This window comes from Paraburkholderia jirisanensis (assembly GCF_054782355.1).
Genome location: NZ_BAAGSQ010000026.1, coordinates 279,602 through 506,549, shown reverse-complemented (window position 1 = coordinate 506,549; position 226,948 = coordinate 279,602). Strand labels below are relative to the sequence as shown.

Sequence of the window (226,948 nt, the reverse complement as noted above, 5' to 3'; positions counted from 1 at the left end):
AAACTGATCCACATGCACGTGCAGATGGCACAGATCTTCTGGGCACCGGCCATCATGTCGGTCGTCGGTTGTATGGCCACGATCTGGCTGTCACGCGCCGCCCGGGAGCGCTTCCCAACGCGATAGCGCATAGTCGCCTTTCGCATCATCGACACCGGCCGCAACGCGCAAAGCATGTCGATCGCCACGCCGCCCCGGTTCCACTTTTCAGGTTTGTCGACTACAAGGTCCGGCGCAGCACAACCGGCATTCCACCCATCGTCTGTTTCGTCATCCACGCGGCCAATGCGGAATCCAGGTAGTCCGCATGGCCGGGAAACCAGCCAAACAGATGCATACCAAAATCACGCACCATGCTTGCGCCGGCTCGCCCCGCTTCCAGTTCCGCCTTGACTTCGCCTACCGACCTTAAAACCGCCGCATGCTCTTCGATGTGACAGTCGCGCGGCGGGAATTTCGTCGCACGCATCCATTCGTCTTCCTGCTCAAAATGGCTGATCGCGTGTCGCTCGAATTCATGGATTGCAGCAAGCGCGCTAGTCTCGGAACAGCTCACGAGGCGTAGCGCGACCTCGTAGAATTCCTCGTGCACGTTATCCATTGGCGTGAACCCGAGCAGCCGCGCATCCGACCAGGCCACGCTCGCATCGCTTTGCCGCACCGGCGCTTCGAGGTCAGCCGCTGCGGAAACGTACTCAAAATCTTTTGCGTTCATTCTTTTCTCTCAAAGAATCGCCTTTGTAACGGTTCCCGTCTATATCAAACGGGTCAGACTGACACACGCGGCAATGGCGGCGAAACCCGCACCGGTGACCAATGCAACCACGCCGGCATGATGAGGTTCAATCAGCAGAATGAACGCCGTCAGCACAGCACCGCACGTCTGTCCAAGCACGCGCGCTACGCTAATCATGCCGCTTGCATTGCCGGTTCGGCCGGTCGGTGCGAGGGCGAGAAGCGAACGATTGTTAGGCGTCTGGAACAGACCGAAGCCTATCCCGCAGACCGCCATGCGCCAGCCGATATCGAACGAAGAGGGATGTGACGGCAGTAGCGCTAGCAACGACAGGCCCGTTGCCAGGACAGCCAGCCCCACGCCACCGAGCGCCCCCGCCTTAAAGCGGCTCGACAACGAACCCGCTAGCGGTGCGATGCATAAGACGGCGATCGGCCAGGGCGTAATGAGCACGCCAGTTTCCATCGTGCTGCGCCCGAGCGCATCCTGGAGCATGAACGGCAGCGAAACGAACGCGAGCATCTGCGCCGTAAACGAACAGATCGAGGTCAGGACGGCCAGCAGAAATGCCGGTTTAAGCAACAGGTCTACCGGCAATAGCGGCCTGGTTCGGTTTCGTTCGCGACGCACCAGCAGCCACGCACAGATCGCTGCCGCCGATAGCTGAATGACCACGCTTGCGCGGATGCCGCCAGCGTGACCCATCTGATCGACGCCTAGCACGAGCAAGCCGAACATCGCTGCATTCAGCAGTGCACTGAAGTAGTCATACTCTGCTTTTGATACAGGCGGCCGGGGCAGCGCCTTGAATCCAACGAAGAACGTGATAATGCCAAGCGGCACGTTGATCGCAAATAGCCACGGCCATGTTGCAACCGACAGGATAGCCGCGGCCACCGTCGGCCCGGCCGCGGTCGAAATGGAAACGACCGACGCATGAATACTGACACCGCGCCCGAGCAGCCGCGATGGATAAATCATCTTGACGATCGCGGTGTTGACGCTACCGATACCCGCCGCGCCCAGGCCCTGCAGCACACGCGAAATGACCAGCGCGTCCAGCGATTTCGACATTGCACACATCAGCGATGCGAACGTGAAGAGCGCCAGCCCCACCATGTAGATGCGCGCATAGCCGACACGGTCCCCCAATGACGACAGCGGCAACAGCGCCATGATTATCGAAAGCTGATAAGCGTTGACGATCCACACCGACTCCGAAGGGCTGATGTGCAATATCGTCGTGATGCTGGGCAACGCAATATTGGCAATCACGCTATCGAGGCTACTGAGCGCGGTAGCAAGGGATACCGCCACCACGCCAAATATCAGCTTGCTGCCGGTCAGGCTTTCCTCCTTTGCAACGATACCCGTCTGCCCGATTGCGATTTGTCGCATGATGATGCTCTTCCGCGATCAAGGTTAAAGACGTAGAGGATTTTCCAGGGATTTGCCAAGTGTTTCCCCGGCGTCTCTCGACGACAGGTCAAACGCTGAAGCTTTCGAGGCTTGCCGGATGGAAGAGATCCTTCGCGATCAGCAGGCGGCTCGAAAGTCCCTCTGCGTAATGCTGTGCCAGGAACCGGTTGAGCACGTGCTCGCTCGCGGCGAAGCCGTACGACCAAAAGTCGTCACCCATCAATTCACGCGCAGCGCGCAGTTGAGTCTCGATAAACGGCAATGTCACCTTCGTCGCCGATGTATCGGCCAGACGGTGCAGTGCGATCGCCTTCGATTTCTCGAAAGCCTTCATCACCGACATCGGCAGCCATGGATGCTGTTCAACCAGTGTGCGCCGGATGCCTAACGTGTGCATGATCGGAAACAGCTTTGTTTTGCGATACCAGGCCTCAGCTTCGGCTTGCGGATCGTCGAACAGATACTTCACGTTCGGGGAGCCTCGATCGAAACACGACGGTGCCCGCGGGCCGATCAGCGCATCGATTTCACCGGTGTCGAGCATTCCGGAAATCGTCTTTCCTTCAGGTGCATTCACCAGTTCCACATCTTTGGGCAGGTTCAGGCTGATCTTTTCGACGCGGGTTGGGTCTTCGTACCCCCCACGCACCCAGGTCACATCCGCTGGCCTGACACCGTATTCTTCCTCGAGAAACAGGCGCACCCACACGTTGGCGGTCAACTGGTATTCGGGCACACCGATGCGCTTGCCTTTCAGATCTTCCGGTTTGTCGATACCTGCGTTCGCGTTCACATACACCGATGTGTGACGGAACGCACGCGACGGGAATACCGGAATAGCCACGTACAGAGACGTACCTGCTGCCGTCTTCACAGAATAGCTGCTCAACGACAGTTCACAGATGTCGTAGTCCGCATGACGCAATGCGCGAAAAAAAATCTCTTCCGGCTCCTGCAACAGGAACGTCGGATCCACGCCCTCAATCTGCACTTCACCATCCACCAGGGGGCGCATACGGTCATAGGGGCCGACCGCAACGGAAAGCTGCAGCTTGCTCACATTGTCTCCTTTAGAGAGCAAAGAAAAATCAATAGAACTGGTCGAAGTGCACCTGCCCGAACGGCACGCTGCGCGCCAATAACATCTTCTGGATCGCCTGCCCCATCGCTGGCGGGCCAGCGAAATAGATTTCCAGGTCGCGTAGAGCATCACCAAACATCGACTCGGCCAGCTCATGCACAAAGCCGGTGTGACCGTCCCACTGCTCGCCGCCCGCGTCCGAGACGGCCGCGTTGAAATGAAGATGCTTGCCGAAACTCTCGAGTGCCTCGAGCATGTCGCGTCCGCAGACATCGCGTGGTGTACGGCCGCCATACAGGAAATTCAGTTTGACACCGCTCATTCCCGGGTCTGCCGCCACACCGCGCGCAATCGAAATCATCGGCGCGAGGCCTGAACCGCCAGCGAGACACAGAATGTCGCGCTTCACGTCGCGACGCAGATAGGCCATGCCGTAGGGGCCATCGATTTCGATCTGCTGGCCCGTTTCCAGTGTGTCGAACAGCGCTTGGCTACCGTGCCCATTCGGTACGCGACGCACCTGGAAATCAAGCACTCGTGCGCGCGGGCCTTGCACAATGTTGCTCATTGAATAGGCCCGCTGACCGTTCACACCAGGCAGCCTCAGCAACGCGTACTGTCCCGGCTCAAATCGCATGTCATCCGAAAGCTCGAAACAGAATTCCCGGATATCGTGCGTGACCGGACGACGCAATGTGAGCGTACCGGTCACACGTTTTGGTTGATGGACGGGCGCGTAATGCCGACTCGGACGTACCTTGATCGTGCAATCGGTTCGCGGCGCGCACTGACAGCCGAGATACCGGCGGCGCTCGCGATCTTTCGCAGTCCAGCCAGGTGCCTCTTGCCATCTCGCGTCAACCTCGCCTTCTATCAATTCGAATTTGCAGTTACCGCACGCGCCGACATTGCACTCGTACGGAAACGCGATGTTATTGCGCAAAGCCGATCGCAACAGCACGTCGTCGTTACCGCATTCGAAAAACTGATCGGCACCAGCCAGCGTGATGCGATGTTTCTGCTTGCTCACAAGGGTCTCATCCATGTCGACGGGGGTTCAGATCGACTGATGCTGCTTGCCCGCTTCCGCGATCATTGCATCGCGTGCGCCTTCGCTAAACGGCATTTCACGCTTCAGCAGAATGGCAACCGAACGAACCTTCTGCGACTCCGGATCGCGGCCTGGCGGCAGCGTGCCGTTCTCGGCGAGCGCGCGCGCCGACTTCATGATCCGGCTGCGCATCATGATGATGCCGTTGTCGGTGCCAACCAGGTTCTCTCTCGTACGATCCTGGATCGGCCCCATGCTCTCCTGAAGCGACGCATCCTGCATGGCGATGCCGTCCACTCCGCTGTACGTGGTGCCCGCTCTCTGCGCTGCGCGGTCCATCAGATAGTTGTTGGTCTTGTTCTGCTCGGGAACATAGTTGCTGCCCGGCACGTAGCGCACGTGGATACCCTTGCCGTCCCGCATCGCCTGCAGTTCGTCTTCCGTCAAATCGCGCGTCGGATGGTAGTCGAAGCTCCATGCCCAGCAATTATGATCGTCGATCGGCACCCAGAAGTGCCCATGTACCGGGTGATCGCCGCGCGGCGGAACCATCGTGAAACACGGCATCACCCACGGCGTAATACGCCAGTAATACTGATCGTCCTCCGCATTGCGCCGCACGCCGATTACCAGTCCGCCTGACGCTTCGACAACCTCGAAGACGGGAGCCAGGTCGTTCATGTTGTACTGGTTGCCCTTCGCGCCCTTGAACAGAGGATCGGCGTTGAGGCTGCCGCTGTGCAGGAACGAAACATGGCTCGAGTCGATACCGCCTTCGAGTGCCTGCAGCCAGTTGCATTCCTGAATTCGCTTGGTCATGAACGACTGGCGTGCTGGCACCGTCGAGAATTCCCACGCAGGCAGCGGCGGCTGCTGGTCGGCCGGCCCCATGTACACCCAGATGACGCCGCCCTGTTCAACGAGCGGATACGACTTCAGCTTTATCTTTTCCGCGTAGCCGCTTTCCTTCGCTTCGGATGGGACCTCGGTGCACTGACCGGCCACGTTGTATTTCCAGCCGTGGTACGGGCAGCGAATACCACCCTCTTCATTGCGACCGAACCACAGCGACACGCCACGGTGTGCGCAGAACTCATCGATCAGACCGAGCTTGCCCTCTGAATCCCGGAACGCAAGCATGCGTTCCGACAGCAGCTGCAGACGAACTGGTTCACCACCCGGCTCCGCAAGTTCTTCCGACAGCAACGCCGGCAGCCAGTAACGACGGAACAGTTCGCCCATCGGCGTACCGGGTCCGGTTTGTGTGACGAGATCGTTCTGCTCTTTTCTCAACATGGTATGTGCCTCAGGGTTACTGTTGCTGCGCGACGCAGTTGTGACGCGGTTGTAATCTGCCTTTCTTTTCGTTCTTTTATACGGAACGCTGTTCACAGAGCAAGAACAAAGTTATCATCGGACCCACAACATGTCAACGATGGAGATTCCCTATGAGTCACGCTTGCGCATTCGCTCACCTCTGCCACGCGGGAGACGTAGCCGAAGGCAAGGCAATCAAGGTCGAAAAGAATGGCCTGACACTCGCCGTATTCAATATCCAGGGCGAGTATTTCGTAACGGATGACACCTGCACGCATGGTCCGGGATCGTTGTCGGAGGGCTATATCGATGGCCACACCGTGGAATGCGATTTTCACAACGGCTCGTTCAACATCAAGACCGGCGAGGTTGTCGCGCCGCCATGCATGATTCCGCTGAAGACGTACAGGACGCACGTCGAAGATGGCGTGGTCGTGATCGAAACTGATGGGGAGTGAAACTGATGCACAGGGCGTTTCGGCTAACGCTTGGCGCGTGCGCTCTTGAAGGGAGGAAACCAGCCTGGGTGCCTCCCACAGCAGGATGATTGTCGTTAGCCAGTCACGAACGGAGTTTTCCCGCGTGATAGTCCCACACCTTTTTCAGCAGATTCGGCTTCCACAGATTGCGGCCGATCGTGTCGATCTGTTCGGGCGATAGAACCATCGGTTCACCGAGCTGTTGCGCGAGATACAGCCGATGCGCGTTCTCTTCGAGATAAAACGCGAGCACGAACGCTTCAAGAATGCCTTCCGCCGCAATCACGGCGCCATGCGACTTGAGCATGACGACGCGGTGCGCGCCCAGGCATTCCGCCAGTTCCTGACCCATCCGCTTCTCGTTGATTGAAACCGTCCTCGGGAACGACTGAATCTCGCCGAGCACCGCAGCCTGCATGATTACCGGCTTCACAACGTTACCGGTCATGCTGAACAGCGTGGACCAGGTAGGATGCGTATGCACAACCGAGCTAACGTCCGGGCGCCTGCGATAGACTTCCGAGTGAATGTGAAACTCCATCGGCGGCGCTGCATCGCCTTCAATCAGGTTGCCGTCGAAATCGATCGTCACAATATCGTTCGCGTCGAGCGCACTACGCGTCGACGCGCCCGAATTGATCAACATGCGATCCTGACCTGTTACACGCCAGCTAAAGTGGCCGTTGAAGTCGATAACGCCGGCGCGTTCGAGCATCCGAATGGCGTCTACCAGCATCTGCTTCTGTTCAATGTATGCACTCATTGCCTTTGCTTCCCAATCATCACGATGCCTGTCACAGCCTGCCCTCCTTGATTCGATATCCGTGCGGGGTCGCGCTCACTGTTTCAAGCCCTGGGCGGACCATGCCAACCTGTTCTCATATGCGGAACACACGTATGTTATTATGGAACAACTTTAAGTTTCCCTGCGGGTCGGTACAAAAGTCAAGACAAACGGGATAGAAACTGGGGTTAGTACGCATGCGTCAAGAGGGGGAAATCCATCGGCAAACGCTGGGGCGCCCTATAGACTGCGTTTCGTGACGATCGCCTTTCGCGACGATGCGCGCTAAATTTGATGAGGATGTTTAAACTGGACGCAAAAGACATGCGGAACAACGAAGCAGACAAAGAACTGGAAGCGGAACAGGATGGGCCGCGCAGGCTGTCATCGGTAACGGCGGCATTGCGACTGCTCAAGATGTTTTCGCAAGAAGAGCCCGAGCTGGGCATCAGCGTATTGTCAAAACGCATGAGTCTCGCCAAGAGCACAGTGCATCGCCTATGCGCTGCACTGCTGGCGGAAGGCTTGCTGGAACAGAACCCAGACAACGGCCGATACCGGCTCGGCCTCCTCTTGTTCACACTCGGCGGCCTCGTGCGCCGGCGTTTCGACGTAACAAAGCAGGCGCTGCCGTTCTTGCACGTGTTGCGCAAACAGACAGATGAAACCGTGCACCTTGCAATTCTGGACGATACAAGCGTCGTCTACATGTTCAACCTTGAGAGCGAACAGACGATCCGTATGCGCTCGTATATCGGCGTGCGTAAATCTGCCTGCTATACAGCAGAAGGGCATGTACTGCTCGCGTTCAGCACGCCGGATGTCGTTTCGCGCGCAATCAGGCAAGGCCTCGTCGCGCAAACACCCAAAACGAACACAGATACGCAGGCGTTTCTGAAATCGCTCGAGGAGGTTCGTCGCGACGGCTATGCGATCGACGATGAGGAGTCTGAAATCGGCATGCGTGGCATTGCCGCGCCCGTGCGTGACACGACGGGCAATGTCGTCGCGGCGATCGGCTTCGGCGGGCCCGCGCAACGCCTGACGAAGAAAGCGCTGCGTGCCGCGGTGCCGCATCTGATCGCCGCGACGGACGGCATTTCTGCAACGCTTGGCTATCACCCCTGAGATCGTCAATCAGGATAGAGCGTATCCACTCGAGCGGCGCAAAGCCTTGCCGCCTTCGCGTGACGAGCCGCCTTTAGCAAGGGTTCTGCACGAACAATCTTCAAAGCGCTGTGCCCGACAGGCACGGCGCTTTTTATTTTGCGTAACACAAAGGCATCGACATCGAGCAAAACCTGATTGCCCGACGTACGGTCAGCGTGCTAAAAGTATAGCTTATTGATACTGGAATGCGGTTCCTTTATATGGAACATGCATTTTAACCCCTGCCGAGTTCATGCCATGTCTACCGTCGAAGAACCCGCTGCCGCTTCTGCAGCTCCAAACGTCGCCTTATGGGACATATTTACGACATTCGTGCGCATCAGCGTGATGTCGTTCGGCGGCAGCACTGCCGCATGGTCCTATCGCGCAGTTGTGGAGGAACGCAAATGGCTGGATAACGACGCGTTCGTCGCCGGCATGACCCTATCGCAAGTCATGCCCGGTGCAAACCCGGTCAATGTTTCGCTTTATGTCGGTCAACGCCTGCGCGGGTCGCTCGGCGCGCTTGTCGGTGCGCTCGGCATGATTTTGCCCGCTCTTCTCGTTGTACTCGTGCTCGCGGTGCTATACGCGCGTTTCTCAGGCTATCCGCTCACACACTTTCTGCTGCTCGGCATTGCCGCTGCCGGTGTCGGTGCGACGTTTTCGATGGGCGGCAAGGTTGCGATGCGCATCGAGCGCAAGCTACTGCGCTACGTGTTTGCCATTGTCTCTTTCGTCGCGGTCGGTATGTTGCACTGGCCTACCGTGCCTGTCGTGCTCGTGCTCGTGCCTATTAGCGTCCTCTGCGCTGCCATGGAAAATTAAATGGATAACGTCCTGTTAAGAATGGTCCTTCTGTTCGCGCCGCTTTCCGCGCTTTCGTTTGGCGGTGGCCAGACCATCATTGCCGATATCCAGCTTCAAAGTGTGTCGGTCTACCATTGGCTCTCTGGCCAGGAATTCGCGGATCTCTTCGCGATCTCGCGCGTATCTCCTGGACCGACCACCTTGATTTCCGCGCTGATCGGCTGGCATATGGCGGGCTTTATCGGCGCGATCGTGGCGACGCTCGCGATGTATATCCCGTCGTCAACGGTATTCGTCACCGTGACGCTGTTCTGGCATAAGAGCGAAGGCACGCGTTGGCGTCACGCGATCGAGCGCGGGCTGGCGCCAGTTGCGGTTGGCTTGATCTTCGCTGGGGCCGTTGCGGTGATGCAATCCATGCACGCAACGACGTTTACCTGGGCAACCACGGCTATTGCAGGTTGCGTCGTCCACTTCACCCGGCTCAATCCGTATATTCTGATGTCAGCCGTCGCACTTGCTTACGTGGCCATGTTTTACCTGCCACTCTGAGAGTAAAGCGCGGTCCCGCTACTGCGTTGAGATATCAGAAGTGGTGGCGAATGCCCGTTGCGAATAATAACTGGTTGTTTCTGCTGGAAGGCACCATCGAATTGATGACGACCGGCGCTCCAGCCGAAGCGCACTGATAGATCGCTTCGATGTAGGTATCAGTGCGCTTTGTCAGCAGGTAATCCGCTTGCAGCGCGCCCTGATTCCAATGCGTGTCCGTACCCTGCGTGTACGTATACATAGCGCTAAGCGACAGCGTAATGCTCGTCTGCCACGTGCCGTAGACCTCGTAATTATCGAAGGCTACCGCTCGAGCGGGCAGATCCGTTCGCGTGTCGACCACGCCGCTATAGATAGATCGCGTCCATGACGCTGCCAGCGTAAATGCGCCCAACGCCTGGCTTGCGCCGACACCAAAAGTGTTTTGCGTCTGCACTGAAGCATCGAACGTAGTATGGTTTGTGCCCGGCAATGTGACTGCATCGTAAGCGCCACGTTCTGAATTGCCCCGGCCGTCCACATGCAGCCAACTCGCCCCTGCGTTGAAGCCGCCGCGAGCATAATTCGTACCGATGCTGTACGCACGATTGTCCGCAAACCGCCCTGCTGTGTTTGAAAAAGCATACATCCCACCCAAACTCAGCCCGCCAAACGACGAACTGCTGTACTTCAGCGAATTGCGTGCGAGCCACGAATTATTCGTGTTGTCGTTGTCGAAGGGATGCGCGAACGCAGTGCCGCCGCTGCCGCCCGTCAGCGTGAACGGAGCGAGGTAATCGTGGATAGAATCGTATTGGTGCCCGAGCGTCAGCGTGCCATATTGGTCATTCCCGATTCCTAAATAATAAGGATGGTCGTTCTGATCAACGCCTGTGGTGACGCTGAAGCCACGCTCAAGACGAAAGACTGCCTTGCTACCGCCGCCAAGGTCTTCCGAACCTTGCACGCCCAGAAAGCTGCCATCGATCAGACCCGATGCAAGCTGATATTGGCGCCCACCGCGGACATTGTTCAACCAGACGGCGCTCGCATCGATTTCGCCATACAAGGACACACTGCTTTGAGCCAGTGCGTTCGAACCGAACGCACCCAGTGCTGCAATCAGACCAATACTACCGACGCCTCGCCTGACGCGTTTATCGTGCTGCCTCGCCATCGCGATCACACTTCTATTTCATCGATACGCTGCCATTTATAGACGATGGTAGAAGCCAGCCAGATGAACAGGCACAGGCCGATAATCGCATAGCCAACCATGCCGAAATTATCCCCGATCGTACCGACGCCATCCCAGAACGCGCCGTTCAGATGCAACTTGTCTGCGATCAGCCCGAGTGCTTCTATTCCGCCCACGCCGATTGCGACAACCGCCGACACCAAGGTAATCGTCATGTTGTAGTAAAGCTTGCGGATCGGCTTCATGAACGCCCAGCCGTACGCGCCCAACATCAGGATGCTGTCGGTCGAATCGACGAGAGACATTCCGGCTGTGAACAGTGCCGGAAACACCATGATCGACCAGATAGGCACACCGTGCGACACCTGTGTAGCCGAAACGCTGAGCAAGCCGATTTCGGAAGCCGTATCAAAGCCGAGTCCGAACAGCACTCCAAGCGGATACATATGCCAGCCGCGCGAAATCAGGCGAAACATCGGCTTGAAAATGCGCGCCAGCAAGCCGCGATTGGCGAGTAGAAGATTGAGGTCCTCTTCGTCGTACCGCTCGCCACGGCGGACGCGCATAAATGTAGCAACCACGGATTTCAGCACGATCAGATTGATCGTGGCAATGATGAACAGAAAACCCGCCGATACCAGCGTGCCGATTACACCTCCGATCGCCTGCAAGGTCTCAAAGCGATGTTGCAGAGCGATCGCTGTCGCCGCGATCGCTGCGGTGGCGGCAATAACAATGGTCGAATGACCCAACGAGAACATCAACCCCACCGTCACCGGGCGCTGCCCCTCCTGCATCAGCTTACGTGTGGCATTGTCGATTGCAGCGATATGGTCTGCGTCGACCGCGTGACGCAGACCAAAGCTGTAGGCAAGCAGGGCCGTACCAAGCAGCACCGGCTGTCCGTGGAACGCGATGAATGCCCACGCCCACGCGCCGAGATTGAACACGCCCAGCAGCGCATACATAGCAGCGATACGACCTCGAACATTCAGGTCAGCATCGTTAAAGAGGAATTTGAGGAATTGAATCATTCACGTCTCCACCGAAAGATCTCGTCATGCGCACGGCCGCGCATCGCTCATACGTTTTTCGAAACTCCTCATACTCCGAGGCAGTATTTTCTGTTCCACATAAAGGAACCTAGAGCCTTTATTTGGAACATCCGGAAAGAATGATGATGTGTATGCTATGGTGGTGTCAAGACGCAATCTGCGTGGCAATGGATAGCAACATGCAACGCATCACGATTACGATTGACGATTTTCTGCTCGCAACGCTCGATCAAACGACGAAACAACACGGCTACAGCAGCCGCTCGGAGGCGTTACGCGACATCCTGCGTGCCCATCGTTCGGAGGAGTTGCTGAATGACGTGCACGCGCAATGCGTAGGAACGTTGACAATCGTGTTTGAGCACGGCGTGCGCGAGCTCGCGCAGCGCCTATCGGATGCGTATCACGCGCAACACGCGCTGATCGTTAGCAGCAGTCGCATCTATCTCGATCACGACAATTGCCTCGAAACAATCGTGCTGCGCGGCGCAGTGGGGACGATTCAGCAGTTTGCGTGGTCACTTGCGTCACAACGTGGTGTGCGCAACAGCAACCTGCATCTGATGCCGTTGATGGAAGAGCGTGTTCCGCCACACGAGCATTTGCACGTGTGACAGCGTTCGTTTCTTTAGGCGCTAGTTGTGGCTACCCGAGTGGTCATGTGCGTGATCCACATGGTGGTGGTGCCCATGGTCGGCGCCGTGACCATGGCCATGATCGTGATGTTGATCCTTGCCCGCGGTAACGTGATGATGGTGACGATGGACGGTGCCATCCTCGTGTGCATGCCATTCGGATGTATCGGATTTGCCGTGCAGGCTGGGGTCTTCGCTGAACACCAGCGATTTGACGGTGACGGGCACGGTGCGTGACGGCATACGGATGCGGCCCAGATCGACGTAATCGAGCCCCCGAAGCGAAACGCCATCAATCACGAACAAATCATTTCCGTTCAGTGTTTCGCGTAACAGGTTGCCAAGCGAATAGGCGATGTCGCCATCGGCAATGACGTACAGCGGTTTGCCGGCAGCGACAGTCGATTGATTGCCGTCGATCAATCCGCGCGCGAGCGCAGCAAGGCGAGAGTATTCCGGCGGTCCCGCCCAACGCACGACGATCGCCACATCCTGATCCCCCTCCTTCAGATCGTAGCGCTGGAAGCTCTTGCGCAGCGATTCAGCTACGGCTGCAGGATCGATTAACCCGGTCATGCGCTCTTCGATCGGCACGACCTGCATATTTTTTCGCGGCAACAAGTTGCGCGGATTCGAAATGAACGTCGTGTTTCCGCTCAACTGAATGCTGTATTCCGACGCGCCGAGAACGGTCGCGCGAATGCATTCGATGGCGGGTAACAGCGGCCACGGCACTTGCGTTGCGAGCACGCGCCGCCGCACCGCCGCGCCGAAAAGCTTCCCGAGGTCGAGGAAATCGCGCGTCTCCCGCTCGTACACATATTCGCCGACACCACCGGAGAAGATCAAACCATCCAGTTCTCCCAGATCGCCAATCGGATCGGTCAGAAAAAGCGAATTCAGGTCATCAGCGGTGAAGCGCTCGGTCAGTACCCGCACAAGCGCCTGCGCCATCCAGTCGGCAACCTGCGCAAGCTGCTCGCGCGTCGTCTGGCTGCCGATTTCCCACGCGAATCCCGCTGCTCGTGCGTGGTCTTTGCCCGCCGGGTCGAGCCGCGTAATTCTGCCTTGCTGGTCCGTCACGATCAGACGACCGCCCAGGTGAACCGCAGCCGTGCCGATCACGTTGCCGGAATCGACCAGACCCAGTTTGGTCGTGCCGCCACCGATATCGACATTCAGCACACGATGTTTGTGTTCGTGCGAGTATTTCGCTGCTCCAGAACCGTAAACGGCCAGCATCGCTTCCATGTGATGCCCGGCAGTCGCGCAGACAAACTCGCCGCCCTGTTCGGCCAGCATATCCGCAATGCCCTCGCTGTTCTCGCGCCGGAGCGCTTCGCCAGTAAGGATCACCGCGCCGGTATCGATGTCGCCTGGACTGAGATTGGCCTCCTTGTAGGCCGAAGCAACGATACGTTCAAGGCCCCGCGTGTCCATCTGCGTCTCGCTCAGATACGGTGTGAGCGAAATTGGGCTCTGGTAGATCGGCTCACGCCCAACGATGATGTAACGGCTCGACAGTTCTTCTGCGATGCGCCGCATATGAATACGCGAGAACACGAGCTGCGTACCCGACGAACCGATGTCGATACCTACGCTGTTGAGAACGACGTTATCGAGCAGCCACACAGCCTCCTGATTTGTTTCGGATTCCGCAAAATCGTGATCGTGATCATGATCCGCATCGTCGCCATGCTCGTGATCAGGGTCGTAACCGTACAGATGATCATCAAGCGAATGAACGTTTGTATCGTTCGGCATAGGGTGTCTCCGGTTTGTATGACCTATGTGCCGGGATCATACCGCAGCTTGCGCGATTGCATCACCTCTAAAATGGAACGACTCTCCGCATACGAGAATAGTTCAGATTGCAGTAGTGAGCACCCAAGTCACTGGCATAGAGCAAATAAGGCCGTGTAGCAGCCAATAAAGGCGTCCAACCTAGGGCTAACCCACCCCTCCCAATCCTTGACAAAAATCAACCACGCGCGCTCAATGTCGGCACCGGACCCACAAATGGAAACGGCGTTCCATATAAAGGAACTGTAAAATGGAATGAGGTCACGCAAGGAGACAGTTGGTGGAGCTTCAACTTGATGTCACCAATACGCCGCCCCGATTCTGGAAGCGGCTCGATTCAAAATGGCTGGTGGTAAGCAGTACGATTCTCATCGTCGCAGTACTGGCATTGATTCCACTGTGTTTCCTGCTGTGGCAGAGCTTCATGACGCCGCAGGGTGCAGATGCGCCACCGCAATTCACGCTCGCCAATTACCGTATTGCGTTCGGTAGCGCGGACTCCTGGTCTGCTTTCGCGAATTCGGTGGAGTTTGCCATTGGCGCTGCGCTCGTTTCGTTTGTTGTCGGCTCAGCGCTTGCCTGGATCAACGAGCGCACCAATACGCCCTTGCGTCGCCTCTTCGCGGTGGTGACGGTGGTGCCGCTGATCAATCCGGCGATCCTCTTCACCATTGCCTGGATTCTGCTTGCCAGCCCGAAGATCGGGGTTTTGAACGTTGCGCTGATGCATTGTTTCAACCTGTCGCATCCGCCATTCAACATCTACAGCATGGGCGGGATGATCTGGATCGACGGATTGCAATATTCACCCATGGCGTTCCTGCTGATGTCGGCAGCGTTTCGTGGCATGGACCCGTCGCTGGAAGAGTCCGCCATCATGAGCGGTGCCGGTCTCTTCAGGACGACATGCAGCGTCACACTTCGCCTTGCCGTACCAGCAATCGTTTCGACGGTTCTGATCCTGTTCGTGCGAGCCGTCGAATCATTCGAAGTGCCTGCGCTCATTGGCCTACCGGTAAAAATCCAGGTTCTGACTTCGTCGATTTATGAAGCGTTGCAGCAGTATCCAACGCCGACCGGTCTGGCCTCTTCCTATTCAACGATCCTGCTGCTCATCACTTCGGTCGGGATCTTCATCCAGAGCCGCTTGCTTGCAAAGGGCGGCAAATTTGCAACGGTCAGCGGCAAAGCGTTCCGTGCACGCGCAATTGACCTCGGTCCCTGGCGCTACTTCACGGCGGCAATCTTTGTGCTGTATGCGCTTGTGATCGTGGTTCTGCCGCTACTCGTGCTGCTATGGTCGTCATTCCAGAAGTTTTATGTGCCACCGTCGATGGAGGCGTTGCACCATCTGACGCTCGATTCGTATCGCTACATCTTTAGTTATCCGGAACTCAAGGAGGCCGTGGGCAACAGCTTGCTTCTCGGTTTCTCCTGTGCGACGTGCGTGATGCTGCTTTCCGCCATCGTGTGCTGGATAGTGATCAAGACAAAGATCCGCGGGCGTTGGCTGCTTGACAACCTTGCTTCGCTTCCAATGGTGTTTCCAGGCCTGGTGTTAGGTCTGGCATTCATGGTCTTTTTCCTCAACGTCAACATCGGCATCTACGGGACGCTGTGGATTCTCCTCATTGCTTACATCACGCGATTCATGCCCTATGGGATGCGTTATACGCAAACCTCGATGATTCAACTGTCGAAAGAGCTCGAAGAATCAGCTGAAATGTGTGGTTCTGGCTGGGGCACGACGTTCCTTCGTATCGTTTTGCCACTACTTAAGCCGGGTTTGATGGGCGGTTGGATTTACGTGTTCATCGTATCGATCCGCGAACTGTCTGCTTCGATCCTGCTGTACAGCCCGGGTAGTGAAACGATATCCGTCGTCGTCTGGGAACTGTGGCAAAACGGGCAATACGTAGAACTGTCGGCGTTGAGCGTGATGTTCGTGATCGGACTGTTCGCGCTTGTATCGCTTGCGCAGTGGGTTGGCGGCAAATTCGGCGTGAAATCGATCTGAACCGGCCGCAACAGAATTATTGAGGCGACAATGCTGAATATACAGAATCTGAACACGGTGTATCTCGACAGTCACGGCGCGAAAGTCGCAGGCATTGAGAACGTGAGCTTCGAAGTCCCCGAAGGCAAGCTTTTCACGCTGCTTGGCCCCAGCGGCTGCGGCAAATCCACGACTCTGCGCTCGATCGCAGGCCTTGAAAAGCCCGATGCCGGCAAAATCACAGCAAACGGTGTGACCGTTCTTGACGCAGATCGCAAGATCTTCGTTCCACCAAACAAACGTCAGTTTGGCATGGTGTTTCAATCTTACGCCATCTGGCCGCACATGACGGTATTCAGGAATTGCAGCTTTCCCCTTGACGTTGGCAAGAGGAAATTTACGAAACAGCAGATTGCCGACAAGGTCATGCGCGCGCTTACCGCGGTCGGTCTCGATCATGCGGCGGATCGCGATGCAACGAAGATGTCTGGCGGCCAGCAGCAGCGCCTCGCTCTCGCTCGCGCGATTGTGATGGAGCCGAAACTCCTGCTGCTCGACGAGCCGCTGTCGAATCTCGACGCAAAGCTGCGCGACAAGATGCGCTTTGAACTGAAGCGCCTGCAGCGCGAGTTGAACGTCACGACTATTTACGTCACGCACGATCAAGAAGAAGCGCTGGCAATGTCGCATGAAATTGCCATCATGAAGGACGGCCACATCGTTCAGAAAGCACGTCCTCGCAGCATCTACGAGCAACCTGCCAATCGGTTCGTCGCAGATTTCATTGGTAGCACGAGCTTCGTAGATGGAACCGTCCGAGACACACAGGGTGACGAGCTAACGATTAGCTCCACCATCGGCACGATCAGAGTGGCCAACGGTGTCGGCATGAACGTCGGCACGAAAGCCGTCGTGTCGCTGCGGCCCGAGAACCTGGAGATCTTTGCCAGCAAGCCAATAGTCGAACATGGAAATGTGTTTGAAGGCACGGTGTATTCCAAGGTATTTCTTGGAGAAACGCTTGACCTTCAGATCAAGATCGGTGAACAGATTCTGCTTGCGCGTGCGCATCCGTCGCACCGCGAGCCGGTTGGCACCAAGATTTGGGTCGCAGTAGATCCATCCCGTTGTGTCGCATTGAACCCTCAATAGATTCGCTGTACCAACAAGGAGTCGTTATGTCTGAATCAAGCATCGACGCGAACTTGACGCATGAAGAGGCTCAGCCCGCGGAAGAATCGCATCACAGCACCGCTGGCAATGTGAAGAATCGCGTATTCGTGCGTGGCATCGAGGGCGCATACAACCTGAACGTGGAACTCGAGCGCCTGCGTTCCGTTCCGCGCGTGCGCAAAGGCAAAGAAATCAAGTTTAGCAAGGGGCCGCAGACGTTCAGCCGTCACTACGTGCAGCCGAAAAACGGAATCACGCAGACGTTCCACATCCATCTTGAAGAATACTCGCCCGGCGGTCACTCGCAGAAACACGGCCATGTGAACGAGGCAGCGTTCTACATCCTCGACGGCATCGGTTACGAGGTGCACGACGGCATCCGCTATGACTGGGAAGCCGGCGACATCGCGATCGTCCACAACAACTGCGTGCACCAGCACTTCAATCGCAGCCTCGACAAGCCTGCACGTGCGCTTGTGATCAAGACAAAGCCGATGTTCATGTTCATGAACATGCTGTTCCAGAAGACGGTCGAACCGCGCCCTGATGAGCCGTCGCCAACCGGTGCGGGTTTCGTCGCACGCATGGAAGAGACTGATTTCAATCATCCGGAAGGAGGCTACTGATCATGGCATGGACCGAATCGGGAAACTGGCTGGCAGGCAAGGAAAACCGCGCGCTTTACAAGGACCTGCTGGAGCACGCCGAACAGGCCCCTGAGCGTAACGCCAAGCGTGCAAAGATTGTACGGCCCGAGAATATGCCGTGGGAAATGTCGCAGCAAGGCCTGCTCAAGCACCTGCTGAACGAAAGCATGAACACACGCATGGAGACGGTCGACGCATACATGCAGATCATTCCGCCGGGCAGCAAGTCGGGCAAGCACCGTCACCTCGCTGAAGAATGTCTGTATGTGCTTGAAGGTCGCGGCTATGACCTGCATCAGGATTACGACGTCGAAATCGTCGATCAATACACGTGGAAGCCAGTCGGTGACGTCGAGCGCTTCGAATGGGAAGCCGGCGATGTGATCTATATACCGCCTGGCACCGCCCATCAGCATTTCAACGCCGACCCAGATCGCCCCGTGCGCCTGATCTCGGCAATCAATCGCATTTTCTGGAAGAGCGGCCTCAACGATCTGCAGCAACTCGAAGACGCGCCGGAATACGATCCGGCGGTGACGCTCACCGCCGAAAAGATTCGCGAGTACCTGAAGAGCACCGCCACCGTCTAGGTACCACCTGAACAAGATGGCTTGCGGCTCCGCGAGCCATCTTGTTGTGTACGCAACCCGCATCGAATGGAGAATTCAATGAGCAAGAACGCAGTGGTTTCCGAGGACATGGCGAAGAAATTCGCTACCGAAAAGGAAACAGCGTATACGCGCTGGATTGCCCAGCAGGGCCTGGACATCATCGATGGCCATTATGTCCAGGACTTGCGTACGGTTGATCTCAAGGATTGGGCGCGTCGTGGAGGCAGGGGCGTCTACATCAACCACGAAGCGTCGCGTACGTCGAACGACTGCTACGTCTGCGAAATTCCGCCGGGCAAATCGCTCGCACCTCAGCGCCAGTTGTTCGAAGAAATGATCTATGTGCTGAGCGGCCGCGGATCGACTACCGTTCGCAACGAGGCAGGTGCGGAAGTCACGTTCGAATGGCAAGCCGGTGCCCTCTTCGCCATCCCGCTGAATTGCTGGCACACGCACTACAACACGTCTGGCAAGGACGCTGCACGCTTTGTTGCGGTCACGAACGGGCCGCCTACCATCAACGCGCTCGAAGACATCGATTTCATCTTCGGCACAGCGTATGACTTCAAGAACCGCTTCAACGGCGAGCCCGACTATTTCGCGAATGGCGGCGAGCAAAAGGGTCTGCTGATGGAGACCAATTTCGTCGCCGACGCGGTGAACCTGCCGCTGATCAGCGCTGCCGAGCGTGGCGCCGGCGGTGGTCATATCCGTTTCAACATGGCGCGCGGCTCGCAGAACAGCCACATTTCGCAATTCCCGACCTCGACGTACAAGAAAGCGCACTCACACGGCCCCGGCGCGCACGTCATCATCATGAGTGGATCGGGCTACTCGATGATGTGGCGCGAAGGCGAAGAGCCGAAGCGTTACGACTGGCAAGCCGGTTCGCTGATCACGCCGGCCAACGGCGAATTCCACCAACACTTCAATACGAATCCGAATCCGTCGCGCTACCTCGCGCTCAAGCACGAAGTCGTCTCCCAGCGCAATTCTCAGGGTGTGCCAAAAGCGTGGATCTCGCGGCGCATCGGCGGCTGCCAGATCGACTACGCGGACGAAAATCCGGTCATCCGTTCGACGTTCACGTCGGAACTGGAAAGGATTGGCCTGAAGATGCAGATGGATGCCGCGTACAAAAAGGAACTGGAGACGCTTCCGCAGGTAGCCGCCTGAATCCCGGTCGCTGACTCCGCTGCCGCGCTACCCCGCTAACCCGGTGCAGCTGAAGGAACGGGGGACATCAGATCGATGTGCCCCGCCAAAGTAAACATATCGGAGACTCTTGATGAAGAAGAATTTCCGCCTCGCAGTCATTGCTGGGCTCGCCGGTGCCGCGCTGACGTTTATGAGCGCCAGTCCCGCTTTCTCGGCCGGCTATGTGTCGAGTGAATCGGTTGCGAAATACAACGGCGCAGATCGCACGCAAAAGCTGATTGCCGGGGCGAAACAGGAAGGTAGGCTGACGGTGTACTCGTCCCTGCCCCCCCCTGATTTCGACCCGATAATCAAGGCGTTTGAGCAGAAATACGGCGTGCAAGTAACGGTTTGGCGCTCGAGCGCTTCCGGCATTCTGCAAAGGGCCATTTCTGAGGGCCGTGCCGGTCGCTACGAGGCCGACGTGTTTGAAACCAATGGCCCGCAGCTTGAGGCGATGTATCGGGAAAAACTGTTGCAGCCGATCAATTCGCCGGTTCTGAAAGAGCTGATTCCGGCAGCGGTGCAGGACAGCAACGCATGGACGGCTACCCGCCTGAACGTGTTCACCGTCGCATACAACACCAATCTGATCAAGAAAGCGGATCTTCCGAAGTCGTACAAGGATCTGCTCGATCCGCAGTGGAAGGGCAAGCTCGGCGTGGAAGGCCAGGATTCGTTGCCGTGGTTTGCGCAAACCGTGCAAAACCTTGGCGGACAACCAGGGGTCGATCTTTTCAAGCAGATTGTTGCAAAGAACCATGTGTCCGTGCGTCGCGGCCATACGCTCGTGGCAAATCTGGTGGCCTCGGGAGACGTGCCGATGGCGTTAGGCATCTATAACTACAAGGTTCAGTCCATGAAGGAGGCCGGTGCACCTATCGACTGGTTTTCGATCGGGCCAGCTGTCACCCAGCCGAACGGGGTCGGTGTCGCACACATGCTCAGACATCCGAATGCAGCTGTCTTGTTTTATGACTTTCTGCTCACCGACGGTCAGGCCGTGTATGCAGCACACGATATGGCTGTGACGAATACGACGGTAAAACGCAAGCTTCCGGACGTGACGATGCAGATCATTTCGAATAAGGACATCATCGACAACCAGGCAAAAAACCAGGCATTGTTCGATAGCGTGTTCAGCGGCACGTAGTCAATGCCGGGGCGGGAAAGTCTCCCGCCCATTTAAACTTGCCCCTGAAAATTCAGTAGCTTCCCGAGCCGACCGGTTGCCGCGCGAAAACCCAGATCGGCGTCCAGTCAGCGCCGCCTCACATGTCAAATTCAGTGTCGCAACCATTATCGGTTGGTGTGCATCGGGCCGCTTAATTAGGTATGCGATGCGTAGTGGATAACCAAACCCTTCCTGCGTGAACGGAACAACCGGATATAGACCGGTTGTCATTTAAAGTCATGATTGGAGACATATGAAAACAAAATTACTTCCGCTGATCGCTTTCCCTGCCCTGGCCAGCATTGCGCACGCTCAAAGCTCGGTGACGCTGTACGGCATCATCAACGAGGGCATTAACTACGTGAACAATCAGGGTGGCGGGTCGGTCGTCGGGCTGATCAAAGGTCAAACCAACGGCAGTCGCTGGGGTCTGCGCGGCGCTGAAGACCTTGGCGGCGGCATGAAGGCGATCTTCGATCTGGAGAATGGTTTCGACGGTTCTGCTGGCACGCTCTCGCAAGGCGGTCGCCTGTTCGGTCGTTCGGCGTGGATGGGTCTGCAAACGCCCTATGGCCGACTCACGATGGGTCGACAATACGACGCCATGCATGATGATGTGGGCGAGCGCCTGGCGGCAACGGGCATTTGGGCGTGGGTCGGGAGTCATCAGGGCGATTTCGATAACCTGAACGCCAATTTCCGGTTCGACAATTCGATTCGCTATATCTCGCCCATCTTTAAAGGTTTCAGGTTCGATGGGGAATTTGCGCTAGGCGGAACGCCGGGCAACTTTGGCACGAATCGCCGGTATCAACTGGCGATGACCTATGATTCAGGTCCCATTCTCGGTGCGATCGCATACGAGAATATCAACAACCCGGCTGTGTCCGTCTACGATAGCGAGGTCGCGCCGACTGACCCGACTTTCAAGTCGCCGGGTAGATCTCCGTCGTTCAGCGGCTTTCAGTCGGCCAATACGCAGGCGATCTTCGCCGCAGGTATTGGCTATCGATTCGGCACGGGAGGGCAAGTCAGTTTTGTCTACACGCGCACGATCTTCAGCGATATGCTGCGGACCTCTACAACGCCGAACACCGGCTCGGCCACGTTCAGCAGCTATGAGGGCAACGTCCGTTATCGCTTCATGCCAACGTTGATGTTCGCTGCTGCCTACGACTATACGATGGTGCGCGCACCCGGCAGGTCGGCGCACTATGGTCAGGTTAATTTCGGTCCGGATTACTTCCTGTCCAAAGCCACCGACATCCAGCTTAGCGGGATCTGGCAGCACGCTAGCGGCGTTGATTCAACCGGCAAGGCCGCGGTCGCAACGATCGGATCGCTGGGTGCCTCCACCACGCCAACCCAGATCGCAGTGAAGTTCGTGCTGCGACATCGCTTCTAGGCTACGCGGAGCACACAGAGCCCTGTGTGCGTCCTTCTGAACGAAATTTGATGGCCATGACGTTCGAACCGTGGAAGTAAAGCTATGCCTGACTACCAGACTCCATCTGAAGTGCGTTACCGGATTCAGACGCCGAATTCTTTCCCGCGTCGCATTCGCGTGATCGCACTGACGGACAACGATCCCGAAGTCTCGAACTGTCGCACCTATGCCGACGTGGAATTTTCGAAGGCTAGCGATTTCGCCGCACTTTTGCAATGTCCTGATGCCGGGCCAACCTCGAACGCCAACGCATTAAACGACTGGCTCGGCATGCCTGATACCGTCGTTATTTCGGGCCGTGAAGGTGACGACGCTCAAGCGGTTGCCATCGCGGCGAAAGCCTATCGCATGAATGGCGTCACGGTGTCCGTTGTGATCAGCCCATCCGCGGAGAAATCGAACCGCACGGCCGATACGCTGCGCCCCTGCAGCACGATGATGGTTCTTCCCGCGAAGTCGGGTCATCTGGACGATCTGCTTTCCGCGCTCGGCGCACAGCAAGGAGATTAATTTGAAACGCGACATCAATCGCTGGTGGACGGTGTTCGGCGGCGCGGTCTGCGTCTCCGTCGGTGCAGGCGTGTTGTCTGCATTCATGTTCGGCATGTTTATCAAAGCAATCGCCGCTGAGAATCATTGGAGCCGTGCACAGGTTTCACTTGGCTTGACCGTCTTCGAATTTTCAATGGGGCCGGGAACCATCCTTCTCGGCTCGCTGATCGACAAAATGGGGGTGCGTCGCCCTACGCTTATATTTCTGATCCTGTTTGCAGTGTCCACAGCTCTCGTGGGTGTGTTACCGGCGTCTCCATGGATATTTGCACTGGCATTCGTTGCGGTCGGTCTGTTCGCACCCAGCACGAACGCGTTGCCATATGCGAAAGTAATCTGTGCCCGCTTCGACCGCCAGCGCGGGCTGGCACTCGGTTTGATGGTCGGCGGCACGGCAATCGGTGCCATCTTCATGCCGCACTACGCGGGTTACCTGCTCAAGCACTTCGGCTGGCGTGCCGGCTATTTCGGTGTCGCTGCATTAATGGCCGTGTTTTCTGTCCCTGCGCTCTTCTTCCTCGTCAAGATGCCGCCAGGCGTAGACGAGGAGCTTGTGCGCAAAGCGCATGACGCCAGGCGCGAACTTCCATCGCTGTGGGCACTATTGCGCAACGACCGCGTATTCCGTCTGCTGGGCATCTCGATCTTCTGCGTTTCCGGTGTGCTGCTCGCGTTACTTTCGCAGCTGGTACCGATGATGACCGATCGCGGCGAAACGGTCACGGCCGCAGCAACGATGCTGTCGATCGCCGGTTTGACGTCGGCGCTCGGTCGTCTGTTCGCGGGCTGGTTGATGGACCGGGTTCATGCACCTTACTGTGCCGCGCTTTCGTTCGCGCTGACCCTGATCGGCGTGGTCATTCTCGCCATGGGCGCGACCGGTTCCGCAGCCATGATCGCTGCTGCATTCATCGGCGTGTCGATGGGCGCGGAAGCGGACATCATTACGTTCATCGTAAGTCGCTACTTCGATCTGCGCCTGTTTGGCCGGGTAAGTGGCGCGATGTGGATGGCGTGGGGATGGGGTGCCGGCATAATGATCTTTGCGTCCGGGCTATCGTTCGACCTGACACATTCCTACAAGACCGCCCTCTGGACATTCTCAGGCTTCATAGCGGTCGCCGTCGCGTCGATCATGCGCCTCGGGCCCTATGTGTACCCGGAACAACGGGATCCTAAACGTGCCGCACTCGATGCACGTGCTCCCGCCTGATTACCGTCGGCTCTGTTTTATGGGCGCTTTTCCGCGCCTTCTGTTCTCTTATTTTTGGAGAAATTGCTCTCACGCAACATACCAAAAGTCTATTCACATCACATTGCGCCAGTATTTGACCTGGCTGTTCAAGATGCTCTCCCAACGGGGTTAACCCGCAAAACGTTCAATCTTGATTGACACCGCTAATGGCCGCACGTAGAGTTAATCACACGCAAAAACTGGTCCGTCGGTCCGCATAAAGGAACGAGAATTCGACCAGTAGATGGACGGCACGTGCCGACCGAAAGCAAAGGCGCGGCGCTACTGAGGCTTGAAAGAGCCTCGCTTTCGCGCGATGTCTTAGCGCCCTGATTGCGTTGTACCTTGCATATCCGGCCCATATGACGCTGCCGCGGCTCTCCGCTGGTTGAGAACTGCCTGGGCCTGCTCCAGGTTTCCCGGATAGCTGTCGTCGGCAATGCCGGGGTTGTAGCCTACCGCTTCCAGCTGCTCAAGTTCCTTGACCACCTGGGCATGCGTGATGGGCCCGGCCGCATACGACGACAGTGGGATGAGGATGGCAGCCGCACTGACAACATTGGTCACGAGTTTCATGGTCTCCCCCCTTTGGGGATGTGTAGATCTATATGAGTGCCGAGTATACACCTATCAACGCGCACCATAGGGAAACCACTGATTTACACACATAGTGGGACTCGAAATGAATCAGATTGGCGCGGACGCCTGTAACTTATCCTTGCAAATTAAAGCGCTCTTTTGATTTACAGGGCGCGAGCTGTGAGCTCCTCTAACCGCATCAGACCGTTCAAATCTTGGTTTATTTCTGATCGGCTTATGGTTAATTGGTCAGCAACTGACCTGCCAGATCACAAGAGGGTGCTCTTCAACGAACGCCCTCTTTCCACTGATACTGATGCGCTCCGTCAGGCCACGACGATACGGCAGGGATCCGCGCTCGCCAGTACCTCTGCGCGGTCCGCGACCGGTGGGTAGATCCATTCGGTATTGATCTGCCGCTTGAGCGCTTTGGCTTGCGCGCCCGACAGCTTGACCTCGCGATCCCAACCCTCGGTGTACACCGCGCCCCACGAGCCCAAATCCAGACAGGTCACGTATTTCGGCTGACTGTACGGAATCGGTTCCACGCCCAGCAAATCAGCCGCGACATTGTTCCCTGCCGAACGCCCCAGATTCATCGCGTGCTGGCAGGACATCTTCGCGTAGTTGCCTTCGTCATCGGTTGCCGCATACGCGCAGTCGCCGGTTGCAAACACCGCGTCGACACCTTTCACCTTCAGGTTCCGATCGACATGCAGGCGGCCAAAGCTGTCGCGTTCCCCGGGAATCTGCGCAGTCAGGGTGCTGGAGCGTGCGCCCGCGGTCCAGATGACGGTATCCGCATCTATGCGCTCCCCGTTTGCGAGCGTCACCCCTTTCGCATCGACCACCGAAACACCCGAGCCGAGCTTCCATGTCACACCCAACTCGCTCAGCGCTTGTGTGATGACCGGCCGTGGACCCGGACCCAGATCGCGACCCAGCTCGGTATTGCGATCGACAAGCACCACATTCACTGCGGCATCGCTGCCGAGAACCTCACGCAGGCGAGCCGGCATTTCAGCCGCTGTTTCGATTCCGGTGAAGCCCGCGCCTGCGACCACCACGGTGTTGCGCGCGGCACTCTGCGGCCGCCTGGCCAATGCATGAATATGTGCTTCGAGTTGCGCCGCGGCGGCCACCTGGTCGACGTTGAACGCGTGCTGTTCGAGCCCCGGCACGTCCGGCATGAACAGGCGGCTGCCCGCGGCAAGCACCAGACGGTCGTAGCCAAGCTTCGTGCGTGATGGGTTCGCGCCGACTCCGGCCACGCTGACTTGCCGGTTCACCACATCGATTTCCTCGACCTTCCCCTGAATGAACCTGACGCCGACGGCCGCAAAGATGTCTTGCAACGGCGCCCTCATACCGTTGGGATTCTGCTCGTACAGGCGCGGCCGCACGTGCAGTTCGGGCTCCGGTGCAACCAGCGCAATTTCCACGTCGGTGCGCCCGAACTGGTCGAGCAGCCGAGCGGAGGCGAGCGCGCTCCACATGCCGGCAAAGCCGGCGCCAATGACAAGAATGCGTTTTGACATGCTTCACTCTCCTAAAACAAACCGGTTTCATATGTCGAAAGCAGAGTACGGCACGCATGACGAGCTTCGCGTAACGATCACTCACCTCGGTAACTCGGATTGTATTAATCCTAGTTACGAAGAGCAAGAAATTTTGTTGAAAATTGATGAGCAACGCGTTTACCTTGCCGTCTGGCGATCTGTCAGTTATCGTTACTACGACATTGCAAGTCGTAGTTATGAGAAACAGGATGCCATCATGAATGCGGTCCGAGTGGTCGGCGCACTTTGCGCAGTTGCAGTTCTGGTTACCGGCGTTGCCGCGTGGGCGTCGGCAACGGAGTCAGCCTGGATGACAGGCCGTTTGATCGACGAAACGCAGAGCGGCCATCAACTATCGATGACCGACGCTCGTCGTGATGTGAAGACCTGCTACTGCGCATCGGGCGCGTACCCAGCAGACGACGCGCTACAGCTGCGCTAGATTCTCAGCCCGCGGCTCTTGAGCCGATAAACCAGCTGTGGCCGCGTGATGCCGAGCGTACGAGCCGCCGCGGACAGATTCCCGTTGGCACATCGCACCGCGCTTTTCAACAACGCGGTTTCGATATCGTCGAGCGAGGTCCGCTCCACATCGCCGCCCAGCCCCAGCAGCAGGCTATTCACCTTGCGCGTCACGCGCTCCACTTCGTCATCGCAGCCTGGGTCTGGTTGAGTCAGCAACGAGCTCGAGGCCATCAGCGAGCCGTCTTCTCCGACGCCGAACGTCGCCGTATCGATCGACTCGCCGCTGGTGAAAAGATGGCCGATGTCGATTGCGCCGCCATCGTTTGCGAGGATCACGCCGCGCTCGACGATGTTTTCCATTTCGCGGATATTTCCGGGCCAGCTGTAATTCAACATTGCATTCAGCGCGCGCGGTGTAAACCCGGTGACGTCACGTTCGTGGCGCTCGCGATACTTGCGCAGCAAGTGGTTGAGCAGCACCGGCAAGTCTTCGCGCCGCTCGCGCAGCGGCGGCACACGAATCGGGAATACGTTCAGGCGAAAGTACAGATCCTCGCGAAAGCGGCCAGCGACAATCTCTTCACGCAAATCGAGATTCGTCGCAGCCACCACGCGCACATCGATGCGGCGTGTCTCCGTGCCACCTACCCGTTCGATTTCGCCTTCCTGCAACGCACGCAACAGCTTGCCTTGCGCCGTCATGCTGAGAATGCCGATCTCGTCGAGAAACAGCGTGCCGCCGTGCGCGCGCTCGAAGCGCCCCGGGCGGCTTTGTGTCGCATCGGTGAAGCCGCCCTTCTCGACACCGAATAGCTCCGATTCAACCAGCGCGTCGGGAATCGCCGCGCAATTCACCGCGATGAACGGACCGGCGGCGCGCGCGCTGATGCGATGCAGCGTGCGTGCGCAGACCTCCTTGCCCACTCCGCTCTCGCCCAGAAACAGCACGGTCGCACGCGTGTTCGCGACGCGCTTGATCATGTGACACACCGCATTGAAGCCCGGCGATGCGCCAACCATGTTCTCGTCGCCAAATGCACCACCCGCTGTCGATGCTGACGCGCGCAGCGAATTCGCCGCCGATAACCCCTTTGTGAAGGTCTGCGCCTGCATGAAGCGCAGATCCTCGGCGGCCTCCTCGCCCCATGCCTCGACCGGCTTGCCGATGATCCGGCAATGCGCGTGGCCGAGCGCACGGCATTCGACCTCGCGATACAGGATCGGCCGCCCCATGAACACACTCGAATAACCCGCCGCATAACCGAGCTGTGTCCAGCAAACCGGCTCCGCTCCGATGCCATAGATACGGATGTGCTCTTCGTCTTCCGCGCAGTTTTTCCAGATGAATTCGCCGTAATACTCACCACGCTCGACGTCGATCTCGAGCCGCACCGGCTCCACCGCCGTGATGCCTTCGAGCATATGCAGCTGAGGGCCAACAGCAAACATCTCCGTGATGCTGTTTTCAGGGCGCACGCGCCGCGCGAGTTCCGCATCGCGTGCGCCGGAGTTGTAGCCCATCCGCGTGAGCAGGCCGCGCGCCGCGTCGAGCCCGAGGCTCTCGATCAGTTCGCGGCGCAACGTGCCGATCGCGCCGGTATGCACGAGCAGCATGCGCTGCTCATCGAGCCAGATGCGCCCGTCGCCGGGCGAGAAGTGCAGGCGTGACATCAAGTCGGCGATATCAGGATACCGAAGGCTGTCTACCGGCGCGCCTTTAGGCACCACCATCGACATACGATCTTTCGCTTTTGCAGCGTCTCTGTCGCGGTGTGGCATCAGTCGTTCCTCCAGCAGCCTCGATATTTTCGATGCGCCACGATATTCGATGTTCTGTTGCCGCGCAATACACAGCAACCACGCGTGGCTATCGATGAAACGGCGCTATCCGTATGCGCCCTGATACGCATTTGGTCAATCCGAAACGCGGCGTGCGACGCGCTTTTCGAGCATTTGATCAAGCGGTTGCGCAGCGGCAAATCACGCGTTCGCAGGCCGCCTTCGAAGACGCCGCCGCGGTTGCCAGCACGCACAAGGCTTCGCCGCCGCAAGACCACCATAAAAGCATCGCGCGACCGGCGCGCAGACGTTGCGCGCGCATCGATTGGCATACGTCTTGCCCTATAGGGTCCACACGCCGATTCTCGCTCAAATCATCCAGTACCAGAAGCGGCGGCAAACCCCAACCCGAGACACCACGAACATGGATACAGCGACCTCACTGCATATGCAGAAGCCTTCTCCACCCGGCTTCGACATCAACCGGCGCTTCGTCCGTTTCAGAGCGTTAAGCAAAGACGGCTTCGTCGAGTTTGACTTCTCGATTGGCGACCCGGGCCTGAGCGTCGAACTCGTGATGCCGTTTCGCGACTACCAGTCGTTCTGCGTCGCGCATCGTGTGACCTGGCTCACCCGCACCGAGGGCGAAGCGCTCGACGCCGACCAGTCGAAGTGGCGCTATGGGCAGCCTGGGCTGTCCGAATGATTTCCGAACGATCCCCACACGACACAGGAGAGACGAATGCAGATCGACATCAAGACAACCGCCGTGGCACAGGTGCGACAAACCTTCTCGCACGTGGCGCGACGCATCGGCGCAGACAAGCCTGCGTCGCGTTATCAGGAAGCGACGCTGGAACTGCAGCCAGAAGTCAATTTTCACTACCGGCCGCTATGGGAGCCTGAGTTCGAGCTGTACGACAAGGGCCGCACCGCGATCGTGATGAGCGACTGGTATGCGTTCAAGGATCCACGCCAGTACTACTACGGCGCGTATACGACCACCCGCGCCAGACAGCAGGATACGATGGAAAAGAACATCGAGTTCGTCACCAAACGCGGCCTGCTCGCGAATCTGCCCGATGAAGCCAGGGCCCAGATCGCCGCCATCATGGTGCCGCTGCGTCACGTCGAATGGGCGGCCAATACCAACAACTGTTTCGTAACCGGCTACGGCTGGGGCACCGCGATCACGCAGGCGACGATGTTCCACTGCATGGACCGGCTCGGCATTGCGCAGTACCTGTCGCGCATCGGCCTCGTGCTCGACGGCAATCAAGGCACGTCGCTGCTCGACGGCAAGCAACAGTGGCTGAACGATCCGCTGTGGCAAGGCCTGCGGCGTCTGGTCGAGCACATGATGGTCGTCGACGACTGGTTCGAGACCTTCGTTGCGCAGAACCTCGTGCTGGACGGACTGCTTTATCCGCTCGTCTATCGCCATATCGACGCACGCATCTCAGCGCAGCATGGTCCAGGCCTCGGCATGCTCAACGAGTTCGCCATTACATGGTTCGATGAAACCAGCCGCTGGGTCGACGCGACCATCAAGACGGCGGCCGCGGAATCGCCTGCCAATGCAGCATTGCTCGCCCAATGGATTGCGAAATGGCGCAGTGCGACGATCGAAGCTTTGCAGCCGCTTGCAGAAAAAGGGCTCAGCGACGACGCACGGCACGTGATCGAGGAAGTTGCGCAGGCGTTCGATGCACGCGTCGCAAAACAAGGCCTACCGACGGGAGCAAACCATGGCTGATTCCGTGTTTATCGCGTTTCAGGCCAACGAAGACTCGCGTCCGATCATCGAGGCAATCCAGACCGACAACCCGCATGCAGTCGTCAGCCCGTTCCCGGCGATGGTCAAGATCGACGCGATCGGGCGTCTGGTCGTCAGGCGCGAATCGGTTGAAGCGCTGATCGGCCGCAGCTTCGACCTGCGCGAACTGCAACTCAACCTGATCTCGCTCGGCGGCAACATCGTCGAAACCGATGACGAGTTCATCCTCGAATGGAAGGCCTGAACGGCCAGGAGACACATCAAATGAGCACACCACACACACCCAGGAAACTGAGCATCAAGGAAAACTACGCAATGCTCACGCGCGGGCTTGGCTGGGACACCACCTATCAACCGATGGACAAGGTTTTCCCTTACGACCGCTTCGAGGGCATCAAGGTACACGACTGGGACAAATGGGAAGACCCGTTCCGCCTGACGATGGACGCGTACTGGAAGTACCAGGGTGAAAAGGAGCGCAAGCTGTACGCAATCATCGACGCGTTCCAGCAGAACAACGGCCAGTTCAACGTCACCGATCCACGCTATATCAACGCATTGAAGCTGTTCCTGACGGGTGTGAGTCCGCTCGAATACGCGGCGCATCGCGGCTTCGCACTGGCGGGACGCAACTTTCGCGGCGCGAGTGCGCGCATCGCGTGCCAGATGCAGGCGATCGACGAGTTGCGTCATGCACAAACGCAAGTGCACACGATCAGCCACTACAACAAATACTTCAATGGCTTTCACGACTTCAGGCACATGCACGATCGCGTCTGGTATCTGTCGGTGCCGAAGTCGTACTTCGAGGATGCGATGAGCGCGGGGCCGTTCGAATTCGTGACGGCCATCTCGTTCTCGTTCGAGTACGTGCTAACCAATCTGCTGTTCATGCCGTTTATGTCCGGCGCGGCGTTCAACGGCGACATGGCGACCGTCACCTTCGGCTTCTCCGCGCAGTCCGATGAATCGCGGCATATGACGCTCGGCCTCGAAGTGGTCAAGTTTCTGCTGGAGCAAGACCCCGGCAACGTGCCGATCATCCAGAGATGGGTCGACAAGTGGTTCTGGCGCGGCTACCGGCTGCTAACGCTGGTCGCGATGATGATGGACTACATGTTGCCCAAGCGCATCATGTCCTGGCAGGAAGCGTGGGAGACCTACTTCGAAAAGAACGGCGGCGCGCTGTTTCACGACCTCGAACGCTACGGCATCCGGATGCCGAAGTATCACGAGGTAGCGATGAAGGAGAAGGGTCGCCTGTCACACGAGGCATGGGGCATCTTCTACAACTACACGCACGCCGCCGCACTGCATACGTGGATTCCAGAAGAGCACGAGATGCAGTGGCTGAGCGCCAAATATCCGCACACGTTCGACCAGCTGTATCGGCCGCGCCTCGAATATTGGCGTGAACAGCAGCAGGCCGGCAAGCGCTTCTACAACAACACGTTGCCGATGCTGTGCCAGGTGTGCCAGATCCCGATGGCGTTTACCGAGCCAGACGATCCAACAAAGATCTGCTATCGCGAAAGCGACTACCTCGGCAACAAGTTCCATTTCTGCTCGGACGGCTGCAAGGACATCTTCAACCATGAGCCAGAAAAGTACGTACAGGCCTGGATGCCAGTTCAGCAGATCTATCAGGGCAACTGCTTTCCGGACGACGCCGATCCAGCCGCGCCGGACTTCGATCCGATGCGCGAGGTGCTGCGCTACTACCACATTCATGCGGGCGAAGACGGACACGAGTTCCAGGATTCGCCCGATCGCAAGAACTGGCAGCAATGGACCGGCAAGACGGAACGCAGCGCCGCGCCCGCACCCGACGGTCAACCGCAGCCCGTTTGAGAAACCGAGCAAAGGAGACTCGTGATGCCAGTCATCGCACTGAATGAAGGCTACACCGGCGAGATCAGGGACCGGGTAGAAAACTTCCACGGCAAGCAGCTGCTGTTTGTCGGCTGGGAAGACCACCTGATGTTTTGCGCGCCGCATTGCATTGCGGTCGTGCCCACGCTGCCGTTCAAGACGCTCGTCGATGAATTGCTTCCCGCGATGTATGCCTCGCACCCGGACTGGCAGCGCGTCGATCTGCGTCAGGCGCAGTGGTACCGGTCAGGTGAACCTTTCATGCCGGACCCCGAGCAGACCTTGCAACAGAACGGCCTCGGCCACAAGGCGGTCATCCGCTTTCGTACGCCGGGCCTGACCGGCATCGCCGGGTCATGCAGCTGACGGAGATGATGCAATGAGTTATCAACTGACCATCGAGCCGATCGGCCAGACGATCGACATCGAGGACGAGCAGACCATCCTCGACGCGTGCATGCGAGCCGGTGTGTGGTTGCCGCATGCCTGCTGTCACGGCCTGTGCGCAACCTGCAAGGTGCAGGTACTGGACGGCGAGATCGAACACGGCCCCGCATCGCCGTTCGCGCTGATGGATTTCGAGCGCGATGAGCGCAAATGTCTGGCGTGCTGTGCGACCGCGCAATCGGACCTGACGATCGAAGCCGACATCGACGACGACGAAGATGCGCTGCATTTCCCGGTACAAGACTTCACCGGGCGCATCAAGGAAATGGTCGATCTGACGCCGACCATCAAAGGCATCTTTGTCGAACTGGCAGGCAACGGCATCGACTTTCAGGCGGGGCAATATGTGAATGTGCATATCCCCGGCGAAAGCGTGCCGCGCGCCTTTTCGCTCGCCGACAAACCCGCTTCGCGCACACTGATCGAATTAAACGTGCGACGCGTGCCAGGCGGCAAAGGCACGGGTTATCTGCACGAACAACTGGGCGCCGGCGACGAACTCCGTTTTAGCGGACCGTATGGGCGCTTTTTCGTGCGCAAGTCCGACCCGAAGCCGGTGATGCTGCTGGCGGGCGGCTCGGGGCTGTCGAGCCCGAAATCGATGTTGATCGACTTGCTGCACGAGAACGACCGGCGACCCATCACGCTGGTATACGGCGCACGCAATCGCGCGGAGCTGTACTACCACGAGCTGTTCCTGCAACTCCAGCACGAGCATCAGAACTTTACCTACGTACCCGCGCTTTCCAACGAAGCCGAGCAATCGCCGTGGTGCGGCTTTCGCGGTTTCGTGCACGACGCAGCCAAAGCGCATTTCGATGGCGATTTTCGCGGCCACAAGGCGTACCTGTGTGGCCCGCCGGTGATGATCGAAGCGGCGATCCGCACGCTGATGCAAGGTCAGCTGTTCGAACGCGATATCTACACGGAGAAGTTTCTCACCAGTGCGGACGGCGCCGATGCGCTTGCGAAAAGTCCGCTGTTCAAGTCGATCTGACGGCACATCAATTCAGAACCCCAGACTCACCTCACCTGGAATCAACGGAGTTGCAATATGAAACGTCATGCCATCGATGCCCTTTTGCAAAAGATCAACGACAGCGCAATCAGCGAAGGGAATCCACGCACGAAATCTATCGTCAACCGGATCGTGCGCGACCTGCTGTGCACGATCGAGGATTTCGACATCACGCCCAGCGAATTCTGGACCGCACTCAATTTTCTCAGCGAGGCGGGACAGCGCCTTGAATTCGGTCTGATCGCGGCAGGGCTTGGCCTCGAGCATTTTCTCGACCTGCGGCTCGATGAAACGGAACAGCAAGCCGGACTCGAAGGCGGGACGCCCCGCACGATCGAAGGGCCGCTCTATGTGGCCGGCGCACCCGAATTCGTTGCTCACGCCCGCATCGACGACGGCGCCGAACCAGGCGAACCGCTGGTGATGCGCGGGCGTGTGCTCGGCGCAAACGGCATGCCGCTGGCAAACGCGCTGGTCGAAGTGTGGCACGCGAATCATCTGGGTAACTACTCGTACTTCGACAGATCGCAGCGCGAGTTCAATCTGCGCGGCGCGATCCACACTGATGCAAACGGCCGCTACAGCTTTCGCAGTGTCGTGCCGGTCGGCTATAGCGTGCCACCGGACAGCAAGACCCAGCAACTGCTCGATCAGCTTGGCAGGCATGGCCATCGTCCCGCGCATATTCACTTTTTCGTCACCGCGCCCGGTCATCGCAAGCTCACCACGCAGATCAACATTGCAGGCGATCCGCACCTGTGGGACGACTTCGCGTTTGCGACACGCGACGGCCTGATCCCGGAACTGCTGGCCGCCGAAGGTGACGAAGGCAAACCGTACGGGCTCGACGGCAAGTTCACGTTAATCGAATTCGATTTTGCTCTGACGCGCGATCGTGCAGACTTGCCACGCGCTGAAGTGGAGCGCGCGCGCGCCAACGCCTGAACCAGCCAAACATGGATGCGCCCCACCGCAGTTACGCGGGGCGCAGGCCATGGGCGTTACGGGTCGTTATCGCGCGGCCGACCTTCAGGCGTAGCGCAACATGCGCAAGCCGTGCACCGTCCACTGAAACATCCAGCACGCTGGCCGATTCCTCATAAGTCAGACCTTCGACCTCTACAAGCAGCAACAACGCGCGCTCGTGCGAAGCAAGCGAGCGGAATTCGAACAGAATGCGCGCATGCATCCGCCTTGTGCGGCTGCGCCAGTTACGACCTGCCGCCGCCGGGTGCCGCGGCTTCGTCTCGCAATGCGAGCGGCTGTCGGGCGCCGCCATGTTGCCATTGCGGCTGAATGCGGCATGCGCGGCTGCCAGCATGCGCACGAAGGTGTCGCGTTCAGAGCGTCCGTTGCTGGCCTTGAGCTCTGTGTCGCACGCATGGGCCACCATCGACTCGGCAAGCGGTTCATCTTCAGTCAGTCGATATGCAAAGCACCAGACCCGTTTAACCAGCGTACGCAGCACAGCCGCGTCGAAAACTGCATTCATACCTCATACCCCTGATGAACACCTTCCGCATAACTACGATTTGCCTAATCGCAGTAATATGCCTGTAAAGATTAGCGCACACCTTTTCCATGCGCAAGGTGTCGATCGATAAGCACTGGCCAGGGCCGAGACAGGACAACGCTGACGCAATCTTGGTCCACTCCGAATGACGATTCACGGGCCTGAACCCGCGTCCACCCCGGCAGTAAACTGGTACACGCCCGATATGCAAATCAGCAAGGAAACCACCATGCCAAGCTCGCACAGCGCACCGCAATCCACATCCGAGACCGTCGTCCTGCGGCATGCAGCCAGTCGCGAAGAGTTGATTGCCTGCTTTCCAGTGATCGCCCAATTGCGCCCTTATCTGAAAGACGCAGCGCAATGGGTGGACCGCGCATTAAAAATGACACCTGCGGGCTATCGTGTGCTTGCAGCGTGGAATGGCGAGAACGTCGTTGCCATCGCCGGCTATCGCGTGATGGAAAACCTGATCCACGGACGCTTTCTGTATGTCGACGATCTGGTAACCGCCGAGCGCCACCGTGGTAGCGGCCTGGGCTCCGCATTGCTAACCGAATTGTCTTCGCTCGGAGCCAATGAACACTGCAGCCGGCTGGTTCTCGATACCGCGGCAGCAAATGCCGGTGCGCGCCGCTTCTACAGGCGCGAGGGCTTGTTCGATCTGGCCATCGGTTTCATCAAGCCATTGGACGCGGGGGTCCTGTGAACATCCTCCATATCGATTGCAGCCCCAGAACGCAGTCGCATAGCCGCCAGCTTTCGGCGGCGATCGTCGACCGGCTGCTTGGCGCGGACCCGCATGCGAACATCACGCGCCGCGATCTCGGCCGCCAACCGATACCGCACGCCAACGAAGACTACGCCATCACCTTGTCTTCCCCGGCGGCATGGGCTGCCGGTTTGCAAGGCCATGCGATGCAGTTGTCCGAGCAACTGATTCAGGAGCTCGAAGCGGCCGACGTTATCGTGATCGGCACGCCGATGAACAATTTCACGATTCCATCGGTGTTCAAGGCGTGGATCGACCAGATCTTGCGGATCGGCAGAACCATGGCTGCGACGCCAGGCGGCAAGGTAGGGCTGTTGCGTGATCGTCCGGTGTTCGTCGGTATTGCTTCCGGCGGCATCTTTTCGGGCGACAAGGCTAACCAGCCGGACTTTCTCACGCCCTACCTGTCGGCCGCATTGGGCTGCGTGGGATTGAAAACGCTCCATTTTCTGCCGCTCCAGGGCACGGCATCGCGCAACCCGCAATCGGTTGCGGCTGCGCGGAGTGCGCTGCTTGCCAGCATCGACACGGCTGCGCTCGTTTAATGTCGCCTGGACGGCATGCCGAGTTCCGCCGCGAACCCTACGGATAAACCGATGAAACAGGTGACACCGCTGCAAATGGACGGGCTGACGCTGGATCGCGTCGGCCCGACGTCGCTTGCCGAACAGATTTCGCGTCACGTCGAAGTAGCGATCGCCGAAGGTTCCCTGCCGCCCGGCGCACGCCTGCCGTCGTGGCGCGACCTCGCCGCACAACTTGGCGTGGCGCGCGGTACCGTGAAAGCGGCCTACGAGAAACTGATCGACAAACAGTTGATCATCACCGCAGGTTCCGCGGGCACACGCGTTGTCAGCCGCTTGCCGGCAACGCTCTCCCATACGCCCGTCACCGCAGACGCCGACACCCTGATTCCGCGTGAGTTCCGCTATCGGTCCGACCAGACGCTTGTCTTCCAGATGGGCGTGCCGGCTCACGACGCATTCCCCGCAACACTATGGTCGCGCCTGCATCGGCAAGCCGTGCAATTTACGTCGTGGCGCACCGGTTATTCCGACCCGCGCGGTCTCGCCGAACTCCGCCTGGCACTCGCGTCGCACGTCGCGATTGCGCGCGGCATCGAATGCTCACCGGAACAGATCATCGTGACGTTCGGGTACCGCGGCGCGCTGGCGCTCGCGCTGCGTGCAATCGACGCAGCCGGCAAGCAGGCCTGGGTCGAAGATCCGGGCTACCCTGTCACGCGTTTTGCGCTCGAGCTCTCCGGTGTGCATCCAGTCGCGGTGCAAGTTGACGATGCGGGCTTCAACGTCAAGCGGGCGCGCGAACTGGCGCCACGCGCGGCACTCGCGATCGTCACACCGGGGCAACAGGCGCCAAGCGGCGTCACGCTCGCCGCGCATCGCCGCGCCGAACTGCTGCAATGGGCCATGGAAGCAGGCGCATGGATCGTCGAAGACGACTATCTCGCCGAACTGCATCTATCGGGGCGGCCTGCTAACGCGCTGGCCTCGCGCGGCGGCGCCGATCGGGTGATCCATATCGGCTCGTTCAGCAAGACCATCAGCCCGGCATTGGGCATTGGCTTTCTCGTCACGCCCTTGCCGCTTGCGCGCCGCCTGATCGAGGTGGCCACGTGGCTCGGCGCACCGCCGAACGCCGCCATTCAACTGGCGCTTGCCCGATTCTTGCGCGAAGGGCACTACCTGCGCCATTTGCGACGCATGCGCAGCCTTTACGCGCAGCGCAGGCAGTGTCTGGTGCACACGCTAAGACGATTCGGCGTCGAAAGCGCGTCGCCTGCCGGCTTGTCCGTCATGCTGCCGCTGCCTAATGGTTTCGACGATGTGGGCCTGACGGGACCGGCCCACGCCGCCGGTCTCGGTGCCGCGCCACTTTCGCCATGGTTTGCCGACGCGTCGCGCTCCCGCGCCGGCCTGTTGCTCGGCATCACCAATGTGCTGGAACAGACCATCGAACAGGACTGCCGCCGCTTGCTGGCGTTGATCGGCGATCCACCGCATGGAGCAGGGAGCGCGGCGCCGCCCTGATCGCCAGCGCCGGCGTGTGACGTTCAGGCAATGCACCCGCCCGGCATGCTGGCCTTCAAACTTATCCTGCAGCATTTTGAGTCAGCGTTTGCGGCATCTGCTTTTGCGACCATCCGCCCGCAAGCGCCCGATACAGCGACACGGCAGCGCTCGCGCTGCGCGTGCGGCCGTCGGCAAACGCGTCTTGCGCCAGCAGCAGTTGCCGTTCGGCATCGAGCACTTCGAACAGATCGATCAGTCCCGCCTGGTAGCGAACGCGTGCCAGTTGCGCCGCCTGCGCGCTGTCTTTTGCCGCACGCTGCAGATGTTCGTCTTCAGCTTGCGTATGCGAGTAGAGCACCAGTGAATTCTCGGTATCTTCCAGCGCGAGCAGCACGGTCTGCTGATACTGCGACAACAATCCCGCCGTATCCGCGCGCGCGGCGACAAGACGCGCACGCACGCGCCCCACATCGAGAAACGACCAGTCGACACCGAGTGCAGCGAAACTCGTCTGGCTATCCGCGGTAAATAGCGAACTGGCCGCAAAGGCCTGGCTGCCGATCAGCCCGATGAAACTTACTCGCGGGAACAGATCTGCAGTGGCGACACCGACGCGAGCCGTGGCTGCGTGCAACCGCTGTTCAGCCGCCGCTACGTCCGGCCGTCTGCGCAACAGGCTGGCCGGCGTGCCGGGATCGATCGCTGCCGGCAGCTGCGGCAGCGGTTTGGCCTGGTCGAGGCCCGCCAGCGTACCAGGCTGCTTTCCGGTCAGTACCGCGAGCCGGTTTTCATCGACCGCGATGCGCGCCTCCAGCGCGGGAATGCGTGCCAGCGTCGATTCGTATTGCTCACGCGCTCGTGCGATGTCGAAATCCGAACCGCGTCCCGAGTTGACGCGGGCTTGGACGATCTGCAGCGTTTCCAGCTGGTTCTGCGCGTTCTCGCGGGCAATCCGCAAACGCTCCTGCGAACCTCGCAGGTCCACATAAGTGCTGGCGACCTGCCCCGCAATCGCCACCTGCAACGCGCTGAAATCCGCCGCGCTGGCCGCGGTTTCCGCGCGTGCGGCTTCGACACTTCGCCTCACCCGGCCGAACAGGTCCAGTTCCCAGCTAGCGTTCGCCGCAAGGCTGAACGTATTGGTATTACGTTCGTCGAGCGAAGCACCAAACGCCTGATCCTTGCTCAGGCGCTGATGTCCCGCCTGGCCACTGGCCGTGACAGTCGGATATCGATCGAATCTGGCCTGACGTAGCAGCGCGTTGGCCCGGTCATAGTTGGCTAGCGCCGAGCGCAAATCGTGGTTCGCAGCCAACGCCTGCTCAACCAGCCCGGTTAGCTGAGGATCGTTGAAGCCGTTCCAGAACGCTTCGTCCGCTCGCGATGGATCGCTCGCCGCCTGGTCGGCATCGTTGTGTGATACATCGCGCGTGAAATGCGCAGGAGTCTGTGTGACCGGGGTTTGAAAATCCGGCCCGACCGCGCAGCCGCCCAGCGTTCCCGCCACCGCCAGCGCAGCGATCAGCTTATTCATGATGAGTCTCCACAACCGCGCCCATGCGCCGCGTCGCCAGACGATGTCCAAGCTTGCGGATCACGACATAGAACACCGGTGTCAAAAATAGACCGAACAGCGTCACGCCCAGCATTCCCGAAAACACCGTGATGCCCGTCGCCTTACGCACTTCGCTGCCTGCGCCATGCCCCAGCAGCAAGGGCACCGATCCGGCGATAAACGCTACCGACGTCATCACGATCGGACGCAAGCGAAGGCGGCACGCTTCGAGTGCTGCAGCAACGGTGCTCTTCCCCTGCAATTCAAGTTCACGCGCAAACTCGACGATCAGAATCGCGTTCTTGCACGCCAGTCCCATCAGCACGACCAGCCCCACCTGTACGAATACGTTGTTGTCTCCGTCGGTCAGCCAGACGCCCAGCAGCGCCGCACACATGCACACCGGCACGATCAGAATGACCGCTAGCGGCAGTGTCCAGCTTTCATACAGCGCTGCGAGCACCAGAAACACCAGCATGACCGCGAGCGGAAATACGATGACAGCCGCGTTGCTCTGCGTGACCTGCTGATAGCTGAGGTCGGTCCATTCGAGCTTGATGCCAGTCGGCAGCACTTTTTGGGCAATCTCGTCCAGCTTCGCAAGCGTTTCCGCGGAAGACAATACGCGTGGGTCCGCATCGCCGATCAGATCCGCCGCCGGATAGCCGTTGTAACGAATCACCGGGTCTGGCCCGTAGGTGGGAGCGATCGTTACCATCGAACCGATCGGCACCATTTCTCCGCGTGAATTGCGGGTGCGCAGGTTTGCGATATCGGCCGCATGCTGCCGGTATTGCGTATCGGCCTGAGCCATCACCCGATAGACACGCCCGAACTGATTGAAGTCGTTCACGTACACCGAGCCCAGATACGTCTGCAAGGTTTCGAACAGGTCGGACAGCGCGACGCCCTGCGCCTTGGCCTTGACCCGATCGATCTTGACCTCGAGCTGCGGGATGTTGGCCTGGTACGAACTGACCGGATACGTCATGCCCGGCGTTTGGGCAACCGCGGCGCGAAACGCATCCAGTGCGTTTTGCAACGCGCCATAGCCGAGGCCGCCGCGATCCTCCAGAAACAGCGAGTAGCCGGAACCATTACCCAGCCCTTGAATCGGCGGCGGCATCAACGCGTAAGCGAAGCCGTCCTGGATCTGCGCGAACTTCTGGGCCAGTTCCGCGTTGATCTCCACCGCACTGCGCTTGCGCTGGTCGAACGGCTTGAGCACCACATAGCTGGCCGTCAGATTCGGCGTATTGACGGTCTGCAGCGCGTTAAAACCCGCGTAAGAAGTCACCAGATCGACGCCGTCGACCGTATGCGCGACTTCATTGATCCGACGCGCCACCTTCACGGTCCGCTCGAGCGACGCCCCCTCCGGTAACTTCGCACCGGCGAACAGATACAGCTTGTCCTGCGTCGGGATAAAGCCACCCGGTACGCTGTGAAACAGCAATGCCGTCACCGCCAGCAAGCCGAAATACACCGCAAATACCGCACCGCGCAGCCCGAAAGTTTTCTTGACCGCATGCTCGTATTGCTGCGACGTGCGGTGAAAGAAACGGTTGAATGGGCGGAACAGCCAGCCCAGTACGCGATCGATCGCGCGCGTCAGCAGGTCCTCGCGGCCGCCGTGACGTCTGAGCAGTTTCGCCGCCAGAGCCGGCGATAACGTCAGCGAGTTGATCGCCGAGATCACGGTCGAGATCGCGATCGTCACCGCAAACTGTTTGTAGAACTGCCCCGTCACGCCGGTCAGGAACGTCATCGGCACGAAGACCGAGCACAGCACCAGCGCAATCGCGATGATCGGGCCGGAGACTTCGCGCATCGCCTTGTGCGCGGCTTCGCGTGGCTCAAAGCCTGCATCGATATAGCGCTCGACGTTTTCGACCACGACGATCGCATCGTCGACCACGATGCCGATGGCCAGTACCAGACCGAACAACGTCAGCGTATTGATCGAAAAGCCGAGTATGTACAGAAACGCGAAGGTCCCGACAATCGACACGGGTACGGCCACCAGCGGAATGATCGACGCGCGCCACGTTTGCAGAAACAGGATCACCACCAGCACGACCAGCACCACGGCTTCCAGCAGCGTGTGCTGCACCGCGCGGATCGAATCCCGCACGAAGATCGTCGGGTCCCATACGGCCTTGTACGCGACACCGGCCGGGAAATTCACCGAAAGCTCTTTTAGCTTCGCATAGACCGCATCGGCAACCGCGAGCGAGTTCGCGCCCGGCGACAGGTAAATACCGATCGTCGACGAGTTCTGGTCGTCCTTGAAGGTGCGCATCGTGTAGTCGCCGGCCGCGAGTTCGACACGCGCAACATCCGACAGGCGCACGACCTGACCCTGCTCGCCGTTCTTGATCACGATATTGCCGAATTCCTGCTCGGTGCGCAGGCGCCCCTGCACATTGATCGACATCAGAAAATCGGTTGCAGCGGGCGTCGGCTCCGCGCCAAGTTGCCCGGCCGACACCTGCACGTTCTGCTCACGGATCGCGCTAACCACGTCGCCTGCAGTCAGGCCACGCGAATTGAGCCGGTTCGGGTCGAGCCACACGCGCATTGCGTAGTCGCCGGAACCATAGAGACCGACGTCGCCGATGCCAGGCAGGCGCGATAATTCGTCCTTGATACGCAAGGTCAGATAGTTGCGCAGATACAGCGAGTCATAACGGTTGTCCGGCGAGTACAGGCTCACGTACATCAACGGCGTGGGCGACTGCTTCTGTGTGGTCACACCGTACTGACGCACCTGTTCAGGCAAACGGCTGAGGGCCTGGCTGACGCGGTTCTGCACGCGCACCGCGGCCGTATCCGGATCGACCCCGGGAAGAAAGGTCACCACCACCTGCAAGCTACCGTCGGAACCCGATACGGACTTCATGTACATGATGCCCTCGACGCCGTTGATGGCCTCCTCAAGTGGCGTTGCAACGGATTCGGCGGTCTCTTTCGGGTTCGCGCCGGGGTAGGTTGCATGCACCACCACCGTGGGCGGAACGACCTCCGGATACTCGCCGGCCGGCAGCAGCGGAATTGCAATCAGGCCCACTGCAAAAATGATGATCGACAGCACAATGGCGAAGATCGGCCGGTCGATGAAAAATTTGGAGAAATCCATCGCTAGCCTCTCAATCAACCGTCGCGTTGTTGCCGGCAAGGCCTGCTCGCGCATCGGTCTTACCCATCGAAGCGGGCGTCGGCTTCACGGCTGCACCGGAGAAATAGACCCGCTGCAGCCCACTGACGATCACCCTGTCTGTCGCGGCAAGCCCGGACTCGACCACGCGCAGGCCGTCAATCGTCCGGCCCAGCGTGACGTCCTTGCGCAGTGCCTTGTCGCCGGGCCCAACGACATAGACGTACTTGCGATCCTGATCGGTGAGAACCGCTTTGTCGTCGATCAGCAGTGCGGCGAACCGGTCGCTGCCGGGGAACTGAACGTGTGCATACAAGCCCGGCGTAAGCAGATGATTTGGATTCGGCACCACGGCGCGCGCCCGGATCGTGCCGGTGGCCGGATCCAGCTGATTGTCGAGGAAGTTGACGGTGCCTGAGCGCGGAAAACCGGTATCGTTGGCGAGGCCGATTTGCACCCGTTGCGCCGGAGCGCTGCCGACCGCTTTGCTGGCGCGTTCGAGATAGCGCAGATAGCTGTGCTCGTCCGCATCGAAATACACATACACCGGGTCTTGCGACACGACCGTAGTCAGCAGTGTCTGATCCGCCTGGGCCAGGTTGCCTACCGTGAGCATCGCACGGCCAGCTCGCCCGTTGATCGGCGAACGTACTTCGGTAAAGTCCAGATTCAGGCGGGCTGTCGCGAGCGCTGCCTCTGCAGCGCGAACCTCAGCGTTCGACTGCTGATACGTGGAATGGCGTGTTTCCAGTTCCTCCATGGAGATCGCCTTGCTGTCGATCAGCGCCTGGGCGCGCCGGTCCTGCGCCAGTGCGAGCGTCGCCGTCGCCCGCGCACGTTCGAGTTGCGCCTGCGCACTTGCCAGCGCATCGCGATAGGGCCGCTGGTCGATCACGAACAGCACGTCTCCTTTCCTGACGTCCTGCCCTTCGGTGTACAGCAGGCGTTCGACATAGCCGCTGACTCGCGCCCGCAATTCGACGGTATCGATCGCACTGATCCTGCCGTTGAATTGATCCCATTCCTGTACCGTCTTCGATACGACAGGCGCGACGCCTACCGTTGGAGGCGGCGGCGCGGCAGCGGCACCTTCCGAATTTCTACATGCAGCGCAGGCAACGCCCAATACACCCATAGCGACGGCTCGAAGCAGCATCGCAAAGGCTCGACTCGGTATGACCGCTCGCGCACGAGTTCTGGTCTGCATCTTCATAGCTGATATCTCCACAACGTACCGCACGACGAGCGCTCTTGAACCGATTCGTCATGCCATCCCACACGGATCGTTAAAAGGTCCTGGGGGAACCATGATGCAACCTTGGGCGAAAGGCAGAAAGAGCCAACTTTGTGCTGCCCGTATGGACCAAAGTACGATTCGACAGGGCGTGCGTATCCCGCCCTGAATCACCCGGGAATCTCAACATGCTTCGCAAAGCACCATCGCCCGATGCGACGATGCTCGACGGGCGAAGCGAGTATATACGAATACTACGATTCACTGTGTCGTAGTATCAACACCAACCCGATACAGCAGGGCACCGATTGCTTCGACGAATCGCACTTGCATGGAGCGACCGTTGAGGGGTTTCACCCGGTACGCAGACGCACCGTTGATGCGGCGTGGTAAGTTCCATCATTCACTCCGTCAGCCGGGCCGACAGGTCAGCACGCGTCCTTCGTCAGCTGCCCCGACGAAGCCCCTCGCAGGCGCGCCGTCACGCGTCCGGACTGAACCGATCCGGACACCATGACAGCGCTTTCGAACCTCCTGCCCAGGCTTGCGCAGATGCACAGGCTGCGGGCTTTCGCCGCCGTGGCGTGCTACGGCAACGTGCATCGCGCGAGCGAAGCACTGCATCTGTCGCAACCCGCCGTTACCCGCGCCGTACGGCAGCTCGAGGCATCGATCGGCACCGCGCTGTTCGAACGCACCACCAAAGGCATGCGGCTTACCACGCCTGGCGACTGCGCCTACCGGCGCGTCAGCCGCGCACTCGAAGAGCTACGCGCGGCCGGCGGCGAGATTCTGCCCCGCACCGCACAACGCCGCCATCACGCGCAAGCAGCCGAACGCCTGTCGCAGACGATCACCGAAGCGATGCTCGCGGCGCTGGTCGCCGTCGCGCGTTGCGGCAGCGAAAAGGCGGCGGCCACGATGGTCGGCATCACGCAGCCGGCACTCAACCGGAACCTGCATCTGCTCGAACATCTCGCCGGCGTACCGCTGTTTACCCGCTCCGTGCGCGGCACGCAGCTGACCGAGCCCGGCGACCTGCTGCTGATGCGCGTCAAACTTGCACTGGGCGAAATCCGCATCGCGGACGAAGAGCTCGAATCGCTGCAAGGCGAACTGGGCGGCCTGGTGGTGGTCGGCGCGGCCACTTCAAGCGGGCTGATCGTGCCGCTCGCCGCGGATCGGACCTTGCGCAAGCATCCGGGGCTGCGCATCCGGATCGTCGACGGCACCTACGAAACCTTGAGCCTCGGCCTGCGTTGCGCCGACATCAACATGATCATCGGCGCGCTGCGCCCGGAAGAACGCGAACCGTACTCGACCCACGAGCCGCTATTCGACGATGTACCGAGCGTGGTAGTACGTGCGCAGCATCCGTTGCTGCGGCAGCAAACGATTGGCAGCCTCGCCAGCCTGCGCCACCACGAATGGGTGGTGCCGCTCGGCGGCACGCCGTTGCGCGAAACCTTCGAGCGGGCCTTTCGCGCGGAATCCAGCGAACCGCCGATCATGCAGCTCGAAGCGAACAGCCCTTCGGTGGTGCGTACGCTGCTGCTGTCGAGCGATCGCCTCGCACTGGTGTCGCATCGGCAGATCCAGCACGAACTGCGACAAGGGCTGCTGGCGATCCTGCCGGTCGACGTGAAGCTGATGCGGCGCGAGATCGGTATCTCGCGGCTACGCAACAGCGAACCGTCGCCGGGCATGCTCGCGCTGGTCGACGCATTGCGGGCGATCGCGTCGGATTAAGCGGGCTCGCCTGATCGGCTCGATCCCTATACCGCGGCGCCATCGCGACGCCCCACCGGCCACGCGCTCCGCCAAGCTCGACCCGCAACGCGATTGAATCCGCGACGCCTGCCAGGGCCGGGCGCACAACGCTCAAGCCGCCTCCCGCCCTCTCTTCTATCAGCAAAACGTATCGCCTTACCGCCATCGGTATTGGTCACGGCTATCAATTTCGGCGAACCTTCGTGCCGTTGCCTCGCATTCCGAACGAAGCGCGGCAACGCAGCAGAGAACGCTAGAGAAAACGGCGCGACAGCCCGCAGCGAGCCATTTGCCGGATACCCGGCGAAGCTCGCCCAAGTACAAAAACCAGCTGGAGACACCCTTGAAGAAGCTGATTCTGACCGCCGTTGCATTGGCACCTTTATCGGGCGCCGGCTACGCCCAAAGCATCGTCACGCTGTACGGCTCGATCGATTCGGGCATTCGCGATGTCGGCAACACGACACCCGGGGGTGGACAAAAGATTTCGCTCGGCTCCGGCACATACCAGTCGAATCGCTTCGGCTTCAAGGGCGTCGAAGATCTGGGCGGCGGCTACAACGCGCACTTCAACCTCGAAGGCGGCTTCAACGTAGGCACGGGCGCGCTCGACAACACCGTCAGCAAGATTTTCAATCGCACCGACAAGGTCGGCATCGGCGGCCCGTTCGGTTCGATCGATTTCGGGCACATGTACACGGTGGCGCACGACACGCTCGCCGGCTATGAACCGTTTCGCCTGCAATACCTGAGTCTGACGCTCGCGGCAGCAGCGGCCGCGGGTGTGGCCGGCAACGGCCGCGACGACAGCGTGATCCGCTACAACGGCACCTTCAGCAAGCTGAAGCTGCGCGCCGCATACGGCGTGGGCGGCGTGGCCGGCAGCGTCGCGGATGGCGCGATCCACGCGGTGGGTTTCAGCTATGCGATCGGCGGTCTGAGCTTCGGCAGCGCGTATACGCACAAATCGGTGTCCACGGTGGCGGGCACGCCGCCGTACTTCAACGAAAACCACTATACGTTCGGCGCTTCGTACAAGCTCGGCCCGCTTACCGCGATGGCCGGCTATGCGCGCGACTCCACCGGCACCGCATCCGTGCGCGGCAACACGGTAGACCGCTATACATGGGGCGGCCTGCGCTACCAGATCAATCCGTTCGTCGAAGTAATCGCGGCCTATTACGACCTGCGCGACACGACCGCGGGTGTCGACGGCAAGAAGGACGTGGCGATCGCCGGCATCACGTACCTGGTATCGAAATCGACCTTCTTCTACGCGGACCTCGACAACACGCATTTCAGCGGCGGCTATGTGACCAACGCGAAGCTGAACCCTTCGCTGCACTCAAACCAGTTCGGCATGTCGGTAGGGATAAACCACAATTTCTAGTTTGCCGGAAGTTTGCAGGGGTATCAGCAGAAAGCATCGGCAGACCACCAAAGCGTATTGGTCGCGCGCGCAGGCTCGGGGCGATACTCGCGAGCCAGACATCCCGATCGGCAAACACATTCGAAACTGACAGGCTGCCCCAGCACATCGCGCAGCGCGCGCGTGCAACAGGTTCGCCACATAGGAGGCTTGCATGAGAAGCACACGTCCCTGGCCGCAACGCGTGGCCAGCATGCTGGGAGGCATAGCGCTCGGCGCAGCGCTTTATTCGGGCGCGAACGCAGAGGCCGCGGAAAAGCTCACGATTCTGGTCGGCGGTGTCGAGAAAATCCTGTATTTGCCCGCCGCGCTCACCCAGCAACTCGGCTACTTCAAGGACGAAGGCATCGACGTCGATCTGGTCTCGGTCGCATCGGGCTCGGTCACCGATACCGGCTTGCTGTCCAACTCCGCACAGGCCGCGGTCGGCGCCTACGAGCAATCGATCCACATGCAGGCGCAGGGCAGGTACGTCACGTCGATCGTCCAGCTCTCCGCCAGCCCGCAGGAAGTGCTGCTGGTGTCCACTGCGCAGGCGGCCAACATCAAGACCGTCGCCAGTTTGAAAGACAAGCTGATCGGCGTCACCGGCTTCGGCACGCTCACTCATTTTCTGAGTCAGGACCTGGTTGCGCACGCGGGGCTCAAGCCGAGCGACGTGCACTACCTGGCAGTCGGCGCCGGCAACACCTTTATCGATTCGATGCGGCACGGCCGGATCGACGCCGGCATGACCCAGGAACCGACCGTATCGATCCTGCTCGATCACAAGGATGCCCAGGTGCTGGTCGATCTGCGCACGCCCCAGGCGGCGCGCGCGGCGCTCGGAGGCGACTATCCGGGCTCGTGCATCTACGTTCGTTCCGACTGGCTGCAACAGCACAAGGACGCCGCGCAGAAACTGGCCAACGCGTTCACGCGCACGCTGCACTTCATTGCCACGCACACTGCGCAGCAGATCGCCGACAAGATGCCGCCGAGCTACTACAACGGCGACAAGGCGCTGTATGTCGAAGCGCTTGCGCGCAGCAAGGACTCGTTCACCGCCGATGGAAAGATGCCCGCAGACGGCCCGAAAACGGTGCTCGACGTACTCAGCCGCTTCGGCGCCGGCGTCACGGCCAGCAAGATCGATTTGAGCAAGACCTATAGCAACGACCTGGTGGTCGCCGCTGCACCCAAAGTCGCCAGTACCGCCCAGGCCACCAAATGAGGAACGTCGCCATGTCGCTTCAGCTAGATTACGGTGCGTCGCGGGCCGCCCAGCAACCGGCCGCGATCGAAATGCGCGGCGTAGATCGCTCGTTCCAGACGCCGGACGGCACGCTGGTTCAGACGCTCAGCAACTTCAATCTCGACGTCGCGCCCGGTGAATTCGTCGCGGTCGTCGGACCGACCGGCTGCGGCAAGTCCACCACGCTGAACCTGATCACTGGGCTCGCACGTCCGGACGCGGGCGATGTGAAGATCTTCGGACGGCCGGTCGACGGCATCGATCCGCAAGTCGGCTTCGTGTTCCAGGTCGACGCGCTATTCCCGTGGCGCAGTGTGCTCGGCAACGTCAGCGCCGGGCTGCGTTATCGCGGCGTGAACAAAAGGGAGGCGAACGAAGCCGCGCTCGAGTGGATCGCGAAAGTCGGCCTCAGACGCTTCGCGAATCACTATCCGCACCAACTGTCTGGCGGCATGCGCAAGCGCGTCGCGCTCGCGCAGACCTTCATCTCGAATCCGAAGATCCTGCTGATGGACGAGCCGTTCAGTTCGCTCGACGTGCAGACCCGCACCTTCATGCAGGACGAACTGCTGAACCTGTGGTCGAGCCTTGGCGCATCGGTGTTGTTCGTCACGCACGACCTCGAAGAAGCGGTGGCGCTGGCCGATCGCGTGATCGTACTGACCGCGCGCCCGGCTACCGTGAAATCGTCGTATCGCATCGATCTGCCGCGACCGCGCGTGATGGGTGAGATTCGCTACGACGCGCATTTCATGGAACTGTGCCGCACGATCTGGGCCGACCTGAAAGACGAAGCGCGCGCCGGCATGGACGGCTCGACAGTCAGCGAAGTTCTGCAAACCGAACTCGCAGCCAACCCGTAATGGAGATTCAATCGATGGCTACCGGCAATTCCGCGACACATTCCGTCGCCCCTCCCGCCTCCGCTACGCCCGCAGCCGGGCGTGCCGACGACGCGCGCCGGCGCGCAGCCCGCAAGCGCCGTCAGCGCAGCAACCGGATCCTGTTCGCACGCCTCGCGATTCTGGTGATATGCGTCGGCGGCTGGGAAGCCGCTGCACGCGCCGGCCTGATCGATCCGTTCTTCTTTTCGATGCCGTCGGCGATCGTCGCCAAGCTGTTCGACTGGTGCACCAACGGCACCTCGCAAGGCACTTTGCTGCTGCAGGTGTGGGTAACGCTGCGCGAAACCGTGTTCGGCTTTCTGATCGGCTCGGTACTCGGCGTCGTGTGCGGCATCGTGCTCGGACGCAACCGTTTTCTGGCCGACGTGTTCAGCATCTATATCAAGGTTGCGAACTCGATACCGCGCATCGTGCTGGGCAGCATCTTCGTGATCGCGTTCGGCATCGGCATGGGTTCGAAAGTCGCGCTCGCGGTGGTGATGGTGTTCTTCGTGGTGTTCGCCAATGCGTTCCAGGGCACCCGCGAAGCCGACAAGGCCTTGATCGAAAAGACCCAGATTCTCGGCGCCAGCAACTGGCAGGTCACCACCTCGGTGATCGTGCCGTCCGCGATGAGCTGGATTCTCGCCAGCCTGCACGTGAGCTTCGGCTTCGCGCTGGTCGGCGCGGTAGTTGGCGAATTTCTCGGCGCACGCGAAGGACTCGGTTTGCTGGTGGTCACCGAGCAAGGGCTGTTTCATGCGGACGGCGTGTTCGCCGCGATGATCGTGCTCGCCGCGATCGCACTGGTCGCCGATGCAGTGTTGACCGGCGTCGAAAAGCGCCTGCTGAAGTGGCGCCCGCCAGTCTCGCACGACGTCGGCGCATGAATGCGTGAATGCCGCCGCTACTGCCGCCGCGTGCAAGCCCTGTTTCGAACCTTGAGGAGATTCAATTGACGCAAATCTGGTGCCGTTTTTCCGACGGAGAAAAAGACAGTTTCGGCCTGCGCGAAGGCGATTTCATCGTCGAAGTGGAAGGCTCGCCATTCGCCGACTATCGGCTCGGCTCGCGCAAGCTACCGTTGCAGGACGTACAGATTCTGGTGCCGGTCGTGCCCGGCAATTTCTATGCGATCGGTTCGAACTACCGCAACCACGTGCTCGCACGGGCGCAGTTCAAAAGCGGCACGCCGAAGTTCTACGACGAACCGCGCGTCGGCTATCGCGCCAACAGTGCACTGGTGGCGAACGGCTGCGACATCGTCAAGCCGCGCGATGCGGGGCTCGATTTCCAGTACGAAGGCGAACTGGTTGCCGTGATCGGCAAGCGGGCGAAACGCGTGACGCCGGCGGAGGCCGAGCAGTGCATCTTCGGCTGGACGATCGGCAACGACGTGACCGAGCGCACGTGGCAGAAGCACGACCCGACCAATCTGCGCGGTAAGAACGCGGACACCTTCAAGCCGATGGGCCCGTGGATCACCACCGGTGTCAGTCTCGCCGACATGACGACAACGGTGCACCTGAACGGCGCGAAGATTCACGAATTCCCGACCGGCAACATGCTGTTCAGCCCAGCGGAAGTGATCAGCGCGATCTCGCGCTACAACACGCTGCATCCGGGCGACGTGGTCTGGCTGGGCACCGATGAGCTGCCGCGAAACCTTAGCGAAGGCGACGAGATCGAGGTCGCCATTTCGGGGCTTGGCGCGCTGCGCAACAAAGTGATCATGGAATAAAACAAGGAGAACCCGGCTATGCGCATTATCGATTCACAGGTACACATTTGGGACGCGGTGCCCGCGGCCTTCGCTGCAGCCAACCCGGAAGAACCGGCGAGTTTCACGTATCAGAACCTGCTCGCCGCGATGGATGAAGCAGGCGTCGACAAGGCAATTCTGGTGCCGCGCTCGTTCAACGGCGCACGCAACGACTACGTGCTGGAAGCGCTGCGCGCGCATCCCGATCGCTTTGCAGTGATGGGACGCGTACCGCTCAACGAGCACGAAGGCAAACCGCTGCTCGCGAACTGGAAAGCCGAGCCCGGCGTGCTCGGCGTGCGGCTGACGTTTCATCGCGACGGCAATCGCCCGCACCTGACCGACGGCTCGATGGACTGGTTCTGGCCCGAGGCCGAGCGTCACCAGATTCCCGCGATGGTCCATGCACCCGAGCGCTTGCCGGAGATCGGCCAGATCGCGGCGCGCTATCCGGGCCTGACCTTGATCATCGACCATCTGGGCTTCGCGCGCGCCACGATCGATGCGGCGACCGGTCCCGCAGTCGAGCGGCTGGTTCAACTCGCGCGTCATCCGAACGTGCATGTGAAGGTCTCGACGATGCCCGCGTATTCGACTGCGCCCTATCCTTATGAAAATCTGCGCGAGCCGATTCGCCGGGTGATCGATGCGTTTGGCGTCGAGCGCTGCTTCTGGGGATCGGATATGACGCGCTTGCCCGAGGGCTCGTCATATCGCAAGAGCGTGACGATGTTCACCGAGCAAAGCAGCTTTGTGACGAAGGACGAACTGACCGAGTTGATGGGCGCCGGATTGGCGCGCGTGCTGGGTTGGCCTAAAAGCCTGTGATGGCCTCAGCAGATCGCTGAATCGTCCCGTAATCGACGCCTGATTCGCAGGCGTCACGTGACGCCTGGCGGCGCACCTGCGCCGCCCAGTCGCACATGTCGATGTGCGCTGCGCGCGCTGTGCCCGTCACCGCGAGAGCCACGTCGCGTCCTGCAAGCGGGTTTCGACGAAGTCCCTGAAAAGCCGCACGCGCTCAGGCAAATGTGGACGATAAGGCGCGATCCATTGCACGTCCGAATCTACTTTGGCGTAATCGGGCAGCACGTGCACCAGGGACCCGGCGAGGATCTGAGCGTGGACGTCCCAGTACGGCCGCAGTGCAATGCCCGCGCCACCCAGCGCCCAGTCGCGCAACACCTCGCCGTTGTTGCTCGATAGCACACCGGACACGCGCAGTTCGGTAGCCGGTTCGTCGTAAGGCTGCGCGGATACGCGGCTCAACCGCCAGACATTGGCCGGCATATCCCGCTCCAGCATCAGCAGGCACGCGTGATGACGCAACGCATCGAGGCTGTCAGGCACACCGTGTTCGCGCAGATACGCCGGCGAAGCCACCATCACCCGATTGTTTCTGGCAAGCGTATGGATGATCCACTGCGTGGTGGCTGGTTGCCATAACCAGACCGCGGCATCGAATCCTTCCGTTTGCAGATCGGGCAACCGGTTCTTCAGATGCAACTCGATGCGCACTTCCGGATAGCGCCGCGAGAATTCGTCGATGGCAGGCGCCATCCATTGACGGCCGAAGCCCATATTGCAGGCCAGCTTCACGAGGCCGACCGGCGTCGTGCTGAAATCGCCCACGCGCGATTCGAGATCGGCGAAGCCCGACAGGACCTTCGCGGCGAGATCGCAATACAGGTCGCCTTCCGGTGTCGGCACGACGCTGCGCGTGGTCCTGCGAAACAGCCGCACCGTCAGGCGCGTTTCGATCTGCGCGAGCCGCTTGGTGACCGCCGCACCGCTCACGCCCACGCGTGCTCCGGCGCCCGTCAGGCTGCCGCATTCTCGTATTGCCAGCACCAGCGCGAGGTCCGCTCGCTCGAGCATTGCTAACTCCGGGTAAAGAAAGAACTGAATCATTATCGTCTTGTTGGATTGCAATAAGCCCACAACAATGCGGGGCTAATACGGCTTTCGCATCCGGGGTTCTTCGGCAGCGCGGCACAACATCGGGGCGAACACAAAACAGCCTTAAGAACGCGGCATAGCCGCGTCATATAACGATGGAGACAATATGGAACCCAGCTTGCCGTCCGCCCTCCGCAACAACTACGCGATCATGGCCCGGATCGATCGCCTGCCGAGCTCCCGCCACCTGCTTAAGGTCGTTGCACGTATTGCAGCAGGCGGCTGGTTCGAGTTTTTCGAACTGTTCATGCCCGGCTTTATTTCGCTCGGTCTGGTGCGCTCCGGCATCTATACGATCGAAAACAAAGGCCTGCTCGACACGCATAGTTTTGCCAGCTTCCTTGCAGCGTTTTTTGTGGGCATGTTTCTTAGCACCGCAGTATTCGGCTTTGTTTCAGACCGCTTCGGCAGGCGCTCGGTCTTTATCTATTCGATGCTGATCTATTCGGCCGCCCAGTTGCTTGTCGCGATTCTCAGCGACCCGCTATTGATCGACATCGCGCGCTTTGTCGCCGGCTTTGCGGTGGGCATGCAACTGATCAACAACGACTGCTACGTGACCGAACTGACACCGCGCGACCGCCGTGGCCACTACATGACCACTTCGTACATCTTCGTGCTGTCTGCGATTCCGGTGTCCGCCTTCCTCGCCGCACTGCTGGTGCCGCTCGATCCATTCGGGATAGCCGGCTGGCGCTTCGTCGTCGCGCTGGGTTCGGCTAGCGGCCTGATCGTGTTTTTGCTGCAACGCGGCTTGCCGGAATCGCCGCGCTGGCTGGAAGTTCATGGCCGCGTAGCCGAAGCCGACCGGGTGGTGAAGGACATCGAGACCGCGATCGAGGCCGAAAAGGGTATCGCGCTGCCGCCACCCGATCTCACCGTGCCGGACCCGGTGATTGAAACAGGACGCTGGCACGAGATGTTCAGCCGCTTCTATCTGCCGCGCACGCTGCTTATTTCGCTGTTCCAGTTTTCGCAGACCATCGCCGTATTCGGCTTCACTGCGTTCGTGCCGGTGCTGCTGATGCATCACGGCTTTTCTATCGTGCATTCATTGAACTACTCGCTCGCCATCGTGTTGATGGCGCCAGTCGGCGCCGCGATCGGTGCGTGGCTATCAGAACGCATCGAGCGCAAATGGCAACTGGTGCTGTGCGCGTGCCTGATCGGCCTGGCGGGTACCGCCTTCGCAACCGGACGAAACGTGCCGTTGATCGTCTGCACCGGTGGCTTGATCGCACTCGGCAACAACTGGATGATCGCGATTTTCCATCCGTACGCCGCCGAACTATTTCCTACCCGCATTCGCGCCCGCGCGATCGGCTTTACTTTTTGCTGGAGCCGCGTGAGTTCGGTGTTCGTCGGTTATTGGGTCGGCGATCTGATGGCCCGTTATGGCCAGACAGGCGTGTTCGCGATGATCGGCGTGGCGATGCTCACGATCATCGTCGGCATCGGCGCGTTCGGTCCGCGGACCAACGGACGCAGCCTCGAAACGCTATCGCCGTGACAACCATTTGCTTTTCTTAGGAGAAAGACGCATGAAAATAGGCATTCTTGAAGGCGATGACATTGGCCACGAAGTCGTTCCCGAAGCAGTCAAGGTGATGCGCGCCGCCGCTGGCCGCGCCGGACTGGAGATCGACTGGCGGCCGGTGCCGATCGGCCGCAAGGCCTTCGACACATTGGGCCATACGCTGCCGCCCGACACGCTCGACACGCTTAGCGCACTCGACGGCTGGATTCTCGGACCGATCGGCCACATGGCCTATCCGAAAGTGCCTGAGGCGATCAATCCGCACCCGATCCTGCGCAAGCACTTCGACCTGTTCGCCAATATCCGGCCCGCGCTGTCGTACCCGAGCGTGCCGTCGTTGCATCAGAACGTCGACCTCGTCATCGTGCGGGAGAACAATGAAGGCTTCCAGCCGGACCGCAACGTGGTGGCCGGCAGCGGCGAATTCCGGCCGACCCAGGACGTGACGATCTCCGTGCGTGTCATCACGCGTGCGGGTTCGTCGAAAGTGCTGCACGAAGCGTTCAGGCTGGCGCGCTCACGTCGCAAGCAACTCACGGTCGTGCATAAGGACACCGTGTTCAAACTGGGATGCGGCATGTTCGTCGAGGAAGCGAAGCGGATTGCCGCCGAGTACCCGGACGTGACGATGAACGAAGCGATCGTCGACACCTTCGCGATGCGCCTCGTGATGACGCCGCAGAAGTACGATGTGGTGGTCACCACCAATATGTTCGGCGATATTCTGACCGACGAAGCTGCTGGCCTGGTCGGCGGCCTGGGCCTCGCGCCCGGCTTGTCAGCTGGTCCGCGCCATGCAATGGCCCAGGCCACGCACGGCTCGGCGCCCGACATTGCCGGGCGCGCGATCGCCAATCCGTACGCGATGATCATGTCCGGCCAGATGCTGCTCGACTGGCTGGGCCGCAAACATGAGGTCCGTGCGGCCTGCGATGCCGCCACTCGCATCGAGAAAGCGGTGAGCAACGTGATGCGCGAGCGCATCGCGCTGACCGCCGATCTGGGCGGAACGGGCAAGACTCACGAAATGGGCGACGCGATCGTCAACGCGATCCTGGCTGCGTAATCGCGCGCCGGGTGCGAAGGCAGGCTCGCTTCGCGGTGAGCCTGTCGTTTAGCAGTCAATTCTGCGAGTGCGGCAAGTGGACGCACGACAATGCCGCGGCGCATCAATACGGTATTGTGGCGCTAACCGGCATCCCTCTTCGCCAATCTTGACCATCACGAAGTTGACGCACGAAGACCACGTCTGCCCAACACAGCGCATCAGGCCGCCGGCACCCACGATTTCAACGGCACCGTCACGTCGCAGAGGTCTTCCGGCCGCAGCGCGAGGCCACGATTCACCAGTTGCCGCGCAGCCAGATGATCGACCGGCATATTGACGGTTTCCACCGCGATCAATGCATCGCCCACGTAGTGCAGCAGCGAAAATTTCCCGTCTTCCTGCTTGCCGCGGAAAAAGCGTTTGCTGTCCGGATGAATCAGCCCGGCGATCTGAATTCGGAACGCGCCCTGTTCGGACCAAAACCATGGTGTAGCCGAATACGGCTCCAGCTTGCCGATCAGCGTTGCTGCCGCGCAGCGCGCCTGGTCGACGGCGTTCTGCACGGCTTCGAGGCGAATGCGCCGGTCGCTGCCGAATAGCGGAAACGACGTGCAATCGCCGATTGCAAGAATGTGCGGATCGCTGGTACGCATGTAGGTATCGACAACGATGCCGTTGTCGCACACGAGCCCGGCCTGCTCGGCCAACGTGGTTTCCGGCTCGCCGCCGATGCCGATCAGCACGGCGTCGGCCTCGTGCACGACCCCATTCGATTCCCGCACGCCGGTCACCGCGCCGTCACTGCCAACCTCGATGCCTTCGATACGCGCATCGAGCCGGATATCGATGCCGCTCGCACGATGTTGCTGCAGCAGATAGCCGGACATCTCGGGCGACAGCGCACGCATCAGCAGAGCCGGCGCATATTCGAGCACGACGACCTGTTTGCCGAGCGCGTTGGCGGTGGCCGCGGCTTCAAGACCGATAAAGCCGCCGCCGATAACGACCAGCCGCTTTGCGCGAGCAAGATGCTCACGCAACTGTTCGGCGCTGCCCGCGCTGCGCAGATAGTGAACGCCCTTCACGTCTTCTGCGATACCCGGCAAGCGTCGCGGACGCGAGCCGGTTGCGAGCACCAGCGCGTCGTAAGCGAGCGTGCGGCCCGATGCGAACGTCACGCTCTTCGCGTCCCGGTCCAGCGCAACAGCGGCGTCGCCAAGCTGCATCGCGATACCGTGCTGCTCGTAATATTCGGCCGCACGGATCGGCGCAATCTGCGCATCGCCGGTCTTCAGAAAAGCCTTCGACAGCGGCGGACGATGATACGGCACGTGGGCTTCGGCACTCGTCACCGTGATGTCGAGCTCATGGCCGGCCTGCCTCGCCTCGACCAGACTGCCGCACAGTTGCGCAGCGGCATGACCGGCGCCGATCACGAGAATACGTTTTGTCATGACACATGTTCCTTGAAGAAATTGCTCACTGGTGTGCACGTCCGCTCGCCTCATCGACAACGGCCGCGCCCTCCTCGACCCGAATCTCGGCAGGTCTGAGCCCGCGCCCGTCAACGGTGGTCAGTCGCAGGCGTTGCAAACGCTGCTTCTTCTTCGCGTCGAGCGCAACCATCATCGGCTCGCCGTGCTCAAAAAGGTTCTGCTCACCCCATTGTCGCAACGCGACGAGCACCACCTGCAATTGCTCACCGCTCCCGGTGAGATGGTATTCGCTATGCGCACCACCATCGGACGCGTCTCGCACCTCGAGAATGCCGGCCTCGACCATTCCGCGCAGCCGCGTGCTCAGAATGTTCTTCGCACACCCAAGACTCTTTTGAAACTCATTGAATCGTCTCGCACCCTTCAGCGCGTCGCGGACGATCAACAGCGTCCACCAGTCGCCAACCACATCGAGGGAACGGGCAACCGGACATTTCTCGTTCTTTAAGGAGGTGCGTCTCATGGTGTGGGAGCGGTGAAGGCGTTTGCCTTACTGCGCTCTTTCATCGGATATCGAACAGGGCAACAGTATAACTTTCCCGGTTGCATATCTAAACCGCACCGTGCTACCGTTGCGGCGTTCGGTGGCATGATTAAACCCATCGTGATGCATATGCACATATTCGGTAACCGTTATGAAAAGTAAACATGCACCGCTAACACGGTGTGGCATTGCGATGCTTGTAGTTTTAACTTTGACTACTGCGAAACCCGCACCCTCCTTCGCAGCCTGCAAGAGCGCGAGTGGCACACCCTTGACGCGCGCGCAGGTCAAGCAGGAGCTCATAGACCTGGAGGCAGCAGGCTACGACCTGGGGCGCACCAGCGATGACAGCTATCCAGACGATATCCTTCAGGCGGAGAGGAAGATCGCGAAAAAGCGGCAACACGCGTCGGCGCGCACAGCCTGCTACCTTGGCACGTCTACATGCACCGATAGCACGAAAAGTATCGTGCAATGAGCCGGCTCTTCATCAACGGCGAACGCTGCGCGGAAGCTATCAAATCGAATCGGCAAATTCTAGCCAGCCCCGCCAGGCCGCGTGCCGTGACGCGCGAGGAATCGATCGAGCTGGCTCGCGAAAGCCTTGCTGTCGCGCGCGCTAAAGGGCGCAGGCCCGCCTGTATCGATGCCGGCACTGCGCAGTTGATCCATCACGTCGCGCATCGTCATGCGTTCCTGGATGTTTTCGCGGGTCAGCCAGTTTCCGCGTGGATCGAGCACATGCCCGCCCTTGTCGATTACCGCAGAGGAAAGCGGTATGTCCGCGGTAATCACCAGGTCGCCGGACGCGACCAGTTCGACGATACGGGCATCGGCCACGTCGAAACCGGCCGGCACCTGAATCGATTTGATAAAGGGAGACGGCGGCGTGCGCAGATATTGGTTTGCCACCAGTGTCACCGTCACTTCGGCACGTCGCGCAGCGCGAAACAACATGTCTTTGATTACGGCGGGACAGGCGTCGGCATCGACGAACACTTGCATGAAGGTCATTCCGGCACGTTAAAAGACGATCTTATATCAAGGCCGGACGCGGTCTTCGTGTAGCTCGGGTCGCCGCGCTCCCAAGGCAGTCAGAAAGTAAGATTTAATTCATCAAATGCGCGTGCAAAAGTGAATACCATCGGTGGTCGACATGAGGACCGTATGCCGAACCGAAGCACGCACATCAAACCTGGCAACACACCACACCCAAACATCGAAGAAGCGTTGAGCCTCGCATTACGCGCACTGTCCCAGCGCGCCTGGCCCGATGCGATCAGCCACGCCGAACGCGCGATTGCCGTAGCCAGCAACCATGGCTTCGCACATATGCTGCGCGGTGTTGCATTGACGGGGGCCGGACGTCTGGATATCGCGTTGCCCGCGCTCGAACACGCGACGCGGCTATCGCCCGCAGATCCGCGCACGCATTACAACTTCGCCGTCAGCCTGCAACAGGCGGGGCATATGTTGCGCGCGATGGCGGCGTATCGCGCCTGTCTCGCGGTCGAACCGAACTTCGCCGATGCGCTGTGGAACTACAGCGAATGCCTGAGGCTGCGCGAACACTTCGAACTCGCACTCGAACTGTTGGACCGCCTGGCCGTGATCGAAGGCCGCAAGCGTCGACATGCGGCACACCGGATGGCGGTGTGCTGTTCATACCTGGGCCTCGCCGAGCGGGCCGATATTCTGTTCCGCGAGCAGCTTGCCGAAAACGACGACCCGGCGACTCACTGGGAGTACGCGCTGTTCCTGCTGCAACAGCAGCGTTTTGATCAGGCATGGCTGCATTACGCGCGCCGCTTCGATGCCGGCGAGAGCATCATGCTGCGCGGCATCGAGCGGCCTTACCCGACATGGAATGGGCAATTCGAAAGAGACGGATTGCTACTCATCACTGGCGAACAGGGCGCCGGCGATGAAATCCTGTTCGCCGCATTCATACCTGGGCTGCTCAAGCGCGCGAACGCCGCCGGCATGCGTGTCGTGGTGATGTGCCGGCAGGAACTGGTCCGCCTGTTTCGCGCGAGTTTCCCGGACCTTCAAGTGGAATCCGCCGCGCTGCTCGAAGAAGATCGCACAGACCGCGCATCGTTCGCCAGTGTCATCGGGCATCACACGTCGAGTGCCTGGCATGCCTACCTCGGGGATCTTCCCCGCTGGATCGACAAGCCGACGCCTGCCCGTTATCTGCAGCCTGACACCGGCGATCTCGCCGACGCGCGCGCACTGATCGGCGAACGCGCTACATCTGCCGATCACGGCAGCGCGTCGCGCCCGCTGCGCGTCGGACTCGTCTGGTCGTCCAATCCCGCTGCCGTGCGTGACAACCGCACCGCACGCAATGTCCCTTCTGCACTCGTCAACGGCTGGCTGAGCGGCATCCACAACGTGCAGTTCTATGCGTTGATGCCGCTACCCCACCTCGAGCGGATCGCCGAAGTCCCCGACCTGCCGCTCACCGACCTGTCGGAATTCGTCACGGATTTCAGCCGCACTGCTGCGGCAATCCAGTGCCTCGACCGGGTGGTATCGGTATGCACGTCGAGCGCCAATCTGGCTGGCGCGCTCGGCGCCGATCTGCATGTGCTGCTGCAGCGGCACGCCGACTGGCGCTGGGCGGACAATGGACGCGCGTGGTATCCGAACGTCACACGTCATCGACAGGCACTGCGCGGCGACTGGAGTGCGAGCCTCGCTGAACTGGCCAGCCATCTCGCACACACGACCGGAACGTAACGACCGCGCAGCAGCGCAGTCGCGCCTTACTGCACCCGGCTGCGCAGATACGCGGAGCCACGCTCGGCCGCGATCACCAGTACAAACGTCACGATCAGCAGAAACGAAACGGTCCGATACTGAAACAGGTTCATCGCGGTCAGCAGCTCGAAGCCGATCCCGCCCGCGCCGACAAATCCAAGCACCAGCGACGAACGCAGGTTCTCGTCGAAGCGAAACAGGCTGATACCAAGCAGCGTCGGCAACACCCCGGGCACCACCGCATGCGTGAACACCTGCATGCGGCTCGCGCCGGTCAACGTCAACGCTTCGACGGGGCCCATTTCCATGTCCTCGATCACCTCGGCGAACAAACGGCCAAGCATGCCGACCGAATGCACACCCAGCGCCAGCGCGCCCGGAAACGGCCCTAGCCCGACCGCGGTCACGAACAGCAATGCCCACACCAGATCCGGCACCGCCCGCGTGATGCCGATAATCGCGCGCGCGATGTAATACAGCGGCCGCGCGGGACTCACATTGGCCGCGGCCAGCAGCGCAAGCGGAAACGCGAGCAGCACCGCAAACACGGTACCGAACACCGCGAGATCAATCGTCTCCAGGATCGGCGCCAGGCTCGGCCCGAACTGGCTGAAGTCGGGCGGCATCGCGCGCGCGAGGATGTCGGCCATACCGTGCGCGCCGGTGAGCAGATCCTGCGGACGCGCATGCACGCCCACACACGCCTGCACGAACAGCGCGACAAACGCGGCCAGCGCAGCGATCCGCGAAAGCGGACTGCCGCGCGAGGTCTGCGGGGACGCTGCCCGCAGCGAAGAAACGCGATTCATGAGGTCTCGCTCACATACAGGTTGGAGATCTGTTGCATGCTGACGGACGACGCGCGTTCGTCGAATTCGATCCGGCCGCCGCGCATGCCGATCAGGCGATCGGCATAGCGCGTCGCGAGTTCGGGCTGGTGCAATACGCACACCACCGCGAGTTGGTCGTCGGCTGCGAGGCGACGCAGCAGACGCATCACTTCGTCAGCGGCTTCAGGGTCGAGACTCGCGACCGGCTCGTCGGCAAGCACCACTGCGGGCCGCTGTGCCAGCGCGCGCGCCACCGCGACGCGCTGCGCCTGGCCACCCGACAGCGTGCCCGCGCGTTGCCCGGCGAGTGGCAGCAGGCCGACTTCGTCGAGATAGCCGCGGGCGGGCTCGATCTCGCTCTTCGGCACGCGGCCGAGCATCGTCGACAACGTGCGATGACGGCCTAACGAGCCGGTACACACGTTCGCCAGTACGCTGCGCCGCTTCACGAGATTCGCGTGCTGCGAGATCAACGCGACCGACATCCGCGCCACGCGCAACGGCTGCCCGGCGAGCGCGGCGAGATCGCGGCCACCGGCTTCGACGGAACCGCCGGTCGGCCGGTTGAGCCCGACCACGCATTTCATCAGCGTGGACTTGCCGCAGCCGTTGCTGCCGAGAATCACGACCATCTCGCCCGCGTGCACCGTCAGGTTCACGTCGTGCAGCGCGGTGTGCCCGTTCGGATAACGCATCGTCAGGCCGCGCACGGCCAGCCGCACGTCGGCCTGCACGCCGCGCAGCATCGCCGGATCCGCCCCGGCGAGCACCGCGCCCCTTTCACTGCCAGGCGCGGGCCCCATCGTCGCAACCGTATGCAACGTACTCACAGCTTGTTCAGATCGATGTTGAGCGTCGAGACCAGATCGCGAATCTGATCGTATGCGCTGTCGGTCTGCGGCACCGTCTTCAGCGCCTTGCCTTCGTTAGCCGCGAGGAACTTCTGGTCGGCGTCCGGCAGTTCGCGGAAGTCGAGCGTCTGCAGTACGGCGGCGAGGCGCGCCTTGAAATCAGCCGGCAGATCGCCGCGAATCGCAAACGGATCCTGCGGAATCGGGCCGGACTTCCACAGCGTTACGTACGCTGCCGCATCGTATTCGTTGTGCAACAGCGCGCTGGCGATTTCCTCGCTGTTCAGCTCGCCCGCTTCGACCTTGTGATTGCGCAGCGCCTCAAACGACGCCGTGTGGCTGCCCGCATAAACAGCCTTGACGTCGTGGTCCGGATCGATGGAGCTCTTGCGCAGACCGAATGCCGGGAACAGGTGGCCCGACGTCGACGCGGGATCGGAGTATGCAAACGAGTGCCCCTTCACATCGGCGAGCGTCTTGATGCCGCTGCCCGGCCACGTGACGATCGACGCAAAGTAATTGGCCGGCTTGCCGTCTTCACCGGAGAACCCGGCGACTGCCTGCGCATGCGCAACCTGATGCGCGAGCACATAGCCGAGCGGGCCGAACTGGCCGAACTCGAGCTTGCCGTTACGCATCGCTTCGATTTCGGCGTTGTAGCTGGTCGCCACATACAGCTCGACCTTGCAGCCGATCTTCTTGCCGATCAGGTTGGCGAGATCCGTATAGACCGGCAGCAGCCGCGCGGTCGATTCATACGGCTCCACGCCGAAGCGCACGGTGCCGTCGTTCGGGCACGCATTCGACGCGGCGGCCGCATCGGCTGCATAAGCCCCGTGTGCCGCAACCGCGCAGCAGGCCGAAACGAGCAACGATGCGACAAAGCGGAAAGATTCGATTTTCATGCCGGAGTGCTCCAGATAATTGAAGTGCCAGGGGGCTACCACTGATAGGACATGCCGGCGCCATAAGCAGCGCCATCCGACCCGACGCTGATGCCGAGCTTCATCTTGATGTTGTTGCTAAAGCGCGCACTCGCGCCGAGCGCGGTGGCGCCATAGCCCTGATAGGTGGCGGTGCCGATGCCGATCGCGAAGTTCTTGCCGGCGTCGACTTCCGGGATCATCGTCAGCGCGGTGGCCGCGGCCACGCCGCTATATGCCTTGCGGGCCACGCTGTTGATGCCGGACTGAACCGACGACAACTGGTTCACGTTGACGGCATCCGTGCCGTTCACACCGGGCGCCACGTTGGTGATGCGTCGCTCGCTGCCGGGCGCGCCGACCGACACCGTGTTCGGATCTTCGGCGACCGAGCCCGAACCCAGTGCAACCGAGTTGGCCGCCGCGGCGTTCGCATTCGCACCGAGCGCGGTGGCATTGCTGCCGCCGGCGCTCGCATTGCTGCCCTGCGCAGTCGAGTTGATACCGGAAGCCGCGGCGTTGGTGCCGATCGCCACGCTGTTTTGTGCCGACGCAACCGCGCCTGCCCCGTTCGCCGTGCTGTTGTCCGACGCGGCCAGCGCATTCGCGCCGATCGCGGTGCTGTTCTCGCCGGCCGCATTCGCCGCATATCCCATCGCGGTCGCCGCTGCACCCGACGCGACTGCTGCCGCCGGCGAGGTGCCACTGCCGCCCGGCGTCGCGCTCTTGTCGGTTGCCGTTTGCGACGCGTTCGTGCTGCCCTGCGACAGGGCCGGCGGCGTGGTCGCCGACTGCTGGCCGATCGAAGCCATCTGATCCGACAACTGGTTCGCTACCGCTTCGAGCTGCTGCAGGTTGACCGCGTCGTTGGCCTGGCTGCCGGCCGCTACGCCGGTGATCTGCCGGTTGCCGACGTTGACTTCGCCGGCCGACGACTGCGGGCTGCCCAGACCAAATGCCTGATACGCAGCCAGCGCACCGCGCACCGCCTCCGAGTTGCCACCGAGCGCCACGCTGTCGGAAACCGCGAGGCTATGCGAACCGATCGCGACCGAATCGTTGGCGCTGATCGAGTTGCCGGCCAGCGAACCGATCGCGACGTTGTCGCTGCCCGTCACGAAGAAGCCTGCGCCATAGCCCTGCGCGACGTTGTTGCTGCCCATCACGTCGTGCCCGGCGCCGTAGCCCATCGCAAGATTGGTCTGGCCGGTGACGTTGCTGCCGGCATACGGGCCAAACGCCGCATTGTTATCGCCGTGCACCGCGATGCCCGCATTCGCGCCTTCGACGACGTTGTCGTTGCCGACCACACTCGAGCCCGCACTCACGCCGCTCGCCGAGTTGAAGCTGCCGGTCACGCTCGATCCGGCGTTCTGGCCATTTGCGAGGTTGTTGCTACCGGTGACGTACTCGCCGGCATTCGAGCCGAATGCGGTGTTCTGGTCGCCGGTCACGAAGCTGCCTGCCCAGAAGCCGTACGCGTTGTTATAGCTGCCCGTCACGTTCGTCTCGGCGCTGCGGCCGAACGCCTGGTCCCAGCCGCCGGCCACGTTGATACCCGCGAAATAGCCGATCGCCTGGTTCGCGTTATGACCCGACACATTGGTGCCTGCGCCGTTGCCGATCGCCAGATTCCAGTTCGTGCTGACGGTGTTGCCCGCGCCCTGGCCGAGCGCGATGTTGTTGTTGGCTGTGACGTGCTGGCCGGCGTTATCCCCGAACGCCTGGTTATAGCTGCCGGTCACGTACTCGCCGGCGCTGGTGCCGAACGAGTCGTTATAGCTGCCGGTGGTGTAGCTGCCCGCCCAGAAGCCATACGCGTTGTTGTAGTTACCCGTCACGTTGGTCTGCGCGCTGCGGCCGAACGACTGGTTCCAGCCGCCCACCACGTTGATGCCCGCGAAGAAGCCGATCGCCTGGTTGGCATTGCCGCCCGACACGTTGGTCCCCGCGCCGTCGCCGAGCGCGAGGTTGTAGCTGGTGCTGACGGTGCTGCCCGCGCCCTGGCCGATGGCGGTGTTGTCGTTACCGGTTACCGACACACCGGCCGTTTCGCCGATTGCCGTGTTGTTGCTGCCTTTGACCGTGTTGCCGGCCTGCTCGCCGAAGGCCTGGTTGTAGTTGCCGCTCACGCTGGTGGTGCCCGCGCCGGTGCCCACGCCTTCGTTGTGCGTCGTGCTGTCGTAGGTGGTCGACACCTGCGCGTCGGCCTGCACGCCGTAGGCGGCGAGCAGCACGCCCATCAGCACGCTGAGGTGCGCGACCTGCTGTCTGTTCGTCATGTTGGGGGTTCCTAGTCGTTTTGCGCGGGGCGATCAGTTCGCGATCCCGCTGGCCATCGCCGGATCGCTGATGCTGGGCGCACCCGTTTCGACCCGGCCCGCAAAGCGGCGCACGAGATTCGGTGCCGTCAGCGTGAAGTCGTACCAGTTGCCGGTGCCCGACAGCGGCCAGTTCTGCTCGGCCGATTTGCCGGCCGGCACGCTCAGCGACCAGGGGCCGCCGGTGAACACGCTTGCGTACGCACTGGCGCTCAGCGAGACCTGCACGTCCGCGGTGCCGCGGTTGTTGACGGTCGCGTACACCGCGCCGTTTGCAACGTCGTAGCAGACCTGCAGTTCCACCAGCGCGCCGCTGCCGGTGTTGCCGCTGAACTGGCGCACGAAACCGTTCGGGCCGTACACCCACAGGTTGTAGTTCCCGTTGACGTCGCTGGTCCACGCAGTGTCGTTCAACTGCTTGCCCGCTTCGACGGTGTAGCGGCGCGGAATTCTGGCGAGATTGTTCTGGTCGTACACATGGAACACCGTGCCTTGCGTGCCGGTGTTGCTGAACATCAGCTCGATCGAGCCGCTGGTGGAGACCCGCGCGCTGGTATGCAACTCATACGGCAACGCACGCGACGGACGGTAGCCGGCTTCCTGGAAAAGCGGCTCCGGTGCACCCGGCGCGCTCACGCCCGGCAAGGCGCGCTGTGCGGCGTCGAAAGCTGCTGTGTTCGCGGTGCTCGGCAACCCCGCATACGTGCTGTTGGTCGCGTTCGGGCTGGTGAAGTCGAAGCAGCTGGTCAGATCGCCGGCCACCGCCCGATGCCACGGGCTCACGCTCGACGCAGTGATACCAAAGCGCTTCTCGAGGAACAGCGCCATCGACGTATGCGTGAACACCTCGGAGTTGACCCAGCCGCCCGCGGTCCAGGGCGAGATCACGAACATCGGCACGCGGCCGCCGAGGCCCCACGGGCGCACCGTGCCGCTGACCGTATCGGCTGCTTCCAGATACGTGCGCGCAGGGTCGGAGAAATACTCGCCGGCGAGCGACATCGTGGAGCCGCCCATCACATTGCCGCTCGCGTCGTACGACGGCACCGCCGGACGCAGGCCGTGATCGAAGATGCCGTCTTCTTCGTCATAGGTGATAAAGAAGGCGGTCTGGCTCCACACGGTCGGATTGGCCGTCAGCGCATCGAGCACCTGCGAGATAAAATTCGCGCCGTCGCTCGGGAAATAGCTGGGGTGTTCGGAGACATTCGGCGTCGGCAGGATCCACGACACTTGCGGCAGCGTGCCGTTCTGCACGTCGGTCGCAAACGACGTCAGGAAGTCCGGGCCGCCGGTCATGCCGTTGTTGTAGATCGCCGAGCCCGGCGCCGAGGTACGGAAGCTCTGGAATGCCAGGCAGCCGTGCAGCAGGCCGCTCCAGTTGTTGTTCGGATCCTGGTAGATCTTCCAGCTGACGTTCGCGCCCTGCAGCAGGTCGGGCAGCGTCGGCCATGCGAACGACGACCCGCCGTAGGTGTACTGGTTCGGCGCTGCGGTTGCCGAAATCGTGCCCGACACCGAGCAGCGCAGGTTGGTCACCTCGGCATCTGCATCGGTCGGGTTGATGCCTACCGCAGCAAGCGCCGGATTGTAGTTGGAGCCCGAGAAGAACACCACGCGGTTCGGATCGGTCGGACCGGTCAGCGCGCAATGGTAGGCATCGCACAACGTGAAGGCTTCGGCGAGCGCGAAATGGAACGGAATATCGGCGCGCTCGTAATAGCCCATCGAATACTGGGTCTTCCAGTACGGCCAGTGGCCGAACAGCCCCTGGTTCCACGCCGCCTGACCGCTACCGTAATCGTGCGGGCAGTCGGCCACGCCCATCGCGTTCATCGTTGCCGTATCGAGGTGGAAAGGCGGAATCGTGACCGTGGTGGTCGCGGTTGGCGCGCTCGACACCTGCTGCCACACCGGTTGGCCGCTCGCCAGCGTGATCGGGAAGCGGTCGCCGAAACCGCGCACGCCCTTGAGCGTGCCGAAGTAATGGTCGAACGAGCGGTTTTCCTGCATCAGGATCACCACGTGTTTGATGTCCTGGATCGTGCCGGTCTGGCCGCTCGGCGGAATCGCGAGTGCGCGCCGGATCGAAGACGGCAGCATGCTGGCGCCGGCGAGCACGCCGGTGGCGCCCGCTGCGCGCAGGAAGTCGCGCCGCGCAAGGCTCTTCGGCTTGGCCGGGACGTTGACGTCGTGTGCTTTGGTATTCATGGGGGGTTTCTCTACAAGGCTGGAAGGGGGAGTGCCGTGCAAGCCGCGCGGTCGCCGTTACGCGCGCTCAGGGCGCGCAGTGCAGGACCGGCGCCGAATTGTTCGAAGTCCCGGACGCCGGGGATGCCCCGGATGCCGGCGTCGAGCCGCCCGCGCCCGAGCCCGGAGCACCGCCCGCCCCCGAGCCTGGGGCGTTCGACGCGCTGGACTGCCCATTCGGGCTGCTGCCACCGCCGCCACCGCAGGCGGCCAGCAAAACTGCCGCGACGACGAGCGCGGCACCGAGCAGCGCGCGCCCCCCTATCCCGTGCGCAATCTCTCGATCACGCACCACAGTGCATTCGAAGTTCATATCAGTAGACCGTATTAAATGCCGCCGGAGGAGATCGACACCCCAGCGAACCCCTGCGTAGTTTTGGCCGGTCCCGAAGCTGCGTTGCTTCACCCCGGAGCAAGTGCGCTGCGCTGAACAGCGAAGCGAACGATCCGCATGCTAGGCACCGTCTGTGACAGCGAAATGAAGATAGCTCAGTTTAAAAAGATGGTTGATATGAGCTAAGTTCAGCATTAAGCTTGCGGCTGTTTTTTATCAGCCCGACAGGTCAGGAACGTTCTCGATGCGCCATTTCCCCAGCTCTCTTTACGATCCCGCGTACGACCCCGCGCGGAGAAGCGAAGACGCACCGCCCTCGCAGCCACCATCAGGAACACCTGCAGCACCCTCGGCGCCCGCCGTGCCGGCGCAGGAATCCACCGCCTTGCAAGTGCTGGCGGCGCGCCGTCTGCTCGCCGACGCAAACGGTTTCGTGATCGATCTCGATGGCACGCTGGTGTCCGGCAACCAGGTGATGGCCGGCGCGAAAGACCTGCTCGACTACGCGGCGGATCGCTATGCGATCGTCTCGAACAACTCGCGCGATACTGCGTCGACGCTGGCGCGCAAGCTGGTAAGGCTGGGTCTGCGGGTCAAGCCTGAGCGGATCGTGCTGGCGGGGGAGCAGGCGGCGCTACTGGTGGCGCAGCGATATCCGCAGGCGCGCGTGCGGATCGTCGCGAGCCCGGCGCTGGCGCGGTTCGCGGCTTCGCTCGGCTGTAACGTGGTCGAACACGAGCCGGACGTGATTCTGCTGGGACGAGATGTGAACTTCAGCTATATGCGGCTGACGTCAGTGGCGAACCAGTTGCGACGTGGCGCGAAGCTGATGGTGGCCAATCCGGATCTGAACCACCCGGCAGCCGATGGCGGCGTGACGCCTGAAACCGGCAGCCTGATGCACGCGGTGGTTGCCTGCGCCGGCGTCGAACCGACCTGCGTGGTCGGCAAGCCGGAGCCGTTGCTGTTTAGACAGGCGTTGCAGCGGTTGGGCACCGATGCGGCAGACACGCTGGTGATCGGCGACAACCCGCTGACGGACGGCGCCGGGGCGCGGCAGCTAGCCATGCAATGCCTGCTGGTCGGGCACCATGCGGATGCTCATGTCGTGTCTCTCGCACAGTTGTTCGGCACGAGCGACGCGAACCGGCGCCTCGGTTGAGGGGTCAGCGCTTCACGTCGCCAGCCCCGCCAGCCGATACCCCACCTGCAACTCGGTAATCAGATGGCGCGGCTGGGTCGGATCGTCTTCGAGCTTCTGGCGCAGCGTCACCATATACACGCGCAGATACTGTGGCCGGTCCGCGTACCCCGGTCCCCACACGTCGAGCAGCAGCTGCCGGTACGTAATGACCTTGCCATAGCCGCGAATCAATGCGGCCAGCAGCCGGAATTCAGTCGGCGTCAGATGCACCGCCGCGCCGTTACGCGTCACCTCGTAAGTCGCCAGATCGACACCTACGTCGCCAAAGCGCACCGTCGAAGCGGCCGGCCCATCGCTTGCCACCAGATTCGCACGACGCAACTGCGCGCGCACCCGCGCGATCAGCTCGGGCACGCCGAACGGCTTGGTCAGATAGTCGTCCGCGCCGGTGTTCAGCGCATCGACCTTCTCGGTTTCGCGATCGCGCGCCGACAACACCAGCACCGGCGCGCGCGACCAGCTGCGCAACTCGCGGATCAGCACCTTGCCGTCCTCGTCCGGCAAGCCCAGATCGACGATCAGCAGCTCCGGCTGCCGGCTCGCGCTTTCGACCCGCGCGGCCGCCGCCGTGCCCGCCTCGAACACGGTCATCCCTTCGCGTTCCAGCGACATGCGGATAAAGCGCCGGATATCCGCTTCGTCTTCGACAATCAGAATGCGCGGTTTTTTCATGCAAGTACCTCCTGTTCGATCTCGGGTGGCGCACCGAGCGGCAGCCTGATTTCAAAGCGCGTGCCCTGCGGCGAACGCCGCTCTGCCTGAATCGAGCCTTCGTGCGCATCGACGATCGTGCGGCATAGCGCGAGCCCGAGCCCCACGCCGGAGATAGTCGATTCGCGCACGCCGCGCGTGAATGCCGTGAAAAACTGTTCGGGGTCGAGGTTCGGCAAGCCCGGACCATCGTCTTCGACGAACAGATGCATCGTGTCGCCCACTGCACGCGCGCGAAACTGGATCGTCGAGCCAGCGGGTGTGTACTTCACTGCGTTGTCGATCAGGTTGACCAGCACCCGCTCGAACGCAATCGCATCGATTTCGATCAACGGCAGATCGGCCGGCAGTTCGGTGCGCACGCGGTGCGCAGCCAACGTGGTGCCGAGCCGGGCCAGCGCACTGCCGGCGATCTCGCCAAGCGCGTGCCATTCCTTGTTGAGGCGCACGCCTTCGCTTTGCATGCGCGCGAGATCGAGCAGGTTCGTGACGAGCCGGTAAAGTTCTTCTGTCTGCAGGCGGATTGCGCGCGATGCAGTGGTGCGCTCGATATCGGGCAGATCGTTGACCCGCTCGAGCGTTTCGGCCAGACCCCGTATGGCTGTGAGCGGCGTCTTCAGATCGTGCGATACCGCGGCCAGCAGCGCGTTGCGCAGTTGCTCGCCTTCCATGCGCACCTGCGTGTCCTGCGCGATCTCGATGAAGTGCGTGCGCTCGAGCGCCAGCGCGATCAACGAACAGCACGCTTCAAGCAGACGCCGGTCGTCGGCATCGCTCGACAGCTCGCCGCCGTGCTCGGCACAGATCGCCAGCACGCCGCGCACGCACATCGGCCCCTTCAGCGGCAGATATAGCGCGCTGGAGCCGCTCAAGGTCTGCGTGCCGGCGCCCGCGGCTTCCGCATGCTCGTAGGTCCATTGCGCGACGGAGGTATCGACGAACGGATCGGTGGGTGCTCGCGTCAGTTGCTCGGTTGCGTCAGGCAACACGAGTGCAACTTGCGCGTCGAACAGCGGCGCGATCGTTTGCCGGCACACCGCCGCGATCTGCGCAGTCTGGATCGCGCTGGACAGGTCGCGCGCTACCCGTGCCACCGCGGTCGCGCGCCGTTCGCCGGCAGTCGCCACCTTGGCCTTGTAGCGCAGCCGCGCCGACAGCTGGCTGGTGACCAGCGCAACCGTCAGCATCAACACGAAGGTGAACAGGTATTGCGTATCCGATACCGCGAACGAAAAGCGCGGCTCGACAAAAAAGAAATCGAAGCTTGCCACGCTAAGCAGCGCAGCCCAGGCCCCCGCAACACGGCCCAGCCGCAACGACAGCAGCACCACGTTCAGCATGAATAGCATCACCACATTCGGCGTGGCAAAAAAATGCAGCAGCACACTTGCGATGAAGGTGGTCAGCGCGCAGGCGAGAAATGCAAGGATCAGCCCGTTCAGCCGCGTTTCGGCAGTGCTCTGCGCTGGCGGCCGCGCGTGCCGCGCATCCACATCGCCGGTGCCGACCAGCAGCAAACCGAGTTGCGGATCCGCGCGAGCAATGCGTTGCGTCAAACGCGTTTGCCACGGCATGCGCCAGCGCCCTCTGCGGCCATCGTGACCAAGCACGAGCTTGGTCGCGCCGCGCTCGTGCGTATAGGCCAGCAACGTAGCGGCGACGTCTTCGCCAGGCAGATTCGCGAACTCGGCGCCAAGGCCATCGGCGAGATTGGCGAGCGCCAGCAAGGTCTGCCGCGTCTGCGGATTGCGCCCGCTATCCGGCTGGTCGACGTGCACCACCAGCCATTCGGCGCGTAACTGCTGCGCGAGACGCGCGCCCTCGTGAATCAGCTTTTCGTGCGCGGTATCGGCGCGAATGCAAACCATGATCCGCTCGCGGTCGGCAAGCGTCGCGCGCAGCCTGCCCTTCAGGCGTTGGCCGTGCACGTCCGCATTGACGCGATCCGCGACGCAGCGCAAGGCCAGCTCGCGCAGTGCAAGCAGGTTGGTTCTGCGCAGATAGTTCGCGCGGGCGACTTCCGCTGCCGGCGGCAACGACACGATGCCGGACAACAGGCGTGCGAGCAGATCGTCGGGCGGCAAATCGATCAGCATTACGTCGACTGCATCGGCGAACAGGCGATCGGGCACCGTCTCGCCCGCGCGCACGCCGACGATATTGCTAGCGGCATCGCTCAAGCTCTCGAGGTTCTGCACATCGAGCGTGGCATAGACGTCGATGCCCGCTGCCAGCAGCACATCGACGTCCTGCCAGCGTTTTGCATGCCGGCTGCCGGGCAGGTTTGCGCGCGCGAGTTCGTCGATCACGATCAACTGTGGATGCGCGGCGAGCGCGCCGTCCACATCGAACTCGCGTACCAGCCGCCCATGGTGTTGTACATATTTCGGCGGCAGCACCGGCATACCGTCGAGCAGCCGCCTGAGCGGTTCGCGGCCGCGCGTGTCGATCTCGCCGAGTGCGATGTCGACGCCTTCGTCACGTCGCCGCCGCGCGGCCTGCAACATTGCCCATGTCTTGCCCACACCAGGGCATGCGCCAAAAAACAACTTCAGCTTGCCCCGTTCGGTGCTGCCTGCTTCAGTTCCGGACGCTTCGGCTTCGCGTGCGGAAGCGGTGCGCATCTGCTTCACATCGCCCCATTAAAATGGTGTAAAAACCTCCGCACTTACCGTAAAAAAAGTGTATCGGAAGCCTTACGAAAGCAGTGTGATCACCACATCGATCAGCTTGATACCGATGAATGGAGCGATCACACCTCCCACTCCGTAGATTAACAAGTTACGCGACAACAGTCGCTGTGCAGGTTCGGCCCGATAGCGCACACCCTTCAGTGCAAGCGGTATCAACGCGATGATGATCAGCGCATTGAAGATCACCGCCGACAGGATCGCGCTTTGCGGGCTGTGCAGATGCATCACGTTCAACGCCGACAAGGCCGGGTATGTGGTAACGAAGGCCGCGGGAATGATCGCGAAGTATTTGGCCAGGTCATTCGCCACGCTGAAGGTGGTCAGCGCGCCGCGCGTCATGATCATCTGCTTGCCGACTTCGACGACACGCAACAGCTTGGTCGGATTGCTGTCGAGGTCGACCATGTTGCCGGCTTCCTTCGCTGCCTGCGTGCCGCTGTTCATCGCCACCGCGACGTCTGCCTGGGCGAGCGCGGGCGCATCGTTGGTGCCGTCGCCGGTCATCGCGACGAGGCGGCCTTCGGCCTGGAAGCGGCGGATCAGTGTCAGCTTGTCCTCTGGGGTCGCTTCCGCGAGGTAGTCGTCGACACCCGCTTCCGCTGCGATGGCCGCCGCGGTCAGCCGGTTGTCGCCGGTTACCATCACGGTCTTGATGCCCATCCGGCGCAAATCCGCGAAACGCTCCTTGATACCGCCCTTCACGATGTCCTTCAGTTCGACCACGCCAAGCACCGCTTCGCCATCGGACACCACCAGCGGCGTGCCGCCGCGGCGCGCGATTTCGTCGACCACGCGCTCGGTATCGGCCGGGAACACGCCGCCGAGCGCGCGCACGTGTTCGCGGATCGCTTGCGCGGAGCCCTTGCGGATCTGCCGCGCGCCGACATCGACGCCGCTCATCCGCGTGTGTGCGCTGAACGGCACCGGCTTGCTGTCCTGCAACTCGCGGCCGCGCAGATTGAAACGCTGCTTGGCCAGCACGACGATCGAGCGCCCTTCGGGCGTCTCGTCGGCAAGCGAAGCGAACTGCGCGATGTCTGCCAGCTGACGCTCTTCCACGCCATGGGCCGGCACGAAGGCCGTCGCCTGCCGGTTGCCAAGCGTGATGGTGCCGGTCTTGTCGAGCAGCAGCACGTCGACGTCGCCGGCCGCTTCGATTGCGCGCCCCGACATCGCGATGACGTTCGCGCGCAACATGCGGCTCATGCCGGCCACGCCGATCGCCGATAGCAGCGCGCCGATGGTGGTCGGAATCAGGCAGACGAGCAACGCGATCAGCACCGTCAGGCCGACTTCATGACCGCCTTTAACCAGCGCCGACACGCTAAAGCCCGAGAACGGCAGCAGCGTCACGCAAACCAGCAGAAACACGATGGTCAACGCGACCAGCAGAATCGTCAGTGCGATTTCGTTGGGGGTCTTGCCGCGCTTCGCGCCTTCGATCATTGCGATCATGCGGTCGAGAAACGCTTCGCCCGGGTTGGCTGTTACGCGTACCACCAGCCAGTCGGACAGCACGCGCGTACCGCCCGTCACCGATGAAAAATCGCCGCCCGATTCGCGGATCACCGGTGCGGATTCGCCGGTGATCGACGACTCGTCGACCGATGCGACACCCTCGACCACTTCACCGTCGGCCGGAATCATGTCGCCGGCTTCGACCAGCACGAACTTGCCGGCGATCAGCTCGTCGCTAGGCAGCGGATACACCGGGCTGCCATAGCGCGGCTGCTGGAGCACCTTCGCGAACACGCGTTTGCGCGCGCTGCGCAGTGCCGCGGCCTGCGCCTTGCCGCGCCCTTCGGCAAGCGCTTCGGCGCCGTTCGCGAACAGCACGGTAAACCACAGCCACAGCGCAATCGCGAAGATGAAACCAGCCGGCGCCTCGCCCTGCGCGAAGATCGCCTGCAGCCATAGCAGCGTCGTGACGATGCTGCCGAGGTAAACCACGAACATGACCGGGTTCTGCCATTGCGTGCGCGGCGACAGCTTGCGAAATGCATCGGCGATCACGGTCTGCCACAGCACCTGCGGTATAGGCGCATGCGGCGTTGCGGGCAGCGCGACGGAATCGGCCTGCGTGATGGATTCGTTGGGCACATTCATACAAGACTCTTGACTATCGGGTCGCGTTGACAGCATCCAGCGCGAGGTTGAGTTTCAATACGTTTACGCGCGGGTCGCCTAAGACGCCAAGCTGACGCGGCGTGACGTTCTGTTCGATCAGCGCGTTCACCTGTTGCGGTGTGAGGCCTCGGGCATGTGCAACGTGCGCGCCCTGCAAGACTGCGTTCGCGACCGAAATGTCGGGGTCGAGGCCGGAGGCGGACGCGGTCACCGCATCGACCGGCACCGGCGCATCGGCCGCGAGACCGTTTTCGCTGCGATACGCCACCGCGCGCGCCTGCACCTGATCGACCAGCGATTTGCTGGTCGTCCCCAGATTGCTCGCACCGCTTGCCGCAGCGTTGTACGGCTGCGCCACCGATTGATCCGGATGCGCCGGGTCCGGGCCCAGCGTCGCGCTCGGCCGCGGGTGGAAATACTGCGGCCTGGTGAAGTTCTGGCCGATCAGCAGCGAACCGGCCGGTGCGCCGCCGCGCTCGACGAGGCTGCCGCGCGAGGCAGCGGGCCACACGAGTTGCGCGACGCCGGTGGTCGCGAGCGGGTACGCCAGGCCCGTGACCACCATGAAGAACACCGCGGAGACCAGCGCCGGACGCGCCATGCCGCGAAACAGCGGCACGCCGGGCTGGTTCGCCTGAGACGGCGTTGGAGTTTGAGTCACTGTGCTCATCGATTTCGATCCTTAGAACAGTTGTCCGCTTGCCAGCATCAGATGCTCGACGATGGGACCCAGCGCGAGCGCCGGGAAGAAGGTCAGTCCGCCGACCAGCAGCACCACGAACACCAGCAGGCCGGTGAACAGCGGCGTAGCGGTAGGCAAGGTGCCCGCGCCTTCAGGAACGCTCTTTTTGGCAGCGAGCGACCCGGCCACAGCCAGCATCGGCAGCAGCGTGAAGTAGCGGCCGAGCAGCATCGCGAAACCGATCGTCGTATTGAAGAACGGCGTGTTCGTGTTCAGGCCGGCAAACGCGGAACCGTTGTTCGCCGTACCGGACGTGTACGCGTACAGCACCTCGCTAAAACCGTGCGGGCCAAGATTGTTGAGACTCGCCGGCGTGGACGGCCACAACACCGCTAACGCGGTCAAACCGAGAATCGTCAGCGGATGCGCGAGCACCGCGAGCATCACGAACTTCATCTCGCGTGCCTCGATCTTCTTGCCGAGAAATTCCGGCGTGCGGCCGATCATCATGCCGACGATGAACACCGTCAGGATCGCGAACGTGATCAGGTTGATAAAGCCGACACCGTCGCCGCCGAATACGTTGTTCAGCATCATCTCGGCGATCGGTATGAGACCGCCGATCGGCGTCAGCGAATCGTGCATCGCATCGACCGAGCCGGTGGTAGCCGCGGTGGTCACCGCGACGAACAGGCTGGTCTGGCCGATCCCGAAGCGCAATTCCTTGCCTTCCATATTGCCGCCGGCCTGCAGCGCCGACGTGTGCTGATCGACGTTGAGCCGCGTGAGATTCAGGTTGCCGTGCTGCTCCGCCGCATAGACGATCGCCAGCGCGCCAACCAGCATGACCAGGAATGCAGTGAAAAATGCCCAGCCTTGGCGGCGGCGCATCAGCATGCTGCCCGCCGTATACGTGAGCGCAGCCGGAATCAGCAGCATGCACAGGATGTGCAGCGTATTGGTGAGCGGCGTCGGGTTCTCGTACGGATGCGCGGCGTTCATGCCGAAGAAGCCGCCGCCGTTGGTACCCAGGTGCTTGATCGACTCGAGGCTCGCCACCGGGCCCATCAGCAGGTGCTGTTGCGCGCCTTCCAGCGTGGTCACGACGGCTTCGCTGCTGAGCGTCTGCGGCATGCCTTGCCATACGTAGACCAGCGCCATCACGAACGACAGCGGCAGCAGGACGCGGTACAGCACGCGCGTGAAGTCGACCCAGTAGTTGCCGATATCCTGCGCGCTCTTGCGGCACAACCCGCGGATAAAGCCACCGCACGCAGCAACGCCGGTCGCGGCGCTGACCATCATCAGGAATGTGATGACGGCCATTTGCGAGAAGTTGGAAAGACTCGATTCACCCGAATACGATTGCCAGTTCGTATTGGTGACAAACGACGCAGCTGTATTGAACGCGAGGTCCGGCGTTTGCGCCGCACGCTGCAACGAATCGAACGGCAGCAGGCCTTGCACGCGCAGCAGCAGGTAGCCGAGCAGCATCATCGCGGCGTTGCTGAGCAGCAGCACCACCGCATAGCGTTGCCACGGCATCGGCTCGGCAGGGTCGGTGCCGAGCACTGCATAAGTCCAGCGCTCGATGCGCCAGTGCCGCTCATGCGTAAAGACGCGCGCGAGCCACTTGCCCATCGCGACCGTCAGGCCGGTCATGACGGCAAGCACCAGCACAAATTGAACAAGATCGTCGAACATGGCAGTTTCCTTTAGATCCTGTTCAGCGCAACGATAAAGCCCGCGGAAATCGCGAAAAAGGCTATCGACACGACGGTAAAAATCAGGTCGTTCATGATTGTTATTGAGCGGAAAAAATAAGTAGCAGCGCTGACGTGCGGATCAAAAGCGTTCGGGCTTGATCAGCGCGTACAGCAGATAGACGAACAGGGCTGCGGCAAGCAGGCCGGCAAAGGCGATCATGATCGCGCCTCGTGCACAGGCAGGCGCTGGCGCACTGCGGCGCGGCCTCTGATTTTCGAATGAAGGAGCGGCGGCATATCGATCAACTCGGGTTGTGGAAATACGCCGCTACTGTAGGGAAGGCAATGTCAAAAGCGTGCTGAGTTTTATAAGGCGATGTAAAGGCGAAGTTAAGGCACGACGCTTATCGCAAACGCATGAGTTTCCGGCGAGCGAACCGGGTTCCGTCATCCTGCTGTCGCACGCGGCGCATTCAATGGTGCTGCGTGCGTCGACACACTTTCCGCGCACGCGCCGCTCGCACCCGGTCGATTCGTCGCTGAGCATGTCTCAGAGCAATCATATAAATATTCTGAAATATTTTCACCCCGCTGACATATCGGCCCATTAGTCTTTCACGCGCCCCCCAACCCGTTGAGAGACACATGAGCAAAATCGATCGACGTACTTTTCTATCCGGCGCTGTCAAAACCGCCGGCGCCGCAGCCGCACTTAACGCATTGCCGGCCAGCATCGCCAAGGCTCTCGCGATTCCCGCCAACGTGCATACCGGCACGATCCGCGACATCAAGCACATCGTTGTGCTGATGCAGGAGAACCGTTCCTTCGACCACTACTTCGGCGCGATGCGCGGCGTGCGCGGTTTCGGCGACCGCCTGCCGGTACCGGTGCCGGGCGGCGAGCCCGTATGGAACGAATCGGACGGCACGCGCGTGATCAAGCCGTTCCACCTCGACAGCGCGACCGTCAACGCGTTGCGCGTGGCCGGCAATCCGCACACCTACATGGATGCGCAGGACGCGTGGAGCCAGGGCCGCTTCGGCCTGTGGCCGAAGTACAAGAGCGAGCGCTCGATGGGCTACTACCGCCGCGAAGACGTGCCGTTCCAGTACGCGCTGGCCGAATCGTTCACGCTGTGCGACGCATATCACTGCGCGATCACCGGCGGCACGGACCCGAACCGCATCGTGTTCTTCTCCGGCTCGAACTACGATCCGGCGACGCGCAAGGCCGGCATGAACTCGGTGGCCGCCAATGCCGAAATCAACAACTTGCGCTGCAGCGTCGGCGGTCATCTGCCGACGCCGGGCTACTCGTACAGCGGTTCGGCCTTTACGTGGAAGACGCTGCCCGAGTTGCTGCAGGACAAGGGCGTGTCGTGGCGCATCTATCAGGACCCCAACAATAACTGGAACGGCCTGCTGCACGGCGGCCTCGCGTTCGAGAGCTTCCGCCAGTCGCAACCGGGCAACCCGCTATACGACAACGGCATGACCGCATGGTCCATCGAGCAGCTCGCACAGCACGTGGCGGCCGAGACGCTGCCGGAAGTCAGCTGGATCCTGCCAACGCCCGCGCAATCCGAACACCCGGGCGCACCGTCGAGCGCAGTGGAAGGCGCAGCGTTCATCGATACGGTGCTGTCCGCCCTCACCTCGAACCCGAAGGTGTGGAGCCAGACCGCCTTGTTCATCACGTTCGACGAAAACGATGGCTTCTTCGATCACCTCCCCCCTCCGGCTGTGCCGTCGCTTGATGCGGCCACCGGCGATCTGATCGGTAAGTCGAGCGTCGATGTAACGGGCGAATATCTCGACACGCAGGGCAACCCTGCGCTGAATGGCCAGAACAGCAGCGGCGACGTGATGAACGTGCGGCCGTGGGGCTGTGGCCCGCGCGTGCCGATGTACGTGGTGTCGCCGTGGACCAAGGGCGGCTGGATCAACTCGGAAACGTTCACGCACACGTCCCTCGGCCGCTTCCTCGAGAAGCGCTTCGATATCCACGTGCCGGCGATCAGCCCGTGGCATCGTGCAGTGGCAGGCGATCTGACCTCGATCTTCGACTTCGAATCGCCGAACAGCCCGAAATTCCCGACGCTGCCGGACACCAGCAACTACCAGGCAGTGGTGGCCGACCAGCTGAAGAAGCCGGCCGCGCACGCCCCGGCGACGCCGGCCGTGCTGTTCCAGGAAACCGGCATGGTGTTCTCGCGCGCGCTGCCGTACGAGCTGCATGTAACGGCGGATGTCGATGTGTCGAACGGCCACGTGCAGCTGAAGTTCAACAACACCGGCAACGCGGGCGCGGTGTTCCACGTGTACGACCGTCTGCACCTCGACCGCATTCCGCGCCGCTACACGGTGGAAGCGGACAAGTCGCTGAACGACCGCTGGGATACGCGTACGTGGGATGCCGGCAAGTACGACCTCGAAGTGCACGGGCCGAACGGTTTCCTGCGCACCTTCAAGGGCACGACGATGGCATCGGCACAAGCAGCCCAACCGGAAGCCAAGCTCGCTTACGACGTGCGTGCGCGCGAAGTGGTGATCAAGGCGCACAACGACGGCCGGCATAATGTGAAGCTCACGCTGGTGGCCAATGCGTATCGCACGGGTGGCGCGGTGACGCTGAACCTGCAGCATGGCGACGACGTCGAGCATCATGTGTCGGTCGATCACAGCGGCTGCTGGTACGACCTGACGGTCAGCGACGCATCCAGCGGTTTCGAGCGGCGCTTTGCCGGCCGCATGGAAACCGGCCGCCCGAGCGTGACCGATCCGGCGATGGCGACTGAGCTCAGCTAAGCGGCGAGTTGTCGATGTAACGCGCGGCCGCTCGTTGCGGCCGCGCGGCGCAGGCGGATTCCGGCGGCCCCGGGTTGATTTTCAACAGGCTTTGGCATAAAGCGCCGGCCGCCGCGCATTCCGCTTCGCGCAGGACCCGCCTCTTCGTTTGGCGTAACGGTCCACCCCTGTTGCATACTTTGCGATTGGCTCATCTGGATTAAAGTGAATCCAGCCGCTGCCGGACAGCGGGCCGTTTGCTGGACATCCAATCGGAAAGGTTCTATGAAAGCGAAACAACCGGGCGCTGCCCGTTTGCGCGCCCCCGCCGGTGCGCGCCGTACCGCCGCCGCAGCGGCCAGCGCCGTCGTCGCGCCCGAGGCGCAGTCGGGCATCCTGACGCGGGTGATGGGCATGCGTCCGTCGTTCGGACCGGCCAGCCAGAGAATTGCCGACTTCGTCGTCGAGCATGCGAGCGACGTGATCCACATGTCGGTCAGCGACGTCGCCGAACAGACTTCTTCCAGCGAAGGCAGCGTGGTCGCGTTCTGCAAGAGCGTTGGCGCAACCGGTTTCCAGCAGCTGAAAATCCTGCTCGCGCAGGAGCTCGTGCAGCCGGTGCAGATCATTCACGAAGATCTCGAACCGGAGGACGACGTCACCACGGTCGTGCGCAAGCTGTTTCACAGCAACGTGCAGACGCTGCGCGACACCGAGGCAACGCTCGACGTCAAGGCGGTCGAACAGGCGGTGAAGCTGCTCAAGGCGGCAAAGCGCATCGAAATCTACGGTATCGGCAGCGCCGCGCCGATTGCGGAAGACGCCGAATACCGGATGCTGCGGATCGGCCTGAACGCGAAGGCGGTGGTCGATTCACATATTCAGGCGATCAGCGCGTCGCTGGCGGGTCCCGAGGTCGCGACGCTGACCATTTCGCATTCGGGCAGCACGCATGAAACGCTCGATGCGACGCGGCTCGCCAGAAAGTCCGGTGCGCGCACGATCTGCATTACCAATGTCGGTAAATCGCCGCTGCGTGCGCATGCGGAAGTGGTGCTGTGCACGATGGCGCGCGAAACGCGGTTTCGCACTGAAGCGATGACGAGCCGTCTCGCGCAGTTGGCGATCATCGACGTGCTGATTGCCAGCCTTGCGCTGACCGAGTATGAGAAATCGGTCGACCTGCTGCGGCATACGTTCGACGTGTTGTCGATCAAACGGTACTGAGCGTACTGCGGCGATTGCGGCTAAGACTAAGACTAAGGCCAAGGCCAAAGCCAACCGAGGCCACTAAAACCACGAAGCGGCGCACGCCGTGCGCCGCATGCGGCCGCTATTCGTACTGCCGCGCCTCCGTCATCAGCGCAGGTGTACCGATCACATCGTTGATACCGTCGAAATCGAGCATATGGTCGCGCCATGGCGCGGTCGTGCCATGCTCGCGCAGGCTGCGATAGTAGCCGCGCAGCGTATGCGCGACCGCGCGAGCCGTGCCACCCGGGAAGATCACGATGCGAAAGCCGAGCTGCGTCAGCGCCTGCGCGCTTTGCACCGGCGTCTTGCCGCCTTCCACCATATTCGCGAGCAGCGGCACACGTGAAGCGAAGCGTTGGCACGCCGCTTCCATCTGTTCGACCGAACGCAACGCCTCGATAAACAGCGCATCGACACCCGCTTCCAGATAGCGCTCGGCCCGCTCGAACGCCGCGTCGATGCCTTCCACCGCCACCGCATCGGTACGCGCCAGAATCAGCGTGTCGTTGCTGGCGCGCGCATCGACCGCCGCGCGCAGCTTGCCGCACATCTCGCTGACCGAAATCACGCCCTTGCCGTCCAGATGGCCGCAGCGTTTCGGGAAGGTCTGATCTTCGAGCTGGATCATCGCGGCGCCGGCGCGCTCGAAGCCGCGCACCGTGCGCTTCACGTTCAATGCATTGCCGAAACCGGTGTCCGCGTCGACGATCACCGGCAGGTCGACCCGCTCGGCAATCCGCGCGAGTGTGTCCTCGACTTCGGTGAAAGTGGTCAGGCCGACGTCCGAGCGGCCGAGCCGCGTATAGGCAATCGACGCCCCCGACAGGTACACCGCTTCGAAGCCCGCCTGTTCCGCGATCAGCGCGGTCATCGCATCGAACACGCCGGGTGCGAGCACCGCCCCTTGCGCGAGCTGCGCTTTCAATCGTTTGCTGGTTTTTTCCATGATCGATGTAGTGGATTCAGTCTGTGCCGGGCGAAGGTAGGCGACGCGCTTGAGCGGCTTACGCCGCTTGCACGTCGTGCAGCCGCGCCGCGAATGCATCGCAGGTGGTGATCTCGCCGACCGTGCGCAGGTCGGCCAGCGCCGCGTCATGCGCGGCATCGCTGCCGGCTGCGCAGCCGTCGGCCAGCACCAGCACGCGGTAGTCGCGCATGTGCGCATCGCGCGCCGTGCTGGCCACGCCGCCATTGGTCACGATGCCGCACACCGCCAGCGTGTCGATGCCGGCGCGGCGCAGCACCCAGTCGAGCTGCGTGTTGAAGAACGCCGAATAGGCGACCTTCAGCACCGCGACGTCGACCAGATCTTCGAGCTCGGGCACCGTTGCATGGCCGGACGAACCGGACACGAAGTCGCCGCGCCGCAGGAACGGACGCAGTTGCTTCAGGTGTGGCGAGATCATCGGTTCACCATGCGCGTCGGGCCACAGCGTGAACTGGCTCGCCGCGACGTAGCCGCCCAGCCGCTTCAAGATGCGCGCCACCGGCAAGATGCGGCCGGGCAAAGCACGCGCGGCAGCTGGCACCGCGCCGCCGCGGTCGTACGCGCCGCCGGCACTGATGAAGTCGTTTTGCAGATCGACGATCACGAGCGCGGTGCGCGCGGCGTCGAGCAGCGGGGTGTTGTGGGTATCAGTCACATTCAGCTCCTGGCTCAGCCGGCTTGACGCGTAATCAGCAGATTGCCGAGCGCATCGACGCGACCCCTAAAGCCCGGTTCGAGCCAGATCGTCGTGTCCGCCTGTTCGAGAATCGCCGGACCGTCGACGCTCGCGCCGACCGGCAATTCGAGCCGCGCATGACGCGTCGCGTCCCACCACTGGCCATCGTGAAAGACCCGCTGCGTTCCAAGCGGCGCAGGCATCGTGGACGACTTCGGCGCCAGCACCGCCAGATCGAACTTCGGCCGCACGCCGATGCGCGCATAACGCAGGTTCATGATGCGCACCGGGATGCCGGTGAGCGCGCGCCCGAACGCGGCGCGATAGGCCGCTTCGAAGGCCGCTGCAATCGCGTCGCGCGACAACGCGCTGCGTTGCACTTCGACGCGCACCGTATGGCTCTGCCCGACGTACAGCATGTCGAGCTCGACGCTCTCGCGCACCGCATCGAAGGCGACGCCTGCCGAATCGAGACGCTGCTGGCACGCGTCGGCCATCGCCGCGACGCGTTCGCGCAGATCGTTCGCATCGAGATCGGCGAGCGCGCAATTGACGGTTTGCACGGTGTCGTGACGCATATCCGCAATCACGCAGCCGAGCGCCGACGTCACGCCCGGAAAGCGCGGCACGATGCCGGTAGTGGTACCCACTTCGCGCATCATCGCGCACACGTGCAACGCGCCGCCGCCGCCGAACGGCATGTACGCGAATTCGCGCGGATCGTGGCCGCGTTCGATCGACACCAGCCGGATCGCGCCGGCCATCTTCGCGTTGGCCACTGTCAGGATCGCTTCGGCGGCCGCGTACGCATCGAGGCCGAGTGGACCGGCCACATGTACGTCGATCGCTTCGCGCGCCTTGCCGGCATCCATGCGTGCCAGCAGGCCGCCTCCCAGCGGGCGGTCGGCGGCGATGCGGCCGAGCAGCACGTTCGCATCGGTCACCGTCGGGCGCAGATTGCCGCGGCCGTAGCACGCCGGGCCCGGATTGCTGCCGGCGGATTCAGGGCCGACCTGCAGCAGGCCGCCCGCATCCACTGACGCAATCGAGCCGCCGCCCGCGCCGATCGTCTCGATCTGGATCATCGGCGCGCGTACCACCATGCCGAATTCGATCGAGGTCTGGGCAGCCAGCGAGACCTCGCCGCCCGCTACCAGCGATACGTCGTATGACGTGCCGCCCATATCGCCGGTCACCAGATTCGGATAACCCGCCGCGCGGCCGATCGCGGCACACGCGATCACGCCTGCCGCCGGCCCGGATAGCGCGGTGCGCACCGGCATATCGCAGGCTGTGTGGCGCGACATGATGCCGCCGTTGCTCTGCACGACCAGCAGTTCGCCGCTAAAACCATGCGCATTCAGGTCGCCCGCGAGCCGCGTCAGATAACTGCCGACCACCGGCTGCAGCGAAGCATTCAGCGTGGCCGTCGAACAACGCTCGAACTCGCGGATCTCGGGCAGCACTTCGGTCGCGGCGGTGACGTTCGCATTCGGCCACAGCGCGCGCACTGCGGCGACCGCGCTCGCCTCATTGGCCGGATTCGCGTACGCATTGACGAAAAACACGCACACCGCCTCGCAACCGCGCTCCAGCAACTCGCGCGCGGCGGCCTCGACCTGTGCAAGATCCACCGGTGTGTGCAGCGTGCCGTCGGCGAGCACGCGCTCGCTCACTTCGAGCCGCACATCGCGCGGCACGATCGGCGCGAAATTGCCGCGCAGGCCCCATGTCTGCGGGCGGTCGCGGCGGCGCATTTCGAGCACGTCGCGAAAGCCCGCGGTGGTGATGAGCCCGGTGCGCGCCATCTTGCGTTCGAGCAGCGCATTGGTGCCGACGGTCGTGCCGTGCACGATCGTCGCGATCGCAGCCGCATTGGTGGCCAAACCCGCCGCGGCTTCCCCTTCGCGCGGCGCGCCGATGCGCTCGATACCGTTCATGAAACCGCGCGCTTCCTCACCGCGCGTGGACGGCACCTTGACCACTTGTGCAGTGCCAGCCGCCTCGTCGAGCACAAACAGATCGGTAAACGTGCCGCCCACGTCGACGCCAACGACGAGCGAACCTCGTGCAGCAGCCTTCATTACTGTTGCTCCTTCGAATCGGTAGTCACGTAACCCATTGCGCGGTCGTGCGCGCGCGCCGTTGCCGAACGCTTGTCCGGCTCGCCATATCCGCCGCCGCCCGGTGTTTCGAGGCGCACGCGTTCGCCGCGCTTCAGGCGAATGCCGAGCATCTTCGACGCCATCGGCGGCGTATGCCACTCGCCGTCGCGTTGATAGCGGAACACGTTACGCACCGATGCCGAACCGCCGGCGATACCTTGCGGCGCGGAACGACCGCGCTCGCCGAAGATGAATGCCTCGGCCTGCTCTTCGAGCAATTCGATTTCATAGATCGCGCCGAGCCCGCCGCGATGCATACCGTCGCCGCCCGAATCGGGACGCAGCGCCCATTGCGTGAAGCGCACCGGATACGCGGCTTCGAGAATCTCGAGCGGCGGGATCGTCGCGGTCGAGATCGGCGCGTTACCGTGGCTCAGGCCGTCGCCGTGCGCCTGGCCGCCGTGGCCGCCGCCGAAGAAGCTGAACATCACCCAGCGCTGGCCGGTGCGCACGCCGCTGGTGCGATGACCTGCAATCGACAGCGCGTTGATCGTGCCGTACGCCTGGGCCATCGCGAGTTCGGGTGCAGCCTTGGCCATCGCGCAGAAGATCACGTCGATCATGCGCAGGATGGTTTCCGTGTAGCCGCCGACCGGACGCGGACGGTCCGCGGAGATCAGCAGGCCGTCGGGTAGTTCGAAGGTCACGGCGTCGAGCACGCCCGCGTTGGCCGGGACATCGGGAAACAGGTGTTTCAGCGCGACATAGCAGGCTGCAATCGCGGTGGCGCGCGAGATGTTCACCGGGCCCGCGCAGGCCGGCGATGTGCCGTTGAAATCGAGCGTCAGTGTTTCGCCGGCCACCCGCATGCGCAGTGCGATGGTCAGCGGTTCGTCGCGTACGCCGTCGTTGTCGAGCACGTCTTCGAACGTGTATTCGCCATCCGGAAGCGCTGCGACGTGTGCGCGCATCAGCTTCACCGCGCGCTCGCGTAAAAGCGCGAGCGCTTCGAGCACGGTTGCGTCGCCGTAGTTGTCGAGCAGATCGTTCAGACGCCGGCCGCCGAGTTCGAGCGCTGCGAGCTGACCGTTCAGGTCGCCCCACAGGCTGTCCGGCAGCCGCGTGTTCGCCTTCAGGATCGCCAGCACGTCTTCGTCGAGTTCACCGCGGCGCAGGATCCGCACCGGCGGAATCTGCACCGCTTCCTGCCAGCATTCGGTGGCGGCCGGGTTGTAGTTGCCCGGCACCGCGCCGCCCACGTCGTGCCAGTGCGCAGCCGAAGCGAGAAAGCAGAACAGTTCGCCATTGCGGAACACCGGCCGCACCAGCTTGAAATCGTTCGCGTGCGTGCCGCCTTCGTACGGATCGTTGAACAGCCACACGTCGCCGTCGACCATGCCGCCGCGCGAAGCCGCGGCGCGTTGCGCGGCCTGCACCGCGAAGGCCATCGCGCCGACGAACACCGGCAAGCCGGTTTTGCCCTGGATCAGCGTCGCGCCCGACTGCGCATCGTAAATACCGTGGCAGGCGTCGTGCGCCTCCGCGATGATCGGATTGAACGCGCTGCGATACAGCGTCGCGTCCATTTCGTCGGCGATCTGTTCGAGCCGGCCTTTCAGGACCGCCAGCGTGACCGGATCTAGCATGGGTTGACTCCGTTGGATGTGGGGTAGCGCTGCTTCAGCAAATTCAACAGGCCGCCGGCTTCGACCATCTCGAGCAGAAACGATGGCAGCGGCTCGCAGGCCAGCGTGGTGCCGTCGGCGCGCACGATGCGGCCGGCGTGCGGATCGAGTGTGATGAGTGCGCCCTCTTCGATGCGACCGGCTTCGGCGCAGGTCAGCAGCAGCAGGCCGACGTTGAAGGCATTGCGGAAATACAGGCCGCTGAACGCGGGGGCGATCACCGCGCGCACGCCAAGGCGTACCAGTGCGGCCGCGGCCTGCTCGCGCGACGAGCCGATGCCGAAGTTCGGGCCGGCCACCAGCACGTCGCCGGGCTGCACGTTCGGCGCGAAATCGGGGCGCTGATTTTCGAGGCAGTGACGTGCGATTTCGTCGATGCCGAATTTCATGTAGGCGCCGGGCGCGAGGGCGTCGGTGTCGATGTCGGCGCCGACGCGCCACACGCGGTGCTGCGTATCACGCGCGTTTGATGCCGCGGCACTGCTTGCATCTGCAATCTTTGCTTCGTTCATGCCAGCACCTCGCGCGGATCGGTAATGCGGCCACGTAACGCGGATGCCGCTACGGTGTACGGCGAACCGAGATACACCTGCGCGGTTTGTGCGCCCATACGGCCTTTGAAATTGCGCGCGGTGCTGGAAATCACTGTGCTGCCTTCGGGGATCTGGCTGCCATAGCCCGCGCATGCGCCGCATGAGGTGGCAAGGAATTGCGCGCCGGCAGCTTCCAGCACGGCGAGTATGCCTTCGCTTGCTGCCTGGTCGCGATCGCGCACGCTGGCAGGCGCGACCACCAGTTGCACGCCCGCGGCCACGCGCTGGCCGCGCAGCACGCTGGCGGCGGCTCGCAAGTCGGCGAGCTTCGCGCCGGTGCAGGCGCCGATGTAGGCCACCTGGACGGCAACATCGTCGAATGCGCTCACGCCTTGGGTGTTCGCCGGGCTGTGCGGTGCGGCCACCTGCGGCTCGAGCTCTGCCGCGTCGAATTCATGCGTGAGCGCCTCGGCATCGGCGTCGCTCTGCCAGCGCGCGACGTCGATTTCATCCGCCACGCCGACGCTGCGCAAATAGTCGAGCGTCACCGCGTCCGGCGCGACCAGCCCGACTTGCGCACCAAGCTCGGCGCTCATGTTCGACAGCGTCATGCGTTCCTGCATCGGCAACGCAGCGACGGCTTCGCCGCAGAATTCCACCGCCTGATAGCGGCCACCGTTCATGCCGAAGCGGCCGATCATATGCAGCATCATGTCTTTCGCAGTCACGCCGGCGGCAAGACGATTGCGCCATTGCATGCGCAAGGTCTGCGGCACCTTCACCCAGATCTGTCCCGACACGGCCACGCCAAGCATCTCGGTGCTGCCGATGCCGAACATGTACGCGCCGAATGCGCCGCCGGTCGGCGAATGCGAATCGCCGCCCACGCAGAACATGCCCGGCCGCAAGTGGCCGTGCTGCGGCAACACCACATGGCAGATACCCACGCTGTCGTACACGTGCGGCAACTGTTGCGCGCTAGCCCAGTCGCGCGCAATGCGCACGATGCGGCGCGATTCGTCGTCCACTTCCGGCACGTAGTGGTCGATCACCAGCACCACTTTCGACTTGTCCCACAGCGGCGCGCCGAGCTGTTCAAGCATCGGCTGCAAACGGCGCGGGCCGCTCGAATCGTGAAACATCGCGAGGTCGACTGCACAGGTAACGATCTCCCCCACTTCGACATGCGGCTTACCACAAGCCGCTGCAATCAGTTTTTGCGCAAGCGTTTGTGCAACTGCCATCGACTACATCCCTAGATAAGTGCGGCGCAATGCGTCGGTCGCCATCAATTCCGAACAGGTGCCCGAATAGCGGATCGAGCCGTTCTCCAATACGTAACCGCGGTGCCCGGTTTCGAGCGACTGGCCGACGTTCTGCTCGACCAGCAGGATCGCGAGGCCGTCGTTCTGCAAGCGGCGGATCAGCGTGAACATGTCTTCGACCATCAGCGGCGACAGGCCGAGCGATGGCTCGTCGAGAATCAGCAGGCGCGGCTCGGCCATCAGGCCTCGGCCGATCGCGAGCATCTGCTGTTCGCCGCCGGACATCGTGCCGGCTAGCTGGTCGATCCGTTCGTTCAGACGCGGGAACAGTTCGATTATCCGCGCAAGGTTGCGCGTGCGATTGGCCTTGCCACGTGTGAACGAACCAAGCTCGAGGTTCTGCCGCACGCTCAGGTTCGGGAAAATCTTGCGGCCTTCCGGTACCTGGATCAGCCCGGCTTTTACGACGTCGCGATAGTGGCGGCCGGTCAGATCGTGGCCGTCGAAACGCACGCTCCCGTGCCACACCGGATTGATGCCGCATACGGTGTTGTTCAGCGTCGATTTGCCGACACCGTTGCTGCCGAGCAGCACTACGGTCTCGCCGGCGTCGACGCGCATGTCGATGCCGCGCAGCACTTCGGTGCGGCCGTAGCCGGTGCGCAGGCCGGTAACTTCGAGCAGGGCGCTCATCGTTGGCCTCCGTGCTGTTTGAGGCGCTCGGCGGTACCGTGGCCGAGATACGCTTCGATCACGGTCGGGTCCGACGTCACGTCGCGCGGCGTACCGCCTGCGATCAGACGCCCTTGCGCCAGCACCCACACGTGTTCGGCAAGACTCATTACGGCGCGCATCACGTGTTCGATCATCAGCACCGTCACGCCACCGTCGACGATGCCGCGAATCACCGGAATCATTTCGTCGATCTCGCTCGGGTTCAGACCGGCGAGCACTTCGTCGAGCAGCAGCAGACGCGGCTGTGCCGCCAGCGCGCGCGCCAGTTCGAGCCGCTTGCGGCCGCCTACCGTCAGGTCTGCAGCGGGTTTATCGAGGTAGCCGTGCAAATTGACGCGTTGCGCGACGGCCTCTGCCGCCTGCAGCGCGCGGCGCCGGTCCGGCTCATGCAGATGCGCGCCGACGGCGATGTTCTCGCGCACCGTCTGTGCGCCGAACGGCTGCACGATCTGGAAGGTGCGCGTGAGCCCGAGGCGCGCGGACTTCTGCGGCGCCATGCCGGTGATATCGCGGCCGAGATACTGCACGGTGCCGGCGCCCGGCTTCAGGAAACCCGACAACAACGCAAACAGCGTCGTCTTGCCGGCGCCGTTCGGGCCGACCAGCGCGGTCAGCGTGCGCGGCAGCACGTCGAAGCTGACGTCCTGCACCGCCTTCAGGCCGCCGAACGTGATCGACAGGCCACGAGCCTGCAATAGCGCTTCAGACACGGGCTTCCTCCTTGCGCTCGTCCTGCTGCGGCGCAGACTGCGGCGGCTGCGCGCCTTTCAGCATGCGGCGCACCGACAGCCCCGCGCCGCTCAGCCCGCGCGGCAGGAACATCACGATCAGCACCAGCACCGCGCCGTAGATCACCATGCTGATGCCGGGCACTTCGCCGAACAGGTTGCGGGTTGCTTCGCCGAGCGCGTACAGCACCGCGGCGCCGAGCACCGGCCCCCACAGCGTGCCCGCGCCGCCGACGATCACGCCAACCAGCGCCTCGACCGAAATCGTCGAACCGAACGCGATGCCCGAATCGATGTACTGGAACATCTGCACGTAGCACGCACCTGCCGCAGCCATGAACGCCGCGGACCATGCGATCGCGCCGAGCTTGACGCGCACCGGATCGACGCCGATCGCGCGCGCCGCGTTCTCGTTGTCGCGCACCGCCTGCAGATACGCGCCGAAGCGCGAATGGCGCAGCCATGCGGTGCACAACAGCGCGGCGATCACGAAGCCCAGCAGCAGATAGATATAGCCGCGCCGCGAACCGAACTGCAGGTTGGCGATGCTGGCATGCAGCGGCACCATCAGGCCGACGCCGCCGCCCGTGAACGGCACCGATACGGCGACGATGCGGAACACTTCGGCAAAAGCCAGCGTGACGAGCGCGAAGTACGAACCCTTCAAGCCGCTGCGGAAGGTCAGTGCGCCGACGATCAACCCGACTACGACGCCCGCCGCGATCGCGAACGGCAACGCAAGCCACGGGTTCCAGCCCCACGTCAGCTGCGCGATGGCCTGCGCGTACGCGCCGACGCCGAAGAACAACGCATGGCCGAACGACAACTGCCCACCGTATCCGCCGAGGATGTTCCACGATTGCGCGAGCAGCACCGCATACAGCGACATCATGATGAACGTCAGCGCCACGCCGGATTGCAGCAACGCGGCAGCGGCGGCAACGATCACGCCGAACAGCACAATTGAGCGTATATCGCGCATCGCTAGATCCTCGCCCCGAACAACCCTTGCGGGCGCACCAGCAACACGACGATAAAGATCGCGAACACGCCCATCTGGCCCAGCGAATCGCCGAACCACAAACCGCCGAGCGATTCGACCACGCCGATCAGCAAACCGCCGAGCAGTGCGCCGACGAAACTGCCCATGCCGCCCAGCACGACGATCGTGAACGCGATCAGCACAAAGCCGCTGCCAACCTGCGGGTTCACGTAATACGCGGGCAGCAGGAAACAGGCGGCTGCACCGACGCAAGCCATGCCGATTCCAAACGACAACGCATAAACCTTGTCGACATCGATGCCCATCAGCTTTGCCCCATGCTTTTCGCGGGCAACGGCGCGAATCGCGCGGCCGAGATCCGTGAAGCGCATGATCGCGAACAGCAGCGCCGCGATCACCAGCGCGCCGCCGAACGCAATCAGCTTGGGCAACGCGAGCAGCGCCGGTCCGATCGCGACGGTCGCCAGCGCATACGGCGTATCGATGTTGCGCGTATCGGAGTGGAACAGCACCAGCGCCAGGTTTTCCAGCACGATCGAAATGCCGAGCGTGACCAGCAGAATGTTTTCGTCCTTACCGTGCCCCGCGCGATTGATCACGCACCGCTGCAGCAGATAGCCAAACGCGAACATGCCGAGCATCACGAACGGCAAGGCCGCATACGGATCGAGCCCGAGCCGCTCGTGCAGCAAATACACGGCATACAGCGCCACCATCAGCGCCGCGCCGTGCGCGAAGTTGATGATGTGCAGCACGCCGTAGATCAGCGTCAGACCAAGCGCGATCAGCGCGTAGACGGCGCCGGTCGTGAGCCCGTTGAGCAGCGCCGTGAAAAGAATGGCGGGGTCGAACATGCGCGTGCCTCAGCTCTTCACCGGAAATACCGGTGCGGTTTCGCGGTACGGGTCCGGCAGGATCGCCTTGATATCGTGGTTCACCACCTGCGTCAGCAGCGGCTGCGCGCCGGCGTTCTGGCCGTTGACGAAATGCGTCGCACCGTACGGCATGAAATGATCCTTGAAGGTGCTCGACGCGAGCGCCGCAGTGATTGCCGCGCGATCGGCGGAACCGGCACGCTCCAGCGCATCGGCGAGCAGCATCATCGACGTGTAGGTCATGAACACTTCGTACGAGAAGTACGCATCTTTCGCTTCGACACGCTTCTTCAAAGGCGCGACGCGGGCGTCTTTCGGATTGAACCAGTGGTTGCAATCGATCACGCCGTTCGCGATGTCCGGATACTCCTTGAGGAACTTGTAGCTCGAAGCCGCGCCACCCAGCACCGAAAAGATCGCTTTCGGCTGGACTTTCTGCTGCTTCATCGCGAGCAGCAGCAGCGCGTATTCGTTGTAGTAGTTGGCCGGAATCACGATGTCCGGATTCACCGAGCGCATGCGCAGCACGATGTTGCTGAAGTCGCGGGTCGGGTTCGGGTGCTTGACGACTTCCTTGATCTCGAAGCCGTACTTCGGCAGCTCGCTGCTGAGCAGATTCGCGGTGCCGGTGCCGAACAGCGACTCTTCGTGCACGATCATCACGGTCTTCGCGGGCTTGCCCGCGGCTGTGTTCAGCGTGTTCAGGTAGTCCACCGCGCGGGCGCTGCACACCTTGTAGCCAGGGCCGAAGCGAAACGTATTGGTCAGGCCGCGCTCGACGATCTGATCGGCCACACCGACGTCCACCACATGCGGCAGGCCGTATTTCGCAGCGGTTTGCGTGGTCGCGAGGCAAATCGCCGATGCGTACGCGCCGACAATCGCCGCGACGCCCGCTTCGTTCATCTTCTCGACTTCCGCGGATCCCGCTTCCGGACGCGACTGCGCATCGCCCAACACCGCTTCGATCAGCGCGCCGCCTTGCGACTTGATGCCGCCTGCGCGGTTGATGTCTTCGATCGCGAGCAGTGCGCCGAGCCGACACTGCTGCCCGGAATACGCGAGCGCACCCGTCACCGGATGCAATACGCCGATCTTGATGCTCTTGCCGCCGGCGGCGCGCGTAACCCAGGGCGCGCTCAACATGGCGGCCGCAACCGTGGACTGACGCAGAAATGTACGACGCGAACTCATTGGCTCTCCGTGGGCATGCTTGATGGTCGATTCGGATTGACTTCGGATTGACTTCGGCTGACTGCGGCTTTGACAGCAGCGGATCCCGACGCCCCGCTTACAGCTTTTCGTTGACCGACACCTTCGCCTCGATGTCGCCGACGCGCGACAGCTGCAGCTGGTACTGGTAGCGGTCCGGCCGATACAAGCCTTGCAGCAGCTGCACCGGCCGCTCGCTGGTATCGCGTACCAGCCGCGTCACCGCGAGCAACGCCGAGCCCACCTGCACATCGAGGTTGCGCGCGACGACCGCGTCGGCGAGGCACGCGGTGATGGTTTGCGTCGCACCGCCTAGCTGTACACCGGCTTCTTCGAGCAGCATCAGCATCGGCTTGCGCTTCAGGTCCTTGCGGCTCAGCTCCGCCACCGCTTTAGGCACGTGCGTCGTGATGTACGACACCGGTCCGCTTGCGATGCTGCGCACCCGAATGCTTTTGTAGACGGGCTCGCCGACCGCCAGATGCAAGGCCTCGGCAATCGCATCCGATGCGCTTACCACGGTGCTGTCCAGCACTTCGACCGTGGTGCGCAAACCAGCGCTGACGATGTTGCCGAGCAGGCCGGTCAGATGCGCTTTCTGCCGCGATACCGTGCCCGGCTGCGGCCCACCGGGTTGCCTGCTTTGGCGCTTGCTCGCATCGCTGCGCAACGGCCACGTGCCGATGCCCGGCCGCCGCGTGACGAGGCCATCGGCCACCAGCATCTCCATCGCCTTGCGAATCGTGATGCGCGCCACCGTGAATTGGTCCGCCAAAAGATGCTCGCCCGGCACACCTTCTTCGTCGAAACGACCTTCCTGGAGCTGCTCACGCAGCACCCGGTAGATCTGGTGGTACTTCGGTAAAGGTAGTGTCGTCTCCATTTGGGTCACTCTAGAAGTGTCATATTGTCCGGTCAATAGAACAAATACAAACAGCGTTTGTTCTACATGGAAAACACCGATTAAACCCGCAATGTCACGCGTATGACAATGGCGGCCGCCTGAAGGCCTGAACGCGCGCCGCGCTGCAATCGCTCCGATGGGACATTTCAAGCTTCGAATGTTCCATTGACAAGACAAAATAGGCTGCTTAGTTTTCCGCAACCTGCTTCAACCCTGCTCGCTTAGGGTTCCGTACTGTATTGCAGTTCGCCTCGCGGCCGGCGCATCTCGACCGTGACATGCCCCCGTCTCGACAGGGGAATTCGAAATTCGACACTAACAAATCAGGTTCGGGTACAGATGAAAAAGTCACTTTGGGTGGCAGGATTGCTTGGCGCATTCGGCAGTATTTCGGCCGCGCAGGCACAAAGCAGCGTCACGCTATACGGCATCGTCGATGAAGGCTTGACCTTCAACAACAACTCGCATGGTGAGCGTCAGTACAGCATGGTGAGCGGTGAAATCCAGGCAAGCCGCTTCGGTCTGCGCGGCACGGAAGATCTCGGCGGTGGTTTGACCGCGCTGTTCGTGCTCGAGAACGGTATGGATCTGAGCAGCGGCAAGCTCGGGCAAGGCGGCCTGATGTTCGGCCGCCAGATCTACGTCGGGCTCGGCACGCCTTACGGCACCATCACGCTCGGGCGCCAGTACGATTCGGTGGTCGATTACGTCGGCCTGTTCGAAATCGGCGATCAGTGGGGCGGCTTCTATACCGCGCACCCGGGCGACCTCGATAACATCAACAACACGAACCGCGTGAATAACGCGATCAAGTACACCAGCAAGAACTACGGCGGCCTGACGTTCGGTGGCGTATACAGCCCAGGCGGCGTGGCGGGACATACCGGCCAGAACCAGATCTGGTCGCTCGGCGGCGCTTACTACAACGGCCCGCTTGGCCTTGGCGCCGGCTACCTGAATATCCGCAATCCCAACGTATCGTTCTATGGCACCAGCGTGTTGGCCAATACGTCGGGCTCTGCGCCGCTCGCGACGATGAACAACATTACGTCACCGGTGTTCTCCGGTTTTGCGGATGCGCGCACGCAGGAAGTGATCGCAGCGGGCGGCGCTTATACGTGGGGCGCAGCGACTTTCGGCGGCACTTACTCGAATACGCGCTTTAACGATCTGGCCGGTGGGCACTCGGCGCCTAACCCGTTGGGCAGCCAGGGCACCGCGGTCTTCAATAACGTCGAAGGCAATGTCAAATACCAGATCACGGCGGCGTTTCTGGTCGGCGCCGCGTACGACTATACAAAGGGTAGTTCGGTTAATGGCAAGGATGGTGCGACCTATCACCAGGCCGCAATCGGCGCCGATTACTTTCTGTCGAAGCGCACTGACGTGTACTTCGTCGGTATCTATCAGAAGGCGTCAGGTACGGATTCGACCGGCCATGCAGCGGTTGCCGCAATCAACGGTGTGACGCCGTCGAATGACGATCGTCAGCTGGTGCTGCGCGTGGGCATGCGGCACAAATTCTAAGCGTTGTCTGATGCGGCGCGCAGCAGGCAAGCGTTATTGCTTTTGCGCGTCGCCGCGCGGTGCGAGTGCGTGCAGATACTGCACCAGCGCATCGAGGTCCGCATTCGACACCACGGCTTCACTAAAGCTGGGCATTCGTTGATTCGGCCACGTGCGCACCGCTTTCGGATCGCGGATGATCGAACGCAGGCCGTAGTCGGTCAGATATTGCGTTGGGCTCATCGGCCTGCCGAGGTCCGGGCCGACTTCGCCTGCCCCGCCACCGTTGATCCGGTGGCATACCGAACATTGCACGATGAAGACGTCGTGCCCGCGTTTGACGGCCGCATTGTTCGACAGTGCCGCCGGCACGGCCAGTTGCGGCCAGCGGTGATCCGGGCTTTCCACCAGCGACAGGCGCACCAGCTTGTAAGGCCATTGCTCGCTGGTGATGCCCGAGCGTTCCGGATGCTCCCAGATCAGATAGTACGGTCCGGCGGACACTTTCTCGTTCGGCAGCGCGGGCCACGGCTGCGCTGGGTCTTCTACCGCCACCCATGCGACTGCGCCCTGCTGGCCGGCTTTCGTGATCAGCGCGAGCGGTATCTGGCTGACGAAGCCGTCGCTAGCCTGGGCTTCGATGGTATCGAAGCGCTGTTGTTCCGCATGCGTGCCGAGCAACGCGAGCAGCGGTACGGCGCGATACGGCACCTTGTTGCGATAGGCGTCTTGATCGACGTGCACGACTGCGCTGTCGGGTCGCGCAAGCAATTCGGCCGCGCTGTAATGCTGCGCTGCGATGCCATTGTCGACGGTGAGCGCCGGTGTATCGGCATAAGCCGGTGCGCCGGCGATACAGCTGAATGCGAGGCCGAGCCGCACCAGCGCGCGTTGCAGACGATGCGTGCCGCGCGTTGCGAGTAGCGCGCGATGCGAGGTTCGCGGATAAAGCACGTCCGGCGCGTTTCTCATCATGCTCAGAGCCTGATCTGGAAAATGCGCGTACGGCGGTGCGCGCTGGCGACAGTGTACGTCGCTGCTTTCGGCCGCGCACGGCCAATGCGAAGACAACGCATGCCGGCGCGGCTTGCTCGCTCGCTAATCAGCTACGAGCCGGCACTAACCTGCACTAGCCCGCATCGTCGCGCAGCAAGCGCGGCTCAAGCATCGAAATTCACACCGCGCCTGCGCAATTCGCGCATTGCACTATCCAGATGCGCTCGCGCACTTTGGGCATCTCCCGCGCGCATCTGCTCGTACGCGCGTTGCGCGACGTCATGCGGTACGGGTTTCAATGGCCGGTTCGCCATCATCGCCTTCAGTTGCACGTCGGCCGCGCGCTCCAGGTAGTACAGATCGTCCCACGCCTCGGCAATCGTTGCGCCCGCGACCATCACGCCGTGATTCTTCAGAAACAGGATGTCCGCGTCGCCCATCGTCGCGGCAATGCGGTCGCCTTCCGATTCGTCGAGCGCGAGGCCGTTGTAGTTTTCGTCGACTGCCGTGCGTCCGTAGAACTTCAGCGCGGTCTGCCCGAGCCACAACAGCGGCGGCCCTTCGAGCAGACACAGCGCGGTGGCATTCGGCATATGCGTATGAAAAGCAGCCTTCACGCGCGGCATCTGCTTGTGCAAACGCGCATGGATATAGAACGCGGTCGCTTCCGGTTGACCTTCGCCAGCGATCACGCGGCCGTCGAAATCGCACACCAGCAAGCGCGTCGCGGTGATCTCCGAAAACGCATAACCGTACGGATTGACCAGAAACAGATGATCGTAGCCCGGCACCACCGCCGAAAAGTGATTGCAGATGCCTTCCTCAAAGCCATACTGCGCCGCGAGCTGAAAGCAGGCCGCGAGTTCCGCGCGGGCCTGCATGATCGCGTCCGAATCGAGCTGCAACTCGCGCGGCGTGGCGGCCGTGCCGCCCGTGCTAAGCGTGTGTGCCATGAGCCTCGCCTGTCAAAGTGTCCATCCGAGCGCTGCGAATAGTGGGGGTACCTCGTCCAGCTGCGTCAGTGTCGCATCGGGCTGGTAGTCGGGCAACCGGCGGCGGCCGGTGCGCCGGTCGATCCATACGCAGCGAAAGCCGATGTCGCGCGCGGCCGCGTGGTCCAGGTGCGGGCTCGCGCAAATATGCACGACGTCGTCGCGGGTCACGCCGAGTTGCGCATACGCGTAGTCGAATAGCCGCCGGTCCGGCTTGTAGGCACCGGCTTGCTGCGCGGTGATCACGCGGTCGATGTGGCCGCCAAGCTGCGCGACGTTGCCGGCAATTACGTCGTCGTCGGTATTCGACACGATGCACAGCCGGAAGCCGCTTTCCTTCAGGCGCTGCAGCGTCGCGACTACCTCGGGGAACGGCGGCATCGCGGAGATGCGATTGGTCAGTTGCGCGACGTCGTCGGCGTCGCTGGAGAGACCGAACTGTTCGAGCGCGAGACGCAGGCCGTCGCCCGCCACCTCGCGAAACGAACGGTGCGGCGGGGTCTGCTCGAGCGCGTGCTCGTAGTGGTCGTAGACCTCGATGAACTCTTTCGGACCGATGCCGCTGTGGCCCTTGCGCGCGAGGATGTCGCGCACCGCGGCCAGCAAGCCTTCATCCCACTGGATCAAGGTTCCGTAGCAGTCGAAGGTAAGCCACGACGGACGTGGCGTCGATTTGAGGGGCATGGCGAACTCCATGGGTAGGCGGGATATCGATGGCAGCCAGCTTAGGTTCGATTGCCGTTATTTGGAAATTGAATTATCTTTTGAGGATCAGTGATTTTTCGAATAAGCAACGCCGGAGCTCGCCATGCTGGATCTCGATCTGTTGAACACGCTGGTTTGTGTTGTCGATGAAGGCAGCTTCACGCGCGCCGGCGAGCGGGTGCACCGCACGCAATCGACCGTCAGCCAGCAGGTGCGCAAGCTCGAAGAACTGGTGGGGCGTACCTTGCTACTGCGCGATCGCGCCGGCAGCAACGTACGGCCTACCGAGTACGGCGAGTTGCTGGCGCAGTACGCGCGCCGGCTGCTCGCGCTGTCGCAGGAGGCCGAGGATGCGCTGGCCAGCGATCAGACGCTGACCGCCGTGCGCGTCGGGGTGCCGGAAGATTTCGATGCGCGCCGCATGTCCGGCATGCTGTCGGGATTCGCGAGGACGCAGCCGGCGGCGCGGCTCGAAACGGTGTCCGGCATGAGCACCGACTTGCGCCAAAAACTTGCCGCAGGGGACATCGAAATCGCGCTGATCAAGCGCGAGCCAGGCAGCGGCGAGTGCATCGCGAGCTGGCCGGAAGAGCTGGTTTGGGTGCGCGGCGCCGCGTTCGATGCCGACGCGGAGCCGGTTCCACTTGCGTTGTTTCCACAAGGTTGCGTGTACCGGCAACGCGCGATCCGCGGCCTCGACAAGGCGCAGCGTCGTTGGCGCGTCGCGTTCGGCAGCCATAGCCTGACCGGCATTCAGGCGGCCGTTTCGTCGGGCCTCGGGGTGACGGTACTGCCCACGACGGCCGTGCTTGCCGAACACCGCGAATGCAGCGGGATGCCGGCGCTGCCGTCTACCGAGCTTGCGCTCGTCACCTCCGGCGGCGCGCTAAGCGGCATGCAGCGCGCGTTGGTCGACTTTCTGGTGGCGGAGCTGGAGCGCGTTTAATGTGCGGCGATGCAGTGACAGCGGCTCCTGCCGCATGCGCCACTGCTGCTGAAAGATAGAGGGCGCGCGATGATGTATCAATTCCCGCTGGCGCTCGCGCGGGCAAACAATGCGTTTGCCGGCAAACAAGCGGGTAAGCGGCGGCGGGCGCGTCGTTCCGTATCACGCCTTCGACGCATCGCCCAGCATCACGGTCCAGCCGAGACCGCGTACGTTGCGGATCACCGTCAGCCCGAATTTCTTGCGCACCGAATGGATCAGCACGTCCACCGCGTTGCTCTCCACTTCCTTGCCCCAGCCATAGAGCCGGTCTTCCAGTTGCTCGCGTGACAGGATCGTGCCGGGCCGCTCGAGGAAAGCCAGCATCAGCGCAAACTCGCGTGCCGACAGCACGGAATTCACACCGTTGCAGCACAACGTACGCTTGTCGAGATCGAGGTTCAGCGACTCGTCGCCAAGACGCGAGACCGCGTAGCCCGCCTTGCGACGTAGCACCGCACGGATGCGTGCGAGCAGTTCGGGCACCTGGAAAGGCTTCAGCATGTAGTCGTCGGCGCCGAGATCGAGGCCCTGAACCCGCGCATCGAGATCGTCGCGCGCGGTCAGGATCACTACCGGCACCGGGTTGCCTTGCGAGCGGCAGTTCTTGAGCAGCTCGATGCCGCTCATGCCCGGCAGGCCCAGATCCAGCAGCACGACGGTGTATTCGGCCGCCTCGATCGCTGCGCATCCCGCCGTACCGTCGCGCACCCAATCGACGCTGTAATCCGCATCCTGCAGCGCGCGCAGCAGGCTTTGGCCGATCTGCAGATCGTCTTCAATCAGAAGTACTCGCATGATGTCGTGTCACAGCAACGAAAACGTTGTGTTCGATTCGCGGCGCGAGGTCGGCGCAAGCCAGCGGACGCGGCTGCCGGTGCCAGGCCGTAGCCCGCCGGCGCGCTCAGATGGGGGGCTACGCGCCGGGTATGGGAATAATAGCCGACTCGCAGGCACTCAGGACAGCTGCGTGAAGCTTCAGTATTTTTGATTTCGTGCGCGACTGACCGACATGCGGTAGTGCAACCGGATGCGCAGAAAGCAGGCAAAAAAAGGCCGGCTGCATGGGCAGCCGGCTAAAAGATTCTGGCGTACACCGATCGCCGAGCCAGAATCTGAGGGGCCGAAAATCCGGATCAGCACGGGGGTTGCGCATCGGAGGAGGCCTGTCCTCGGGAGACGATTCGATAGTAGGCCGGCAGAATTAGGCTTGAATGAGCGGACGTGGCACGTGCGGCAAACGCAACGTGCGGCGCGCGCGGCGTGCGCGGTGGCAAGCGGTCAGCGGTCAGCGGTCAGCGGTCAGCGGTCAGCGGTCAGCGGTCAGGCAGCTTAGTCGACCCGCGGAAAACCGACCGACGCGACGATGCCGGAGTGCCCGTCGTCGCGATTCCTCAGCGATGCGCTGCCGCCGTATTTGGCGGTAATCGCCTCTACAATCGCCAGGCCCAATCCGCTGCCCTCGATCTGCGTATTAGCGCGGAAGAAGCGGTCGAACACGCGTGGCAGCAAGTCTGGCGCGATGCCCGGGCCGCTGTCGATCACTTCGATCCACACCATGTTGTTGCGCAGCTCAGTACGCAAATCGACCTTGCCGCCATCGGGCGTGTAACGGATCGCATTGCTCACCAGGTTTCGCACCGCGATGCAGATGTCCGCTTCGATCGCTTTCACATAGGCGGTGGCCATTTCTTCGGCACCGATGTCGATATTGCGTTGCATCGCGATCGGCAGCACTTCCGCGACGGCTTCGACCACCACCGTCGATACGTCGACGCGCGTGATCGCTTCACGCTGCAGCGACGCATCCGCTCGCGCCAGACGCAGCAGCTGCGCGATCAGCGAACCGGCGCGTGCAATGCCGCGGCGCAGCTCCTGAAAGCGCTCCTGGTTGCCGGACACGATGTCGCGCTGCAGATTGTCGGCCTGCAACTGCAGCGCGGTCAGCGGCGTACGCAACTCGTGTGCGGCATCGGAGATGAACTTGCGCTCGGCTTCCATCGACTTCGCGAGACGCTCGATCATCCGGTTGATCGAATCGATGAATGGCCGCAGTTCGATCGGCACGCCGGCGCTCGGCAATGCCTGCAGATGCGCCGCATCGATCGAACGCACCTGCGCGCCGAGCTGGTTTAGCCGCCTGAACGCGAAATGCACGACCACCATCACGGCCGCGCATACCAGCGGCACCAGAATCAGAATCGGCCATAACGTGCCTACCGCCGCTTCTTCGATCAGGTCGCGACGCACCGACGAACGCTGCGCCACCTGGATCACCCGCTCGGGATCGCGCAGCGTATAGATACGCCACTGCTCGCCATTCACCGTCTGCGAGCTAAAACCCATTTGCGCGTCGCGCGGCAGCGGCAGCGACGGGTCGGTGGAACGGAACGGTTCGTCGCTTTCGTCGCGCCAGATCGTGATCACGATATCGCGCTCCGGCTGCGAGCCGCGTGCGGCAATCGATGGCAGCGCGTCGCCGAAGCCACCGCGCATGCGGCCCGCGACCTGCTCGAGCCGCAAATCGAGCAGCGCACCCAGGCCCGCTTTGGATAACTGATAAGAGCTGAGCCCTTGCACGACGCCGACAATGCTGACCACCACGCATAGCGCGAGGACGAGTTGGGTTCTGAGCGATTTGATCATTGGCGGCGCAGCGGCAGAGTGACGTTGAGAAAGATGCCCAGGCCCATCGGCAACGCGGGGGCAGCGCCCGGTGCAAAGCGGCGCGAGCAGACGGATTGCGCAAGCTTTTTGCGCAACGATTCTACTCTGGCGATGCGGGGGAATGGCGTGGACGACGGGGCTTGGGAGTGGGCTTTAAAGCGGGTTTTAAAGCGGACTTCGCGGGCGCTTTGGAAAGACTTCAAACGCAAAGGGCGCACAGCCTGCGCTGTGCGCCTTTGTTCAGGAGCGGCGTTGCCGACGCAACGCCGCAAGATGGCCGCCATGCGGCTCAGTTATGCTGATAGATCGAGTTCAAGCCGACGTTGTCGTTAGGGTTGAACGCGGCACCCGACTGCGAGCTCGCGCCAGCCACGCCGCCTACGCCGCTGGTGTCGGCCGGTTTGATCTGATGCGGCTGCGCAGGCATGGCAGGCTGCGTTTGCGCCGCAGCCGGCACATAGTCCACTTCTTCGTATTGCACCACTTGCACGTATTCGTCGGGAGCGGCATTTTGCGCAGCAGCGGCTTGCGGCGCAGTTTGTGCAAAGCAGACGGCCGGCACGACGAGAGCAGCGGCCACAGCAACGGATTTGATAAACGAGTTCATGATGATTCCCTCCAGGGTGGTTTTGGTGGTTCGTGGTTCAGGCGTTGTGTCGTCCCACGGAAACCATCGTAGCTGGGGAGAATTAGCGGAAAATGAGTGGCTGTCATCACCCACCACCACTCACCACCGCTCCTTAACGCGTGCCGGCGAACACGAATACGTCGTCGCGATCGCGCAGCGGCAACGCCACCAGCAATTGCGATTCGTCGAGCACGGCGCTGCCGGATAAGGTTGCGTTCGCATCGATACACGGCGCTGCAGCGAACGTCACCGATACGTCGTAGGCATTGAGGTCGCTGCGCGGCGTCAGCGTGCCGCGAAACTCGCAACCGCCGTCTATCGTGCCGGCCAGCAGGCCGCTGGCGGTTATCGTCATCTGCGCGGGCGCGTTGCTTCGCAGCGAGCGTGCGTTGCCGCTATAGAGGCCGATGGTGGCCGCCCTTGTCGGCGGTTGTCCCAATATTTGCGCAGGACTGGCGGTGAAGGTCGTGCTGTTCGCGTCGCCGCTGGCGGTCACGCTGCCGCTCACTGCCGGCGAGTGCGAAAAATCGATCGCAACCCGAACCGGTGTTGCATTGCCCGACGGCGCGAGGCGATAGCGCGTAGCCTGCGTGCCGTCGAAACTGGCGGCGTCCGTCTGCGTGCCTTTGCGCACCACCACCACGTCGTCGACCGTGCGCGGCGCAGCCGCGGGTTGATAGAACAGGTACGCAGTGCCGTCGTAGAACATCGCCAGCATCAGATTTTGATGCGTAGACAACGAACCTTTATAGATGCCCGGCGATGCGGTCAGCAGCGGCGTGGCTTGCGAAGCCGGCGGAAGATTGCCCGTGCCGCAACCGGCCAGCGCGGTGGACAGGGCAAGACATGCGAGGGCCGTTTTCATCGTCGTGCGTGCCTTTTACGAGTGGGTGAAAGGACAACTGCAAGGCAACAGCGATTGCGCAGCGGCGCATGGACACGCGGCTGCGCACTGCATCGGTCTTCGTCGATCGGATGAGGCTACAACGGATTCGGCAAACGCCGCGGATATGCCGCATGGATTGCGTGTGCGGGGATCAGTCAGCGCTTGCCGGCGCGCACGCGATGCTTTGGGCCGCACCACGCGCAACAGGTGAAGTGTGAAGCGTAACGGCGTCGTTGTCTTCAGGAATCTGATGAGGCGCGCGGGCTGGACGCGCCGGGCGTTTTGCCTCGAGCGCGAGCGGCGGCTCTGCGCCGCCCGTCTCTGCGGGTCAACGCGTCGCGGCCTCGGCGGCTGCCGCCATTTCGTAGCGGGCTTCCTGCATCAGATGAATTGCCCGCGCCGCATGGCCGCCCATGTCGTAGCCATTGGCCCGCTGTGCGGCGCCCATCGAGCTCAGTAGCGATAGCCGTAGCCGTAGTAGCCGCGGTAGTAGCCGTGCGGATGGCCCCAGTAGCCACCGATGACGACCGGCGGCGCCACGTACACCGGAGGTGGCGGCCCGTAATAGACCGGCGGCGGCGGTGCGTAGACAGGTACCGGCACCATCGGCGCCACCGGCATCATCGGCATCATCGGCATGACCGGGCTGATGCCGACGCCCACGAACACATGCGCCTGCGCGCAGCTGATGAGCCCACCCGCGAGGACGGCGCCCACGATGACCTGGCGAATCCCTTTCATGTTGTTCTCCTTGAGGCTGGATGCGTCTGGCTGATCGCATCGTTCAAGGACATTCTGGAGGCCAAGAATGAGAGAAGAATGAGCAGTTGTGCGTGCAACGAAAAGGCAGCGACGCTATTTGATGTGCAGCTGGAGCGACTCGAGCAGCTCGGCCAGACCCAGCCATACGATCTGCACGCCAATGCAGAACAGCACGAAGGCAAGCAGGCGCATCGCGACCTGTGTGCCTACTGCGCCCAGCAGCCTCTCGAGATGGCCGGCGAACCGTACGCAAACATAGATGCTGGCGCACAGGATCAGCAGTGCGATGCCGACGCCGATCAGATGCACCGGCGACAGGCCTTCGCGCGGCGAGCCGGTGCCGAGCGCGATCGCCACCGCGATCGAGCCGGGGCCGACGGTAATCGGCAGCGTCAGCGGGTAAAACGCTCGGGCCCGCAACGACGCCTCGTGCAGCACGCCGGTTTCCTGCTGCGCGTCCGACTCCGTCGCTTCGTCTGCCGGCGCCTGCAGCAGATTCCATCCCGCCACCGCAACCACGAGTCCGCCCGCCACGCGCAGCACCGGCATCGAGATGCCGAAAAACGACAGCACGTACGCGCCGATCGACAGTGACCCGAGCAGGATAAACAGGCTGTTGATCGCAATGCGCAGCGCCAGTTCGCTGCGCTCGGCGGGGCTCGCATGCGGCACCATCGTCAGCGTGATGAAACCCGACGCGGGCGGATTGATGATCGGGAACAGCCCTGTGACGAGCAAAAGAATCGTTTTCGTCAGTTCATTCAACATAAGCTGACATCCTTCGAAGTTTGCGCACAGGTGCGCAAATCGGTAAGCGCTCGGGTGGGCAAGCCATCACAGGGCGCGTGGTATGCAGGCTCTTCATTGGTGACGCTGCACTTTAGCATCGCGAGCCGGCGTGCCGGGCAAAACGCACATCGTGTTGATGTGACGGATGGCGCCCAACTATCCGCATGATCAATCGTCGCGTGCCAGCCGACAGTTCGGGTTGCGCAATCACGCTGCAATCTCCGCCGCTCCTTATGCGACAGGCCATCCACGCGATTGGCATGGACGATGCCTTGTCGAAGACAACGCGCCTGCATGCATGAAGAAGGCGCAGCACAAGGAGACCGGCATGAACGGGTTAAACGGCACGCGGGCGCGCCTCGCGGCATCGCTGACGTCGATCGGCAGCAAGGCACAGTACGGCTTCGAAATGATCGCGGCCATCCTCGTGACTGCGCTCGCCGGCTTTCTGTTTGTGCCGAAGCTGGTCGGCCTGTGCGGCGTGCTGTTCGATCCGGTGACCACCGTGCAGCCGATTCAGGTATCGGAGGAGTTGCGCGAACAGGGCTACACCGAAGCGACGCTGCAGCAGTTGCTGATCGATGCGTTGGGCGACTTACGCGCGGATGCATCGGGTGTGACGCCGAAAGCCGACGCCGAAAAGGTGTTGTCCGAGTTCAAGATCCCCGATGTCGAACTGCCTGGCACCGGCATATCGATCCGCCCGCTGATCGAATTTGCCCGCACGCTGCTCAAACGCGATTCGATGGTGTATGGCAGCGTGGTCGGTTCGCCCTCCGGTTTCGCGGTGATGCTGACGCTGCGCGAGCCGGACGGCCGCACGGTGCCGCTACACGGCGACAGTGAGACCGCCCGGGCAGCGCTCACAAAGATGGACAACCACGCTCAGCCCCATTTGCAGACCGGTATGGAAGCGGCCACGTTGAAGCAAGCGCTGCGCGCAGCCGCCGAGAAGATCCTCGAACATCAAAGTCCGCTGCTCTATGCGTCGTATCTGACCCAGGTCGAACAAAGACGCTGCCTCGAGGGCGAGAGAAAATGCGACTTCGCCGAAGTCCGCAAGCTGTTCGCGCAGATCGCGGCGGGCGCCCATAGCGACAGCTCGCGCGAAAACGCCGCATGGGCCAAGCTCGCTTTATCCAAGCTCGACACCTACGCCGGTAACTATGAAGGCACCATCAGACTTTCCAGCGAGATCGTCGAACTCAGCGATAAATACAGCTCGTGGGAAAAGGTGCGCCCCTGGGCGTACTACAACTGGGGCGTCGCGCTGAACGATCTGGGCTGCTACCAGCAAGCGGCGCAAGTGCTGCGCCGGTCCGTCAATGAACGCACCGATAGCGAGCCGGCTGCGCACAACGCGCTCGCGCGTGCCTTTCTCGCACTGGCGAGCGCCGGTGCCCCCGCACTCTCCAGCGACGTGAGCGACTCGGGCAACGACGGAATGGATCTGGTGATCGTCCCGCCAGGCTTGCCGCCGCGCGATAACCGCGAAGCCGCGATCGCAGAACTCGATGCAGCGCTGAAGGCGAACCCCGGCTACCAGGAAGCCTATGTGAACCTTGGCGATGCGTTGCAGTTGCAGTCGACGTCAGACGGCCTGTCGAAAACAAACGCGCAATCCGCTCTCGTCGGCGATTCGCGTGAGGCGTACTGGCGAGCCGTGGATCTCGATGCCAAACAAGCCGACCGCGCCTATGAGCGGCTGCTTGCAATGAAGGACCCCGACTCCATGAAAGTCGCGCAGCGGCGCGATGCGCCGCAACGTGCGCAATGTCAGCAGCGCATGGCGCGCTCGTTGCTCGAAGCATGGGGCTGCAGCGACCGGCAGATCGAAGCGGTATCGGGCCGTGCGCCCGCTGCCTCTGAGCCTGCCGGGCAAGGCTTGCTGCATACCGCCGCCCCCGCAGCAGAGCCTGCCGTATGCCGCCAGCACGATTTGCGCTCGCAGCGTCCGCAACGCTCGCCCACCCGGCCGGCCGCGGACGTCAGCGTGAAATGGACGGCGCTGCATTCGCCAGCCGTCTCGCCGTCGAAATCGGACAGCGACGCCGAACCCGCCAATCACGGCGCCTGATCTGGCCTCGCCTAGTGCGCGCCTGCCGCCGCGCCTCCTCCTGCGCCACCCTTTACAGGCTTGGTCAACCAGATCAACGGAATGATCGCGATGAAAATCACCGCGGATAACCAGAAGATATCGTTCAAGCCGAGCATGGTTGCTTGCGCGTTCAACGATTGCTCGAAAAACGCGAGCGCCTGATTCGATCCTCCGCCGAGTGTCCCGTGCACGGCATCGAGTGCACCGGTGAAGGTCGGGTTGTCGATGCTGCTCTGTTCGGCGAGCCGCGCGTGGTGCAGGATCGTGCGGTCGTTCCAGCCGGTCGTCGCGAGCGAGGTGCCGACACCGCCCGCGAAGATGCGCGCGAAATTCGACAGGCCCGCGGCAGCCGGAATCCGCTCCGGTGCAAGGCCCGACAGAATGATCGTCGTCAGCGGCACGAAGAACAGCGCAGTCGGAATGCCTTGCAGCAAGGTGGGCAACACGAGTGTCCATGCATCCACGCCGGTCGTGTAGTTCGAGCGCATGAAGAACACCGCCGCATAGCCGACGAAGGCCATCGTGGCGAGCACGCGCGCGTCCGACTTCGGCATGATTTTCGCCATCACCGGCGCCAGCAGCACCGCGAAAATGCCAAGCGGCGCGGTGACGAGGCCCGCATCCACCGAACGGTAGCCCAGATAGCCCTGGATCCATTGCGGCAACAGCACGAGGTTCGAGAAAAACACCCCATACGCCACCGAGATCGCGATCGTGCCGCCACGAAAGTTACGCACCGCAAAGAGCCGCAGATCGACGATCGGGTTCTTTTCGGTCAGCTCCCAGATCAGGAAAAACACGAAGCTGACTGCTGCGACCACCGCCAGCGCACAGATCACCGGCGAGTTGAACCAGTCGAGATCCTTGCCCTTATCCAGCATGATCTGCAGTGTCGCGACCCACGCGATCAGCGATAGCAGGCCCACCTTGTCGATGCGCAGGCGCCGGGTCTGCGTCTCGCGGTCGCGATACAGCGCCCACGTGACGCCCGCCGCGAACAGCCCGACCGGAATGTTGATGTAGAAGATCCACGACCACGAATAGCTGTCGGTAATCCAGCCGCCGAGCGCCGGCCCGGCGATCGGGCCGACGGTTGCCGTCATCGCCCACAGCGCGAGGGCGTGCGAGCTCTTTTCCTTCGGGTATGAACCGAGCAGGATCGCTTGCGAAAGAGGCGTCAGCGGGCCGGCCACGACGCCTTGCAGCACGCGCGCGGCGAGCAGCACGACCAGATTCGGAGCCATCCCGCACAGCCAAGACGACAGTACGAACAGCACGATCGCACCAACGAACAGCCGGATTTGCCCGACCCGTTGCGTGAGCCACCCGGTCAGCGGAATCGACACCGCGTTGGCGGCAGAGAACAGCGTGATCACCCACGTCCCTTCGTCGACCGAGACGCCCAGGTTGCCGGAAATCGTCGGGATCGCCACGTTGGCAATCGATGAATCCAGCACGTTCATGAAGGTTGCAAGCGCAACGGCAAGCGTGGCGAGCACCAGCTTGCCGCCAGTGAGCGGCGGCGGGCTGACGGAGTTCGTCGGCATGTTCATCGTGAATCCTGTTCGTCGTTGTCGGATAAATCTGACGGGTCAGTTATTTGGGTAAAAAAAATGGCGCGACTTGTGCCGATGCATCGTGCGACGTATCGGCAGGCGCATCAGCCGGCGCTGCGTTGCGCTGCATCGCGCTTTGCCAGCGGCCGCGGCTTTGCCGCCTGGCTCGCAGCGGTCGCTGCAGCCCGCGGATCGCCGACAGTGTTCTGCGCGATGATCCGAGCGATTTCCGCATCGGCCTGCGCACCGTATCCGCTGAACACATCCGTGCGATAGCTGGTGTTGACCGCGGCAGCGAGCTGGCGACCGCTTGCGTCGCGGGTCTCGACGTCCACCTGCATCGACAGGCCAATACGCAGCGGATGCGCATCGAGCTCGCGCTGATCGAGCTGGATGCGCACCGGCAGACGCTGCACGATCTTGATCCAGTTGCCGGTCGCGTTCTGCGCGGGCAGCACTGCGAACGCGGCGCCCGTGCCCGCGGAAAATCCCACTACACGTCCGTGATATTCGACAGCGCCGCCATAAACATCGGCGGTGAGCACCACGGGTTGGCCAATGCGCATCTGCCGCAGCTGGCTTTCCTTGTAGTTCGCATCCACCCAGACACCATCGAGCGGCACGATCGCCATCAACGGTGTACCCGGTGCGACGCGCTGCCCAACCTGCACCCCGCGGCGCGCCACGTAACCGGTGACCGGCGCGGGCAGCGTGTTGCGCGCATACGCGAGGTACGCGTCGCGCACTTTCGATGCAGCCGCCTGCACGTTCGGATGCTGCTCGACCGTGGTGCGATCGGTCAGCGCGCGATTCGCCTGAGCCTGCTGGCGGGCGGCATCGAGTGCCGCCTGCGCGGCGGCCTGCGCATCGCGTGCGTGCGCAATGTCTTCGGTCGACACGGCGCCGGTGTCGGCCACCGCCTGGCGGCGCCGCAAGTCGGCGGATGCGCGCGCGAGGTCGGACTCGCGCTGCGCGACCGTCGCGTTGAAGAAGTCGTTGTTCACGTACAGGCTGCTGACCTGCCGCACGGTTTGCGCAAGCGTCGCTTCCGCGTTGCCCAGGGCGATCTTCGCGTCGGCTGCGTCGAGCGTCACGACCGGGTCGCCGGCCTTGACGATCTGCGTGTCGTCGGCGTTGACCGCAACCACGGTGCCGGTTACCTGCGGCGTCAGCTGCACGAGGTTGCCGCTGACGTAGGCGTCGTCGGTGGCCTCGTGGTAGCGCGCGTAAGTCAGGTAGTACGCTGTGTATGCGGCGCTGCCGGCCACCACCACGATGCCCAGCAGGGCAAGAAGCAACTTGCGTTTGCGTGGCTGCGGGTCGGGCGCGGTGTCGGCAGACGCGCGAGCGGGCGCGTCTTTCGGTTTGACGGGTTTGCTGTTGTCCATTTCGCTCATTTCGTTTCTCCGGTGCGATTCAGTGCGATTCGATCAGTTCGGGCCGGCGCCGCGTCAACGCGTGGCAACCGATGCGGCGGGTGCGGCTGCGTTCGATGAAGCGGCCACCGGTGCTGTTGCCGTTGCCGTGTCCGTGTACCCGCCGCCGAGCGCCGCCGCTAGCGCAATCTGCTGGTCGCGCCGGTCCATCTGCAGGTTCGCCACCGCCTGGTCCGCCGATAGCGCGTTCATGTCCGCATTGAGCACGGTCAGCTGATTCGTCAGGCCCGCCTTGTATTGCGTGAGCGCAAGTTCGTCGGCACGGCGCGCGGCGGCTTGCGCGGTCTGCGCATCGACCAGCTGGCCGTCGGTTGCGCGCACGTTGGCGAGCTGCGTGGCAACTTCGGAAAGCGCGGTGACGAGCGTCTGGTTGTACGCGCCCACCGCGTAGTCGAATTCCGCGTAACGGCCCTTCAGCTGGGCGCGCAATGCGCCTGCATCGAAGATCGGCAGATGGATCGCAGGACCGGCCGAAACCGTGCGGCTCGCCGCCGTCAAAAAGCGGCCGAAGCCAAATGCATCGAGCCCGATCGCGGCGCTCAGGTTGATGTCCGGATAGAACTCGGCCTTCGCCTCTTTCACGTCATGCGTCAGCGCATCCACGCGCCAATGCGCCGCTACCAGGTCGGGCCGGCGGCTCACCAGGTCTGCGGGCAAGTTGTCCGGCAGCCGCACCTCGTCACCGACGCCGAGCGCCGGACGCGCAATCGCCAGCCCGCGATCCGGGCCCGCGCCAAGCAGTGCGGCAAGCTGATAGCGGGTGGTGACAATCGAGCCGTCGAGCGCCTTGAGCGCGGCGCGGCTCGTCGCGAGATTGGCCTGCGCGGTCTTGCGTTCGACTTCGGTATCGAGCCCCGTTGCGATGCGGCCCGCCGTGATCCGGTCGATCTGTTCGCGCTGTGCGACCTCCTGCTGCGCGATGTCGCGCAGCGCGTAGAGCCGTGCCAGCTGGTTGTACGAGCGCGCGATCGCAGTAGTCAACGTCAGCTTGACCACCTGGGCATCCGCTTCGCTTGCCTGCAGTTGCGACAGCGCGGCCTTCAGCGTTTCGCGGTTTTTACCCCACAGGTCGAGGTCGTACGATGCACCCAGTACGCCCTTGTTCTCCGACTGCCACGAACCCGCGTACGGCGGCGGCACCACTGCGTTACCGGAAAACTGCTGGCGCGTGTACGAATAGCTGGCGTCCGCGCGCGGCAGCGTGCCGGCTTTCGCGGTTTCGCTATAGGCGGACGCGCTCGCCACGCGCGCACGCGCCTGTTCGAGCGTCGGGCTCGCCTGCAGCGCTTCGGCAAGCAGCGCCTTCAGTTGCGCATCGCCGAACTGGTCCGCCCAATCTTCTGCGGGCCAGCGGCCGCCTTCGGCCGGCATGCTCTGTTGCGTCGCGTATTGCTGCGGCTCGGCGGGCTTCTGGTCGCTGTGGATGCCGGCATAGTTCACACACGCGGACAGCACGGCCGCGAATATCACCGATACGCTCGCCTTCAGCCCGCGAGCCGCGCTACCTGCAATATTTGATTGACCGCTCATTGTTTGACCTGTCAGATAAATAGATAAAAAAAACCGCTCAATCGTTCAGAAACTTCGCCAGCAAGCGGCGCAAATCGTCGAATTCCGCGGCGGAAAACGCGTGCAGGCGCGCATTCAGCACGCCCGGTGCGATTTCGGCAATGCGTGTTGCGGCGGCACAGCCCGCTTCGGTGAGGACCAGGTTCACCACCCGGCGGTCGCCCGTATCGCGCGAACGCCTGAGCAAACCGCGGGTTTCGAGCCGGTCGAGCATGCGTGTCATCAACCCGGTGTCCATGCCGAGGTGGCGCGCCAGACTGGCGGGCGTGGCACACGTGCCGCGTTTGAGTGTCATCAGGATGCCGACGTGGTGGGCCTTCACACCGAGCTCCTTGAGCCCCGCGTCCAGTTCCGTGCTCAGCAGGTTGCGCGCCTTGTTCAGCGCGAAACCGACGCTTTCGACCAACTGATAGTTGTCCGGCGTGTAAAACGGCATCTCTGACTCCTCATTCGTTGCGCGAACAATAGCTGACAGGTCAGATATCGTCAAGAAAAGTTTCCGGACACGCCGAGGGAAACCCGGGTGCACCAGATAGCTGGAGAGTGTTTAGGGTGACGCGGCGGCGCGCCGCTTTATTCGCCGACGAATTTGTGCAGCAGGCGGCGCAACTCGTCGAGTTCGGCCTTGGTGAATTTCTTCAGACGCTCGTTCAGCACCACCGGCGCGATCTCGGGAATCCGCGCGGCCACCGCGCGGCCGCTGCTGGTCAGCGTCAGATTGACGACGCGGCGGTCGGCCGTGTCGCGCGAGCGCTGGATCAGCGCCTTGCTTTCGAGCTTGTCGAGCATACGCGTCATCAGGCCGGTGTCGATGCCGAGCAACGTCGACAATTCGAACGGCGTGCTCGCCAGCTTTTGCTTCAGCGACAGCAGGATGCCCATTTGCTGCGATGAAATGTCGAGATCCTTCAGCGCGGCATCCATTTCCGTGAGGATCAGGTTGCGCGCCTTGTTCAGCACAAAGCCGACGCTCGCTGTCAGATCGTAATTGTCTTTGGTGTAATGCCGCATGCGAAATCTCCTGCACGACCGACCGTGCGCGCTCACTGACGGATCAGATACTACCAAACCCGCTACCGCCAGAAAGCACCGGCCGTGGCTTCAGCTTATTTCAGGCCGAGCCGTTTCGCCAGGCGGTTCAGATTGGCGCGGTCCATACCGAGCGTGCGCGCCACCGCCGCCCAGTTATTGCCGCTGCGCTCCAGCGCATCGGCCACCAGGGTTCGTTCGTATGCGGCGACCGCGCTGCGAAAGTCGGTGCTGGTGGCGTCCATGGCATGAGCGCCGCTGGTTTCGCCGGGGCGTGGCGCGGCTTCGAGACTGCCCGGCGCAAGGCCGAGATCGAGCGCGGTCAGCGTCAGGATGCGCGGCCGTTCGCGGTGCCGCGACAGCGCCTTGAACGCGCTGCGGCCGATCATGTGCTCCAGTTCGCGTACGTTGCCGGGCCACGCGTACGCGAGCAGCGCCGCCTGTGCATCCGTGGCGAGCCGGATGCTCAACAGGCCGAGCCGCGCGCGGTTCTCTTCGAGGAAATAGCCGGCCAGCAGCAGCACGTCGCGGCCGCGCTCGCGCAGCGGCGGCACGCGCAGCGGATAAACGCTCAACCGGTGGTACAGGTCGGCACGAAAGCGCCCGGCGCGCACTTCTTCGGCGAGGTCGCGATTGGTCGCGGCGACCAGCCGCACGTCGACCTTGTGTTCGCGATCCGAGCCGATGCGCTGCAACTGGCCGTTCTGCAAGACCCGCAGCAGCTTGGCCTGCACGCCGAGCGGCAGTTCGCCGACTTCGTCGAGCAGCAGCGTGCCGCCATCGGCCAGCTCGAACTTGCCGCTGCGATCCGACGATGCCCCCGAAAACGCGCCGCGCACGTGGCCGAACAGTTCGCTTTCAACCAGCGTGTCGGGCAGCGCCGCACAGTTCAGGCTGATCAGTGCCTCTTTGGCGCGCAGCGATTGCATATGGATTGCGTTGGCCACCAGTTCCTTGCCGACACCCGTCTCGCCGGTGATCAACACCGTCAGCTCGCTGTGAGCCACCGTGCGGATTTCGTCAAGCAATTGACGGTGCGCCGCGCTGCTACCGATGATTTCGCGGCTGCTCGGCCCGCTTGCACGCCGGTAAGCTTCGGCGCGCTGACGCTCTTCTTCGGAGTGGCGCGCCAGTGTGTCGATACGCTCAGCCACGCTGACAGTGGCTGCAGCCAGGCTACCCAACGCCTGCAGCGTGTCCATGTCAATATTTGCGAAGCGCGCCGGGTCGAGTGCGTCGAGCGTCAACAGCCCCCACGGACGTCCGCCGATGTGAAGCGGACAGCCGAGACAATCGTGCACTTCGAGATTGCCGCTCACGCCTTGTACCAGACCGTCGTAAGGGTCCGGCATACCTGAATCGGCAGGGAAGCGGGTCGGCTCGCGGCGCGCGAGCAGCGCAGCGAAACGGGGGTGGTCGCTCACGCGAAAGCGTCGGCCGAGCGTATCGCTCGACAGGCCGTCGATCGCGAGCGGCACCAGCGTGTCGTCGTCGAGGCGTAGCAGTGCGGCAGCGTCGGCAGGGAACAGCGTACGCAGCGTCGTCAACAGACGCCGGTAGCGTTCGCGTTGCGGCAAGTCGCGCGACAGGTCCTCGACGAGCGGGATCAATGCGTCCAGCACCGTCGATGCAGTCAGTTTGACTCCTGATGCAGTCTGTTCGACTCGGGTCATATTCACATCGGTGTTTTATAAGCCACTGATTCTACGACAAATTAAAACTGGCCCGAGAAGTGCATAGTCAGGTGCAAAACCCGCTTGCGGGCGTTCACCCACTTGTCACCCAACGAGGAAGTCTCATGCTGTCAGCCGAACAACGCGCCATCATCAAAGCCACCGTCCCGCTGCTCGAGAGCGGCGGCGAGGCGCTGATCACTCACTTCTACAACACGCTGCTCGCGGAAAATCCGCAAGTGCGGCCGCTGTTCAACCAGGCACACCAGGCAAGCGGCGACCAGCCACGCGCGCTGGCCAACGGCGTGCTGATGTACGCGCGTCATATCGATCAACTGGAGCAACTGGGCGGGCTCGTCACGCAGATCGTCAACAAGCACGTCGCGCTGAATGTGCTGCCCGAGCATTATCCGATCGTCGGCGGTTGCCTGCTGCGCGCGATCCGCGAAGTGCTCGGACCGGAGATCGCCACCGATGCGGTGATCGAAGCGTGGGGTGCAGCGTATCAGCAGCTCGCCGGCCTGTTGATCGGCATCGAAGAAAACGCGTATGCGGACAAGGAGCATGCGAAAGGCGGCTGGCGCGGCACGCGTGCGTTCAAGGTGGCGCGCAAGGTGAAAGAGAGCGACGAGATCACGTCGTTCTATCTGCAGCCGGCCGATGGCGGCGAACTGTATGAGTTCAAGCCGGGGCAATATCTTGGGTTGCGGCTGGATATCGACGGTGCGGAAGTGCGCCGCAACTATTCGCTGTCGGCGGCTGCGAACGGCAAGGAGTATCGCATCAGCGTGAAGCGCGAACCGAACGGCAAGGTGTCGAACCATCTGCACGATCGCGTCAACGAAGGCGCTACGCTCGACGTGTTCACACCTTCCGGCGACTTCACGCTGGAAGCCAGCGACCGGCCGCTGGTGCTGATCAGCGGTGGCGTAGGGATCACGCCGACGCTCGCGATGCTGCGCGTTGCGCTGCAGACGTCGCGGCCGGTGCATTTCATCCATGCGGCGCGTAACGGCGGCGTGCATGCGTTCCGCAAGTTCATCGACGATCTCGCGGCACAGCATCCGCAATTGAAGCGCTTTTACGTGTACGAGAAGCCGCGCCCCGAAGACACGGCTTACGATGCGACCGGTTATATCGATGAGGCACGGCTGCGGGCGTGGATGCCGCAGACGCGTGACGTCGATGTGTATTTCCTCGGGCCGAAAACGTTCATGAAGGCGATCAAGCAGCACCTCGCTGCGATCGGCGTGCCGGCTGCGCAAAGCCGTTACGAGTTCTTTGGTCCGGCTTCGGCGCTGGATTGAAGTTTTTTTGCGCGGCTGGCTTTAGCTAGCGCCGTGGCTCGATGGGAAGAGGCGTGCGTTGCGCCTCGTCCCGCGTTTTTTTCTGCGCGTTCCTGCTTACCGGTCGTCTTCGAAGATCGAAGACGGATGGCGACACAGCGCGTCCACCTCGATCTCCATGTACGGAAACAGCGGCAGGCGGCTCAGCAGATCGTGCAATTGCGCGGGACCGTCCACGTCGAACACGCTGTAGTTCGCGTAGCGGCCCGCGATACGCCATAGGTGTCGCCACACGCCCTCTTTCTGCAGGCGCTGCGCCAGCGCCTTTTCTTCGGCTTTCAATTGCTCGGCCCGTTCGGCCGGCATGTCGTGCGGAAACTTCACCGCCATCTTCACGTGAAATAGCATCGGGTGTGCTCCAGATCTGTGGGCCTCAGTCGGCCAGCGCGCGCACGCGCTGCACTTCGCTAGTCGGGATGTCGCTGCGCTCGCGCACCAGCACGAAGTCGAAGTCGATCAGCGAGAACTGCCCGGTGATGCCGTAGGGTTTGCCGGCCGCGCCCTCTTCCTGCTTGAGCTGCGGCACGAGACCATCGCGCGTCGCGAACGCGAAGTCGTCCCACAGATACGGATCGCCTTCGATATTGATCTGCGTGGTCAGCTTGCGAAAGCCCGCCGCGGACACGAAGAAGTGAATGTGCGCTGGACGGTGCCCATGCCGTCCCAGCCGATCGAGCAGTTGCTGCGTCTTGCCGCCGGGCGGCACGCTGTAGCCCACCGGCACCACGCTGCGGAAGCTATACGCGCCTTGCGCGTCGGCGCGAATCGCGCCGCGCAGATGAAAGGCCGGCTGCGACTTGTCGAAGTGCGAGTAGTTGCCCAGGTGATTCGCGTGCCAGACCTCGACCAGCGCACCGGGCGCTGGCTGACCGTCTTCGCCTAGTACGCGGCCACGCATCACCAGCGTCGTGCCCGGCTCGCTGCCGTTATCCAGACGCGCATGCTGTTGCGATTCGGGCGCACCTGCTACGTACAGCGGACCTTCGATCGTGCGCGGCGTGCCGCCGTCGGCGCCCGCTTTCGCTTCCGCTTCGTCGAGGCGCACGTCGAGGAAATGTTCGAAGCCGAGGCCCGCTGCCAGCAGACCCAGTTCGCCGCTCTGCCCTGCTTCGCCCAGGTAATTCAGCGCAGACCAGAATTCGTTTGGCGTCACGTCCAGTTCGTCGATCGTGATGAACAGGTCGCGCACGATGCGGTGCACCACCTGCTTCGTGCGAGCGTCGCCGGCACTGATTGCGCTGGCGTCGATTTTTTGCAGTAACGCGTCGATGGCTTGCGGGTTCATGGGGTGTCTCCTTTCATGTATCGATTGCTGTGGGGAAGGTGGCCGCGTTAGTGGTGATAGTGCGCGGCCGCCACGCTCGCGCCGCGCTTTGTATCGCGCCGCAAGCGTTCGATCTTGTCGAGATCGAGTTGCACGCCTAGGCCGGGCCCTTGCGGCAACGTCAGCGTGAAGTTCTCGTAGCGCAGCGGCTGCGTGAGAATTTCTTCAGTTAGCAGCAGCGGACCGAACAGCTCCGTGCCCCATCTGAGCTCGCGAAACGTGCTGAACAATTGCGCCGATGCGATCGTGCCGAGCGCGCTTTCGAGCATCGTGCCGCCGTACAACGCAATGCCTGACGCGAGCGCAATCGCCGCGACGTCGGCCGCACCGCGTAATCCCCCGGATTGCGCGATCTTTACGGCGAATACGTCGGCAGCGCTGTCGCTGGCGAGTACGAATGCGTCTGTCGGGCCATGCAGCGCCTCGTCGGCCATGATCGGAACCTGCGCGAGATGCGTGAGCCGCGCGAGGCCGCGGCGGTCGTCGGCACGCACCGGCTGCTCGACAAGTGCAATGCCCGCGTCGGCAAGCCGGCTGAGTGCCCAGATCGCGTCCGGCACACTCCACGCCTGATTGACATCGACGCGTACTTCGGCGCGGTCACCCAGTTCTTGTTTTATTGCTGCGACGTGCGCAACGTCGTCGGCTACCGCACGGCTGCCGATCTTCAGCTTGAAAATACGGTGCCGCTTCATGTCGAGCATCTGCAACGCTTCGTCGATATCGCGCCGCGTATCGCCGCTTGCCAGCGTCCACGCTACTTCGATCGAATCCGTCACGCGGCCGCCGAACAGTTCGGAAAGCGGCACGCCAAGGCGTTGCGCGTGAGCGTCGAATAGCGCCGTTTCCAGTGCGGATTTGGCGAAGCGATTGCCCTGGTAGAGGTCGCCGAGATGCGCCATCGCCGCGTTGGGACGCGTCGCGTCCATGCTGCGCAGCGCGGGTGCAAAGTAAGTCTCGATGTTGGTCTTGATGCTTTCGGGGCTTTCTTCGCCGTATGCGAGCCCGCCGATCGTCGTGCCTTCGCCCCAGCCGGTGATACCGTCAGAGCATCGAATCCGCACCAGCACCAGCGTCTGGCAGCGCATCGTCGCGACCGACAGACGATGCGGCCGGATCGTCGGCACGTCGACCAGAATTGCCTCTACTTCCTCTATCCGTATGGAACTCGCGCTCATGCAACTCTCCTGCTGTTGCGACCCATACTAGAAGTAGCGCAGCGGTGAGTCCAACACCGTTTGAGTGCGGTTTCCATACCTCATGGGTATGGAGAGAGGATGCTGAACCTGCCTGCCTACCTGCGTGCGGCCCGTGGGCCGAACATGTCGCACAGGAAGCACAGCAGGTATGCGCCGGCGCCGAGCGCGAACAGCATTCGATGGTTGCCGCCGCTCGCATTGAACACCGACGAATACGTGTAACCCGCCATCGCCTGAAAGGCGGCGAACAGGATCGTCGCACGGCTCCATACCAGGTTCTGCCGCGCGTGATTGCCGGGGATGACCTCGTGCACGCGCGCCAGCATCAGCGGCACGATGCCCGGCGGGAAGCTGCCGATCAGCACGGCCAGCGCGCCGATCGCAACGCGACTGTGCGCGCAGGCAAGCAGCGCAGCGAGAATCGCCTGCGCCAGCATGACCACGCGCATGCCAGTCGCCGCGCCGAGCCGGTCGGCTAGCGCGCCATAGACGGGCGGCCCGGCAATCGCGCCGACGCCATACAGGATCCAGCACAGTGCGCCCAGATGCGCACCTGCATTCAGGCCGCGTGCGATGAAGTCGACCAGAAAGACCATGGTCGGCACGATGCCGAACGCCATCACCGCGTATTGCAGATACAGCATGCGCACGGTGGAAGCGGCTGGCTCGTTGGCCGTCGACGTCGGCGCGTGGGCCTGCGCCGCCGCTGCGTGCGCCGCCGACGACGGCCATAGCGGCCACGTCACGACGGTCAGCACCGCCGACAGCACGCCGAGGCCGAGCCATGTCTGGCGCAGGCCGAAGTCGAGCAGCAACGGAATGATCGTGCCCGATGCCGCAATGCCGAGCCCCAGCCCCAGAAATAACGCACCGCTGACCAGCCCTTTGCGCTCGCCGGGCACGTGCGGCATCACGGTCGCCGCAACCAGCACCATGACCGAGCCACCGGCGATGCCCGACAGCAATCGCCAGCCGAAAAACCAGCTGACCGAAACCGGGTACGCGCAGGCAAAAAATGCCAGCGTCACCGCCACCATCATGATGCGCAGCGTATGCGAGTTACCCAAACGACGGGCCAGCGGACGGCCGACGATCGCGCCGATCAGATAGCCCATCAGATTGGCGGCGCCGAGGTACACCGCGTCGGAAGTGGCAAACCAGTGTGCCTGGATCAGCGAAGGCAGCAGCGGTGTGTACGCGAAGCGAGCCAGACCGATGCTCGACAGACTCGCGCATAGGCCTGCAAAGATGTATCTCCACGCGGAGGGACGCCGCGCGCCGATCGGCACGGTGCCGGGGAGTGGGGATGTCATGAAGCCAGATTCCTTGAGGTTCGAAGAATGACGAACGGTCGTGTGGAGACCACAGACGGGGTTCCGTTATTTTTGACTTACGTGTCAATGTTGGCGATTTTAGACACGTCTGTCAAACACTGCAAGTCTGTTGACATGTACGCTGACTTGGCGACGGATGAAAATTCGACCAACCTCGCGGCAGCGATGTGTTTGGTCGCAGTTGAATTTTTTTGGGGAACCGATGGTGACCTGTCGCGCAGAACAGGAAGCGTGTGCCGTGGCCATGTTACGTGCGCACGCAGATTTGACCGGGCTAGCCGAACAGTGGGCAAGCTGGAAGCGCGCTCGTGTGGAGGCCGACGATCTGGAAACGGCGCAAGACAACGCGCTGGAACAAGCGGCAAAAGCAACAAAAGCGGCATGCGCCGCTTTTGCGTGACAACAAGCGAGAATATCGGCTCCGCTCAGGCCGCTTCAGACCGTTCAGGCCGATCCGGCACCGCGCTCGCGCCGCCGGCCCGACGCGCGCGAATCGAGCCATTTCACCACTTGCGGACCGAACGTGCGCGGCGCCTTGGCCACGGTGCGCGTCGCGATGTCCGCCAGCGTTTGCGAAGCAAGGGATTCGCGCATGCGCTTCTCCGCCTGCTGCATCACGCTGTGAATCGAGCACATGCCACTCGTGGCCCATGTCGGCGCTGTATCGCCGAACACGGCACACCGCTCGCGCACTTCGCGGCATTCGAACAGTGGCTTGTCGCCATCGATGGCAATCACTACGTCCAGCACCGAAATCTGCTGCGCGGGCCGAGCCAGCGCGAAGCCGCCCTTCGCGCCTTCGGTGGCGATCACCAGGCCCGCCTTGTGCAGCTTCGTGAATAGCTTTGCGAGGTAATCGGCGGGCACGCCCTGCAGTTCCGCAAGGTCGCGCACGCTGGCTTCCGGTACGCCCGGCGCGGGCTCGATCAGGTACAGCATGCAATGCAACCCGTATTCGACGCCTGTGCTGATATGAGCCACTTTTCTTCACTCCGACTTGATGTATCGGAGTAAGAATACCGGCATTTCGGCGCTGGCGCAATATGACGGTTCGTGTCAAACGCGCCGGGCCGCGCGCATCGCCACCAGATAGATCACCGCCCCCGCGACCGCGCCGATCAGCCAGCCGAAATTGTTTTCCGGCAGCACATGCAGTAACTGCGAGCAAATCTCCCAACCGATCGAGATGATGCCGGAAACCAGCAGCGCCGCGACGCCGACCTTGTTCCAGCCGCCGTCATAGTAAAAGCGCGCCTTCGGCGACATCGTGTAGAGCGCGGCCGTCTGCACCTGCTGCTTCTTGACCAGATAGAAGTCCGCCATCATCACGCCATACAGCGGCGCCAGCACCGCCCCGAACACGCTGACGAAAATCGTGATCGCCTTCGGGCTATCGACGAAAATCCACGGACACACCAGCACCGCAAGAATCGAAGCGATCAGCCCGCCGCGTTTGAAGTCCACGTGCTTTGGAAACAGGTTGGCGATGTCGTAGGCCGGCGAAACGAAATTGGCAACGATGTTGATGCCCATGGTCGCCACGATGAAGGTCAGGCTGCCGATCACGACCGCGACCTTGTTATCGATATGCGCGACGATCTCCACCGGGTCCATGATCATGCGCCCGAACACCGTCGCGCTGCCCGAGGTGACGATCACCGTGATGATCGCGAAGACGATGAAGTTGACCGGCAAGCCGAGGAAGTTGCCGACCTTCATCTGGCGTTCGCTCTTCGCAAAGCGCGAGAAATCGCCGAAATTCAGCAGCAGCGCAGCGAAGTAGCTGACCACCAGCAGGATGGCGCTGCCCATCGCGGCGAACTGCTCGTTGCCGGTCAGATGCTGGCCGCCGAGCGTCAGGCTCAGGCTGCCGAGCCCGGCCTGCGACAGGATCCACGCCATCAGCACGAACATCACCACATAGACGGCCGGGCCGCAGAAGTCGATGAATTTGCGGATCGTCTCCATGCCGCGCTGGAAGATGATCAACTGGAAGATCCACATAAACAGAAAGCTGATCCAGCCGAGGGCGGTGAGTTGCAGAAAGCTCATCTGGGTCAGCGCGACGGCCGGCGGAATGAACAGCAGAATCAGCGTCGCTACCGCTTTCGACGCGAAGTAGGTCTGCACGCCGTACCAGACGATGCCCACCACGCCGCGAATCACCGCTGCGAGATTCGCGCCCATCACGCCCATGCTGACGCGCGCCATCACCGGAAACGGAATGCCGTGAACGTAGCTCGGCTTGCCGACCCAATTCATCAGCACATAGACCACCAGAATGCCGATGGTCATGGCGAGCAGCACTTGCCAGCCTGAGATGCCGAGCAGAAACAGGCTGGCGGCGAACGTATAGCCGCCCACGCTGTGCACATCGGACATCCACATTGCAAAGATGCTGTAGCCGGTCCACGTGCGCCGGTCGTGCGGGACCGGTGCGAGGTCGCGGTTGTGCAGACGCTCGTCGGTGGGCAACGCGGCGTCGCCGGCGAGCGGCTGGGCATCGCCGTCGAAAAGCGGTGAGCTGGACATGGCTTCCCCTTAAGGGTTAACGACCGGTTATCTGCGCGAGAGACACTCGGTATTGCGTATGGCCATGGCGCGGTCCGCAGCGGAGGATGTGCGGCGGTGGGATCGCGTCGGAACAGCGGCTGGTTGTTGTGGCTGCAATATAGATTGTTTTGGCAATGGCCGCGGTTGTCTAGTTGTCAATAACATGCGGTGCGAAGTACGCGGCACTGGTGTTGCACTCAGAATCGCGGCTCATCCGCCGCCTGCTGCGACGGCGCCACTCGCGCATCCGCCGCGCGCATCTTCTCGAGCGTCTTCGGCTCGAGCCTCAGCGCCAGCCCGATCAACAGCGCGTCGACGATGCACAGATGCACGAGCCGCGCGACGCCCGGCGTATGAGGCTCGACCGCATCCGGCGCGCGCAGCAGCAGCGGAATATCCACCAGCCACGCAAGCCGCGAGCCGACGTTGGTCAGCGCAATGGTCGTCGCGCCGCGCTCCTTCGCGATCTGGATGCTTTCGTTCACTTCGATGCTGCGCCCCGAATGCGAGATCGCAAACGCGACATCGCCCGGTTCGAGCAGCCCCGCATACAGACGCTGCAAATGCCCATCGGTGAACGCGCTAGCCGCGACGTCGAGCCGTAACAGCCGCAACGCCGCATCTTGCGCCACCAGCCCCGAGCCCGTGCCGACGCCAAAGCAGAACACGCGTCGCGCGTTCGACAAAGCTGCGAGCGCCGACTCAACCGCCAGCGGGTCGAGCGCGCTGCGCGCATGCGAGATGCCCTCGATCGCCGCTTCGCCGACCTTGTCGAACAAGGTCGGGATATCGTCGCTGCTCGCCACCGCCTGCGACGCATACGGCATGCCGCCGGCCACGCTCTGTGCAAGCCGCATCTTGAAGTCGCGCAGCCCATGCGCGCCGACCGCGCGGCAAAAGCGCGTCACCGAAGGCTCCGAAACATCGGCGCGCTGCGCGATCTCCGTAATGCTCGCGCGCATCGCAAAGTCGACGTCGGCGAGCACCATATCGGCGACCTTGCGTTCGGCGGGCCGCAGCGTCGGCAGCGCGTCGCGGATGTGTGGAATCAGGTTCGCTGCGGACACCCGGATATTCCTCTTGCGTTCAAGGTTCGCTCTGCAAGTCGTTGCGCTTGTGCTGTAGTCAGCCCGAAACTGTGTGCATAAAACGACACAAGGCGCACAGCGTCAGCATTGACATCGGTACTACCCGAGTCGTTTGCCGCTGCCCGTGTCGAACAGATGCACGTGTTCAGCGGGCAAGCGCAACAACACACGCTGCCCCGATGCCAAAGCCGCGCGCTGCCGCGTCGTCACACACCACGGGCTGCCGCCGATCTTGCCGTACAGATGCGTCTCCGCACCGGTCGGCTCGGTCACTTCGATTTCCATCGGGATGCCGCTTCCGCTTGGTGCGCTATCGAGTTCGATGTGCTCGGGGCGCACGCCGAGCGTGAGCTTCGCGCCCGGTTGCGCCGCCCCTTGCGCCAGCGGAATGCGCAGACCATCGGCGAGCAGCAGCGCGAGGCCGCCATCGCCGGCCACCACTTCGCCTTCGGCGAAGTTCATCGACGGCGAACCGAGAAAACTCGCTACAAACAGATTGGCCGGACGATCGTACAGGTCAAGCGGCCGCCCGATCTGCTCGATGCGCCCTGCATTCATCACGACGATGCGATCGGCCATCGTCATCGCTTCGATCTGGTCGTGCGTCACGTAGATCACGGTGTTTTTCAGGCGCTGGTGCAGCGCCTTGATCTCGGTGCGCATCTGCACGCGCAGCTTGGCGTCGAGGTTCGACAGCGGTTCGTCGAACAGGAACAGCGCCGGTTCGCGCACCACCGCGCGCCCCATCGCGACGCGCTGGCGCTGTCCGCCGGACAGCGCGCGCGGCAGGCGGTCCAGGTAACCGCTGAGATTGAGCATCTTCGCCGCGGCTTCGATGCGCGGCTTGAAGTTCGACGCCGTCTCCTTGCGGATGCGCGGGCCGAACGCGATGTTGTCGTACACCGACAGATGCGGGTACAGCGCATAGCTCTGAAACACCATCGATATATTGCGCTGCTGCGGTGCAAGCGCATTCGCGCGCGTGCCGCCGATCAGCAGGTCGCCGCCGCTGATTTCCTCGAGACCGGCCACCATTCGCATCAGCGTGCTTTTGCCGCAGCCCGATGGACCGACCAGCACGACAAACTCGCCATCGTCGATATGCAGGTCGATGCCGTGCACCACCTGGGTGTCGCCGTAGCGCTTGTAGATGCCGCTTAGTTGCACTGCTGCCATGCTGTCCTCATCCCTGATTCGATGCGTGTCGTAGGTCTGGTGCTTCGGTTTCATGCGCCGCGCGGGCTATGTGAGTGCCCGCTTTGCGGCGCGGCTGTGCGACGGCGCCGCTGCGTTTTGCCATCACGCCGCTTCACGTTATAGCGACTCGAGCGTCAGCTCCTCGGCCATCAGCCGGTTGCCCGCCATCAGGCCGCCGTCCACCGGCAGCGCCACGCCGGTAATCACGCGCGCCTGCGGCGACGCGAGGAACTGCACGGCATCGGCGATATCGTCCGGCGTTGCGAAGTCGCGCAGCGGGTACCACTTCTTCAGGTTCTCGAAGACCTGCGGGTTCTTGTCGACGCGCGCCTGCCACGCCTGCGTCTTCACGGTGCCCGGGCACACGATGTTGGCGCGGATGCCGTAGCGGCCCAGTTCGATGGCGAGCGACTTCGTATAGCTGATCAGGCCCGCCTTCGCCGCGCTATACGCCGGGTGACCGAGCGCCGCCATGCCGTTCACCGAACCGATCAGCACCAGCGCACCTTGCTGGCGCGCGATCATCGCTTCGCGCACCGCTTCGACCGTGTGATACGTGCCGTTCAGGTTCAGATGCACGTCGCGCTGCCAGCTGGCCGGATCGGTTTTGGCGAGCGTCAGCCCTTCGGCCGCGCCGGCGTTCGCCACCAGCACATCCACCGGGCCGCGCGCCGCGGCTGCCTGCGCGACCGCTTCACGCACCGCCGCCGCGTCGTTCAGGTCGACGGCAAGCGGCACGACCTGCGCCGCGCCCAGCCGTTCGGCCAGTTGCGCCAGCGCCGCGGCGTCGCGATCGAGCGCAAACACCGTGTCGCCCGCGTCGACGAAACGCCGGCACAGCACGCTGCCGATCCCGCCGCATGCGCCGGTTACCAGCACCACACGATTCATGTCCTGTCCTCATCGTTCGGTAGCCAATGCGCATCGCCCCATGTCTTGTAAATTTCCAACATGTGAGACATCGCCGACTGCCGGAAGCCATTTTTAACGGTTCGTCCGTCAAACCGGTGCAACCGCCTGCGTTGCAACAAAAACCCCATCGTTACAGGATCTTATGCAAAAGCGAAGACAACAAAAAATACTCGGCATCCCTACGTGACAAGCTTTTTTTCATCCTGTAGGATTTTTTCAAACAATTCAACCCAAAGCCGCCGGCGACGGCAGCAGACCACTCCAGGAGAGACGAAATGTCGTTGCATGCACGTGCTTCCCTTACGCTAGGCAAGCTCGCCGTAGCGCTTACGTTCGCCGGTGTCGCCATTGCGGCGCACGCCGACACAGTGCGCGTCACCGTCGCGCACTACAGCGATCAAACGGCACCGTACTTCGAAAAAATGGCTCGCCAGTTCGAAAAGGCCAACCCGGGCACGACCATCAAGATCGAAGACGTGAACTGGGACACGCTGCAACAAAAGCTGCAAACAGACATTTCGGGCAACGCGAACGCGGATCTGGCGATCGTCGGCACGCGCTGGCTGCTCGATTTCGTGAAGGACGGCGTCGCCGAGCCGCTCGACGGCTACATGGACGCGAACTTCAAGAACCGCTTTATCGGCCCGTTCCTGGCTCCTGGCCAGATCGACGGCAAGACCTACGGTCTGCCGATCGCCGCATCGGCGCGCGGGCTGTACTACAACAAGGATCTGCTGGCGAGCGTCGGCTATCCGAACGGTCCCAAAACGTGGAACGACGTGATCGAAGCGTCGAAGAAGCTGAAGGCCAAGGGCGTGGCCGGCTTCGGCCTGCAGGGCAAGGAAATCGAAACCGACGTCTACTATTACTACGCGCTGTGGTCCAACGGCGGCGACGTGCTGAACAAGTCGGGCAAGGCCGGCTTCGATTCGCCGGAAGGCATCAAAGCCGCGACGCTGTACAAGACGCTGATCGATGACGGCCTGACGCAGCCAGGCGTGACCGGCTACAGCCGTGAAGACGTGCAGAACCTGTTCAAGCAGGGCCGCGTGGCGATGGTGATTTCCGCGCCGTTCCTCGCCAAGCAGATCAAGAAGGAAGCACCGAACCTGAAGTACGGCATCGATCCGGTGCCGGTCGGCACGAAGGAAGCGACCTACGCGGTCACCGATTCGATCGTGATGTTCAAGAATTCGAAGGTGAAGAAGGACGCGTGGAAGTTCCTCGATTATCTGTTCACGAAGGAACCGCGCGTCGAGTTCACCAGCACCGAGGGTTTCCTGCCGACCACCAAGGCGGAAGCCAGCGACCCGGCGTTCGCCGATCCGGACACCAAGGCGTTTATCGCGCTGCTGCCGCATGCGCACTTCGCGCCGACCGTGACCGGCTGGGAAGACACCGCGAAGGCGGTGACCAACGCGATGCAATCGGTGTATCTCGGCAAGGCGAAACCGGCTGACGCGTTGAAACAGGCCGCCGGCGAAGCCAACAAGTCGCTCGGCCAGTAACCAGTAACGGACTGTCGACTCCCCATGACGCCGCGCGTGGTCCACTTGCCAGGCGGCGGCGTCGCCCTCGACGGAGCTGTGCCGCCGCCCCCCGGCGGCACGCGCGAGGCCGGCTTCGGCCCGTCGAGCCCTTCCGGTCCGCCCGGCCCTGACCGGCCCGGCGGCCGGCGTCTTTTCTGATCGAGCACGCATGAGCCGTTCCGCATCCGCCACCGTCGCCCGTTCTGCCGCCTCCGGGTCTGCGCTGCCGCGCATGACCACGCCGTGGCTGCTGATCGCGCCGAGTCTGATCCTCGCGCTGTTCATCATCAGCTATCCGATCTTCAATATCGTGTACCAGTCGATGCACGACGTATCGCGCTTCGGTGCGATACGCGGCTTCAACGGGCTCGCGAACTTCTATAGCGTGTTCTCCGACCCAGTGTTTCTCGACGCGACCCGCCGCACGCTGGTGTGGACCGCGTGTGTGGTCGGCGGCACCGTGCTGATCTCGGTACCGGTCGCGCTGGTGCTGAACCAGGACTTCCACGGGCGCGGCATCGCGCGCACGATCGTGATGCTGCCGTGGTCGGTTTCGCTGACGATGACCGCCGTCGTGTGGCGCTGGGCCTTCAACGACGACTACGGTATGGTCAACGTCACGCTGCAGCGGCTCGGACTGATCGGTGGGCCGATTCACTGGCTCGCGACGCCGGAGCTCGCGTTTCCAGTGGAAATCGCGGTCGGCATCCTGGTGTCGATTCCGTTTACCGTGACGATCCTGCTCGGCGGTTTGTCTTCGGTGCCGGGTGATATCTATGAAGCCGCGCGCATCGACGGCGCCAGTGCATGGCAGCAATTCCGCCAGCTGACGCTGCCGCTGTTGCGGCCGTTCATCAACATGGCGATCCTGCTGAACGTGATCTACGTGTTCAACTCGTTCCCGATTATCTGGGTGATGACGCAAGGCGGCCCCGACAACGGCACGCACATTCTCGTCACCTATCTGTACGAACTCGGCTTCCGGCTCGGGCGACCCGGCCAGGCGGCCGCGGTGTCGCTGGTGATGCTGGTGATGCTGTTCGTGTTCTCGATGATTTACCTGCGCATGCAACCGTCGAAAGAAGGAGACGCCGCATGAACGCGAAAATGAAACGCACCGTGTGGTGCTGGATCGCGCTGGCGCCGCTGGTGGTGGTCGTGCTGTTTCCGTTTGCGGTGATGCTGTTCACCGCGTTAAAGCCTGCGCAGGAAGTGTTTATCTATCCGGCGCGCTGGCTGCCGGTGAACTGGCGCTGGCAGAACTTCGTGGATATGTGGACTGCGGCGAACTTCGGCGTGGCGTTGCGCAACAGCTGTGTGATCAGCCTGCTTTCCACGTTGCTCGCGCTGTCCGTCAGCTTGCCTGCGGCGTATGCGCTGGCGCGCTTTCCGTTTCGCGGGCGGGGCGCGTACCGGCAGTTTCTGCTGGTCACGCAGATGCTGTCGCCGATCCTGCTGGTGGTCGGCCTGTTCCGGCTCGCCGCAATGATTCCGTACGGCGACGGCAATCTGGTCGATTCGAAGATCGGCGTGATCGTGTCGTATGCGGCGTTCAATATTGCGTTCGCGGTGTGGATGCTGTCGTCATATTTCCAGACGGTGCCGCGCGATCTCGAAGAATCCGCGTGGCTCGAGGGCTGCAGCCGCACGCGCGCGGTGTTCAAGGTGTTTCTGCCGCTCGCGGTGCCGGCAATCGTCGTGACGGCGATCTTCACATTCATCAATGCGTGGAACGAGTTTGCGGTGGTCTACACGCTGATCCGTTCGCCGGAGAACAAGACGCTCACCGTGCAGGTAACCGATATGGTGGCGGGCAAGTACGTGGTCGAATGGCATCTGGTGATGGCGGCCACCTTGTGCGCGACGCTGCCGGTTTCGATCGTGTTTGCTTGGCTGCAGCGTTATCTGGTGAAGGGGTTGGCGCTTGGTGCGGTGAAATAGCGGCTTTGTATGCTGTTTCGGCTGCGCGGAGGCAGTTGGAATCAGGTCGAAGCTGGTTACCACGAATTAGCAGAAATTGGTCATTTGTTAGAACCAGTTTTGCGCCTAATCTTCATCTGTCGCGCAACTGGATGCGCACTCAAATCAGAGGAAGAATCGCCATGGAACCCCGTCTCGACTTTTACAAGGCTAACCCGCTCGCCATCAAAGCCATGCTCGCCGTTGAAGAGCGCATCAACAAAAGCGGGCTCGAAAAATCGCTGGGCCATCTGGTGCGTCTGCGCGCGTCGCAGATCAACGGCTGCGCGTATTGCGTCGATATGCATACGGCCGAAGCGCGCCGCGATGGCGAAACCGACCGGCGCCTCGCCACGGTCGTCGTGTGGCGCGAAACGCCGTTCTTCACCGATCGCGAGCGGGCCGCATTCGAGTGGACCGAAGCGCTGACGCTGGTGTCGCAAGGACACGTGCCCGACGCGGCATGGGAAGCCGTCAAACCGCATTTCAGCGAGGCGGAACTGGTAGACCTGACGCTGCTGGTATCGGCGATCAACGCGTGGAATCGCTTTGCGATCGGCTTCCGCAAGATGCCGGAATAACGCGCAGCCCGATGGGCATCGCATGAAGCAGGCTACGGCCTGCTTTTTCGTTTCGGGCCGCCAGGTGCGACACTACGCTTCGAATTCACCAGAACGTCATCAAAGGAGAACGGTAGATGGAGGGGTCTTTTATCGAAGTCGCTGCCCACGACGGCGGCCGCTTCAACGCGTATGTCGCGCGCCCCGTGCAGGGTTCGGGGCCAGGCCTCGTGCTGCTGCAGGAAATTTTCGGCATCAACGACTATATGAAGTCGATGGCCGACCGCTTTGCCGAAGAAGGTTATGTGGTGCTGGTGCCCGATCTGTTCTGGCGTATCAAGCCCGGCATCGTGCTCGGCTATGAAGGCGACGACCTGAAGCAGGCTTACGATTGCTTCAGCCGTTTCGACACCGATCGCGCCATCGACGACATCGCCGCCACACTCGCCGCGCTGCGTGCGCTGCCGGAGCACAAAGGCAAGGTCGGCACGGTCGGCTACTGTCTTGGCGGCAAGCTCGCCTACCTCGCCGCGACGCGCACTGATGTCGATTGCGCAGTCAGCTACTACGGCGTGGGCATCGACGCGCATCTGGACGAAGCCGCCAACCTGCGTTGCCCATTGATGCTGCATTACGCGGAAAACGACGCCTACTGCCCCGCCGACGCACGCGAACGGATCGGCGCGGCGCTGGCAAAACGCCCGCATGTCGACGCATACCTGTACGCCGGCTGCGACCACGCGTTTGCGTCGCCCGGTCGCGCGCACTACGACAAGCCCGCGGCAATGATGGCCTACTCGCGCACGCTCGCGCTGCTGCGCCGCGTGCTTGGGCCGGTGTACGACCTCAATGCGTTGTGGGAACAGCACTGCTATTTCGAATTCGCGACGCGCGACGTCGAAGCGGTGATGCCGACGATGGTCGCTGAACCCTACGTGAACCACGTGCCGACGATGACCGGCGGCGTCGGCCATGACAAGCTCAAGCATTTCTACACGAATCATTTCGTGCACTCGAACCCGGCCGATACGAAGCTGATTCCGATCTCGCGCACGATCGGCTCCGACCGCGTCGTCGACGAGTTCATCTTTGCATGCACGCATTCCTGCGAGATCGACTGGCTGCTGCCGGGCGTTGCGCCGACCGGCAAATACTTCGAGGTGCCGATGCTCGCGGTGGTGTGCTTTCGCGGCGACAAGCTGTACAACGAGCATATCTACTGGGACCAGGCGTCGGTGCTCGTGCAAGTCGGGTTGCTCGATCCGGAGAATCTACCCGTGGCCGGCATCGAGAGTGCGCGCAAGCTGCTCGACGAAAAGCTGCCTTCGAACCGCTTGATGGGCGACAAGTGGCAAGGTTGAACACCGGTCGATGCGCATTCGCCGCGACGTTCGCGGGTTGAAATGCCCATGCGGCCGGGACTAGACTGTGAGCTTTCGATCGCCGGACCGAACTCACGGAGAACGCCGCATGACCCATAACATCGAAGGACGCTCACGCTGGCTGGCGCTCATCGTGCTTTGCCTCGGCGTGCTGATGATCGTCCTCGACACGACCATCGTCAACGTCGCACTGCCGTCGATCGCGACGGATCTCGGCTTTTCCGAAACGTCGCTGGTGTGGGTTGTGAACGCCTATATGCTGACGTTCGGCGGCTTTCTGCTGCTCGGCGGCCGGCTCGGCGATCTGTACGGGCACCGCAAGCTGTTTCTCGCGGGCATCACGCTGTTTACGCTCGCTTCGCTTGCATGTGGCCTTGCCAATTCGCAGGTACTGCTGGTGTGCGCACGGGCGATACAAGGGCTCGGCGGCGCGGTCGTGTCGGCTGTTTCGCTGTCGCTGATCATGAATCTGTTCCCCGGCCAGGCAGAACGTGCGAAAGCGATGGGCGTGTACGGCTTCGTATGCGCCGGCGGCGGCAGCATCGGCGTGCTGCTCGGTGGCTTGCTGACCAATCTGCTTAGCTGGCACTGGATCTTTCTCGTCAATCTGCCGATCGGCATCGCGGTCTATGCGCTGTGCGTAGCGTTGCTGCCCGCGGGCCGCGGCAACGCGCACGGCGAGCGGCTCGATGTGGCCGGCGCGATCAGCGTTACTGCTTCGTTGATGCTCGCCGTGTATGCGATCGTCAATGGCAACGAAGCGGGCTGGATGTCGGCGCAAACGCTCGGCCTGCTGCTCGCTGCCATCGTGCTGCTCGCGGTGTTTATCGTCGTCGAAGCACGTGTGCTTCATCCGTTGATGCCGCTCAAGCTGTTCCGGTTGCGCAATCTGACTATCTCTAATGTGATCGCCGTGCTGTGGGCCGCCGCGATGTTCGCGTGGTTCTTCATCTCCGCGCTCTATATGCAGCGCGTGCTCGGCTACGCGCCGTTCCAGGTCGGACTGGCGTTCTTGCCGGCCAATCTGATCATGGCGTTTTTCTCGCTTGGCCTGTCGGCACGCATCGTGATGCGCTTCGGCATTCGCCGGCCGATCGCGGTCGGCTTGCTGCTGGCGGCGATCGGCTTGCTGCTGTTCGCGCGCGCGCCGGTGAATGGGCAGTTGATCGTCGATGTGCTGCCGGGCATGGTACTGCTCGGCATCGGCGCGGGCGTTGCGTTCAACCCGATGTTGCTGGCCGCGATGAACGACGTCGCGCCGAAGGATTCAGGGCTTGCGTCAGGGATCGTCAATACGTCGTTCATGATGGGTGGCGCATTGGGTCTTGCGGTGCTGGCGAGCCTCGCGGCAGCAGCCACCGGCGAAGTCGGCGCTGCGCAAGGCGAGCGGGCTGCGCTGGCCGTCGGCTATCACGTGGCGTTTCTTTGCGGCGCGATTTTCGCGGCGGTCGCGGCACTGCTTGGCGCGTCGCTGTTACGCACCGCGTCGCCGGTTGCCGTGCAGCCGGAACACGGGCCGCACGCGAAGAGCGGCAGCGGTCGCGCGGCGGCCGACCAGATTTGATGGTCACCCCGGGCGGGCAGGAGCTTTTTGGTTTTACCGCCGACGATATACCGGGTGACGACGTACGTTGGCCGGCTCGAACGCCTTATGCGAAATAGATGCTTTCTCAAGGTTTTTCGGCGGGTGCCGTAAAGCTTGATCAGGCTCGAGCGCACCTTTAGGCGCGCGTACTCCCGATCTGCACCCACCCACCACTCAACCAAGATGAAATTAAGCCGAACCCTCATGCTGGGCGCAATGTCGCTCGGCATCGCCGGTTGCGCGACGAGCTATCAGGAACCGTCGCAAGCCGATGCCGCCACCCTTGTTCTTCGCAAGGCAGACGACTTCAGCGCACAAGCTTTCATTTATGGAGGCGCAGCCGGGTGCACCGACCGCCATCGTCTTCCAGTGATGGACCACGAAAAGGAAATCACGCGCAAAGTCGCGCCGAACGCGCCGTTGTCGTTCTCGATGTTCTATATGAAAAATCTCGTGCTGGTCGAGCAATTCTGCGTCGATACGCTGACGTTCACGCCAGAAGCCACGCACCGCTATGTGGCGTTGTTGTCGATGACCAATAATCGCTGCCACATCAATCTGACCGATGTGGGTACCGCCGCCGCGCCACTCGCTGTCCCTGCTCCGGTCTCCAGCACGGAGCACACGTGGAAGCGTGCAATGACAGAACAAGGCCCGTTCTGCGGGTCGTAGGCGGGATGCCGCGCCGCGGCGGCGTGTGCGCGGCGGACGCCTGAAAGCGCCGCCACGCGCCGCTGTGGACCGCTGTGGACATTACCGCGGCGCGTCCTTTTGCAAGTCGCGGAATGCCGCTTCGCCGGCATCCGACACTTCGACCCATTTCCTGTCGGGTGCCGCGCCTTCCACGTAGCTGTCGTGCCAGTTCCACCATTTGTAGGTCGGCGTTTGGGGGTAGCCCTCGGGCGAGTCTTCCCACACCTCTTGCCGGCCAAGCGGTGTGATGTCGAGGTAATTCCACGTCCCGCCCATCTGTTCGTCGCCGCGATTGTTGATGAAGTAGGTGCGATGGACCTGCGCGCCGTTGCGATAAAACACGTTTGTGCCGTGCCATTCGTGCACGCCGAAATCGGTGTCGAAGCTGTCCGTGAGGGTGAACCAGGGCATCTGCCAGCCCATGCGCGCTTTCAGCCGTGCGATGTCCGCCTGCGGCGCACGCGATGCGAACACGAGCGTCGTGTCGCGGGCATTCAGGTGCGCAAGGTGCGCGACCTGATCGGCCACCATCGAGCAGCCTCGGCACGCGTGGTCGGGCCAGCCAAATACGCCTGGTTCAAAGAACGCGCGATAGACGATCAGCTGGTGCCGGCCTTCGAACAGGTCGACAAGGCTGGCCTGGCCCGCCGGGCCCTCGAATACGTAAGCCTTTTCCACCGCCATCCACGGCATCCGGCGGCGTTCGGCGGCAAGCGCGTCGCGGGCGCGACTGTGGGCCTTTTCCTTCACCAGCAGTTGCTCGCGGGCGGCTTCCCATGCCTGCGGCGAGACCACCGGCGGCGTACGCATCTCAGGCTGCTCAGTATTGCCTGGGTTTTGGTCTGAAGTCGTCATGGTTTTGCTTCCTCCTGATCGGGACGAGTTTTTACGCTCCGTCACGCAAGCATCGTTCCCTGCGTGGAGCGGCGGCATCGACTGCTGCTGTCACACAGTCTGGAGCCGCCCGGACGATCGTTGGGAGTAACAAATGTGGCGGCATTCGCCGTGCGCGAGCGGGCGTGCGCGGTTGCCCGCCGTTTCAGGCGTCGCGCCGGCCGTTTTCGAGCGGCTTCGACTTCACTTCGAACGCTTCGCCGGTCGTGAAAAAGGTGCCGCCGGCCACGTAGTGCACCGTGCGTGCGTTCGGGTCGTCGCCGAAATGCCAGCGGTTGTCCGAGTAGACGCTGCTGTCCGCGTAGGCGGCGACCACCTCGGCAAGGAACAGGTCGTAACGCTGGCTATCGTCTGGAATCACCTTGCATTCGAGCCATGCCACGCAGCCTGCGAGCATCGGCACGTCGATCTTCTGGCCCTGGAAAGTCTGCAGATTCAACGCGGCGAACTTGTCGAATTCGACGCCTGCATTCGAGCCGACTTCGAGCGTCTGTTGCGCGAACGCGCGGTCCGGTATCTGCAGCCCGAACACGCCACTCGCGTCGACTAACTGACGCGTGAGCGTGCGGCTGTCGATCACGACCGCCACCTTCGGAGGATCGAAATCGAGCGGCATCGTCCAGGCCGCGGCCATCACGTTGGAACGGCCGCCGTGCGCGCTGGTGACGATCGTAACGGGGCCATGATTGAGGAGCCGCGTGGCGTGCGGCAAGTCGACGGGGGCACGGGTGCCTTTCATAGCGTGGGAGCGAATCTCGACGAGGAACGGGAAGCGTCGAGCATAGATCAACTTGGCTTGTGCGTCTGTGGCGGCTGTTTGGCGGCTGTTTGGCGGCTGTTTGGCGGCCCTTCGACGGCCTGTATGCGGCTGGATCGACGCGTTGCAGCATGACGCATGGCGTTGGCAGACCACTCAGCAGACGGCGCGTTACGCGCCGCTGCTGCACTGCACCGATCAATGCGGCCCGTTGGTCTTTTCGTTCGCTGCGTCGAGGGGCTTGTGCGCCTCGTTGCCCGCGCCCGGGAAAAACGCGTTCCATGCTGCCCGGACGCCTTCCGCAGCGGTCACCTCTGCGCCGATGTCCTCTGTTTCTCCACCCGCTCGCACGGGATCCTGGCTCAAGCCGCGCCAGTGCGTGAACACAAGCGGCGGTTTTTCCGTCCAGTCACCCTCGACGTAACGGGCAAACGCCGTTTCGCCGTTTGCCAGTTGCACTTCGTACCAACCTTCCCGCACCGGCTTGAATTCGTCTAACGGAAACCACTCAGTCGGTTCAATTTCCATTTGCGTCCCTCTCTATCGGTTCGTCGTGACGGGTGCCACAAGCCATTGTACGTGCGGAATGGGTCGGCATAGGCGGCGGCATGGCCGTCTGTTACCAAAAATGCGCATGAGGAATATATCCAATTAAATCGCACGAGTACGCCAACTTATTCGTATATCTTTGAATGTGTTCTCGCCCAGAATTACCTTCATCACGAACCCACTTGAAGGAGAACATCATGAACCGTTTCGAAGGCAAGACCGTACTCGTTACCGGCGGCAACAGCGGCATGGGCTTGGTCACCGCGCAGGCTTATGCGGCAGAAGGCGCACGCGTCATCATCACCGGCCGCGACGAAGCCACGCTGGCTACCGCGAAAGAATCGCTCGGCACGTCCGCGCTCGCCATCCGCAACGACGCCGGCTCGACCGCCGCGGCGCGCGAACTCGCAAAGCAACTCACGGATCAAGGCGTGCGGCTCGATGCGGTGTTTATCAACGCCGGCATCGCGAAGTTCGCGCCGTTCACCGACGTGGCCGAATCGATGTGGGACCAGACTTTTGACATCAATGTCAAAGGTCCGTACTTTCAGCTTCAGGCGCTGGTGCCGTTGTTCAATAAAGGCGCGTCAGTGGTGCTGAATGGCTCGATCAATGCACATATCGGTATGCCGGCGTCGTCGGTGTATGCGGCGAGCAAAGCTGCTTTGATTTCGCTGGCGAAGACGCTGTCGGCCGAGCTACTCCCGCTCGGCGTGCGGGTCAACGTCGTCAGCCCGGGCCCGATCAGCACGCCGCTGTATGGCAAGCTCGGCTTCGACGCGGCGGCACTCGACGGTGCCGTCGAACAGATCAAGGCTCAGGTGCCGCTTGGGCGCTTTGGCGATTCGCGCGAAATCGCTGCGACGGTGCTGCATTTGTCGTCGCAAGAGTCGGGGTTTATCGTGGGCACGGAGATCGTCATCGATGGCGGGATGATGCAGTTGTAAGTGGTTCGGGCGGCGGCGCTGTTGCGGGTTGTTGGGTTGCTGTGCGTGGTTGAGTTGCTGTGCGTGGTTGGGTTGCTGTGCGTGGTTGGGTTGCTGTGCGTGGTTGCCTGCCGTTGCTTGTGCGCCTCAGTGCGCCGCCGTGCGTCTTGTGCGTCTCGCCGCGCGATGCGCGGCGCGCGGATGCGCATCGCCGTAGAGATCTTTCGCGGCGGCGGTATTTGCCGTATCGTGCCCGCTTGGCATGCAGTACGCACAACCCATGCGCCGGCCGGGCTTCGCAGCGGTCGGTGCGGCGAGGAGAGGTAGCAACGTGGAACAGCGACTCAACGAATTCGGCCAACCCATCGGCGCACCCGTGCCGCACTGGCACGGCGCCCAACAGCCTGACGGCACACCGCTCACGGGCCGCTATTGCAGACTCGAGCGAGTCAGCGTCGCGCAGCACGCGCGCGATCTGCACGACGCGTACCGCGAAGCAACCGATGCGCGCGACTGGACGTATCTGAGAGCAGGACCGTTCGCTACACTCGATGCCCTCAGCGAACATCTGGCGACCTGCGCCGCGTCTACCGATCCGCTGCACTACAGCGTGATCGACCTCGCAACCGGAAAGGCGCTCGGCACACTCGCGCTGATGCGCATCGACGCACCGAACGGCGTGATAGAAGTCGGCTTCGTGACGTTTTCGCCGCGTTTGCAGCGCACCCGCATCGCGACCGAAGCGGTGTATCTGTTGATGCAGTACTGCTTCGAGCGGCTCGGCTATCGTCGCTTCGAATGGAAATGCGATGCGCTGAATCTGCCGTCGCGCGCTGCCGCGCTGCGCTTTGGCTTCACGTTCGAAGGCATATTCCGGCAGGCAATGGTCTACAGCGGGCGCAATCGCGACACTGCCTGGTATTCGATCATCGACGGCGAATGGGCCAACGTTCGCGCGGGCTTTGAAGCATGGCTCGCGCCAGATAATTTCGATGCGCAGCACGCACAGCGACACAGGCTTGCAGAATTGATCGAGGCACAACGCGCACGCGGCGTTACGGGGTAGGCTTGGCGCGTTGGGCGCGTCCGGCGCGTTTAGCGCGCGGCGCGCTCAGTTCGGCGTGCGAGGCGTTTAACGTGCAGGCTTGGATCGCAGCGCGTGTAACGCAGGCGCGGCGGGCGCAGCGCATCGGGCAAACATCTGCCCGTCTGGCCACTGCGCCACCGCGCCACCTGATCAGCTGTTGATAAACGCCAGCAAATCGGCATTCACCTTGTCCGCATGCGTCACGCACATGCCGTGCGGTGCGCCTTCATAGACCTTCAGCGTCGCGTTCTTCACGATCTTCGCCGACATGCGGCCCGCTGCGTCGATCGGCACGATCTGGTCGTCGTCGCCGTGCAGGATCAGCGTGGGTACATCGAACTTCTGTAGGTCGGGCGTGTAGTCGACCTCGGAGAACTGCTTGATGCACTCATACTGGCCCTTGATGCCGCCGCGCAGGCCTTGCAGCCAGAATTGATCGATCGTGCCCTGCGACACCTTCGCGCCCGCCCGGTTGAAGCCGAAGAACGGTAGCGCCAGGTCCTTGTAGAACTGCGAGCGGTTATCGGTTACGCCCTTGCGGATGCCGTCGAACACGTCCATCGGCAAGCCGCCGGGATTCGCCGCAGTCTTCAGCATCAGCGGCGGCACCGCACCGATCAGCACCGCTTTCGCAACGCGCTTCGTGCCATGCCGGCCGATGTAATGCGCCACTTCGCCGCCGCCCGTCGAGTGGCCGACCAGCACTGCGTCCTTCAGATCGAGCTTGTCGATCACGGCCGCGAGGTCGTCGGCATAGGTGTCCATGTCATTGCCCTGCGAGGTTTGCGAAGAGCGCCCATGGCCGCGCCGGTCATGTGCGATCACGCGAAAGCCTTGCTGCGCGAGAAACAGCATCTGCGCATCCCACGCGTCGGCATCGAGCGGCCATCCATGCGAGAAAACGATCGGGCGTCCGCTGCCCCAATCCTTGAAGAAGATTTGCGCGCCGTCTTTGGTAGTTACCGTATTCATCGTCAACGCTCCAATGTGGTGAGTTAAAGCTGCGGACAAGTCATCGCGAGGTGGCAGGCGCGAGCCCTTGCCGCCTCGCCGACGCGAACGCTTACCTGTAGTGCAACTTGCTGATGTATTGCGGAGTTTATATTCGACGGACGGGTTAATCAGGCCGCCGTCGACGCAATAGGATCGAGATTCGCGATCCAGCCTCAGGCGAACCCACAAGCAATCGCTTGCATGCCGCGCACCGATTGGCACTTTGGCAAGAGACGGCGAAGATTATGCGGTGAATTTTTTTGCGGCGCATCGATGCCCCGAACACCGCGCCACACCGTGCTCGAGCGTGTAGAGGCGGACGCGGCGACACGCACTTGTGTGCAGCCGCCACGGTTCCTGTTCGTGCGCCGACGTCATGTCGCGGCGCGCCGCGCACCGGCAGTACGACTTACTGGCGCGACTTCATCATTTCCTGCATTGCCGACTGCATTTCTTCAAGACTGACTTCGCGCTTGTGCGTGGCGACCGACCAGCGGTGCCCGAACGGATCTTCCAATTGACCGTAGCGATCACCCCAGAACATATCGGCAACCGGCATTGTCACCTTCGCCCCTGCGGCAGTTGCTTGCGCGACCGTCGCATCGACGTCGTCGACGTACAGGTGAATCGTGACCGGCGAACCGTTCAGCTTCTTCGGCCCGAGCGCGCCGGCGCACTCGGGCATTTCGTCGACCAGCATCAGTATCGAATCACCGATTTTCACTGCAGCATGCATCAGCTTGCCGCCCGGACCGGGCAGACGCGCCTGTTCGACGGCGTTGAATGCCTTCTTGTAGAAATCGATGGCAGCGGCCGCGCCGTCGCACACGAGATGCGGAGTCAGCGAATGCATGCCTTCGGGAATGGTCTTCACAGCTGGCTTGGACATAGTGGTCGCTCCTGTATTCAGTGAGTTCAACGATGATCGAAGCTACGCCGGACATCGCGGCTTCATCACAACGACGAGTAAGCCACTGCGCGATCGACATGTGAAGCGGTTATTTTTGTTTCGCACTGCGCGATCGCGCGCGGTTGTGCGCGGTTGTGCGCGGTTGTGTTGCGGAGCGTCCGGATTGCTCCGACGGGTGCTGGCGGCGCTGGAGTTACGGGGCCGGAGCCGGTATCGTCCGAACGTATGCCACGAACAGGGAGATCCGCTGTGACCAGGAACTGGTTTTCACACTTCTCGAATGGACTTTCGTCGATGGCCGGCAGGCCCGTGACGTTCGTCATCGCGGTCGTGCTGGTGGTCGTGTGGGCGATCAGTGGGCCGCTGTTTCACTTCAGCGACACATGGCAGCTCGTCATCAACACATCGACGACGATCGTCACGTTTCTGATGGTTTTCTTGATCCAGAACACGCAGAACCGCGATACCGCGGCCATGCAGATCAAGCTCGACGAACTGATCCGCGCGCTGGAAGGCGCGCATAACGCGCTGCTCGATCTGGAAGAGCTCGATGAGAAAGATCTGACGCGCTTTCGTAAGCGTTACGAGCAACTGGCCGAAAGCGCACGTGACGCGTTACGCGACGGCGGCACCGATACCGATTCGCCGTTCATCGATGATCGGCATGACGGTGCCGACGATGAACGGCCTGCCGCGCCGCGTGAGAAGCGCGAACGCAAGTAGAAATGGCGACGGCGCCCTAGGGGCGCCGTGCCGTTGTGATCTCTCTGCGATCGCCGTTTACGTTTGCGCCTGCGCTTGCCTTCACGCAGCGCCCACATACACGGCGCTGCCGCGCGCGCCAGGCGCGAGCACGTACTTACTTCGCGGCTATCGGGCGCAGCAGCGTGTCGATCGCGATCGCGATTTCGTCGACATGCGTTTCCAGCGCAAAGTGACCGGTGTCCAGCATTTCAACCGTCACATTCGGATTATCGCGGCGATAAGCTTCGGCGCCCGGCGGAATGAAGAACGGGTCGTGCTTGCCCCAGATCGCCAGCGTCGGCGGCTTGAATTCGCGGAAAAACGTCTGGAAAGTCGGGTACAGCTTCACGTTCGACGCGTAGTCGAGGAACAGGTCGAGCTGCACTTCCTTGTTGTCGCCGCGTTCGAACAGCAGCGTGTCCAGTGTGTAGGTTTCCGGCGCGATCGAATCGGCGTCCTGCACACCATGCGTATATTGCCAGCGCGTGCCTTCCAGGTTCAGCACCGCATCGCGCACCACCGCACGGTTTTCCGCGCTCGGCTCAGCCCAGTACTTGCGAATCGGACCCCACGCGTCGCCGAGCCCTTCTTCGTACGCATTGCCGTTCTGCGAGATCAGCGCAGTCACCCGCTCCGGATGCGCGACCGCGAGACGCAGGCCTACCGGCGCGCCGTAGTCGAACACGTACAGCGCGTACCGGTTGAGCTTCAGCGTGTCGACAAATGCTCCGATCGTCTTCGCGAGCGCGTCGAACGAATAGGTGTAGCGGCGCTCGGCCGGCACCGTCGTGAAACCGAAACCGGGCAAGTCGGGAGCGATCACACGATAGCGGCCGGCGAGACGCGGCATCAGTTCGCGAAACATCAGCGACGAAGTCGGGAAGCCATGTAGCAACAACACCACAGGCGCGTCCGCCGGACCGGCTTCGCGATAGAACACGTTGACCCCGTCGGCCTCGACGCGCTTTAGCGCAAGGCGGGAAATGGCTGGCAAACCGGCTTGTTGCAGTGCAGATGTCGACATGATGAGCTCCGAAGGTGGCGGTCAGTAGTAAGGTGATGTCGCCGTTTTGAAACCGTTAAACGAATCGTTTAGCGGTTACGTGTGCACATGATAGTCGAGTTTTGTAACTTGTCAACGGCATCCTGAGAGGTTACATTGGTAAGGTAGATATAACGTTGCATTGGGTCTGCCGCGGTGTGCGGCGACCCGACGCGACTGAGGAAGCCTGACCATGAAGTACTCCACCTCTTCGCATTCGCCCGAGCCGCCGTTGCTCGCGGATCATCCGGCGCTCGATTTGCTGAACACGGTTGTGCAAATCGGTGGCGTGCCCACCGACTTTCTTCAATCGGACACGGACGTGCTGCACTGGCTGCGACGCATGGGTTTCGCTGTAGGAAACGAAGTGCTCGCATTCAGATCGGATTCACTTCGCGACGCGGCGCGGGGATTGCGCGAGATGGTTCGCGCGCTAGTCGAGCAACGGCGCGCCGGTAAACGGATGGACATAGCGGCGCTGAACGCGTTTCTCGCGTGCGGGAGCCATGCATTGGTCTTGATTGAAGACAGCAATGCGCTGCGCGTGGCGCGCAAGTTCGAGACACACACAGCAGAGCAATGCTTGTTGCCGCTCGCCGAAGCCGCTGCGCAGTTGATCGTTGACGAGGATTTTAAACGCGTGCGCCGCTGCGAACATCCAGAATGCACGCTGTATTTCTACGATCGCACGAAGTCACACAGGCGCCGCTGGTGCAGCATGACCGCGTGCGGGAACCGGTATAAGGTTGCGCGCTTTCGTGAAAAGCAGAAGAAGTAGCGAAGGGGTTCGCTTGTTTTCGCTTTGCTTGACTGGCGACGCTAGCGAGGTCGGTGACACGTGCGGCGCGAGCCTTCAGTGGACGCCGCGGCGTGTTTGTTTGCGCGTTTTTTGCTGTGTTTTTTGCTGTGTCTTTTCTTGCACCGGCGCCGGAGCCTGTTCGCGCGCTTCACCGCGCGTGTAGATGTTCATCTCGCCGGCACGCGCCAGCAACATGTCCCGTTCGCGCGCATTGCGCGTCATCGCAGCCGCGCGCTCGAACTCAACCCGCGCTTCGTCTCGGCGGCCCAGTTTTGCGAGCAGGTCGCCGCGCACGCTCGGCAGCCAGTGATAGTTTTCGAGCGTGCGGTCAGCGGCGAGCGCATCGACAATTTCCAGACCGGCCGACGGTCCGAACGCCATACCGACCGCCACTGCACGATTCAACTCGACCACCGGCGACGGCGCAACCTGCGCGAGTGCGTCGTATAACGCGACGATCTGCGGCCAGTCGGTTTCAGCGGCAGTTCGCGCCCGCGCGTGGCATGCCGCAAGCGCCCCCTGCAGTGCATAAGGGCCACTCGCGCCGCCAAGTGCCTCTGCCCGCTCCAGCGCCGCAAGGCCGCGGCGAATCAACAGCGGGTCCCAGCGGCTGCGATCCTGATCGAGCAACAACACCGGGCGGCCGTCTTGCCCGACGCGTGCATGCAGGCGCGACGCCTGGATCTCCATCAGCGCGACCAGGCCGTGCACCTCGCTGTCTCCCGGCGTGAGGCCCGCCAGTACGCGGCCGAGCCGCAGCGCTTCTTCGCACAGCGCGGGTCGCATCCAGTCGTCGCCGGCAGTGGCCGAGTAGCCCTCGTTAAAGATCAGATAGATCACCTCGAGCACCGATGCGAGCCGCACCGCCCGTGCATCGGCTTGCGGTACCTCGAACGGCACCCTGGCCGCCGACAACGTACGCTTGGCGCGCACGATCCGCTGAGCGATGGTCGGTTCAGGCACGAGGAACGCGCGCGCGATCTCGTCGGTTGTCAGCCCACCGAGCAGCCGCAGCGTCAGCGCGACGCGCGCATCGGTGGATAGCACCGGATGGCACGCGGTGAACACCAGCCGTAGCAAGTCGTCGCCAATGTCGTCGGCACGCGCGGCGTCGAGCGCATCGACAAAATCGGGCACGACGTGTGCCTCGAGTGCATCGAGATCATGACCGAGCTCCTCGCGCTTTTTCGCATGCAGCGCTTCCTGACGCCAGCGGTCGAGCGCGCGGTTCTTCGCGGTAGCCATCAGCCAGGCTCCCGGATTATCGGGAACGCCGGCCTCGGGCCAGTGCTCGAGCGCAGCCACCAGCGCGTCCTGCGCCAGTTCTTCAGCCACGCCCACGTCGCGCACGATACGGGCGACGTGCGCAATGACTTTCGCGGACTCGATCCGCCACACCGCCTCGATCGCACGATGGGTCGCAGCCGTCGTCACGGCCGGCCTCAATTTGCCTGCGATAAGTGATCGACCGGCACGTCCGGGTTCATGTACGCCAGTTCCCAGATATGCCCGTCCGGATCTTCAAAGCCGTGGCTGTACATAAAGCCGTAGTCTTGCGGCTCGCGCGGCGCTTTACCGCCCGCCGCAAGGGCTTTTGCGACCAGATCGTCGACTTCCGCGCGGCTATCGCACGAAAGGCAGATCAGTGCCTCCGTGCTCTTTGCCGGATCGCTTAACGGCTTATGCGTGAAGGTCTGAAAAAACGGCTTGACCAGCAACATCGTGAAGATGTTCTCGCCGACGATCATGCATGCCGCATTTTGATCGGTGAATTTCGGTTCGAACGTGAACCCGAGCGCCGTGAAGAACGCCTTCGAGCGTTCGAGGTCTTCCACTGCGATATTGATGAAAATCTGCTTGTGCATGATTGCCTCGTTTAGTGGTTCGTACCTTCAAGATTGCGAAACCGGCTCGTCGCCGCACCCGGTTTGAAGTCGTCGAGCCCGTACAGTTGCCGGACTTCGATCTCGCTGTCTACATGGTCGCCAAACGGCGCTGGAAAACGACGCGCCCATTCCCTCGCCTCTTCGCGCGAGCGCACCTGGATAAGCGTATAGCCGGCAAGCAACTCCCTGGTCTCGGCAAATGGCCCGTCGCTCACCGTGCGCCGGCCTCCCGAATAGCGGATGCGCCAGCCTTTGGAACTCGGTTGAAGACCGCTTGCGTCAAGTAGTACACCCGCCTTCGACAGCTCTTCGTGATAGGCGGCCATTGCAGCGATCAGTGCTTCTTCCGGCATCGCGCCGGCTTCGCTGTCCGCGTTCGCTTTCACCATGATCATGAATCGCATCGCCCGTTCTCCTCGCCCGATGGGTCGGCAGCGGAACCATTTCTGCGGCTCCTTGCCAGCACGACGAACGAAGTTGCGGCGGATCGACACATTGGCGCGGCAATACACCCAGGAGAAACCCGCATTAGCGCTGCACGCTCGAGGCTGCCCGTTGCCTGAGGCTTCCGGGCGCGGCTTCTGCACGCGGCTACGGACGCCGTCTCAGCCCCTTACCTTGCCGCCTGCTCGTGGCTGCTACTCGTAGCAAGGCCCGAGCTTGCGAATCTCGATCGTGCACCACTGCGCTGCGGGACATTCGGCAGCGAGCGCAAGCGCCTCTTGCTGCGTGTCGCAATCCAGCAAAAAGAAACCGCCGATCATTTCCTTCGCCTCAGCAAATGGGCCGTCGATCAGGCGGGTTTTGCCGTCGCGCACCTGCAGCCGTTTGCTGTTGTTGACCGTTGTGAGCGACTCTGCCGCAATCAGCACGCCCTGCTCCTGCAGGTTGTCGCGATAGCGCAGCATCTGGCCGAACACTTCGCGCCCGGCAGCCTCGCCGCGCTCCTCGCGCTGGTCCACCGGTTCGACGATAAGCAGCATATAAGCCATGGAACCTCCCCAATGAAGAATTCGCTGAAACGCTTGCCGCAGCAACACGGCCGCCTCCACACCTGCGCAGGCAGTCTAGCAAGCGCGCGCCGCACGCGGCAAACAGACAAGGAAGCAACGTACGACAAATTTTCGGACTGCGGTAATCACAGTGACACCGAAATTTGCACAAGCCCGAGCACGAGAATTTCCCTTTCGCCGAAACCTTAAATTCCTTAAAAAGGCAAACCAGAATTTAATACTTTAACAATTCATTATTTTACGAATCATAATTTAACTTTCAACTAGTCCGAAAGTATTAGGAAAATTCTTATACTAATTAACACCGCCATTCATATCCCATCGCATAAAAAAACATCCCCTCAAGCACATATCAAATTCCACTGTTGCAGCCTGACAACGCCACCCTTCTCTCAAAAACATAAATTCAATTTTATTTAGATAAACAACCTCAATAAAAACATAAATCTACTCCATCTCATTTTATTTATTTCCAATTTAGCAATACGTAATTTACAACTATCAAACACACGACACTTAGGGTGCCTACCTATACTGCGCCCATTCCCGCAAAGGGGAATTCGAACGGCCTCACTTCGATTCGGACCGCCCGCATGCGGTGCGTGCCCGGCGTCAAGGCGAGCCGATGCGTGACCAACAGAACACAGAAGGAAGTTCACATGAAAAAGACCTTGATCGTTGCGGCAGCTGCCGCGTCGTTTGTTCCGCTCGCTCACGCGCAAAGCAGCGTCACGCTATACGGCGTAATCGACGCAGGCATTACCTACACCAGCAATGTCAACGATAGCGCGCGCTGGGCGCTCGGCAGCGGCGGCATCGAGCAGAGCCGCTGGGGGCTGCGCGGCACCGAAGATCTGGGCGGCGGCCTGAAGGCGATCTTCAACCTCGAGAGCGGCTTCGACATCAACAACGGCAGGTTCGCCAACAATGGCAGCCTGTTCAACCGCCAGGCCTATGTCGGTCTGTCGAGCGACTACGGCACCGTCACGCTCGGCCGCCAGTACGATGCCGCGCAAGACTATCTCGCTCCGCTCAGCGCCACGGGCAGCTGGGGCGGCACGTATTTCGCGCATCCGGGCAATAACGATAACCTGAGCACCAACGGCGGCTTCCCGGTCAACAACTCCATCAAGTTCGCGAGCGCGAACTATGCGGGCTTCACGTTCGGCGGCACGTACGGTTTCTCGAACTCGAGCGACTTCGGCAACAACCGCGAATACAGCTTCGGCGCCGCGTACCAGTACCAGGGGCTGCGCATCGGCGCCGCTTACGCGCAGCAGAACAATCCGGGCAGCACCGCAAGCGGTGCGACGGACGGCGTGGCGTTGTCTGCGCTGAACAGCGCCGTGGGCAACTTCCGGATGCGTGAGTACGGCGTCGGCGCAAGCTACGCGTTCGGACCAGCACAGATCGGGGTGGTATGGACCCAATCGCGTCAGGACAACTTCGCGGCCGGCGCAGCCTATTCGCTGCACGCCAACAACTATGAGGTCAATGCGAAGTACAACCTGACGCCCGCACTGCGCGTCGGCCTTGCCTACACGTACACGGACGGTGCGTTCAACGGCGGCGACGACACACCGAATGTCGGTCACGTCCATCAGGTTGGTCTGCAGACCGACTACGCGCTGTCCAGGCGCACCGATGTATACGCGCAAGCCGTGTATCAGCACGTAACCGGCGACGACAGGCTCACGGCGTCGATCTACGGGGGTGGCAACACCGGCGTCTCGTCGTCGCACAATCAGGCGACGGCTTCGGTCGGTCTGCGTCACCGCTTCTGATCGACGATTAAACGCGCGCACGATCAGCCCGCTCGCGCGCGTTGCAGGCAGCACCGGCGTGCCACGGCACGCGGGGCTGTTCTGCCGGGCCGAAACCAGCCCGCAGAACAGCCCCGCAGCGTCACCGGACGCTTGTCACGCTTGTGCCATCCGTTTCAGTTCTGCCGCCAGCCGGTCGAAGTTCTCTTCATTCGACTTCAGCGCAAACGTCTTCAGCTGCGCGCAGACGGCAGGTGTATCGAACACCATCCGGTAGGTCAGCCGGGTCTTGTTGCCGGCTTCATCAAACGAAGCGGTGACCTGAAAATGCGGACCGGAGACATGATCGAACACGATCCGCTCCGGCTCAGCAATTTCGATGAATACGCTGTGATTGCGATAGTCGACGCCATCCGGGCCATGCATCACAAAGCGCCAGTTGCCGCCCGGTTTGAGTTCGAATTTGTGGAATGTATTGCGAAAGCCCTTCGGTCCCCACCAGCGGGCAAGGCGTGCAGGCTCGGTCCACGCACGGAAGACGCGCTCGCGCGGTGCATCGAACGTACGCTGCGAGATGAGCTCCCGGTCGGGGCCCATCGGATGTTCTGCGTTCGTCTGTGGCATGGCGCGCCTCCTCGATCGGCAGCGCGCATCCGCACAACCCTGCGGACGCGCTCAATCGAGCATAACGCATTGCAAGCGCGCCAACCGGACATTGCGCCACGCCGCAGCCGGCGGTGCAGGCCGTCATTTACCGCCAGCGCCGGCGCGACCACACAACAGCCCACAGCCACAGCCCACAGCCACAAAACCCAGCCAAAGCCGCAGCCATAGAGCAAAAACTTAGGCCGCAACCGTTTCCATCAACCCGCGCAAGTCTGCGGCGAGGCCTCCGGCTCGATCGGCACCACGCGTCGTGCCGGCGGCGCGCCGCATTGCCGCAGCAGATCGCGCAGCTCGTTGATCACCGGGAACACCTCATGATTCCAGTCGGCGCCCTGCGCGTCGTGCGCTTCCTGCTCGCGTTCGACGATCCAGCGGTCTTCCGCGAAGATCCGCTCCGTGAACCAGACCAGCAGCGGCCACGCCGCGTCGAGCAACACGCCGACACGCGGCCGTTTGATCGACAGCAAACCAAACGTGCGGTTGGTGCGCTGTTCGCGATCGAGCGGCACGTAGCAAATCCACAGGTCCATCACCAGGCTGCCTTCCGACGTGCGAATCCGCAACGTCTGGTACGGGTAGCCGGTGCGGATCGTCATCACATCCTTGTGATTTTCCCCACCTTGCCGGCTCTGCCCGAACACCAGCGCTTCGCCGATCGGCTGTTGGCCGGCTTCGCGCGAAAACGTGTAGTCGACCTCGACCCAGTCGTCGCCGCGGCGACGCCCCAGCGAACGCGCGCGCATCTTGCCCATCTGGCGGCGGTGCAGGAACTGATGGTTCATGTCCATCAGGTTCTCGTGCATGAACGAGTAGTGGCATGCCACTTCCCGGCCGAAACGGCGCGTCTTGTAGGCCTTGTCGGCCACCGAGCCGAGCGGCGGCAGCGGCGTGGCTTCAGCCAGCGCAGCATTGCCGGGGAACACGAAAATCAACCCTTCCACTTCGCGGCAAGGGTACGCGCGCACGCCGTTGGGCAGGCGCTCGCGGCCGAGATATGGAACATCGATGCAGCGGCCGGTGCAGTCGTAGGTCCAACCGTGATAACAGCAGCGGATCGCCTCGCCGTCCACCACGCCGCCGTGCAGCGGCACCTGGCGGTGTGCGCAACGGTCTTCCAGCGCAAACACTGCATCCGATTCGGTGCGCACCAGCACGATCGGGTCGCCGCCGAAGCGCACGCCGTGTGCCTTGCCGCGTTTCACTTCACGCGACCACGCTAGCGGATACCAGTGATCAGGATGGATGTTGACGCGGCGCAGATCGCGCACTGGCGCCTCGGCGGCAGGAAGCTCGACTTTGCTGTTGTTCTCCACAGAACTGACTGCGTGCATGTATGACGCCCTCCTGGCGCAGCTTCGTCCGAAATCGGCAGGGCCGAAGTTCGAAAGCTTTCTAGTGAGTTACTGAATTCGTTGCTCAGTCTACTAGAATTGGGGCGGAATTTTGAGCTTCGCAAAATATCGCCGGTTGGGCACCATGGCGAGGCAGGGTATATGCGTATTCCGGCGTGGCGTCGCCGTGAGCGGCCGGCAACGGCCGTTTTCGATCAAAAACGGTGCCGCGCAAGGCCGAACGCAGGCCGAATACAAGGCCGAACACCCACAAATGAAACGCGCCGCCCCGCCATGCTGGCGGAATGCGGCGCGCGCGCTTCAGAAAAGGATGTGGCCGATAGACGCAGTGCTAGTTGCCGTTGCCCGAGCCCGGCACGACCAGCCCCGAGCGATGCTGCTTGCCCCACGACTTGCCGCCGCGCAGGAAGTGCAGCCAGCCGAGCGCAGCACCGGCGTGCCGCAGCAACTGGAACGTGAACGGTTCAGCCACAGCGGCGGCGATCGCCATCAACAGACTCGTGCCTTCGTGCAGGCCGGTCCAGCGCCGGTACAGATAAATGCTCCACACGTAGAAGGCCAGGTCGAGCGCCGTCTTCAGGAAAATCACGCTGAAGATCGAGAACACGATCACACCGTGGCCGCCGAACAGAAACGCGAGCAGCAAACCGAACGCGGTCAAACCGTAGATCGGCTGCATCGTGTCGAATGCCTTGACCGGAAGCATCCACATGCCGAGCGCGCCGAAGCGGCGGTTGCCGGTCATGTCGCGATTCCAGTATTGCGTCTCGAGGAAGCCTGCGAACCAGCGGCGCCGCTGGCGCAGGAAGCTGCCCAAGGTATCGGGGGCATCGGTCTTCGCATGGGCGTCGCCGACCACGCGCACATCCCAGCCGAGATCGTGATCGACCGAATAACGCCGCAGCCGGTGAATCAGTTCGTAATCTTCGACGAGACACTGGCCGTCGAAACCGCCCACTGCCACCAACGCTTCGCGCCGGAACGACGCGAACGCGCCCGACACCAGCAGCAGACTGTCCGCACGCATCCACGCAAAGCGCGAGATGAAATTGCGCATGTACTCGTATGTCTGGAACCACTGGAACATCCGGCCGCCCACCGACTTGCTGCACACCGGCACCAGAATGCCGGTGGCCGCGACCAGCGTCGGGCTCTGCGCAAACGCGACGCGCATCGCCCGGGTTGCGTCAGTGGCGAGCAGTGTGTCGCCATCGACGGTCATCACGGTTTCGGTCGTGATCAGATCGATCGCGACATTCAGCGCGCGTGCCTTGCCACCGTGCGGCAGACGCAGCCAGAACAGATTCGGGTAGCGCGAGCTGGCCGCGCTCAGTTCGCCGAGCGCCGGCGCAGTCAGACCGAAGCGGGTGGTCAACAGGGCTTCGGTGCCGTCGGTCGAGCCGTCGTCGGCAATCACGATCTGTTTGGGGCCGTCGATCTGCTCGAGCAGCGCGGCAAGCGTCACCGGCAGCACCGCAGCTTCGTTGTGTGCAGCGACGATCACGCCCATCTCCGGCATACGCCGGCCCGTGGCCACGACCTGCTTAGGCATCAGGCGCCCCGCCAGCGGCCAGGATTTGATCGTGACGAATACGAGCAGCACCGTGTCGTACAGCACGTAGGCGAGCCCCGTCGCCCACGCGACCAGGCCATGCAGGAAGAACGCTCGCGCAAACAGCAGGATCCACAACGCGGTGACGCTGCCGTGTATCAGCCGGCCGGCCCACGTCGCCCCACGCGGCACGATCCGCGGCGACACGGCGGCGAGCGCCTCTTCGAGCGAACGTTTCGGCGCGCAGTACGCACGGTCTGCGGGAACGCCGGCAACAACCTTGGCTTCTTCAGCCACGATATCTGCACACATTACGGCACCATCCGTTTGATGACCGAATGACGGTCGATCCATTGATGCTTCAGCGCGCCGCCGACGTGCATCGCGAGCAGTGCGTAGAGCCCGTAGCCCAGCCACGCATGCAGCGTGCCGAGACGATCATGCAGTTGAAGATGTTCTTTGACGGCCGGGTCCAGATTTAGGATGAAACCGATACGCGGCCAGTCAAACAGATGGAAGTACTGCATCGGATGCGTTGCTGCGTCCTTCCATGCGGAATCGTGCGCCCAGCCGGACAGCGGCAGGCCGATCATCAGCACGTACAGCAGAAAATGCGCGACGTGCGCGGCGACCTTCTCCCACGTCGGAAATTCGCGCGGCAGCGGCGGCGCCCGATGCGAAACGCGCCACAGGATGCGCAGCAACGCGAGACCGAGCACGGTAATCCCGATCGATTTGTGGGTGTCGACGATCGGACGAATCCAGCCATCGGGAAAAGATTCCGCAGTGAGCCCCAGCACTGCGTTGCAAATGATTAGCACCGCAATCACCCAGTGCAGCACCATGGCCGTGCGGGTGTACTGCGTCGGTTCAGCGTGCGGCTGGCTGAGGACCGTATGTCGGGACTCGATTGGCGTGGTCATGAAGCTATTTGTCGGAAATGGGTGGGCGGCGAAAGCCGTTCGAAATAGATGCACGAACTGCCGTTGAATGTGCGGTCAGTCCGCTTGACTGTTTAACGGTCGGGCAGGCTTTTTTATTCCGGTCTTTGTTTGGCTTTGGCGAGTACGCGGGGTTTCGTGCGCATTGCATCAAAGCCTGCGGATGCCATTACACGGCATTACATGTGACGCGGCGAAGACACGCCGAGGTCTGCCGGCGTTCGCACGCGGCGGCCGCGCCGGCGGACATTTCCATTGCCTTACGCAAACGCATCGACGCCCTGCACGAGGCGCCTGGCCAGCCGCGGCTGGCGCAGCTGGTCGATCCACCATTGCAGCGCGCGACCCTCGTGATCGCCACGCCATGCGACGTATAGCACATTCGGCTCGCGCGGGTCGGAGGTCTCTTTTTCAACCAGTTCGCCGCGCTTGAGCAGCGCGGCAACCCGCTGACGCGGCAGCCAGCCGATACCGAGGCCGTCGCGCTGCGCAAGAATCTTGGCGCGCATGGTCGGCACGGCAAGCGATGCCTGGCCGCCCACCGTGCCATACGCGCGGCCGCTCGCGCGCGACGAGTCGGCCACCACCACCGCACGCTGCTTCGACAGCTGTTCACGCTTGAGCGGCCCTTTGACTGAAGCAAGCGGATGGCGCGGCGCAACCGCAAATACCCATTCGACCACGCCGAGCTCGAACCAGCGCAAGCCGGGTATCGCCGGCGGTTCATTGGTAGCGCCGACGATCAGGTCGGCGCGGCCGTCGCGTAAGGCCTCCCAGGTGCCGCCCAGCACCTCGTTGGTCAAGCGCAGCTTGACGCCGGATTGCAGCGCATCGAATGCGCGAATCACGGGCATCATCGTTTCGAACTCCATCAGGTCGTCGGCGACGATCCACAAGCGATCTTCCCAGCCGCTCGCCACCTGGCGCACCCTCTGCGTCATGCGCGCCACGTCCTGCATCAGCCGCGCGGCTTCTTCGGCGAGCAGCAGGCCGGCCGGCGTCAGTTGCAGCCGGTAGCGGCGGCGGTCGAACAGCAGTGCGTCAAAGCGCGTCTCGAGCTGGCGCGCCGCGTGCGAAACAGTCGACGGCGCTTTGCCCAGCCGCGCCGCCGCGCGCGACAGGCTGCCGCTTTCGCGGATCGCTTCGAGCAACTCGAGTTCTTCGTCGGACAACATGTGCAACTCCATCGAACGGGTTATCCGAAAAGCGTACGGCAAATCCGCGCTGACCGTCCATGCAAACCCAAACGCAGGCGCGGCCATCGCGGCGCATTGCGCTAGACTTTGCGAGAACCGCAAGAAGGAGACTCGCATGATCCGCAAGACCCGCACGGCCTCGCAGTTGCAGGACGAAGTAAGCCGGCGCCTGCAGCGCCTGCCTGAGATCGTCGAGGAAGGAATGAGGATTCAGGTGCCGCGTGCGCAGCTGCAGGAGCCCGATGCCAGCGGCTGCAACTGGACCATGAAGCACTTCGGCAATACCGCCGGCCACGACCGCGCCGTCGCCGACGTGCTTGCAGCAGTGCGCAAGGAATTCAATCTGTCAACGGAAACGAAGAGCCTCGACAGCCTGTTCGGCGACGCACCCGCCGAATAGCGATCATGTGGCGTTGCGCGGCGCCGGGGCGAATGCCGTTGTCAGTGCCGCGCGCCGGTCGGCGAGTCGTTGCACGAGCTTCCACGCATCGTCGCCGATCCGGTAGTTCGACGACAGGTCCGCGGCGCTGTCGAAACTGCCGAAGCGGTCCTCGCTCGTGACCGACGCGCGCCAGTGCGTCGCGCCATCGAGCGTACGCGCCTCGATCTTGCCGGGTGCCGGCGACACGAGATAGTAGCCGTCCCTGAACAGCCAGGCGGCATTGTTCGCGCCCAGCCAATCCGACGCTTGTTGCACCTCCTCAGGGCCCATCCAGCTCGCGTAGTGCACAAAGTTGCCGTCGTACGCGATGCCCGGCACCCGATAGACGAACTGCTGTGCGCCCGGCGGCAACGCCGAGTCCGGATCGTTCTCGAAGCGGTATAACGCGAGGCGGCCGCCGGTCTTGCCGGTCAGCGAATATTCGTGGACCGGCGGCAGCACGGCCCGCTTGCCATCGGGCTTCGTCAGTTGCCACGCCGAACGCTCGCCGGCATCGTAAGACGTGACGAATGGCGTGTAGACGGACTTGCCGGCTGTCAGAAACTTGCGATCTTCGACGTGAACCAGATGCAGGCCGTCGTATTCGAATACGCCGTTGGTGCTCGGCCCGGATGGCACCGAGCCGACATACGCGTATCCGTCGCCGCCGATGCGCAGCACCTTGCGATGGTCATTCGCCAGATGCAGCCGGCCATCGTCACCCATCGTGAATTCATGCCTGCTCGCAGGATCGGTCGCGTAGCGCGAATATTTGGCCGCGACGGCAGGCCACTCGCCTGCGGCGACCAGCAGACGCGTGACTGAAATGTCGCCGCCGCCGTAGGCATCGACTTTCAGCGGACCTCGATAGTCGAGCCCGGCGCGTTGCCGATCCTGCAGGTTGCGGATGTTTTCCCATGCCTGGTCGAAAAAGGCTGCGTGAACGAGGTTGGGGTTCTGCCTGAATACGGTCGTGTCGCCGCTGCCTGCGTCATGCATCACAACCCATGCGTTATAGCCTTCCTCGCGCCATGCCGGGCTCGCGACCGGCAGCCGGGCAAGCTGCAATTGCGCGCCCGCGGTTCGCGTCTGGTTGTAGACGTCCCATCGATAATCGGGGTTGTACACGAACTCGCCCGCTACGCCATCCTTTATCTGTCGCCAGCCGCGAATCTGCGTGTAATCGATGTGGCCCATCGCAGCGACCTCGCCCAGCCCGGCTTCACGGGTTCGCTCGCCGAGCGTCGCGGTCACGTCGATCATGTTCGGCGTCGGCGCCACCGCATAGAGATAACCGTCGGCAACGCCGGCTGGCAGTCGCTCTGCTGCCTTGTGCTCGCTGCGAAACGTGCCGAGATACCCGGCGCTGTCGACCAGGCCCGGCCGCGACGCGACATCGAAGTTATGCAGATCGAGATTGATGTTGCGTAACGCGGTGCGCGCACAGTCGAAGCCGCCATGCAGGAAGACCTGCAAAGGGCCGAGCGTCGACGGACGGTAAAGGGCGTAGGGTTTCGGATCGTGTGGCGCATCGGTGGAGCGCTTCAGATCCTGACGTCCCGCCGCAGACAACGGTGTCAGCGAAAACGGTTCGCCCAGCTGGGTGGGCAGATCGGGCTGACGGGGCACGCTCCCCAACGGCAGCGTAACGAGCGGACCCGCACCGGGCTGGGACAGCGGTTCGATTTCGCTTAGCAGCAGCGACGCGCCGGGCAATTCGTGCTGCGTCGACGCGCTGGTTCTCTGTTGGGACGGCAATGGCTCATGGTGTCCGAAGTACAGCGTATCTGCGCTGCGCACGCCACCCCAATCCTGATAGCCGCGAGAAAACAGGCCGTGCACGGCAAGCGACAGTTCGCCGAAGTTCGCGTACCTGAACACGCCCATATCGGGATCGTAGAGTTCATACCCGTCTGTCGCATAGTTATCCGAGCGTCCCAGCCGCTGCACGAGGATAGAATGCCCGGCTCGTGACGTGTGGTCCGACCTGCCCGCTTCGCCACGGGCTCCGGGCCGGCCGGCAAAGCGGAGGCGGATCTCCGCAAAATCGTTGCGGTAAGTCATGCGGGCGTCTTCGCCGTCAAGCGACGTACTGAAATGGCGCCGCAAGTCCTCCTGAAGCTGCACAGCACGGCCGATACCGTAAGCACCCGGCCGGCGCGTCCAATCCGGCAAATCAACCACGAGGCCATGCAGATTCTGTTGCTGCAAGTCGCGCAGCTCGTCAATCGATGCGGCCCGGCGAACCCGATCCGACAGCGCCGACCTGACGTTCTCGGTCGCCCCGAGCAAATCCGCAGCACCGTGTCTCGCGATGTCCCGAAGCGCGTAAAACGCGAGACCCTGGGTTGCGTCGGGCAGCGACTGCGTGGCGCCGGCTGCAGCGGCAAGCGTGCCGCGGGACAGGTCGTTCGACTCCTCGGCGCCGAGCCGATAGAAGTCATCGAGCGCCGGTGCGCTGCGCGGCAGCGCTGTAACAGACGGTCCGGGCAACGCGGGTTCGGCCGGCACCGCAAGACCAATGGATGGCACGCCCGACATCGCGTAGTACTGGACGCTATCGGGTATCACCGCGAGTAACGGCTCCGGCTCGTTGAATGCTTCCTCGACATAACGTCGCAGTGCAGCTTCGGTGTTTTGCCAGCCCACGTAGCGGAATGCGCCATTGTTCGGATCGAAAATCTCATACTCGTCCGGTGCTGCGCGTCGCACCGCCAACGCATGGCCGTGTGGCCCTTCGTGCGTTTCCGCCGCCACCACGCTCAGGCGCACGAACGCGAGATCGCTGTGGCGCAATCTGTCGCGCAGGCCGGTCACCATCGCGTCGAGCTTGTGATCGGCCGTCTCCAGCGCGCCGAACCGGTCTACCGCCTGCAACCGGTAGCGTTGCAAGCCCAACGCTCGTGGGTTCTGCTGAAACGTGCTGACCCGACCAAACACGTGGCCCGCCACGCCGCTGCGCCGCTGCGTTGCATCGGTACGCAGCGCGCGCACCGCTGCCGACAGGCTCAAAGGCGATTCCTCACGGTGGCGGTCGATGCGCTGCATCGCTTCGCGAATCCATCCCTCACACGCTCCGTTGCGGTCAATGCTGCGTTCGCCCGCATAGCTGTACTGGTCGAATGGGTCGAACGACCATGACGTCGCTTGCAGTGCCTCGCCGCCGCGGCACTCGCGGAAGGGCGAGTGTTCTGCGCACTTGCCTAGCGAACCGCCGCGCCTGACGCGCACCGATGCGTGCGAGACGCCCGCTGCTGCCTGCGCTGCGCCCGCACGTGCAAACGTATCGACGAGTCCAACGGGCGAACGACGACGAGTACGGCTGGAATCCACGGCTGCCGCCGGCCGTTCGTCGTCGGAATCCGAAGCAATGCGAGCTGCGGCCGCGCTAACCGGAGGAACGTTCATGTGTCGGACTCCTGGAGCGAAATATCACTTCAGTGGAGTCGTCATTGCAACATGCCCTGAACGCGTTTACGTAGTAACCACGCAGCACGCCACTGCATGCCGCAGCAGGCGGGAAGGCGGAAGACAGCGTTGTGTCACGTACTCGCGGTCGTGGTGCGATTCAGTTCCATCAGCGCTTCGTCGTACCGCGATTCGCGCCCCTGGACACGCTCCCACGTTTCGCCCGGCATGTTGTAGCTCGACGACAGCGCGCCCACTGTGCGGAAGTTGGACTCGCCCCCACCCGACGTCAGTCCCTCTGCCCGCCACACGGGCGTGCCGTCGAGCTTGCGGACCTCTAGCACGCCGGGTTCATCAGCCGTGGCATAGAACCCGTCGTGAAACAGCCAGGCGGCGTTGTGCGAACGCAGCCACGCTTCAGCACCCCGCGCCTGTGCAGGCGTGACCTTGTCGACATAGTGGAGAAAATTGCCGCTGTATTCATTGTCCGGCACTTTGGTTACGAAGCGCGTTGCGTTGCGCGGCAGCGCGCTGTCGGGATCGTTGTAGAACGCATAAAGCTGCTGTGCGTCGCCGGCCGACGATCCGCGAAAAGAATGGGCGTTGATTCGCGGCAACAAGACTTCCTTGCCATCGGCAGTATGCAAATGCCAATCGCTGCGTCCGCCGTGATTCACTGCATCGACGAACGGCGTGTATGACGACTTGCCTGTCGTCAGGAATTTCATGTCTTCCTGATGGATCAGATTATGGCCATTGTGATTGAATACGCCGTTCAACGAATTTGCATCAGATGGCGTATCGCCGAGGAAGACGTAACCGTCGTGATCGACGCGCAATACCTTGTCGTAGTTTCCGATCAGATGGAAGCGACCGTCATTGCCCATGGCGAAATCGTGTTTCGCTCCCGGCTTATGCGTATAGGGTGCCCTCTGCGTGTCGATCTGTACCGCGTTGTTCTGATCGATGAAAATCTGCGTATTGGTTGCATCTCCTGCTTCATATGCCTGAATCCGCAGAGGACCGCGATAGTCCAGCCCCGCCGACTGCAAGCCGTTTAGCGCGCGCACCTTACTCCAGGCGGTGTCGTAGAACAATGCATGGGTCAGATTGGGATCCTCATTAAAGCGCACGGCACCGCCCACTTCATTTTTCGTCGAGACGAATGGCCTGAACGGTGTGTCGCGCCATGCGCTGCTGTCGACCGGAAAGCGCGCCAGCTGCGGCTGGGCACCCGAGGTTCGGGTCTGGTCGTAGATGTCCCATCGGTACTCCGGGTTGCGTACGTATTTGCCGGGCACGCCATGATCGATCACACGCCATCCGCGGATTTGCGGATAGTCGATCCAGCCCATCGCCGCCACCTCCCCTTCCGACCCTGACCGCGTATTCGTGCCAAGGCTGGCCGGCACGTCGACCATGTTCGGGGTCGGCGCAACGTAATAGATGAAGCCGTTGCCGGATTCGCCGGGCATGCGCTCGAGGGCGGTGCGCTCATTGCGGAATGTGCCCAGATAGCCTGAGCTGTCGATCACGCGAGGGTTGGCTGCCACGTCGTGGTCATGCAGTGCCAGATTGATATCGGCCACCCGGGTACTTTCGCAGTCGAAGCCGCCATGCGCCCTGAGCTCTTGCGGCGACACCGTCGCGGGACGAAACAGGCCGTTCGGTTTCGGATTGGCCAGCAGCGCGGTGTCGCGCTTCAGGTCCGAACGCAGCACGAAGGCGGGCGGCTCGATGGTCAACGGCGGCGGCCGCAAATCCGGGCGCGCAGTGGCACGCGATGGCGAGCCGATCACCCCTAGCCGGCGTTCGATATCGCTCATGCTCAGGTTCGCGGCGAGCGCAACCGGCGGAGCGTCGCCGACACCTGCGTCGGCGACCGGGGCCGCCATGTTCGCGTAGTAAGTCGTATCGATATGGTCGACGCCGCCCCGTTCGCGGTAACCCGAAGCAAACATCTCGCGCATTGCCTGTGCCATCGCGTCGAAGTTAGCGTAGTGGAATACGCCTGCTTGCGGATCGTAGACTTCGTACGGATCGGTGCGGAAGTCCGGCGAGGCACGCAGTCGTTGCACCACGACCGGCTGTGCCTCGGGTGGCCGCGCCGCGCTGGCATCCGCCGCCGGTTGCGGTCGAAATCCGACGCTGATGTTCGCGACGTCGATCGGGTAGCCGAAGCGCGAATCGCTATCCCTGTGCATGCTGCCGAAATGCTGCTGCAGGTCGGCCACGAGACCTTCGCCCGAACGCACATCGAAGGCGCCGCGGCAGCGTACATAGCCAGGCATTGGTTCGACGAGACCGTATGGGTTCTGCTGCTGCAGTTCGCGAATCGCGTTGAGCGACGGCAGCCGTTGGGCCCGGTCGCCGAGGCGTTCCCGCATGCCCTCTGTAACATCGGTCAGATTCGTTGCGCGGCCCTGCGTGATGCCCCGCAGCGCGTACGTCGCGAGCCCGTTAGCTTCGCCGGACAGTGCGTCGCGCTGCCCCGCCGCGGCCGCGAGCGTACGCATCGACAGACTGTTGGAAACGTCCGCACTGCGCTGGTACGCGTCGACCGTCTCCCGCCCGGCGGGCGCGCCGGCAACAGGCGGTTCCGGCAACGGCAGCGACGCTGCTGCTTCGCTCTGCGGCCGGGTGATCTGCATGCCGACCGAAGGGCCTGGCCTGCCGTAGAACTGCAAGCTATCGGGCCTCAACTGCAGGCCTGTCTCGCTGAATGCATCGTCCATGTAGCTGCGCAACGCGGTTTCCATGTCGCGCCGGCTTGAATAGAGAAACGCCCCATTGTTTGGATCGAACAGCGCGAACTGGCTGTTGGGCAAGCGCTGCAGCAGTAATGCATGGCCATATCGACCATCGCTCGTGCCGGGCCTCACCGCGCCGACACGAATGTGCACGAGATCGCCGACGCCCAGATGGTCGCGCATATGCTGAAACATGTCGCGCATCGCTGCGCCGCGCGAATCCCCGCTGTTCAGTTGTATGCGTGCGCCGCCCACATAATCGCGCAACGCCAACGATTCCGCATTGTTCTGGTATCGATCAACGCGTGCAAACTGGTCGTCCGCAATGCCCTCGCGTCGTGTATTCGCATCGGTGCGCATATTTCGGACGGCGCTCTGCAGATTCCCCCGAGAACCTCGATCGATGCGCCTCAGCGCCTCCCGTACCCAGCCTTCGCACGCACCTCGCCCCTCGCTGCCGTCACGCTTCGTGTGGTCAGCCTGATCGAAAGGATCGTACGACCACGAAGTCGATGCGAGCGCGTCGCCGCCGCGGCATTCGCGAAACGGCGAACCTTGCCCACAGGTGCCGAGCACCGGGCCGCGCTTCACTCGAGAGATCGGCTCGCTGGTCGAACCGGTTGTATTCGCAACGGAGTCGCTGGTGCGTTGCGCGGCATGTTGCAGGCTGGAGCGAGCCGGGACACGCGGTGCAACGGCTGGGCTTTTGGCCGGCAAGCCCGCGCTGCGATGCGCTGTGTCGGATGGAACGCGTTGCAGCGTTTCGTTATCTTCGCTTATGAATGCAAGCGCACTTGCACCTGTACTGCTGGTAGACGGTATCGACATATTTTCAGACTCGCGAAAGCGTGAAAGCCTATGTTTCGTATGAGTCTGAATTCAATCATGGTGCATATATGCCGGTGTGGTGACGGCTGACGACGCACGTCATTCGCAGCTGGGTGCGACTGCCCGTCGTTGCCTTGCGTGCCGCTACGTGCGCAACGCGCCGAATGCTTCTTCGAGCGGCGCTGCGGCAGTGGGCCGCACCACGCGTGCCACTTCGATGCCGTCTTTCATGAAGATCAGCGTGGGCCACAGCTTGACCTTGAATGAGCGGCCAAGCGGGCGGCCTGGTCCGTCTTCGATTTTCAGGTGGCGTGTACCCGGATGCGCAGCAAACGCTTCGCCGATCAGAGGCTGCGCGCCCTGGCAGTATCCGCACCAGTCGGTCCCGAATTCGACCACGGTCGCGCCGGCCAGCGCATCGACGTCCGCGCGCGACGGCGCGGTCTTTGCATATTCGGTAACGCTGCTCATGTTCCCTCGTGCAACGGTATGGCGATACGCGGGCACCTTGCCCGCGTCGCATTATGCGGTGCGCAAGGCGATCCGGATTACCGCCTCGCCCGCGCTATCCACGCCGACTGCCTAGCCGTGCTGGCGCCGTGCGCGGACCGCCTGTGCCAGACCGTCGAGCACCGGCTCGGTCTGCGCCCAGCTGATGCACGCATCGGTAATCGATACGCCGCGCTTTAACGGCACGCCCGGCTTCAGATCCTGGCGGCCCGCTTCCAGATGGCTTTCGATCATCACGCCGACAATGCGCTGCTGGCCGGCCGACAACTGCGCGCCGATCTCCTGCGCAACGTCCACCTGCCGATCGTGCGACTTGCCCGAATTCGCGTGCGAGCAATCGATCATCACCTGCTCGCGCAAGCCGATCTTGCGCAACGCCGCGCAGGCTTCCTCGACGCCCGCAGCATCGTAGTTCGGGCCCTTCTTGCCGCCGCGCAGAATGACGTGCGCGTCGTCATTGCCGCGCGTTTCGAAGATTGCGGCGAGGCCCATCTTCGTCATGCCCATGAACGCGTGGCTCGCGCGCGCGGCGACGATCGCGTCGGCCGCGATCTGCACGCCGCCGTCGGTGCCGTTCTTGAAACCGATCGGGCAGCTCATGCCCGACGCGAGCTGCCGGTGCGTCTGGCTTTCGGTCGTGCGCGCGCCGATCGCGCCCCACGCGATCAGGTCGGCAATGTATTGCGGGCTCAGCAGGTCGAGAAACTCGGTGCCGGTCGGCAGGCCGAGGCTGCTGATTTCGAGCAGCAGTTCACGCGCGCGGCGCAGCCCTTCGTTGATGCGGAAGCTGCCGTCCAGCCGCGGATCGTTGATATAGCCCTTCCAGCCCACCGTGGTGCGCGGCTTTTCGAAATACACGCGCATGACGATCAGCAGGTCGTCGCGCAGCGTATCAGCCTTTGCTTTCAGAAGATGCGCGTAAGCGATGGCCTGATCGTGGTCGTGAATCGAACACGGGCCGACGACGATCACGAGCCGGTCGTCGCGACCGTGCAGCACGTTCGCCACTTCGGTGCGGCTTTGCTCGACCAGCGCCTGCACGCCCGGCGTGATCGGCAGTTCGTCAAGCAGCAGTGCTGGGGAAATCAGCGGGCGAACCGCGCCGATGCGGGTGTCGTCGACGCGGGTGATGTCTTGTGTGGAATCGGCTGAGCCGGCTTCCAGGTCTCGTGTGGGGTTGTCGATGCGGCTCAAGGTCGTTTCTCCGGGCAGGGGCCGTGCGGCTTGCGAAACGCCGATTATCGCATTTCGGGCTGACGCCCGCGCCGGCGGTCGGGCCGCGCCGATGAGGATGGCGCGGCCATGGCCGGGTCGGCCGCTTGAGGTCGGATTCGAGGCCGCAGCTGAAGCCGCCTGACGCCCTCAGGAACCGTTCATCAGCTGCACCAGATACGGCTTCCACACTTCCGGATGCGCAAGCGTCTGGTGCCCATACGATTGCGCCGTCTCCGGCATCTCGACAAAGCGTCCCTGCGGAACCTGGCCGATGAGGCGCTGCATCACGCCGAGGTCGGCTGCATTGATCAGGTCGTCGCTGAAATTGACGGCGAACAGCTTGTCGCGGATCTTCGACAGCTGCGGCTCCGGGTTGTAGTCCCACGACGATTCGAACCAGTACAGCACATCGTTCGCGTCGGTCTTGCCCGCGTCTGCTACCAGCGAGTCGTACATCCGCGTGGCCGCCTCGCGATCCGGCGCCTGGCCCTGGATCCGCGCCGGATTGTTGGTCATCAGCGTGAAGATCGGCATTACGCGAGTCCATTGCGTTGGCTGGGCCGCGTACGCGCCGTCCTGCCAACCCGGATCGTTGCGGATCGCGCTGACGATCATCTGTCGCCACAGCCAGTTGCGGCCGGCCATCGCGATAGGCTGGCTCGCAATCGGCATCAGCGCGTCGGCCGTGCCCGGATAGCGTTCGCCCCACATCCACGTCTGCATGCCGCCCATCGATGTGCCGAGCACCAGTTTCAGATGCTTGATGTGCAGTCCGTCAACCACCAGACGATGGTTCGCCTCAACCACGTCGCCATAGCCGTAATGCGGGAAACGGGTGCGCATGCCGTCGCTCGGCTTGCTCGAACCGCCGCGGCCCAAACCATCCGGAATCACGATGAAATAGCGGCTCGCATCGAGCGGCTCGCCGGCCGCGAACAGCTCCTTGCGCATCAGCGGCGTCAGGTACGCCTTGCTGGTGCCAGTGGTGCCGTGCATCAGCAGCACGGCATTGATTACGTTGCCGTGCGCGTCGTGCTGCGGCGTGCCGAGCGTCACGTAGTGAATGCGAATTTCGGGGAGCACCGTACCGTTGGAAAACTGAAAGTCTTTTGCAACGAAATCGGCAGATCGTTCGGCATTGGTTTGATTTTGATCGGCCGGCGTTGCAGCGAATGCATGGCAGGACAGCAAGAAAGCAGCGAGCGTTGCGGCCCCGGCCGCGATAGATCGAAACACGTGGAACTCCGTGATTGGTACGATATTTTTGAGTGCTCGATCCTACACGAAGCGAAGCGTTGACCAAATAACAGAAGCCTGTCGTTCGTCTTTCATTGCGCCGCATGCAAACCGTCACTACACGCAATGCGGCGGTGCACGCTGCCGCTTTCAGGTGCGCTTTCGCAGGTCGCGCAGCACGATAGGCGGATTCAATTGGCGTCGCGCGGCGCGACGTCCTGTAATGGGAAGCTCGCGTTTCCGGTTTCCGCTTGTTCCCCTCGTGACGCCAACCCTCGGAGAGACCCATGGCTCAACCGTTGCCCGACACCGATGAAATCGTGAAGGCCATTGCAGCTGAAACCAACACCCCACCGGAAACCGTCTCCCGGCTCTACTCCGATACGCTCGCCGACTACAAGGCCAACGGCCGGATTTTCGACTACGCGCCGATTCTCGCGGCCAAAAAAGTACGCGAGGCCTTGCGCCACCCTGCCCGTTGATCGCACCCGGCCGCGCGTCGCCCGCTCACTTCAGATCGTCGAGCAGCGACGCACGCACGTTCGCGTCGATCGTCTGCGCCGAAACCGGGTAATGCGGGTGATCGCACCCGACCAGCAGCGCCGCGCCGTCGCGCAGGCGTATTTTCATTGCAGGCGTCAGCTCGAAGCGCACGAAATGCACGGCTGAAGTCTTTTCGTTGTTTTCGCGTTCCATGTCTTCGTCCGCGATTGCATAAGCGGGCGCTTCGCCTTCGACCTGCACGAACACGCGATCTTCGATGCCGATCAGCCGCGCCAGCGCTGCGCGGCGTTCGACGTCGTCTTCGTACTCGATCTGCAAGGTCGCCTTCAGGTTGCTGCCGTCCGGAACGAGCGGCAGATAGGCGTCCAGTTCGCCCTGAATACCGTCTTCATCGAAGATCTTCTCGATGTGCAGCATCTCCTGGATCTGGTAGCGGATCGTCAATTCGTCTTCGAACAGGAACGTTACGTGATTGCCCAGCTTCACGGTGCGCTGCTTCTTGTGCTCGATCACACGCTGGCGCATCGCCTTGCGTGTCTTCGAATAGCTCTCGAGCGACAACAGGGAATTCCTTGCGATGCTCATCGGACCTCCTTGCGATGTGAAGCGGGCGAAGCGGACTGTCGATGTCAAAGGCCATAGGCCTTGCGCAATAGCGTCAACGGATGCGCGAGCTGTGTGTGCGGCAAATGGTTGCGCTCGATGCCCTGTTCGATGTGATGGCCGGCCAGCTGGCAATCGGATGAGATGTAGTCCGGTTGCGGCTGGGCCATTGCCTTGAACACCGGCGTGCCGATCTGCAATGCGGTGTGATGGAACGCCTTCTTTATGCCGAAGGTGCCGGCATGCCCGGAGCAGCGTTCGACCACCGTCACCTGCGTATCGGGAATCAGCGCGAGCGTCTCCGAGGTCTTGCGGCCGATGTTCTGCACCCGCGCATGACACGGCACGTGGTATGAAACCTTGCCGAGCGGCGTGGTGAAATCGGTCTTTAGCAGGCCATCGCGATGCCGTGCGACGAAGTACTCGAATGGGTCCCAGAACGCTTCGCTTACCGCGCGCACGTCTTCATCGTCGGGGAACATCAGCGGCAGCTCGTGTTTGTGCATCATCACACAGCTCGGAATCGCGCCGACGATCGCGTAGCCGTCGCGCGCGTACTTCGCGAGCACCGGCAAGTTTTTTTCTTTCTTGTGCGCGACGCCTTGCAGATTGCCTTGTTCGAGCAACGGCATGCCGCAGCATGCTTCGCTCGTCACGAGCACATACGGGATTTCGTTGTGCGCGAGCACTGCAAGCAGATCGTGCCCGATGCCCGGTTCGTTGAAATTCACATAACATGTGGCGTAAATCGCGACTTTGCCCGGCGTGCGCTCGCCGTTCCTGACCGGCACTTCAGGCGAACGTTTTGCCGCACTGCGAAACTTGCGCGGCGCGAAATCCGGCAGCCACGCCTCTTTGTCGACACCTAGCGTTTTTTCCATCAGGCCGCGCGCCACCGCGGTGTGATTCACCGCGTTGACCGCTTGCGTCACCACCGGAATGCCGGCGATATGGCCAAGCGCATCGGTGTTCGACAGCAAGCGGTCGCGCACCTTCACTTCGCCGCGCCGATACGCTGCCGCCTTCGCGCGCAGCATCAAATGCGGAAAATCGACATTCCACGCATGCGGCGGCACATACGGACACTTCGTCATGTAGCACAGGTCGCATAGATAGCACTGGTCGACTACCTTGCCGAAGTGCGCCTTGTCGACCTCATGCGCTTCGCCGGTAGCGGTTTCGTCGACCAGATCGAATAGCGTAGGGAACGCGCCGCACAGCGATACGCAGCGACGGCATCCTGCGCAGATATCGAATACACGCGCCAATTCGTCGTCGATTGCCTGCGGGTCGTAAAAGCTGTCCGAGCGCCAGTCGAGCGCATGCCGGATGGGTGCATCGAGACTGCCTTCCTTGTGAGGCGTCACGTCAGTCTCCTTAAGGCGTTCTAGTCGTTTTTGTATCGCGCGTCGCACTGTGCTGCGCGCACTGCACGCGATGCAGCACGCAAACTTGCAGCCGGTGCCGCAAGCTTGCGTGCGATGCGTCGTGCATGCCGCCAGACCGGCACGCGGTGAACCGCGCCGGCTAGCGCGCTGTTAGTCGGCGAGCGTTTCGAGCGCGCGCGTGTAGCGGTTCGCATGGCTGCGTTCCGCTTTGGCGAGCGTTTCGAACCAGTTGGCAATCTCGTCGAAACCTTCTTCGCGCGCGGCCTTTGCCATGCCTGGATACATGTCCGTGTATTCGTGCGTTTCGCCTGCAATCGCGGCTTGCAGATTCAGGCGTGAATTGCCAAACGGCAATCCGGTGGCTGGGTCGCCTGCCGCTTCGAGATATTCGAGGTGCCCATGCGCGTGGCCGGTTTCGCCCTCGGCGGTCGAACGGAACAGCGCGGCGAGGTCGTTCTGGCCCTCGACATCCGCCTTGGCTGCGAAATACAGATAGCGGCGATTAGCTTGCGATTCACCGGCAAATGCGTGTTTCAGATTTTCTTCTGTCCTTGTTCCCTTGAGCTGCGACATCTGAGCCTCCGTGCATAGCCTTGTAATGTGGGGGGCGCGCGAGGGGAAAACTACTCAGTCGCATGGACTTCGGCAAGGCGCGCGCGCCTGTACCGTGTCTTCAAATCTAGAAGCCCGGCGATGCGTTCCCCAATTGGGTTTTTCAATCCCGCCGATAGCAGTTTGGCTTGATTAACGTATCGTCCGATATAGACTGATGATGGCCTACTGATTCTTTGCAATGGAGCGGAAATGCGGCTCACCATTCTTATCAACGGGTCGGATCCAACGGTCAATCACGACTATGCGGTGCTGTGGCTCGATACCGAAGAGCGCCGCTGGTCGCGGGAAGCCCACGACGGCATCGATCTGCCTGCATGGGGTGAACTCCACGACGACGACGGCGTGACGACCTTATGCGCGCCCAGTGCCGACACACCGTTATGCACGCTGCGTGGCCTGCATGTGGATCGCCGGCAGCGCGTCAGCTCGGCCCAGGGTCTCGCGGCCTGGGAGTCGGGCCGCACGCGCCACCAGATGAACGGCTTCTGGCGCCTGCAGGCGGTCGACCGCTTGCCGGTGCATGCGGAGCACAGCCTGTTCGATTCGGGCGCTAGCTAGTGCGCCGCGCCGTTGTACGGCGCAGGCTTGAGCGATGCCACATCGACTCCATCCAGACAGCGCGCATTGATCGCGACCATCTCGGTACCGTCCGGCAACTTGCCGTACGAGAATGCTTCAATGCCGCAAGTACGGCAGAACTGGTGCTGGATGACGTGTTTGTTGAACAGGTACTGCTGCATCTCGCCATCGCCTGCATGCAGGCGAAATGCGTCGACGCGTGCGAAACCAAGAATCAGCCCGCGCTTTGAGCAGATCGAACAATTGCATGAGATGGTCTTGTCCAGGTCGACATCCACCGTGAAACGCACGGCGCCGCAATGGCAGCCTCCTGCATAGTGTTGCTCAGCCATTTCTCCCTCCGTCTTCATCTGATTTGCGTTTGATCAGCCGCGGCATGCTGCAGTGCACATCGTGCATCGCAAATGCTTGCGCGCAACGCTATACTTGCGCACTTTTCGTCTCCGATCCATTCCTGTCTGTCCGACTCCCGATCTATGAAGAAGTGGTTAGTCTGCCTGTTGCTCGCGGCAGCCGGTCATGCTTTGGCCGCGCCGTCGTGCAGCGAATTCACTCCCCGCGGCCAGTGGCCGGTGTTGACCAACGCAAAGATGGCGCCGAAAACGCGCATGCTTTGCTATACCGATTTCGCGGTGCTGCATTCCGGTATCACGCATGGGCCGCTGTGGTCCGCCGAACATCTGACGCGCGAGCATATCGAAGCAGCCAAAGACATGACGCGCACCAATCGTTTCTTCGAAGATGCGCGATTGCCAGCCGGCGAAGGTGCAACACTCGCCGACTACAAGCGCAGTGGCTTTGACCGCGGCCATATGAGTCCCGCGGGCAATCGCTGGAATGCCGATGCGATGGCGCAGTCGTTTTCGCTAGCCAACGTCGTGCCGCAGAACCGTCAGAATAACGAACGGCTCTGGGCCAGTATCGAGAGCGCCGTGCGCAAGCTCGTGCTCAAATACGACGACACGTATGTGATAACGGGCCCACTGTTCGCCGGCCAGCAATTGCAGACCATCGGGCCGTCACGCGTGTTCGTGCCGACGCAGCTTTTCAAGGTGGTCTACGTGCCCAACAAGCAGCTTGCGTTTGCAATCGTCGTGGACAATGTAGCGACGAACCGCTACAACATCGAATCCGTGCATGAACTCGAAGCGGCAAGCGGCATCCGCTTTTCGGGCATACCCGACAACCTGAAAGACCAGCGGCCAGGAGGACTAAAAGGTGTTTAACGCATTCGCAAACGACGCCGACGTACTCAACATTCAAGGCGATGCGCTGAGCGTCACGAACGGGACGACACGCGTCGTGATCAGCGGCACGCTCGAGCTGACGCGCGACCAGCGCGGGTTGAAGGCAGCGCTCGCGCTCAAGCAGTCGCTTGACAGCGTGGTGGCGGCCTTGCAGGCGCAGGCCGACTTGCCGGAGCGCATCAAGGACGAGCCCGATGCAAAGGCGGGCGTAGTCGACAATCCGTTTTGACGGACCTGACCGGTTCGGCCGACTTCTCCGGCAACCCATTCCTTCGAATACCGCCGTTCAACCCATCAATCCGTATCCCGGCATGACCGTCACGCCCGGGCTGCCGATTACTGTCTGGTTCCGCGCTCTACAAGGGCGCGGACATCGAGGCTCCACGAGCGCCTCGCCCAGTTCTCTCGATTGAAGGTTGAATTGCAATGCTCACTACGTCCAACACGTTTTACTCCAGCAATCGCGACACCGACGAACTCACGTCGTCGCGCGATACACCTGTATCGCGAGCAGCCGGAACAACACCCACCGCAAACTCCGACGCCGTTTGGGCCCAGTCCGGCGACACCATCAGGGGCGCCGTCGAGTATGACGAGGGTCACGACCGGCACGATCTCGAAGCACCGCAAGCGGCGCTGAACGAGGCTCAGCAACGCAGGGACGACGCCAGGCGAGATTTTGAAAGCGCGAGGGGTAGCGGTGGCGCAAAAAAAGCACTGGCAGCGATCTACAACGATGCAAAGTCGAAATGTGAGCAGGCGCAACGTAACTTCGACGCTGCACTGAAAACATGGAACGGAACCAGCGCCCGGCATCTGGCCGCCACGGCACCGTACGCAGGCAACAACGTCCAGCTCGATGCCGACAACCGCGTGCCGCGCGCTCAAGGCGCCGGCTCCGCAGACTGGGTGTATTCGGCCACCGACGCGAAGCGGATTTTGCAAAATGCAGTGGAAAACGCCAAAGCCAGCGACGAAACGACCTTGTCCGAAGCGTGGGGACAGCAGGTTGAAGATCTACGCAAGTGGCGCAACGACAATGCAGAACAGGCTGGCGCTGAGGACATCAAGCGCAATCTGAACCAGGATGCCTATGTCTATCTGAAGCTGCAGGAAAATGCCAAACGCAGAAGCGCCACGATGGACGCGGTGTTGAAGGGATTCGAAGAACATCTGGACGCCAATGAAATAGCGGTCAACGCCCAGTTTGCCGGCAATCGCCAGCCCGACCGGCAGGAAGTGGTCCGACTGATGCAGCAGCGTCAGACAGAGCTGACGCGCTGCCTCGCTGAGATCAACGACCAGAGTCACCTGTTTTCGGCGCTCGCCAACAAAAGCGTGAACAACATGCGAGTCGCGCTTCCGCCAACGGCCGACACCGTTTTCAAGCCGGAGGATAGGCTCGGTGCTGGCAAGGCCGAGGGTGCCGAAACGCAGGCATCGATCGACAGCGAAGCAGCCGGCATCCAGCGCGGTGCGAGGCTCGCGGCGCAGGCGGAACATGCGGCCGATAATTCCGAATTGCCGACCGTCAACAATCGGCGCGAAAAGGAGACTGCAACTTATATCGAGCTGGCAGAGAGCGCGCACAGCGTGCAGGGAACGCTAGGCGCACTTGCTCACAGAGTCGAAACGGAGGGCAGGGCCGTCGAATGGAGCATCCCGGGAATGAAACTCCTCGACCTGAAATCGCTGGTCCAGTCAGCCCAGGGCGCCGAAACCGGCATGCGCGAGTACGTCGCAAAAGCACAGCAGGGAACGCTGACGGCAGCCGACAAGAAAGCGTTCGCAGGACACGTGCTCGACCTCGCAGCAGTGTTGACGCCGTACATACCTGTGATCGGGCCTTACGTCGAACCCTTTGTTGTGCTGGCAGACACGGTGATGAGCCTGATCAACGATGAAACGTCGACCCCAGTAGAAGAGATTGCCAGTCAACTCAACGCTCAGACCGCGTATAACCTGAGCGGCCAGTATGCTGCTGTCAGCAAACCGGCGGCCCGCTAGCGCACCAGACACCGGACCGTGGCGTAGACGTCCCATTTGGAACGCCGCTCCGCTCGCACTCAGGCATCGTGCGATATATTGCCGCCCAAAGCCGCGCCAGTTTGCGCGAACGCTGCGAGCTTGCCGGCGTCGACGATCTCGATCTCGGCATAGCGCAGCGACAATGCACCGCGCATTTCGAACTGGCGCAGGATCTGGTTGGTCGTTTGACGCGACAAGGCCAGCATCATCGCGAGGTCTTCTTGCGCTACTTTCAGGACGCGTCGCGATGCACCCGCGGCACCGTAACCGCCTGACATCAGCAACAGCCGGCGCGCGACGCGCTGTGCGGCCGGCAGCAGCGCTGTCTCTTCGATCGCGTCAAACGCGAGGCGCAGCTTGTGCGTCAGCAGCAGGCCGAACGGGCGCCAGTATTCGGGGCTGCGTTCGAGCAACGCCATCAGCGCCGCGCGCGGCACGTGAAACAGCGTCGTTGCGCGCACGGCATACGCATCATGGGTTCGGCTGCCCTCGTCAAACAGCGTGATTTCGCCGAACCAGTTCACCGGCTCGATCAGCGCCAGCAGTGCTTCCTTGCCGGCGACACTTGCTGCGCCGATTCGCATCAGGCCATCCAGTACGCAATAGAGGCCATCGTCCGGATCGCCGCGGCTAAAGAGCCGTTCGCCGGCAGCGAGACACCGTGTATGCCCGCGTTCGAGCAGTTGCGCCCGCAACGGCGGCGGTGCGGCGCAAAACCACGCGCTGCGCTCGAGCGTTGCCGCAACGGATGAGTTCGATGGATAAGCTGAAGTCATGATCGTCGGCCCGCTAGAGGCAAAGCCCCAAACGGAATGGAATGTCGGATACGCGAATGTTTCAACACAAGCCGCCGGCGATTATGATGGCTTTGCTTCAGGAGCGGCATCCATGAGAACGCTGACGGAACAACTTGCCCACTATGCGGCCTATCATCGCGACCGGCGCAACATCGTCACGCACTGCGTCGGCATTCCGATGATCGTGCTGGCGCTCGCGGTTCTGCCAGGCAGGCCGGCGTCGACGTTCGGTGCGTTACCGGTGGCCATCTCGCCGGCATGGGCGCTGTTTATCGGCGGTACGCTCTATTACCTGATCCTCGACGTTTCGCTCGGCGTGATGATGGCGGTGTTGTCCGTGCTGTGCGTCGCGTGCGGACAATGGCTTGCGGCACAGTCCACGCCGGTCTGGCTGACGAGCGGCATCGGCCTGTTCGTGATCGGCTGGATCTTCCAGTTCGTCGGGCATGCAGCGTATGAACACCGCAAACCGGCCTTCGTCGACGATCTGATCGGCCTGATGATCGGACCGTTGTTCGTGCTTGCCGAGGTGCTATTCAGTATCGGTTGGCGGCCGGCGCTACGCGAAGCGATCGAAGCAAAGGTGGGACGCACGCATGGCGGCGTACATGGCGTGGCAAGTGAGCGCCATTAGTGCCGCGGCGTCAATCCGAACGGCTCAGTCTTGCGCCGGCCAGCGCATCAGCCGCACGCCATGCAGCGCCGTCAGTGCGACTGCGATCCAGATCGGCACGTAGGTCCCAAGTTGCTGTGTCGTGAGCGACTCGCCCAGCAACGTCACCGACACCAGCACCAGCAGCACGGGCTCGACATAGCCGAGGATGCCGAACAGCGCCATCGGCAATAGCCGGCTTGCCTTCAGATAAGTTGCGAGCGCAACGGTGCTGAGCGCGCCGAGGCCCGGCAACCACAACACCCACATGTCGACGCGGCCGGACAGCAACGCAAACGAACCGCCGTGCGCCGCCAGCACCGCAGCCACCGGAAACAGCAGCGACATCTCGACCGCAAATGCAGTGAGCGAATCGGCATTGATGCGACGTCGCAGCACGAAGTACGGCGGGTATCCAAGTGCAACCAGCAGCGTTGGCCATGCAAATGCACCGGTCACCCATAGTTCATGAACGACGCCGATCGTCGCACAGCCGACGGCTGCCCACTGCAGCGGCTCGAGTCGTTCGCGATAATAGAACCGCCCGGTCAGCACCATTGTCAACGGCAACAGGAAGTAGCCAAGCGACACTTCGAGCATGTGTCCATGCAGCGGTGCCCACAGGAACACCCACAGCTGCACGCCGAGCAACGCCGCACTCACGGCCAGTGCGAACGCAGTGCGCGGCTCGCTGAATGCACGCGCGACCAGCGCGCGCAGCAGCGGCGCACGCGAACGCAACGCGACCAGGATCAATGCGCCCGGCGCAGTCCACAGTACGCGCCACGCAAAAATGTCGAGGCCCGTCAGCGGTGCGAGCAACTTTGCGTAGACGGACAACAGCGCGAACAGCGCCGATGCACCGACCGAAAATGCGATGCCGCGCCCGGGCTGGTAAGTGTTCATCGGCGCGGCGCCCGGCTGGGAACAGAACATGCGCTGCTAGCACAAGCGTGCGGCGTGGCAGGATTGGTGGCGGCTGGATCTGGGTTCATGCAAGCTCTGGTTCAACTGTGCCGCGATTTCGTTGTTTCGGCTGTCGGTGTGCAGCGCACGATCATACGTGGCTTCACATCGCGCAACGGTTCAGCCCTTCGTGATGCGGGCATTCTAGTGGTGTTACACGCCTTATAGGTGAAACAGACATACGAATGGATGCGTGCATGTTTTCGCGTAAAGGCGTAGAACGTAACTTTCGCCTTTTCAGGTTCATCCACCGCAGGACACATCGTCGTCACGCGCAAGCGCGATTCTTGCTTGACGAAGCGTCCGTCACGCCGCAATAGCCGGCCGGTTGCACCCCCGGATATGTGCCCCTCTCAACGTGCGGCACGCCATCGTCCAACTCAAGCCATCGCAGCACCGCGTACCACCTGCTTCGCCGTATGCCGTCCCCGAACTCGACAACATGGAGCACACATGACCCAGCCAGCCCTATCGCACGACGTCTCACCGGAATTCGCCGCAGCCGTGCGCGCCGGCCTGAGCCGCGCGCCGCAAAAGGAACTGCCGTCGAAGTACTTGTACGACGAGGTGGGCTCCGCGCTTTTTGAAGTCATTACCGCGTTGCCTGAATATGGCGTAACGCGCGCCGAAGAGCGCCTGCTCGCGCGGCACGCCGCCGACATCGTTGCGCACGTGCCGCACGACGCGATCGTCGCCGAACTCGGCAGCGGCAGCGGCCGCAAGACACGCCGCATTCTGGAAGCGCTCTGCAAGAAGCGGCCGACCTCGTCGACGTCGTATTGTCCGATTGAAATTTCGCGCACCGCTTTGCAATTATGTCGCCGCGAACTGGGCGACCTCGAGCGCATTTCGATCGTCGGCTATGAGCGCGACTATCTCGCCGGCCTCGCTGAAGTCAGCAACCAGCGCTCGCACGACGAACCGCTGCTGGTGCTGTTTCTCGGCAGCACGATCGGCAACTTCGGCCGGCTCGCGGCGACGCGCTTCCTGCGCGATATCCGCAATATGCTGGCGCCCGGCGATGCGCTGCTGCTGGGTACCGACCTCGAAAAGCCGGTGCCCACGCTGATCGCCGCGTATGACGATCCGATCGGGGTGACCGCCGCGTTCAATCTGAATCTGCTCGCGCGCATCAATCGCGAACTCGGCGGCAACTTCGAACTCGACGCGTTCGAGCACGTGGCGCGCTTCAATCCCGAAGCGCGCAGCGTCGAGATGCATTTGCGGGCAAAGCGTCGCGTCAATGCGCAGATTCGCGGCGCGCAGCTGAACGTCACGCTCGAACCGGACGAAACGATCTGGACGGAAAGCAGCCACAAATATCGCGCGCATGAGCTCGAGGCGATTGCCGACGATGCCGGCTTTGCGTGCGAGCAGCAGTGGGTCGAACAGGATTGGGGATTCGCCGAGAGCTTGCTGGTTGCACGGTGAAGGCAGACGCGCGTCAGGCGCCGCGCGCTTTGACGGCGCGCAGGCGGCTGCGGGCGCGCGTCAGTGCTGCTCGAAGCGCTCATAGCGCTTGCTGGTCACGCGTTCTTCGCCGGCCACTTCGGTGACGCGTGCCGCAGGCGGCCCGTGGCGCAGCCACGACAGCATCCGGTCCACTGCATTGGCCGGCCCTTGCAGCAGCGCTTCGACGGAACCGTCGTCGAGATTGGCCACCCATCCCTTGATACCGAGTGCATGCGCCTCGCGCACCGTCGCGTGGCGAAAGCCCACGCCCTGCACCATGCCCCTGACGCGCACATAGTACGTTTCGATCCGCGAATCGAGATCCGTGCTGGTCATGCTCTGTTCCTCTGACAGTCGTTTACGCGGGCATTCTAGTCGCGTCGCGCTTCGCTTGCCGAGCATCGTTGCATTGCGCGACGGATCGTCGATTGCGGATCGCGGCACGCCGCGCCCCGGCCACGTACAATCCGACGACTGTCACGCAGGGACCCAACAGGAATGACTGACCAGAATCGCGATCTCATGCTCGTGACCGGCGCATCCGGCTTTGTCGGCTCGTCGGTGGCGCGCATTGCGCAACAGAAAGGTTTTGCCGTGCGCGTGCTGGTGCGCGCCACCAGTCCGCGCCGCAATCTCGAAGGGCTCGACGCGGAAATCGTCGTCGGCGACATGCGCGACGAAGCGTCGATGCGCGCCGCGCTGCGCGGCGTGCGCTACCTGCTGCATGTCGCGGCCGACTACCGGCTGTGGGCGCCCGACCCGAGCGAGATCGAGCGCGCCAACCTCGAAGGCACCGAAGCGACGATGCGTGCGGCGCTGAAGGAAGGCGTCGAGCGCATCGTCTACACCAGCAGCGTCGCGACGCTGAAGGTGACCGGGTCGGGCGAATCGGTAGACGAAACAAAGCCGATGACGCCGCAGCAGGCGATCGGCGTTTACAAGCGCAGCAAGGTGCTGGCGGAGCGCGCGGTCGAGCGGATGATTGCGCAGGATGGACTGCCGGCGATCATCGTCAATCCGTCGACGCCAATCGGCCCGCGCGACGTGAAGCCGACGCCGACCGGACGCGTGATCGTCGAGGCGGCGCTCGGCAAGCTGCCGGCTTTTGTCGATACGGGCCTGAACCTCGTGCACGTCGACGACGTCGCCGCAGGGCACTTTCTTGCGCTCGAGCGCGGCAAGATCGGCGAGCGCTACATTCTTGGCGGGGAAAATCTGCCGCTCCAGCAGATGCTCGCCGACATCGCCGCGATGACCAACCGCAAACCGCCAACCCTCGCGCTGCCGCGCTGGCCGCTTTATCCGCTGGCACTCGGCGCGGAAGCGGTCGCGCGCGTGACGAAGCGCGAACCGTTCGTCACCGTCGACGCGCTGCGTATGTCGAAGAACAAGATGTATTTTTCGTCGGCGAAAGCGGAACGTGAGCTCGGCTATCGCGCGCGGCCTTATCGCGAAGGGCTCAAGGATGCGCTCGACTGGTTCCGCGAAGCGGGGTATGTGAAGTGAAAGGGTGACGTGCGGGGTGACGCGCGGAAGGTGCGTGGTGGCGGGCAACGCCCGTCGCGCTGCGGTTCGCGCGTAGCTTCGCGCCGCGGCTTACGCGCCGTGCTGCATTTTGTTACAACGTCGACAGGTTCAGCCGGGTCAAAGCAGTGCATCAGCAGGTAAAATCGCGCGTCTTATCAGAGAATTGCGCATGAACCTTCAGGAACAGATCGGCACGCTCGAGGCGAGCGTCGATGATCTTATTCGCGCCGCCGCGGCCGCCGTTGCCGCAGCAGCCAGGCCGGCCACACCGGCCGATAGCGAAACCGCGGTTGCCGCGCCGCCCGATACCCACCAGGAAACCGAGCCCGTCGAGCCGACGGTCGTTGATGCCGCGCAGAATGACGGCGGAAGCACAGGCGCGCACGAGTCTTCGGTCGGTGCCGGACATGGCGATGGCGACGCGCGGGCCGAGGTGGCCAATGCGCCCAGCGCTGTCGCCACGGCGCCAGGCGTACCAAACGCGCCAAACGCGCCGGCTGCGCCCGATGCCAAGCCGATGCTGCACGTCGAACGCCCGAGCCAGAACGAAATCGCGCTATCGATCAACGGCCAGACGGTATCGCTTCATCCGCTGCAGGTCGGTCAGTTGATCGAGGAGCTGGCGAACGCGCGTGCGTCGATGCAGCCCGAAGTACCCGCCAATCTGCCGCCGGGCTGGCGCTTCGTGTCGACGAAAAACCCGATGATGGCGGTGCAGAAGCAGTCGAACGGCGACCGCTTGCTGGTGATGCGGCATACCGGTCACGGCTGGGTGCCGTTCACGTTCTCGCCCGACATGATCGTGCAGATGTACATGATGCTGACGCAGGGGTAGCGGCTTGCAGCGGCGCGGTGCGGACGACGCGCCCGCTGTCGTGCCGCTCGATATGCGTGCTGCCGCCAACACGCTTCGGTCGATGCGCGGCCGTCAATGCGCGATCGGCATCATCACATTCGGCAACGCCACAGCCTGTGGCACGGTCTGCGAGCTCTCCAGCGCATCGGAAGCCACGCCGGGTGCAGTTACCGGCCCGATGCACACCGTCGTCCAGCGCCGGTCGCAGGCAGCCAGTTGCAATGTGGAAGGCGCCGTTGCAACCGCGTCGCCCGGCACGTCGACCACCGACGCGAACGACTTCACCCGCACGCCGACCATCTCCGCGTAAGCTTTCGAGCCGCCATAACTTTTCAGCGCGGCATTCAGATCGCCGCCGGCAGACTTCATATAGCCGTACAGGATGGCCGAGCCCACCTCGATGTTGGTGTCCGGCTCGGTCAGGTCCTTGACGTTCTTCAATAGCGGCCGGTGCGCGCTCGGCACGACCTGCATCAGGCCAGTCGCGCCGTTTTTGCCCTTCGCCTTTTCCTTGAAGCGCGATTCGATCGAGATGATCGCCAGCAGCAATGCCGGCGGTAGCGCGTACTTTTCCGACGCCGTACGCACGGCGCCCGAAATCTGTACCGCCTTCTCTTTGGCGAGGCCGAATTTTTTCGTCAGGTAGTCGGACAGGCGGTCGATGCGCGGCGCCTCGACCGTCTGCGACTCCGCGCTGCCTGCTGCCGGCTGGCCGCTGCCCGGTTCATCGGCCAGCGCACCGTGCGCCGCGACGAGCAGGATGACGATAGCGGAGAGCAGGCGGCGCAGGGTCATCGGGTGAGCGTCCTATCGTTCCTGTACTGGCGCCTGCACGCGGGCTTTCCATTGCCCGCCCTTGCCACGCCAGTAACGTACTGCCGAGCCAAAGGTCGCGCTGACGTAGAACAGCGCCACTAGCGGCAAAAACGGCGCCCACAGCAGCGAGCGCCCGTAGTAACCGAGCATCGGTGCATAGGCGACGCACATCGCCGCCCACGCGAGCCACGCGGGCCAGCCGAGCGGCCCCAGCACCAGCGCCACGACCGGCGGCGCCAGATAGATGACCGTCATGCCGAGCAGCGTACCGGCCAGCAGCAACGGCGAATAGCGCAATTGGGTAAACGCGGTGCGCGCGATCATGTTCCAGATTTCGCGCCAGTCGTTATAGGGCCGCAACGAGATACTACGCGCCGCGACGTCGAGCCGGATCGGGTGGCGCCCTTCGCCACGGTGCTTGATGCGTGCAGCGAGGCTGCAATCGTCGATCAGCTCCGCGCGGATCGATTCGATGCCGCCCGCTTCCTTGAGCGCCGTGCGGCGCACCAGCATGCAACCGCCGGCCGCGGCCGCGGTGCGATTGCGCGAATTGTTGACCCACGAAAACGGATACAGCTTCGCGAAGAAGAACACAAACGCCGGAATCAGCGCCTTTTCCCAGAACGAGTCGCAGCGCAGCCGCACCATCAGCGATACGAGGTCGCGCTGTTCGGCTTCGGCGCGCGCCACCAGCTGGGTGACGGCTTCAGCCGGATGGCCTATGTCGGCATCCGTGAGCAGCAGGTAGTCGCACGGTACACGCCGTGAACGGACTGCCGCGATGCCCTGCGACTGCGCCCACACCTTGCCCGACCAGCCCGCCGGCAGCGGCTTTGCGCTGATGACGGTCAGACGGTCGGGGCATTGCAGCTTCAGCGCCGCGGCACGGGCGGCCTCGGCGGTGCCGTCGGTGCTGTGATCGTCGACCACGACTACGTGGAAGGCGCCCGGGTAGTTTTGCTGCAACAGCGTCGTGACGGCCTGCGCGATCACGTCGGCTTCATTGCGGGCCGGCACGACCGCCGCGACCGCGGGCCATGTGTCGCGCGCCTGCACCGGCATTAACGGGGCCGGCCGGGCGCGCCAGAAGCCGCCACGCCCGAACAGCAGCACCAGCCAGATCAACAGCGAGAGGCAACCCAGTACGAACAGGATCACGGCGCTCATGCGGCGCCCTCGGACAGCGCCGCAGCGGTGTGACGCGCTGCCAGCAGGTGCGGCGCGTTTGCAACAGCGCAATGTTCGCAATGGTTGTAATGGTGGACTTCCATCCGGCGAGCCTCTAGATTCCACATTCAGAATGCGGCAGTAACACTTGCCGCGCGGTTGGCTATTTTAAATGTTTCCCGGCTAGCCGCGCATTGAGTCATTTTTGCCAGGGCCGATCGACCAACGAGCAGGCGCATAAAGCAAACCCATCGGGTTAGCGTTAGAATGCGCGTTTGGTCTTCAACCTGTGGCTTTTTGTCGGTTTTAAGACGTCAACTAATATATCGACGCGGCGATCGAGTCGTTTTTACCGATTTTATCGCCAACCCGCGTCAGTCGGAGTTCGCCAGCTTATGCGAGTCATCCTTGCTCAACCCCGCGGCTTTTGTGCGGGTGTTGTACGCGCGATCGAAATTGTCGACCGTGCGTTGCAGCAACACGGCGCACCCGTGTACGTGCGCCACGAAATCGTCCACAACCGGCACGTGGTCGATAACCTGCGCAGAAAGGGCGCTCGCTTTGTCGAAGAACTCGATGAGGTGCCCGAAGGCGCAGTGGCCATTTTCAGCGCGCACGGTGTCGCGCAAAGCGTCGAACGGGCTGCCGAGCAGCGCGGTCTCGACGTGCTGGACGCCACCTGCCCGCTGGTCACGAAGGTTCACGTCCAGGGCCGCCAGTATGTGGCCGCCGGCCGCACACTGATTCTGATCGGCCACGCAGGCCATCCGGAAGTGGAAGGCACGATCGGCCAGATTCCCGGCAAGGTGCTGCTGGTACAGAGCGAAGCCGAGGTCGCGAATCTGCAACTGCCGCTCGACGCACCTCTGGCCTACGTTACGCAAACCACGCTGTCGGTCGACGACACCCGTGGCATCATCGACGCGCTGATGAACCGGTTCAGCGACATCGTCGGTCCGGACACGCGCGACATCTGCTACGCAACGCAAAACCGCCAGGCGGCGGTGCGCGAATTGAGCGTGCAGGTCGACGTGCTGCTGGTGGTCGGTGCGACCAACAGCTCGAACTCGAACCGGCTGCGCGAAATCGGCAGCGAAAGCGGTGTGCCGAGCTACCTCGTGGCCGACGGCTCCGAGGTCAAAGCCGAGTGGTTCGCGAACGCGGATACCGTCGGTATCACCGCCGGCGCATCGGCACCGGAAGAAATGGTGGAAAACGTGATCGATGCGCTGCGCGCATTGGGGCCCGTCGACGTTACGACGATGTCGGGCCGTGAAGAGAAAGTTGAATTCAAGTTGCCGTCCAAGTTGACGCAACCACTCGCTGCACGCGAAGTTTAAGGAGAACCGTCTTGTCTATTCCGCTGCTACAGAAAGTTCGGGTCGGCGCCTACATCATGCGCAAGCACCTGTCGGGGAATAAGCGTTATCCGCTCGCACTGATGCTCGAACCGCTGTTTCGCTGCAATCTGGCCTGCAATGGCTGCGGCAAAATCGATTACCCGGATCCGATTCTGAATCAACGGTTGTCTTTGGCTGAATGTCTCGAAGCAGTCGATGAATGCGGCGCGCCGGTGGTGTCGATCGCAGGCGGCGAACCGCTGCTGCACAAGGAAATGCCGCAAATCGTCAAGGGCATCATGGCGCGCAAGAAATTCGTGTACCTGTGCACGAACGCGCTGCTGATGGAAAAGAAGATGGACGATTACGAGCCGAATCCGTACTTCGTCTGGTCGGTGCACCTCGACGGCGACAAGGAAGCGCACGACCATTCCGTGTCGCAGGAAGGCGTGTACGAAAAGGCCGTGGCCGCGATCCGCGAAGCGAAGCGCCGTGGCTTCCGCGTCAACATCAACTGCACGCTGTTCAACGATGCGCAACCGGACCGCGTGGCCGCGTTCTTCGATACGTTGGGGCCGCTCGGCGTGGACGGCATCACGGTGTCGCCGGGCTATGCGTATGAACGCGCGCCGGATCAGCAGCACTTCCTGAACCGCGAAAAGACCAAGCATCTGTTCCGCGAAATTTTCAAGCGCGGCAACAACGGCAAGAACTGGTCGTTCAGCCAGTCGGCCATGTTCCTCGACTTCCTCGCTGGCAATCAGTCGTACCAGTGCACGCCGTGGGGCAACCCGGCGCGTACCGTGTTCGGCTGGCAACGTCCGTGCTATCTGGTCGGCGAAGGCTATGTGAAGACCTTCAAGGAACTGATGGACACCACCGACTGGGACAAGTACGGTACCGGCAACTACGAGAAGTGCGCGGATTGCATGGTGCACTGCGGGTTCGAAGCGACGGCCGTGATGGATACGGTCACGCATCCGCTGAAGGCGTTCAAGGTGAGCCGCAACGGTCCGCGCACCACGGGCGCGTTCGCGAAGGACATTCCGCTCGACAAGCAACGCCCGGCTGAATACGTGTTTTCGCGGCACGTCGAGATCAAGCTCGACGAGATCAAGCGTACGCCGGGTAAGGGTAAGAAGGTTGAAACGGCTGCTGCGGTGAATTGAGCGCGGTCATCGCTTCTTGCTGAGCCCCAGGTAAAAGAGCGCAACGGTGTAAGCCGTTGCGCTCTTTGTTTTTGCGCACGCGGTTTTTGCGCGCGACGATTCAGTTCGAGTTCAGGCTGTCAGCAGCACTTGCCGGCACCCGCGCCGTATCGCGCGTTTTGCCGCTCGCGGAAGAACGCTTCATAGGACATCACCGGCTGCCCGGGATGGGTCGCGCGCATATGCGCGACGTACGTGTCGTAGTCGGGTACGCCCACCATCAGACGCAAGGTCTGACCCAGATAACGGCCGGCGCTGCGCACGTCGTCGCGAAGATCCGAGAACATCGCGCGCTCCTGTTTAATGGGCGCCGCTGGCGCGGGTGGTAGCCGGCATCGCTTCGAACGGCGTTTCATGCGCGGTGGGCAGATCGGCGCGCCGTGCGCGCAGAACAGCCAATACGCCGTACACCACCACGCTGACGACCACGAAGATGAACAGGCCTGCGAGCGCGGCGTCGACATAGTCGTTGAACATGACGCGTTGCATCTGTTCAAGCGACTTCGCCGGTGCAACGATCTTGCCTGCGTCTGCTGCCTCGCTGAGCTTCGCCGCATGCGCGAGAAAGCCGATCTTCGGGTTTGCGTCGAAGATCTTTTGCCAGCCCGCCGTCAGCGTGCAGATCAGCAGCCAGACAGTCGGCACCAGCGTGACCCATGCATAGCGCTCGCGCTTCATCTTGAACAGCACGACGGTGCCCAGCACCAGTGCGATGCCGGCCAGCATCTGGTTCGAGATACCGAACAGCGGCCACAACGTATTGATGCCGCCGAGCGGATCGACCACGCCTTGATACAGGAAGTATCCCCACGCGGCAACGCATAGCGCGGTGGCGACCAGATTGGCCGGCAGCGACTCCGTACGCTTGAGCGCCGGGTGGAAGGTACCCAGCAGGTCCTGCAGCATGAAGCGGCCCGCACGCGTACCCGCATCGACCGCGGTCAGAATGAACAGCGCCTCGAACAGAATCGCGAAGTGATACCAGAAGGCCATCATCGCCTCGCCACCCAGCGCCTGGTGCAGGATGTGCGCCATACCGACCGCGAGCGTCGGCGCGCCGCCGGCACGCGCGATGATCGTCGTTTCGCCGACTGCCTTCGCGGTTTCGGTGAGCATCTCCGGCGTCAGCATGAAGCCCCATTGCGATACCGTTTGCGCGACGGCCTCCGGCGTCGTGCCGAGCACCGCGGCCGGCGCGTTCATCGCGAAGTAGATGCCTGGCTCGATGACCGACGCGGCCACCAGCGCCATGATCGCGACGAACGATTCCATCAGCATCGCGCCATAGCCGATAAAGCGTGCGTTGCGTTCGTTGTCGATCAGCTTCGGCGTGGTGCCGGACGCGATCAGCGAGTGGAAGCCGGACACCGCGCCGCACGCGATCGTGATAAACAGGAACGGGAACAAACTGCCGGACCAGACCGGGCCGGTGCCGTCGACGAACTTCGTCAGCGCGGGCATCTTCAGTTCCGGCGCGACAAACAGAATGCCGATCGCCAGGCCGAGGATCGTGCCGATTTTCAGGAACGTCGACAGGTAGTCGCGCGGCGCCAGCAGTAGCCACACGGGCAGCACCGATGCGATGAAACCGTAGCCGATCAGAATCCACGTGAGCTGCGTGCCGCTGAACGTGAACCACGCGGCGAGTGCCGGTGAATCGTGCACGTGCTGGCCGAACACGATCGACGCCATCAGCAGCACGAAGCCGATTATCGAGACTTCACCGATGCGCCCCGGCCGGATAAAGCGCGTATAGACGCCCATGAAGATCGCGATCGGAATGGTCGCGGCCACCGTGAACGTGCCCCACGGAGAGTTGGTCAGCGCCTTCACGACGATCAGCGCTAGCACCGCGAGGATGATCACCATGATCAGGAACGTGCCGAATAGCGCAATCACGCCCGGCACCGTGCCCAGTTCCATCTTCACCAGATCGCCGAGCGAACGGCCGTCGCGCCGCGTGGAAATGAACAGCACGATGAAATCCTGCACCGCGCCCGCGAACACCACGCCGGCGAGAATCCACAGCATGCCCGGCAGGTAGCCCATCTGCGCAGCCAGCACCGGGCCGACCAGCGGCCCTGCGCCGGCGATCGCCGCAAAGTGATGGCCGAACAGCACGAAGCGGTTGGTAGGAACGTAGTCGAGGCCATCGTTGTGTTTGACGGCCGGCGTCACGCGATTGCCGTCGAGCTGCAACACCTTGTTCGCGATGAAGCGGCCGTAGAAACGGTATGCAATCAGATAAACGCAGACTGCGGCGATCACGATCCATAACGCGCTGACCCGCTCGCCTTGCGCGAGCGCGATGGTACCGAACGCGAAGGCGCCGCATAGCGCAACCGCGATCCAGATGACAAACCCGGAAGCCCGATTCATGGGAGTCTCCTATTTAGTTATACGAATATCGCCCGCTAAACAGCGTTCGAAGGCGGTGTACGGACAACGCGTAGATGCGCTGAAAAGACCAGCGCTGGCGACTGGCCGATGCGCCGCACGGCGCTATGCATGATCGATATGTGCCATGCTCTGGGCGTGTAGTATTCGCTTTCGCCATCAGCGTCACAAGCGCATAACTACGTAAGCGCGCTACGTACAATTACGTAGGCCATCCGGCGGACTTTCCACCGATGAATCTCAAAGCGAAAATATTCCTGCTCGCGATCGTGCCATTCATCGTCGCCATCGCAGGCATCGAATTCGGCGTGCGTCAGCAGGCCACGGCACTCGCGCGTACGCAGCACGCCACGACCCAGACCGCCTATATGGCAAGCAAGGAGATCGAACTGCGTCATTACGTCGATCTCGCCACCAGCGCGATTGCGCCGATGTACGCTGCGGCCGGTGAAAACGGGAGAGACGAGGCAACGCTGAAAAGCCGCGCGCTCGCGATGCTGGAGAAAATGGATTTTGGTCAGGATGGCTACTTTTTTGTGTACGACATGCACGGCCGCTCGTTGATGCACCCGCGCGAGCCCGACCTCGTGGGCCGCGATCTGTGGACGCTGCGCGACCCGGCGGGCGCGCTGACCATCCAGCAACTGATCGCCGCGGCCGCGAGAGGCGGCGGTTACGTGCGCTACATGTGGCACCGGCCGTCCACCGGCAAGCTCGCGCCGAAACTCGGCTATGTCGTGCCGCTCGAGCGCTGGGGCTGGATGCTCGGCACCGGTGTCTATCTGGACGACGTCGATACCACGCTCGCGCGGATCGACGAGCGCGCCTCCGCGAACATCGAGCGCACGATGACGTGGATCGGCGCAATCGCGCTCGCCGGCTTGTGTGTGATTACGTTGTGCGCGCTGGTGCTCAACGTCAGCGAATACCGCAGTGCCGACGCGAAGCTGCGGCGTCTCGCGCAACAGGTGGTTGCGTCGCAGGAAAACGAACGCGCGCGGCTGTCGCGCGAACTGCACGACGGCATCAGCCAGATGATGGTGTCGATCAAACTGTTGCTCGAATCCGCGCTGGCGCGCTTCGAGCGCAGCGAGACGCGCTTGCCCGCCGCGGAGGCCGCGCTATCCACCAGCCTCGCGCGGCTCGGCGACACGCTGCGTGAAGTGCGGCGCATCTCGCATGCGTTGCGCCCGACGATGCTCGACGACCTGGGGCTCGCGGCCGCGCTCGAGCAGCTCGCAAGCGAGCTCGGTGGCGAGTCCGGTATCGCGATCCGCTTCGGGCAGAACGACGTGGCACGCGGCGCCGCGTTGCCGGAGGCAGTAAACACGGTGCTGTTCCGCATCGCGCAGGAAGCGCTGACGAATATCGTCAAGCACGCGCAGGCGTCGCGCGTGGCGCTCGCGCTCGACGTGTCCGCACACGTAGTCACGCTGACGATCGAAGACAACGGGCGCGGCTTCGACGTCGAACGCATACAGGCCGACCCGCACGCGGGGGTCGGTCTGCGCAACATGCGTGAGCGGCTCGCCGCGCTCGATGGCACCCTCGCGCTCGCGTCCCAGCCGGGACACACCGTCGTGCGGGCTCAGGTGCCGGCCCACCTGCGCACCGGCCAGACACCGCTCGCCACCGAGGACCGTGCATGAACGACACCACGCCGAGCGCCGCTCGCCTGATTCTCGTCGACGATCACCCGCTGGTGCGCGACGGCCTGCGCGCCCGTCTCGAAGCCACGCCTGGCTTCGCGGTGGTCGGCGAGGCCGGCAATGCCGACGAGGCGATTGCTCTTGCCAGAGCGCACCAGCCAGACCTGGCGTTGATGGACGTCGGCATGAGCGGCATGAACGGCATTGCGCTGGCCGGCGTGTTTCACGAGCATTTTCCCGAGATCCGGGTGCTGATGCTGTCGATGTACGACAACGTCGAATACGTGACGCAGGCCGTGCAGGCCGGCGCAAGCGGGTACGTGCTGAAGGATTCGCCCGCCACCGAGATCGTTCGCGCGATCGGCGCGGTACTCAACGGCCAGACTTTCTTCAGCGCGGGCTTGGGCGTGCGGATGATCCAGGCCTCGGCAGCGCAAACGCCGCTTGCACGTCTGACGCCACGCGAGCGCGACATTCTGGATGCACTTGCCGAGGGCTTGTCCAGCAAGCAGATTGCGCAGCGCAACAGCCTGTCGGTGCGGACCGTCGAAACGCATCGACTGAATCTGAAGCGCAAGCTCGAGATCGACGGCCAGGCGGAACTGATCAAATTCGCGGTGGAACATCGCCGCAACCGCTAGACGCGCTCGCTACGTTCGCGCCGCATCCGCCCGGCATCAAGTCAGCCGGGCGTACGGTGGTGAAGAAACGAAACGAGATCGGCGCAAGCCTTCACAGGCTCATTGCGCACGCGCACTACGCAAGCTCAGCCGGCGTTGCGCGCGTTGTGAGCGGTGATGAACTTGATCAGGCCGTCGACACCGCCCTTCGAAAGCTGTTCCTGAAACTGCGTCTGATAAACCTGGATCAGCCACGCGCCGAGCATGTTGATGTCGTAGATCTTCCAGCCGTTGGCGGTTTTCTCAAGCCGGTAGTCGATCGAATCGTCGCCGCCGTTGCTCAGCACGTGCGACTGCACGACGATGTCCTTCGCGCCGCTCGGCACGCTGGGCGGCACGAACTGGAACTTCACGTCCTGCGTGCGCAGTTGCGAAAGCGACGCAGCATAAGTGCGCACAAGCAGCAACTGGAATTGCTCGTACAGCTGTTTCTGTTGATCCGGCGTGGCGGTGCTCCATGCCTTGCCGACCGCGATGCGCGTGGTGCGCTGGAAGTCGGTGGCCGGCACGAAGTGGGATTCGACAATGTCGGTGATCTTCTTCATGTCGCCGCCGCGTGCCGCCGGATCGGCCTTCATCGTGTTGACCGTGCCTTCAACCGCGGCCTTGACGACGGCTTCAGGCGCGGTTTGTGCAATAGCCGCGGTGGACATGAAGGCGGCGGCTGCGAGAAAAGCGGTCAGGTATCGTTTCATATGCGGGTACGGTAAGAAATTGGCGCCGGCTCTGGATGTAACAAACAACAAACGGCAGTAGCAAATGGCGAGCCGCGCCGGGACGGCCGAAAGGCCAGTATAACGGCTTTGACAGGCGCTCCCGCCCTTCTATCCGCCGGACCTCGCAATGCGTCTGTATACTTATGCGCTCTTGAAGAAAATGCCATTTAACGACAAAGGCTGTGCGCCTACATGCTGAAGTCATCCATCGTTAGCCTCGCCATTTTTTCCGTGCGCCGCCCGCTGCAGGTGATCGGCGTATCGCTGGCGCTCGCGGTCGCGAGCGGCTACTACGTCGCCCATCACTTCAAGATCAACACGGACGTGAGCCGTCTGGTCGAAAACGACGAGAAGTGGTCCGCGCTCGACAATGCGATCGATCAGGCGTTCCCGCAGCGCGGGCAGACCATCCTTGCCGTGGTCGAAGCGGGCGCGCCCGAGTTCGCGCAAGCAGCCGCCAATACACTTGCTACCGCACTGCAAAAGGAATCGAAGGAGTTCACGTCGGTCACCGAGCCGGCCGGCGGACCGTTCTTCGAACACAACGGCCTGCTGTTTCCGTCGCTGGCCGACGTGCAGTCCACCACGTCGCAGCTGGTCAAGGCCAAGCCGCTGATCAACTCGCTGGCACACGATCCGAGCCTGGCTGGTCTCGCCGACACGCTGAACACCAGCCTGCTGCTACCGTTGCAGATCGGCCAGGTGAAGCTCGCCGACATGAGCCACCTGTTGTCGCAAGCTGCGAACACCGTCGACCACGTGCTCGCGGGTCAGCCCGCTGCGTTCTCGTGGCGCGCGCTGGTCAACAAGAGCGAGGCGGCCACGCCCGCGCGCGCCTTCGTCACGGTGCAGCCGGTGGTCGACTATGCGGCGCTGCAAGCGGGCGCACGGGCGTCGGAGGAAATCCGCAAGACCGCCGCCACGCTCGACCTGGGAAGCCAATACGGCGCGCGCGTCCGGCTGACCGGCCAGCAACCGCTTGCGGATGAAGAGTTCTCGTCGGTGAAAGACGGCGCGGCGGTCAACGGCATCCTGACACTGGCAGTCGTGCTGTTCATCCTGTGGCTCGCGTTGCGGTCGGGGCGCATGATCCTGGCGGTGCTGATCACGCTGTTCGTCGGGCTGGCGATCACGGCCGCGCTAGGCCTGATGATGGTTGGCGCGCTGAACATGATTTCAGTCGCCTTCATGGTGCTGTTCGTCGGGCTGGGCGTCGATTTCGGCGTGCAGTACGGCGTCAAGTATCGCGAGGAGCGGCATCGCGACAATCGTCTGTCGGCGGCGCTCGTCAATACCGCGTACAGCATCGGCGTGCCGTTGACGCTCGCTGCCGTCGCCGTCGCGGAGAGTTTCTTTTCGTTCTTGCCGACCGCGTATCGCGGCGTGTCGGAACTGGGAAAAATTGCAGGTGTCGGCATGTTCGTCGCGTACTTCACGAACATGACGCTGTTCCCCGCCTTGCTCAAAGTGTTCAACCCGCCGGGCGAAGCAGGCTCGCCGGGCTTCCACAGACTCGCCCCGGTCGACGATTTCCTCGACCGCAATCGCAAGCCGGTGCTGATCATCACGCTGGTCGTCATCGTCGGCGCGTTGCCGTTGCTTACGCACCTGCGCTTCGACTTCAATCCGCTGCACCTGAAAGACCCGCATACCGAATCGATGGCCACGCTGCTGTCGCTCAAGGATGCGCCCGAAGCCGGCGTCAACAATGTGCGTGCGCTCGCGCCGAGTCTCGCCGATGCGGACAAGATCGCCGCGCGTCTGTCGAAGCTGCCCGAAGTGGGCCGCACCACGACGCTCTCGACCTTCATTCCGCCAGACCAGCCGCAGAAGATCGAGGTCATTTCGGCCGCGGCGCAGCAACTGCTGCCGGCGCTCACGCAAACGCCTGCACCGCCTGTCAACGACCCGCTACGCGTCGCCGCGCTCAAACGCGTGGCGAACCAGCTGTCGCTTGCCGCCGAAGATCACCCGGGCCCCGGCGCCGCTGACGCGACGCATCTGTCCGCCTCGCTCGTCAAGCTCGCGAATGCGGATGCCGCGACGCGCGATCGCGCCGAGAAAGCCTTCTCCGAACCGTTGCGGATCGCCTTGCATCAGCTGGCCGAGTTGCTGCAGCCCGCTTTGATCACGCCTGAAACGCTGCCGCCCGCGATCGTGCGCGACTGGGTCGCGCCGGACGGCCACGCGCTGGTCGAGATTTCGCCGAAGGTGCCGCCCGGCACCGACCCCGGCGACGACGTGATGCTGCGCCGCTTCGCGCAGGCGGTCAAAACCGCGGAGCCGGCCACCATCGGCGGCCCGATCTCGATCCTGCATTCGGCCAATGTGATTATCCTGTCGTTCCTGCAGGCGGCCGGTTGGGCGCTGATCGCGATCACCACACTGCTATGGATCGCGCTGCGGCGGTTCAGCGACGTGCTGCGCACGCTGATTCCGCTGCTGGTGTCGGCGGTTGTCACGCTTGAGTTGTGCGTGGTGTTCGGCATGCCATTGAACTTTGCGAATATCATCGCGCTGCCGTTGATGCTCGGCGTCGGTGTCGCGTTCAAGATCTACTTCGTGATGGCGTGGCGCAGGGGCGAGACGGGCCTGTTGCAGTCGAGCTTGACCCACGCCGTGATTTTCAGCGCGGCGACCACCGCGACCGCGTTCGGCAGCCTGTGGCTGTCGCACCATCCGGGCACCTCGAGCATGGGACGGCTGCTCGCGCTCTCGCTCTTCTGCACGTTAATCGGCGCTGTGGTATTCCAACCGGTATTGATGGGCAAACCGCGCGTGCGCCGCGCCGTAACAAAGAAAAAGCAAAGGATAGATGCATGAAGATGCGAAACGCCGCGCTGGCGCTGGTCGCCACGGGCTTGATCAGCGGATGCGCAACCGGCCCCGATCGCAAGGCGGGAGATCCGCTCGAGCCGATGAACCGCGTGATCTTCACGGTCAACGACAAGGTCGACCAGGCCGTGGCCGTGCCGATTGCGAAGGGCTACCAGAAGGTGACGCCGCAACCGGTCCGGCAGGCCGTCAGCAACTTCTTCTCGAATATCGGCGACCTCGACAACTTCGCCAACAGCATGTTGCAGCTGCACATCACCGAAGCGATGGAAACGCTGATGCGCTTCACGATGAACTCGATATTCGGCGTTGGCGGCCTGTTCGACATCGCGACGCAGGCTGGTTTGCCGAAGCATCGGCAGGACTTCGGGCTGACGCTTGGCCGCTGGGGTATGCCGTCCGGCCCGTATCTGGTGCTGCCGCTGTTCGGGCCTAGCTCGTTCCGCGACAGCGTCGGCTTTGCCGTGGATTTCCGCTTCAATCCGATTCACTACATGGAATGGCAGCCGCGCACGGTGCTGTACGGCGTGCAGTTTGTCAGCGTGCGGTCCGATCTGCTGGGCGCGACAAGCCTGCTGGAGCAGGCGGCGCTCGACAAGTATTCGTTTGTCCGCGACGCGTATACGCAGCAGCGCCGCGCGCTGTTGCGCGGCACCGGCGCGCCCGCGCAAGCGCTGCCCGACTATGGCGACGAAGAGTCCGGCGCGACGCCGGCAGAACCGGCATCGGGCACGCCCGGCGCGCCGGGCGGCGTGCCGATGTACACCGATCCGGGCGATGCCACGGCGCCGGGTGGTGCGGGTGGTGCAAGCGGCAACGGTCCGGCAGTGCCGGACTACACCGATCCGGGCGACTCGTCGGCTGCGCCGGCCGCCCCGGCATCCGGCGGCGCAGCGCCCGCAACGACGCCGAAATAGGTGCGAAGCCGGGCGGCGGGCGGCTGGTATCGGCCGGCTGTGCCCCGCGAGCTTCGCCCAGCAACAAAAAAGCCGGCGGATTCCTGCAATCCGTCGGCTTTTCGCTTTATGGGCGCACCACCATGCGCCACCTCGCGCGCTATCCCAACCGCAGCGCGCCCGCCTGCTCAAGAGCGCGGCGCGCGGCGACCAGCGACTGACGTGCCGCGCGGGCATCGCCGGCCAGCTGGATCAGCGGACGGATCTGCGCCGGGTCCTTCAACAGCTCGCGCAGGATCGGCAGGATCGCGGTGCTGCCATCATCGCGCAGACCCGCCGTGGCGGCAGATGGCAGCGTCCGGTGCGCCGGGTCGACAATCGCGCGACACACCGCGAACGGCAGGCCGTTGGCCTTTGCAATAGCGCCAGCCACATGCGACTCCATATCGACAGCCAGCGCGCCGGTGGCTCGGTGCCGCGCTGCCTTATCGGCCGCGCCGATCAGCGGCGCTGACACCGAAGCCTCTCGGCCGCGCCGCAATCTGGCCGCAAGCGGCGTCGCCGCGAGCGCCGCGGCAATTCGCCCGGACCACGCGACATCAGTGATGATCGAACCCGACGGTCCATCCACCGCATCGGCAACGATCAGCGCGCCGGGCTCCAGATCGGGCGCCAGCCCGCCCGCCGTGCCGAAACTGATAATGCCGGCACAGCCGCGCGCTACCGCCGCCTTCAGCGCAGGCACCAGCAGCTCCGCGCGTGCCGCGAACACCGCTTCGACACCGTCGCCGCGCGCGATGCGCGCTTCGAACGCCATCCCGGTCACCGCGATGACCGGCAACGCGTGGCCACGCGCGGCGGCAGCCGGGACGCGCGCGCTCACATGCCGACCTTGACGCGCGGATCACCGCCGCGCTTCAGATCCCGGTAACGAGCGAGTGCCCACAGCGGGAAGAACTTGCGATACCCGTGGTAGCGCAGATAGAAAACCCGCGGAAAACCAGTCGCGGTGAAGCGCGTTTCATCCCACAGGCCGTGGTCTCGCTGCTCGCGCATCAGATACTCCATACCGCGCGCCACCGCCGGATGGGCGACCTGGCCCGCCGCCATCAGCCCGAGCAGGGCCCACGCGGTTTGCGACGCGGTGCTCGTCGCGCGCTCGTAGCCGCGGTATTCGAGCTTGTAGCTGGTGCCGTCTTCGCCCCAGCCGCCGTCCGGATTCTGGATCGACACGAGCCATTGCGCGGCGCGCTTCATGCACGGATCGTCGAACGGCATGCCGACTGCGTTCAACGCGCCCAGCACGCTCCACGTGCCGTAGATGAAGTTCATGCCCCAGCGGCCGTACCAGCTGCCGTCGGCTTCCTGCTCTTTCAGCAGATAGTCGTACGCGCGGCGCGCCGGTTCGCTATTGGCCGGCAGTTCGCCCATTTGCGCGAGCATCGACAGGCAACGCGCCGAGACGTCCGCGGTCGGTGGATCCAGCAGCGCGCCGTGATCGGAGAACGGGATGCTGTTCAGGTGATAGTGGGTGTTTTCCGGCTCGAACGCACCCCAGCCGCCGTCGCTGCTCTGCATGCCGATTACCCATTCGCGCGCCCGCGCGATCGCGGCGTCGTAGGCGTCGGTCTGCTGTTCCTGCGCCGCGCGATGCATGGCCATCACGACCACCGCGGTATCGTCGACGTCGGGATAGTGGGCATTCGCATACTGGAACGGCCAACCGCCCGGCCGCACGTTCGGCCGGCGCGAAATCCAGTCGCCGCGCACGTCCAGCACCTGCAGCGGCACCAGCCAGTCGAGCCCGCGTGCGGCGGCCGCGGCGGCGGTCTGGTCGCCGGTTTCGAGCAGCGCATGCGCGACCAGCGAGGTATCCCACACCGGTGACAGGCACGGCTGGCAGTACGCTTCGTCTTCGTACACAGCCAGCAGCTTGTCGATCGAACGGCGTGCGATCGCGCGATGCGGATGGTCGGCCGGATAGCCGAGCACGTCGTACATCATCACCGAGTTGGCCATCGCCGGGAAAATCGCGCCGAGGCCATCTTCGCCGTTCAGGCGTTCATCGACGAAAGCCAGCGCGGCCTGAACCGCGCGTTCGCGCGTGCGCTTCGGAAACAACCCATCGACCGCGCGCAGCGCGACGTCGACACAACGGAAAAAGCCGAACCAGCCTTTGCTTTGATGCGCCGCGCGCGGCAGCATCCCGGTGTTGACCGGCGCGGCGACGAACAGCTCGTCGATGCGCACGCCACGCGGATTGCGCGCCACCGGCTGCTTCGCGTTCAGCACGAGCAGCGGCACGATCACCGTGCGCGCCCAGTACGACACCTTCGACAGATGGAACGGGAACCACTGCGGCAGCAGCATCATCTCGACCGGCATCATCGGCACGGCGCGCCACGAGATCACACCGAACAGCGCCAGCATCACGCGCGTGAACACGTTGACCGCTTCTGCGCCGCCATGTGCAAGCACCGCGTCGCGAGCGCGACGCATGTGCTCCGCGTCTTCCGGGTCGCCGATCATCTTCAGCGCGAAGTACGCCTTGACGGTGGCGGAGACGTCCATCGCGCCGTCGGTGAACAGCGGCCAGCCGCCGTCCGGCAGCTGGATGCGGCGCAGGTAGCGCCCGATTTTCTGCTCGAGTTCGGGGTTCGCCGTTTCGCCCAGATAGTGGACCAGCAGCACGTATTCAGCCGGAATCGTCGCGTCTGCCTCGAGTTCGTAGACCCAGTGGCCATCGGTTTGCTGGTCGGCGAGAATCGCGTGCGACGCGCGCGTCACCGCGGCGTCGAGTGTGTCGGCGCGGACCGGCAAGTCCGCCATGCCGGCATCGAGGTTGGCTGCTGCACCCAGCTGCTGGGCGAGGGATAAATCGTTCATCGGCGTTCCATCGGTTCATTCAGGAGCAGATCGGCAGCCTTCTGGCCTGAACGGATCGCTCCTTCTATCGTCGCGGGCAGACCGGTAGCCGTCCAGTCACCTGCGATCATCAGATTATTCCAGCGCGTGCGCGCGGCCGGACGGTTCATTTCCTCGTCCGGCAGCGCGGCGAACGTCGCCCGTTTTTCCACGACGATCTGCCACGGCGGCAGCGCCTCTTGCGGGAGGCCGGCTGCCTGCGCGACGTCGTTCCAGATCGTCTGCGCGAGCGTTTCGTGCGGCATATCGACGAGGCGCGCCGCATTGTAAGCCGATGCGGACAAACGGCCACTCGATGCCGCGAGCCAGTCCGCCGTGCCGTTGATCAGCGCCAGCACCGGCGGATGCCCGGCCGGCGGTTCGATCGCGAAATGCGCGGTGACCACCGACGAGAAGCGCTGCGGCGCCGGCAAGCCCGGCACCAGTGCCTGCGCAACCTGCGGCGGCACTGCCAGCAGCACGGCTTCGTCCGCTTCGAGCATGATCCGTTCGGCGCCGATCTGCAGCGCGGCGGCACGGCCGTCGGCGAATTCGATTTCCTTCAGGCGCGCATCGAGCCGGATCGACGCGCCGCCATGCTGCAGCAGACGCAGTGCCGGGTCGACGAACGCACTGCTCAGGCCGTTGCGCGCAACCAACGGCCGACACGAATCGCCGCCGTCGATCAGCGTCTCGCGCAGCACCGTCGCGGCCAGTTCGGCCGTGCCGTCGCGCGGCTCGAGATTGAACATCGTCAGCAACAGCGGGCGCAGCATCCGGTCCCACAGCACGCCGTTGCAGCGCATCGTTTGCGCCAGCGTTCGGCCCGGTTTGGCGAACAGCAACGGCACCAGCGTCAGATAATCGGCGAACTTCGTATGCGGCACACGGGCGGCGGTATCGAAGACCCACCACGGCACGCGTCCTGCCGACGGCCGCACGCTCCAGCGTGCGCGCGTCGCCAGATCGGCGAAGGCGAATTCGGGTTGAGTCGGCCCGACCAGTTCGTCACCCGCGCCGATCGCGCGCAGGTAGTTCAAGGTGGCATGGTTGCCCGACACCACCACATGATTGCCGTTGTCCACGGTCGCGCCAAGCGCCCGGTCGTAATACGAGCGACAGCGCCCGCCAGCCTGCTCCGCCGCCTCGTACAGCATCACCTGGGCGCCGCGCCGCTGCAATTGGACCGCCGCGGCGAGACCTGCAAGGCCTGCGCCGATCACGTGAACAAGCTTGCGCATCAAAAAATGGCGTACCGCGCGAGAATCCACAAGAGCCGCGCACGCGGCTTGCGGACCTTGGTGCGCGGAATGTCGAACCCGCGATCGACGGTGCGCTCGAGCAGGCAGCGGTACACGCCGGACATGATGCGCGGCGCGCGAACCTGGGCGCGGGCGCAGTGGTCCATGATCGCGTCCGACGCGGCGAAATGCTGTTTCGCACGTTCCGCGAGCGTCGCGCATACACGCGGCAGCGAAGGATCGTCGGCGATCATCGCCGGGCTCGTCACGGCAATGCCTTCGCGCGCAAGCAACTCGCGCGGCAGATAACAGCGGTTCAGTTCCGCGTCTTCGTCGATGTCGCGCAGGATGTTGGTCAGCTGCAACGCGCGGCCCAGATGATGGGACAGATCGCGCCCGGGCTGCTCTTCCATCCCGAATATCCTCACCGATAGCCGGCCCGCCGCGCTCGCGACCCGGTCGCAGTACAGGTCGAGCGTGGCTTCATCGGGTGCGCAGATGTCGGCTTCGGCATCCATCGCCATACCGTCGATCATCGCGTGAAAGTCTTCGCGCTGCAGATGGTACGTATGGATGTGCCGCGTCAGCTCGCGCAGCGACGCACGCGGCGCGCCGGCGTAGCACGCGTCGATGTCGGCGCGCCAGCGCTCGAGCGCGGCGGCCCGTTCGGCAGGCGGCTGGTTGCCGTCGGCGATATCGTCGACAGCGCGGCAAAACGCATAGACCTGGTACATCGCATCGCGCTGCGAAGCCGGCAAAATGCGCATCGCCAGATAAAACGAGCTGCCCGAGGACATGGCAGCGGCGTCGGTTTGTGTATCGTCCACGACTAGATTGGAAACGGCCAAGACAATCTCCGCTGAGGCGCCCGTGGCAAGGCGATCAAGAAGTCATGCCTACCCGCAGGGCAAGCCGCCCGCGCGCGCGGACACGCGCGAAAAAATATATGCCAGCAGGGTTGCCGGAACGGGCGCAAGTATACCAGCCCTCAAGGCCCGTCGCTGGCAGGCTGACATGTAGCTTTCCAGGCGGGCCAAAGCGTGCGGCCCGCGACTGGCGCGGCAGAGCAACTAGATGAAGGCAACCGAGCGGTTGCGACCTTGCCGCTTCGCGGCATAGAGCGCGGCGTCGGCTTCGTTGATCAGCGCTTCGTACGCCGGCACGCCGGTGCGGGCAGCCGCGCCACCGACGCTTGCCGTGACCGGCACGCTGTTGCTCTGCACTTCGACCGGCGTATTGCCGATCGTATTGCGGATCTTTTCGGCGACCAGCATCGCATCTTCCAGCGTCGTGCACGGCAGCAGCAGCGCGAATTCCTCGCCGCCGAAGCGTCCGAAGGTATCCTGCGCCCGCACCACGCCGGCCACGCGCTGCGCCATCTCGCGCAACACCGAATCGCCGACCGAATGGCCGAACTGGTCGTTGATTTTCTTGAAGTGATCGAGATCGAACAGCAGGATCGACAGATCGCCGCCGTAGCGCTGCCAGCGCGTGTATTCGTCGCGCAGGCGCGCTTCGAAATAACGGCGGTTCGCGATGCCGGTGAGGCCGTCGCGGTCTGCGTATTCCTTCAGTTTCGCGACCGCTTCCTCGCGCTCGCGCTGCACGATGCTGACATGCGTGACGTCCGACACGGTCACGCACACGGCTTCGACCTCGCGCTCACGCATCAGCGGCATGAACGTGCAGTCCTGCTGCATGAAATCGACGCCGCCGGTAATCGGCCGGTCGTGATCGAACTTGAACAGATACGGGCGCTGCTCCCACGAGCTGAACGCAAAGCTGCCGAGCTGGAACACGCTTTCAAGCTTGCGCGTCAGCCATACGCGGGGCAATTCGGGAAAGCTGGTGAAAATCGACTTGCCGACCACCTGCTCGGCCGCGAGGCCGCTGTGGTCCTGCATAAAGCGGTTCCACATCAACACGTTCATTTGCCGGTCCAGCACGAAGATGCCGAAACCGACGCGTTCCACTACCAGATCGCTAAGAGAAGATGAGTTCGATGGTGCATTCATATACTGGACAACAACGCGTCAAGCGCGTGACTAATGTGCCGGATCGAGTCTTCGGCCATCAGCATCACGAGGTGAGCGCGAAAACTCTGGTCTTCCAGCGAAAAATTGACTTCGACGAGCAGCGCGACTTCCCATGCGAGCACCGTCGGCTGGAATACGTCGTCGAGCGTCATGGCCGCGCCGAGCATGCCCGGCGGCGAAAACACCGGCGTGCGGCCGAGCTGCTCGAAAATGCACGATACGCATGCGCCGGTCAGCACATTGGCGACGTCGAAAATCAGCTCTTCCTCGCTGGTCGCCTCGTACGCGGACTTTGCGTACGGATCGGACACCAGCATGCACAGCTGCTCGATGCAGTCGCTCTTGCAAATTACCAGCGCCTCGCCCTTGATGTCCGAGCGAAACCCCTGGCGCACCGCGCTTACCGTGTCGTTGATGCCGGTCATCTCGCGCAGCGCCTGCGCCGTCTCGCGTACCGCTACCACCCGTACGCGCGGCACCGACAGCTCGATGAAAGCATCCAGCAGCATCGCCAGCCGCTTGGCGGCCTGGCCCATCGCGAGATTCGCGACTTCCTGCAGCGCATCGCGCTGATCTTCGTTGAGAGCGTCACGCATACAGCCCGTACTCCTTGAGGATGGAAAGGACCGCCTCGGAAGTCACGGGTTTCGCGATAAAAGCCATCGCGCCCAGCGTACGCACGCGTTCGCGCGCCATCGGCTGGATATCCGCGGACACGACTATCACAAACGTGTTCAGATCCTCATGCTGCAAGGCCTCGAGTACCTGATAGCCGGTCATGTCGGGCATCGTCAGGTCCAGGAACATCACCGATGCCTTGCCTGCACGGTACAGTGCGAGTGCTTCGCGCCCATTGGTCGCGTAGCAGATCTCGACGTCCCAGTCAGGCGGCAGCGCCTTTGTGAGCACCTTACGGGCAAGCAGCGAATCGTCGGCGATCACAATGGGCAAAGGCATGGCGGCAGATCGGAAAACGGAGTTGTCTCGTGCGTGTTATCGGCGGTGAGCGACAGTTCTTTAATAACCGTCGGACGATTTCGTGCAGATGAAGCGCTCCGGCGTTGAAGGCAACGCAAAAAAACGGAGGTCAAGGTGGACGAGCGCAGCGCTCCGCTGTGCAGGACCGTCATACGTGCCAGATAGCCTGCACGCGACGAAAGACGATAATGTGACCGGCATTTTCGAACCCACCCCGTAGCAGAAATGTGCGTGACAGGACGGGTAGAGCCGTTCCGTGGTGCCCCGCTGACATCCGCGAACTGCACAGTCGCCACGTGGCTTGTTCGATGCCGGGCGCCCTCGCGTCAGCGCACCCGAACATGGCGGATGCATCGTTTTTGTGTGGCGCAATTCTCAAAGCAAACCGGCGAAAAGGCAACTCGCCAATATGGGTCTGATTGAGCAAACTGACTCGTTTTATCAGTAAATTAGGAATGGTTTTTACATTGGTTGGAAAAATTGCCGTTGATTATCCTTTTGTGTACGTTTGCGCTTCCGGATTTGTCACTGATTGTGCCGGTCAAAACATGCCGGATGGATGCAGCGCACGGTATGTCCCGGCACTGCCGCTATGATGAACACTTGAATGCTTGCTTTCCTCGACTCACGCCGCTGCACTCACAATGACCTCTGATCGGCCGCAACCGGCTCAAGAAGACCGCAGCGCAGGCAACCGGCCGGAAGAAACGGTGTTTCCGGCAGTCCCCGAGCACAATTTCGCGGTGCGCCGCGCGACGCTGATCGCGATGCTGGTGGCGGCCATCGTGCTGCCGTGCATGTTCGTCGTCGCGATGGCGATCAGCGATTTCCGCGCGCGCGAGGCCGAAGCGACCGATATGGCGCTGCGCACCGTGCGGGTCGCGGAAGAGCACGCGCTGAAAGTGTTCGACATGAACGAGGCGCTCGATGCGCGCGTCGTCGATCTGGTCGAAGGGCTCGACGACGCGGGTATCCGCGCGCGCGAGGCGGCGATCCACGACAAGCTGCTGTCAATCGGCGGCGGCTATCCGCAAGTGGCGTCGATGTCCATTTTCAGCAGCGACGGCACGCTGCTGGCGAGCAGCCGGCTGTATCCGGCGCCGCCGATGTCGATCGTCGAACGCGACGACTTCACCGGGATTCGCGACGGCAAGGTCATCGAACACGTATCGAAAGTAATGAGCGGCGCGACCACGTCCGGCGAACTGGTGTTCAACACCGGTGTCGCGCGGCGCGCCGACGGGCTGTTCGCCGGCGTGGTGTCGGTTGCGCTGCGGCCGAGCTATTTCAGCGAGTTTTATCGCGACCTGCTCGGCGGCAGCGGCGCACCGATGACGATGGGCCTCACCCGCACCGATGGCGCCGTGCTCGCGCACTATCCGCCGAGTCCCAAGGCCACCGTCGAAGCGCCGCATTCGCCGTTTACGGAGGCGCTCGCCAAAGGGCGCAAGGCTGGCGTGGTACGGGTGCATTCCGGCCTGTATGGCGACACGCAAATTGTCGCGTTCCGGCACGTCGGCTCGTACCCGGTGTACGTCGCGTGCGGCTACCGCACGTCGGCGATCTGGGCCGCGTGGTACCGCCATCTGAGTGTGCTGATCCTCGCGATGTTCGTGCCTTCGATTGTGCTGTGGTGCGTGATCTGGCTGTCGCTGAAGCGCCTCGCCGCAGAAGAAGAAGCGTGGGAGCGCTGGCAGGCCGAAGCGTCGATGCGCCGCTCGATCGAATCCGCGTATCGCCAGTCGCGCAAGATGGAAGCGCTCGGCAACCTGGTCGGCAGCGTCGCGCACGACTTCAACAATCTGCTGATGATCGTGTCGGCCAATATCCAGATTTTGCGACGTCGCAAGGCGAGCGCGTTCGACCGCGAGTTGACCGCGGTCGAACGTGCGCTGAAGAGCGGCCAGTCGCTGACGCGGCAGTTGCTCGGCGTGGCGCGCAAACAGCCGCTGCGCAACGAGACGCTCGCCATCGCGCACTGGTTGCCGGGTTGCCGCGAACTGCTACGCGCGTCGCTCGGCGCGAAGGTATCGCTGGTGATGAACATCGGCAACGATATCTGGCCGATTCGCGTCGATGTGGCCGAGCTGGAGCTCGCGTTGATCAACGTCGCGGTAAATGCGAGAGACGCGATGCCCAATGGCGGCCGCTTCATGATCCGCGCGGGCAACATCGCGTTTCGCCACGAGGACGGCTTCCCGCTGACCGGCGACTTCGTGCAGCTGTCGCTGGAAGACTCCGGCGTCGGGATGCCGCCCGAGGTGCTGGCACGCGCGTTCGAACCGCTGTTCACCACCAAGCCGAAAGGGATGGGCACCGGGCTTGGGCTGCCGCAGGTGTTCGCCTTCTGCGAGCGTTCCGGTGGGCTGGCAGCGATCGACAGCGCGACCGGTGCGGGCACTTCGGTGCGGCTCTATCTGCCGCGTGCGAGTGGGTTGCCGGCGCAGACTGAGGCACCGGTTGAGCCGACCGCTGACGAAGCCGGTGCGCGGCAGGGTTTGCGCATCCTGCTGGTCGAAGACAACGACGAAGTCGCGGCGGGCACCGAAGCGCTGCTGCAGATGATGGGGCACGAAGTCACCTGCGTGTTCAATGCGGACACCGCACTACGCCTGCTCGACGACGCACGCGCCAAACAGGCGAGGAGCGGCGAGCCGCTTCCGTTCGATCTGGTGATTTCGGATATTCATATGCCCGGCAAGCTGAACGGCATCGATCTCGCGGAAGCGATCCAGAAGTTCGAAACGAAGCTGCCGGTGGTGCTGGTGACCGGTTACGCGGAAGAACTCGAGCGGGCGCGACACGTCGATGCACACGTGCTGCCGAAGCCGTTCGATATCGCGCTGCTCGACAAGTATCTGCAGACCTTGCAGCAGGATCTGGCGCATTAGCGCGTAGTGTGCGTTTGCCGGCGTTACCGGTGCTTTTGTAAAAAGCGCTGCTACGCCGAGGCTGCTTCGTTCGCGACGGCGCATGTCGGGATGCTCGCTGTTACACCCGCTTTTACACCCGCTGTTACACCTTCTCGCAGGCCGGATCGATGCATGGGCGCAGGCGCCCTCTCGCCGCGCGTGCGTGGTGTGCCTTCGCCGCATCCACGACTTCATGGGCAATCGCTTGATCCATCCGGCACGATCGTTGCGCCCACCCGGTATGAGCGAGCAGAAGGCAGCGCGTGTTGCGCCGCCGGCTCCGCCAGATATCGGGAGGCAGCCATGCGACACACGGTCATCGGCCTGTTTAACACCTATGCGGAGGCGGATGGAGCGCGCCGCACGCTAGTGGAAGCCGGCTTTGCTTACAACGACGTCGAACTGCGCGCCAACCCGGAGACAGCTTCGGATGCGGCAGCAGACGAATCCCCCGGTGTACTCGCCAATATCGAGCGGTTTTTCTCGAGCCTGTTCGCGAGTTCGGGGCCGAGCGAAACCGATGCCGCGCACTACTCCGACGCAATTCGCAGCGGCGCCGTGCTGTTGTCGGTCGACGTTGCCAACCCGACGCGCGCGGAGATCGCGCATAACACGCTGACCCAGCTCGGTGCGCTCGACGTGAGCGAGCGCACGCGCGACGACCGCCTCGTTGCCGGCGCGGACACGCAGGCGCGGCGCGAACATTCGATGCTCGATGAGCTTGGTATCGGCGGGGCGGCAGCTGTGCCGACCGCGGCGCAGCCGTTGCGCGAGCCGCTGCGCGCCGCCGAAGATGAGCGTCGCTGGGAGCGCGTCGATGCGCCGCCGCATGACACACCGATCGACGACGACCCGGCGCGCACTGCGATCGCGGCTGGTAGCGCACCGGGCTCAGGCGCGGTGCTGCGGCCGGATCTGGCGGATCAGGCACAAGACAGCGGCCGCGAGTACGGCGCGGCGGGTGTCGGCCAGCACGAGCGCTCGCACAATACGCCCGCTGACGAGCTAGCCAGGCGGCAGGCTATGGCACAGTCAGATGCTGAAGTGGCGGATGGCGGGGCGGCGCCGATAACCGGCGGAACGGATGATTACCTGCGGGCCGCGCGGGACGCTTCGGCTGCTTCCGCCGCATTGGCGCGCGACAACATGGATACCGCGCACGGATATCAACAACCCGCACCGGCAATACGGCCGGACGAATCTATGGAGTTTCCGTCAACCACGGTACGCGGCGCCGCACAGTATCAATCGGATCCGCCCGATATCGGACGTGCTGCGGATTCGTCCGCATTTTCACAGGAGCAGCGCGGACAGTGGCCCGGACAATCTCAAGGGCAAGGACAGTGGCCGGGGCAGTCGCAGCGTCAAAGCATGAGCCGCCCAGGTTCAACGGGCGCATATGCTGCGCGTGAAGACGAACCGTATCCTCCAGTAGCGCCGTCAACCAGTCGGCGGGTGCCGGCGGCCGATGCGGATCGGGATACGGAAAGTACCTCCTCGTTCGCGGCCGAGCGGGCCGCGCATATGCCTGACGAGCATCAACCGCCGCAAACCTTCGCACCGGACGGCGACGATACGCGTCAGTCGGCCAAAACCCCTGGCGGCAATGCATATGCGAGCGACGACGCCGGTCGCAAGTCGCAACAATCGCCCAGCTACGCTCCCAATGTCGGTGCCACCGCATCGTCAGAAAGCCCTGTCGGAGCGGGCATGATGAACGAACTGGACGCGCGCCGTGCGATGGGCGCGCAGGCCGATCCGCCAGCGGACACCGGAAGCCTCGAGACGACGCGCGGCAATCTCTCCGCCGCTGCTTCGACGGCACCAGCAGCGCGCGATAACGAAGCTCGCGTGCTCCGTGACGCGCCGCTGCTCGACGACACGGTCCCGTCCGCGACATCGCGCGCGAATGAAAACCCGACGAGCGCGACGCGTGCGCAGCAGATTCCAGACGAATTCCTCGAGTACGAAGAAGACTTCCATACGCACTACGACGCGCAATTCGGCCGCGCCGCCGACGCTCGCTACGACGAATACGTGCCGGCCTACCGCTACGGTGCAACGATCGGGCGCGATTCGCGCTACCAGGATCGTCCATGGGACGACGACGTCGAACTCGAAGCACGGCACGACTGGGAGCGCGCGGAGCCGGAAGGCAGTTGGGATCGGTTCAAGGCAGCGGTGCGGCACGGATGGGAACGCGTCACTGGACACCCTCCCCACCACTAACCACGTCGCCGAATTCAGTGCGGTGGACCGGGTTGTGGATAACTCGGCCACTGCCCTGGTTATCCACAGATTTCCTGAATAACCTTGTGGATAAAACGTCTACTTTCCTTGTAAGGCAAGCATGCTATCGGCCTCATAGGGAGTGGCAAAAAGTACCGCTGCATGCACGCTTTTATCGTGAAAGCACGGAGAAACTGTTACGGCACGATCTTTTGAAACGGTAACGCTGGCGGTAGCTCGCGCACGACGCAATCCTCAGGCATGTATTCGCGCCTTACCGCATGGCGCATTTTGCAAGGAGGCGTACCTAAAATGACCCGCATTTACTCAGGCAAATCACATGACGAAGCCGTTGCTGTCCGCAAGGGCGAACGGCAAAAGGCTCAAGAACAGGCAGGCGGGAACATGGCCGTCGAAGATACGCAATCCGACCCGGCCAATAGCAGTGGACAATTGTCGGAAGAAGGCAAGAAGGTCTGGCGCACGGGCGCCGGACTCGACGGCGGCGGCAAAACTTGACGTTAACCGCCGGCTGGAGTGACTGCCGCAGTTTGTATTGGCATTAGTGCACCGCAGCAGTACAGGGAAAAAATTTCAGCATTCTTTCTGTCATAAACAAGCCATCCACGCGACTCACGGATGTCGACGTCGATGGCTTGCTGCGCACTTTTCAGCAAATCCCGCAAGCAGCGGTTCGTGCAGGACAATGGAAGGTCTGCCCGAAGCGGGCTCAATGACTTCCGCCCAACATGACAACAACCGATTTCGACAGGCTCCGGCAACGGCGCCTGCTTTCTGCCGTGCGGCTGTTTGCCGGTGCCGGACATTCACGGTTTCGTGTCCGGTGTTCGCGCATCGCATATGAGACCGTACGACGAGGTCGCCGAGGTCGCATATGAAGCGCGCGGCCGATACGCGCGCGTTCGAGGATCCCGTTTATCTGTCGCAGCTACGTCGCGACTTGCTGCGCTTTGCGCGGCTGCAGTTGCGCGATGCGGCGGCGGCGGAAGACGCCGTCCAGGAAGCGCTTGCCGCAGCGTGGACGCAAGCCGACCGGTTCGCCGGTCAGTCGGAGCATAAGACATGGGTGTTCGGCATTTTGCGTCACAAGCTGATCGATACGCTGCGCGTGAAGCAGCGGACCATCAACCTGTCCGCCCTCGAAGACGAACTGGACGGAGAATCGCTGCTCGACCGCGAGCTCTTCAAGGAGAACGGCCACTGGTCACGCGAAGCAAAGCCGCGCCGCTGGCCGACGCCGGAGACTGTGCTGCAGCAGCAGCAGTTCTGGACGCTGTTCGAGACGTGCCTCGATCATCTGCCGGAGAACATCGGCCGCGTATTCATGATGCGGGAATTTCTCGACCTCGAAACGGAAGAGATCTGCAATGAGCTGCAAATGACCGCGAACCACTGCAGCGTCATGATCTATCGCGCCCGGCTGCGGCTGCGCACGTGCCTGACCGAAAAGGGACTTTCGAGCGAGGACGTCCATGGGTAAATGTATAGACATCACGCGCCTGCTGTCGGACGCGCTCGAGCGCTCGCTTTCCGCGGGCGAGTGGCTGGCGGTCGGCGTGCATTTGCCGGCCTGCAGCGGCTGCCGCAACTTCCGCAAGCAGATCGGCCTGGTGCGGGCCGCTTCGCGTGCGCTCAGCGGCCTGGACGAGACCGGTGTCGATGGCGGTGCGCGAGAGTGAACCAGCGAGTGAGCATGGGCCGGCGGATTTGAACCGGTTTTCGTGCCGTGGGCGCAAGCGGCGTACGAATTCGACGTTCGCTCCCCGTGATTTGCTTATGCGAATTTATCGGTTCGTGAACCGATGCAGGCGACTTATCGTTGTGCGCAATCGGTCCACGTTGCGACCGTTCAAGTGTTCAGGTCGTCTGACTATCATGTCCCGCCATTTCGTATCGACGCGCCGTACGTTTCTTGCCGGCGCAGGCGCCGTCCTCGCGGCCGCTGCCCTGCCCTCGTTTGCCGCCGCGCGCGCCAAGGAAATCCGCATCGGTTATCAGAAGGCCGCGAGTACGCTGGTTCTGCTCAAAGCCGACGGCACGCTTGAAAAGCGTTTCGCGCCGCTTGGCGTCAGTGTCAAATGGACTGAGTTTCCAGCAGGGCCGCAGCTGCTCGAAGGGCTCAACGTCGGTTCGATCGATTTCGGCTATGTGGGCGAAGCACCTCCGGTGATTGCGCAGGCGGCGGGCGCGAATTTCGTCTACACCGCGTACGAGATTCCGACGCCGCACGCCGAGGGCATCCTCGTGCATCGCGATGCGCCGATCCACTCGGTAGCGGATCTGAAGGGAAAGAAGCTCGCGTTCAACAAAGGCTCGGACGTGCACTGGTTTGTCGTGGCTGCTTTGCAAAAAGCAGGCGTCGCTTATACGGATGTTCAGCTTGTGTTCCTGCCGCCTGCCGACGCGCGCGCTGCTTTCGAGCGCGGCGCGATCGATGCGTGGGCGATCTGGGATCCGTTCCTTGAAGCGGCGCGCCGGCAATCCAATGCGCGCTTGCTGCTCGATGGCGCGGGTGTGGTGAGTCACCATCAATTCTTTCTTAGCGCACGCGACTTTGCGCAGAATAACGGCGACATCATTAATGCGGTCGTGGACGAGGCTGGGCGTAAAGGCAGCTGGGTGCGCGACCACTATGCTGAAGCTGCCGCGCAGCTCGCGCCGATTCAGGGGCTTGATGCGAGCGTGATTGAAGCCGGCCTGCGACACTACGCACACACGTACAAGCCGGTTGATGCGCAAGTGCTCGCAGAACAGCAACGCATTGCCGATACGTTCGTCGAGTTGCGCATCATCCCAACCAAAATTGCGACCAAGGATGCCGTATTGTCGGTTGCGAAGTCCTGACGGTTAAGCTGCTTTCGAGTCGCTCTCTTTTTTTTAAGCGCTATTCGGTTTATTCGCCGAATAGCGCTTTTACGTTTTCCGGCGGCCGGCCAATCACTGCTCTACCGTTGCGCACGATGATAGGACGCTGCATCAGGATGGGGTGTTGTTCAATCGCCTGATACAGTTGCTCGTCCGTCAATTCAGGATCGGCTAGGCCTAGGTCCTTAAATTCGGCTTCGGTATCGCGCAGCATGTCGCGCACCGGGCATTCCAGCATGCGGTTCAGTTCCTTCAATTCGATGGCCGTTAGCGGCTCGCGAAGATACTCGACGATTTTCACTGGCTCGTTCTGAAGGTCAAAGGTGTTCGAGACAAGATCGCATGCGCCTCGCGATTTTGAGCAGCGGGGGTTGTGGTAGATGGTGATCATCGAAGGTGACTGAGAGGGTGGGTTGTTGGTCGATGGGAAGAAGGATTTTAGCGGGTGATGGGGTTAGCGTTTTGCGGCGGCGGGTTTATGCGCATAAAGGCTGCGATTCATTAGCGCGTTGACCTCACGCAAAGGGAGCCCAGCGCCTGTCGCTTGCGCGGCTGCCGACTTTCTTGATTGGATGTCTTGTTCGCGGCCTTGGCGCATGCCCACGCGGCACATCCAAGCCGCTAAGTTACCCGACTGCAGCAACGTGATGATCCGGGACCAGCCATCTACAACTGATCCTCACCGGCAAACTTCAACGGCTAGCCGCGTTAGCCCAGCTCAAGAAACACGCATCACGTCGTTGAGGGCGCGAGCTGGCGCTCCTGGCCGCTTGATCTTGTGATGCCATCTCTCTCCACGCCGCATGCATATCCGCACACTAAGGTTACGGATCACCACCTCTCGCGCGCACAGCTCCTGCCGTCACGAATCGCTGCCTCTTTATGCGCATAAAGCTAGGCCGAACGGCCAGTTTGTCGTCGCTGGACAACAAAATTCACTCAAATATAAATAACATCAAGGTAGAATTCAGCAGCGTCCAAAAAAGAGAGGGGTGAAGCTTGGCAGCTGAAATCATCGCAGTGACACAACAAAAAGGCGGCGTCGGAAAGAGCACGATTGCGATGCATCTCGGCGCCGCATTCCACGAAAAGGGCAAGCGGGTTCTCGTCGTCGATGCGGATGGACAAAACACCTTGATCCATTGGGCGAGCGCCTCGTCAGAAGGCGATGCGGGCATCCCGTTTCCTGTAGTCAATCTCTCTGAAGCCGGTGGGCAGATCCACCGCGAGATCAAGAAGTTCGTCGGGGACTACGACATCATCGTGGTGGATTGCCCACCGTCGATCACCGAAAAGGTTTCGGGCGTCGTGTTGCTCGCGGCCAGCGTTGCTGTCATCCCAACCTCGTCTTCCCCCGCCGACTATTGGTCGAGCGTCGGACTCGTCAAACTGATCCAGCAAGCGCAGGTAATGAACGAAGACCTGCGTGCGGTATTCCTGCTCAACAAGACCGAAGAAAAGCGCATGCTCACACGCGAACTCAAGCGTGCGCTGGAAGAGCTCGGCTTCCCGTTGCTCAAAACCCAGATTCCCACTCGCGAGGCGTACAAGCAGGCGATGGCGTTAGGACAGACGGTCTTGCAAATGAACGATCGCGGCGCCAAACTCGCCAGCCTCGAAATCCGCGCGGTAGCCGATGAACTTGCCGCCTTGCTCCCCTGAATTTATGCGCATAAAGGTCACTGAATGAAACCCTCTCAATTCGCCAAAGGCTTTCAAGCGCGCCCGGATACGACCAGCAGCGAAAAGCGGACAGCGTTGGACCGGCTTAATGCAATCGACGGCTTGGTGCAGAACGATCGTAAAGCCAACGAAATACCCGGCCGGTCAAGCCAGTCGATTTCCCAACCCGCATCCAATGAAGCGGAGCAGCCGGAGTCGATAAGCGAATCGGCGCAGTATCGCGCCTGGCGTACCGAGCACGGATATCGGCATGGGCAGGTTATCGAGCTTCCGTTGAAGACGATCAAGGCAAGCCCGTTTAATCCGCGTCATTTCTATCTGAAGTCGTCGATTGCCGAGCTTGCGGTAAACCTTGCGAAGCAGGGGCAACAGCAGGCCATCCACGTCATTCCCGACTACGACAACGCGGGAACGTACTTCGTCAGCGACGGCGGACGGCGCGTGCGTGCATTGAAAGAAGCCAACAAGGACACCGTGAAAGCGATCGTTATCGATCTGCCGATCGGCATCCAGAGCTACAAGCTCGGCTACGACCTCAACGTTCAGCGCGACTCACAGACAGTGTTCGACAACGCAGTCGTGTGGCGTCGTTTTCTGGAAGACAAACACTTCCAGAGTCAAAAGGAGCTGGCCGAGCATCTCGGTCTCGACGAATCGACGGTTGCGGTCGCGTTGTCGATTGCAAAACTGCCGGAAGTTGTGATGCAGGAGATGGTTACGCGTCCGGACCGCTTCGGCTCGAACATGGGTTATCAGGTTGGCCGCTACCATACCGCTCGCGGCACTGATGCGACGCTGCGCCTGATCAACAAGATCCTTTCCGACGATCTCAGCACGCGTCAGGTCGCCGACATCGTAAAGGGCAGGGTTAGCGCCCAGGAAACGGCGAAGCCTGCTGGACGGCAGCGCTACGCGCAGCGGCTCGAGATCAAGTTCGATGGCGTATCGGTAGGCGATCTGAAGTCATACGGCGACGACCGGATCGAACTCAAGTTACGGGGACTATCCCGCGACAAGCGCGACGCCATCCTGCATCAGATCGAGCAGATGCTGCAGCAGAAGGGCGAGTGACAAAGTTCGTGCAGAACCCCGTGTAGGGGCGACTTGCGGGTCCGAATCGAACCCGTGCCCGCAAGATCAAGCCGCGCGCGACTGACTCAGCGTGAAAGAGAGCAGATCGCCATCGGTTGGCTCGCCCCACGTCTTGCGAGCGAGCCAGTCGAAGAATGCCGTTTCGGCCAGCTTCGAATCGAGCCCGCGACGGCGCCAGTCGTCGCGCATGTGGCCGCCCAGGTCGGGCAACTCGTCTTCTTCAAACGACTGCCGCGCCAGTTCGCGTTCCGACTCACCCTGCTCGTCGTACAGCGCTTGCGCTTCCTTCCGGCGGTAAGCTGCATACTCGCTCAGCAAGCGCGCCTTCAGATCGTCTGCGGGAACTGCAGCCGCGGCCTTGCCTCCGCTTGCCGGCGGCAGCGCCTCGACCGGCGGCGCATAGCCCTTCTTCAGCGCATCCTTGAACAGCGCCGGCGCGCTGCGCACGGGCGGCAAGGTCGTGCTGCGCATGCGCTGCTCGGTCATCTGCAGCGCGGCGCGGATCCGGTTTTCTTCACTGTCCGCATAGAGCGTTTGCGCTTCTTTCAACGGAATGCCGATCTTGACCATCCGGTCGACCAGCGTGCTGTCGAACACGTTCGGGTGCTCATCGAGCGCGAGCATCGGCTGCTTGCGCTCCGACACGCGAAACTGGATCTCGGCAACACGCCGACCTTCCCGATGTTCGATCAGTTCGACAAAGATGTTGGTGACCGCGTTGACTTCCGCAATCGCCGGGCGCAGGTAGTCGCGTTTGAAGTACTTGTACTCGCGCTTCGCTTCGTCGCCGGCCTCAGTGTCCGGCGTGCCAGACAGAATCGGACGCCACCATTCCCAGGATTCGCGCATTGTCAGGTGGCTGGGATTGGTCAGATAGCGCACGCAGATCTCGTACAGCGCCAACCCCGCGCTGCTGCGCAACTGGCTCTGGAACTGCAGGCTCAAACGCGCGTACTGCACCGGGTCCAGCAGCTTCTTCTTGATCTTCGGTGCAAATGAAAATTCGACCCATACCCGCCGCGTGGCCGGATCTTCAAGAATTTCGGCATCGGCGATCAGCGTCGAGATACCCCATTTGCGGCCGGGCTTCTGGCTCGACGTGCCCGTGCTCCATTCGACCTGCACCGACACCATCCGCCGCAAATGCTCTTTGACGAGCGCCGTATCGTTCGAATCGAACGCGGAATTCGCGACGATGTCGGACAGCAGCGCGCGGTATGTGTCGCCGGATTCGTCCGCCTGCTGCGCAACGGCCAGAAGGACGTTGAACAGTTTGCGAGTAAGCAGCGTGATCTTGCCGTTCTTCGGCTGGATCGCGATGGCCTCGACGGCTTTGCGCAATTCGGCGGAGCTCGGGCTCACCACATCGGTTTTCTTCGCGCGCTTCGTGGCCATGCGGTCGGGTCGAGGAGGATTTTGCGCAAGGATACCGGCTGGGGTGATGGCCGTCTATAGGGCCGCGCTCACCATCTTGGGGTGAAGTGCGTTTACGAACCGCTCCTCACCTCGAGGGCTCCCGAAAACTCTCACCGGCCAAAATTCCTTGATTTAGCGGCATCCGTTGCATGTCGTGGGATCGGCTGGAACCGCCGTCGCGGAGGGTGAACGGAGCGTGATGAATCTGCTCCCGTATCGGCTCACCTAAGCTGGCGTCGTTAATTTACGACGTCGATATGGGCACTTTGATGTGCTCGTCGGCTAGGTCTGAATATCGAGACATCAGGCAGGCAGGATGACGCGATGCGACTGTTGCGCATCCTGAAATGACGCCATGTTCCCCAACCAGCATCGCCAGCTCCGCAGTCGCCACACGCACGCGGTATTGCAAGGGCCTCTGCTCGAGTATCGCCATTGCCCATGCAGTAGCGCGTGCCAATGGCGCGCGCCGCGCCTCACAGCCCGCACAGCCGTCGCCCACAGGGCAGCGCGAGGGGGGCCCGCTCAACAGCCGACGATCCCCACAACGCGCTCCACGCAACCCTCCGCATTCACCCCGGCCCTCGTCCCGCATCCGAGCCTCTGAGCTGCTAACGCGTGACGCGGGCCGATCACCCCGAGCGCCCAGCAGCACGACACCACACTAGCTCCCGAAAACCCTCACCTAACGCTACCGTGAGAACCAGAAAATACGGGAGCCTCACGCCACCGGCACGTCCGCACCGTTCCACGAGCCTCCCGGAAATCCTCACCTTAACCTCAGCGGCACGCCTCGAAACCCTAAAAGGACGGACCGCGAACCCACCTCCCGAAAACCCTCACCTATTGCGGCTCTGCGCAAATTTTTCAATCGATCCCGGTACTTACGATGCGTTCGTCAGGCGATGCATGACGTCGACGCGCTCCCGGATATTCTCACCATCGTCGGCCAGTGCTCGCCACCTTGAATCGCACGAGATGCATTCATCGCTCCCGCAAACTCTCACCTTTTGATTTTGCCGGTGCGTCAATTTCGTCTCACCGATCACCTTCCACGGTGCTTTTCCCGTAAGTGAACGCAAACCAGGTCCCGTATTTCCTCACCTGACGGTTTTTTAGTGCTCACAAAGGCTCCCGAAAAGCCTCACTTTCACGCCGATCTATTGCGATCGGGCATTTGCCGGGTGAGCGGTTTTCTCTCCCGAAAAACCTCACTTTTGCCGCGCAACGGCAGCCACAATCACTTGCGCGCATGCCAATCTGCCCAAACCGGGCCGCAGCCTCCCGAAAAACCTCACCTCAGCCCCTCGGACACGCCTTTGATGCGCGCAATGGGTGCTGTGCCCCCGAAAAACCTCACCTTTGATCGTCGCCGGCTCCTGCGATGGCTCACCGCAAGCATTTTCGAGGCCAAATCGACGCTCAAAATCCCCTCCGGAGGTAGTCCTGAATCCGCTCACCCGGCCAAAACCAGCGTTGACGCGCCTGGATGCGGCAGAATAGGGAAGTCCGGCCGTCCGGGCCCCGAAAACTCTCACCCTTGGCGGAGTGCTCTTTTTCAGCGTCTCCTGAATCCGCTCACGATCTGTCCCGCAGCCCCTCACCCCGTGCCCTGAAACCCATCACTCTGATATCCCGCGCAACCTCACCGGACCTCCCGTAAAGCTTCACCTCATGTTCCGGAGAGCCTTACCAGGTATAGGTTTGGCCTGGCGTTAACGTTTTTAACAAGGGTTCAAGGGTGTTTACTTTTATTACTCTCAAGACTTTTGCCCCGAGAGTGCCTTGCAGAAACCTCTCCACCAATCTCCGCTTCGGCATTTCATTTCGTGAAACATAGGGTCGAAGTCCGTAGACCCAGAAATTTCTTTTATATACAGAGATTTATAGGCTAATCTTCGCTTTGTTTCACGGAAGACCCTGCAAAACACACCGGTAAGTCGTTCTGACACAATCATGCAGGTCGCAAAAGCGCAGAAGCGCCAAGCAACGGCCAAAAGTGTATTGATTACTACGTAATTTGTTATTATTCATCCGGTCACCGTCCCTGAAGAGGCAGACATGAACCTCGATGAAGAACGCCAGGCCATCCGGCACGAACTGGATTCGATGCGCGAAAGTGGCGCACGGCGTCAGGAGCTGTCGCTACACGCGTGCAAGCGGCTTTTTTTTGATCTTGGCATTCGTCCTTCGATGGCGGCTGTACGCGATCTGACCCAAACAGGCAGCGCCAGCGATATTCCTAAAGATATCGACAGTTTCTGGGAACGGATTCGCGGCGCGTCGCGCGTGCGCATCGGCGCGGGCGTATTACCCAAAGAACTCGAAGAACGCGCCGGCGAGCTGCTCGGCGCACTGTACGAATCGGCACTGAACGAGGCACGCGCCGCGCTGGACAATGACCGCAAGGACATGCAGGCGCTAATCTCAGCAGCGCAACAGGCTACTCACGACGGCAAAATTCGTCACGAAGCATCCGCCGAAGCGGTCGCGCGCAGCGAAGCACGTGCTGATGCCGCCTGGGAACAGGTGCGTGCGCTCGAGGCACAACTGGCGGCGGCCATCACGCAAGGCGCAGCCCACCAGGAAAGCTTGCAGGCCGGTGTCCGCCGACTCGACGCGGAAAACGAAACGCTGCGCAAGCGACTCGATGCGGAACAGACCACCAACGCCGCACTGCGCGACCGCGTCGATGCATTGCACGTCGAAATGCGCCAGAGCACCGAGCACTACGCGCAGCAGATTAAAGACGCCATAGCTGAAGCGGAGCGCCGTGTGAAGCCAATGCTGGTCGAACTCGACTCACTGCGCAGCATGGCCTCGACCTATCAGTCGAGCGTGCGCGACGCAAGCCGCAAGGAATTCGACTTCATCCAGCAGATAGCCGCCGCCAAGGCAAGGGGCGACAGACTCGACACACAACTGCGTGAACAGTCCGATGAACTCGACGTTTTGACAAGACAGCTGGCGGCCCTCCGCGCACAGCAAGGCATCGACCCATCGATTGCCGACCTGCTCTGCACGCTGGCGACAGCAGGCAAGCTGGACGCCGCCGACCTCGCGTCGATCGGCACTGCAATCGATGGCCACGTACCATTGCCTTCACGTTGTCCCAAATGCGCAGAGGGTGAACCGGAGCTTTCGCAAGTCGATCACCGATACGAATTGCTGTGCCCGGAATGCGAGCATTCATCAGGGCCGGGCGCTTCGCGGCTTGAAGCGGTATCGCGCTTTTTGTCTGCCAGCGCGGTGTCTGCGTCGAGCTAACTATGCGTACGGTAAGAGCTTTCGCGCTACAGGTGAGTCGATACAGGACCGCTGAGGTGAGGTTTTTCGGGACCTGACGACCGGTGAGCGCCCGCCGCTGCGCGGATCACCGGTTCACTGTTCGCTACGCTTTGACTCACCGTCGGTGCTGGCCTGTTCGCCCACCCATGCCTTCCATGCGCGATGCAAGCGGCTGGCCGAAACAGACTGCGCGAAGCCAAGCCACTGGCCGACCAGTTCAGGCTCAACGCCTGCGTCGAAGAGTTCGGCGGCGAACGAGTTGCGCAAGGTCTGCGGACTCGCGCGCGCGTCGCGCGACGCACCGATGCCGCATGTCTCGATCAACGCATCGATGGCGCGCAGCATGGTTGCCTTATGCATCGGCCGGCCCAAGGGCGACGCAGGGAAAACGAGATCGCCTGCCAGCTGCGCGGCCGCGCGTTCGTCAAGCCACGCATCGAGCACTTCAACCGCGAACGGCAAAAGCCGGGTACGACGGACCAAGGTGGGATTGCCGGTATCGACGGTTACCCATGCGGAGCCCATCTCGACACATGGCAGCGCCAGCACCCTGGCTTCGCCGGTTTTCAGGCCGCCGCCAAGAAACACGGCCACCAATGCGCGGTCCCGGCGCTCGCGCCAGCGTTGCGCAGCCGAAAGCCCTGCAACCGGCGACGCGAGATGCGCGACCAGTTCGCCACGCTCATCGCGCGTCAGGAAGCCCGTTGGCTCGTTGTCGCGCGCATTGCGCCAGTCGGCCTCGCCATCTTGCGCGATGAAGCGGGCCGGATTGGTCGACGCCAGTTCGATATAGCGAACATGATCGAGCACACGCTCGATCAGTCGCAGATACCGTGCGCGCTGGGTCTTGCGGATTGACAGACCGGCGACGAAATCGGCGATCGAACGCTTGTCGACGGTGGCTAGCGTTTTGTGTTGCGCGCGCAGCCACTCGAGGAAAAGCCCCCACTGCGCGCGATAGACCAGCGCCGACGAATGACGGAACGGGTGCTTGGCGAGCCACGCGTCGAACGCGACGACAGGGTCATGCAGCCAGTCGTCACGCTCACGTTCGAACAGGTCGGGGTCGCCGCGCGGATGCGGCGGATGTACTCCGCCAGACGGAGGCAAAGGAGAGGCCATTCAGGATCTCACCGTAAGCGACACGAAATTGTAGACCGCTGCTACGCCCGGACGACAGCGTGCCGTGTGTGCGTTGTCTATCTACGCACTCGGTCTAGTCGCCCCAGGCCCGCGGCCGACGCGTGGAGCCGCCGCCATTTTGACGTGCCGCCTGCGCGGCATCTTCCCGCTGCGCCCGTTCATAAGCCTCGATTGCAAACGCGAAAACCGCTGGCAACGCATTTGATTTGCCGAAATCGACGAGATCGTCGGTTTCCGGATAGGGCAAACCGGTGGGCCGCTGAAACAGGCCCAGCAGCAGCGCATCATGCCGGCTGGCGAAACCCAGATCGGCGAGCGCTTCCGCCTCGATGGCATGCAGCAGCCGCCATGTGAGCGGCACCTGCTGTGCGATATAACGTGACGCGACATGCCGCACGATGTGCGCAAGGTCGCGTGCCGCATTTCGATAGCGCAGTGCGGCGAGCGTGACGTCGAGGTCGGTGCTAGGGCGGTTCATGTTCGGCTCCGATGCCGGCGATGAGGCGGGTATATACTGTACAAATATACAGTATCTCGCGCAACCTCTTCCGAACGGCCGACCCACGGTTTAACCGGCACGGGCACCGCGCGCACGTCAGGCTAAACTTCAGCCTCAGCCGTGAATCACCACCAGCAACGCCTTCGCGTCGTTTCTACCGGCGTTGTGGATCGCATGCGGTTCATCTCCCACATAGCGCGCGGTGTCCCCCGCTTTCAGCCGCTTCTTCGTGCCGGCTGCTTCGACATCGATGGTGCCTTGTAGCACGGTCAGATGTTCGCGCGTGCCCGGTTCATGTGCGTTCGACACCAGCGCGCCGCCGGCCGCAAGCGTAAGCTCATACCACTCGAATTTGCCGGCCAGATCAATCGGCCCCCAAACCCGCAACTGGTATTTCGCATCGTGACCGCTCAGCGTGGGAATTTCATGCGGACCCGCCACCGAGATTGCTTCCGGCGCCTTCGGCTGTGCAAACAGCGAATCGAGGCTCACGCCGAGCGCATGAGTCAGCCGCCACGCCACCGCGATAGTCGGATTGGCCTTGTCGCGCTCGATCTCCGACAGCATCGACTTCGACACACCCGCCGCACGCGACAGCTCGTCGAGCGTCATCTTGCGTTCGGCACGCAGCCGCTGGATCTGCTCGCCGACGCGCGGCGGCGCGGCGGTTGCCGCTGCGGTTGTGGAACCAGCAGATGTTGCACCCGGCGCCGCACGGCGCGAACCGGAACTTGCCATTCGCTGACCTATCGTTTAGAGTTGTTCGGTATATCGAACTTGAGTTCGAAAAATTGGAAAAATCCAGTAAAGCTGACAAGCGACTATAACAGGCTGCCGCCAAACCGCCCATGGTGCAGAGGGCGTACACGGTGCGCGCAAGCCGCTCTTCCATCCAGGAGCCCGATCCATGCGTGATTCCTTTTTCGACCATCTGCGCGGCACGCTTGAGCAGATCCGCGCCGACGGTTTCTACAAGACCGAGCGCGTTATCGCCAGCCCGCAGGCGGCAGATGTGCAACTGGCGAGCGGCGTCGGCGTGCTGAACTTCTGCGCGAACAACTACCTGGGCCTCGCCAACGACCCGCGCCTCGTCGCTGCGGCGCAAGAAGGCCTCAAGCGCGACGGCTTCGGCATGGCATCGGTGCGCTTCATTTGCGGCACGCAAACCGTACACAAGGAACTGGAACGCGCGCTGTCCGCGTTTCTGCAAACCGACGACTGCATTCTCTATTCGAGCTGTTTCGACGCGAACGGCGGCCTGTTCGAAACATTGCTCGACGAGTCGGACGCGATCATCAGCGACGAACTGAATCACGCGAGCATTATCGACGGCGTGCGTCTGTCGAAGGCAAAACGCTACCGCTACAAGAACAACGATCTCGCCGATCTCGAAGCGAAGCTGCGCGAAGCCGATGCTGCCGGTGCGCGCTTCAAGCTGATCGCGACGGACGGCGTATTTTCGATGGACGGCATCATCGCGAACCTTGCCGGGGTCTGCGATCTGGCCGACCGCTACGGCGCACTGGTGATGGTCGACGATTCGCACGCGGTGGGCTTTATCGGCGCGCACGGTCGCGGCACGCCCGAGCATTGCGGCGTGCTGTCGCGCGTCGACATCATTACGGGCACGCTCGGCAAGGCGCTCGGCGGAGCGTCGGGCGGCTATGTCGCGGCGCGCCAGGAAGTCGTCGATCTGCTGCGGCAGCGCTCACGTCCGTATCTGTTTTCGAACACGTTGACGCCGAGCATCGCGGCCGCATCGCTGAAGGTGCTCGAACTGCTGGCCGGCGACGAAGGCGCGCAACTACGCGAACGCGTGCGCGCAAACGGCGCCCATTTCCGCCGTTCGATGAGCGCACTCGGCTTCACGCTGGTGCCCGGCGAACACCCGATCATCCCGGTGATGCTGGGCGACGCACAGCTTGCGTCGCGTATGGCCGATGCGCTGCTGCAGGAAGGCGTCTATGTGATCGGCTTCTCGTTTCCGGTGGTGCCGCGCGGCCGCGCGCGCATCCGCACGCAGATGAGTGCTGCGCATACGCCTGAACAGATCGATTACGCGGTGGACGCGTTTGCGCGCGTGGGCCGCGCGCTCGGCGTCATCGCCGCCTGAGTCCCGCTTAAGCGGCGCGAGTCCGCAATCAGTCAGGAACCCACATGAAAGCATTGGCAAAACTCGAACGTGCCCCGGGCCTCACGCTGACCCGCGTGAAGAAACCCGAAGTGGGCCACAACGACGTGATGATCCGCATCACACGCACCGCGATCTGCGGCACCGACGTCCATATCTGGAAGTGGGACGACTGGGCGCAAAGAACGATTCCCGTGCCGATGCATGTTGGTCACGAATACGTCGGGGAAATCGTTGAAATGGGCCAGGAGGTACGCGGCTTTGCGATCGGCGATCGCGTGTCCGGCGAAGGACACATCACCTGCGGCTTCTGCCGCAATTGCCGCGCGGGACGACGCCATCTGTGCCGCAATACAGTTGGCGTCGGCGTGAACCGCGAGGGCGCCTTCGCCGAGTATCTGGTGATTCCGGCGTTCAACGCGTTCAAGATTCCGCCCGAGATTTCCGACGATCTCGCCGCGATCTTCGACCCGTTCGGCAATGCGACGCACACTGCACTGTCGTTCAATCTGGTCGGCGAAGACGTGCTGATTACCGGCGCCGGTCCGATCGGCATCATGGCGGTCGCGATTGCGAAGCACGTCGGCGCGCGCAACGTGGTGATCACCGACGTCAACGATTACCGGCTAGAGCTCGCGCGCAAGATGGGCGCAACGCGCGCGGTAAACGTTTCGCGCGAAACGCTGCGCGATGTGATGGCGGATCTCCACATGACCGAAGGCTTCGACGTGGGCCTCGAAATGTCCGGCGTGCCGAGCGCATTTACCAGCATGCTGGAAGCGATGAATCATGGCGGCAAGATTGCGCTGCTCGGCATTCCGCCCGCGCAGACGGCGATCGACTGGACCCAGGTGATCTTCAAAGGGCTGGAAATCAAGGGCATTTACGGTCGCGAGATGTTCGAGACCTGGTACAAGATGGTGGCGATGCTGCAAAGCGGACTCGATCTGTCGCCGATCCTCACGCACCGCTTTGCCGTGGACGATTACGAGCGCGCGTTCGCCACGATGATTTCCGGCGAGAGCGGCAAGGTCATTCTCGACTGGACGGTTTGATCATCCCGTCACCGGCCTCGCCACCCGCGCGAGGCCGACTTTAATCTCACCTTCAACCTCCCGCACTACCCGCCCGCGGCTTGTCGAACTCCGCCTGAATACGCACATGCACGTCATCGCCGACGGCCGGATACCACGTCGTCAGGCCGAACTTTGCGCGGCTAAAGCGACCTTCCGCTGAAAACCCCATCGTATCGAGCTTGGTCAGCGGATCGACGCCATAGCCGTTGAAGGTGACATCCAGCGTCACTGGCTGGGTCGCGCCGCGTATCGTCAGATCGCCGGTCAGCTTGCCCGTCGCTTCGCCGGTGCGTTCAAAGTGCGTGCTGACAAAGTGGATCTGCGGGTTGTTCGCGACGTCGAGCACGTCAGGGCCTTTCACCATCTTGTCGAGCAGCGGCACGTTGGTATCGAGGCTCGCGGCGTCGATGTCGATCGACACCGAGCTATTCGCCATTCCCCCTTCGCGCCAGTCGAGTTGTCCCTTCACGCGATCGAAGCGCATCGCAAATCGCGTGTACTTGAAGTGGTCGACGTCGAAGATCACGCTCCAATGATTCGCATCGAGCGTATAGAGGCCGACCGGCACTTTCGATTCCGTCGTACTGACCGTATGCGTGACCACCTGCAGCGGTGTGCAGGCAGTCAGGGCAGTGGCCACAACCGCGACGAGAAACAGCGCACGCACGGCGGCTGCACGAACAGCGGGATTCTTCATAGCTTCTCCGTTGAGCGACTCGCAACAAGATAGTGCATTCCCGTGATGTCTGCCAAAACTGTGCCCGAGCGCGTGTTCACGGCGGCCTGCAAACAATACTTGACGAGGTAGAATGAGCGTTCTACCATTCGCCGCATGGTTACCTCAACTGAATCGCCGACATCCAGCAGCGCCCGCGAACGGCTTCTCGCCGCGGCGGAAGCGCTGGTCTACGCCGGCGGAATCCATGCCACCGGTGTCGACGCGATCGTCAAGCAGTCTGGCACTGCGCGCAAAAGCTTTTACACGCACTTCGAATCGAAAGACGCGCTGATTGCCGCTGCACTTGAGCGGCGCGACGAGCGCTGGATGAACTGGTTCATACAAGGCACGTTGCGTCACGGAAAACGGCCGCATTCACGCCTGCTCGGCATGTTCGACGTGCTGCGCGAGTGGTTTGTATCTGAAGACTTTCACGGCTGCGCGTTCCTGAACGCAGCTGGAGAAATCGCATCGCCGGACGATCCGATCCGGGTTGTCGCGCGCGAGCACAAGGAGCGGTTGCTTGATTTCGTGCGTGCGCAGTGCGACGAATTTGTCGCATCGATCGGTGTCGATACGCGTCGCGCTGCGCGTCTGTCGCGTCAGTTACTGATTCTGATCGATGGCGCGATCGGCGTGGCGCTCGTCAGTGGCGACGCCGATGCGGCGCACGATGCACGCGGCGCCGCCGAAAAATTGCTGGAAGCGTGTTACCCACCTGCCCGTTCGCCGTCTGGCGGACATTCCCCTGTTGAGCAAGACTCTCACTGAGCTTAGGAGCCCATCATGGCTGAAGTCGAATCCCGTCCGCCGTTCCCGCCCTTCACGCGCGAAACGGCTATCCAGAAAGTGCGCGGCGCAGAAGATGGCTGGAACACGCGCGACCCCCAACGCGTGTCGCTGGCTTATACGCCCGATAGCGTATGGCGCAACCGCGTCGAGTTCGTCAAAGGCCGCGAGGAGATCGTCGGTTTGTTGACCCGCAAGTGGAAGCGCGAACTCGATTACCGCCTGATCAAGGAACTGTGGGCGTTTACCGAGAACCGCATTGCCGTGCGTTTCGCGTACGAATTCCACGACGATTCGGGTTCGTGGTTCCGCGCTTATGGCAACGAGAATTGGGAATTTGCCGAGAACGGCCTGATGGCACATCGTCACGCCAGCATCAACGAGATGCCGATCCGCGAAGCGGACCGCCTGTTCCACTGGCCGCTCGGCCGCCGCCCGGACGATCATCCGAGCCTGTCCGATCTAGGTCTGTAAGCCAGCGTCAAGTCTTCCTGCGGTGAACGTTTATGCCAAACGTTCACCGCTCTGTCATCAGCATTCCGCTATTGTCCTGCCTGCTGCGGTTTAGCCGCTTCGCGAGGCGGCCTGTTCCGAGGCAGTGCTCCATACGGCGCGTGCTGTTTGTGGGGTACAGTGCGCGTCGGGGCAGCAACTCCAAACAAAACCGCGGTTTTGATAACACCGGCGTCGCTCCGCCGGCGGAGAGGACATGCGTTTTCGGCAGATCAAGAACAAGATCGGGCGCGCCATCGCGGCGACGGCCCTGGGGCTTGCAGCGGCATCGTCTGCCCATGCGGCTGACTGGTGTTCGGGCGGCGTGTGGGTCGACGCGATGTTCGCCTCGTATCACATCGATCCGGATCCAGGCACACACTTCGAAGAATTCAATCCGGGTCTCGGCGTCGAGTGTTGGCTCAATGGCCAATGGGCGGTGACGGCCGGGGGCTTTCGCAATTCGCTGCGCCGGCCTTCGTACTACGGCGGCGGTGTGTGGGCACCGGAGTTCGCGCACTTTGGTTTCGTTCGCCTTGCAGTAATGGCCGGCATTATCTCGGGCTATAACTACGGCGACTGGGGTTTGGGCCGGAATCACTCGGTGGGGCCGGTCGCGGCGCCGATCATCATGACCGAGTACAAACGCGTGGGCATGAACTTCATTATCGTGCCGCCGATTCCTTCGGATAACTTGCCTTTCACGATTGGCTTTCAGCTGCGAGTGAAGTTCTGATCGTCAATGGTGAGGATTTCCAGGAGTATCGATCGAGGTGAAAGAGGTGAGGACGTAACGGAAGTGTCATAAACGCGTGTTGGCACGTCCCGAAAACGCTCACCCCACACTTCCCCTGCGATACGCTTCACGACCCCATCACCGCTACGCGCTGCACGTTCAACGCCAAAGGTGAGTCTTTTCGGGACCTGACGCGATCAATCCTTGATCCGTTGCAGTCCGTCAGCACGATGCACTGCATGTTTGCCAGACTTCTCGCTTGCGACTTCGTAATGCGGGTCGTCCTTCGAGGCGGCCACCGTATGACCTGCAATCGTCGTGCGGTGTGTGATTACGCGCACTACAACGCCTTGTGTCGCGCCTTGTGGGGTGTTCCAGCTTACGCGGTCGTGGGGTTTGAAGTGTTCGGTCATGGTTGCGCTCGGCGTTGAAAATGAGTGAACGGTGCCCAGGCGGCACCCGCTGGAACACGTGCAACGGCACACCAACTGTATGCGCAACCATCGTGCCGCGCGTCGATCTCCCGAAAACCCTCACCTTTGAGGAACTCACGGCGCCTTCCATCACGGCCACGAGAGGCGCGCCTCCATCAACGGGCCTGACCGCCAGAAAGCTAACTCTCCTTGGCAAACGGGCGGTGCCCATAAGGGGCGGACCACCTAGCCGATTGGATTGATAAATTCCACCGGAACAACATCTGTAAGCCAGACCTCGTTCTCCGCAAGAAAAAACCCGAAGCCGCGTTGATGCATCCTCTCTCAATGCCAGGAGAAGCCGTCGCAAGTCTCGCAGGTTGAAGCGCGTCGGTCAGCCGGCGTCCGCGACATCTGGGGCTGCTGCCCATCTTCAAAATGCGTTGCATCTGAGGTCGACCCAGCGTCGCGTTTCGGCCCACGGCCAAATATCAGCCACTCTCATTGACGTGAAACAGGCGGCAAATCTTCAACAGATTCTCGCCGGTGATATTCACCGCCGGCGCGACGCCGGGCGCGCCGACCCAGGCTTGAACTGTTGGCGCACTTACATTGAGTTCCGCGGCCGAGGCGCTCTTCTTCATCCCGCTCTCGGCGAGCACGCTGGCCAGTCGCTGGTTCCAGGTTTTCATAAGGTCAGCCTAAATCATTTGTCATTAGGCTGGCCTTGTTTTGGTATTTAGGTTGGCCTGATATTGAAGGTGGCGATCCAGGATTTAAGAGAAAAACCGATTCACCACATCGCGGCTTTTGTTGAGCGGGATGATGGACGGCGAGATCCAGAAGCGGTCCGTCCCACCAACGGACCAAAATGCGAAAGCTTGAGCATGTCAGCAACGCGAGTATGGCTATCGACTTCATCCAGCGCGCGCGGCGAACTCTTACATAAAGCATGCAATACGGCTTCCACGCATGACAGCGCATCAACCAAAGACCGCCGCTCCCATTAATCCCAAAACTCCTTTAACATCGCCGCGGACATTACCGAAAAAAAGCAATCCAATCACGACACAGGAGACACAATGAACAACCCCGAACACCCGCAGCAACCCGCTGAGCGACGCCGTTTCCTGCAAGGCGCGGCCATGGCGCTAGCAGCCGCCGCCATGCCGCTTTCCGCCAGCGCAAGTACGAACCCAGCCGCACCGCAAATCGTCGCCGAAGAATACTGGGCGCAAAAAGGCGCAGTAAAGCTATACATCTACCGCAAGCGCCTCGCAGACACTGCAAACACCAATGCCGCAACCAAACCCGTGCTCTTCCTCGTGCACGGTTCCTCCTTCTCCGGCCGCGGCGGCTTCGACCTGCAAGTCCCCGGCGCCGAAAACTACTCGATGATGGACGAGTTCGCGCGCAACGGTTTCGACGTCTGGACCATGGACCATGAAAACTACGGCCGCTCGTCGCAGACCGCAAGCAACTCCGATATCCGCTCCGGCGTCGAAGACCTGAAAGCAGCGATGCCGATTGTCGAAAAAGCAACCGGCCAAAAGACGTTCATGTTCTACGGACAATCTTCCGGTTCGCTGCGCCTCGGCGTGTTCGCAATGGAACAACCCGGCCGCGTCGACCGCATGGTGCTGGACGCATTCACGTACACCGGCGAGGGCGCACCGGAAATCATGCGACGCCGCGCGAACATTGCAAACCTGCAGGCCAGCAGCACCCGGCCGACGTCGCAAGCGAGCTTCGACGGCATCTTCTCGCGCGACGATCCATCGACGGTCGATCCGCGCATCCCCAAAGCGTTAGGCGATTACGAACTCAAACTAACCAACCGCACACCGAACGGCACCTACATCGACATGGCGATCCACATGCCGCTGGTCGATCCGAAACGGCTGCATTGCCCTGTGTGCATCACGCGAGCCGAACACGACGGCAATGCGACCGACGCAGAACTGCTCGAATTCTTCTCACAGCTGTCGAACAAGGACAAGCAGTTCAGCGAGATCAAGGGCGTGGCGCATATCGCTGTGCTGGGCATCAACCGCCATCGCATCTGGCACGTGATGAATTCGTTCTATACGATGCCCGCCGTGGCCTGAGCCTGAGTCCAAGGGGAAAACTGCAAAGATGTCGTAAGACATCAAGCGGTTTTCAACGCAAATGCAAACACACTGCCTTTGCCGTCATGCTCGACCAGCGCGATCTGGCTGCCATGAAGATGCAATATCTGTTGCACGATCAGCAACCCCAGCCCACCGACGCGCTGCGTATTCCCGCCCACGTTGACAGGCCGCTGAAACAGACTATCGCGCAACTCCACCGGAATACCCGGCCCCGTATCGCTGACCGTCACCACAATCTGTTCGCCACGCAACGCGAGCCCGACTTCAATCACACCGCGTTCCGGCGTATGGCGAATCGCATTGTCGAGCAGATTGGTCAACACACGTTCAATCATGCCGAGGTCCGCATACACCTCCGGCAAGCGCGGCGGAATATCCGCCCGCAACACGATACGGCGCGCCTCAGCCGCCAGTTCGAATTTCTCGAACACGTCCTGCAGCAAGTCAGCTAGCGAAAACGCTTCAGGCGCGATCTGGATCTGCCCATGCTCGAGGCGCGCCAGTTCGAATAGCGATTGCGCAAGGTGCCCCACCTTCGTGCTCTGCCCAAGCGCAATGCTCAGATATCGGCGCCGCTCCGGTTCCGCCAGCGTTTCGAATTTCAGCGAAAGCGCTTCGAGATACCCATGCAACGAAGTCAGCGGCGTGCGCAGATCGTGAGAAATATTCGCGATCAATTCGCGGCGTTCCTGGTCGCGGTACTTCAGTTCGCTCCACTGCTGCGCGATGCGATTCGACATCTGCAGAAAGGCTCGCTCCAGCATCGCGATCTCGCTGCTACCGCCGCCGCGCGCGTGCGTCGCGTTGAGCTGCGCCAGTTTCGTGGCTGCGCCGACTTCGTCGCCCGCATCGAAATCGCGCACGGCTTCAGTAAGACGCCCAAGCGGCCGCGTAATCAGGCGAAACGCCATCAACCCCGCAATCAGACCAAACAACGCGACCAGCCCCATCGACCATAGCGTCGTGCGCAATACCGAATTTCCTTCGATACGCGCGGCCCATTCGTCGTGCGCCTCGCCGAGCAGTACGACGTACACGTATCCATCCGTGGCGCCTTTGGGCCCGGTCAAAGCCGCCGCGCTGAACACCTTGCGGCCGTCGATACTGCGCGGATCGTCGCCGAGAATCGGCAGTGCATCGCCAGCCAGAAAACGTTGAATCGGACGCAGGCCCACCGCGTGCCGCTTCACATGTCCGGCCGGTGCATCGTCGCCTTTGATCTGCCCATGCGCGTCGAGCAGATAGACTTCGACGCTCGGATTCACGGCCATCAGCTGGTTGAACAGCGCCTTAAGCATGTCCTCGCGCGGGCCTTGTGCATCCATCAACGGCCCGTTCTGCGCGATATGCGACGCAAGGTCGTGCGACAAGCCTTGAATGACCTGCTGGTCGTGCTGATCGCTCGCGCGAATCTGCAGCCATGCAGACACGCCGCAGCTCACCAATAACAGTGCGGAAAACACTAACGACAGGCGCTGGGTAAGATTCACGTTGTTCCTTTCACCGGGCCGCTCAACCGGCTGAATCGCTTTTTGCGGGCGCTACCGGGTTTGCGTCGAAGCGATATCCGCGTCCCCACACGGTGACGATACGCACCGGTTCGGTCGGGTCGCCCTCGATCTTCGCGCGCAGCCGGTTGATATGCGTATTGACCGTATGCTCGTAGCCTTCATGCCGATAGCCCCACACGGTGTTCAGCAGATCCATCCGCGAGAACACTTTGCCCGGGTGGCTCGCGAAGTGATAAAGCAGGTCGAACTCGCGCGGCGTCAGTTCGACACGCTGACCGTCGATGCTGACGTCGCGCGTCACCGGGTCGATCGACAGGCCGAACGACGTCAGCGTGCCCGCCTGTGCGCGCAGGTCGCGCGACATTGCATCGACGCGCCGCAGCAGCGCCTTCAGACGTGCAATCAGTTCGAGTATCGAGAACGGCTTGGCGAGATAGTCGTCCGCGCCTAGTTCGAGCCCGATGATGCGGTGTACTTCGCTCGAACGCGCGCTGGTGATGATGATCGGCGTGTAGCTGGTCATCGCGCGAGCGCGCTTGCAGATTTCCAGGCCGTCGACGCCCGGCAGCATCAGATCGAGCACCAACGCGTCCCAGCCGCCTTGCGACAGCAACCGCAAGCCTTCGTCGCCGGTTGCGCTGTGCACCACTTCGTATTGCTCGTCGCGTAGATGCAGCGCGAGCACATTGGCGATATCGATGTCGTCTTCGACGATCAGCACACGCTTGGGTTGGGTCATTTTGACGGATGTAACGCGGTAGTTATACGCACATTGTGCAGAATTTCCCGCGATTCAGTTATCACGATAAATTTAACTTTCTGTGAGGACTTGGACACCGCAAGGGGGTTACTCTGCATACATGTTTGGTTCCGGCGCAAACGGACGAGGTCCGCAGCCGCGCCAACCTGTTCGGAGGCACACATGAAAAGCCGCAGACAGTTTTTCCTGACCGGTGGCGCCGCGCTGGCCGCGCTCGCGACGTTCCCGCAGTGGCGCGCATTCGCTGCGAGTCTGACGGGAGAGACGTCGGCCGCGGACGCCGCTGCCGCATTGAATGAACACTTCGACGTGACGCTGACCGAAGCACAGTGGCGCGAGCGGCTGAGCTCGTCGCAATTCGCGGTGCTGCGCGAGGCGGACACCGAACGCCCCTATTCGAGCCCGCTGAACGACGAGCACCGCGCGGGCCTGTTCGCCTGTGCCGGCTGCAGTCTAAACCTGTTTTCTTCGCGTACGAAGTTCAATAGCCACACCGGCTGGCCGAGCTTCTATGAGCCGCTCGACCACGCGATTGCGACGCATGTCGACCACTCGTTTCACACCACCCGCACTGAAGTGCATTGCAGCCGTTGCGGTGGCCATCTGGGCCACGTATTCGACGACGGCCCGCAGCCTACCGGCCTGCGTTACTGCATGAACGGGCTGGCCATGACGTTCAACCCGCAGGCCGTCTGAACCTGAGGCGCGCCGGCACTTCCGTGCCAAAGCCTTCCTGAGAAGTTTGCTGTAGCCCTGTCGGAAGCGAGTTCGAATCCATGCGCTGTGGAGGGATTCGTTCGCCCTCGAACTCGCTTCCGGTCGTGACCGGCGGCCGCAATCGTCGCGGTGCGCCAAATCAACTTAATGGAGAATTGCAATGTCGAAGAAGACCGCTGTTAGTTCCGCCGTGCTCGCCGGCGCATTGGCCGCTCTGCTGGCGTCGGCTGCCCACGCTGCACCGTTGACGGAAGCGGAAGGTAAAGCGGCTGTCGCTGCTCACAAGGAAAAGTGTTTTGGCGTCGCGCTGAAAGGCCAGAACGACTGCGCCGCCGGCCCCGGCACGACCTGCCAGGGTACGTCGACGATGGACTTCCAGGGCAATTCGTGGAAGTTCACGCAAGGCGGCACGTGCACCAGCATTGCGGTGCCGGGCGGTGGCCATGGCTCGCTGACGCCGATCAAGTCGTAATTCGCGGCTGAAGACGGGGACTGTCATGAGCGATCTGAACCGTACCGTGACGGTGGCCGCAGGTGATGGTCCCTGTCGCACGATGCAACAACGCACCTTGTTTGCCGGCACCAGTTTCAAGCATGAGCACCGCGCCGCGATTCTGGCCGACGGTGTCGAAGATGGCCTGTTTTTCGAAGTTCATGCGGAAAACTATATGGGCGCAGGTGGCCCACCGCATCGCGCCATCGCGGCCATCCGCGACGCGTATCCGATTTCGATTCACGGCGTCTGCATGTCGATCGGCGCAAACGAGCCGCTGAACGGCGCGCATCTCGCGCGCTTTCGCGAGCTGGTCGCGCGCTACGAACCGATGCTGGTTTCCGAGCACCTCGCATGGTCGACGCACGCCGGAACCTTCTATAACGACCTGCTGCCGCTGCCGTACACCGCCCAGACACTGGCCCGCGTGTGCGAGCACATCGACGAAGTGCAGGAGGCGATCCGGCGCCCGCTGCTGCTGGAAAATCCGTCCACCTACGTCGCATTCGATTCGTCGACGCTGAGCGAAACCGACTTTATCGCAGAGATCGTGCGCCACACGGGCTGCGGTCTGCTGCTGGATATCAACAACGTATTTGTGTCTGCCACCAATCACGGCTATTCGGCGCGGGCTTATCTCGAGCAGTTTCCGCTCGCCAGTGTCGGCGAGATTCATCTCGCGGGCCATACTGAGCAGCGCGACGATGAAGATGAACCGTTGCTGATCGACAGTCATGATTGCGCCGTTGCCGATCCGGTATGGGCGCTGTACGAAGATGTAATCGCACGCATCGGGCCCACTGCAACGCTGATCGAATGGGACAGCAGCCTGCCCGCATGGCCTGTACTACGCAGCCAGGCACGCGCTGCCATGCAGCGGATGGAAAGACATCGCCTGCCGGTCACAGCGGACATGAACGATGAAGCGTGAAGACCGCGGGCACCCGCGCACCGCTGAAGCCAACAACGACTTCGCCACGGCATTCGCGAGCGGCCTGACCGATCCGTCGGCGCCGCCACCCGCACAACTCGTCGCCGCCGCCGGAAAAGGCGTGATCAAGCGCTACAACGTCTATCGCAACAACGTCACGGTCAGTCTGATCGACTCGATTGCCGCGATCTATCCCGCAGTCCAGCGCATCACCGGCAACGAGTTTTTCCGCGCGATGGCGCGTTTCTACGTGCGTGCCGCGCCGCCGGTTTCGCCGCTGCTGTTCGACTATGGCCGCGGTTTCCCCAACTTCATCGAAGCCTACGAGTACGCGCAGCAGATGCCGTGGCTCGCGGACGTCGCGCGTATCGAGCGCGCGTGGCTGGATGCGTATCACGCAGCCGACCTGCCGGTGCTGCCCGCGCAGACCTTCGCGGAAATCGACCCCGCGCGACTCGGCGACCTGTGTTTCACGCGGCATCCGGCCGCGCGAATCGTGCGCTCCGCGTACCCGGCGGTAGCGATCTTCGCGATGAACCGGCAGGACGGCCCGGTCGAGCCGCTGTGTTCAAGCGAACGCGAGGACGCGCTGATTACCCGGCCCGAACAGGACGTGCTGGTGTCCCGCCTGCCCGAAGGCGCAGCGGTATTTCTGAACAGTCTCTTCGAGGGCGAGCCGTTGGGTGTCGCAGCCGCCGCGGCATTCGACGAAACGCCTTCCTTCGACCTCCCTGCAAATCTGGCGGGGATGATTACATCAGGCGTATTTAGCGCCATTTCACCTGGAGAATGATGACGATGTCGGACAGACAAAACGCACCGCCGGCGCTGGCCGGTACGCTTGCCGCCAGGATCGGC

Annotated in this window: 208 protein-coding genes and 2 pseudogenes (1 of these 210 only partly in view); 92 read left to right on the top strand and 118 right to left on the bottom strand. The window is 62.3% G+C overall.

Annotation, left to right across the window (positions count from 1 at the left end; all coding sequences use genetic code 11):
* Nucleotides 1-126: the final stretch of an MFS transporter gene (locus tag ACYVNQ_RS18610; protein ID WP_460904033.1), read on the top strand. The gene continues 1,209 nt to the left of window position 1, outside the view; 126 of the gene's 1,335 nt are visible here — the last part of the coding sequence; its start codon lies off the left edge, out of view; its stop codon occupies nucleotides 124-126.
* Between the two features lie 94 nt (nucleotides 127-220).
* Here the strand turns inward: ACYVNQ_RS18610 and ACYVNQ_RS18605 are convergent, their stop codons facing one another.
* From ACYVNQ_RS18605 to ACYVNQ_RS18585, 5 genes are all read right to left on the bottom strand, one after another.
* A complete protein-coding gene (locus tag ACYVNQ_RS18605) occupies nucleotides 221-715 on the bottom strand; it encodes a bacteriohemerythrin (RefSeq protein WP_460904032.1) in 495 nt (164 codons plus the stop codon).
* Between the two features lie 39 nt (nucleotides 716-754).
* Nucleotides 755-2,134 (bottom strand): MFS transporter, encoded by a 1,380-nt coding sequence (locus ACYVNQ_RS18600; protein ID WP_460904031.1) that lies wholly within the window; start codon nucleotides 2,132-2,134, stop codon nucleotides 755-757.
* Nucleotides 2,135-2,222: 88 nt separating this feature from the next.
* Nucleotides 2,223-3,215: an ABC transporter substrate-binding protein gene (locus ACYVNQ_RS18595; protein WP_460904030.1), complete on the bottom strand. Its 993-nt coding sequence runs from the start codon at nucleotides 3,213-3,215 to the stop codon at nucleotides 2,223-2,225.
* Between the two features lie 28 nt (nucleotides 3,216-3,243).
* Nucleotides 3,244-4,266, bottom strand: a complete 1,023-nt coding sequence (locus tag ACYVNQ_RS18590; protein WP_460904029.1) for a 2Fe-2S iron-sulfur cluster-binding protein — start codon at nucleotides 4,264-4,266, stop codon at nucleotides 3,244-3,246.
* 27 nt (nucleotides 4,267-4,293) lie between these two features.
* On the bottom strand, nucleotides 4,294-5,583 hold the full coding sequence (locus ACYVNQ_RS18585) for an aromatic ring-hydroxylating dioxygenase subunit alpha (RefSeq protein ID WP_460904028.1): 1,290 nt from the start codon (nucleotides 5,581-5,583) through the stop codon (nucleotides 4,294-4,296).
* A 152-nt stretch (nucleotides 5,584-5,735) separates the two neighbouring features.
* On the opposite strand from ACYVNQ_RS18585, the gene ACYVNQ_RS18580 reads away from it, so the two are divergent.
* Nucleotides 5,736-6,062: a non-heme iron oxygenase ferredoxin subunit gene (locus ACYVNQ_RS18580; protein ID WP_460904027.1), complete on the top strand. Its 327-nt coding sequence runs from the start codon at nucleotides 5,736-5,738 to the stop codon at nucleotides 6,060-6,062.
* 103 nt (nucleotides 6,063-6,165) lie between these two features.
* On the opposite strand, the gene ACYVNQ_RS18575 is transcribed toward ACYVNQ_RS18580, so the two are convergent.
* Nucleotides 6,166-6,846 (bottom strand): class II aldolase/adducin family protein, encoded by a 681-nt coding sequence (locus ACYVNQ_RS18575; protein ID WP_460904026.1) that lies wholly within the window; start codon nucleotides 6,844-6,846, stop codon nucleotides 6,166-6,168.
* A gap of 345 nt (nucleotides 6,847-7,191) precedes the next feature.
* Between ACYVNQ_RS18575 and ACYVNQ_RS18570 the strand changes: the two genes are divergently transcribed.
* From ACYVNQ_RS18570 to ACYVNQ_RS18560, 3 genes are all read left to right on the top strand, one after another.
* Nucleotides 7,192-7,995, top strand: a complete 804-nt coding sequence (locus ACYVNQ_RS18570; RefSeq protein ID WP_460904025.1) for an IclR family transcriptional regulator — start codon at nucleotides 7,192-7,194, stop codon at nucleotides 7,993-7,995.
* Between the two features lie 249 nt (nucleotides 7,996-8,244).
* Nucleotides 8,245-8,844 carry a chromate transporter gene (locus tag ACYVNQ_RS18565; RefSeq protein ID WP_460904024.1) on the top strand — a complete coding sequence of 200 codons (600 nt, stop codon included), beginning with the start codon at nucleotides 8,245-8,247 and terminating at the stop codon, nucleotides 8,842-8,844.
* Entirely contained in the window at nucleotides 8,845-9,378 is a 534-nt protein-coding gene (locus ACYVNQ_RS18560; RefSeq protein ID WP_460904023.1) for a chromate transporter, read from the top strand. It abuts the gene before it with no gap.
* 34 nt (nucleotides 9,379-9,412) lie between these two features.
* Here ACYVNQ_RS18560 and ACYVNQ_RS18555 read toward each other — a convergent pair whose 3' ends face one another.
* Together ACYVNQ_RS18555 and ACYVNQ_RS18550 are read right to left on the bottom strand one after the other, a co-directional pair.
* Entirely contained in the window at nucleotides 9,413-10,534 is a 1,122-nt protein-coding gene (locus ACYVNQ_RS18555) for a porin (protein ID WP_460904955.1), read from the bottom strand.
* A gap of 5 nt (nucleotides 10,535-10,539) precedes the next feature.
* Complete coding sequence (locus ACYVNQ_RS18550; protein WP_460904022.1) at nucleotides 10,540-11,589, bottom strand: HoxN/HupN/NixA family nickel/cobalt transporter; 1,050 nt, start codon at nucleotides 11,587-11,589, stop codon at nucleotides 10,540-10,542.
* A 200-nt stretch (nucleotides 11,590-11,789) separates the two neighbouring features.
* Between ACYVNQ_RS18550 and nikR the strand changes: the two genes are divergently transcribed.
* Nucleotides 11,790-12,224 carry a nickel-responsive transcriptional regulator NikR gene (gene nikR / locus ACYVNQ_RS18545; protein ID WP_460904021.1) on the top strand — a complete coding sequence of 145 codons (435 nt, stop codon included), beginning with the start codon at nucleotides 11,790-11,792 and terminating at the stop codon, nucleotides 12,222-12,224.
* 21 nt (nucleotides 12,225-12,245) lie between these two features.
* On the opposite strand, the gene ACYVNQ_RS18540 is transcribed toward nikR, so the two are convergent.
* On the bottom strand, nucleotides 12,246-14,009 hold the full coding sequence (locus ACYVNQ_RS18540) for an ethanolamine ammonia-lyase reactivating factor EutA (RefSeq protein WP_460904020.1): 1,764 nt from the start codon (nucleotides 14,007-14,009) through the stop codon (nucleotides 12,246-12,248).
* A 319-nt stretch (nucleotides 14,010-14,328) separates the two neighbouring features.
* Between ACYVNQ_RS18540 and ACYVNQ_RS18535 the strand changes: the two genes are divergently transcribed.
* The 9 genes from ACYVNQ_RS18535 to ACYVNQ_RS18495 all read left to right on the top strand — a co-directional run bounded on the left by ACYVNQ_RS18535 (nucleotide 14,329) and on the right by ACYVNQ_RS18495 (nucleotide 24,058).
* Entirely contained in the window at nucleotides 14,329-16,065 is a 1,737-nt protein-coding gene (locus ACYVNQ_RS18535; RefSeq protein ID WP_460904019.1) for an ABC transporter permease, read from the top strand.
* Nucleotides 16,066-16,095: 30 nt separating this feature from the next.
* Nucleotides 16,096-17,196, top strand: coding sequence for an ABC transporter ATP-binding protein (locus ACYVNQ_RS18530; RefSeq protein ID WP_460904018.1), 1,101 nt, complete (start codon nucleotides 16,096-16,098; stop codon nucleotides 17,194-17,196).
* Nucleotides 17,197-17,222: 26 nt separating this feature from the next.
* Complete coding sequence (locus ACYVNQ_RS18525; protein ID WP_460904017.1) at nucleotides 17,223-17,843, top strand: cupin domain-containing protein; 621 nt, start codon at nucleotides 17,223-17,225, stop codon at nucleotides 17,841-17,843.
* Nucleotides 17,844-17,845: 2 nt separating this feature from the next.
* Nucleotides 17,846-18,454, top strand: coding sequence for a cupin domain-containing protein (locus tag ACYVNQ_RS18520; RefSeq protein ID WP_460904016.1), 609 nt, complete (start codon nucleotides 17,846-17,848; stop codon nucleotides 18,452-18,454).
* A gap of 78 nt (nucleotides 18,455-18,532) precedes the next feature.
* Nucleotides 18,533-19,651 carry a cupin domain-containing protein gene (locus ACYVNQ_RS18515; protein ID WP_460904015.1) on the top strand — a complete coding sequence of 373 codons (1,119 nt, stop codon included), beginning with the start codon at nucleotides 18,533-18,535 and terminating at the stop codon, nucleotides 19,649-19,651.
* Nucleotides 19,652-19,763: 112 nt separating this feature from the next.
* Entirely contained in the window at nucleotides 19,764-20,825 is a 1,062-nt protein-coding gene (locus tag ACYVNQ_RS18510; RefSeq protein WP_460904014.1) for an ABC transporter substrate-binding protein, read from the top strand.
* A 274-nt stretch (nucleotides 20,826-21,099) separates the two neighbouring features.
* Complete coding sequence (locus tag ACYVNQ_RS18505) at nucleotides 21,100-22,251, top strand: porin (protein WP_460904013.1); 1,152 nt, start codon at nucleotides 21,100-21,102, stop codon at nucleotides 22,249-22,251.
* Nucleotides 22,252-22,335: 84 nt separating this feature from the next.
* Nucleotides 22,336-22,803, top strand: a complete 468-nt coding sequence (locus tag ACYVNQ_RS18500) for a hypothetical protein (protein WP_460904012.1) — start codon at nucleotides 22,336-22,338, stop codon at nucleotides 22,801-22,803.
* A gap of 1 nt (nucleotide 22,804) precedes the next feature.
* The gene (locus tag ACYVNQ_RS18495; protein WP_460904011.1) at nucleotides 22,805-24,058 is read left to right on the top strand and encodes an MFS transporter; all 1,254 of its coding nucleotides are present in this window, start codon (nucleotides 22,805-22,807) and stop codon (nucleotides 24,056-24,058) included.
* Nucleotides 24,059-24,400: 342 nt separating this feature from the next.
* Here the strand turns inward: ACYVNQ_RS18495 and ACYVNQ_RS18490 are convergent, their stop codons facing one another.
* Nucleotides 24,401-24,655, bottom strand: coding sequence for a DUF4148 domain-containing protein (locus ACYVNQ_RS18490; RefSeq protein WP_460904010.1), 255 nt, complete (start codon nucleotides 24,653-24,655; stop codon nucleotides 24,401-24,403).
* Between the two features lie 329 nt (nucleotides 24,656-24,984).
* Nucleotides 24,985-26,196: an NAD(P)/FAD-dependent oxidoreductase gene (locus ACYVNQ_RS18485; protein WP_460904009.1), complete on the bottom strand. Its 1,212-nt coding sequence runs from the start codon at nucleotides 26,194-26,196 to the stop codon at nucleotides 24,985-24,987.
* On the opposite strand from ACYVNQ_RS18485, the gene ACYVNQ_RS18480 reads away from it, so the two are divergent.
* On the top strand, nucleotides 26,195-26,659 hold the full coding sequence (locus tag ACYVNQ_RS18480; protein ID WP_460904008.1) for a hypothetical protein: 465 nt from the start codon (nucleotides 26,195-26,197) through the stop codon (nucleotides 26,657-26,659). The genes ACYVNQ_RS18485 and ACYVNQ_RS18480 overlap by 2 nt on opposite strands.
* On the opposite strand, the gene ACYVNQ_RS18475 is transcribed toward ACYVNQ_RS18480, so the two are convergent.
* Nucleotides 26,656-28,353, bottom strand: a complete 1,698-nt coding sequence (locus ACYVNQ_RS18475) for a sigma 54-interacting transcriptional regulator (protein WP_460904007.1) — start codon at nucleotides 28,351-28,353, stop codon at nucleotides 26,656-26,658. The two genes, ACYVNQ_RS18480 and ACYVNQ_RS18475, sit on opposite strands and share 4 nt — an antisense overlap.
* 532 nt (nucleotides 28,354-28,885) lie before the next feature.
* Between ACYVNQ_RS18475 and ACYVNQ_RS18470 the strand changes: the two genes are divergently transcribed.
* The 7 genes from ACYVNQ_RS18470 to catA (ACYVNQ_RS18440) are packed head-to-tail and all read left to right on the top strand — an operon-like array spanning nucleotide 28,886 to nucleotide 34,520.
* A complete protein-coding gene (locus ACYVNQ_RS18470) occupies nucleotides 28,886-29,167 on the top strand; it encodes a phenol hydroxylase subunit (protein ID WP_460904006.1) in 282 nt (93 codons plus the stop codon).
* A 36-nt stretch (nucleotides 29,168-29,203) separates the two neighbouring features.
* On the top strand, nucleotides 29,204-30,217 hold the full coding sequence (locus ACYVNQ_RS18465; protein ID WP_460904005.1) for an aromatic/alkene monooxygenase hydroxylase subunit beta: 1,014 nt from the start codon (nucleotides 29,204-29,206) through the stop codon (nucleotides 30,215-30,217).
* Nucleotides 30,210-30,482 carry an MmoB/DmpM family protein gene (locus ACYVNQ_RS18460; RefSeq protein WP_460904004.1) on the top strand — a complete coding sequence of 91 codons (273 nt, stop codon included), beginning with the start codon at nucleotides 30,210-30,212 and terminating at the stop codon, nucleotides 30,480-30,482. The genes ACYVNQ_RS18465 and ACYVNQ_RS18460 overlap by 8 nt, the downstream gene beginning before the upstream one ends.
* Nucleotides 30,483-30,502: 20 nt before the next feature.
* The gene (locus ACYVNQ_RS18455; protein WP_460904003.1) at nucleotides 30,503-32,089 is read left to right on the top strand and encodes an aromatic/alkene/methane monooxygenase hydroxylase/oxygenase subunit alpha; all 1,587 of its coding nucleotides are present in this window, start codon (nucleotides 30,503-30,505) and stop codon (nucleotides 32,087-32,089) included.
* Between the two features lie 24 nt (nucleotides 32,090-32,113).
* On the top strand, nucleotides 32,114-32,476 hold the full coding sequence (locus tag ACYVNQ_RS18450; protein ID WP_460904002.1) for a phenol hydroxylase subunit P4: 363 nt from the start codon (nucleotides 32,114-32,116) through the stop codon (nucleotides 32,474-32,476).
* Between the two features lie 13 nt (nucleotides 32,477-32,489).
* Nucleotides 32,490-33,554, top strand: coding sequence for a 2Fe-2S iron-sulfur cluster-binding protein (locus ACYVNQ_RS18445; protein WP_460904001.1), 1,065 nt, complete (start codon nucleotides 32,490-32,492; stop codon nucleotides 33,552-33,554).
* A gap of 57 nt (nucleotides 33,555-33,611) precedes the next feature.
* Nucleotides 33,612-34,520 (top strand): catechol 1,2-dioxygenase, encoded by a 909-nt coding sequence (catA, locus tag ACYVNQ_RS18440; protein WP_460904000.1) that lies wholly within the window; start codon nucleotides 33,612-33,614, stop codon nucleotides 34,518-34,520.
* Between the two features lie 31 nt (nucleotides 34,521-34,551).
* Here catA (ACYVNQ_RS18440) and ACYVNQ_RS18435 read toward each other — a convergent pair whose 3' ends face one another.
* Nucleotides 34,552-35,067, bottom strand: a complete 516-nt coding sequence (locus ACYVNQ_RS18435) for a hypothetical protein (protein ID WP_460903999.1) — start codon at nucleotides 35,065-35,067, stop codon at nucleotides 34,552-34,554.
* Nucleotides 35,068-35,293: 226 nt separating this feature from the next.
* Between ACYVNQ_RS18435 and ACYVNQ_RS18430 the strand changes: the two genes are divergently transcribed.
* The 3 genes from ACYVNQ_RS18430 to pdxR are packed head-to-tail and all read left to right on the top strand — an operon-like array spanning nucleotide 35,294 to nucleotide 37,911.
* Nucleotides 35,294-35,797, top strand: coding sequence for a GNAT family N-acetyltransferase (locus ACYVNQ_RS18430; RefSeq protein WP_460903998.1), 504 nt, complete (start codon nucleotides 35,294-35,296; stop codon nucleotides 35,795-35,797).
* The gene (locus tag ACYVNQ_RS18425) at nucleotides 35,794-36,405 is read left to right on the top strand and encodes an FMN-dependent NADH-azoreductase (protein ID WP_460903997.1); all 612 of its coding nucleotides are present in this window, start codon (nucleotides 35,794-35,796) and stop codon (nucleotides 36,403-36,405) included. The genes ACYVNQ_RS18430 and ACYVNQ_RS18425 overlap by 4 nt, the downstream gene beginning before the upstream one ends.
* A 51-nt stretch (nucleotides 36,406-36,456) precedes the next feature.
* Nucleotides 36,457-37,911 carry a MocR-like pyridoxine biosynthesis transcription factor PdxR gene (pdxR, locus tag ACYVNQ_RS18420; RefSeq protein ID WP_460903996.1) on the top strand — a complete coding sequence of 485 codons (1,455 nt, stop codon included), beginning with the start codon at nucleotides 36,457-36,459 and terminating at the stop codon, nucleotides 37,909-37,911.
* Between the two features lie 61 nt (nucleotides 37,912-37,972).
* On the opposite strand, the gene ACYVNQ_RS18415 is transcribed toward pdxR, so the two are convergent.
* Genes ACYVNQ_RS18415 through ACYVNQ_RS18405 form a run of 3 tightly spaced genes read right to left on the bottom strand, consistent with a single transcriptional unit; the run spans nucleotide 37,973 to nucleotide 43,761 of the window.
* Complete coding sequence (locus ACYVNQ_RS18415) at nucleotides 37,973-39,427, bottom strand: efflux transporter outer membrane subunit (RefSeq protein WP_460903995.1); 1,455 nt, start codon at nucleotides 39,425-39,427, stop codon at nucleotides 37,973-37,975.
* Nucleotides 39,420-42,587, bottom strand: coding sequence for an efflux RND transporter permease subunit (locus tag ACYVNQ_RS18410; protein ID WP_460903994.1), 3,168 nt, complete (start codon nucleotides 42,585-42,587; stop codon nucleotides 39,420-39,422). The genes ACYVNQ_RS18415 and ACYVNQ_RS18410 overlap by 8 nt, the downstream gene beginning before the upstream one ends.
* Before the next feature lie 10 nt (nucleotides 42,588-42,597).
* On the bottom strand, nucleotides 42,598-43,761 hold the full coding sequence (locus ACYVNQ_RS18405) for an efflux RND transporter periplasmic adaptor subunit (protein WP_460903993.1): 1,164 nt from the start codon (nucleotides 43,759-43,761) through the stop codon (nucleotides 42,598-42,600).
* A 591-nt stretch (nucleotides 43,762-44,352) separates the two neighbouring features.
* Between ACYVNQ_RS18405 and ACYVNQ_RS18400 the strand changes: the two genes are divergently transcribed.
* From ACYVNQ_RS18400 to ACYVNQ_RS18370, 7 genes are all read left to right on the top strand, one after another.
* Nucleotides 44,353-45,588: a LysR family transcriptional regulator gene (locus ACYVNQ_RS18400; protein ID WP_460903992.1), complete on the top strand. Its 1,236-nt coding sequence runs from the start codon at nucleotides 44,353-44,355 to the stop codon at nucleotides 45,586-45,588.
* A gap of 364 nt (nucleotides 45,589-45,952) precedes the next feature.
* Entirely contained in the window at nucleotides 45,953-46,999 is a 1,047-nt protein-coding gene (locus tag ACYVNQ_RS18395) for a porin (protein WP_460903991.1), read from the top strand.
* A gap of 193 nt (nucleotides 47,000-47,192) precedes the next feature.
* Entirely contained in the window at nucleotides 47,193-48,251 is a 1,059-nt protein-coding gene (locus ACYVNQ_RS18390) for an ABC transporter substrate-binding protein (RefSeq protein ID WP_460903990.1), read from the top strand.
* Between the two features lie 11 nt (nucleotides 48,252-48,262).
* Nucleotides 48,263-49,135: an ABC transporter ATP-binding protein gene (locus ACYVNQ_RS18385; RefSeq protein ID WP_460903989.1), complete on the top strand. Its 873-nt coding sequence runs from the start codon at nucleotides 48,263-48,265 to the stop codon at nucleotides 49,133-49,135.
* 14 nt (nucleotides 49,136-49,149) lie between these two features.
* Complete coding sequence (locus tag ACYVNQ_RS18380) at nucleotides 49,150-50,046, top strand: ABC transporter permease (RefSeq protein ID WP_460903988.1); 897 nt, start codon at nucleotides 49,150-49,152, stop codon at nucleotides 50,044-50,046.
* 65 nt (nucleotides 50,047-50,111) lie between these two features.
* Nucleotides 50,112-50,897: a fumarylacetoacetate hydrolase family protein gene (locus ACYVNQ_RS18375; protein WP_460903987.1), complete on the top strand. Its 786-nt coding sequence runs from the start codon at nucleotides 50,112-50,114 to the stop codon at nucleotides 50,895-50,897.
* An 18-nt stretch (nucleotides 50,898-50,915) separates the two neighbouring features.
* Entirely contained in the window at nucleotides 50,916-51,746 is an 831-nt protein-coding gene (locus tag ACYVNQ_RS18370; protein WP_460903986.1) for an amidohydrolase family protein, read from the top strand.
* Nucleotides 51,747-51,872: 126 nt separating this feature from the next.
* Here ACYVNQ_RS18370 and ACYVNQ_RS18365 read toward each other — a convergent pair whose 3' ends face one another.
* A complete protein-coding gene (locus ACYVNQ_RS18365) occupies nucleotides 51,873-52,796 on the bottom strand; it encodes a LysR family transcriptional regulator (RefSeq protein ID WP_460903985.1) in 924 nt (307 codons plus the stop codon).
* A 187-nt stretch (nucleotides 52,797-52,983) separates the two neighbouring features.
* Between ACYVNQ_RS18365 and ACYVNQ_RS18360 the strand changes: the two genes are divergently transcribed.
* Together ACYVNQ_RS18360 and ACYVNQ_RS18355 are read left to right on the top strand one after the other, a co-directional pair.
* Nucleotides 52,984-54,387, top strand: coding sequence for an MFS transporter (locus ACYVNQ_RS18360; protein ID WP_460903984.1), 1,404 nt, complete (start codon nucleotides 52,984-52,986; stop codon nucleotides 54,385-54,387).
* 31 nt (nucleotides 54,388-54,418) lie between these two features.
* The gene (locus ACYVNQ_RS18355; protein ID WP_460903983.1) at nucleotides 54,419-55,480 is read left to right on the top strand and encodes an isocitrate/isopropylmalate dehydrogenase family protein; all 1,062 of its coding nucleotides are present in this window, start codon (nucleotides 54,419-54,421) and stop codon (nucleotides 55,478-55,480) included.
* 200 nt (nucleotides 55,481-55,680) lie between these two features.
* Here ACYVNQ_RS18355 and ACYVNQ_RS18350 read toward each other — a convergent pair whose 3' ends face one another.
* Complete coding sequence (locus tag ACYVNQ_RS18350) at nucleotides 55,681-56,916, bottom strand: NAD(P)/FAD-dependent oxidoreductase (protein WP_460903982.1); 1,236 nt, start codon at nucleotides 56,914-56,916, stop codon at nucleotides 55,681-55,683.
* A gap of 25 nt (nucleotides 56,917-56,941) precedes the next feature.
* Complete coding sequence (locus ACYVNQ_RS18345; protein WP_460903981.1) at nucleotides 56,942-57,421, bottom strand: winged helix-turn-helix transcriptional regulator; 480 nt, start codon at nucleotides 57,419-57,421, stop codon at nucleotides 56,942-56,944.
* A 172-nt stretch (nucleotides 57,422-57,593) separates the two neighbouring features.
* On the opposite strand from ACYVNQ_RS18345, the gene ACYVNQ_RS18340 reads away from it, so the two are divergent.
* Nucleotides 57,594-57,920, top strand: a complete 327-nt coding sequence (locus ACYVNQ_RS18340) for a DUF4148 domain-containing protein (protein ID WP_460903980.1) — start codon at nucleotides 57,594-57,596, stop codon at nucleotides 57,918-57,920.
* A 59-nt stretch (nucleotides 57,921-57,979) separates the two neighbouring features.
* Here the strand turns inward: ACYVNQ_RS18340 and ACYVNQ_RS18335 are convergent, their stop codons facing one another.
* Nucleotides 57,980-58,447, bottom strand: a complete 468-nt coding sequence (locus tag ACYVNQ_RS18335; RefSeq protein ID WP_460904954.1) for a YaiI/YqxD family protein — start codon at nucleotides 58,445-58,447, stop codon at nucleotides 57,980-57,982.
* A 162-nt stretch (nucleotides 58,448-58,609) separates the two neighbouring features.
* Between ACYVNQ_RS18335 and ACYVNQ_RS18330 the strand changes: the two genes are divergently transcribed.
* Nucleotides 58,610-60,187, top strand: coding sequence for a tetratricopeptide repeat protein (locus ACYVNQ_RS18330; protein ID WP_460903979.1), 1,578 nt, complete (start codon nucleotides 58,610-58,612; stop codon nucleotides 60,185-60,187).
* A gap of 26 nt (nucleotides 60,188-60,213) precedes the next feature.
* Here the strand turns inward: ACYVNQ_RS18330 and phnE are convergent, their stop codons facing one another.
* Genes phnE through ACYVNQ_RS18305 form a run of 5 tightly spaced genes read right to left on the bottom strand, consistent with a single transcriptional unit; the run spans nucleotide 60,214 to nucleotide 67,344 of the window.
* Entirely contained in the window at nucleotides 60,214-61,017 is an 804-nt protein-coding gene (phnE, locus tag ACYVNQ_RS18325) for a phosphonate ABC transporter, permease protein PhnE (protein WP_460903978.1), read from the bottom strand.
* On the bottom strand, nucleotides 61,014-61,868 hold the full coding sequence (locus tag ACYVNQ_RS18320) for a phosphonate ABC transporter ATP-binding protein (protein WP_460903977.1): 855 nt from the start codon (nucleotides 61,866-61,868) through the stop codon (nucleotides 61,014-61,016). The genes phnE and ACYVNQ_RS18320 overlap by 4 nt, the downstream gene beginning before the upstream one ends.
* The gene (locus ACYVNQ_RS18315; RefSeq protein WP_460903976.1) at nucleotides 61,865-62,794 is read right to left on the bottom strand and encodes a phosphate/phosphite/phosphonate ABC transporter substrate-binding protein; all 930 of its coding nucleotides are present in this window, start codon (nucleotides 62,792-62,794) and stop codon (nucleotides 61,865-61,867) included. Before ACYVNQ_RS18315 ends, ACYVNQ_RS18320 begins: the two co-directional genes overlap by 4 nt.
* Before the next feature lie 35 nt (nucleotides 62,795-62,829).
* Entirely contained in the window at nucleotides 62,830-65,094 is a 2,265-nt protein-coding gene (locus ACYVNQ_RS18310; RefSeq protein WP_460903975.1) for a YadA family autotransporter adhesin, read from the bottom strand.
* A 33-nt stretch (nucleotides 65,095-65,127) separates the two neighbouring features.
* Complete coding sequence (locus tag ACYVNQ_RS18305; protein ID WP_460903974.1) at nucleotides 65,128-67,344, bottom strand: phosphocholine-specific phospholipase C; 2,217 nt, start codon at nucleotides 67,342-67,344, stop codon at nucleotides 65,128-65,130.
* A gap of 734 nt (nucleotides 67,345-68,078) precedes the next feature.
* Between ACYVNQ_RS18305 and ACYVNQ_RS18300 the strand changes: the two genes are divergently transcribed.
* A complete protein-coding gene (locus tag ACYVNQ_RS18300; RefSeq protein WP_460903973.1) occupies nucleotides 68,079-68,879 on the top strand; it encodes an HAD-IIA family hydrolase in 801 nt (266 codons plus the stop codon).
* Nucleotides 68,880-68,891: 12 nt separating this feature from the next.
* Here ACYVNQ_RS18300 and ACYVNQ_RS18295 read toward each other — a convergent pair whose 3' ends face one another.
* From ACYVNQ_RS18295 to kdpF, 6 genes are all read right to left on the bottom strand, one after another.
* Nucleotides 68,892-69,593 carry a response regulator gene (locus ACYVNQ_RS18295; RefSeq protein ID WP_460903972.1) on the bottom strand — a complete coding sequence of 234 codons (702 nt, stop codon included), beginning with the start codon at nucleotides 69,591-69,593 and terminating at the stop codon, nucleotides 68,892-68,894.
* Nucleotides 69,590-72,256, bottom strand: coding sequence for a DUF4118 domain-containing protein (locus ACYVNQ_RS18290; RefSeq protein WP_460903971.1), 2,667 nt, complete (start codon nucleotides 72,254-72,256; stop codon nucleotides 69,590-69,592). Before ACYVNQ_RS18290 ends, ACYVNQ_RS18295 begins: the two co-directional genes overlap by 4 nt.
* A gap of 72 nt (nucleotides 72,257-72,328) precedes the next feature.
* Complete coding sequence (gene kdpB / locus ACYVNQ_RS18285; RefSeq protein WP_460903970.1) at nucleotides 72,329-74,431, bottom strand: potassium-transporting ATPase subunit KdpB; 2,103 nt, start codon at nucleotides 74,429-74,431, stop codon at nucleotides 72,329-72,331.
* 13 nt (nucleotides 74,432-74,444) lie between these two features.
* Entirely contained in the window at nucleotides 74,445-75,122 is a 678-nt protein-coding gene (gene kdpC, locus ACYVNQ_RS18280; RefSeq protein WP_460903969.1) for a potassium-transporting ATPase subunit KdpC, read from the bottom strand.
* Nucleotides 75,123-75,134: 12 nt separating this feature from the next.
* Nucleotides 75,135-76,838: a potassium-transporting ATPase subunit KdpA gene (kdpA, locus tag ACYVNQ_RS18275; protein WP_460903968.1), complete on the bottom strand. Its 1,704-nt coding sequence runs from the start codon at nucleotides 76,836-76,838 to the stop codon at nucleotides 75,135-75,137.
* A gap of 141 nt (nucleotides 76,839-76,979) precedes the next feature.
* Nucleotides 76,980-77,060 (bottom strand): K(+)-transporting ATPase subunit F, encoded by an 81-nt coding sequence (gene kdpF, locus ACYVNQ_RS18270; RefSeq protein WP_460904953.1) that lies wholly within the window; start codon nucleotides 77,058-77,060, stop codon nucleotides 76,980-76,982.
* Nucleotides 77,061-77,485: 425 nt separating this feature from the next.
* Here kdpF and ACYVNQ_RS18265 point away from each other — a divergent pair, with 425 nt between their 5' ends.
* Both ACYVNQ_RS18265 and ACYVNQ_RS18260 read left to right on the top strand, forming a co-directional pair.
* Nucleotides 77,486-79,648: a phosphocholine-specific phospholipase C gene (locus tag ACYVNQ_RS18265; protein ID WP_460903967.1), complete on the top strand. Its 2,163-nt coding sequence runs from the start codon at nucleotides 77,486-77,488 to the stop codon at nucleotides 79,646-79,648.
* Between the two features lie 264 nt (nucleotides 79,649-79,912).
* Complete coding sequence (locus ACYVNQ_RS18260) at nucleotides 79,913-80,854, top strand: MurR/RpiR family transcriptional regulator (RefSeq protein WP_460903966.1); 942 nt, start codon at nucleotides 79,913-79,915, stop codon at nucleotides 80,852-80,854.
* A gap of 106 nt (nucleotides 80,855-80,960) precedes the next feature.
* On the opposite strand, the gene ACYVNQ_RS18255 is transcribed toward ACYVNQ_RS18260, so the two are convergent.
* From ACYVNQ_RS18255 to ACYVNQ_RS18200, 12 genes are all read right to left on the bottom strand, one after another.
* Nucleotides 80,961-81,827, bottom strand: coding sequence for an isocitrate lyase/PEP mutase family protein (locus tag ACYVNQ_RS18255; RefSeq protein WP_460903965.1), 867 nt, complete (start codon nucleotides 81,825-81,827; stop codon nucleotides 80,961-80,963).
* 58 nt (nucleotides 81,828-81,885) lie between these two features.
* Nucleotides 81,886-82,524 carry a cysteine hydrolase family protein gene (locus tag ACYVNQ_RS18250; protein WP_460903964.1) on the bottom strand — a complete coding sequence of 213 codons (639 nt, stop codon included), beginning with the start codon at nucleotides 82,522-82,524 and terminating at the stop codon, nucleotides 81,886-81,888.
* Nucleotides 82,525-82,538: 14 nt separating this feature from the next.
* The gene (locus tag ACYVNQ_RS18245) at nucleotides 82,539-84,629 is read right to left on the bottom strand and encodes a hydantoinase/oxoprolinase family protein (protein WP_460903963.1); all 2,091 of its coding nucleotides are present in this window, start codon (nucleotides 84,627-84,629) and stop codon (nucleotides 82,539-82,541) included.
* Nucleotides 84,629-86,296, bottom strand: a complete 1,668-nt coding sequence (locus ACYVNQ_RS18240; protein WP_460903962.1) for a hydantoinase B/oxoprolinase family protein — start codon at nucleotides 86,294-86,296, stop codon at nucleotides 84,629-84,631. Before ACYVNQ_RS18240 ends, ACYVNQ_RS18245 begins: the two co-directional genes overlap by 1 nt.
* On the bottom strand, nucleotides 86,290-86,847 hold the full coding sequence (locus ACYVNQ_RS18235) for a LeuD/DmdB family oxidoreductase small subunit (protein WP_460903961.1): 558 nt from the start codon (nucleotides 86,845-86,847) through the stop codon (nucleotides 86,290-86,292). The genes ACYVNQ_RS18240 and ACYVNQ_RS18235 overlap by 7 nt, the downstream gene beginning before the upstream one ends.
* Nucleotides 86,844-88,112, bottom strand: coding sequence for a 3-isopropylmalate dehydratase large subunit (locus tag ACYVNQ_RS18230; protein ID WP_460903960.1), 1,269 nt, complete (start codon nucleotides 88,110-88,112; stop codon nucleotides 86,844-86,846). The genes ACYVNQ_RS18235 and ACYVNQ_RS18230 overlap by 4 nt, the downstream gene beginning before the upstream one ends.
* 3 nt (nucleotides 88,113-88,115) lie before the next feature.
* Entirely contained in the window at nucleotides 88,116-88,826 is a 711-nt protein-coding gene (locus ACYVNQ_RS18225; protein WP_460903959.1) for an ABC transporter ATP-binding protein, read from the bottom strand.
* On the bottom strand, nucleotides 88,823-89,578 hold the full coding sequence (locus ACYVNQ_RS18220; RefSeq protein WP_460903958.1) for an ABC transporter ATP-binding protein: 756 nt from the start codon (nucleotides 89,576-89,578) through the stop codon (nucleotides 88,823-88,825). Before ACYVNQ_RS18220 ends, ACYVNQ_RS18225 begins: the two co-directional genes overlap by 4 nt.
* A complete protein-coding gene (locus ACYVNQ_RS18215; RefSeq protein ID WP_460903957.1) occupies nucleotides 89,571-90,578 on the bottom strand; it encodes a branched-chain amino acid ABC transporter permease in 1,008 nt (335 codons plus the stop codon). Before ACYVNQ_RS18215 ends, ACYVNQ_RS18220 begins: the two co-directional genes overlap by 8 nt.
* A gap of 2 nt (nucleotides 90,579-90,580) precedes the next feature.
* On the bottom strand, nucleotides 90,581-91,453 hold the full coding sequence (locus ACYVNQ_RS18210) for a branched-chain amino acid ABC transporter permease (protein WP_460903956.1): 873 nt from the start codon (nucleotides 91,451-91,453) through the stop codon (nucleotides 90,581-90,583).
* 9 nt (nucleotides 91,454-91,462) lie between these two features.
* A complete protein-coding gene (locus tag ACYVNQ_RS18205) occupies nucleotides 91,463-92,668 on the bottom strand; it encodes an ABC transporter substrate-binding protein (protein ID WP_460903955.1) in 1,206 nt (401 codons plus the stop codon).
* A 97-nt stretch (nucleotides 92,669-92,765) separates the two neighbouring features.
* Complete coding sequence (locus tag ACYVNQ_RS18200) at nucleotides 92,766-93,569, bottom strand: GntR family transcriptional regulator (RefSeq protein WP_460903954.1); 804 nt, start codon at nucleotides 93,567-93,569, stop codon at nucleotides 92,766-92,768.
* A 360-nt stretch (nucleotides 93,570-93,929) separates the two neighbouring features.
* Between ACYVNQ_RS18200 and ACYVNQ_RS18195 the strand changes: the two genes are divergently transcribed.
* Entirely contained in the window at nucleotides 93,930-95,117 is a 1,188-nt protein-coding gene (locus tag ACYVNQ_RS18195; protein WP_460903953.1) for a porin, read from the top strand.
* Nucleotides 95,118-95,150: 33 nt separating this feature from the next.
* Here the strand turns inward: ACYVNQ_RS18195 and ACYVNQ_RS18190 are convergent, their stop codons facing one another.
* The 3 genes from ACYVNQ_RS18190 to ACYVNQ_RS18180 form a co-directional block, all read right to left on the bottom strand.
* Entirely contained in the window at nucleotides 95,151-96,071 is a 921-nt protein-coding gene (locus ACYVNQ_RS18190) for a c-type cytochrome (RefSeq protein WP_460903952.1), read from the bottom strand.
* A 185-nt stretch (nucleotides 96,072-96,256) separates the two neighbouring features.
* On the bottom strand, nucleotides 96,257-97,045 hold the full coding sequence (locus ACYVNQ_RS18185; RefSeq protein WP_460903951.1) for an aldolase: 789 nt from the start codon (nucleotides 97,043-97,045) through the stop codon (nucleotides 96,257-96,259).
* Between the two features lie 12 nt (nucleotides 97,046-97,057).
* On the bottom strand, nucleotides 97,058-97,768 hold the full coding sequence (locus ACYVNQ_RS18180; protein ID WP_460903950.1) for a haloacid dehalogenase type II: 711 nt from the start codon (nucleotides 97,766-97,768) through the stop codon (nucleotides 97,058-97,060).
* A gap of 124 nt (nucleotides 97,769-97,892) precedes the next feature.
* Here ACYVNQ_RS18180 and ACYVNQ_RS18175 point away from each other — a divergent pair, with 124 nt between their 5' ends.
* Nucleotides 97,893-98,735: a LysR substrate-binding domain-containing protein gene (locus tag ACYVNQ_RS18175; protein ID WP_460903949.1), complete on the top strand. Its 843-nt coding sequence runs from the start codon at nucleotides 97,893-97,895 to the stop codon at nucleotides 98,733-98,735.
* 162 nt (nucleotides 98,736-98,897) lie between these two features.
* Here ACYVNQ_RS18175 and ACYVNQ_RS18170 read toward each other — a convergent pair whose 3' ends face one another.
* The 8 genes and pseudogenes from ACYVNQ_RS18170 to ACYVNQ_RS18135 all read right to left on the bottom strand — a co-directional run bounded on the left by ACYVNQ_RS18170 (nucleotide 98,898) and on the right by ACYVNQ_RS18135 (nucleotide 104,485).
* Nucleotides 98,898-99,572, bottom strand: a complete 675-nt coding sequence (locus ACYVNQ_RS18170) for a response regulator transcription factor (protein ID WP_460903948.1) — start codon at nucleotides 99,570-99,572, stop codon at nucleotides 98,898-98,900.
* Nucleotides 99,573-100,106: 534 nt separating this feature from the next.
* Complete coding sequence (locus ACYVNQ_RS18165; protein WP_460903947.1) at nucleotides 100,107-101,420, bottom strand: ATP-binding protein; 1,314 nt, start codon at nucleotides 101,418-101,420, stop codon at nucleotides 100,107-100,109.
* On the bottom strand, nucleotides 101,417-101,725 hold the full coding sequence (locus ACYVNQ_RS18160) for a hypothetical protein (protein WP_460903946.1): 309 nt from the start codon (nucleotides 101,723-101,725) through the stop codon (nucleotides 101,417-101,419). Before ACYVNQ_RS18160 ends, ACYVNQ_RS18165 begins: the two co-directional genes overlap by 4 nt.
* A gap of 5 nt (nucleotides 101,726-101,730) precedes the next feature.
* Nucleotides 101,731-102,048, bottom strand: coding sequence for a hypothetical protein (locus ACYVNQ_RS18155; protein ID WP_460903945.1), 318 nt, complete (start codon nucleotides 102,046-102,048; stop codon nucleotides 101,731-101,733).
* A 133-nt stretch (nucleotides 102,049-102,181) separates the two neighbouring features.
* Nucleotides 102,182-102,934 (bottom strand): hypothetical protein, encoded by a 753-nt coding sequence (locus ACYVNQ_RS18150; RefSeq protein ID WP_460903943.1) that lies wholly within the window; start codon nucleotides 102,932-102,934, stop codon nucleotides 102,182-102,184.
* A 176-nt stretch (nucleotides 102,935-103,110) separates the two neighbouring features.
* Nucleotides 103,111-103,188: pseudogene (locus tag ACYVNQ_RS18145) on the bottom strand (hypothetical protein); the annotation flags it as partial.
* 220 nt (nucleotides 103,189-103,408) lie between these two features.
* The gene (locus ACYVNQ_RS18140) at nucleotides 103,409-103,696 is read right to left on the bottom strand and encodes a hypothetical protein (RefSeq protein ID WP_460903942.1); all 288 of its coding nucleotides are present in this window, start codon (nucleotides 103,694-103,696) and stop codon (nucleotides 103,409-103,411) included.
* Nucleotides 103,697-103,810: 114 nt separating this feature from the next.
* A complete protein-coding gene (locus ACYVNQ_RS18135) occupies nucleotides 103,811-104,485 on the bottom strand; it encodes a MarC family protein (RefSeq protein WP_460903941.1) in 675 nt (224 codons plus the stop codon).
* Nucleotides 104,486-104,834: 349 nt separating this feature from the next.
* Between ACYVNQ_RS18135 and ACYVNQ_RS18130 the strand changes: the two genes are divergently transcribed.
* Complete coding sequence (locus tag ACYVNQ_RS18130; protein WP_460903940.1) at nucleotides 104,835-106,583, top strand: tetratricopeptide repeat protein; 1,749 nt, start codon at nucleotides 104,835-104,837, stop codon at nucleotides 106,581-106,583.
* Nucleotides 106,584-106,594: 11 nt separating this feature from the next.
* Here ACYVNQ_RS18130 and ACYVNQ_RS18125 read toward each other — a convergent pair whose 3' ends face one another.
* From ACYVNQ_RS18125 to norR, 6 genes are all read right to left on the bottom strand, one after another.
* The gene (locus ACYVNQ_RS18125) at nucleotides 106,595-108,157 is read right to left on the bottom strand and encodes a DHA2 family efflux MFS transporter permease subunit (protein ID WP_460903939.1); all 1,563 of its coding nucleotides are present in this window, start codon (nucleotides 108,155-108,157) and stop codon (nucleotides 106,595-106,597) included.
* A 107-nt stretch (nucleotides 108,158-108,264) separates the two neighbouring features.
* Nucleotides 108,265-109,557, bottom strand: a complete 1,293-nt coding sequence (locus tag ACYVNQ_RS18120; RefSeq protein WP_460903938.1) for an efflux RND transporter periplasmic adaptor subunit — start codon at nucleotides 109,555-109,557, stop codon at nucleotides 108,265-108,267.
* Between the two features lie 54 nt (nucleotides 109,558-109,611).
* Nucleotides 109,612-111,126 (bottom strand): efflux transporter outer membrane subunit, encoded by a 1,515-nt coding sequence (locus ACYVNQ_RS18115; RefSeq protein WP_460903937.1) that lies wholly within the window; start codon nucleotides 111,124-111,126, stop codon nucleotides 109,612-109,614.
* Nucleotides 111,127-111,163: 37 nt separating this feature from the next.
* The gene (locus tag ACYVNQ_RS18110; RefSeq protein WP_460903936.1) at nucleotides 111,164-111,601 is read right to left on the bottom strand and encodes a MarR family winged helix-turn-helix transcriptional regulator; all 438 of its coding nucleotides are present in this window, start codon (nucleotides 111,599-111,601) and stop codon (nucleotides 111,164-111,166) included.
* Between the two features lie 137 nt (nucleotides 111,602-111,738).
* Entirely contained in the window at nucleotides 111,739-112,176 is a 438-nt protein-coding gene (locus ACYVNQ_RS18105) for a MarR family winged helix-turn-helix transcriptional regulator (protein ID WP_460903935.1), read from the bottom strand.
* Nucleotides 112,177-112,271: 95 nt separating this feature from the next.
* Nucleotides 112,272-113,867, bottom strand: a complete 1,596-nt coding sequence (gene norR / locus ACYVNQ_RS18100) for a nitric oxide reductase transcriptional regulator NorR (RefSeq protein WP_460903934.1) — start codon at nucleotides 113,865-113,867, stop codon at nucleotides 112,272-112,274.
* A gap of 125 nt (nucleotides 113,868-113,992) precedes the next feature.
* Here norR and hmpA point away from each other — a divergent pair, with 125 nt between their 5' ends.
* Entirely contained in the window at nucleotides 113,993-115,174 is a 1,182-nt protein-coding gene (gene hmpA, locus ACYVNQ_RS18095) for an NO-inducible flavohemoprotein (protein ID WP_460903933.1), read from the top strand.
* A gap of 96 nt (nucleotides 115,175-115,270) precedes the next feature.
* Here the strand turns inward: hmpA and catC are convergent, their stop codons facing one another.
* The 4 genes from catC to ACYVNQ_RS18075 form a co-directional block, all read right to left on the bottom strand.
* Nucleotides 115,271-115,561, bottom strand: a complete 291-nt coding sequence (gene catC, locus ACYVNQ_RS18090) for a muconolactone Delta-isomerase (RefSeq protein ID WP_460903932.1) — start codon at nucleotides 115,559-115,561, stop codon at nucleotides 115,271-115,273.
* 25 nt (nucleotides 115,562-115,586) lie between these two features.
* Entirely contained in the window at nucleotides 115,587-116,498 is a 912-nt protein-coding gene (gene catA, locus ACYVNQ_RS18085; protein ID WP_460903930.1) for a catechol 1,2-dioxygenase, read from the bottom strand.
* A 47-nt stretch (nucleotides 116,499-116,545) separates the two neighbouring features.
* Nucleotides 116,546-117,715 carry a muconate/chloromuconate family cycloisomerase gene (locus ACYVNQ_RS18080; protein WP_460903929.1) on the bottom strand — a complete coding sequence of 390 codons (1,170 nt, stop codon included), beginning with the start codon at nucleotides 117,713-117,715 and terminating at the stop codon, nucleotides 116,546-116,548.
* Nucleotides 117,716-117,831: 116 nt separating this feature from the next.
* On the bottom strand, nucleotides 117,832-119,049 hold the full coding sequence (locus ACYVNQ_RS18075; protein WP_460903928.1) for a YbfB/YjiJ family MFS transporter: 1,218 nt from the start codon (nucleotides 119,047-119,049) through the stop codon (nucleotides 117,832-117,834).
* Nucleotides 119,050-119,206: 157 nt separating this feature from the next.
* Here ACYVNQ_RS18075 and ACYVNQ_RS18070 point away from each other — a divergent pair, with 157 nt between their 5' ends.
* The gene (locus tag ACYVNQ_RS18070; protein WP_460903927.1) at nucleotides 119,207-119,470 is read left to right on the top strand and encodes a hypothetical protein; all 264 of its coding nucleotides are present in this window, start codon (nucleotides 119,207-119,209) and stop codon (nucleotides 119,468-119,470) included.
* A gap of 44 nt (nucleotides 119,471-119,514) precedes the next feature.
* Here the strand turns inward: ACYVNQ_RS18070 and ACYVNQ_RS18065 are convergent, their stop codons facing one another.
* From ACYVNQ_RS18065 to ACYVNQ_RS18045, 5 genes are all read right to left on the bottom strand, one after another.
* A complete protein-coding gene (locus ACYVNQ_RS18065; RefSeq protein ID WP_460903926.1) occupies nucleotides 119,515-120,051 on the bottom strand; it encodes an RrF2 family transcriptional regulator in 537 nt (178 codons plus the stop codon).
* Nucleotides 120,052-120,126: 75 nt separating this feature from the next.
* Nucleotides 120,127-121,602 carry an NCS1 family nucleobase:cation symporter-1 gene (locus ACYVNQ_RS18060; RefSeq protein WP_460903925.1) on the bottom strand — a complete coding sequence of 492 codons (1,476 nt, stop codon included), beginning with the start codon at nucleotides 121,600-121,602 and terminating at the stop codon, nucleotides 120,127-120,129.
* A gap of 218 nt (nucleotides 121,603-121,820) precedes the next feature.
* Complete coding sequence (locus ACYVNQ_RS18055) at nucleotides 121,821-122,690, bottom strand: MurR/RpiR family transcriptional regulator (RefSeq protein WP_460903924.1); 870 nt, start codon at nucleotides 122,688-122,690, stop codon at nucleotides 121,821-121,823.
* Between the two features lie 120 nt (nucleotides 122,691-122,810).
* A complete protein-coding gene (locus tag ACYVNQ_RS18050; RefSeq protein ID WP_460904952.1) occupies nucleotides 122,811-123,887 on the bottom strand; it encodes an ABC transporter ATP-binding protein in 1,077 nt (358 codons plus the stop codon).
* A gap of 138 nt (nucleotides 123,888-124,025) precedes the next feature.
* Nucleotides 124,026-124,799 (bottom strand): SDR family oxidoreductase, encoded by a 774-nt coding sequence (locus tag ACYVNQ_RS18045; protein ID WP_460903923.1) that lies wholly within the window; start codon nucleotides 124,797-124,799, stop codon nucleotides 124,026-124,028.
* A gap of 296 nt (nucleotides 124,800-125,095) precedes the next feature.
* On the opposite strand from ACYVNQ_RS18045, the gene ACYVNQ_RS18040 reads away from it, so the two are divergent.
* The 7 genes from ACYVNQ_RS18040 (at nucleotide 125,096) to ACYVNQ_RS18010 (ending at nucleotide 132,507) form a co-directional block, all read left to right on the top strand.
* Complete coding sequence (locus ACYVNQ_RS18040) at nucleotides 125,096-126,328, top strand: ABC transporter substrate-binding protein (protein ID WP_460903922.1); 1,233 nt, start codon at nucleotides 125,096-125,098, stop codon at nucleotides 126,326-126,328.
* 190 nt (nucleotides 126,329-126,518) lie between these two features.
* Nucleotides 126,519-127,448, top strand: coding sequence for a carbohydrate ABC transporter permease (locus tag ACYVNQ_RS18035; RefSeq protein ID WP_460903921.1), 930 nt, complete (start codon nucleotides 126,519-126,521; stop codon nucleotides 127,446-127,448).
* A complete protein-coding gene (locus ACYVNQ_RS18030) occupies nucleotides 127,445-128,290 on the top strand; it encodes a carbohydrate ABC transporter permease (protein WP_460903919.1) in 846 nt (281 codons plus the stop codon). The genes ACYVNQ_RS18035 and ACYVNQ_RS18030 overlap by 4 nt, the downstream gene beginning before the upstream one ends.
* A 161-nt stretch (nucleotides 128,291-128,451) precedes the next feature.
* Entirely contained in the window at nucleotides 128,452-128,889 is a 438-nt protein-coding gene (locus ACYVNQ_RS18025) for a carboxymuconolactone decarboxylase family protein (protein ID WP_460903918.1), read from the top strand.
* Nucleotides 128,890-129,005: 116 nt separating this feature from the next.
* Nucleotides 129,006-130,229 (top strand): dienelactone hydrolase family protein, encoded by a 1,224-nt coding sequence (locus ACYVNQ_RS18020; protein ID WP_460903917.1) that lies wholly within the window; start codon nucleotides 129,006-129,008, stop codon nucleotides 130,227-130,229.
* A 109-nt stretch (nucleotides 130,230-130,338) separates the two neighbouring features.
* Nucleotides 130,339-131,814, top strand: a complete 1,476-nt coding sequence (locus tag ACYVNQ_RS18015) for a DHA2 family efflux MFS transporter permease subunit (protein WP_460903916.1) — start codon at nucleotides 130,339-130,341, stop codon at nucleotides 131,812-131,814.
* Between the two features lie 135 nt (nucleotides 131,815-131,949).
* Complete coding sequence (locus tag ACYVNQ_RS18010) at nucleotides 131,950-132,507, top strand: hypothetical protein (RefSeq protein WP_460903915.1); 558 nt, start codon at nucleotides 131,950-131,952, stop codon at nucleotides 132,505-132,507.
* 81 nt (nucleotides 132,508-132,588) lie between these two features.
* On the opposite strand, the gene ACYVNQ_RS18005 is transcribed toward ACYVNQ_RS18010, so the two are convergent.
* The 3 genes from ACYVNQ_RS18005 to ACYVNQ_RS17995 all read right to left on the bottom strand — a co-directional run bounded on the left by ACYVNQ_RS18005 (nucleotide 132,589) and on the right by ACYVNQ_RS17995 (nucleotide 134,707).
* Nucleotides 132,589-133,383 (bottom strand): DUF899 domain-containing protein, encoded by a 795-nt coding sequence (locus ACYVNQ_RS18005; protein ID WP_460903914.1) that lies wholly within the window; start codon nucleotides 133,381-133,383, stop codon nucleotides 132,589-132,591.
* A 184-nt stretch (nucleotides 133,384-133,567) separates the two neighbouring features.
* A complete protein-coding gene (locus ACYVNQ_RS18000; protein WP_460903913.1) occupies nucleotides 133,568-134,161 on the bottom strand; it encodes a flavin reductase family protein in 594 nt (197 codons plus the stop codon).
* 216 nt (nucleotides 134,162-134,377) lie between these two features.
* On the bottom strand, nucleotides 134,378-134,707 hold the full coding sequence (locus ACYVNQ_RS17995) for a hypothetical protein (RefSeq protein ID WP_460903912.1): 330 nt from the start codon (nucleotides 134,705-134,707) through the stop codon (nucleotides 134,378-134,380).
* A 218-nt stretch (nucleotides 134,708-134,925) separates the two neighbouring features.
* On the opposite strand from ACYVNQ_RS17995, the gene ACYVNQ_RS17990 reads away from it, so the two are divergent.
* Together ACYVNQ_RS17990 and ACYVNQ_RS17985 are read left to right on the top strand one after the other, a co-directional pair.
* Nucleotides 134,926-135,675 (top strand): SDR family oxidoreductase, encoded by a 750-nt coding sequence (locus ACYVNQ_RS17990; protein WP_460903911.1) that lies wholly within the window; start codon nucleotides 134,926-134,928, stop codon nucleotides 135,673-135,675.
* A 310-nt stretch (nucleotides 135,676-135,985) separates the two neighbouring features.
* Entirely contained in the window at nucleotides 135,986-136,720 is a 735-nt protein-coding gene (locus ACYVNQ_RS17985) for a GNAT family N-acetyltransferase (RefSeq protein WP_460903910.1), read from the top strand.
* A 171-nt stretch (nucleotides 136,721-136,891) separates the two neighbouring features.
* Here the strand turns inward: ACYVNQ_RS17985 and ACYVNQ_RS17980 are convergent, their stop codons facing one another.
* Together ACYVNQ_RS17980 and ACYVNQ_RS17975 are read right to left on the bottom strand one after the other, a co-directional pair.
* Nucleotides 136,892-137,713 (bottom strand): alpha/beta fold hydrolase, encoded by an 822-nt coding sequence (locus ACYVNQ_RS17980; RefSeq protein WP_460903909.1) that lies wholly within the window; start codon nucleotides 137,711-137,713, stop codon nucleotides 136,892-136,894.
* A gap of 430 nt (nucleotides 137,714-138,143) precedes the next feature.
* Entirely contained in the window at nucleotides 138,144-138,623 is a 480-nt protein-coding gene (locus ACYVNQ_RS17975) for a VOC family protein (protein ID WP_460903908.1), read from the bottom strand.
* Between the two features lie 270 nt (nucleotides 138,624-138,893).
* On the opposite strand from ACYVNQ_RS17975, the gene ACYVNQ_RS17970 reads away from it, so the two are divergent.
* Nucleotides 138,894-139,367 (top strand): low affinity iron permease family protein, encoded by a 474-nt coding sequence (locus ACYVNQ_RS17970; RefSeq protein ID WP_460903907.1) that lies wholly within the window; start codon nucleotides 138,894-138,896, stop codon nucleotides 139,365-139,367.
* Nucleotides 139,368-139,503: 136 nt separating this feature from the next.
* On the opposite strand, the gene ACYVNQ_RS17965 is transcribed toward ACYVNQ_RS17970, so the two are convergent.
* The gene (locus ACYVNQ_RS17965) at nucleotides 139,504-140,412 is read right to left on the bottom strand and encodes an alpha/beta fold hydrolase (RefSeq protein WP_460903906.1); all 909 of its coding nucleotides are present in this window, start codon (nucleotides 140,410-140,412) and stop codon (nucleotides 139,504-139,506) included.
* A 250-nt stretch (nucleotides 140,413-140,662) separates the two neighbouring features.
* Between ACYVNQ_RS17965 and ACYVNQ_RS17960 the strand changes: the two genes are divergently transcribed.
* Nucleotides 140,663-141,208 carry a CGNR zinc finger domain-containing protein gene (locus tag ACYVNQ_RS17960; RefSeq protein WP_460903905.1) on the top strand — a complete coding sequence of 182 codons (546 nt, stop codon included), beginning with the start codon at nucleotides 140,663-140,665 and terminating at the stop codon, nucleotides 141,206-141,208.
* A gap of 75 nt (nucleotides 141,209-141,283) precedes the next feature.
* Here the strand turns inward: ACYVNQ_RS17960 and ACYVNQ_RS17955 are convergent, their stop codons facing one another.
* The 4 genes from ACYVNQ_RS17955 to ACYVNQ_RS17940 form a co-directional block, all read right to left on the bottom strand.
* Nucleotides 141,284-142,663: an RNA polymerase sigma factor gene (locus ACYVNQ_RS17955; RefSeq protein WP_460903904.1), complete on the bottom strand. Its 1,380-nt coding sequence runs from the start codon at nucleotides 142,661-142,663 to the stop codon at nucleotides 141,284-141,286.
* An 8-nt stretch (nucleotides 142,664-142,671) separates the two neighbouring features.
* On the bottom strand, nucleotides 142,672-143,094 hold the full coding sequence (locus ACYVNQ_RS17950) for a VOC family protein (RefSeq protein WP_460903903.1): 423 nt from the start codon (nucleotides 143,092-143,094) through the stop codon (nucleotides 142,672-142,674).
* Nucleotides 143,095-143,105: 11 nt separating this feature from the next.
* Nucleotides 143,106-143,519, bottom strand: coding sequence for a YciI family protein (locus ACYVNQ_RS17945; RefSeq protein ID WP_460903902.1), 414 nt, complete (start codon nucleotides 143,517-143,519; stop codon nucleotides 143,106-143,108).
* Between the two features lie 234 nt (nucleotides 143,520-143,753).
* Nucleotides 143,754-144,107: a YciI family protein gene (locus ACYVNQ_RS17940; RefSeq protein ID WP_460903901.1), complete on the bottom strand. Its 354-nt coding sequence runs from the start codon at nucleotides 144,105-144,107 to the stop codon at nucleotides 143,754-143,756.
* A gap of 680 nt (nucleotides 144,108-144,787) precedes the next feature.
* Between ACYVNQ_RS17940 and ACYVNQ_RS17935 the strand changes: the two genes are divergently transcribed.
* Nucleotides 144,788-145,912 carry a porin gene (locus ACYVNQ_RS17935; protein ID WP_460903900.1) on the top strand — a complete coding sequence of 375 codons (1,125 nt, stop codon included), beginning with the start codon at nucleotides 144,788-144,790 and terminating at the stop codon, nucleotides 145,910-145,912.
* 135 nt (nucleotides 145,913-146,047) lie between these two features.
* Here the strand turns inward: ACYVNQ_RS17935 and ACYVNQ_RS17930 are convergent, their stop codons facing one another.
* From ACYVNQ_RS17930 to ACYVNQ_RS17910, 5 genes are all read right to left on the bottom strand, one after another.
* A complete protein-coding gene (locus ACYVNQ_RS17930) occupies nucleotides 146,048-146,515 on the bottom strand; it encodes an SRPBCC family protein (RefSeq protein WP_460903899.1) in 468 nt (155 codons plus the stop codon).
* A 239-nt stretch (nucleotides 146,516-146,754) separates the two neighbouring features.
* Nucleotides 146,755-147,888 (bottom strand): Rieske 2Fe-2S domain-containing protein, encoded by a 1,134-nt coding sequence (locus ACYVNQ_RS17925; protein WP_460903898.1) that lies wholly within the window; start codon nucleotides 147,886-147,888, stop codon nucleotides 146,755-146,757.
* A gap of 352 nt (nucleotides 147,889-148,240) precedes the next feature.
* Complete coding sequence (locus tag ACYVNQ_RS17920; RefSeq protein ID WP_460903896.1) at nucleotides 148,241-149,773, bottom strand: glycosyltransferase family 2 protein; 1,533 nt, start codon at nucleotides 149,771-149,773, stop codon at nucleotides 148,241-148,243.
* A complete protein-coding gene (locus ACYVNQ_RS17915; protein WP_460903895.1) occupies nucleotides 149,773-150,384 on the bottom strand; it encodes a cytochrome b in 612 nt (203 codons plus the stop codon). The genes ACYVNQ_RS17920 and ACYVNQ_RS17915 overlap by 1 nt, the downstream gene beginning before the upstream one ends.
* Before the next feature lie 278 nt (nucleotides 150,385-150,662).
* A complete protein-coding gene (locus ACYVNQ_RS17910) occupies nucleotides 150,663-151,577 on the bottom strand; it encodes a LysR family transcriptional regulator (RefSeq protein ID WP_460903894.1) in 915 nt (304 codons plus the stop codon).
* A gap of 136 nt (nucleotides 151,578-151,713) precedes the next feature.
* Here ACYVNQ_RS17910 and ACYVNQ_RS17905 point away from each other — a divergent pair, with 136 nt between their 5' ends.
* Nucleotides 151,714-151,998: a hypothetical protein gene (locus ACYVNQ_RS17905; protein WP_460903893.1), complete on the top strand. Its 285-nt coding sequence runs from the start codon at nucleotides 151,714-151,716 to the stop codon at nucleotides 151,996-151,998.
* 3 nt (nucleotides 151,999-152,001) lie between these two features.
* On the opposite strand, the gene ACYVNQ_RS17900 is transcribed toward ACYVNQ_RS17905, so the two are convergent.
* From ACYVNQ_RS17900 to ACYVNQ_RS17880, 5 genes are all read right to left on the bottom strand, one after another.
* Nucleotides 152,002-155,427, bottom strand: a complete 3,426-nt coding sequence (locus tag ACYVNQ_RS17900; protein WP_460903892.1) for an enterotoxin A family protein — start codon at nucleotides 155,425-155,427, stop codon at nucleotides 152,002-152,004.
* A 134-nt stretch (nucleotides 155,428-155,561) separates the two neighbouring features.
* Nucleotides 155,562-158,372, bottom strand: coding sequence for an enterotoxin A family protein (locus ACYVNQ_RS17895; protein WP_460903891.1), 2,811 nt, complete (start codon nucleotides 158,370-158,372; stop codon nucleotides 155,562-155,564).
* A gap of 777 nt (nucleotides 158,373-159,149) precedes the next feature.
* On the bottom strand, nucleotides 159,150-159,476 hold the full coding sequence (locus ACYVNQ_RS17890) for a thioredoxin family protein (RefSeq protein WP_460903890.1): 327 nt from the start codon (nucleotides 159,474-159,476) through the stop codon (nucleotides 159,150-159,152).
* A 111-nt stretch (nucleotides 159,477-159,587) separates the two neighbouring features.
* Nucleotides 159,588-160,709 (bottom strand): 3-deoxy-7-phosphoheptulonate synthase, encoded by a 1,122-nt coding sequence (locus tag ACYVNQ_RS17885; protein WP_460903889.1) that lies wholly within the window; start codon nucleotides 160,707-160,709, stop codon nucleotides 159,588-159,590.
* Nucleotides 160,710-160,877: 168 nt separating this feature from the next.
* A complete protein-coding gene (locus ACYVNQ_RS17880; protein ID WP_460903888.1) occupies nucleotides 160,878-161,966 on the bottom strand; it encodes an alpha/beta fold hydrolase in 1,089 nt (362 codons plus the stop codon).
* A gap of 287 nt (nucleotides 161,967-162,253) precedes the next feature.
* Here ACYVNQ_RS17880 and ACYVNQ_RS17875 point away from each other — a divergent pair, with 287 nt between their 5' ends.
* On the top strand, nucleotides 162,254-162,448 hold the full coding sequence (locus tag ACYVNQ_RS17875; protein ID WP_460903887.1) for a DUF3562 domain-containing protein: 195 nt from the start codon (nucleotides 162,254-162,256) through the stop codon (nucleotides 162,446-162,448).
* A gap of 25 nt (nucleotides 162,449-162,473) precedes the next feature.
* On the opposite strand, the gene ACYVNQ_RS17870 is transcribed toward ACYVNQ_RS17875, so the two are convergent.
* From ACYVNQ_RS17870 to ACYVNQ_RS17860, 3 genes are all read right to left on the bottom strand, one after another.
* A complete protein-coding gene (locus ACYVNQ_RS17870) occupies nucleotides 162,474-163,055 on the bottom strand; it encodes a DUF3501 family protein (protein WP_460903886.1) in 582 nt (193 codons plus the stop codon).
* Nucleotides 163,056-163,099: 44 nt separating this feature from the next.
* Entirely contained in the window at nucleotides 163,100-164,440 is a 1,341-nt protein-coding gene (locus tag ACYVNQ_RS17865; RefSeq protein ID WP_460903885.1) for a heterodisulfide reductase-related iron-sulfur binding cluster, read from the bottom strand.
* 171 nt (nucleotides 164,441-164,611) lie between these two features.
* Complete coding sequence (locus tag ACYVNQ_RS17860; RefSeq protein WP_460903884.1) at nucleotides 164,612-165,034, bottom strand: rubrerythrin family protein; 423 nt, start codon at nucleotides 165,032-165,034, stop codon at nucleotides 164,612-164,614.
* Between the two features lie 231 nt (nucleotides 165,035-165,265).
* On the opposite strand from ACYVNQ_RS17860, the gene ACYVNQ_RS17855 reads away from it, so the two are divergent.
* Entirely contained in the window at nucleotides 165,266-165,634 is a 369-nt protein-coding gene (locus tag ACYVNQ_RS17855; RefSeq protein WP_460903883.1) for a DUF3564 domain-containing protein, read from the top strand.
* Here ACYVNQ_RS17855 and ACYVNQ_RS17850 read toward each other — a convergent pair.
* Complete coding sequence (locus tag ACYVNQ_RS17850) at nucleotides 165,631-165,987, bottom strand: GFA family protein (RefSeq protein ID WP_460903882.1); 357 nt, start codon at nucleotides 165,985-165,987, stop codon at nucleotides 165,631-165,633. The two genes, ACYVNQ_RS17855 and ACYVNQ_RS17850, sit on opposite strands and share 4 nt — an antisense overlap.
* A 144-nt stretch (nucleotides 165,988-166,131) precedes the next feature.
* Here ACYVNQ_RS17850 and ACYVNQ_RS17845 point away from each other — a divergent pair, with 144 nt between their 5' ends.
* The 3 genes from ACYVNQ_RS17845 to ACYVNQ_RS17835 all read left to right on the top strand — a co-directional run bounded on the left by ACYVNQ_RS17845 (nucleotide 166,132) and on the right by ACYVNQ_RS17835 (nucleotide 168,909).
* The gene (locus ACYVNQ_RS17845) at nucleotides 166,132-166,881 is read left to right on the top strand and encodes a DNA/RNA non-specific endonuclease (protein WP_460903881.1); all 750 of its coding nucleotides are present in this window, start codon (nucleotides 166,132-166,134) and stop codon (nucleotides 166,879-166,881) included.
* On the top strand, nucleotides 166,874-167,131 hold the full coding sequence (locus ACYVNQ_RS17840) for a hypothetical protein (protein WP_460903880.1): 258 nt from the start codon (nucleotides 166,874-166,876) through the stop codon (nucleotides 167,129-167,131). The genes ACYVNQ_RS17845 and ACYVNQ_RS17840 overlap by 8 nt, the downstream gene beginning before the upstream one ends.
* A gap of 197 nt (nucleotides 167,132-167,328) precedes the next feature.
* Entirely contained in the window at nucleotides 167,329-168,909 is a 1,581-nt protein-coding gene (locus tag ACYVNQ_RS17835) for a hypothetical protein (RefSeq protein ID WP_460903879.1), read from the top strand.
* Nucleotides 168,910-168,968: 59 nt separating this feature from the next.
* Here ACYVNQ_RS17835 and ACYVNQ_RS17830 read toward each other — a convergent pair whose 3' ends face one another.
* The gene (locus ACYVNQ_RS17830; RefSeq protein ID WP_460903878.1) at nucleotides 168,969-169,706 is read right to left on the bottom strand and encodes a Crp/Fnr family transcriptional regulator; all 738 of its coding nucleotides are present in this window, start codon (nucleotides 169,704-169,706) and stop codon (nucleotides 168,969-168,971) included.
* A 112-nt stretch (nucleotides 169,707-169,818) separates the two neighbouring features.
* On the opposite strand from ACYVNQ_RS17830, the gene ACYVNQ_RS17825 reads away from it, so the two are divergent.
* The gene (locus ACYVNQ_RS17825; protein ID WP_460903877.1) at nucleotides 169,819-170,361 is read left to right on the top strand and encodes an Mpo1 family 2-hydroxy fatty acid dioxygenase; all 543 of its coding nucleotides are present in this window, start codon (nucleotides 169,819-169,821) and stop codon (nucleotides 170,359-170,361) included.
* Between the two features lie 24 nt (nucleotides 170,362-170,385).
* On the opposite strand, the gene rarD is transcribed toward ACYVNQ_RS17825, so the two are convergent.
* Nucleotides 170,386-171,285, bottom strand: a complete 900-nt coding sequence (rarD, locus tag ACYVNQ_RS17820; protein WP_460903876.1) for an EamA family transporter RarD — start codon at nucleotides 171,283-171,285, stop codon at nucleotides 170,386-170,388.
* 513 nt (nucleotides 171,286-171,798) lie between these two features.
* Between rarD and egtD the strand changes: the two genes are divergently transcribed.
* Complete coding sequence (gene egtD / locus ACYVNQ_RS17815; RefSeq protein ID WP_460903875.1) at nucleotides 171,799-172,776, top strand: L-histidine N(alpha)-methyltransferase; 978 nt, start codon at nucleotides 171,799-171,801, stop codon at nucleotides 172,774-172,776.
* Nucleotides 172,777-172,836: 60 nt separating this feature from the next.
* Here egtD and ACYVNQ_RS17810 read toward each other — a convergent pair whose 3' ends face one another.
* Nucleotides 172,837-173,133 carry an acylphosphatase gene (locus tag ACYVNQ_RS17810; RefSeq protein ID WP_460903874.1) on the bottom strand — a complete coding sequence of 99 codons (297 nt, stop codon included), beginning with the start codon at nucleotides 173,131-173,133 and terminating at the stop codon, nucleotides 172,837-172,839.
* Nucleotides 173,134-173,295: 162 nt separating this feature from the next.
* Here ACYVNQ_RS17810 and hpnA point away from each other — a divergent pair, with 162 nt between their 5' ends.
* Nucleotides 173,296-174,303, top strand: coding sequence for a hopanoid-associated sugar epimerase (hpnA, locus tag ACYVNQ_RS17805; RefSeq protein WP_460903873.1), 1,008 nt, complete (start codon nucleotides 173,296-173,298; stop codon nucleotides 174,301-174,303).
* A 190-nt stretch (nucleotides 174,304-174,493) separates the two neighbouring features.
* Nucleotides 174,494-175,159 carry a hypothetical protein gene (locus tag ACYVNQ_RS17800; protein ID WP_460903872.1) on the top strand — a complete coding sequence of 222 codons (666 nt, stop codon included), beginning with the start codon at nucleotides 174,494-174,496 and terminating at the stop codon, nucleotides 175,157-175,159.
* Between the two features lie 93 nt (nucleotides 175,160-175,252).
* Here ACYVNQ_RS17800 and ACYVNQ_RS17795 read toward each other — a convergent pair whose 3' ends face one another.
* Nucleotides 175,253-175,969: a lytic transglycosylase domain-containing protein gene (locus ACYVNQ_RS17795; protein WP_460904951.1), complete on the bottom strand. Its 717-nt coding sequence runs from the start codon at nucleotides 175,967-175,969 to the stop codon at nucleotides 175,253-175,255.
* Between the two features lie 18 nt (nucleotides 175,970-175,987).
* On the bottom strand, nucleotides 175,988-177,163 hold the full coding sequence (locus tag ACYVNQ_RS17790; RefSeq protein WP_460903871.1) for a glycosyltransferase: 1,176 nt from the start codon (nucleotides 177,161-177,163) through the stop codon (nucleotides 175,988-175,990).
* 395 nt (nucleotides 177,164-177,558) lie between these two features.
* Here ACYVNQ_RS17790 and ispH point away from each other — a divergent pair, with 395 nt between their 5' ends.
* Together ispH and hpnH are read left to right on the top strand one after the other, a co-directional pair.
* Nucleotides 177,559-178,503, top strand: a complete 945-nt coding sequence (gene ispH, locus ACYVNQ_RS17785) for a 4-hydroxy-3-methylbut-2-enyl diphosphate reductase (RefSeq protein WP_460903870.1) — start codon at nucleotides 177,559-177,561, stop codon at nucleotides 178,501-178,503.
* Nucleotides 178,504-178,514: 11 nt separating this feature from the next.
* A complete protein-coding gene (gene hpnH, locus ACYVNQ_RS17780) occupies nucleotides 178,515-179,672 on the top strand; it encodes an adenosyl-hopene transferase HpnH (RefSeq protein WP_460903869.1) in 1,158 nt (385 codons plus the stop codon).
* Nucleotides 179,673-179,791: 119 nt separating this feature from the next.
* Here the strand turns inward: hpnH and ACYVNQ_RS17775 are convergent, their stop codons facing one another.
* Both ACYVNQ_RS17775 and ACYVNQ_RS17770 read right to left on the bottom strand, forming a co-directional pair.
* Nucleotides 179,792-179,998 (bottom strand): YbdD/YjiX family protein, encoded by a 207-nt coding sequence (locus ACYVNQ_RS17775; RefSeq protein WP_460903868.1) that lies wholly within the window; start codon nucleotides 179,996-179,998, stop codon nucleotides 179,792-179,794.
* Between the two features lie 13 nt (nucleotides 179,999-180,011).
* Nucleotides 180,012-182,090 (bottom strand): carbon starvation CstA family protein, encoded by a 2,079-nt coding sequence (locus ACYVNQ_RS17770; RefSeq protein WP_460903867.1) that lies wholly within the window; start codon nucleotides 182,088-182,090, stop codon nucleotides 180,012-180,014.
* A 251-nt stretch (nucleotides 182,091-182,341) separates the two neighbouring features.
* Here ACYVNQ_RS17770 and ACYVNQ_RS17765 point away from each other — a divergent pair, with 251 nt between their 5' ends.
* On the top strand, nucleotides 182,342-183,757 hold the full coding sequence (locus ACYVNQ_RS17765) for a cache domain-containing protein (protein WP_460903866.1): 1,416 nt from the start codon (nucleotides 182,342-182,344) through the stop codon (nucleotides 183,755-183,757).
* Entirely contained in the window at nucleotides 183,754-184,398 is a 645-nt protein-coding gene (locus ACYVNQ_RS17760; protein WP_460903865.1) for a response regulator, read from the top strand. The genes ACYVNQ_RS17765 and ACYVNQ_RS17760 overlap by 4 nt, the downstream gene beginning before the upstream one ends.
* 125 nt (nucleotides 184,399-184,523) lie before the next feature.
* Here the strand turns inward: ACYVNQ_RS17760 and ACYVNQ_RS17755 are convergent, their stop codons facing one another.
* Nucleotides 184,524-185,132 carry an MlaC/ttg2D family ABC transporter substrate-binding protein gene (locus ACYVNQ_RS17755; RefSeq protein ID WP_460903864.1) on the bottom strand — a complete coding sequence of 203 codons (609 nt, stop codon included), beginning with the start codon at nucleotides 185,130-185,132 and terminating at the stop codon, nucleotides 184,524-184,526.
* Nucleotides 185,133-185,345: 213 nt separating this feature from the next.
* Here ACYVNQ_RS17755 and hpnN point away from each other — a divergent pair, with 213 nt between their 5' ends.
* Nucleotides 185,346-187,976 (top strand): hopanoid transporter HpnN, encoded by a 2,631-nt coding sequence (hpnN, locus tag ACYVNQ_RS17750; protein WP_460903863.1) that lies wholly within the window; start codon nucleotides 185,346-185,348, stop codon nucleotides 187,974-187,976.
* Nucleotides 187,973-188,905 (top strand): MlaA family lipoprotein, encoded by a 933-nt coding sequence (locus ACYVNQ_RS17745; protein WP_460903862.1) that lies wholly within the window; start codon nucleotides 187,973-187,975, stop codon nucleotides 188,903-188,905. Before hpnN ends, ACYVNQ_RS17745 begins: the two co-directional genes overlap by 4 nt.
* A 139-nt stretch (nucleotides 188,906-189,044) precedes the next feature.
* On the opposite strand, the gene ACYVNQ_RS17740 is transcribed toward ACYVNQ_RS17745, so the two are convergent.
* The 7 genes from ACYVNQ_RS17740 to ACYVNQ_RS17710 form a co-directional block, all read right to left on the bottom strand.
* Complete coding sequence (locus tag ACYVNQ_RS17740) at nucleotides 189,045-189,701, bottom strand: phosphorylase (RefSeq protein ID WP_460904950.1); 657 nt, start codon at nucleotides 189,699-189,701, stop codon at nucleotides 189,045-189,047.
* A gap of 62 nt (nucleotides 189,702-189,763) precedes the next feature.
* Complete coding sequence (gene shc / locus ACYVNQ_RS17735) at nucleotides 189,764-191,770, bottom strand: squalene--hopene cyclase (protein ID WP_460903861.1); 2,007 nt, start codon at nucleotides 191,768-191,770, stop codon at nucleotides 189,764-189,766.
* The gene (gene hpnE, locus ACYVNQ_RS17730; protein ID WP_460903860.1) at nucleotides 191,767-193,029 is read right to left on the bottom strand and encodes a hydroxysqualene dehydroxylase HpnE; all 1,263 of its coding nucleotides are present in this window, start codon (nucleotides 193,027-193,029) and stop codon (nucleotides 191,767-191,769) included. Before hpnE ends, shc begins: the two co-directional genes overlap by 4 nt.
* Nucleotides 193,029-193,877, bottom strand: a complete 849-nt coding sequence (gene hpnD / locus ACYVNQ_RS17725) for a presqualene diphosphate synthase HpnD (RefSeq protein ID WP_460903859.1) — start codon at nucleotides 193,875-193,877, stop codon at nucleotides 193,029-193,031. The genes hpnE and hpnD overlap by 1 nt, the downstream gene beginning before the upstream one ends.
* Before the next feature lie 222 nt (nucleotides 193,878-194,099).
* Nucleotides 194,100-195,044, bottom strand: a complete 945-nt coding sequence (locus tag ACYVNQ_RS17720; RefSeq protein WP_460903858.1) for a sensor domain-containing diguanylate cyclase — start codon at nucleotides 195,042-195,044, stop codon at nucleotides 194,100-194,102.
* Nucleotides 195,041-195,661, bottom strand: a complete 621-nt coding sequence (locus tag ACYVNQ_RS17715) for a chemotaxis protein CheC (RefSeq protein ID WP_460903857.1) — start codon at nucleotides 195,659-195,661, stop codon at nucleotides 195,041-195,043. Before ACYVNQ_RS17715 ends, ACYVNQ_RS17720 begins: the two co-directional genes overlap by 4 nt.
* The gene (locus ACYVNQ_RS17710) at nucleotides 195,654-196,022 is read right to left on the bottom strand and encodes a response regulator (protein WP_460903856.1); all 369 of its coding nucleotides are present in this window, start codon (nucleotides 196,020-196,022) and stop codon (nucleotides 195,654-195,656) included. The genes ACYVNQ_RS17715 and ACYVNQ_RS17710 overlap by 8 nt, the downstream gene beginning before the upstream one ends.
* A gap of 665 nt (nucleotides 196,023-196,687) precedes the next feature.
* Between ACYVNQ_RS17710 and ACYVNQ_RS17705 the strand changes: the two genes are divergently transcribed.
* The 6 genes and pseudogenes from ACYVNQ_RS17705 (at nucleotide 196,688) to ACYVNQ_RS17680 (ending at nucleotide 204,049) form a co-directional block, all read left to right on the top strand.
* Nucleotides 196,688-198,934: a hybrid sensor histidine kinase/response regulator gene (locus tag ACYVNQ_RS17705; RefSeq protein WP_460903855.1), complete on the top strand. Its 2,247-nt coding sequence runs from the start codon at nucleotides 196,688-196,690 to the stop codon at nucleotides 198,932-198,934.
* A gap of 1,962 nt (nucleotides 198,935-200,896) precedes the next feature.
* Nucleotides 200,897-201,184: pseudogene (locus ACYVNQ_RS17700) on the top strand (hypothetical protein); the annotation flags it as partial.
* A gap of 312 nt (nucleotides 201,185-201,496) precedes the next feature.
* Complete coding sequence (locus ACYVNQ_RS17695; RefSeq protein ID WP_460903854.1) at nucleotides 201,497-201,703, top strand: hypothetical protein; 207 nt, start codon at nucleotides 201,497-201,499, stop codon at nucleotides 201,701-201,703.
* Between the two features lie 376 nt (nucleotides 201,704-202,079).
* On the top strand, nucleotides 202,080-202,685 hold the full coding sequence (locus tag ACYVNQ_RS17690; protein WP_460903853.1) for an RNA polymerase factor sigma-70: 606 nt from the start codon (nucleotides 202,080-202,082) through the stop codon (nucleotides 202,683-202,685).
* Complete coding sequence (locus ACYVNQ_RS17685; protein ID WP_460903852.1) at nucleotides 202,678-202,884, top strand: zf-HC2 domain-containing protein; 207 nt, start codon at nucleotides 202,678-202,680, stop codon at nucleotides 202,882-202,884. The genes ACYVNQ_RS17690 and ACYVNQ_RS17685 overlap by 8 nt, the downstream gene beginning before the upstream one ends.
* A 196-nt stretch (nucleotides 202,885-203,080) precedes the next feature.
* A complete protein-coding gene (locus ACYVNQ_RS17680; protein WP_460903851.1) occupies nucleotides 203,081-204,049 on the top strand; it encodes a sulfonate ABC transporter substrate-binding protein in 969 nt (322 codons plus the stop codon).
* 49 nt (nucleotides 204,050-204,098) lie between these two features.
* Here ACYVNQ_RS17680 and arsC read toward each other — a convergent pair whose 3' ends face one another.
* The gene (gene arsC / locus ACYVNQ_RS17675) at nucleotides 204,099-204,461 is read right to left on the bottom strand and encodes an arsenate reductase (glutaredoxin) (RefSeq protein WP_460903850.1); all 363 of its coding nucleotides are present in this window, start codon (nucleotides 204,459-204,461) and stop codon (nucleotides 204,099-204,101) included.
* Between the two features lie 608 nt (nucleotides 204,462-205,069).
* Here arsC and parA point away from each other — a divergent pair.
* Nucleotides 205,070-205,732, top strand: a complete 663-nt coding sequence (gene parA, locus ACYVNQ_RS17670) for a ParA family partition ATPase (RefSeq protein ID WP_460903849.1) — start codon at nucleotides 205,070-205,072, stop codon at nucleotides 205,730-205,732.
* 24 nt (nucleotides 205,733-205,756) lie between these two features.
* A complete protein-coding gene (locus ACYVNQ_RS17665) occupies nucleotides 205,757-206,824 on the top strand; it encodes a ParB/RepB/Spo0J family partition protein (protein WP_460903848.1) in 1,068 nt (355 codons plus the stop codon).
* 66 nt (nucleotides 206,825-206,890) lie between these two features.
* Here the strand turns inward: ACYVNQ_RS17665 and ACYVNQ_RS17660 are convergent, their stop codons facing one another.
* On the bottom strand, nucleotides 206,891-208,240 hold the full coding sequence (locus ACYVNQ_RS17660) for a RepB family plasmid replication initiator protein (RefSeq protein WP_460903847.1): 1,350 nt from the start codon (nucleotides 208,238-208,240) through the stop codon (nucleotides 206,891-206,893).
* Between the two features lie 2,082 nt (nucleotides 208,241-210,322).
* Here ACYVNQ_RS17660 and ACYVNQ_RS17655 point away from each other — a divergent pair.
* A complete protein-coding gene (locus tag ACYVNQ_RS17655; protein ID WP_460903846.1) occupies nucleotides 210,323-211,528 on the top strand; it encodes a DNA-binding protein in 1,206 nt (401 codons plus the stop codon).
* 114 nt (nucleotides 211,529-211,642) lie between these two features.
* Here ACYVNQ_RS17655 and ACYVNQ_RS17650 read toward each other — a convergent pair whose 3' ends face one another.
* From ACYVNQ_RS17650 to ACYVNQ_RS17640, 3 genes are all read right to left on the bottom strand, one after another.
* Complete coding sequence (locus ACYVNQ_RS17650; protein ID WP_460903845.1) at nucleotides 211,643-212,671, bottom strand: tyrosine-type recombinase/integrase; 1,029 nt, start codon at nucleotides 212,669-212,671, stop codon at nucleotides 211,643-211,645.
* Between the two features lie 94 nt (nucleotides 212,672-212,765).
* A complete protein-coding gene (locus tag ACYVNQ_RS17645) occupies nucleotides 212,766-213,170 on the bottom strand; it encodes a DUF2471 family protein (protein ID WP_460903844.1) in 405 nt (134 codons plus the stop codon).
* A 135-nt stretch (nucleotides 213,171-213,305) separates the two neighbouring features.
* Nucleotides 213,306-213,929 (bottom strand): helix-turn-helix domain-containing protein, encoded by a 624-nt coding sequence (locus tag ACYVNQ_RS17640; RefSeq protein ID WP_460903843.1) that lies wholly within the window; start codon nucleotides 213,927-213,929, stop codon nucleotides 213,306-213,308.
* 169 nt (nucleotides 213,930-214,098) lie between these two features.
* Between ACYVNQ_RS17640 and ACYVNQ_RS17635 the strand changes: the two genes are divergently transcribed.
* Nucleotides 214,099-215,304 carry a glycine C-acetyltransferase gene (locus tag ACYVNQ_RS17635; RefSeq protein WP_460903842.1) on the top strand — a complete coding sequence of 402 codons (1,206 nt, stop codon included), beginning with the start codon at nucleotides 214,099-214,101 and terminating at the stop codon, nucleotides 215,302-215,304.
* Between the two features lie 44 nt (nucleotides 215,305-215,348).
* Nucleotides 215,349-216,377 (top strand): L-threonine 3-dehydrogenase, encoded by a 1,029-nt coding sequence (gene tdh / locus ACYVNQ_RS17630; RefSeq protein WP_460903841.1) that lies wholly within the window; start codon nucleotides 215,349-215,351, stop codon nucleotides 216,375-216,377.
* 52 nt (nucleotides 216,378-216,429) lie between these two features.
* On the opposite strand, the gene ACYVNQ_RS17625 is transcribed toward tdh, so the two are convergent.
* Entirely contained in the window at nucleotides 216,430-217,095 is a 666-nt protein-coding gene (locus ACYVNQ_RS17625; protein WP_460903840.1) for a YceI family protein, read from the bottom strand.
* Nucleotides 217,096-217,230: 135 nt separating this feature from the next.
* On the opposite strand from ACYVNQ_RS17625, the gene ACYVNQ_RS17620 reads away from it, so the two are divergent.
* The 3 genes from ACYVNQ_RS17620 (at nucleotide 217,231) to ACYVNQ_RS17610 (ending at nucleotide 219,133) form a co-directional block, all read left to right on the top strand.
* The gene (locus ACYVNQ_RS17620; RefSeq protein WP_460903839.1) at nucleotides 217,231-217,887 is read left to right on the top strand and encodes a TetR/AcrR family transcriptional regulator; all 657 of its coding nucleotides are present in this window, start codon (nucleotides 217,231-217,233) and stop codon (nucleotides 217,885-217,887) included.
* 15 nt (nucleotides 217,888-217,902) lie between these two features.
* Nucleotides 217,903-218,379, top strand: coding sequence for a nuclear transport factor 2 family protein (locus ACYVNQ_RS17615; RefSeq protein ID WP_460903838.1), 477 nt, complete (start codon nucleotides 217,903-217,905; stop codon nucleotides 218,377-218,379).
* A gap of 235 nt (nucleotides 218,380-218,614) precedes the next feature.
* Entirely contained in the window at nucleotides 218,615-219,133 is a 519-nt protein-coding gene (locus ACYVNQ_RS17610) for a hypothetical protein (RefSeq protein ID WP_460903837.1), read from the top strand.
* A gap of 197 nt (nucleotides 219,134-219,330) precedes the next feature.
* On the opposite strand, the gene ACYVNQ_RS17605 is transcribed toward ACYVNQ_RS17610, so the two are convergent.
* Together ACYVNQ_RS17605 and ACYVNQ_RS17600 are read right to left on the bottom strand one after the other, a co-directional pair.
* Complete coding sequence (locus ACYVNQ_RS17605; RefSeq protein ID WP_460903836.1) at nucleotides 219,331-219,546, bottom strand: hypervirulence associated TUDOR domain-containing protein; 216 nt, start codon at nucleotides 219,544-219,546, stop codon at nucleotides 219,331-219,333.
* 491 nt (nucleotides 219,547-220,037) lie between these two features.
* Nucleotides 220,038-220,238 carry a helix-turn-helix domain-containing protein gene (locus ACYVNQ_RS17600; protein ID WP_460903835.1) on the bottom strand — a complete coding sequence of 67 codons (201 nt, stop codon included), beginning with the start codon at nucleotides 220,236-220,238 and terminating at the stop codon, nucleotides 220,038-220,040.
* Between the two features lie 390 nt (nucleotides 220,239-220,628).
* Between ACYVNQ_RS17600 and ACYVNQ_RS17595 the strand changes: the two genes are divergently transcribed.
* Nucleotides 220,629-221,654, top strand: a complete 1,026-nt coding sequence (locus ACYVNQ_RS17595) for an alpha/beta hydrolase (protein ID WP_460903834.1) — start codon at nucleotides 220,629-220,631, stop codon at nucleotides 221,652-221,654.
* 41 nt (nucleotides 221,655-221,695) lie between these two features.
* On the opposite strand, the gene ACYVNQ_RS17590 is transcribed toward ACYVNQ_RS17595, so the two are convergent.
* Nucleotides 221,696-223,168, bottom strand: coding sequence for a sensor histidine kinase (locus ACYVNQ_RS17590; RefSeq protein ID WP_460903833.1), 1,473 nt, complete (start codon nucleotides 223,166-223,168; stop codon nucleotides 221,696-221,698).
* 22 nt (nucleotides 223,169-223,190) lie between these two features.
* Nucleotides 223,191-223,928 carry a response regulator transcription factor gene (locus ACYVNQ_RS17585; protein WP_460903832.1) on the bottom strand — a complete coding sequence of 246 codons (738 nt, stop codon included), beginning with the start codon at nucleotides 223,926-223,928 and terminating at the stop codon, nucleotides 223,191-223,193.
* Nucleotides 223,929-224,111: 183 nt separating this feature from the next.
* Here ACYVNQ_RS17585 and msrB point away from each other — a divergent pair, with 183 nt between their 5' ends.
* The 4 genes from msrB (at nucleotide 224,112) to ACYVNQ_RS17565 (ending at nucleotide 226,883) form a co-directional block, all read left to right on the top strand.
* Nucleotides 224,112-224,645 carry a peptide-methionine (R)-S-oxide reductase MsrB gene (gene msrB, locus ACYVNQ_RS17580; protein ID WP_460903831.1) on the top strand — a complete coding sequence of 178 codons (534 nt, stop codon included), beginning with the start codon at nucleotides 224,112-224,114 and terminating at the stop codon, nucleotides 224,643-224,645.
* A gap of 181 nt (nucleotides 224,646-224,826) precedes the next feature.
* Nucleotides 224,827-225,138, top strand: a complete 312-nt coding sequence (locus tag ACYVNQ_RS17575) for a BufA1 family periplasmic bufferin-type metallophore (protein ID WP_460903830.1) — start codon at nucleotides 224,827-224,829, stop codon at nucleotides 225,136-225,138.
* A gap of 82 nt (nucleotides 225,139-225,220) precedes the next feature.
* Nucleotides 225,221-226,090 carry an MNIO family bufferin maturase gene (gene bufB / locus ACYVNQ_RS17570; protein ID WP_460904949.1) on the top strand — a complete coding sequence of 290 codons (870 nt, stop codon included), beginning with the start codon at nucleotides 225,221-225,223 and terminating at the stop codon, nucleotides 226,088-226,090.
* Entirely contained in the window at nucleotides 226,080-226,883 is an 804-nt protein-coding gene (locus ACYVNQ_RS17565) for an HvfC/BufC N-terminal domain-containing protein (protein WP_460903829.1), read from the top strand. The genes bufB and ACYVNQ_RS17565 overlap by 11 nt, the downstream gene beginning before the upstream one ends.
* The last annotated feature ends 65 nt before the right edge of the window (nucleotides 226,884-226,948 follow it).

Excerpts from the sequence above, each read along its gene's own strand:
- ACYVNQ_RS18605 (WP_460904032.1), bottom strand. The coding sequence starts at position 715 with ATGAACGCAAAAGATTTTGAGTACGTTTCCGCAGCGGCTGACCTCGAA.
- ACYVNQ_RS18600 (WP_460904031.1), bottom strand. The coding sequence starts at position 2,134 with ATGCGACAAATCGCAATCGGGCAGACGGGTATCGTTGCAAAGGAGGAA.
- ACYVNQ_RS18585 (WP_460904028.1), bottom strand. The coding sequence starts at position 5,583 with ATGTTGAGAAAAGAGCAGAACGATCTCGTCACACAAACCGGACCCGGT.
- ACYVNQ_RS18580 (WP_460904027.1), top strand. The coding sequence starts at position 5,736 with ATGAGTCACGCTTGCGCATTCGCTCACCTCTGCCACGCGGGAGACGTA.
- ACYVNQ_RS18575 (WP_460904026.1), bottom strand. The coding sequence starts at position 6,846 with ATGAGTGCATACATTGAACAGAAGCAGATGCTGGTAGACGCCATTCGG.
- ACYVNQ_RS18570 (WP_460904025.1), top strand. The coding sequence starts at position 7,192 with ATGCGGAACAACGAAGCAGACAAAGAACTGGAAGCGGAACAGGATGGG.
- ACYVNQ_RS18565 (WP_460904024.1), top strand. The coding sequence starts at position 8,245 with ATGCATTTTAACCCCTGCCGAGTTCATGCCATGTCTACCGTCGAAGAA.
- ACYVNQ_RS18560 (WP_460904023.1), top strand. The coding sequence starts at position 8,845 with ATGGATAACGTCCTGTTAAGAATGGTCCTTCTGTTCGCGCCGCTTTCC.
- ACYVNQ_RS18555 (WP_460904955.1), bottom strand. The coding sequence starts at position 10,534 with ATGGCGAGGCAGCACGATAAACGCGTCAGGCGAGGCGTCGGTAGTATT.
- ACYVNQ_RS18550 (WP_460904022.1), bottom strand. The coding sequence starts at position 11,589 with ATGATTCAATTCCTCAAATTCCTCTTTAACGATGCTGACCTGAATGTT.
- nikR (WP_460904021.1), top strand. The coding sequence starts at position 11,790 with ATGCAACGCATCACGATTACGATTGACGATTTTCTGCTCGCAACGCTC.
- ACYVNQ_RS18540 (WP_460904020.1), bottom strand. The coding sequence starts at position 14,009 with ATGCCGAACGATACAAACGTTCATTCGCTTGATGATCATCTGTACGGT.
- ACYVNQ_RS18530 (WP_460904018.1), top strand. The coding sequence starts at position 16,096 with ATGCTGAATATACAGAATCTGAACACGGTGTATCTCGACAGTCACGGC.
- ACYVNQ_RS18525 (WP_460904017.1), top strand. The coding sequence starts at position 17,223 with ATGTCTGAATCAAGCATCGACGCGAACTTGACGCATGAAGAGGCTCAG.
- ACYVNQ_RS18520 (WP_460904016.1), top strand. The coding sequence starts at position 17,846 with ATGGCATGGACCGAATCGGGAAACTGGCTGGCAGGCAAGGAAAACCGC.
- ACYVNQ_RS18515 (WP_460904015.1), top strand. The coding sequence starts at position 18,533 with ATGAGCAAGAACGCAGTGGTTTCCGAGGACATGGCGAAGAAATTCGCT.
- ACYVNQ_RS18510 (WP_460904014.1), top strand. The coding sequence starts at position 19,764 with ATGAAGAAGAATTTCCGCCTCGCAGTCATTGCTGGGCTCGCCGGTGCC.
- ACYVNQ_RS18505 (WP_460904013.1), top strand. The coding sequence starts at position 21,100 with ATGAAAACAAAATTACTTCCGCTGATCGCTTTCCCTGCCCTGGCCAGC.
- ACYVNQ_RS18500 (WP_460904012.1), top strand. The coding sequence starts at position 22,336 with ATGCCTGACTACCAGACTCCATCTGAAGTGCGTTACCGGATTCAGACG.
- ACYVNQ_RS18490 (WP_460904010.1), bottom strand. The coding sequence starts at position 24,655 with ATGAAACTCGTGACCAATGTTGTCAGTGCGGCTGCCATCCTCATCCCA.
- ACYVNQ_RS18480 (WP_460904008.1), top strand. The coding sequence starts at position 26,195 with ATGCTTCACTCTCCTAAAACAAACCGGTTTCATATGTCGAAAGCAGAG.
- ACYVNQ_RS18485 (WP_460904009.1), bottom strand. The coding sequence starts at position 26,196 with ATGTCAAAACGCATTCTTGTCATTGGCGCCGGCTTTGCCGGCATGTGG.
- ACYVNQ_RS18475 (WP_460904007.1), bottom strand. The coding sequence starts at position 28,353 with ATGTCACGCCTGCACTTCTCGCCCGGCGACGGGCGCATCTGGCTCGAT.
- ACYVNQ_RS18470 (WP_460904006.1), top strand. The coding sequence starts at position 28,886 with ATGGATACAGCGACCTCACTGCATATGCAGAAGCCTTCTCCACCCGGC.
- ACYVNQ_RS18465 (WP_460904005.1), top strand. The coding sequence starts at position 29,204 with ATGCAGATCGACATCAAGACAACCGCCGTGGCACAGGTGCGACAAACC.
- ACYVNQ_RS18460 (WP_460904004.1), top strand. The coding sequence starts at position 30,210 with ATGGCTGATTCCGTGTTTATCGCGTTTCAGGCCAACGAAGACTCGCGT.
- ACYVNQ_RS18455 (WP_460904003.1), top strand. The coding sequence starts at position 30,503 with ATGAGCACACCACACACACCCAGGAAACTGAGCATCAAGGAAAACTAC.
- ACYVNQ_RS18450 (WP_460904002.1), top strand. The coding sequence starts at position 32,114 with ATGCCAGTCATCGCACTGAATGAAGGCTACACCGGCGAGATCAGGGAC.
- ACYVNQ_RS18445 (WP_460904001.1), top strand. The coding sequence starts at position 32,490 with ATGAGTTATCAACTGACCATCGAGCCGATCGGCCAGACGATCGACATC.
- catA (WP_460904000.1), top strand. The coding sequence starts at position 33,612 with ATGAAACGTCATGCCATCGATGCCCTTTTGCAAAAGATCAACGACAGC.
- ACYVNQ_RS18435 (WP_460903999.1), bottom strand. The coding sequence starts at position 35,067 with ATGAATGCAGTTTTCGACGCGGCTGTGCTGCGTACGCTGGTTAAACGG.
- ACYVNQ_RS18430 (WP_460903998.1), top strand. The coding sequence starts at position 35,294 with ATGCAAATCAGCAAGGAAACCACCATGCCAAGCTCGCACAGCGCACCG.
- pdxR (WP_460903996.1), top strand. The coding sequence starts at position 36,457 with ATGAAACAGGTGACACCGCTGCAAATGGACGGGCTGACGCTGGATCGC.
- ACYVNQ_RS18415 (WP_460903995.1), bottom strand. The coding sequence starts at position 39,427 with ATGAATAAGCTGATCGCTGCGCTGGCGGTGGCGGGAACGCTGGGCGGC.
- ACYVNQ_RS18410 (WP_460903994.1), bottom strand. The coding sequence starts at position 42,587 with ATGGATTTCTCCAAATTTTTCATCGACCGGCCGATCTTCGCCATTGTG.
- ACYVNQ_RS18405 (WP_460903993.1), bottom strand. The coding sequence starts at position 43,761 with ATGCTGCTTCGAGCCGTCGCTATGGGTGTATTGGGCGTTGCCTGCGCT.
- ACYVNQ_RS18400 (WP_460903992.1), top strand. The coding sequence starts at position 44,353 with ATGACAGCGCTTTCGAACCTCCTGCCCAGGCTTGCGCAGATGCACAGG.
- ACYVNQ_RS18390 (WP_460903990.1), top strand. The coding sequence starts at position 47,193 with ATGAGAAGCACACGTCCCTGGCCGCAACGCGTGGCCAGCATGCTGGGA.
- ACYVNQ_RS18385 (WP_460903989.1), top strand. The coding sequence starts at position 48,263 with ATGTCGCTTCAGCTAGATTACGGTGCGTCGCGGGCCGCCCAGCAACCG.
- ACYVNQ_RS18380 (WP_460903988.1), top strand. The coding sequence starts at position 49,150 with ATGGCTACCGGCAATTCCGCGACACATTCCGTCGCCCCTCCCGCCTCC.
- ACYVNQ_RS18370 (WP_460903986.1), top strand. The coding sequence starts at position 50,916 with ATGCGCATTATCGATTCACAGGTACACATTTGGGACGCGGTGCCCGCG.
- ACYVNQ_RS18365 (WP_460903985.1), bottom strand. The coding sequence starts at position 52,796 with ATGCTCGAGCGAGCGGACCTCGCGCTGGTGCTGGCAATACGAGAATGC.
- ACYVNQ_RS18360 (WP_460903984.1), top strand. The coding sequence starts at position 52,984 with ATGGAACCCAGCTTGCCGTCCGCCCTCCGCAACAACTACGCGATCATG.
- ACYVNQ_RS18355 (WP_460903983.1), top strand. The coding sequence starts at position 54,419 with ATGAAAATAGGCATTCTTGAAGGCGATGACATTGGCCACGAAGTCGTT.
- ACYVNQ_RS18350 (WP_460903982.1), bottom strand. The coding sequence starts at position 56,916 with ATGACAAAACGTATTCTCGTGATCGGCGCCGGTCATGCCGCTGCGCAA.
- ACYVNQ_RS18345 (WP_460903981.1), bottom strand. The coding sequence starts at position 57,421 with ATGAGACGCACCTCCTTAAAGAACGAGAAATGTCCGGTTGCCCGTTCC.
- ACYVNQ_RS18340 (WP_460903980.1), top strand. The coding sequence starts at position 57,594 with ATGAAAAGTAAACATGCACCGCTAACACGGTGTGGCATTGCGATGCTT.
- ACYVNQ_RS18335 (WP_460904954.1), bottom strand. The coding sequence starts at position 58,447 with ATGCAAGTGTTCGTCGATGCCGACGCCTGTCCCGCCGTAATCAAAGAC.
- ACYVNQ_RS18330 (WP_460903979.1), top strand. The coding sequence starts at position 58,610 with ATGCCGAACCGAAGCACGCACATCAAACCTGGCAACACACCACACCCA.
- phnE (WP_460903978.1), bottom strand. The coding sequence starts at position 61,017 with ATGAATCGCGTTTCTTCGCTGCGGGCAGCGTCCCCGCAGACCTCGCGC.
- ACYVNQ_RS18315 (WP_460903976.1), bottom strand. The coding sequence starts at position 62,794 with ATGAAAATCGAATCTTTCCGCTTTGTCGCATCGTTGCTCGTTTCGGCC.
- ACYVNQ_RS18310 (WP_460903975.1), bottom strand. The coding sequence starts at position 65,094 with ATGACGAACAGACAGCAGGTCGCGCACCTCAGCGTGCTGATGGGCGTG.
- ACYVNQ_RS18305 (WP_460903974.1), bottom strand. The coding sequence starts at position 67,344 with ATGAATACCAAAGCACACGACGTCAACGTCCCGGCCAAGCCGAAGAGC.
- ACYVNQ_RS18295 (WP_460903972.1), bottom strand. The coding sequence starts at position 69,593 with ATGAAAAAACCGCGCATTCTGATTGTCGAAGACGAAGCGGATATCCGG.
- ACYVNQ_RS18290 (WP_460903971.1), bottom strand. The coding sequence starts at position 72,256 with ATGCGCACCGCTTCCGCACGCGAAGCCGAAGCGTCCGGAACTGAAGCA.
- kdpB (WP_460903970.1), bottom strand. The coding sequence starts at position 74,431 with ATGAATGTGCCCAACGAATCCATCACGCAGGCCGATTCCGTCGCGCTG.
- kdpC (WP_460903969.1), bottom strand. The coding sequence starts at position 75,122 with ATGAGCACAGTGACTCAAACTCCAACGCCGTCTCAGGCGAACCAGCCC.
- kdpA (WP_460903968.1), bottom strand. The coding sequence starts at position 76,838 with ATGTTCGACGATCTTGTTCAATTTGTGCTGGTGCTTGCCGTCATGACC.
- kdpF (WP_460904953.1), bottom strand. The coding sequence starts at position 77,060 with ATGATCGCCTTTGCCGGCCTGCTTGCCGCAGCCCTGTTCGTCTATCTG.
- ACYVNQ_RS18265 (WP_460903967.1), top strand. The coding sequence starts at position 77,486 with ATGAGCAAAATCGATCGACGTACTTTTCTATCCGGCGCTGTCAAAACC.
- ACYVNQ_RS18260 (WP_460903966.1), top strand. The coding sequence starts at position 79,913 with ATGAAAGCGAAACAACCGGGCGCTGCCCGTTTGCGCGCCCCCGCCGGT.
- ACYVNQ_RS18255 (WP_460903965.1), bottom strand. The coding sequence starts at position 81,827 with ATGGAAAAAACCAGCAAACGATTGAAAGCGCAGCTCGCGCAAGGGGCG.
- ACYVNQ_RS18245 (WP_460903963.1), bottom strand. The coding sequence starts at position 84,629 with ATGAAGGCTGCTGCACGAGGTTCGCTCGTCGTTGGCGTCGACGTGGGC.
- ACYVNQ_RS18240 (WP_460903962.1), bottom strand. The coding sequence starts at position 86,296 with ATGCTAGATCCGGTCACGCTGGCGGTCCTGAAAGGCCGGCTCGAACAG.
- ACYVNQ_RS18235 (WP_460903961.1), bottom strand. The coding sequence starts at position 86,847 with ATGAACGAAGCAAAGATTGCAGATGCAAGCAGTGCCGCGGCATCAAAC.
- ACYVNQ_RS18230 (WP_460903960.1), bottom strand. The coding sequence starts at position 88,112 with ATGGCAGTTGCACAAACGCTTGCGCAAAAACTGATTGCAGCGGCTTGT.
- ACYVNQ_RS18225 (WP_460903959.1), bottom strand. The coding sequence starts at position 88,826 with ATGAGCGCCCTGCTCGAAGTTACCGGCCTGCGCACCGGCTACGGCCGC.
- ACYVNQ_RS18215 (WP_460903957.1), bottom strand. The coding sequence starts at position 90,578 with ATGCGCGATATACGCTCAATTGTGCTGTTCGGCGTGATCGTTGCCGCC.
- ACYVNQ_RS18210 (WP_460903956.1), bottom strand. The coding sequence starts at position 91,453 with ATGTTCGACCCCGCCATTCTTTTCACGGCGCTGCTCAACGGGCTCACG.
- ACYVNQ_RS18205 (WP_460903955.1), bottom strand. The coding sequence starts at position 92,668 with ATGAGTTCGCGTCGTACATTTCTGCGTCAGTCCACGGTTGCGGCCGCC.
- ACYVNQ_RS18200 (WP_460903954.1), bottom strand. The coding sequence starts at position 93,569 with ATGGAGACGACACTACCTTTACCGAAGTACCACCAGATCTACCGGGTG.
- ACYVNQ_RS18195 (WP_460903953.1), top strand. The coding sequence starts at position 93,930 with ATGAAAAAGTCACTTTGGGTGGCAGGATTGCTTGGCGCATTCGGCAGT.
- ACYVNQ_RS18190 (WP_460903952.1), bottom strand. The coding sequence starts at position 96,071 with ATGATGAGAAACGCGCCGGACGTGCTTTATCCGCGAACCTCGCATCGC.
- ACYVNQ_RS18185 (WP_460903951.1), bottom strand. The coding sequence starts at position 97,045 with ATGGCACACACGCTTAGCACGGGCGGCACGGCCGCCACGCCGCGCGAG.
- ACYVNQ_RS18180 (WP_460903950.1), bottom strand. The coding sequence starts at position 97,768 with ATGCCCCTCAAATCGACGCCACGTCCGTCGTGGCTTACCTTCGACTGC.
- ACYVNQ_RS18175 (WP_460903949.1), top strand. The coding sequence starts at position 97,893 with ATGCTGGATCTCGATCTGTTGAACACGCTGGTTTGTGTTGTCGATGAA.
- ACYVNQ_RS18170 (WP_460903948.1), bottom strand. The coding sequence starts at position 99,572 with ATGCGAGTACTTCTGATTGAAGACGATCTGCAGATCGGCCAAAGCCTG.
- ACYVNQ_RS18165 (WP_460903947.1), bottom strand. The coding sequence starts at position 101,420 with ATGATCAAATCGCTCAGAACCCAACTCGTCCTCGCGCTATGCGTGGTG.
- ACYVNQ_RS18160 (WP_460903946.1), bottom strand. The coding sequence starts at position 101,725 with ATGGCGGCCATCTTGCGGCGTTGCGTCGGCAACGCCGCTCCTGAACAA.
- ACYVNQ_RS18155 (WP_460903945.1), bottom strand. The coding sequence starts at position 102,048 with ATGAACTCGTTTATCAAATCCGTTGCTGTGGCCGCTGCTCTCGTCGTG.
- ACYVNQ_RS18150 (WP_460903943.1), bottom strand. The coding sequence starts at position 102,934 with ATGAAAACGGCCCTCGCATGTCTTGCCCTGTCCACCGCGCTGGCCGGT.
- ACYVNQ_RS18140 (WP_460903942.1), bottom strand. The coding sequence starts at position 103,696 with ATGAAAGGGATTCGCCAGGTCATCGTGGGCGCCGTCCTCGCGGGTGGG.
- ACYVNQ_RS18135 (WP_460903941.1), bottom strand. The coding sequence starts at position 104,485 with ATGTTGAATGAACTGACGAAAACGATTCTTTTGCTCGTCACAGGGCTG.
- ACYVNQ_RS18130 (WP_460903940.1), top strand. The coding sequence starts at position 104,835 with ATGAACGGGTTAAACGGCACGCGGGCGCGCCTCGCGGCATCGCTGACG.
- ACYVNQ_RS18125 (WP_460903939.1), bottom strand. The coding sequence starts at position 108,157 with ATGAACATGCCGACGAACTCCGTCAGCCCGCCGCCGCTCACTGGCGGC.
- ACYVNQ_RS18120 (WP_460903938.1), bottom strand. The coding sequence starts at position 109,557 with ATGAGCGAAATGGACAACAGCAAACCCGTCAAACCGAAAGACGCGCCC.
- ACYVNQ_RS18115 (WP_460903937.1), bottom strand. The coding sequence starts at position 111,126 with ATGAGCGGTCAATCAAATATTGCAGGTAGCGCGGCTCGCGGGCTGAAG.
- ACYVNQ_RS18110 (WP_460903936.1), bottom strand. The coding sequence starts at position 111,601 with ATGCCGTTTTACACGCCGGACAACTATCAGTTGGTCGAAAGCGTCGGT.
- ACYVNQ_RS18105 (WP_460903935.1), bottom strand. The coding sequence starts at position 112,176 with ATGCGGCATTACACCAAAGACAATTACGATCTGACAGCGAGCGTCGGC.
- norR (WP_460903934.1), bottom strand. The coding sequence starts at position 113,867 with ATGACCCGAGTCGAACAGACTGCATCAGGAGTCAAACTGACTGCATCG.
- hmpA (WP_460903933.1), top strand. The coding sequence starts at position 113,993 with ATGCTGTCAGCCGAACAACGCGCCATCATCAAAGCCACCGTCCCGCTG.
- catC (WP_460903932.1), bottom strand. The coding sequence starts at position 115,561 with ATGCTATTTCACGTGAAGATGGCGGTGAAGTTTCCGCACGACATGCCG.
- catA (WP_460903930.1), bottom strand. The coding sequence starts at position 116,498 with ATGAACCCGCAAGCCATCGACGCGTTACTGCAAAAAATCGACGCCAGC.
- ACYVNQ_RS18080 (WP_460903929.1), bottom strand. The coding sequence starts at position 117,715 with ATGAGCGCGAGTTCCATACGGATAGAGGAAGTAGAGGCAATTCTGGTC.
- ACYVNQ_RS18075 (WP_460903928.1), bottom strand. The coding sequence starts at position 119,049 with ATGACATCCCCACTCCCCGGCACCGTGCCGATCGGCGCGCGGCGTCCC.
- ACYVNQ_RS18070 (WP_460903927.1), top strand. The coding sequence starts at position 119,207 with ATGAAAATTCGACCAACCTCGCGGCAGCGATGTGTTTGGTCGCAGTTG.
- ACYVNQ_RS18060 (WP_460903925.1), bottom strand. The coding sequence starts at position 121,602 with ATGTCCAGCTCACCGCTTTTCGACGGCGATGCCCAGCCGCTCGCCGGC.
- ACYVNQ_RS18050 (WP_460904952.1), bottom strand. The coding sequence starts at position 123,887 with ATGGCAGCAGTGCAACTAAGCGGCATCTACAAGCGCTACGGCGACACC.
- ACYVNQ_RS18045 (WP_460903923.1), bottom strand. The coding sequence starts at position 124,799 with ATGAATCGTGTGGTGCTGGTAACCGGCGCATGCGGCGGGATCGGCAGC.
- ACYVNQ_RS18040 (WP_460903922.1), top strand. The coding sequence starts at position 125,096 with ATGTCGTTGCATGCACGTGCTTCCCTTACGCTAGGCAAGCTCGCCGTA.
- ACYVNQ_RS18035 (WP_460903921.1), top strand. The coding sequence starts at position 126,519 with ATGAGCCGTTCCGCATCCGCCACCGTCGCCCGTTCTGCCGCCTCCGGG.
- ACYVNQ_RS18030 (WP_460903919.1), top strand. The coding sequence starts at position 127,445 with ATGAACGCGAAAATGAAACGCACCGTGTGGTGCTGGATCGCGCTGGCG.
- ACYVNQ_RS18025 (WP_460903918.1), top strand. The coding sequence starts at position 128,452 with ATGGAACCCCGTCTCGACTTTTACAAGGCTAACCCGCTCGCCATCAAA.
- ACYVNQ_RS18020 (WP_460903917.1), top strand. The coding sequence starts at position 129,006 with ATGGAGGGGTCTTTTATCGAAGTCGCTGCCCACGACGGCGGCCGCTTC.
- ACYVNQ_RS18015 (WP_460903916.1), top strand. The coding sequence starts at position 130,339 with ATGACCCATAACATCGAAGGACGCTCACGCTGGCTGGCGCTCATCGTG.
- ACYVNQ_RS18005 (WP_460903914.1), bottom strand. The coding sequence starts at position 133,383 with ATGACGACTTCAGACCAAAACCCAGGCAATACTGAGCAGCCTGAGATG.
- ACYVNQ_RS18000 (WP_460903913.1), bottom strand. The coding sequence starts at position 134,161 with ATGAAAGGCACCCGTGCCCCCGTCGACTTGCCGCACGCCACGCGGCTC.
- ACYVNQ_RS17995 (WP_460903912.1), bottom strand. The coding sequence starts at position 134,707 with ATGGAAATTGAACCGACTGAGTGGTTTCCGTTAGACGAATTCAAGCCG.
- ACYVNQ_RS17990 (WP_460903911.1), top strand. The coding sequence starts at position 134,926 with ATGAACCGTTTCGAAGGCAAGACCGTACTCGTTACCGGCGGCAACAGC.
- ACYVNQ_RS17980 (WP_460903909.1), bottom strand. The coding sequence starts at position 137,713 with ATGAATACGGTAACTACCAAAGACGGCGCGCAAATCTTCTTCAAGGAT.
- ACYVNQ_RS17975 (WP_460903908.1), bottom strand. The coding sequence starts at position 138,623 with ATGTCCAAGCCAGCTGTGAAGACCATTCCCGAAGGCATGCATTCGCTG.
- ACYVNQ_RS17965 (WP_460903906.1), bottom strand. The coding sequence starts at position 140,412 with ATGTCGACATCTGCACTGCAACAAGCCGGTTTGCCAGCCATTTCCCGC.
- ACYVNQ_RS17950 (WP_460903903.1), bottom strand. The coding sequence starts at position 143,094 with ATGCACAAGCAGATTTTCATCAATATCGCAGTGGAAGACCTCGAACGC.
- ACYVNQ_RS17945 (WP_460903902.1), bottom strand. The coding sequence starts at position 143,519 with ATGCGATTCATGATCATGGTGAAAGCGAACGCGGACAGCGAAGCCGGC.
- ACYVNQ_RS17940 (WP_460903901.1), bottom strand. The coding sequence starts at position 144,107 with ATGGCTTATATGCTGCTTATCGTCGAACCGGTGGACCAGCGCGAGGAG.
- ACYVNQ_RS17935 (WP_460903900.1), top strand. The coding sequence starts at position 144,788 with ATGAAAAAGACCTTGATCGTTGCGGCAGCTGCCGCGTCGTTTGTTCCG.
- ACYVNQ_RS17930 (WP_460903899.1), bottom strand. The coding sequence starts at position 146,515 with ATGCCACAGACGAACGCAGAACATCCGATGGGCCCCGACCGGGAGCTC.
- ACYVNQ_RS17925 (WP_460903898.1), bottom strand. The coding sequence starts at position 147,888 with ATGCACGCAGTCAGTTCTGTGGAGAACAACAGCAAAGTCGAGCTTCCT.
- ACYVNQ_RS17920 (WP_460903896.1), bottom strand. The coding sequence starts at position 149,773 with ATGTGTGCAGATATCGTGGCTGAAGAAGCCAAGGTTGTTGCCGGCGTT.
- ACYVNQ_RS17915 (WP_460903895.1), bottom strand. The coding sequence starts at position 150,384 with ATGACCACGCCAATCGAGTCCCGACATACGGTCCTCAGCCAGCCGCAC.
- ACYVNQ_RS17910 (WP_460903894.1), bottom strand. The coding sequence starts at position 151,577 with ATGTTGTCCGACGAAGAACTCGAGTTGCTCGAAGCGATCCGCGAAAGC.
- ACYVNQ_RS17905 (WP_460903893.1), top strand. The coding sequence starts at position 151,714 with ATGATCCGCAAGACCCGCACGGCCTCGCAGTTGCAGGACGAAGTAAGC.
- ACYVNQ_RS17900 (WP_460903892.1), bottom strand. The coding sequence starts at position 155,427 with ATGAACGTTCCTCCGGTTAGCGCGGCCGCAGCTCGCATTGCTTCGGAT.
- ACYVNQ_RS17895 (WP_460903891.1), bottom strand. The coding sequence starts at position 158,372 with ATGTTTCAGCATATGCGCGACCATCTGGGCGTCGGCGATCTCGTGCAC.
- ACYVNQ_RS17890 (WP_460903890.1), bottom strand. The coding sequence starts at position 159,476 with ATGAGCAGCGTTACCGAATATGCAAAGACCGCGCCGTCGCGCGCGGAC.
- ACYVNQ_RS17875 (WP_460903887.1), top strand. The coding sequence starts at position 162,254 with ATGGCTCAACCGTTGCCCGACACCGATGAAATCGTGAAGGCCATTGCA.
- ACYVNQ_RS17870 (WP_460903886.1), bottom strand. The coding sequence starts at position 163,055 with ATGAGCATCGCAAGGAATTCCCTGTTGTCGCTCGAGAGCTATTCGAAG.
- ACYVNQ_RS17860 (WP_460903884.1), bottom strand. The coding sequence starts at position 165,034 with ATGTCGCAGCTCAAGGGAACAAGGACAGAAGAAAATCTGAAACACGCA.
- ACYVNQ_RS17855 (WP_460903883.1), top strand. The coding sequence starts at position 165,266 with ATGCGGCTCACCATTCTTATCAACGGGTCGGATCCAACGGTCAATCAC.
- ACYVNQ_RS17850 (WP_460903882.1), bottom strand. The coding sequence starts at position 165,987 with ATGGCTGAGCAACACTATGCAGGAGGCTGCCATTGCGGCGCCGTGCGT.
- ACYVNQ_RS17845 (WP_460903881.1), top strand. The coding sequence starts at position 166,132 with ATGAAGAAGTGGTTAGTCTGCCTGTTGCTCGCGGCAGCCGGTCATGCT.
- ACYVNQ_RS17835 (WP_460903879.1), top strand. The coding sequence starts at position 167,329 with ATGCTCACTACGTCCAACACGTTTTACTCCAGCAATCGCGACACCGAC.
- ACYVNQ_RS17830 (WP_460903878.1), bottom strand. The coding sequence starts at position 169,706 with ATGACTTCAGCTTATCCATCGAACTCATCCGTTGCGGCAACGCTCGAG.
- ACYVNQ_RS17825 (WP_460903877.1), top strand. The coding sequence starts at position 169,819 with ATGAGAACGCTGACGGAACAACTTGCCCACTATGCGGCCTATCATCGC.
- rarD (WP_460903876.1), bottom strand. The coding sequence starts at position 171,285 with ATGAACACTTACCAGCCCGGGCGCGGCATCGCATTTTCGGTCGGTGCA.
- egtD (WP_460903875.1), top strand. The coding sequence starts at position 171,799 with ATGACCCAGCCAGCCCTATCGCACGACGTCTCACCGGAATTCGCCGCA.
- ACYVNQ_RS17810 (WP_460903874.1), bottom strand. The coding sequence starts at position 173,133 with ATGACCAGCACGGATCTCGATTCGCGGATCGAAACGTACTATGTGCGC.
- hpnA (WP_460903873.1), top strand. The coding sequence starts at position 173,296 with ATGACTGACCAGAATCGCGATCTCATGCTCGTGACCGGCGCATCCGGC.
- ACYVNQ_RS17800 (WP_460903872.1), top strand. The coding sequence starts at position 174,494 with ATGAACCTTCAGGAACAGATCGGCACGCTCGAGGCGAGCGTCGATGAT.
- ACYVNQ_RS17790 (WP_460903871.1), bottom strand. The coding sequence starts at position 177,163 with ATGAGCGCCGTGATCCTGTTCGTACTGGGTTGCCTCTCGCTGTTGATC.
- ispH (WP_460903870.1), top strand. The coding sequence starts at position 177,559 with ATGCGAGTCATCCTTGCTCAACCCCGCGGCTTTTGTGCGGGTGTTGTA.
- ACYVNQ_RS17775 (WP_460903868.1), bottom strand. The coding sequence starts at position 179,998 with ATGTTCTCGGATCTTCGCGACGACGTGCGCAGCGCCGGCCGTTATCTG.
- ACYVNQ_RS17770 (WP_460903867.1), bottom strand. The coding sequence starts at position 182,090 with ATGAATCGGGCTTCCGGGTTTGTCATCTGGATCGCGGTTGCGCTATGC.
- ACYVNQ_RS17765 (WP_460903866.1), top strand. The coding sequence starts at position 182,342 with ATGAATCTCAAAGCGAAAATATTCCTGCTCGCGATCGTGCCATTCATC.
- ACYVNQ_RS17760 (WP_460903865.1), top strand. The coding sequence starts at position 183,754 with ATGAACGACACCACGCCGAGCGCCGCTCGCCTGATTCTCGTCGACGAT.
- ACYVNQ_RS17755 (WP_460903864.1), bottom strand. The coding sequence starts at position 185,132 with ATGAAACGATACCTGACCGCTTTTCTCGCAGCCGCCGCCTTCATGTCC.
- hpnN (WP_460903863.1), top strand. The coding sequence starts at position 185,346 with ATGCTGAAGTCATCCATCGTTAGCCTCGCCATTTTTTCCGTGCGCCGC.
- ACYVNQ_RS17745 (WP_460903862.1), top strand. The coding sequence starts at position 187,973 with ATGAAGATGCGAAACGCCGCGCTGGCGCTGGTCGCCACGGGCTTGATC.
- ACYVNQ_RS17740 (WP_460904950.1), bottom strand. The coding sequence starts at position 189,701 with ATGGCGTTCGAAGCGCGCATCGCGCGCGGCGACGGTGTCGAAGCGGTG.
- shc (WP_460903861.1), bottom strand. The coding sequence starts at position 191,770 with ATGAACGATTTATCCCTCGCCCAGCAGCTGGGTGCAGCAGCCAACCTC.
- hpnE (WP_460903860.1), bottom strand. The coding sequence starts at position 193,029 with ATGCGCAAGCTTGTTCACGTGATCGGCGCAGGCCTTGCAGGTCTCGCC.
- ACYVNQ_RS17720 (WP_460903858.1), bottom strand. The coding sequence starts at position 195,044 with ATGAATGCACCATCGAACTCATCTTCTCTTAGCGATCTGGTAGTGGAA.
- ACYVNQ_RS17715 (WP_460903857.1), bottom strand. The coding sequence starts at position 195,661 with ATGCGTGACGCTCTCAACGAAGATCAGCGCGATGCGCTGCAGGAAGTC.
- ACYVNQ_RS17710 (WP_460903856.1), bottom strand. The coding sequence starts at position 196,022 with ATGCCTTTGCCCATTGTGATCGCCGACGATTCGCTGCTTGCCCGTAAG.
- ACYVNQ_RS17705 (WP_460903855.1), top strand. The coding sequence starts at position 196,688 with ATGACCTCTGATCGGCCGCAACCGGCTCAAGAAGACCGCAGCGCAGGC.
- ACYVNQ_RS17695 (WP_460903854.1), top strand. The coding sequence starts at position 201,497 with ATGACCCGCATTTACTCAGGCAAATCACATGACGAAGCCGTTGCTGTC.
- ACYVNQ_RS17690 (WP_460903853.1), top strand. The coding sequence starts at position 202,080 with ATGAAGCGCGCGGCCGATACGCGCGCGTTCGAGGATCCCGTTTATCTG.
- ACYVNQ_RS17685 (WP_460903852.1), top strand. The coding sequence starts at position 202,678 with ATGGGTAAATGTATAGACATCACGCGCCTGCTGTCGGACGCGCTCGAG.
- ACYVNQ_RS17680 (WP_460903851.1), top strand. The coding sequence starts at position 203,081 with ATGTCCCGCCATTTCGTATCGACGCGCCGTACGTTTCTTGCCGGCGCA.
- arsC (WP_460903850.1), bottom strand. The coding sequence starts at position 204,461 with ATGATCACCATCTACCACAACCCCCGCTGCTCAAAATCGCGAGGCGCA.
- ACYVNQ_RS17665 (WP_460903848.1), top strand. The coding sequence starts at position 205,757 with ATGAAACCCTCTCAATTCGCCAAAGGCTTTCAAGCGCGCCCGGATACG.
- ACYVNQ_RS17660 (WP_460903847.1), bottom strand. The coding sequence starts at position 208,240 with ATGGCCACGAAGCGCGCGAAGAAAACCGATGTGGTGAGCCCGAGCTCC.
- ACYVNQ_RS17655 (WP_460903846.1), top strand. The coding sequence starts at position 210,323 with ATGAACCTCGATGAAGAACGCCAGGCCATCCGGCACGAACTGGATTCG.
- ACYVNQ_RS17650 (WP_460903845.1), bottom strand. The coding sequence starts at position 212,671 with ATGGCCTCTCCTTTGCCTCCGTCTGGCGGAGTACATCCGCCGCATCCG.
- ACYVNQ_RS17645 (WP_460903844.1), bottom strand. The coding sequence starts at position 213,170 with ATGAACCGCCCTAGCACCGACCTCGACGTCACGCTCGCCGCACTGCGC.
- ACYVNQ_RS17640 (WP_460903843.1), bottom strand. The coding sequence starts at position 213,929 with ATGGCAAGTTCCGGTTCGCGCCGTGCGGCGCCGGGTGCAACATCTGCT.
- ACYVNQ_RS17635 (WP_460903842.1), top strand. The coding sequence starts at position 214,099 with ATGCGTGATTCCTTTTTCGACCATCTGCGCGGCACGCTTGAGCAGATC.
- tdh (WP_460903841.1), top strand. The coding sequence starts at position 215,349 with ATGAAAGCATTGGCAAAACTCGAACGTGCCCCGGGCCTCACGCTGACC.
- ACYVNQ_RS17625 (WP_460903840.1), bottom strand. The coding sequence starts at position 217,095 with ATGAAGAATCCCGCTGTTCGTGCAGCCGCCGTGCGTGCGCTGTTTCTC.
- ACYVNQ_RS17620 (WP_460903839.1), top strand. The coding sequence starts at position 217,231 with ATGGTTACCTCAACTGAATCGCCGACATCCAGCAGCGCCCGCGAACGG.
- ACYVNQ_RS17615 (WP_460903838.1), top strand. The coding sequence starts at position 217,903 with ATGGCTGAAGTCGAATCCCGTCCGCCGTTCCCGCCCTTCACGCGCGAA.
- ACYVNQ_RS17610 (WP_460903837.1), top strand. The coding sequence starts at position 218,615 with ATGCGTTTTCGGCAGATCAAGAACAAGATCGGGCGCGCCATCGCGGCG.
- ACYVNQ_RS17605 (WP_460903836.1), bottom strand. The coding sequence starts at position 219,546 with ATGACCGAACACTTCAAACCCCACGACCGCGTAAGCTGGAACACCCCA.
- ACYVNQ_RS17600 (WP_460903835.1), bottom strand. The coding sequence starts at position 220,238 with ATGAAAACCTGGAACCAGCGACTGGCCAGCGTGCTCGCCGAGAGCGGG.
- ACYVNQ_RS17595 (WP_460903834.1), top strand. The coding sequence starts at position 220,629 with ATGAACAACCCCGAACACCCGCAGCAACCCGCTGAGCGACGCCGTTTC.
- ACYVNQ_RS17585 (WP_460903832.1), bottom strand. The coding sequence starts at position 223,928 with ATGACCCAACCCAAGCGTGTGCTGATCGTCGAAGACGACATCGATATC.
- msrB (WP_460903831.1), top strand. The coding sequence starts at position 224,112 with ATGAAAAGCCGCAGACAGTTTTTCCTGACCGGTGGCGCCGCGCTGGCC.
- ACYVNQ_RS17575 (WP_460903830.1), top strand. The coding sequence starts at position 224,827 with ATGTCGAAGAAGACCGCTGTTAGTTCCGCCGTGCTCGCCGGCGCATTG.
- bufB (WP_460904949.1), top strand. The coding sequence starts at position 225,221 with ATGCAACAACGCACCTTGTTTGCCGGCACCAGTTTCAAGCATGAGCAC.
- ACYVNQ_RS17565 (WP_460903829.1), top strand. The coding sequence starts at position 226,080 with ATGAAGCGTGAAGACCGCGGGCACCCGCGCACCGCTGAAGCCAACAAC.